Annotated in this window: 145 protein-coding genes, 1 tRNA gene, 1 other RNA gene, 1 pseudogene and 1 riboswitch; of the genes and pseudogenes, 65 read left to right on the forward strand and 83 right to left on the reverse strand. The window is 60.9% G+C overall.

Annotated features, from left to right (window positions below):
• Positions 1–830 precede the first annotated feature (830 nt).
• Genes E4656_RS13900 through ilvY form a run of 4 tightly spaced genes read right to left on the reverse strand, consistent with a single transcriptional unit; the run spans position 831 to position 4187 of the window.
• Positions 831–1457 carry a protein-methionine-sulfoxide reductase heme-binding subunit MsrQ gene (locus E4656_RS13900; RefSeq protein WP_135483903.1) on the reverse strand — a complete coding sequence of 209 codons (627 nt, stop codon included), beginning with the start codon at positions 1455–1457 and terminating at the stop codon, positions 831–833.
• Positions 1457–2416 carry a protein-methionine-sulfoxide reductase catalytic subunit MsrP gene (msrP, locus tag E4656_RS13905; RefSeq protein ID WP_135483904.1) on the reverse strand — a complete coding sequence of 320 codons (960 nt, stop codon included), beginning with the start codon at positions 2414–2416 and terminating at the stop codon, positions 1457–1459. The genes E4656_RS13900 and msrP overlap by 1 nt, the downstream gene beginning before the upstream one ends.
• A 60-nt stretch (positions 2417–2476) precedes the next feature.
• Entirely contained in the window at positions 2477–3280 is an 804-nt protein-coding gene (pssA, locus tag E4656_RS13910; protein ID WP_135483905.1) for a CDP-diacylglycerol--serine O-phosphatidyltransferase, read from the reverse strand.
• Positions 3273–4187, reverse strand: coding sequence for an HTH-type transcriptional activator IlvY (gene ilvY, locus E4656_RS13915; RefSeq protein ID WP_135483906.1), 915 nt, complete (start codon positions 4185–4187; stop codon positions 3273–3275). The genes pssA and ilvY overlap by 8 nt, the downstream gene beginning before the upstream one ends.
• Before the next feature lie 232 nt (positions 4188–4419).
• On the opposite strand from ilvY, the gene gbdR reads away from it, so the two are divergent.
• Both gbdR and E4656_RS13925 read left to right on the forward strand, forming a co-directional pair.
• Positions 4420–5610: a choline metabolism transcriptional regulator GbdR gene (gene gbdR, locus E4656_RS13920; RefSeq protein ID WP_135483907.1), complete on the forward strand. Its 1191-nt coding sequence runs from the start codon at positions 4420–4422 to the stop codon at positions 5608–5610.
• Positions 5611–5760: 150 nt separating this feature from the next.
• Positions 5761–8328 carry a GcvT family protein gene (locus E4656_RS13925; protein WP_135483908.1) on the forward strand — a complete coding sequence of 856 codons (2568 nt, stop codon included), beginning with the start codon at positions 5761–5763 and terminating at the stop codon, positions 8326–8328.
• Between the two features lie 431 nt (positions 8329–8759).
• Here the strand turns inward: E4656_RS13925 and E4656_RS13930 are convergent, their stop codons facing one another.
• Positions 8760–10004, reverse strand: a complete 1245-nt coding sequence (locus tag E4656_RS13930) for an aromatic ring-hydroxylating oxygenase subunit alpha (RefSeq protein WP_135483909.1) — start codon at positions 10002–10004, stop codon at positions 8760–8762.
• A gap of 277 nt (positions 10005–10281) precedes the next feature.
• Between E4656_RS13930 and E4656_RS13935 the strand changes: the two genes are divergently transcribed.
• Positions 10282–11409, forward strand: coding sequence for an FAD-binding oxidoreductase (locus tag E4656_RS13935; RefSeq protein WP_135483910.1), 1128 nt, complete (start codon positions 10282–10284; stop codon positions 11407–11409).
• A 191-nt stretch (positions 11410–11600) separates the two neighbouring features.
• On the opposite strand, the gene E4656_RS20375 is transcribed toward E4656_RS13935, so the two are convergent.
• From E4656_RS20375 to E4656_RS13980, 9 genes are all read right to left on the reverse strand, one after another.
• Positions 11601–12218: a sarcosine oxidase subunit gamma gene (locus tag E4656_RS20375; RefSeq protein ID WP_135483911.1), complete on the reverse strand. Its 618-nt coding sequence runs from the start codon at positions 12216–12218 to the stop codon at positions 11601–11603.
• Positions 12211–15231, reverse strand: a complete 3021-nt coding sequence (locus E4656_RS13945; RefSeq protein ID WP_135483912.1) for a sarcosine oxidase subunit alpha — start codon at positions 15229–15231, stop codon at positions 12211–12213. Before E4656_RS13945 ends, E4656_RS20375 begins: the two co-directional genes overlap by 8 nt.
• Positions 15228–15515 (reverse strand): sarcosine oxidase subunit delta, encoded by a 288-nt coding sequence (locus tag E4656_RS13950; RefSeq protein WP_135483913.1) that lies wholly within the window; start codon positions 15513–15515, stop codon positions 15228–15230. The genes E4656_RS13945 and E4656_RS13950 overlap by 4 nt, the downstream gene beginning before the upstream one ends.
• 11 nt (positions 15516–15526) lie before the next feature.
• Positions 15527–16780 carry a sarcosine oxidase subunit beta family protein gene (locus E4656_RS13955; RefSeq protein ID WP_135483914.1) on the reverse strand — a complete coding sequence of 418 codons (1254 nt, stop codon included), beginning with the start codon at positions 16778–16780 and terminating at the stop codon, positions 15527–15529.
• A gap of 130 nt (positions 16781–16910) precedes the next feature.
• The gene (locus E4656_RS13960; protein WP_135483915.1) at positions 16911–17153 is read right to left on the reverse strand and encodes a formate dehydrogenase subunit delta; all 243 of its coding nucleotides are present in this window, start codon (positions 17151–17153) and stop codon (positions 16911–16913) included.
• Positions 17150–18022: a formate dehydrogenase accessory sulfurtransferase FdhD gene (gene fdhD, locus E4656_RS13965; protein ID WP_135483916.1), complete on the reverse strand. Its 873-nt coding sequence runs from the start codon at positions 18020–18022 to the stop codon at positions 17150–17152. Before fdhD ends, E4656_RS13960 begins: the two co-directional genes overlap by 4 nt.
• Positions 18015–20903: a formate dehydrogenase subunit alpha gene (fdhF, locus tag E4656_RS13970; protein ID WP_135483917.1), complete on the reverse strand. Its 2889-nt coding sequence runs from the start codon at positions 20901–20903 to the stop codon at positions 18015–18017. Before fdhF ends, fdhD begins: the two co-directional genes overlap by 8 nt.
• A gap of 23 nt (positions 20904–20926) precedes the next feature.
• Positions 20927–22519: a formate dehydrogenase beta subunit gene (locus E4656_RS13975; RefSeq protein ID WP_135483918.1), complete on the reverse strand. Its 1593-nt coding sequence runs from the start codon at positions 22517–22519 to the stop codon at positions 20927–20929.
• Entirely contained in the window at positions 22512–23072 is a 561-nt protein-coding gene (locus E4656_RS13980) for a formate dehydrogenase subunit gamma (protein ID WP_135483919.1), read from the reverse strand. The genes E4656_RS13975 and E4656_RS13980 overlap by 8 nt, the downstream gene beginning before the upstream one ends.
• Before the next feature lie 193 nt (positions 23073–23265).
• Here E4656_RS13980 and E4656_RS13985 point away from each other — a divergent pair, with 193 nt between their 5' ends.
• Positions 23266–25074, forward strand: coding sequence for a glycerophosphodiester phosphodiesterase family protein (locus tag E4656_RS13985; RefSeq protein ID WP_167856066.1), 1809 nt, complete (start codon positions 23266–23268; stop codon positions 25072–25074).
• A 472-nt stretch (positions 25075–25546) separates the two neighbouring features.
• The gene (gene mgtE / locus E4656_RS13990; RefSeq protein WP_135483921.1) at positions 25547–26905 is read left to right on the forward strand and encodes a magnesium transporter; all 1359 of its coding nucleotides are present in this window, start codon (positions 25547–25549) and stop codon (positions 26903–26905) included.
• Between the two features lie 416 nt (positions 26906–27321).
• On the opposite strand, the gene E4656_RS13995 is transcribed toward mgtE, so the two are convergent.
• The 3 genes from E4656_RS13995 to E4656_RS14005 all read right to left on the reverse strand — a co-directional run bounded on the left by E4656_RS13995 (position 27322) and on the right by E4656_RS14005 (position 31470).
• Positions 27322–29028 carry an ABC-F family ATP-binding cassette domain-containing protein gene (locus E4656_RS13995; protein WP_135483922.1) on the reverse strand — a complete coding sequence of 569 codons (1707 nt, stop codon included), beginning with the start codon at positions 29026–29028 and terminating at the stop codon, positions 27322–27324.
• A 587-nt stretch (positions 29029–29615) separates the two neighbouring features.
• A complete protein-coding gene (locus E4656_RS14000) occupies positions 29616–30383 on the reverse strand; it encodes a LytR/AlgR family response regulator transcription factor (RefSeq protein ID WP_240753991.1) in 768 nt (255 codons plus the stop codon).
• A complete protein-coding gene (locus E4656_RS14005) occupies positions 30376–31470 on the reverse strand; it encodes a sensor histidine kinase (RefSeq protein WP_167856067.1) in 1095 nt (364 codons plus the stop codon). Before E4656_RS14005 ends, E4656_RS14000 begins: the two co-directional genes overlap by 8 nt.
• A 256-nt stretch (positions 31471–31726) precedes the next feature.
• Here E4656_RS14005 and ilvC point away from each other — a divergent pair, with 256 nt between their 5' ends.
• Entirely contained in the window at positions 31727–33211 is a 1485-nt protein-coding gene (gene ilvC, locus E4656_RS14010) for a ketol-acid reductoisomerase (RefSeq protein ID WP_135483924.1), read from the forward strand.
• A 139-nt stretch (positions 33212–33350) separates the two neighbouring features.
• On the opposite strand, the gene E4656_RS14015 is transcribed toward ilvC, so the two are convergent.
• The 3 genes from E4656_RS14015 to E4656_RS14025 all read right to left on the reverse strand — a co-directional run bounded on the left by E4656_RS14015 (position 33351) and on the right by E4656_RS14025 (position 36985).
• Positions 33351–34613 (reverse strand): EAL and HDOD domain-containing protein, encoded by a 1263-nt coding sequence (locus E4656_RS14015; protein ID WP_167856068.1) that lies wholly within the window; start codon positions 34611–34613, stop codon positions 33351–33353.
• A 159-nt stretch (positions 34614–34772) separates the two neighbouring features.
• Positions 34773–35270 (reverse strand): acetolactate synthase small subunit, encoded by a 498-nt coding sequence (ilvN, locus tag E4656_RS14020; protein ID WP_135483926.1) that lies wholly within the window; start codon positions 35268–35270, stop codon positions 34773–34775.
• Complete coding sequence (locus E4656_RS14025) at positions 35270–36985, reverse strand: acetolactate synthase 3 large subunit (protein WP_205849220.1); 1716 nt, start codon at positions 36983–36985, stop codon at positions 35270–35272. The genes ilvN and E4656_RS14025 overlap by 1 nt, the downstream gene beginning before the upstream one ends.
• 548 nt (positions 36986–37533) lie before the next feature.
• Here E4656_RS14025 and E4656_RS14030 point away from each other — a divergent pair.
• Entirely contained in the window at positions 37534–37995 is a 462-nt protein-coding gene (locus E4656_RS14030) for a TetR/AcrR family transcriptional regulator (RefSeq protein WP_135483928.1), read from the forward strand.
• Between the two features lie 18 nt (positions 37996–38013).
• Here E4656_RS14030 and E4656_RS14035 read toward each other — a convergent pair whose 3' ends face one another.
• From E4656_RS14035 to rluD, 5 genes are all read right to left on the reverse strand, one after another.
• Complete coding sequence (locus E4656_RS14035; protein WP_135483929.1) at positions 38014–39237, reverse strand: CaiB/BaiF CoA transferase family protein; 1224 nt, start codon at positions 39235–39237, stop codon at positions 38014–38016.
• 22 nt (positions 39238–39259) lie between these two features.
• Positions 39260–40438, reverse strand: a complete 1179-nt coding sequence (locus E4656_RS14040) for an acyl-CoA dehydrogenase (protein WP_135483930.1) — start codon at positions 40436–40438, stop codon at positions 39260–39262.
• Positions 40439–40642: 204 nt separating this feature from the next.
• The gene (gene clpB / locus E4656_RS14045; protein ID WP_135483931.1) at positions 40643–43219 is read right to left on the reverse strand and encodes an ATP-dependent chaperone ClpB; all 2577 of its coding nucleotides are present in this window, start codon (positions 43217–43219) and stop codon (positions 40643–40645) included.
• A gap of 121 nt (positions 43220–43340) precedes the next feature.
• Positions 43341–44114, reverse strand: a complete 774-nt coding sequence (gene pgeF, locus E4656_RS14050; RefSeq protein WP_135483932.1) for a peptidoglycan editing factor PgeF — start codon at positions 44112–44114, stop codon at positions 43341–43343.
• Positions 44101–45063 carry a 23S rRNA pseudouridine(1911/1915/1917) synthase RluD gene (gene rluD / locus E4656_RS14055; protein WP_135483933.1) on the reverse strand — a complete coding sequence of 321 codons (963 nt, stop codon included), beginning with the start codon at positions 45061–45063 and terminating at the stop codon, positions 44101–44103. The genes pgeF and rluD overlap by 14 nt, the downstream gene beginning before the upstream one ends.
• A gap of 79 nt (positions 45064–45142) precedes the next feature.
• On the opposite strand from rluD, the gene E4656_RS14060 reads away from it, so the two are divergent.
• From E4656_RS14060 to E4656_RS14075, 4 genes and pseudogenes are all read left to right on the forward strand, one after another.
• A complete protein-coding gene (locus E4656_RS14060) occupies positions 45143–45955 on the forward strand; it encodes an outer membrane protein assembly factor BamD (RefSeq protein WP_167856069.1) in 813 nt (270 codons plus the stop codon).
• Between the two features lie 188 nt (positions 45956–46143).
• The gene (locus E4656_RS14065) at positions 46144–46737 is read left to right on the forward strand and encodes an SAM-dependent methyltransferase (RefSeq protein ID WP_205849214.1); all 594 of its coding nucleotides are present in this window, start codon (positions 46144–46146) and stop codon (positions 46735–46737) included.
• Positions 46738–46825: 88 nt separating this feature from the next.
• The gene (locus tag E4656_RS14070) at positions 46826–48505 is read left to right on the forward strand and encodes a L,D-transpeptidase family protein (RefSeq protein WP_135483935.1); all 1680 of its coding nucleotides are present in this window, start codon (positions 46826–46828) and stop codon (positions 48503–48505) included.
• 426 nt (positions 48506–48931) lie between these two features.
• A pseudogene (locus E4656_RS14075) lies at positions 48932–49745 on the forward strand (IS3 family transposase); the annotation flags it as partial.
• 149 nt (positions 49746–49894) lie between these two features.
• Here the strand turns inward: E4656_RS14075 and E4656_RS14080 are convergent.
• The 3 genes from E4656_RS14080 to E4656_RS14090 form a co-directional block, all read right to left on the reverse strand.
• Positions 49895–50146 carry a hypothetical protein gene (locus E4656_RS14080; protein ID WP_135483936.1) on the reverse strand — a complete coding sequence of 84 codons (252 nt, stop codon included), beginning with the start codon at positions 50144–50146 and terminating at the stop codon, positions 49895–49897.
• A gap of 84 nt (positions 50147–50230) precedes the next feature.
• A complete protein-coding gene (locus E4656_RS14085) occupies positions 50231–51478 on the reverse strand; it encodes an AAA family ATPase (protein WP_135483937.1) in 1248 nt (415 codons plus the stop codon).
• Positions 51479–52246: 768 nt separating this feature from the next.
• Positions 52247–52333: transfer RNA gene (locus E4656_RS14090), tRNA-Leu, on the reverse strand.
• Between the two features lie 305 nt (positions 52334–52638).
• Between E4656_RS14090 and E4656_RS14095 the strand changes: the two genes are divergently transcribed.
• Complete coding sequence (locus tag E4656_RS14095) at positions 52639–54480, forward strand: bifunctional diguanylate cyclase/phosphodiesterase (protein WP_135483938.1); 1842 nt, start codon at positions 52639–52641, stop codon at positions 54478–54480.
• Here the strand turns inward: E4656_RS14095 and E4656_RS14100 are convergent.
• From E4656_RS14100 to E4656_RS14110, 3 genes are all read right to left on the reverse strand, one after another.
• Complete coding sequence (locus E4656_RS14100) at positions 54464–54901, reverse strand: universal stress protein (protein ID WP_135483939.1); 438 nt, start codon at positions 54899–54901, stop codon at positions 54464–54466. The two genes, E4656_RS14095 and E4656_RS14100, sit on opposite strands and share 17 nt — an antisense overlap.
• 3 nt (positions 54902–54904) lie before the next feature.
• Positions 54905–57520 (reverse strand): TRAP transporter permease, encoded by a 2616-nt coding sequence (locus tag E4656_RS14105; protein ID WP_135483940.1) that lies wholly within the window; start codon positions 57518–57520, stop codon positions 54905–54907.
• A 125-nt stretch (positions 57521–57645) separates the two neighbouring features.
• Positions 57646–58623, reverse strand: coding sequence for a TAXI family TRAP transporter solute-binding subunit (locus tag E4656_RS14110; RefSeq protein ID WP_135483941.1), 978 nt, complete (start codon positions 58621–58623; stop codon positions 57646–57648).
• A gap of 150 nt (positions 58624–58773) precedes the next feature.
• On the opposite strand from E4656_RS14110, the gene E4656_RS14115 reads away from it, so the two are divergent.
• From E4656_RS14115 to E4656_RS14135, 5 genes are all read left to right on the forward strand, one after another.
• Complete coding sequence (locus tag E4656_RS14115; protein ID WP_240753992.1) at positions 58774–60033, forward strand: pyridoxal phosphate-dependent aminotransferase; 1260 nt, start codon at positions 58774–58776, stop codon at positions 60031–60033.
• Positions 60034–60307: 274 nt separating this feature from the next.
• Positions 60308–61324, forward strand: a complete 1017-nt coding sequence (locus tag E4656_RS14120; protein WP_135483942.1) for an amino acid ABC transporter substrate-binding protein — start codon at positions 60308–60310, stop codon at positions 61322–61324.
• A 116-nt stretch (positions 61325–61440) separates the two neighbouring features.
• Complete coding sequence (locus E4656_RS14125; protein WP_135483943.1) at positions 61441–62628, forward strand: amino acid ABC transporter permease; 1188 nt, start codon at positions 61441–61443, stop codon at positions 62626–62628.
• A 1-nt stretch (position 62629) separates the two neighbouring features.
• Positions 62630–63724, forward strand: a complete 1095-nt coding sequence (locus E4656_RS14130; RefSeq protein WP_135483944.1) for an amino acid ABC transporter permease — start codon at positions 62630–62632, stop codon at positions 63722–63724.
• A 13-nt stretch (positions 63725–63737) separates the two neighbouring features.
• Positions 63738–64502: an amino acid ABC transporter ATP-binding protein gene (locus tag E4656_RS14135; protein ID WP_135483945.1), complete on the forward strand. Its 765-nt coding sequence runs from the start codon at positions 63738–63740 to the stop codon at positions 64500–64502.
• An 80-nt stretch (positions 64503–64582) separates the two neighbouring features.
• Here E4656_RS14135 and E4656_RS14140 read toward each other — a convergent pair whose 3' ends face one another.
• Both E4656_RS14140 and E4656_RS14145 read right to left on the reverse strand, forming a co-directional pair.
• Positions 64583–66931, reverse strand: a complete 2349-nt coding sequence (locus tag E4656_RS14140) for a methyl-accepting chemotaxis protein (RefSeq protein WP_167856070.1) — start codon at positions 66929–66931, stop codon at positions 64583–64585.
• Between the two features lie 184 nt (positions 66932–67115).
• On the reverse strand, positions 67116–68093 hold the full coding sequence (locus E4656_RS14145) for a phytanoyl-CoA dioxygenase family protein (RefSeq protein WP_135483947.1): 978 nt from the start codon (positions 68091–68093) through the stop codon (positions 67116–67118).
• A gap of 169 nt (positions 68094–68262) precedes the next feature.
• Between E4656_RS14145 and E4656_RS14150 the strand changes: the two genes are divergently transcribed.
• Genes E4656_RS14150 through E4656_RS14165 form a run of 4 tightly spaced genes read left to right on the forward strand, consistent with a single transcriptional unit; the run spans position 68263 to position 71606 of the window.
• Positions 68263–69186, forward strand: coding sequence for a helix-turn-helix domain-containing protein (locus E4656_RS14150; protein WP_135483948.1), 924 nt, complete (start codon positions 68263–68265; stop codon positions 69184–69186).
• Positions 69187–69221: 35 nt separating this feature from the next.
• Positions 69222–70298, forward strand: coding sequence for a nicotinate-nucleotide--dimethylbenzimidazole phosphoribosyltransferase (cobT, locus tag E4656_RS14155; RefSeq protein ID WP_135483949.1), 1077 nt, complete (start codon positions 69222–69224; stop codon positions 70296–70298).
• Positions 70291–71070, forward strand: coding sequence for an adenosylcobinamide-GDP ribazoletransferase (cobS, locus tag E4656_RS14160; protein WP_135483950.1), 780 nt, complete (start codon positions 70291–70293; stop codon positions 71068–71070). The genes cobT and cobS overlap by 8 nt, the downstream gene beginning before the upstream one ends.
• A gap of 2 nt (positions 71071–71072) precedes the next feature.
• Positions 71073–71606: a histidine phosphatase family protein gene (locus E4656_RS14165; RefSeq protein ID WP_135483951.1), complete on the forward strand. Its 534-nt coding sequence runs from the start codon at positions 71073–71075 to the stop codon at positions 71604–71606.
• On the opposite strand, the gene lpdA is transcribed toward E4656_RS14165, so the two are convergent.
• On the reverse strand, positions 71579–73045 hold the full coding sequence (lpdA, locus tag E4656_RS14170) for a dihydrolipoyl dehydrogenase (protein ID WP_135483952.1): 1467 nt from the start codon (positions 73043–73045) through the stop codon (positions 71579–71581). The two genes, E4656_RS14165 and lpdA, sit on opposite strands and share 28 nt — an antisense overlap.
• Positions 73046–73212: 167 nt before the next feature.
• Here lpdA and E4656_RS14175 point away from each other — a divergent pair, with 167 nt between their 5' ends.
• From E4656_RS14175 to E4656_RS14185, 3 genes are all read left to right on the forward strand, one after another.
• Positions 73213–73770: a TetR/AcrR family transcriptional regulator gene (locus E4656_RS14175; RefSeq protein WP_135483953.1), complete on the forward strand. Its 558-nt coding sequence runs from the start codon at positions 73213–73215 to the stop codon at positions 73768–73770.
• A gap of 12 nt (positions 73771–73782) precedes the next feature.
• Positions 73783–74256 carry an Mpo1 family 2-hydroxy fatty acid dioxygenase gene (locus tag E4656_RS14180; RefSeq protein WP_135483954.1) on the forward strand — a complete coding sequence of 158 codons (474 nt, stop codon included), beginning with the start codon at positions 73783–73785 and terminating at the stop codon, positions 74254–74256.
• Between the two features lie 140 nt (positions 74257–74396).
• The gene (locus tag E4656_RS14185; RefSeq protein ID WP_135483955.1) at positions 74397–74927 is read left to right on the forward strand and encodes a hypothetical protein; all 531 of its coding nucleotides are present in this window, start codon (positions 74397–74399) and stop codon (positions 74925–74927) included.
• 18 nt (positions 74928–74945) lie between these two features.
• On the opposite strand, the gene E4656_RS14190 is transcribed toward E4656_RS14185, so the two are convergent.
• The 3 genes from E4656_RS14190 to E4656_RS14200 form a co-directional block, all read right to left on the reverse strand.
• Positions 74946–76103, reverse strand: coding sequence for a helix-turn-helix transcriptional regulator (locus tag E4656_RS14190; protein WP_135483956.1), 1158 nt, complete (start codon positions 76101–76103; stop codon positions 74946–74948).
• Positions 76084–76965, reverse strand: a complete 882-nt coding sequence (locus E4656_RS14195; RefSeq protein ID WP_135483957.1) for an alpha/beta fold hydrolase — start codon at positions 76963–76965, stop codon at positions 76084–76086. Before E4656_RS14195 ends, E4656_RS14190 begins: the two co-directional genes overlap by 20 nt.
• Positions 76966–77077: 112 nt before the next feature.
• The gene (locus E4656_RS14200; protein ID WP_135483958.1) at positions 77078–78757 is read right to left on the reverse strand and encodes an acyl-CoA dehydrogenase family protein; all 1680 of its coding nucleotides are present in this window, start codon (positions 78755–78757) and stop codon (positions 77078–77080) included.
• 156 nt (positions 78758–78913) lie between these two features.
• Positions 78914–79133: riboswitch (cobalamin riboswitch) on the forward strand.
• 115 nt (positions 79134–79248) lie between these two features.
• Between E4656_RS14200 and E4656_RS14205 the strand changes: the two genes are divergently transcribed.
• The 3 genes from E4656_RS14205 to E4656_RS14215 all read left to right on the forward strand — a co-directional run bounded on the left by E4656_RS14205 (position 79249) and on the right by E4656_RS14215 (position 84139).
• Positions 79249–82074, forward strand: coding sequence for a ribonucleoside-diphosphate reductase subunit alpha (locus tag E4656_RS14205; RefSeq protein ID WP_135483959.1), 2826 nt, complete (start codon positions 79249–79251; stop codon positions 82072–82074).
• Positions 82075–82529: 455 nt separating this feature from the next.
• Positions 82530–83717, forward strand: a complete 1188-nt coding sequence (locus E4656_RS14210) for a ribonucleotide-diphosphate reductase subunit beta (RefSeq protein WP_135483960.1) — start codon at positions 82530–82532, stop codon at positions 83715–83717.
• On the forward strand, positions 83708–84139 hold the full coding sequence (locus E4656_RS14215; RefSeq protein ID WP_135483961.1) for a DUF1289 domain-containing protein: 432 nt from the start codon (positions 83708–83710) through the stop codon (positions 84137–84139). Before E4656_RS14210 ends, E4656_RS14215 begins: the two co-directional genes overlap by 10 nt.
• Positions 84140–84146: 7 nt before the next feature.
• Here E4656_RS14215 and E4656_RS14220 read toward each other — a convergent pair whose 3' ends face one another.
• The 5 genes from E4656_RS14220 to E4656_RS14240 form a co-directional block, all read right to left on the reverse strand.
• Complete coding sequence (locus E4656_RS14220; RefSeq protein ID WP_135483962.1) at positions 84147–84728, reverse strand: NADPH-dependent FMN reductase; 582 nt, start codon at positions 84726–84728, stop codon at positions 84147–84149.
• 139 nt (positions 84729–84867) lie between these two features.
• On the reverse strand, positions 84868–86067 hold the full coding sequence (locus E4656_RS14225) for a cytochrome b5 domain-containing protein (protein WP_135483963.1): 1200 nt from the start codon (positions 86065–86067) through the stop codon (positions 84868–84870).
• Positions 86064–87383 carry a ferredoxin reductase family protein gene (locus E4656_RS14230; RefSeq protein ID WP_135483964.1) on the reverse strand — a complete coding sequence of 440 codons (1320 nt, stop codon included), beginning with the start codon at positions 87381–87383 and terminating at the stop codon, positions 86064–86066. The genes E4656_RS14225 and E4656_RS14230 overlap by 4 nt, the downstream gene beginning before the upstream one ends.
• 184 nt (positions 87384–87567) lie before the next feature.
• Positions 87568–87963, reverse strand: a complete 396-nt coding sequence (locus E4656_RS14235; RefSeq protein ID WP_135483965.1) for a DoxX family protein — start codon at positions 87961–87963, stop codon at positions 87568–87570.
• Positions 87964–87983: 20 nt separating this feature from the next.
• On the reverse strand, positions 87984–89111 hold the full coding sequence (locus E4656_RS14240; RefSeq protein WP_135483966.1) for a M14 family metallopeptidase: 1128 nt from the start codon (positions 89109–89111) through the stop codon (positions 87984–87986).
• 142 nt (positions 89112–89253) lie between these two features.
• On the opposite strand from E4656_RS14240, the gene E4656_RS14245 reads away from it, so the two are divergent.
• Positions 89254–90276, forward strand: coding sequence for a tryptophan--tRNA ligase (locus E4656_RS14245; RefSeq protein ID WP_205849215.1), 1023 nt, complete (start codon positions 89254–89256; stop codon positions 90274–90276).
• 190 nt (positions 90277–90466) lie between these two features.
• On the opposite strand, the gene E4656_RS14250 is transcribed toward E4656_RS14245, so the two are convergent.
• Positions 90467–91297: a pirin family protein gene (locus E4656_RS14250; protein ID WP_135483967.1), complete on the reverse strand. Its 831-nt coding sequence runs from the start codon at positions 91295–91297 to the stop codon at positions 90467–90469.
• Between the two features lie 142 nt (positions 91298–91439).
• Between E4656_RS14250 and E4656_RS14255 the strand changes: the two genes are divergently transcribed.
• Positions 91440–92342 (forward strand): LysR substrate-binding domain-containing protein, encoded by a 903-nt coding sequence (locus E4656_RS14255; RefSeq protein WP_135483968.1) that lies wholly within the window; start codon positions 91440–91442, stop codon positions 92340–92342.
• Positions 92343–92465: 123 nt separating this feature from the next.
• Here E4656_RS14255 and E4656_RS14260 read toward each other — a convergent pair whose 3' ends face one another.
• From E4656_RS14260 to E4656_RS14275, 4 genes are all read right to left on the reverse strand, one after another.
• On the reverse strand, positions 92466–93461 hold the full coding sequence (locus E4656_RS14260; protein WP_135483969.1) for an AEC family transporter: 996 nt from the start codon (positions 93459–93461) through the stop codon (positions 92466–92468).
• A gap of 154 nt (positions 93462–93615) precedes the next feature.
• Complete coding sequence (locus tag E4656_RS14265) at positions 93616–95241, reverse strand: phospholipase D family protein (RefSeq protein WP_167856071.1); 1626 nt, start codon at positions 95239–95241, stop codon at positions 93616–93618.
• 68 nt (positions 95242–95309) lie between these two features.
• Positions 95310–96926, reverse strand: coding sequence for a phospholipase D family protein (locus tag E4656_RS14270; protein WP_167856072.1), 1617 nt, complete (start codon positions 96924–96926; stop codon positions 95310–95312).
• 173 nt (positions 96927–97099) lie between these two features.
• The gene (locus tag E4656_RS14275; protein ID WP_135483972.1) at positions 97100–98290 is read right to left on the reverse strand and encodes a hypothetical protein; all 1191 of its coding nucleotides are present in this window, start codon (positions 98288–98290) and stop codon (positions 97100–97102) included.
• On the opposite strand from E4656_RS14275, the gene E4656_RS14280 reads away from it, so the two are divergent.
• The gene (locus E4656_RS14280) at positions 98280–98543 is read left to right on the forward strand and encodes a hypothetical protein (RefSeq protein WP_135483973.1); all 264 of its coding nucleotides are present in this window, start codon (positions 98280–98282) and stop codon (positions 98541–98543) included. The two genes, E4656_RS14275 and E4656_RS14280, sit on opposite strands and share 11 nt — an antisense overlap.
• A 172-nt stretch (positions 98544–98715) precedes the next feature.
• On the opposite strand, the gene dapB is transcribed toward E4656_RS14280, so the two are convergent.
• The 4 genes from dapB to grpE form a co-directional block, all read right to left on the reverse strand.
• The gene (gene dapB, locus E4656_RS14285; protein WP_135483974.1) at positions 98716–99513 is read right to left on the reverse strand and encodes a 4-hydroxy-tetrahydrodipicolinate reductase; all 798 of its coding nucleotides are present in this window, start codon (positions 99511–99513) and stop codon (positions 98716–98718) included.
• 110 nt (positions 99514–99623) lie between these two features.
• Entirely contained in the window at positions 99624–100754 is a 1131-nt protein-coding gene (dnaJ, locus tag E4656_RS14290) for a molecular chaperone DnaJ (protein ID WP_135483975.1), read from the reverse strand.
• 173 nt (positions 100755–100927) lie between these two features.
• Entirely contained in the window at positions 100928–102856 is a 1929-nt protein-coding gene (gene dnaK / locus E4656_RS14295; protein WP_135483976.1) for a molecular chaperone DnaK, read from the reverse strand.
• Between the two features lie 85 nt (positions 102857–102941).
• Positions 102942–103601: a nucleotide exchange factor GrpE gene (gene grpE, locus E4656_RS14300; RefSeq protein ID WP_135483977.1), complete on the reverse strand. Its 660-nt coding sequence runs from the start codon at positions 103599–103601 to the stop codon at positions 102942–102944.
• Between the two features lie 186 nt (positions 103602–103787).
• Here grpE and recN point away from each other — a divergent pair, with 186 nt between their 5' ends.
• Positions 103788–105464 (forward strand): DNA repair protein RecN, encoded by a 1677-nt coding sequence (gene recN / locus E4656_RS14305; protein WP_135483978.1) that lies wholly within the window; start codon positions 103788–103790, stop codon positions 105462–105464.
• A gap of 132 nt (positions 105465–105596) precedes the next feature.
• On the opposite strand, the gene fur is transcribed toward recN, so the two are convergent.
• The 4 genes from fur to E4656_RS14325 are packed head-to-tail and all read right to left on the reverse strand — an operon-like array spanning position 105597 to position 108216.
• Entirely contained in the window at positions 105597–106004 is a 408-nt protein-coding gene (fur, locus tag E4656_RS14310; protein ID WP_205849216.1) for a ferric iron uptake transcriptional regulator, read from the reverse strand.
• Entirely contained in the window at positions 105997–106359 is a 363-nt protein-coding gene (locus E4656_RS14315) for an RnfH family protein (RefSeq protein ID WP_135483980.1), read from the reverse strand. The genes fur and E4656_RS14315 overlap by 8 nt, the downstream gene beginning before the upstream one ends.
• Complete coding sequence (locus tag E4656_RS14320) at positions 106352–106777, reverse strand: type II toxin-antitoxin system RatA family toxin (RefSeq protein ID WP_135483981.1); 426 nt, start codon at positions 106775–106777, stop codon at positions 106352–106354. The genes E4656_RS14315 and E4656_RS14320 overlap by 8 nt, the downstream gene beginning before the upstream one ends.
• Entirely contained in the window at positions 106774–108216 is a 1443-nt protein-coding gene (locus tag E4656_RS14325) for a sodium-dependent transporter (RefSeq protein ID WP_167856073.1), read from the reverse strand. Before E4656_RS14325 ends, E4656_RS14320 begins: the two co-directional genes overlap by 4 nt.
• Positions 108217–108262: 46 nt before the next feature.
• On the opposite strand from E4656_RS14325, the gene smpB reads away from it, so the two are divergent.
• From smpB to E4656_RS14375, 10 genes are all read left to right on the forward strand, one after another.
• On the forward strand, positions 108263–108736 hold the full coding sequence (gene smpB / locus E4656_RS14330; RefSeq protein ID WP_135483983.1) for an SsrA-binding protein SmpB: 474 nt from the start codon (positions 108263–108265) through the stop codon (positions 108734–108736).
• Between the two features lie 110 nt (positions 108737–108846).
• Positions 108847–109217: a transfer-messenger RNA gene (gene ssrA, locus E4656_RS14335) on the forward strand.
• A 386-nt stretch (positions 109218–109603) separates the two neighbouring features.
• Positions 109604–111271: a ShlB/FhaC/HecB family hemolysin secretion/activation protein gene (locus E4656_RS14340; protein ID WP_167856074.1), complete on the forward strand. Its 1668-nt coding sequence runs from the start codon at positions 109604–109606 to the stop codon at positions 111269–111271.
• Positions 111272–111332: 61 nt separating this feature from the next.
• Positions 111333–124040 carry a two-partner secretion domain-containing protein gene (locus tag E4656_RS14345; protein WP_167856075.1) on the forward strand — a complete coding sequence of 4236 codons (12708 nt, stop codon included), beginning with the start codon at positions 111333–111335 and terminating at the stop codon, positions 124038–124040.
• A complete protein-coding gene (locus tag E4656_RS14350; protein ID WP_135483986.1) occupies positions 124030–124515 on the forward strand; it encodes a hypothetical protein in 486 nt (161 codons plus the stop codon). Before E4656_RS14345 ends, E4656_RS14350 begins: the two co-directional genes overlap by 11 nt.
• A gap of 25 nt (positions 124516–124540) precedes the next feature.
• Entirely contained in the window at positions 124541–125443 is a 903-nt protein-coding gene (locus E4656_RS14355; protein ID WP_135483987.1) for an adenylate/guanylate cyclase domain-containing protein, read from the forward strand.
• A 22-nt stretch (positions 125444–125465) separates the two neighbouring features.
• Complete coding sequence (locus tag E4656_RS14360) at positions 125466–126215, forward strand: PP2C family protein-serine/threonine phosphatase (protein ID WP_135483988.1); 750 nt, start codon at positions 125466–125468, stop codon at positions 126213–126215.
• Between the two features lie 13 nt (positions 126216–126228).
• Positions 126229–130458, forward strand: coding sequence for a serine/threonine-protein kinase (locus E4656_RS14365; RefSeq protein ID WP_135483989.1), 4230 nt, complete (start codon positions 126229–126231; stop codon positions 130456–130458).
• 114 nt (positions 130459–130572) lie between these two features.
• On the forward strand, positions 130573–130851 hold the full coding sequence (locus E4656_RS14370) for a hypothetical protein (RefSeq protein ID WP_338090044.1): 279 nt from the start codon (positions 130573–130575) through the stop codon (positions 130849–130851).
• A 31-nt stretch (positions 130852–130882) separates the two neighbouring features.
• Entirely contained in the window at positions 130883–131071 is a 189-nt protein-coding gene (locus E4656_RS14375; RefSeq protein ID WP_135483991.1) for an SHOCT domain-containing protein, read from the forward strand.
• Between the two features lie 27 nt (positions 131072–131098).
• On the opposite strand, the gene E4656_RS14380 is transcribed toward E4656_RS14375, so the two are convergent.
• From E4656_RS14380 to E4656_RS14400, 5 genes are all read right to left on the reverse strand, one after another.
• Positions 131099–132049, reverse strand: coding sequence for an isopenicillin N synthase family dioxygenase (locus E4656_RS14380; protein WP_135483992.1), 951 nt, complete (start codon positions 132047–132049; stop codon positions 131099–131101).
• Positions 132050–132078: 29 nt separating this feature from the next.
• Positions 132079–133026, reverse strand: a complete 948-nt coding sequence (locus E4656_RS14385) for a DMT family transporter (RefSeq protein ID WP_135483993.1) — start codon at positions 133024–133026, stop codon at positions 132079–132081.
• Positions 133026–133829 carry an ABC transporter permease gene (locus E4656_RS14390; RefSeq protein WP_135483994.1) on the reverse strand — a complete coding sequence of 268 codons (804 nt, stop codon included), beginning with the start codon at positions 133827–133829 and terminating at the stop codon, positions 133026–133028. Before E4656_RS14390 ends, E4656_RS14385 begins: the two co-directional genes overlap by 1 nt.
• Positions 133826–134695, reverse strand: a complete 870-nt coding sequence (locus tag E4656_RS14395; protein WP_135483995.1) for an ABC transporter ATP-binding protein — start codon at positions 134693–134695, stop codon at positions 133826–133828. Before E4656_RS14395 ends, E4656_RS14390 begins: the two co-directional genes overlap by 4 nt.
• 102 nt (positions 134696–134797) lie before the next feature.
• Positions 134798–135793, reverse strand: coding sequence for an ABC transporter substrate-binding protein (locus E4656_RS14400; RefSeq protein ID WP_135483996.1), 996 nt, complete (start codon positions 135791–135793; stop codon positions 134798–134800).
• Between the two features lie 358 nt (positions 135794–136151).
• Between E4656_RS14400 and E4656_RS14405 the strand changes: the two genes are divergently transcribed.
• The 7 genes from E4656_RS14405 to guaD all read left to right on the forward strand — a co-directional run bounded on the left by E4656_RS14405 (position 136152) and on the right by guaD (position 144631).
• A complete protein-coding gene (locus E4656_RS14405) occupies positions 136152–137522 on the forward strand; it encodes an 8-oxoguanine deaminase (protein WP_135483997.1) in 1371 nt (456 codons plus the stop codon).
• A gap of 135 nt (positions 137523–137657) precedes the next feature.
• Positions 137658–139133: a xanthine dehydrogenase small subunit gene (gene xdhA, locus E4656_RS14410; protein WP_135483998.1), complete on the forward strand. Its 1476-nt coding sequence runs from the start codon at positions 137658–137660 to the stop codon at positions 139131–139133.
• On the forward strand, positions 139126–141486 hold the full coding sequence (gene xdhB, locus E4656_RS14415) for a xanthine dehydrogenase molybdopterin binding subunit (protein WP_135483999.1): 2361 nt from the start codon (positions 139126–139128) through the stop codon (positions 141484–141486). Before xdhA ends, xdhB begins: the two co-directional genes overlap by 8 nt.
• Positions 141479–142369 (forward strand): xanthine dehydrogenase accessory protein XdhC, encoded by an 891-nt coding sequence (gene xdhC, locus E4656_RS14420; RefSeq protein WP_135484000.1) that lies wholly within the window; start codon positions 141479–141481, stop codon positions 142367–142369. The genes xdhB and xdhC overlap by 8 nt, the downstream gene beginning before the upstream one ends.
• Positions 142366–142905, forward strand: coding sequence for a 2-oxo-4-hydroxy-4-carboxy-5-ureidoimidazoline decarboxylase (gene uraD, locus E4656_RS14425; protein ID WP_135484001.1), 540 nt, complete (start codon positions 142366–142368; stop codon positions 142903–142905). The genes xdhC and uraD overlap by 4 nt, the downstream gene beginning before the upstream one ends.
• A complete protein-coding gene (uraH, locus tag E4656_RS14430; protein ID WP_135484002.1) occupies positions 142902–143246 on the forward strand; it encodes a hydroxyisourate hydrolase in 345 nt (114 codons plus the stop codon). The genes uraD and uraH overlap by 4 nt, the downstream gene beginning before the upstream one ends.
• Entirely contained in the window at positions 143246–144631 is a 1386-nt protein-coding gene (gene guaD / locus E4656_RS14435; RefSeq protein WP_135484003.1) for a guanine deaminase, read from the forward strand. Before uraH ends, guaD begins: the two co-directional genes overlap by 1 nt.
• Here guaD and E4656_RS14440 read toward each other — a convergent pair.
• Positions 144613–145614, reverse strand: coding sequence for a 2-oxoglutarate and iron-dependent oxygenase domain-containing protein (locus tag E4656_RS14440; RefSeq protein WP_135484004.1), 1002 nt, complete (start codon positions 145612–145614; stop codon positions 144613–144615). The two genes, guaD and E4656_RS14440, sit on opposite strands and share 19 nt — an antisense overlap.
• Before the next feature lie 192 nt (positions 145615–145806).
• On the opposite strand from E4656_RS14440, the gene E4656_RS20645 reads away from it, so the two are divergent.
• Both E4656_RS20645 and E4656_RS14445 read left to right on the forward strand, forming a co-directional pair.
• Entirely contained in the window at positions 145807–145932 is a 126-nt protein-coding gene (locus E4656_RS20645; RefSeq protein ID WP_276605981.1) for a hypothetical protein, read from the forward strand.
• 215 nt (positions 145933–146147) lie between these two features.
• Entirely contained in the window at positions 146148–147503 is a 1356-nt protein-coding gene (locus E4656_RS14445) for an amidohydrolase family protein (RefSeq protein WP_135484005.1), read from the forward strand.
• Between the two features lie 21 nt (positions 147504–147524).
• Here E4656_RS14445 and E4656_RS14450 read toward each other — a convergent pair whose 3' ends face one another.
• From E4656_RS14450 to E4656_RS14475, 6 genes are all read right to left on the reverse strand, one after another.
• Positions 147525–148214, reverse strand: coding sequence for a GntR family transcriptional regulator (locus E4656_RS14450; protein WP_135484006.1), 690 nt, complete (start codon positions 148212–148214; stop codon positions 147525–147527).
• Positions 148198–149274, reverse strand: coding sequence for an ABC transporter ATP-binding protein (locus E4656_RS14455; protein WP_205849218.1), 1077 nt, complete (start codon positions 149272–149274; stop codon positions 148198–148200). The genes E4656_RS14450 and E4656_RS14455 overlap by 17 nt, the downstream gene beginning before the upstream one ends.
• Positions 149271–150314 carry an ABC transporter ATP-binding protein gene (locus E4656_RS14460; RefSeq protein ID WP_135484007.1) on the reverse strand — a complete coding sequence of 348 codons (1044 nt, stop codon included), beginning with the start codon at positions 150312–150314 and terminating at the stop codon, positions 149271–149273. Before E4656_RS14460 ends, E4656_RS14455 begins: the two co-directional genes overlap by 4 nt.
• Before the next feature lie 4 nt (positions 150315–150318).
• Positions 150319–151236 carry an ABC transporter permease gene (locus E4656_RS14465; protein WP_135484008.1) on the reverse strand — a complete coding sequence of 306 codons (918 nt, stop codon included), beginning with the start codon at positions 151234–151236 and terminating at the stop codon, positions 150319–150321.
• Positions 151237–151238: 2 nt separating this feature from the next.
• Positions 151239–152192 carry an ABC transporter permease gene (locus tag E4656_RS14470; RefSeq protein WP_135484009.1) on the reverse strand — a complete coding sequence of 318 codons (954 nt, stop codon included), beginning with the start codon at positions 152190–152192 and terminating at the stop codon, positions 151239–151241.
• 69 nt (positions 152193–152261) lie between these two features.
• The gene (locus E4656_RS14475; RefSeq protein WP_135484046.1) at positions 152262–153920 is read right to left on the reverse strand and encodes an ABC transporter substrate-binding protein; all 1659 of its coding nucleotides are present in this window, start codon (positions 153918–153920) and stop codon (positions 152262–152264) included.
• 334 nt (positions 153921–154254) lie between these two features.
• Here E4656_RS14475 and E4656_RS14480 point away from each other — a divergent pair, with 334 nt between their 5' ends.
• Positions 154255–154986 (forward strand): aspartate/glutamate racemase family protein, encoded by a 732-nt coding sequence (locus E4656_RS14480; RefSeq protein WP_205849219.1) that lies wholly within the window; start codon positions 154255–154257, stop codon positions 154984–154986.
• Here E4656_RS14480 and puuE read toward each other — a convergent pair.
• From puuE to E4656_RS14515, 7 genes are all read right to left on the reverse strand, one after another.
• Positions 154953–155897, reverse strand: a complete 945-nt coding sequence (puuE, locus tag E4656_RS14485) for an allantoinase PuuE (protein WP_135484011.1) — start codon at positions 155895–155897, stop codon at positions 154953–154955. The genes E4656_RS14480 and puuE overlap by 34 nt on opposite strands.
• Positions 155898–155906: 9 nt before the next feature.
• A complete protein-coding gene (locus E4656_RS14490) occupies positions 155907–157139 on the reverse strand; it encodes an allantoate amidohydrolase (protein ID WP_135484012.1) in 1233 nt (410 codons plus the stop codon).
• Positions 157136–158392 (reverse strand): pyridoxal-phosphate-dependent aminotransferase family protein, encoded by a 1257-nt coding sequence (locus E4656_RS14495; RefSeq protein WP_135484013.1) that lies wholly within the window; start codon positions 158390–158392, stop codon positions 157136–157138. Before E4656_RS14495 ends, E4656_RS14490 begins: the two co-directional genes overlap by 4 nt.
• 19 nt (positions 158393–158411) lie before the next feature.
• Positions 158412–159071: a TetR/AcrR family transcriptional regulator gene (locus tag E4656_RS14500; RefSeq protein ID WP_135484014.1), complete on the reverse strand. Its 660-nt coding sequence runs from the start codon at positions 159069–159071 to the stop codon at positions 158412–158414.
• A gap of 88 nt (positions 159072–159159) precedes the next feature.
• Positions 159160–159942: an ABC transporter permease gene (locus E4656_RS14505; RefSeq protein WP_135484015.1), complete on the reverse strand. Its 783-nt coding sequence runs from the start codon at positions 159940–159942 to the stop codon at positions 159160–159162.
• A gap of 77 nt (positions 159943–160019) precedes the next feature.
• Positions 160020–160799: an ABC transporter ATP-binding protein gene (locus E4656_RS14510; protein WP_135484016.1), complete on the reverse strand. Its 780-nt coding sequence runs from the start codon at positions 160797–160799 to the stop codon at positions 160020–160022.
• Between the two features lie 43 nt (positions 160800–160842).
• Complete coding sequence (locus tag E4656_RS14515; RefSeq protein WP_135484017.1) at positions 160843–161931, reverse strand: ABC transporter substrate-binding protein; 1089 nt, start codon at positions 161929–161931, stop codon at positions 160843–160845.
• 498 nt (positions 161932–162429) lie between these two features.
• Here E4656_RS14515 and E4656_RS14520 point away from each other — a divergent pair, with 498 nt between their 5' ends.
• Genes E4656_RS14520 through E4656_RS14535 form a run of 4 tightly spaced genes read left to right on the forward strand, consistent with a single transcriptional unit; the run spans position 162430 to position 167295 of the window.
• On the forward strand, positions 162430–163626 hold the full coding sequence (locus E4656_RS14520; protein WP_135484018.1) for a urate hydroxylase PuuD: 1197 nt from the start codon (positions 162430–162432) through the stop codon (positions 163624–163626).
• 39 nt (positions 163627–163665) lie between these two features.
• Positions 163666–164502, forward strand: coding sequence for a sulfite exporter TauE/SafE family protein (locus E4656_RS14525; RefSeq protein WP_135484019.1), 837 nt, complete (start codon positions 163666–163668; stop codon positions 164500–164502).
• 10 nt (positions 164503–164512) lie between these two features.
• Entirely contained in the window at positions 164513–166105 is a 1593-nt protein-coding gene (locus tag E4656_RS14530) for a gamma-glutamyltransferase family protein (RefSeq protein WP_135484020.1), read from the forward strand.
• Between the two features lie 38 nt (positions 166106–166143).
• Positions 166144–167295: an amidase gene (locus E4656_RS14535; RefSeq protein ID WP_135484021.1), complete on the forward strand. Its 1152-nt coding sequence runs from the start codon at positions 166144–166146 to the stop codon at positions 167293–167295.
• On the opposite strand, the gene E4656_RS14540 is transcribed toward E4656_RS14535, so the two are convergent.
• From E4656_RS14540 to E4656_RS14565, 6 genes are read right to left on the reverse strand one after another with little or no spacing between them, the layout of a single operon-like run.
• Positions 167288–167686: a PilZ domain-containing protein gene (locus E4656_RS14540; protein ID WP_135484022.1), complete on the reverse strand. Its 399-nt coding sequence runs from the start codon at positions 167684–167686 to the stop codon at positions 167288–167290. The two genes, E4656_RS14535 and E4656_RS14540, sit on opposite strands and share 8 nt — an antisense overlap.
• Positions 167686–169092 (reverse strand): PP2C family protein-serine/threonine phosphatase, encoded by a 1407-nt coding sequence (locus E4656_RS14545; RefSeq protein WP_135484023.1) that lies wholly within the window; start codon positions 169090–169092, stop codon positions 167686–167688. Before E4656_RS14545 ends, E4656_RS14540 begins: the two co-directional genes overlap by 1 nt.
• 2 nt (positions 169093–169094) lie before the next feature.
• Entirely contained in the window at positions 169095–170528 is a 1434-nt protein-coding gene (locus E4656_RS14550; RefSeq protein WP_135484024.1) for a class I SAM-dependent methyltransferase, read from the reverse strand.
• Positions 170512–170904: a hypothetical protein gene (locus E4656_RS14555; RefSeq protein WP_135484025.1), complete on the reverse strand. Its 393-nt coding sequence runs from the start codon at positions 170902–170904 to the stop codon at positions 170512–170514. Before E4656_RS14555 ends, E4656_RS14550 begins: the two co-directional genes overlap by 17 nt.
• 1 nt (position 170905) lies before the next feature.
• On the reverse strand, positions 170906–171418 hold the full coding sequence (locus E4656_RS14560) for an ATP-binding protein (RefSeq protein ID WP_135484026.1): 513 nt from the start codon (positions 171416–171418) through the stop codon (positions 170906–170908).
• Entirely contained in the window at positions 171408–173462 is a 2055-nt protein-coding gene (locus E4656_RS14565) for a putative bifunctional diguanylate cyclase/phosphodiesterase (protein ID WP_167856076.1), read from the reverse strand. The genes E4656_RS14560 and E4656_RS14565 overlap by 11 nt, the downstream gene beginning before the upstream one ends.
• A gap of 242 nt (positions 173463–173704) precedes the next feature.
• On the opposite strand from E4656_RS14565, the gene E4656_RS14570 reads away from it, so the two are divergent.
• Complete coding sequence (locus E4656_RS14570) at positions 173705–175300, forward strand: alkaline phosphatase family protein (protein WP_135484028.1); 1596 nt, start codon at positions 173705–173707, stop codon at positions 175298–175300.
• Here the strand turns inward: E4656_RS14570 and E4656_RS14575 are convergent.
• Entirely contained in the window at positions 175282–176079 is a 798-nt protein-coding gene (locus E4656_RS14575) for a CDP-alcohol phosphatidyltransferase family protein (RefSeq protein WP_135484029.1), read from the reverse strand. The two genes, E4656_RS14570 and E4656_RS14575, sit on opposite strands and share 19 nt — an antisense overlap.
• A gap of 141 nt (positions 176080–176220) precedes the next feature.
• Between E4656_RS14575 and E4656_RS14580 the strand changes: the two genes are divergently transcribed.
• The 7 genes from E4656_RS14580 (at position 176221) to E4656_RS14610 (ending at position 183362) form a co-directional block, all read left to right on the forward strand.
• Complete coding sequence (locus tag E4656_RS14580; RefSeq protein ID WP_135484030.1) at positions 176221–178110, forward strand: putative nucleotidyltransferase substrate binding domain-containing protein; 1890 nt, start codon at positions 176221–176223, stop codon at positions 178108–178110.
• 2 nt (positions 178111–178112) lie between these two features.
• Positions 178113–178835 (forward strand): 3'-5' exonuclease, encoded by a 723-nt coding sequence (locus tag E4656_RS14585; RefSeq protein ID WP_135484031.1) that lies wholly within the window; start codon positions 178113–178115, stop codon positions 178833–178835.
• Between the two features lie 130 nt (positions 178836–178965).
• Positions 178966–179940 carry a zinc-dependent alcohol dehydrogenase gene (locus tag E4656_RS14590; RefSeq protein ID WP_135484032.1) on the forward strand — a complete coding sequence of 325 codons (975 nt, stop codon included), beginning with the start codon at positions 178966–178968 and terminating at the stop codon, positions 179938–179940.
• 9 nt (positions 179941–179949) lie between these two features.
• Entirely contained in the window at positions 179950–180354 is a 405-nt protein-coding gene (locus E4656_RS14595; RefSeq protein ID WP_135484033.1) for a 6-pyruvoyl trahydropterin synthase family protein, read from the forward strand.
• Positions 180347–181465 (forward strand): glycosyltransferase family 4 protein, encoded by a 1119-nt coding sequence (locus E4656_RS14600; protein ID WP_135484034.1) that lies wholly within the window; start codon positions 180347–180349, stop codon positions 181463–181465. The genes E4656_RS14595 and E4656_RS14600 overlap by 8 nt, the downstream gene beginning before the upstream one ends.
• 8 nt (positions 181466–181473) lie before the next feature.
• Positions 181474–182343 (forward strand): class I SAM-dependent methyltransferase, encoded by an 870-nt coding sequence (locus tag E4656_RS14605; protein ID WP_135484035.1) that lies wholly within the window; start codon positions 181474–181476, stop codon positions 182341–182343.
• Positions 182340–183362 (forward strand): lysylphosphatidylglycerol synthase transmembrane domain-containing protein, encoded by a 1023-nt coding sequence (locus tag E4656_RS14610; protein ID WP_135484036.1) that lies wholly within the window; start codon positions 182340–182342, stop codon positions 183360–183362. Before E4656_RS14605 ends, E4656_RS14610 begins: the two co-directional genes overlap by 4 nt.
• Here E4656_RS14610 and E4656_RS14615 read toward each other — a convergent pair.
• Positions 183281–184120 carry a RibD family protein gene (locus E4656_RS14615; RefSeq protein WP_135484037.1) on the reverse strand — a complete coding sequence of 280 codons (840 nt, stop codon included), beginning with the start codon at positions 184118–184120 and terminating at the stop codon, positions 183281–183283. The two genes, E4656_RS14610 and E4656_RS14615, sit on opposite strands and share 82 nt — an antisense overlap.
• A 193-nt stretch (positions 184121–184313) precedes the next feature.
• Between E4656_RS14615 and E4656_RS14620 the strand changes: the two genes are divergently transcribed.
• Entirely contained in the window at positions 184314–185108 is a 795-nt protein-coding gene (locus E4656_RS14620) for a lysophospholipid acyltransferase family protein (RefSeq protein WP_135484038.1), read from the forward strand.
• Positions 185109–185133: 25 nt separating this feature from the next.
• Here the strand turns inward: E4656_RS14620 and E4656_RS14625 are convergent, their stop codons facing one another.
• Positions 185134–185670: a TetR/AcrR family transcriptional regulator gene (locus tag E4656_RS14625; RefSeq protein WP_167856077.1), complete on the reverse strand. Its 537-nt coding sequence runs from the start codon at positions 185668–185670 to the stop codon at positions 185134–185136.
• Positions 185671–185913: 243 nt separating this feature from the next.
• Here E4656_RS14625 and E4656_RS14630 point away from each other — a divergent pair, with 243 nt between their 5' ends.
• Positions 185914–186279 (forward strand): response regulator, encoded by a 366-nt coding sequence (locus E4656_RS14630; protein ID WP_135484040.1) that lies wholly within the window; start codon positions 185914–185916, stop codon positions 186277–186279.
• The last annotated feature ends 30 nt before the right edge of the window (positions 186280–186309 follow it).

The raw sequence follows: 186309 nt of genomic DNA on the forward strand, positions 1-186309 counted from the left end.
GCTGATGTTTTTGTGACCCAGGACCTGACAACATGTCCGGTCCCGGCGTCTCAACACCCACAAGCGCCCACACGAATATCCTGATAGGTTGTTAAAGAACTGCGGAGGGCGCTGGGCCGCTCCGTTTAGCGTGGCGCGCATTCTACACTGAAGCGCCGCGCTGTCAACTGATTCCGGCAGAAAATTTCTCAGTGTTTTCAGACACTTACAGGGCCTCTACCGCACCCCTCATTTCCGCCTTGCCAGTCGCCCTGCAGCGGTGTGTCCGTCACAGGGAGCGCGAATTATAGAGACATTCGGGTGGGAGTCAATGGCGGATTCGGAAAAAGTCGAAAGTTGGGAGTTGAAAGCGAAAAGTTGAAAGTTGTGAGTCGACAGCAGACGGTCGACAGCGGACAGCGGGGCTGCCGGGGTACCTGGCCACGCAGGCGTGAACAAGACTCACAGCCCGGGGAAGAGCCTCTGCTGTAGCGCGGGACGCAAGTGCCGATAATGAGGCGCAGGCCGAATTTGTAGCGAGCGACACGAGTCGCGATGGCGGCGCCAGCCGCCTTTACGTGGGGGCCTGCGTCCCCATCGGGACTTGCGTCCCTCGCCACGGGGACTGGGCGGCACTGGCACCAACCCAAACATGGCGACTAGAATGTGGCAGCATCAATCGGGACTTGCGTCCCTCGCCACAGGGACTGGGCGGCACTGGTACCAACCCAAACATGGCGACTAGAATGTGGCAGCATCAATCGGGACTTGTGTCCCTCGCTACAATGGCGCCGTCCTGTCGGGGCTGGCAGGGCCTCTTCCTCACAGGGGATGTGCCCGGGCGTGTCGGTTCAGGAAACTCGCCTGCGAGCGCTGCGGAGCCACCAGTGGAGCCGCAGGCCCAGCAGCAGAACCAGCACCAGGGTATGGATCACGGCCCCGATCTCGAAGCTCTTGACCTGCCATAGCTGATGGATCACGGCCAGAATGGCCGCCGGGTAAACCAGATAGTGTAGTTGCTGCCAGCGTTTCTTCAGCAGCCGCATGGCTGCCTGGGTCGACGTCAGTACCAGTGGCAGCAGCAACAGAGCGGCCAGAGCGCCGAGCAGAATATAGGGCCGCTCGACCACCTCGTGCCAGAACTCGGCCAGGTCACGACCCAGAATCAGGGTATAGAAGACCAGAATGTGGGTCAGCACATAGACGAAGGCCCACAGCCCGACCGCCCGGCGGTATCTGACCCAGCGCAGTCGGAACAGCCGCTGCAGGGGTGTCAACGCCAGACTGGCCAGCAGCAGGTTGATGGCCCAGAAACCGGACTTGTCGGCCAGCACGGCACCCGGGTCGGTGCTGATAACCGTGAACTGGCCCTGAGCGGTGAGCACTGTCTGCCACCCCCAGTACAGCAGCGGCAGCGCGCACAGCACGTGAACCAGAGGCCGCCGCAGCGGCTGTGGCAGGGAGATTTGCACCGACATCAGATATAGCGGTGACGGGTCAGGTCCATGCCCTCGTAAAGATGGGCCACTTCTTCATAGCCGTTGAACATGCGCGTCGGTATGCGATTGGCCTGCAGACCGGTCGACGGCAGGCGGCGTTCGGTTGCCTGACTCCAGCGCGGATGGTCCACATTCGGGTTCACATTGGCGTAGAAGCCGTACTCTCTGGGCTGCATCACTGCCCAACTGTTGGCTGGCTGTTCGCTGACAAATTCGATTTTCACGATGGCCTTTATGCTCTTGAAGCCATATTTCCACGGCACCACCAGCCGCATCGGCGCCCCGTTCTGGTTGGGCAGTGCTTCACCGTACATGCCCACCGCCATCAGTGTCAGCGGATGCATGGCCTCGTCCATCCGCAGCCCTTCGACATAGGGATAATCCATGGCCGGGAACCAGGCGCGCTGATTGGGGTATTGATCCGGGTCGTACAGCGTTTCGAAGCGCACATACTTCGCGTCACTGGTCGGTTCCATGCGTTCGATCAGGCTGGCGAGCGGAAAACCCAGCCAGGGGATAACCATGGACCAGGCCTCTACGCAGCGCAGTCGGTAAATGCGCTCTTCCAGATCCTTGGGCTGCACAATGTCTTCCAGCGCATAGGTACCGGGGTTGCGACAGTGCCCGCCAATTTCCACCGACCAGGGGTCGGTCCGGAAGTCGCCGGATCGATTCACCGGGTCGGACTTGCCGGTTCCGAACTCGAAATAATTGTTGTAGGTCGAGGCATCCTCGAACGGGGTGATCCGTTCATCGGTTGCCATGGTGGTATCGAAACCGGCGCCGATCTTTTGCTGCATCCAGTCTGCAGGGGTGGCCAGAGCATCCCGCCCCAGAGTCAGCGCCCCCAGCATGGCAGCACCACCCGCCATGAATTCTCTGCGTCGCAGGTAGATATGTTTGGGTGTTACATCATTTTCAGTCAGTCGGTCAGCCATGGAACCCTCCAGCCCAGCAAAGGCCTTATCCCTAGTTGTACGACTGTTGACCCATTCAGATCAATCTTTATCCGCCTCCGGTTCGCCTTGACTGCGTCTTTTCATACGGCGCCAGACTTCCATTACCGGACCCGACGCCGCGTAGGCGATGAACAACAGCAGCAGGACAATGGGCGGATCCACCGCAACCACGACAAAAGCCAGAATCACCAGCAAGACAGCCGTGAAGGGAATGCTGCCGCGCAGACCGAAATCCTTGAAGCTGTAGTAGCGTATATTGCTGACCATCAGGCAGCCCAGACCGGGCACCAGCACGACCATCAGCCAGGCCAGGTCATTGCCCTCGAAGCCCATATCGTTGAAAGCCCAGATGGTGCCGGCCACCATGGCCGCCGCCGCCGGGCTGGCCAGACCAATAAAGTATTTCTTGTCGACACTGCCCAGTTGCACATTGAACCGGGCCAGGCGCAGCGCCGCCGCCGCCGTGTACACGAAGGCGGCGCCCCAGCCCACCTGATCCAGACTCTCCAGTGACCATAGAAAGGCCACCAGCGCCGGCGCCAGACCGAAGGCAATCAGGTCCGACATGGAGTCATAGTTAGCTCCGAACTCGCTCTGGGTATGCGTCAAACGAGCCACCCGGCCATCCAGGCCATCAAACACCATGGCCACAAAGATACCTACGGCCGCATTGCTGAAGTTGCCGTTGATGGCGGCAATAATGGCGTAGAAACCCGCAAAAAGAGCCGTTGTGGTCAGCAGATTGGGGACCAGATAGACCGTGCGCCGCCGCTTGCGCGCTTCCGGCGTCATGGCCACATTGTCCGGCGTGGGGTCATTATTCTGGTTTTCGGGTTCAGCCATGCTTTGCTTTCTCTTCTTCGTCGTCCACCAGGTCGGGGCAGCATTGCCAGAATGCCTGGATGATAGGGTCCTGCAGGCGGCGGCGCAGCGCACAGAGGCCGATCAGGAACGGATCCAGCGCCGGTTCTGCAGGCAGTATCTCTACCTTGTCGCGCATCGGGCTGTGGGTCAGTACCAGCTCCGGCACCACCCCGACACCCAGCCCCAGCGCCACCATGGATACGATGGCTTCGTGACCGCCCACCTGAGCATATACGTTGGGACGCAGGTTACGCGCTGCAAACCAGCGGTACAAGCGCTGGCGGGCCAGACCATACTCCGGCACCACGAAGGGCACCTGGTCCCAGACAGGCTGATCACCCGCCAGTTGCTGCGCCACGGGCGATTGTATCACCGGGCCGATAAAGCACAGCGGCGATTCGGCAAAGGTACCGAACACCACCTTCCCCGGCAGGCTGTCGGGGCGGGGCGCAATCGCCACATCAGCCTCATCGGCCATGACCTTGTCGATGGCATGCGCTGCATCACCCGTGTCCACTACTACATCCACCCCGGGATGACGATGGCGAAACACCTGCAGCAGATCGATCAACAGGCCATAGCTGGCGGTGACCGAACAGTACAGCCTGATTTCGCCGCGCAGGGTGCGTGGAGTCTGGCCCAGACTGGTCTGCAGGCTGTCCCACTCCCGCAACATGCGCTCGGCATGCTCGCGCGCACTGCGTCCGGCCCCGGTCAGACGCACGGTGCGGTTGTCACGCTCGAACAGCACAACACCCAGCTCATCTTCCAGCCGCGAAATCATACGACTGAGTGTAGAAGGGCTAACATGCAGGCGGTCGCTGGCCCTGCCAAAATGCAGAACCTGAGCCAAAACAAGAAAGGCGCGCAGTGTGCGGATGTCCATTTTGGCATGGTACCAGATTCAGCCTTACACTGGCCGACTTCGCCAACGGAAAGCGGTTTTTACAAATGGAAATAGTCGGACACTGTCGCTGTCCAAAAAACAGGCATACACTTGTCGCAAACAGTGTCATTAATGACCTTAACTGTCGCAGGCAGACAAATAGCCGCCGTTTTCTGGCGCTACTGTTCCTGATACCCACAACAGACATGCGGGAATAGAGAGGGCTGACACCATGACCGAGACCGACCGTAACCGCCCTGCAACAGCGCCAGGTCAGGAATCAGCGGCTGGCGAGACACCACGCACGTTCAGCGTCGGCTTCCTGCTGATCAACAACTTTACCCTGTTCGCCCTCGCCTCCTCCATCGAGCCTCTGCGCATGGCCAATCAGTTGTCCGGGCGAGAGCTGTACAGCTGGCAACTGTTGTCTGCGGACGGCCAGCCCGTCAGCGCCAGCGATGGCATATCCATCGGCGCCGATGCTTCGCTGTCCGAGCCCTGCACCTTCGATCTGGTGATCGTGGTCGGCGGCGTCAACATCACCCGCAGCTTCAATCAGAAAGAGCTCGCCTGGCTACGCGCCATGGGTCGGCGCAAGGTTACTCTGGGCGCAGTCTGCACCGGCAGCTATGTGCTGGCCATGGCCGGTGTGCTGGATGGCTACTCCTGCAGTGCGCACTGGGAGTGCCTGGCCGCCCTGCAGGAGCAATTTCCCAAGGTGAACTGCAGCTCCCAGCTGTACACCATTGATCGCGACCGCATTACCTGTACCGGCGGTGGCGCGCCGCTCGACATGATGCTGACGGTCGTGACCCGGCACCACGGCACAACACTGACCAGCGGGATCTGCGACATGTTTGTCTACGACCGGGTACGCGCAGACACAGAGCAGCAGCGCGTGCCGCTGCGCCGACTGCTGACGTCGGAGCAACCCAAGCTGGCAGAAATCACCGAATTGATGGAAAACAATATCGAGGAGCCGATAGAACTGGACGAACTGGCCCAGTTTGTCGGTATTTCCCGACGCAAGCTGGAACGGCTCTTTCTCAAGCACCTGGGTTGCACCCCCTCGCGCTATTACCTGAAACTGCGCCTGGACCGGGCCCGGCAGTTGCTGAAGCAGACTACCCGTTCCATCATCGAGATCTCCTCCATGTGCGGCTTCGTCTCACCGCCCCACTTCAGCCGCTGCTATCGCAAGTACACCGGCCGTTCACCCAAGGAAGAGCGGGCTGCAGTCTGGGCCATGCGGGAAGTCCAGGCCAGCGGCGAGGGGCTGGACATCAACTTCCTGAGCCCCAGCCGCGCCAGCAAGGCTTTGCAGGCAGCACAGGCCGAACCCAGCTACGGTGCGGTCAACTTCACGGCCATGCCACTCAGCGGTGGTCGCAAATCGAGCGGCCCCTCGTCCACCCAGCACTGACAGGCAAACGGCCGGGCCGCTCGGGCCCGGCCTGCCGATAATGGACCTGCGCCTGTCGTTTCCAGTGAATTTCTCCCCGACCCTGCTGCCTATACTCGAAATCATTGCGCCTGATTACCCTGAATTACAGAACAACGCGGAGAATCCAACATGGCTGAGTTCCCCAAAAGTGCAGATGTGGTCATTGTCGGCCTCGGTGGTATTGTCGGCGCCTCGGTCGCCCATCACCTGGTAGAACGCGGATGGCGCAACATTGTGGGGCTCGACAAATCGGGTATTCCAACCGACATTGGCTCGACCGCGCATGCCTCAGATTTCTGCTACATGACGTCTCACGACCAGCTGTCCTGCTGGGCCACGCTCTACAGTGCCGACTTCTTCGAAAAAATGGGCCACTACGAGCGCATTGGCGGCCTTGAAGTCGCCCGTGTCGACGACGACGGGCGGATGGAGGAACTGAAGCGCAAGGTCGCCTCGGGCAAGGCCTTTGGCACCAATGTCAGCCTCATCAGTGCCGCCGAGGCCAAGGCCAAGTTCCCGCTGCTGGAAGAAGACATGATCCAGGGCGCCCTGTGGGACCCGGATGCCGGCCTGGTGGTGCCGCGTTCCCAGACCGTGGCCGGCGAGCTGATCGATCAGGCCCGCGACAGCGGCGCGCTGACTGCCTTCGCCAACACCCCCGCCACCCGGCTGGATATTCAGGACGGCCGCATCTGCGGCGTGGAAACACATCGGGGCTATATCGCGGCCAAACATGTGGTGGTCTGTGCCGGCCTCTGGGGACGCCTGATTGCCAACATGGCAGAAGAAGATCTGCCTGTCATGCCGGTGGACCACCCGCTGATGTTCTTCGGACCCTATGACGAATTTGCCGGCACCGGCAAGGACATCGGCTACCCGCTGCTGCGCGATCAGGGCAACTCTGCCTACATGCGGGATACCGGCGACCCGAAAACCTCTGAAGGCGGTCAGATCGAGTGGGGCTACTACGAGGAGAAGGACCCGCGCCTGGTGCACCCGCGCGATCTGCAGGAAAAGGAACAGGCCCGCCTGTCACCCTCGCAGCGGGATCTGGAGATGGAGCAGATCATCGAACCGCTCGAACGGGCCATGGAACTGACGCCCATTCTGGGTGAGCTGGGCTATGACGAGAAACGCTCCTTCAACGGCCTGCTGCAGGTCACCTCGGACAATGGCCCCTCGATCGGCGAGTCCGTCAAGGCGCGCGGGCTCTGGTATGCGGTCTCCGTCTGGGTCAAGGACGGGCCCGGCGTGGGCAAACTGGTGGCCGACTGGATGACTGACGGCCGTACCCATATCGACCATCATAGCATCGATGTGGCCCGCTTCTACGAGTTCCAGAAAACCGAACACTATATTGCCGAGCGGTGCTACGAATCCGCCTTCAAGATCTACAACCCGGCCGTGCACAACCGCGAGCCCTACACCCATGCCCGCAGTCTGCGGCGCAGCCCCTTCTGGCCACGGGAAGAGGCGCTGGGCGCACACTTCATGGAACTGGGCGGCTGGGAGCGTGCACACGGCTACGCCAGTAACGAGAAACTGCTGGACAAGTACGCCGACCGAGTACCGGAGCGCCAGAACGAATGGGACAACCGCCATTTCTGGCGCGTCTCCAATGCCGAGCATCTGGCGCTGTCTGACGATGTGGGCATGATCAATCTGTCGCATTTTGCCGTCTATGATGTGCTGGGCAATGATGCCGAAGCCCTGCTGGAATATCTCAGTGTGGCCAAGGTGGGTGGTGACACCCCCATCGGAAAAGGGGTTTATACGCACTTTCTGGACAGCGCCGGTGGTGTGCGCTCCGACCTGACCATCATCCGACTGGGCCCATGCCACTATCGGATGATCGACGGCGCCGATGCCGGCAACCGGGACCATGTCTGGATGCAGCGTATGGCCGAGGACCGGGGTCTGGACAGCGTCTGGATTCAGGACCTGACCGACCACTGGGCCTGCCTGGGCGTCTGGGGACCCAATGCCCGGACCACGCTGCAAAAGGTCGCCGATCAGCCGGACGCCTGGTCAAACGAGAACTTCCCGTTTGCGCACTGGAAAACGCTCACGCTCAAGGGCATTCCGGTCTCTGCTTTCCGCATCTCCTATGTCGGCGAACAGGGCTGGGAGCTGCATGTGCCCTTCAGCTATGGCCTGGCCCTGTGGGACCTGATTCACGATCTGGGTGTCACCCCGGTCGGGGTGGAAACCTATGCCAACAGCCGGCGGCTGGAAAAGAGCCTGCGCCTGCAGAATGCCGACCTGCTGACCGAATACAACCTGTATGAAGTCGGGCTGGCCCGACCCAAGGTCAAAGCGGCAGACTTCCACGGCAAGGCCGCCTATCTGGCCCAGCGCGAACGCAGCGAGCAGCCGGCCTATCTGTGCACCATGACCATGCTGGAGAACACGGATGCACAGGGTGTGGCGCGCTATCCGGTCGGCACCTGCCCGATCATGGACCCGGCCAGTGGCGAGGTACTGGTGGACGAACTGGGGCGGCGCTCCTATACCACCAGCTTTGCCTATGGCCCCAGTGTCGGCAAGAACATCTGCCTGGGGTACATCCCGGTCAGTCATGCGCGGGAGGGACAGGAACTGCTGATCGAGTACTTCCACGAACAGTATCGGGTGCGCATCGAAGGCGTGGGCTACAAGCCGCTGTACGATCCGGAGAACGAGAAGCCGCGGTCGTGATCACGCTCCCAGTGGCGGCTGACTTCTCCGGAGGTTGTGCCGCCTGATGGCGGGGTACACTGACTCCTGTGTGCCAGTCGGACCGTCGCCACGCTCGGGTACATGCCTGTGAGACACGCAAAAAACGTCATCCCTGACGGCTCGGTTGCGGCCGTCCCTGGCCGCAAACGGTCTCACAGTGCATGCACCCGGCAGGCGACTCCTGTCGTGCCTCCCCAAATCAGGGGCCCTGCGGCCCCATCGCGCACGGGACCGAAACGTCGGACCGGCTCTCCCACGGTACGATTGGTGCCTGAATGTCGTGGGAGGCCAGCACCTGGCCGATGGCGGCGTCAGCCGCCCATTGAAAGTAGCCTGCGATGGTGCGGCCGCCGGGCGGCAATTGGCAGTTGGTGTGACGCCTTCCGGGTCAAACTAGCACCAACGGCCACCTACCCCTCCCCGAGCAGAGCCTGGCGATACCAGTCGATAAAGTTGATCACCCCGAACTCGTGGGTTTCCGAGTAGGGCCCCGGCGCATAGCTCAGGGAGTTGATGCCCCGCTGGTTCTGTTCCGCCAGCTCCTTGTCCTGCCGGTTGGTGGCGTGCCAGACGTGGGTCAGGCGATCAACATCCACCTCGGCGTCCTTGTGCACCAGCCACTTGGTGGTCACCAGCGTCTTCTGCGCCGACACCGGCAGTACCCGAAACACAATCACATGATCGCTCTGCATATGGTTCCAGGAATTGGGCAGGTGCAGAATGCGCATCGACCCCAGTTCCCGGCTTTTAATGCGACCCAGCAGTCGGCTGCTGGCAGTCTTGCCATCCATGGTCATCACCTGAGTACCCGATTTGAGCGGCATCCGCACAATCCGGTTGCGCAGGCCGAACTTGATCTGCCGGTGTGGTATACCCTCGGCATCCCACTGCCGCGCCTGTCGTTCATAGTCTGCAACAAACTCCGGAGTCGCCCTGGGGTCATTGGTGTCGTCCCATTCCAGCAGCGTGCGCAGTAGCTCCGGGTGTGAGCCCGCGCAGTGATAGCACTCGCGGTTGTTCTCCACCACCAGCTTCCAGTTGGCCTGCTCCTCGATCGTGCTTTCTGCTGCAACCCGGGTGTTCTCCATGTCATAGGGCGCCATGTATTCATCCAGCGTCGACAGGAATTCATCAATGGGTGGCGGCTCATCCGGCGTCAGGCTGACAAAGATGAAGCCGCCGGCCTGCCGGCAATGGACCTTGCGCAGCGCAAATGCCTGCGGATCAAAGTGCTCGCCCATGGCCGTTCCGGTATACAGCAGATTGCCCTTCAGGTTGTAGGTCCACTGATGATACGGACAGGTCAGGTTGGCCACCTTGCCCTTGGGCTGGGTGCAGATCCGTGACCCGCGATGCCGACATACATTGTGAAAGGCCTCGATGCCGCCATCGCCATCGCGCACGATCAGTACCGGGTTCTGTCCGACTTCCACGGTCAGATAATCGCCACGTGACGGTATTTCCGCAGTCATGCCGACAAACAGCCACTCGTGCTGAAAAATGGTCTCCATATCCAGACGGAAAAACGAGGGGTCATTGTAGAAAGGCTGTGGCAGTGACCATCCACGCGGATGGTCGGCCAGCATCTCCATGGCTGCGGAACGCGCCTGCTCCGCCGTGGCATAGTTCAGGTTCAGCAGATCCAGTTCCGACATGGCAGTGCACCCTCATCAAGGTAGTTTGATCGTGAAGGGCATCCCGTGATGCCCGAACGCGCCTATTGTGGTCGCACTCAGGTCACCAGAGTTGCCTGCACGCGACAGGGTCCGGTGCTGTTTTTACCAGCCGGGGCCGCATCATGACTGGCCTGCAGCAGAGTGGTTCAGACAAACAAGCCGCTGTCGTTTTCAGTACCACTCGGGCGCTTCAGTTGAGGAACAATGCGCTCTGAGAAAATCGTTCCACTGTTTGACTACCCGGAGCTCTGTACCCATGACCACCCTGCTTTCCGAGCCTGCGACTACGCTTTACAGCCACGAACTCAACACCCGGGTCTGGTCCAACGGCCGCCATCAGGTAAGGTGCGTGCGTATCATCCACGAAACGCATGATGTCAAAACCTTTTGTTTCAATGCCGAGCAGGCGGTCATGTTCTTTTTCAAGCCGGGTCAGTTCGTCACTCTGGAACTGGAGATCGACGGCGAACAGGTTATGCGTTCCTATACCATTTCCAGCTCACCCTCGGTGCCGTACAGCTTTTCCATCACCATCAAGCGCATTCCCGGTGGCCGCGTGTCCAACTGGCTGCATGATCACCTCAAAGTGCATGACGAGGTGGTCGTCCACGGACCGACCGGCCTGTTCAACTGCATTGACCATACGGCGGACAAGGTGCTGTTTCTGTCCGGCGGCGTGGGCATCACGCCGGTGATGTCCATGGCGCGCTGGCTGTTTGATACCAATGCCGAGGTCGATGTGGCCTTTGTGCACAGTGCACGCACCCCGGCCGACCTGATTTTCCAGCGCGAGCTGGAGCACATGAGCTCGCGGGTGGATGAGTTTGTGCTGCACCTGATCTGCGAGCGGGTGGAGCCCGGACAGGCCTGGCCCGGTTATCGCGGGTTTCTGGATCAGACCCGGCTGGAGATGATGGTGCCAGACTACATGGAGCGCCTGGTTTTCTGCTGCGGGCCCGAGCCCTACATGCGGGCGGTGCGCAATCTCCTGCAATCGAACGGCTTCGACATGGACTTCTATCACCAGGAATCCTTCAATGCGACGCCCGTGGAAGCCAGCCAGGAGGCGCTGGAGCATTCGGAACTGGCAGAACGCGAAGCCGAGATCGCGCAGGAGGCGACGCAGTTCAGCGTGACCTGCAGCGAGTCAGAGGTCAGCGCTGAGGCCCTGCCCGGTGAGACCGTGCATGCGGCCGCAGCACGTGCGGGCATTCCCATACCCAAGGCCTGTGGCGTCGGCATATGCGGCACCTGCAGGGTTCTGAAAACCTCGGGAGAGGTGGACATGCAGCACAATGGCGGCATCACGGATGAGGATGTCGCAGCGGGTTATATTCTGTCCTGCTGCAGCGTACCGCGCTCGGATGTGGCGGTGGCGGTCTGAGCGTTGCAGGCGAGGCAGTTCGACGGTATCTACAAAGGCTGGGAGGCACAGTTGGAGTCGCCTGCCGGGTGCATGCCCTGTGAGACCGTTTGCGGCCAGGGACGGCCGCAACCGAGCTGGCATGGATGCCGTTTTTTGCGTGTCTCACAGGGCATGTACCCGAGCGTGGCGACGGTCCGAATGGGTAACCCCTAACGCTGATACTCGCTGGCGGCATCCTCAACCCAGCGCCAGATATAGTCGGCAAAGCTGCGTCGGGCCAGTATCTCCCAGTCATTCTGCCCGAGGCGTCGCACCACGGCCTGGGTCTTGCCGAACACAGTGGCCACCACCTTACCGACCGGAAAATGGGCGTCGTGGACATCATAGGGTATCGATTTCTTCAGCACCTGCACGGCCTGCGGGCCGGACAGCTGGATCCGGGTCATGCCACCGGTATTGTTGGCCAGGGCAAAATGCCCGCTGTAGCGCTCGCGCAATTGCACCTCCAGAGCATAGGCCTGATCCGGCGGACACAGCACCCACCACTCGTCAGGCGACAGCCACAGCAGGCTGACCTCCTGCGCCATGACAAAACTCAGCGTCTTTGCCAGCGGGCACCCGAAAGTCGCCTTTACGGCCTCGGCAAACGCCTTGTCGGCAGCATTGCCACGCAATACCAGCAGTCCGGTCAGGTCATGCTCCCGGTAGTGCAGCTGGCCAGCACCGCCCGCGCGGGCAGTATGGTGCAGCGGTGTCCGGGGTGTCAGCGGCTCGCCCTGCTGCGGAATCTGATCAATGACCGCTACGCTATCTGGCACTTCAGACATTCTGGCGCTCTCCTTTCGGGTCCAGGAAAATGGTGCTGCAGATTTCCGCTTCAACCACGCGGCCATCCTCCAGTGGATAATAAACCGTATCGCCCATGCGCTCATGCCCGCCCTTGATAAAGCCCAGCGCAATGCTGCGCCCCAGGAAGGCACTGTAATAGCTGGACGTCACATGCCCCAGCATGGCCATGGGCTTGGGCTGGCTGGGGTCGGCGACCGCATGCGCCCCCTCGGGCAGCACAATGTTCGGGTCTTTCGTTTTCAGCCCGACAAACTGCTTGCGGTTGGGTCGCACACAGTCTTCACGCTTCATGCCGCGCCGCCCGATAAAGCTGAACGGCTTGTTCTCGCCCACAGCCCAGCCCATGCCCAGATCATAGGGATGCACAGAGCCGTCAGTATCCTGACCGGCAATGATGAAGCCTTTCTCGGCACGCAGAATATGCATGGTTTCCGTGCCGTACGGAGTCAGATTGTACTTCTCGCCGTGCTCGAACAGACGCTCCCAGATGTACAACCCATAGTGGGCCGGCACATTGATTTCATACTGCAGTTCGCCGGTGAACGAGATCCGGAATACCCGGCAGGGCACGCCGCAGATGGTACCCTGGCGCCAGTCCATGAAGCGGAAGGCCTCGCCATCCAGATCAATGTCCTCGATCAATTCTGCCAGCAACTTGCGGCTGTTGGGGCCCGCAACCCCCATGGTCGCCCAGTGGTCGGTTACCGAGTTGAAGTAGACCTCAAGCTCGGGCCATTCGGTTTGATGATAGAGTTCCAGCCATTCCAATACGTGCGCCGCACCGCCGGTGGTGGTGGTCATCAGAAAGTGGTTTGCACCCAGGCACGATGTCACCCCGTCATCGAACACCATGCCGTCCTCGCCACACATCAGGCCGTAGCGACACTTGCCTGGCGCCAGCTTGGCCCAGGCATTGCTGTAGACGCGGCCGATGAACTCCCGCGCATCCTTGCCCTGGATATCAATCTTGCCCAGCGTGGACGCATCCAGAATGCCGACACTTTCGCGGGTAGCCAGGCATTCCCGATTGAGGGCTTCCTGCATGCTCTCGCCCGGTTTCGGATAGTACCAGGGGCGTTTCCACTGGCCGACATTCTCGAATTCGGCGCCGTGCTGCTCATGCCAGGGCTGCATGGCGGTATAGCGTTTCGGCTCGAACAGTTCCCGGCAGTGGCGCCCGGCAATGGCGCCGAAGGTGACCGGTGTATAGTTGGGCCGGAAAACGGTCGTACCTGTTTCGGGAATGGTCTGCCCCAGTGACCGGGCAGCAATCGCCATACCATTGATATTGCCCAGCTTGCCCTGGTCGGTACCGAAGCCCATAGCGGTATAGCGCTTCACATGCTCTATCGATTCGAAACCTTCGCGGGTGGCCAGTTCGATGCCGGCCGCCGTCACATCATTCTGATAATCGACAAACTGTTTGGGGGCACGACTGTTGGGCTTCGGGTGCGGCACGGCAAACAGCGCCATGGGGGGTGTCTCTGCCAGCTCGGACACTGTCGGCACAGGCACGTCAGCACCGGAGAACCCTGCTTCGGTGGCGGCTTTCAGGCCAGCCGAAACGCCCTCTTTCAGGCAATCCGCCAGACTGTAGCTGCCGGCCACGGCGCCGGCTGTCAGCATCTGTTCACGCGACTCACCGGGCACAAAACCGATGATGTCGTCACGCCACTGCGGGCGCGCGCCGGTATGGCAGGACAGATGCACCGCCGGGCTCCAGCCGCCCGAAGTCGCCACCGTGTCACAGGTCAGCCACTGCAGGCTGCCGGTCGCCTGCGTACCGTCTTCATTCAGTGGCACGATGGCGGCTGCCTTGACCCGCTTGCTGCCACGCACGTCGCTTACCGCAGCACCCGTGATCAGACGCAGACCGCGCTCGCGGGCCTCCTCCTGCCAGGCGCCCTGCGGGTTGGCCCGACTGTCGACCAGCGCAACCACCTCATGGCCGGCATCCTGCCAGTCGAAGGCCGCCCGATAGCCGTAATCATTGGCCGTTGACACGACCAGACTGCGTCCCGGGGCAACCGCATAGCGGCGCAGGTAGGTCGACAGGGCCGCAGCGACAAAACAACCCGGCACATCATTGTTGCCATACACCAGAGGCCGCTCATGCGCGCCCGTCGCCAGGACCACCCAGCGCGCCCTTACCCTGTGCAGACGCTGGCGGGTCATGCCCTCGGGCGCTCGATCACCAAGGTGGTCGGCACGACGCTCATGAATGGTCAGAAAGTTGTGGTCATGATATCCATTGACGGTCGAGCGCGGCAGCAACAGGACGTTCTCGCGGTCTGCCAGTTCGTTGACCACCCGGGTCACCCATACCGAGGCCGCCTCGCCGTCGATCTGGGCGGCACTGTCGAGCAGCGAGCCGCCCGGTTCTTCCTGCTCATCGGCCAGCATGACCCGGGCGCCGGCTCTGGCCGCCGCCAGGGCCGCGCCCAGACCGGCCGGACCGCCCCCCACCACCAGCACGTCGGCATGCTGATTGATATGATCATACTGGTCGGCATCCGGGGCGCGCGGCGAGCGGCCCAGCCCGGCAGCACGCCGAATATGCTTCTCGTAAAACATCCACAGCGACTGCGGATACATGAAGGTCTTGTAGTAGAACCCGGGCGGCATGAAGCGCCCGAACCAGCGTCCGACAAAGCCCATGGCATCAAGATTGACGCTCGGCCAGCCATTGGTCGGCTGGGCCTCCAGGCCGTCATAGACCGCTTGCTGCGTCGCCCGTACATTGGGTATCTGGGTCGCTTCAGTGGCACCCAACTGCAATACCGCATTGGGCTCATCAGCGCCGGCCGCCATGATCCCGCGCGGCCGGCTGTACTTGAAGCTCCGCCCGACCACGTCGACACCATTGGCCAGCAGGGCCGAAGCCAGCGTATCACCCTGATACCCCTGATAGCTTTTGCCGTCAAAGCGGAAAGTCAGTGGCTTGCTGCGATCAATACGACCGCCAGCCTGAAGACGGTTGATCTGCGTCATGCTGTTATCGCCTTAGAGGGTTGCTCGCCAATCTTGTAGGTCTCGTAGATCCGGTAGCTCTGGGTATCACGCGTCACATTGAAGAATTTCCGGCAGCCGGCCGCATGCACCCACAGTTCATGATGCACGCCACGCGGATTCTTGCGGAAGAACAGGTAGTCACCCCACTCTTCATCGGTGCAGTTGTCCGGGTCTTCCGGCCGTGCGAGATGGGCTTCACCCTTGGGATGAAATTCCTCTTCCTCGCGATACTCTTCGCAGTGCGGACAGTAGATATGGAACATTCACGACTCTCCTAGTGCGCAACCCCGGCTGCGCCATGTTCGTCAATCAGCGCGCCGTCATGGAAACGGAACATGGAAAACGGCTTCGCCAGCTCACTGGCTTCACCGCGCGCCAGCATTTCCGCAAAGACATGGCCGGAGCCCGGTGTGGCCTTGAAGCCCCCCGTACCCCAGCCACAGTTGAAGAACAGATTCTCGACCGGCGTGGCTGAAATGATCGGGCAGGCGTCCGGGCAGGTATCGACAATGCCGCCCCACTGCCGGTTCATGCGTACCCGGCTGAAGATCGGGAACATCTCGACAATGGCCTGTACCGTATGCTCGATGGTGGGGTAGGAGCCGCGCTGTCCGTAACCGTTGTAGCCGTCAATCCCGGCACCGATGACCAGGTCGCCCTTGTCGGACTGGGAAATATAGCCATGCACCTGGTTGGACATGACAACGGTATCCAGCACCGGCTTGATGGGTTCCGAGACCAGCGCCTGCAGCGGGTGCGACTCGATAGGCAGCCGGAAACCGGCCATCTGCGCCAGCACACCCGAGTTGCCGGCCACCACACAGCCGACCTTGCCCGCCTTGATGGTGCCATGCTGGCGGGTTTCCACACCGGTCACGGTGCCGTCCTCTATCAGCAGATCAGTGACTTCACACTGCTGCAGCATGTCCACGCCCAGGGCATCAGCCGCCCGGGCATAGCCCCAGGCCACGGCATCGTGCCGGGCCACGCCGGCGCGCGGCTGCCAGGACGAACCGAGCACCGGATAACGGGCATTGGGCGAGCAGTCCATGATGGGTACCAGGTCCTGCACCTGCTGCGTATCAAGTACTTCGCTGTCAATACCGTTCAGACGGTTGGCGCTGACCCGACGCTGAATATCACGCATGTCCTGCAACGTATGCCCCAGATTGAGCACGCCGCGCTGGGAAAACATGACATTGTAATTCAGTTCCTGCGACAGGCCTTCCCAGAGTTTGAGCGCATGCTCATAGAGATGGGCCGATTCATCCCACAGATAGTTGGAACGCACTATGGTGGTATTGCGGCCGGTATTGCCGCCGCCCAGATAGCCTTTCTCCAGCACGGCCACATTGGTAATGCCATGGACCTTCGCCAGATAGTAGGCGGTCGCCAGACCATGCCCGCCACCGCCAACAATTATGACGTCGTAGTGCGGTTTGGGTTTCGGGTTGCGCCACACGCGCTGCCAGTTTTCATGGTGGTTCAGGGCGTGTTTGAACAGCCCGAATCCGGAGTATTTCTGCATGCTGGACCCTCTTCCTAGTCGCGTCACCGATGGTAATCTGCAGGCTGGCCAACCATATGCTCGGTGACGACAGTGCGGGGTTGATTTGCGACATACCGTACAATGGCGCGGCAATGCTGAAAAGCGGCGCTCAGGAGGATTCCGTTTTTCGGGCCGCCTGCAGGGAACGCACCGCCTCCATTGCCACCGGATCCAGCCCTTCACCGCCCTGCTCCAGATGGGCGATGATGTCCTGCTTCATGGGCTTGGCCCAGAATTTTCGCACGTGGTTCAGCACCACCTCGGCCGACGCATTGTCATCGCCGTTGCAGGGGTTGTTGCGCGCAATCTGGTTGATCATCTTGATCAGTTGTTCGAGTCGGCCATGGCTCATGAAGAGGTTCCTCCGGCGGCAGCATGATAGACAACCTGACGCCCGGGCCGGGCAAAGGCAAGCAGGTTGAGATGGTTGCGCGCCGCCGTCTGAATGGCCAGTTGCGTGGCCCCGGATACCGCCACCAGGCTCGGCAAACCGGCCCGCACACACTTGTAGGCCAGTTCATAGCTGGCCCGGCTGGAGACCAGCACAAAGCCGTCCAGGTCCCGCTGCGGACCGTCATCGCCCTGCATCAGGGCGCCGATCAGCTTGTCGAGCGCGTTGTGACGCCCCACATCTTCGCGGCTGAGCACGATATCACCGGCAGCGCTGCACCAGGCGGCAGCATGGCAGGCTCCGGTTTGCTGCTGTATACGCTGGCGAGCCGGCAGGTTGTGCAGCGCCTGTTCCACAGCAGCCGCTGCCGGCAAACCACGGGGCACCAACTGTGACAGAGGCTGCATCACTGCCTGCAGCGAATCTTTGCCACAGAGACCGCAACCGGTGGGGCCCGCCATGTGCCGGTGCTGCCGTTTCAGGCGATCCAGCCGGGCACCGTGAATATGCAAGTCCAACGTAAAACCGTTGTCGACATCGCCACTGACATCAATGGCGAAGATATCCGCCACCCCGTCCACAATGCCTTCACTGAGGCTGAAACCCCGGGCCAGGTCTTCCAGATCCAGCGGCGTGGCCATCATGACGGCATGGCTGATACCGTTGTAGGACAGTGCCACCGGGCACTCCTCGGCCACCTCGTCCTGCAGCACCTGCTCGCGCTCGCCAAGGCGCTCGCGAGCGGCAACGGACTGCAGGCCGCTCTGTGGCCGCCCCGCCTCGTCGGCAGGGCGCCGGCCTGCCTGGGTCAGGGCAGCGAACTCAGGCATCGCTGGCCTGTTCCAGATACTGCCACTGCCGGCGACCGAAGGTCTGATGGCGCTGCTGCCAGCTTGAAGGCTCGGTGACCTTCTCCACCTGCACCGCTGTCACCTTGTACTCGGGGCAGTTGGTTGCCCAGTCCGAGTTGTCGGTGGTGATCACATTGGCCCCGCTGCCGGGATGGTGGAAGGTGGTATAGATCACGCCCGGCTGCATGCGCTCGCTGATGCGGGCCCGCAGCACCGTATCACCGGCGCGGCTGGTGATGCCGACCCAGTCGCCGGCGCTGATGCCGCGTTCCTCGGCATCATGAGGGTGCAGTTCCAGCACATCCTCGTCATGCCAGACCTGGTTGTCGGTACGGCGGGTCTGGGCACCGACATTGTACTGGCTGAGAATGCGGCCCGTGGTCAGCAGCAGCGGGAAGCGCCGGTTGGTGCGCTCTTCCGTCTCCACAAACTCGGTCAGACCAAAACGCCCCAGCCCGATCGGGAAGCTGTCTTCGTGCATGGTCGGCGTACCGTCCGGATGCGCCTCGTTGCACGGCCACTGAATGCTTCCCAGCCGCTCGAGCTTGTCGTAACTGACGCCGGTAAAGGTGGGTGCCAGCTGTGCGATTTCGTCCATGATCTCGGACGGGTGACTGTAGTGCATCGGATACCCGAGGGCATTGGCCAGGTCCTGAGTCACCTCCCAGTCTTCCTTGCCGGCCACGGGGGCCATCACCTTGCGCACGCGGTTGATACGGCGCTCGGCATTGGTAAAGGTGCCGTTCTTTTCCAGGAAGGTGGAACCCGGCAGCAGCACATGGGCAAACTTGGCGGTCTCGTTGAGGAAGATATCCTGCACGATCAGGCATTCCAGAGAGGTGAGCGCCTGCTCCACATGCTGGGTGTTGGGGTCCGATTGGGCAATGTCCTCGCCCTGCACATAGAGCGCCTTGAAACTGCCGTCAATGGCGGCGTCGAACATGTTGGGAATGCGCAGGCCCGGCTCCGGGTCGATATCAACCCCCCAGGCTGCACTGAAGCGCGCCCGCACTTCCGGCACACCCACATGCTGATAGCCTGGCAGTTCGTGCGGGAAGGAGCCCATGTCACAGGAGCCCTGCACATTGTTCTGGCCGCGCAGCGGGTTCACGCCCACGCCCTCGCGACCGATATTGCCGGTGGCCATGGCCAGATTGGCAATGCCGATCACCATGGTGGAGCCCTGGCTGTGCTCGGTCACACCCAGGCCATAGTAGATGGCACCGTTGCCGGCCTCGCCATACAGGCGTGCGGCCTGACGAATGCTGTCGGCGGGCACACCGGTGATGGTTTCCATGTGTTCGGGCGAGTTCTTTTCCAGCAGGATGAACTCGCGCCACTGCCGATAGGCCTCCGGATCACAGCGGCGGCTGACAAAGTCTTCGTCTTCCAACCCTTCGCTGACCACCACATGGGCCATGGCATTGATCAGGGCCACATTGGTGCCCGGGCGCAGCGGCAGGTGAATGCCTTCGCCCATATGCGGTGTTTTCAGCAGATCGATATGGCGCGGATCGGCCACAATCAGGCTGGCACCCTGGCGCAGGCGCTTGCGCAGCCGGGAGGCAAACACCGGGTGGGCATCGGTCGGGTTGGCACCGATGACCACGATCACATCGGATTTCATGACCGAATCAAAGGTCTGGGTACCGGCGGATTCACCCAGGGTGGTTTTCAGGCCATAGCCGGTCGGTGAATGGCAGACCCGGGCACAGGTGTCGGTATTGTTGTTGCCGAAGGCAGCCCGCACCAGCTTCTGCACCAGATAGGTTTCTTCGTTGGTGCAGCGCGAAGAGGTAATGCCACCCACACTGTCGCGACCGTGCCGGGTCTGAATGTCCCTGATGCGATCGGCAGTGAACTGGATGGCCTCCTCCCAACTGACGGCGCGCCAGGGCAGGTCGATACTGTCGCGGATCATGGGTTCGCGCAGACGGTCCTTGTGGGTGGCATAGCCGAAGGCGAAACGCCCCTTCACGCAGCTGTGGCCATGGTTGGCATCACCGCCTTTCCAGGGGGTCATCCGCACCAGCTTATCGCCCTTCATTTCGGCCTCGAACGAACAGCCCACGCCACAGTAGGCACAGGTGGTGACCACGCTGTGGTCAGGCTGGCCCTCGTCGATGATGCTCTTTTCCATCAGCGTCGAAGTCGGGCAGGCCTGCACGCAGGCACCGCAGGAGACGCATTCCGAATCCATGAAGGGCTCGTCCTGCCCGGCCGCCACCTTGGAATCAAAGCCGCGACCGTCGATGGTCAGCGCAAAGGTGCCCTGCACTTCTTCACAGGCCCTGACACAGCGCGAACAGACAATGCACTTGCTGGGATCGAAACTGAAATAGGGGTTGGAGTGGTCCTTTTCCGCCTGCAGATGATTCTCGCCGCTGAAGCCGTAGCGCACCTCGCGCAGGCCCACGGCGCCGGCCATGTCCTGCAGTTCGCAGTCACCGTTGGCCGGGCAGGTCAGGCAGTCCAAGGGGTGGTCGGAAATATACAGCTCCATGACATTGCGGCGCAGCTTCGCCAGAGCTGCGTTCTGCGTGGTCACGGCCATGCCTTCGGCCACCGGTGTGGTGCAGGAGGCCGGCATGCCGCGCCGCCCGTCGATCTGCACCGCACAGAGGCGACAGGAGCCGAAGGCCTCGAGGTTGTCGCTGGCACAGAGCTTGGGAATATTGATACCGGCCAGAGCAGCCGCGCGCAGTACCGAGGTGCCCTCGGGCACGGTGACAGCCACACCGTCAATATCGAGACTGACCTGCACGTCCGAGTCGACAGCGGGTGTACCGTAATCCCGGGTCCAGTCAATCGCGCTGCCGGCGCCGGTGTGTTCGGTTTTCGGGTCAAAGTAGTTCAACATAACGTATACCCCCTGGCGCCCTTTCAGGCGGCGCCTGCGGATGATTCAGGAGTGACCCCGAAGGCGTCCGGAAAGTGCTCGACGGCACTGCGGACCGGATTCGGCGTCATGCCCCCCATGGCGCAAAGTGACCCAAACTCCATCGTATCACAGAGTTCTGCCAGCAGGTCCAGTTGGGCGGCTCGGTTGTCGTCGGCAATGATGCGGTCGATCACCTCGACGCCGCGCACGGAACCGATGCGACAGGGCGTGCACTTGCCACAGGACTCGACCATGCAGAATTCCATCGCAAAGCGGGCCTGCTGGGCCATATCGACCGTATCATCAAATACCACGACGCCGCCGTGCCCGAGCACGGCTCCCGCCTCGGCAAAAGCCTCATAATCCAGTGATGTATCCCATTGCGCTGCGGGCAGATAGGCACCCAGCGGGCCGCCGACCTGAATGGCCTGCATGGGCCTGCCACTGCGGGTGCCGCCACCAAAGTCCTCTACCAGCTCACGCAGGGTCGGCCCGAAGGCCAGTTCCACCAGTCCCCCGCGCTCGATATTGCCCGCCAGTTGGAACGGCATGGTGCCCAGCGAACGGCCCTGACCATGGTTGGCGTAGGCCTGCCCGCCCTGATCGATGATCCAGGGCACTGCAGCCAGCGTCAGCACATTGTTGACCACGGTCGGCTGGCCAAAAGCTCCTTTCAGGGCCGGCAGCGGTGGTTTGGCCCGCACCATGCCGCGCTTGCCTTCCAGGCTGTCCAGCAGCGAGGTTTCCTCGCCACAGATGTAGGCGCCGGCGCCCAGTCTGACTTCCAACTGAAAGTCGCGCCCCGAGCCCTGCATATCGGCGCCGAGCCAGCCGGCCTGCTCGGCACGCGTGATGGCTTCCTGCAGCACCTGATGCGCCAGCGGATACTCCGAGCGCAGGTAGATGAAACCATAGTCGGCTCCCACCGCCAGACCGGCAATGATCATGCCTTCAATCAGCATGTAGGGGTCGGCTTCCATGACCAGGCGGTCGGCAAAGGTGCCGGAGTCACCCTCATCGGCATTGCACACTATGAACTTGCGCCCGCTCTGGGGATTGCCCGGGTTGTCTGCCGGGGCGTCCAGCACCGTCTGCCATTTGATGCCGGCCGGAAAGGCGGCACCTCCGCGTCCACGCAGGCCCGAGGCCTTGACTTCATCCACCAGCGCCTGCGGCGTCATGGACAGTGCCTTTTTCAGCCCAACAAAGCCGCCGTGGGTGCGATAGTCCTCGATTGATAGCGGGTCCGTCACCCCGGCACGGGCAAAGGTGAGCCGCTGCTGGCGGCGCAGCCAGGGGATGTCATCAACGGGGCCCAGGTACAGCGGGTGCTCCGTGGTGCCTGCAAGCAACCCTGCGGCCAGCAGATCCGGCAGTTGCTCGGGCGTAACCGGCCCATAGGCCAGCCGGCCCTGCTCGGTCTCGACTTCCAGCAGCGGCTCCAGCCAGAAGGCACCACGCGAGCCGTTGCGGACCAGGCGACAGTCCGGACTGTGCATGGCCAGATGCCGGCCCAACTGCTGTGCAATGGCCTCTGCGCCCAGTGAACAGGCCGTGGTGTCACGGGGGACATAGACGGTGTGCACTTCAGCCATGGTCGACCTCCCGGCTGACAGCCAACAGCCCCTGTATATTAACCGGCTCATGCTGAGCCCGTTCGATCAGTGCCTGCAGGGATGCCGCGCTGACCCGACCATGAACTGTATCGTCGAGACGCACAGAGGGACCGGTGGCACAATTGCCCAGACAGTACACAGGCTCCAGGGTAAACCGCCCGTCTGCCGTGGTCTGATGCCAGTCCACCTGCAGCAGGTCGCGGGCGGCCTGCTCCAGCGCCCTGCCATCCTGCGCCTGGCAGGCCTCGGCACGGCAGATCTGCAGTCGATGCTGACCGCCAGGGGTGGTGTGGAAATCCGGGTAGAAGCTGACCACCCCATGCACCTCGGCGCGGGTCAGCGTCAGCGCCTCGGCAATCAGGCCTATGGCCGCATCGGGAATATGCCCTTCACTGTGCTGGACACCGTGCAGAATGGGCAGCAGGGGCCCGGGACGCGCCCTGTAAGTGTCGACGAGGTGCCCTATGGTCGCGCGCAACCGGTCATGGCCGCTGCCTGCTGCTGATGGCGCCCCTGAGGTCGGTTCGGTCATGATGTCTGACTGCCTGCAGTTGTCGTTATACTTGTGGTGACTTGCCCACACAGAACACTAGCTTAAAGTGGCCGTCGGTGCATCATGAGTCACTGTACGACAGGCCACTGTCTGGAAGCGACAGTGGACAGTCCAATCGACGCACCTGGCTGCCGACGCTAATATGAGCGGGCGTTCTGAAAGGAGTCAACTGATGACCTACCACCCCAGCCTGCTGCTGGCTGTGTTCGGCAATCTGCAGGCACGCTGGCGTTCACTGCTGGTGCTGCACCTGTTCTTCGCCGGCCTTGGGGTGGCGGCCTTCCTGCCACTGAGCACCTGGATGGCCACCCGCCTGCTGAGTGTCACCGGCGCTTCGGCTGTCAGCAATGACGACCTGCTGACCTTCGCCTTCATGCCCGGCGCCTGGCTGCTGGCCCTGTGCGCCGGCAGTCTGGCACTGACCCTGGTATTCGTGCAGTCGGCAGGCATTCTGATGTCACTGGAGGTCCATGGCCGCAATCGCTATCAGGCTGCCACCTCGGCGTTGCTGTCGGTACTGCAGCGGCTGCCGTCCATACTGGCGCTGGCGTGCCTGCAGGTGGGTGCCCACCTGCTGATTGCACTGCCTTTCCTGTTGCTGATCGGCGGGCTCGGCTGGTTCCTGCTGGCCGACTACGACCCCTACTATCTGGTCAACGAGTGGCCGCCGGCCATGCAACTGTTCACGGCCGGGGCCGGTGTGCTGCTGCTCGGCATGATCATGGGCAATGGCGCGCTCTACCTGCGCTGGGTACTGGCCCTGCCCGCCCTGCTGTTCGAACAGGTCACGCCCTGGGCCGCTCTGGGTCGCAGCCAGAGACTGACCCGCGGCTATCGCAGTCGCATTGCGCTGCTGATTCTGGCCAGCGCCCTGATCACGCTGGCCATGCCACCCCTGTTTTCGCTGCTCTACCGGCAGGGCGTAGCGCTGACACTGGACTGGATTCCCACCGTGCAGGGCCTGGTTATCAGCTACATGCTGCTGGTCATTCTGGGCTATCTGGTGCTGGTCGCTGTGCTCACCTTCATCGGGGTTTCGTTCAACAGCCTGCTGATCCGGCAGCTTTATCTGCGGGCCTGTGGCCTGCGTCGTACTCATGCGCCCAGGCCGGCCAGCCGGCTCAGCGGCTGGCTAAGCTGGGGCGCGGAGGCCGCCGTCCTGCTGCTGGCACTGGCGCAGGCCGGCTGGATTCTGCATGGCTTTTTGCATCTGGAAGACGAGGTCACCATCACGGCTCACCGGGGCAGCTCCATCAATGCGCCGGAAAATACCCTGGCGGCCATCGAACTGGCCATACAGGAAGGCGCCGACTATGTGGAGATCGATGTGCGGCAGACCGCAGACGGCGCCCTGGTCCTGCTGCATGACCGCGACCTGCGACGGCTGGGCGGCGGCAGCCGACCCATCTGGCAACTGACGCTGGAGGAAGTGCGGGCGATCGACGCCGGCAGCTGGCACGACCCGGCTTTCGCCGCTGAACGCATACCGACTCTGGAAGAGGTCATCCACACCGTGCGCGGCCGCGCGCAGCTGTATCTGGAAATCAAGCCCAGTGCACAGACACCGGATCTCGCTGCGGATGTGATCAACCTGCTGCAGGCCGAGAACATGCTGGACCAGACGCTGCTGGCCGGCCTCAGCCGCACCACCCTGGCCTCCATTGCCGACCTGGCTCCGGACTCCCGACGCGCCCTGTTCGTGCATTCGGTTGTCGGCACACCCGACTACAGTGGCCTGCATGCAGTGGGCAAGCGCGCGGCCATTGTCGATCGGGGTGCGGTCTCCCGGGCCCGTCGGGGCGGTTATCAACTGCATGTGTGGACCGTCAACGACCGCGATCAGATGTCACGCTTTATCGACCTTGGAGTGGACAGCATCATTACCGACCGACCGGATGTACTGGCCGATTTGCTGGCCGAGCGTGCGGCCTTGTCCGATGCAGAACTACTGCTGCTCAAGCTGGCCAACTGGCTGCGCTGAAAGAAGAGTGCCGTCAGCCTTTGCGAACTGTTGAACATACGGCATCAATCAAGTGAGAGTAGTTCGTATTGACCCTTTGCACCCAGCAACTATACTGCCCGCCGTTATCAGCAGAACAGGACACCTCCAGTGGACTCCAGTAGTTGCAGGCGATCAAACGCCAGACAACAGGATGCAGTTCGCGCGCAGGTTGACCGATAAAGCAGACTCTCTTCTTCGACGCCCAGCGTCTTCCGCTTTAACGACTCACCTGCCGCCGACTGCCAAGCATCAGCGGAAGGTGAGCCGATCATCACCGGGAACAGGTTCAAGCCAAAACGCCTTGGCAGGCATTTTGTTTTTGAGCCATGCCCAACTGTTCTGCACTGACTACTGTGTCTGTGCGGTGCAGGGCGACAACGAATTGGCCCCTTCCTGAATCATAATGGCCACTCTGCTCTGCAGAGGGCCGGAATGCACAAGGAATATCATCATGAGCAATACCGAACACGACAACACACCCGTACAGCATGTGCTGAATGACCTCATTGCCCAGGAATTGTGGGAAGAAGTGCCGGCGCAACTCGACGAAATGCATGTGCAGGACATCGCTACGGTTCTGGATGATCAGGACAACGATACTGCCGTGCGGATTCTCAAGTTGCTGGCAGAGGAGCGCCAGCTTGAAGTCTTCTCCTATCTAAAAGAGGAAAACCAGTACGCTGTGCTGGATGCGATGGACAATGCCATCAGCCGCAAGCTGCTGCAGAGCCTGTCTTCGGATGACCTGACCAGACTGCTCGAAGCACTGAAGCCGGAACAGTCGGAGCCGCTGCTCAAGCTGCTGACTTCGAAAGAGGTCAAGGCGGCGCTGAAGATTCTGGGCTACCCGGAGCAGAGTGCCGGACGTCTGATGAACACCGAGTTTGTCACCATCCGGCCTGACTGGACGGTGCGCGAAGTCTTGCAGCATGTGCGCAGTCAGGACAGCTCCGAGGAAACCATCAACACCCTGTACATTACCGATGAACAGGGCCACCTGCTGGGTACGGCAGGCATCAAGCGCATGGTGCTGTCCGACCCGGACACCCCGGTGGAAACCATGATCTCGAGCCCGCTGGTCAGTGTGCAGGCCAGCGATGACCGGGAAGAAGCGGTGCACCAGATTCAGCACTACGACATCAATGCACTGCCGGTGCTGAGCAAGCAAGGCATCCTGCTGGGTGTGGTGACTGTCGATGACGTCATGGACGTGATCGAGGAAGAAGCCACGGAAGACTTCCACAAGATGGGCGGTACCAGCACGCTCAACCTCAGCCTGCGTGATGCGCGGCCGTCGCTCCTGTATCGCAAGCGTGTCGGCTGGCTGGTGCTGCTGGTGTTCATGAACATCTTCGGCGGGGCGGGTATCGCCTACTTCGAGGAGACCATCGAGGCGGTGATTGCGCTGGTCTTCTTCCTGCCGCTGATTGTGGACTCCGGCGGTAACGCCGGTTCGCAGTCTGCCACGCTGATGGTACGTGCTCTGGCCACCGGTGATGTCAGGTCGAAAGACTGGCTGCGCCTCTGGGGCAAGGAGCTGGGCGTGGCGATTGCGCTGGGCATTACCATGGGCCTCGCGGTCTGGGGCCTGGGTATCTGGCGCGGCGGCCCGGAAGTGGGCCTGGTGGTCGCGATGGCGATGGTCTGTGTAGTGACCTTCGGCAGCATGGTGGGCATGGTCCTGCCGTTCGTGCTGGCCCGCATGAAGTTCGACCCGGCCACAGCGAGTGCGCCGCTGATCACGTCCATCGCGGATATCTGCGGTATTCTGATCTACTTCTCGATCGCCACTGCCGTGCTGACGATCTGATCGCACTGCAATCTGAAAAGGGCGCCTGCGGGCGCCCTTTTTGTTGGCCAACGTTTTAACAAAATCGGATAGCGCCGGTTGCGACGGAGGGCAGGAGACTCCCCGGGGACCGCTGTGAATACATCCCTGTACGCTACGGTTCGGCCGTCCCTGGCCTCAACGTTCCCCGGGGAGCCTCCTGCCCTCCTGCTCGCACCTGCCGAGGCAACATCCGACAAACATTCACCCTATTGTTTCGGCAGACTGGTGAGATCGTCAGGGTTCGAAGGTTGAAGCCGTCCGGAAGCGGCCGCAGGAGCCTCGTGCTGGGTGCAGGCACTGTGAGACCGTCTGCGGCCAGGGATGGCCGCAGTCGAGCTGTCATGGATGACGTTTTTGCGTGTCCCACAGACCTGCACCCAGCGGAGGCCACACCTCTACAAGCGTTGCCAAAGCGCACTCAGTTCCTGCTCCCAGCGCGCCTGCCGGTCTGGTTTCTGGTGCTTCGGCTTGCGCGCGCGGTCCTGGGCCAGTCGTGTTTCGAGCTCGTCGATGCGCGCCAGCAGCGTCTCGTCATCCAGAGCATCAATGCTTTCCCGGATTGACTGAGTTTCGCCGGGCTGAGCCGACACCGTCGATTCCAGAGACTGATAGAAGCCCTCCGGCCCGGTCACTTCCTGCAGCCGGCCTGCGTTGATCCACCACCAGCGTGTCGCCACCGCTTCCATGAAATGCTGATCGTGGCTGGTCATCAACACCGTTATGTCACTGTTCACCAGCGCTTCGATCAGTTCGGCCCGGCCGTCGAGATCAATGTGATTGGTCGGTTCATCCAGCACCAGCACATTGGGCCGCTGCAGCCGAAACAGCGCGAATACCAGGCGGGCCTTTTCACCGCCGCTGAGCTGTTCGACCGGCTCATCAAAGCGCTCATAAGGCACGCCACTGTGCAACAGGGTCTGGCGGATGGCGTCGTCAGGGCCCGCCACCTGTTCGCGCAGCCAGTCGAAGCGACCCAGACCCCGGTTCAGTTCGGCCAATTGCTGTTCGTAGTAGCCCAACGTCACGCGCGGGTTCCAGCGAATGGGGCCATCCTCATGGTTCAGCGCGTCAATGATGCGCTGCAGAGTTGTAGATTTGCCGACCCCGTTGATGCCCAGCAAGGCCACTCGATCACCCGGGCGCAGGTTCAGGAACTCGCACTGCACCAGCGTTCGGCCTGTGGCGGGCACGGTAACGGTCAGGTCCTCCAGCACCAGCACCTGACGGGCGGTCAGCCCGGTTTCCGGTAACGCCAGAGAGAGCCCGCTGCCCTGACTGACAAAGGTGTAGTCGGCCCTGAGCCTGTCCGCCCGTTTGGCCATGGTTTTCGCCTTGCGCGACAGATCCTCGTTGTCGAAGGTATGGCCCCAGTGCGCCAGGCGTTTGGCAGAGGCCTCGATGCGGGCGACTTCCTTTTCTTCCTCGGCGCGGCGCGCTGCGGCCTGCTCATCGGCGTGGGCCAGCGCTGCTCGGGCACGGTCGAACGGCAGCTCGAAGCGGTACACCGTCCGGTCCCGCAGGATCCAGGTCTGACGACACACGGCATTGAGCAAATGCCGGTCGTGCGAGACCAGCACCCAGGGTTGATGCAACTGGGTCAGCCAGCGGCGCAATCGGGTCAGGCTGAGGATGTCCATGTGGTTGCCCGGTTCATCCAGCAGCAGAACATCCGGGTCAACCAGGATCGCCCGTGCCATCAGCAGCAGGTTTTGCTGGCCGCCGCTGAGTTCGGCCACCGGGATGTCGAATTGGCTGATTTCGAAGCCCAGCTTGTGCAACTCGGCTTCGGCCCGGTAGGCCTCCAGCTCACGTCGGGCTTCGGGCAGGGCCAGCTCGGCAGCTTCCCGCAAGGTACGCGCCAGCAGGGCTTCGGGGACAAACTGGTCCACCATGGCCACGACAACGTTGCGTTGGCTGCGGCGTTCGCCGTCATCCGGTGCCAGTTCACCCTGCAACAGTTTCAACAGGGAAGACTTGCCGGAACCATTGTGTCCGACCAGACCGATGCGGTCGCCGAGGTTCAGATGCAGGGTCAGATCGACAAACAGGGGGTGTGCACCCAGGTTCAGGGAAACCTGGGCGAGAGATAGCAATGCACTCATGTCAACGTCCTTCAGACTCTATATATCAGGTCCGGACGCCGAAGGAGGTGAGGCGTATAGGGGTCAGCTCAGTCGACGTCCACTCAGTGGCGGGAGGACGTCAGGCCTGCTTCCGAGGGGCACTGTGCAAAACCGAGACGGCACAAGCACAACATGTAGGGGCTCCTCTGTTGGGGTGAATGGAAGTTGCCAGCCTACCCGAAGCCGGGCTGCCTGGAAAGTGTCCCTTGTTGTTGGAGTGGAGACGGAGGGCAGCAGACTGTCCGAGGACCGCTGTGAATACATCCCTGTACGCTACGGTTCGCCCATCCATGGGCTCAACGTTCCCCGGACAGTCTGCTGCCCTCCTGCTCGCACCTGCCGAGGCGACATCCGACAAGCATCCATCCTAGTTGTTTCGGCAGACTGGTGAGGTCGTCAGGGTTCGAAGATTGAAGCCGTCCGGAAGCGCCCACAGGAGTGGCGGGCTGGGTGCAGGCACTGTGAGACCGTCCGCAGCCAGGGACGGCCGCGGTCGAGCTGTCATGGATGACGTTTTTGCGTGTCTCACAGGCCTGTACCCAGCGGACGCTTAAATGGAACAACCCCTACATCTGCCGAAAGCGGTCGGCAAAGCGGCGGCTGACCGGCTGGGGCTGTTTCAGCCCCTTGATATGGACCCTGAGACCACCGGTGAGGTCGCGCCGCACGCGTTCGATGGCCGGTACGCGTACGATGGCGCTGCGATGCACCCGCCAGAATGCATCCGGGTCCAGCTCTTCTTCCAGCTGTTTCAGTGACTTGCGGATCAGGTACTCACCATCTGCCGTCACCACAGTGGTGTACTTGTCCTCCGCCCGAAACACCAGTACGGACTCGACCGCGATCACATGGATATCCTCGCCCTGCTGAGCATTGATCCACTTCAGCCAGTCGCCCCGCTCCCGACTGACCCAGCGCTTGAGATCACCCAGGTCAGCCACCACCGGTTCCGGCCTGTGCAGCCGATTCTGCAGGCGGTCAATGGCCTGATGCAGGCGTGCTTCATCGACCGGTTTGAGCATGTAGTCGACCGCCTCACGCTCGAAGGCCTGCACCGCATAGTCGTCATAGGCCGTGAGAAACACGATATGACTGGCCTTTGTCAGACCATCTTTCTGCAGTTGTTCCGCCACTTCTATACCGGTCAGCCCCGGCATCCTGATATCCAGAAAAATGGCCTGGGGGCGGATCGAACGCGCCATTTCCAGCGCCTCCTCACCATTGGCCGCAGTGAGCACCTGGTCAATCTCGGGCCACAGGTCCTCCAGCAATTGCTGCAAATGAAAGCGCAGCATGGGCTCGTCATCGGCAATCAGCACGCGCAGTTCAGTCATTGTTTCCCGTTTCCCCGGTCGTTTGCTCGGCCAGTGTCTGTGGTAGCACCAGCGTCAGATGCAATCCGCCCTGCTCGCCGGGCCGCATGGTCAACTCTGCAGAGTCCCCGTACAGACTCTGCAGACGCTGTTTCAGATTGCTCAGCCCCACGCCTTCCCCCTGCGTCTGGGCCAGCGCATCCAACCCCAGGCCGGTATCGATCACTTCCAGTTGCCACCATCCAGCTTGCGCATCCAAAGTGGCGGCCCGTACCTGAATGTGCCCCCCTTCCCGCTTGGGCTCGATACCATGGCGGATGGCATTCTCCACCAGTGGCTGCAGCAGGAGCGGCGGCAAGGGCAGCGCGTACATGGCCTCCGGTACCGCCAACTCATAGCTCAGTCGTTCACCCATGCGGATGGACTGGATTTCCAGATAGCTGCGGGCAATGGTCAGTTCGTCTCCCAGCGTGGTCGTATCCGACCTGACCCGATTCAGGTTGGCGCGCAGCATGGTGGTCAGAGCCTGAATCATCGCCTTGGCTTTCTCGGGCTCTGGGCCGATCATTGCCTGCACATTGGCCAGGGTATTGAACAGGAAATGGGGCTCCATCTGGCTCTGCAACACCTTCAACTGGCTGAGCGTCAGTGCCCGCTCACGCTCCGCCTGCAACCGTCTCTGCTCGCTGACTTCGGCGCGCAGCAACTGCAGTCGATAAAGCGAATAGAAGAACAGCAGGCCGAGACAGCCGAAGAAAAGGCCCACGCCAACATTCGACAGAATGGCATCCGGCTGCGCAACAAAATCTGACAGCTTGCCCATGAAGTACAGCATCAGCATCAGGTTCAGCATGCCAAGGACAACCCCGCTGACGAGTCCAAGCAGGTTGACTACCAGATCCGGCCAATCCGGGCGCAGTGTGGTGATCAGCATGATGCTGAGCACAATGCTGATGCCATACCCCTGCGACACCCAGAGATTCACCAGATAACCATTGTCATTCAGCATCTGTGTCACCACCGCGATCGCTGCGCACAACAGGACTGTGATGGCCAGCGTGCGCCCCCAGCGCATCACGTCAACCTGGTTACAACTTCCCGAGTGCATACCGGCTCTCCTGCCTGATTCTGATAGCTGTGCTGTAATGTAACGCAGAGTGCCACAGCCCCCGGGCCTTTGCGACAGGCGGTCTTCTGGCGGACCGAGTGGCGTCCACGCAGGACAAGTGGCCCAAACCATTATCCCGGATTTTGCAACAAACTATTTCAAACAATTCATTTTATCAAACATCTGTTCAACGATAGAATGGCCGCACTTCTATCCAAACCCTGATGCAATTTCATCTCCAACAGGATCCGCAAACATGTCACAGAACTATTTCAACACCCTGAATCTGCGCCAGCAGCTCGACCAGCTTGGCCGCTGCCGATTCATGGACCGCGATGAATTCGAAAACGAGTGTGAATACCTGAAAGGCAAGAAGGTCGTGATCGTCGGCTGTGGTGCCCAGGGCCTGAACCAGGGCCTGAACATGCGCGACTCCGGGCTGGACGTGTCCTATGCCCTGCGCCAGGCCGCCATTGACGAGAAGCGTCAGTCCTGGAAAAACGCCAGCGAGAACGGCTTTGTCGTGGATGCCTATGAAAAGTTGATCCCGCAGGCGGATCTGGTGGTCAACCTGACCCCGGACAAGCAGCACTCCAGTGTGGTTGAAGCCATCATGCCGATGATGAAAAAGGGCGCGGCGCTGGGTTATTCCCATGGTTTCAACATTGTCGAAGTGGGCCAGAAGATCCGCGATGACATCACCGTGGTCATGGTGGCCCCCAAGTGCCCGGGTACCGAGGTGCGCGAAGAGTACAAGCGCGGCTTTGGTGTACCGACGCTGATCGCGGTGCACCCGGAGAACGACCCCCAGGGCGACGGACTGGAAATCGCCAAGGCCTGGGCTGCGGCTACCGGCGGCCACCGTGCCGGTGTACTGGAAAGTTCCTTCGTGGCCGAGGTGAAATCCGACCTGATGGGCGAGCAGACCATCCTGTGCGGCATGCTGCAGGCCGGCTCCATCCTGTGCTATGACAAGATGGTGGCCGAAGGCACCGACCCGGCCTACGCCGGCAAGCTGGTGCAGTATGGCTGGGAAATCATCACCGAGGCCCTGAAGCTGGGCGGCATTACCCACATGATGGACCGCCTGAGCAACCCGGCCAAGATCCGCGCCCATGAGTTGTCGGAAGAACTGAAAGCCCTGCTGACGCCGCTGTTCCAGAAGCATCAGGACGACATCATCAGCGGCGAATTTTCCCGTGGCATGATGGCCGACTGGGCCAATGATGACGCGGACCTGCTGCGCTGGCGTGAAGAGACCGGCCAGACGGCCTTCGAGAACGCCCCTGAGTACAAAGGTGAACTGAGCGAGCAGGAATACTTCGATCACGGCATTCTGATGATCGCCATGGTCAAGGCAGGCGTCGAGCTGGCGTTCGAAACCATGGTGGTTTCCGGCATCATCGAAGAGTCCGCCTATTATGAATCACTGCACGAGCTGCCGCTGATCGCCAACACCATTGCCCGCAAGCGCCTGTACGAGATGAACGTGGTCATCTCCGATACGGCGGAATACGGCAACTACCTGTTTGCCAATGCGGCCGTGCCACTGCTGCAGAAAGAGTTCATGCCGAAGGTGAGTGCTGACGTCATCGGTCGCGGCCTGGACGTGCAGGACAATGCTGCCGACAACCTGCGTCTGATCGAGGTCAATGAAGCCATCCGCAACCATGACATCGAGTGGATCGGTGCCGAACTGCGGGGCTACATGACCGACATGAAACGCATCGTGGGCGCCTGATCCAGGGCGCTCTCGCAGCAAGCTGACAGTCTCGTTTTCCTCTGGGTGCTCCGTGCGGGCACCAATTCAAGCGGCGCCTGCTCCTAATTAACCAGACAGGACACTGGGCGCCGCCTTTTTTAACACTGTATGGAACCGCTTACACGCTGTTCAAAGACTGCAGGAACAGACGTGCCTCCATCAGTGCCTGCTGCTGGAGCTCTCCCATACGCGCCCGCGCCAGACCCAGTTGCTCCAGCGCCCGACCGGAAATACGATCTATCGGATGGCGTTCCAGATAGCGCGCCACCCGCAGCCAGGCTCCGAGCCGACCGCGGTTTTCCAACAGCGCATGATTGAGCAATTCATCAAGCGGCAGATGCTGCAGCAGTTCCTGCATCGGGCGGTCAAAAAAGGCATCCAGGCAGCTCAGCAGGCCCACGGTGAAGGCTGCATTTTCCATTGCCGGTCGCGTCTCACGAGCCAGTTGCTGACACATGTAGGCATTGAACAGAGTCATTTCCTGCAGCGCCTTGCCACGATCACTGTGCGCATCCAGCAACAGCAGCGTCACCCAGCTGCGCAGCCGGTTGATGCCAAGCATGGCAATGGCCTGCTGCAGGGAGCGAATGGCCCGCTGTCGACGGTACAGCGCCGAATTGACCAGGCGCAGCAGTTTCACCGACAGCGACGGGTCACGCTGAATCACCGCCACCACGTCGCGAATATTGACCTCGGACTGATACAGCGTGCTCAGCAGGTCCAGCACCACGGTCCTGTCCGTGCCCAGCGGGCGTCCACTGACAATTCTGGGGCGACTGAAAAAGTACCCCTGGAACATCTCAAAGCCCAGTTCGCGGCACCGGTTGTATTCTTCCAGCGTCTCGACTTTCTCGGCCAGCAACTGGACGTTGTAGGGCTCCAGCTCATCGACCACGGAAGCCAGCACATCAAGCGGCGAATGCAGGAGGTCAACCTTGACGATATCGACCAGATCAAGCAGTTCAGACGGATACTTGCGGGTACCGTAGTCATCGATGGCGATGGTGTAGCCGCGCCGCCGCAGGTCCCTGAGTTTGTCGAACAGACGCGCCGTGAGCGGAATGTCTTCCAGCAACTCGATCACCAGATGCTTTTTGGCAAAGTCCGGGACCACGGACAGCATGTCTAGAGTGAAATTGACGAAGGCGCGCTTGCCGGAAACAACAGACAGCAGATCAACCTCGGTCAGCGCATTGATCAGCACCCGTGCCGAGGCTGAAGACCCATCATCAAAGGACGCGGTATTACCCCCGACAGAGCCCCGAAACAGCAACTCGTAACCGACAATACGCAGGTCGAGGTCAAAAATAGGCTGGCGGGCAAACAGAGGCACCTGTGCCTGCGCCACCGACAAAGAGTCCTTTTGGGCACTTGAATCCATGTCCATAACTCCTGCTGGCATGGCTGATATTGATGCGTCTGCCGTTCCTGACGCTATATACAATACCCGGTTGCAGGCCCTGCCCGCAATCGTACCCTGTGCTCTGTCGGCCGGCGCGCGTGCAATCTGCCTTACACAGGCCGCATGCTTGCCCTGAAATCAAAGGCTCAGGGTCTTCTCGCCGCGGGAAATCCCGGAGACCCCGGAACGCACGACCTCCAGCACCGAGGCCTGCGCCAGCGCGCCAAGAAATGCATCCAGCTTGTCACTGTTGCCAGCCACCTGAATGGTGTAGGTGTTGGGTGTGACATCGATCACCTGACCACGGAAAATATCGGCCGTGCGCTTCACTTCTTCGCGCTGCGCGCCGGCAGCCCGAACCTTCACCAGCAGCAGTTCACGCTCCACATGCACGCCTTCGGACAGATCGATCAGCTTGACCACTTCGATCAGCTTGTGCAGTTGCTTGGTGATTTGCTCGATCACCTGATCGGAGGCCTGCGTGACCAGCGTCATGCGCGACAGCGTGGCATCCTCTGTGGGCGCCACGGTCAGCGAATCAATGTTGTAGCCACGCTGTGCGAACAGACCCACCACGCGTGCCAGGGCTCCGGACTCGTTTTCCATCAGGACCGAAATGATACGTCGCGTGGTCATCAGGTTCTCTCCGTCTTGCTCAGGAACATGTCACACATGGCACCACCGGCCACCTGCATGGGGTAAACGTGCTCTTTGGGGTCGACCAGCACATCGAGGAAGACCAGCCGGTCCTTCATGGCAAAGGCTTCTTTCAGCGCCGGTTCCAGGTCCGATGGCTTCTCGATGCGCATGCCGACATGGCCATAGGCCTCGGCCAGGCGCACGAAGTCGGGCAGCGAGTCCATGTAGGAGTTCGAGTAGCGGGATTCATAGTTCATGTCCTGCCACTGCTTCACCATGCCGAGATAGCCGTTGTTCAGGTTCAGAATCTTCACCGGCAGGTTGTACTGCTTGCAGGTGGACAGTTCCTGAATATTCATCTGAATCGAGCCTTCACCGGTGACGCAGACCACATCCTCGTCCGGGTAGCTCAGGGCCACCCCCATGGCCGCCGGCAGCCCGAAGCCCATGGTGCCCAGGCCGCCGGAGTTGATCCAGCGATTGGGCTTGTTGAAGCGGTAGTACTGGGCCGCGTACATCTGGTGCTGGCCCACATCGCTGGTGACAAAGGCATTGCCGCCGGTTGCCCGCCACATGGCTTCGATCACGAATTGCGGCTTCATCATCTGGCTGTCATCGGTGTTGTACCGCCCGCCATGACGACCGCGCCACTCGTTGATCTGACTCCACCAGAGGCGCAGGGCTTCCTGATCCACCTCCAGTTTGCTTTCGTCGATGGCCTTCAGCATCTCTTTCAGTACGGACTTGACCGGCCCGACGATGGGAATATCGGCCCGTACCGTCTTCGAGATCGAAGTCGGGTCGATATCGATATGGATAATCTTGGCATGGGGGCAGAACTTGGTGGTGTTGTTGGTCACCCGATCGTCAAAACGCGCCCCGATGGCAATGATGACATCGGCATTGTGCATGGCCATGTTGGCTTCATAGGTACCGTGCATGCCCAGCATGCCGATAAACTGGTCGTCGCCGCCCGGGTAGGCCCCAAGGCCCATCAGGGTGTTGGTGACCGGGTGCCCCAGCTTCTGCACCAGTTGGGTCAGCAGATCGGAAGCGCCGCCCAGAATGACCCCGCCACCACTGTAGATCATGGGCCGCTTGGCCTGCAGCAACAGGTTGACCGCCTTGCGGATCTGCCCGGCATGGCCCTTGGCAACCGGATTGTAGGACCGCATGCGCACCTCTTTCGGGTACACATAGGGAAACCGTTCATTGGGCATTGTCATGTCTTTCGGGATATCCAGCACCACCGGACCCGGCCGGCCGCTGCTGGCGATATAAAAGGCCTTTTTCACCATGGCCGGAATATCGGCCGGATTGCGCACGGACATGTTGTGCTTCACGATCGGGCGCGAAATACCCATCATGTCGGTTTCCTGAAAGGCATCGTCGCCGATCAGGTGGCTCATGACCTGGCCGGTAATCACCACCATGGGAATGGAATCCATGTAGGCGGTCGCAATACCGGTGATGGCATTGGTGGCACCCGGGCCACTGGTGACCAGCACCACGCCGGGCTTGCCGGTGGCACGCGCATAGGCATCAGCCATGTGAGTGGCGGCCTGTTCGTGGCGGACCAGAATATGCTGGACGGCATCCTGATTGTGCAGGGCGTCATAGATATGGAGCACAGCCCCACCCGGGTAGCCGTACAGGTATTTGACCCCTTCGTCTTTCAGGGCCCGCATCAGCATTTGTCCGCCGGACAGCATGGGGGGCTTTTCTTTGGGCTTGCTTTCAGTCTGTTCTTTGATTTCGGTCATGTCCGTGTCTCGCTCTGCCGGGCGCGCGGGCAGGCGTGTGCCGCGCCAGATTACTGGGAGACTGACAAGCAATACGCAAGGCGTGTGCTGGATAAAGCACACAGACGACAACGGTCAGGAAAGGATAAGGCAGGGCGCGGAGCGCTGCGGACTATCCTGTGCCAGCTATTTCGCGATAACAAAAAAGCTCACCGGACCAAGCGTCGCCCCTCGACCCGGGCACCTGTCAGAGGCCAGTGGCCACCGTAGCCGTGATCACGCACCGATACCTTGTGGGTACCAGTGAGAACACGTCGTTACGGCACCATGCTGACCGATGACGCCTGCCATAAGGCCGAAGCAGTCGAAACTTGCACAGTCACCGACGACCGATACAGTCGCCGATAACCGCTATTGTCGCCGCCTGCGGCGCAATGTCAACCGTTCGTCTGGCATCAAGCGCAGCAAGCGGGCATACTGCCAGCTTTAACACTGAGTAAAGTCGGGATTTCGGCAGTATGGCGCGTGCCTCCAAACGGGACCACATCATCGAACGGGCAACCGATCTGTTTCTGCAGCAGGGTTTCAAGGGTACGTCCATTGATCTGGTAGTCACCACCTGTGGCGTGTCCAAACCGACGGTGTACAAGCACTTTCCCGACAAGACCATACTGATGAACGCGGTGATGACCCACTGGCTGCGCGACCCGGTGCCGGAGCCGCCCGAGACTGGCGGTCTGGGTGCTCTCTGGCAGCATCTGCGGCGCTACTGGTGGGCGCCCGACCACATGGCCATGTATCGGCTTGTGATCAGCGAAGGCTGGCGCTTTCCCGCTGCCGCAGAAGCCTTCTGGAGCGACTTCGATCAAGCCTGGTGGCAGGCCGTGGAAACCTGGCGCAGCATCCAGCCAGGCATCGAAGCCGCTGGTTTCGAACTGCGCCTGCAGGCAGAACTCTGGCGGCGTCTGACCGCCCAATAGGTCCGAACCGATGTCCTGCTAGATAGTACCCTCTGCCCGCAGACGGTCGAGGGCCTCGGCCGACAACCCCAGCAATTCACCCAGTACAGCGTCGGTCTGCTGCCCCAGTTGCGGCGGCCCCAGCTCGGCATTCAGTGGCGCGCCGTCAAAGCGCACTGGATTACCGACCAGTTGCGCACTGTGCCCCGCTTCCGGTGGCCCCAGCGGACGCTCGATCAGCAGACCACGATGCAGCACCTGAGGGTCGGCAAACACCCGGTCCATGGTATTGATGGGCCCGCAGGGCACGCCGGCCGTTTCCAGCCGCTGCACCCAGGCATCCGTGGGGCGCTGCTGGAATACCGGCGCCAGCAACGCAATGAGTTCCCGCCGGTGACTGACCCGGGCGGCATTGGTCCGAAAACGGTCGTCTGCGGCCCATTCCGGGTGGTCGATGTGCTCGCACAGACGCGCAAACTGGTCGTCATTGCCCACGGTCAGGATCATGTGGCCGTCGGCTGTCGCAAAGGCCTGGTAGGGCACGATATTGGGATGGGCATTGCCCATGCGCCCGGGCACCTCACCCGAGGTCAGATAGTTCTGCGCCTGGTTGGCCAGCACGCCGACCTGCACATCCAGCAGGCTGAGGTCGATATGCGCGCCCTGCCCGGTACGCTCACGCTGCCACAGGGCCGCCAGCACCGCATTGGCCGCGTACATACCGGTAAAGATATCGGTCAGCGCCACGCCCACCTTGAGCGGCCCGCCACCGGGCTCTTCATCTGGCTGGCCGGTCAGACTCATCAGCCCGCCCATGCCCTGAATCAGAAAGTCGTACCCGGCGCGTTGGGCATAGGGGCCATCCTGACCGAAACCGGTGATGGAGCAATAGATCAGCTCCGGTCGCTCCCGGCGCAGGCTTTCATGGTCCAGACTGTACTTCTTCAGCCCGCCGACCTTGAAGTTTTCCAGCACCACATCGCAGTGCTGTGCCAGGTCCCGGACCAGTTGCTGGCCTTCGGGACGGGTGATGTCAATGGTGACCGACTGTTTGCCCCGGTTGGCGGCCAGAAAATAGGCCGCATCACGAGTCTCTTCGTGCCAGGGTGGCCCCCAGCCGCGAGTGTCATCACCGCGGCCCGGGCGTTCGATCTTGATCACCTCGGCACCCATGTCGGCCATCCACTGGGACGCCCAGGGGCCGGCCAGGATGCGCGACAGATCCAGAATACGCACGCCATGCAATGGTTTCTGTGGGGACATAAAACCGCCTCCTGCAGGCCTTTCAGCCAAAGGCCTGGATGCCGGTCTGGGCCCGGCCGAGAATCAGCGCATGAATATCATGCGTGCCTTCGTAGGTGTTGACCGTTTCCAGGTTCACCATGTGGCGCATCACGCCATACTCTTCGGAGATGCCGTTACCGCCGTGCATGTCGCGCGCGACCCGGGCAATATCCAGCGCCTTGCCACAGTTGTTGCGCTTGATCAGCGACACCATTTCCGGCGCCCAGTCACCGCTGTCCATCAGCCGGCCCACCTGCAGGGCAGCCTGCAGCCCCAGGGTGATCTCGGTCTGCATGTTGGCCAGTTTCAGTTGTACCAGTTGGGTCGCAGCCAGCGGCCGGCCGAACTGCTTGCGGTCCAGGGTGTACTGCCGCGCCGCATGCCAGCAGTACTCGGCCGCGCCCATGGTGCCCCAGGCGATGCCATAACGGGCCTTGTTCAGGCAACCGAAGGGGCCGGCCAGACCGGCGGCATCCGGTAACAGGTTCCCTGCCGGCACAAAGGCTTCATCCAGCACGATTTCACCGGTGATGGAGGCGCGCAGCGACAGCTTGCCCTTGATCTGCGGGGTACTGAACCCTTCGGTGCCACGCTCGACGATAAAGCCCTTGATCTTGCCGTCATGCGCCTCGGATTTGGCCCACACCACGGCAATATCGGCGATGGGGCTGTTGGTGATCCAGGTCTTGGCGCCGGTCAGCCTGTAACCGCCGTCAACCTTCTTGGCCCGGGTTTCCATGGAGCCGGGGTCAGAGCCGTGATTGGGCTCAGTCAGGCCAAAGCAGCCGATCATCTCGCCGGTGGCCAGCTGCGGCAGATACTGCTGTTTCTGCTCCTCTGTGCCATAGGCTTCAATCGGGTACATGACGAGAGAAGACTGCACGCTCATGGCCGAACGGTAGCCGGAATCGACCCGCTCCACTTCACGCGCAATCAGGCCGTAGGCCACATGGCCCACACCAGAGCCACCATACTGTTCGGCCACCGTCGGGCCCAGCAGCCCCAGTTCGCCCATGGCCGTCATGATGTTGCGATCAAAGTGTTCTTCGCGCGCGGCGTCCGTCACGATCGGCTGCAGGCGTTCCTGACAGTAGGCACGGGCGGAGTCACGAATCATGCGTTCTTCGTCAGTCAGTTGCTGCTCCAGCAGCAGGGCGTCATCCCATTGAAAGCGGCTCATCTTGGTTCTCCGAATGTGTTGTTGTACCTACTGTTTTACGACTTTTTATAAAAATGTCTACATTTTTGTCAACTATGGACTGTAAATCAGACGCCCGGACTGTTCATCCAGGTTGCCGCCCGCTGCCTTCGAACCAATGGGACACTCACAAAAAACCCCGACCGGGCAGCCCGGTCGGGGTTTCAAGGTCGGTTCGAACTGTGTTTACTGAGCGCTGAACACCAGGCGCCCATCCTGTGCGTCCACATGCACGGTGTTGCCGGGGCTGAACTCGCCCTTCAGCAGTGACGTGGCCAGCGGGTTTTCCAGTTCGCGCTGGATGGTCCGTTTCAGCGGCCGGGCTCCGTAGACCGGGTCATAACCGGCCTCACAGAGCAGCTCCAGCGCACCTTCGGTGATGGTCAGACCCAGTTCCTGGTCGGCCAGGCGCTGTCGCAGCAGATTGAGCTGAATATCAGCAATGCCGCGAATCTGGTCTGCCTGCAGCGGATGGAAGACCACCAGCTCATCCACCCGGTTGATGAACTCGGGTCGGAAGTGCTCGCCGACCACCGTCATGACGGCGGTCTTCATGGCGTCGTAGTTTTCCTCCCCGGCCAGGCGCTGAATCTGGTCACTGCCCAGGTTGGAGGTCATGACAATCACGGTGTTGCGGAAATCGACCGTGCGTCCCTGACCATCGGTCAGGCGGCCGTCATCCAGCACCTGCAGCAGGATATTGAACACGTCCGGGTGCGCTTTCTCGACCTCATCCAGCAATATCACGCTGTAGGGCTTGCGCCGCACAGCCTCGGTCAGATAACCGCCTTCCTCGTAACCGACATAGCCCGGAGGCGCCCCGACCAGACGGGCCACGGAGTGCTTCTCCATGAACTCGGACATGTCGATGCGGACCATGGCCTCCTGGGTATCGAACAGGAACTCGGCCAGTGCCTTGCACAACTCGGTCTTGCCGACCCCGGTCGGCCCCAGGAACAGGAAGGAACCGTTGGGTCGATGCGGGTCGGCCAGGCCGGAACGCGAACGGCGTACCGCATTGGATACCGACACCACCGCCTCGTGCTGGCCGATGACCTTGGCATGCAGGGCTTCCTCCATGCGCACCAGCTTGTCGCGCTCGCCTTCCAGCATTTTCTCCACCGGGATACCGGTCCAGCGCGATACCACCTTGGCGATGGATTCTTCCGTCACCCGGTTGTGCAGCAGTTTCATGTCCATCATTTCGGCCTGACTGGCCATGTCCAGCTGCCGCTCCAGTTGCGGAATCAGGCCATACTGCAGTTCGGACATCCTGGCCAGGTCACCCTTGCGGCGGGCCGCCTCGATCTGCTTGCGGGCTTCCTCCAACTGCTCCTTGATGCGTTGGGTACCCTGCAGGGCCGCTTTCTCGGTATTCCAGATCTCTTCCAGATCGGCGTACTCGCGCTCGACTTTCTCCAGTGTCTTGTTCAGTTCTTCCAGCCGCTTTTTGGTCGCCGCATCGGTTTCCTTTTTCAGTGCCTCGGCTTCGATCTTGAGCTGGATGCGCCGCCGATCCAGCCGGTCCATGGATTCCGGCTTGGAGTCGATCTCCATGCGAATGCGGCTGGCCGCTTCGTCCATCAGGTCGATGGCCTTGTCCGGCAGCTGGCGGTCCGTGATGTAGCGCTGTGACAGGGTCACGGCAGCGATCAGGGCCGAGTCGGTGATTTCCACCCCATGGTGTACTTCGTAGGGTTCCTTCAGCCCGCGCAGGATGGCAATGGTGTCTTCAGTGCCGGGCTCGGAGACCAGCACCTTCTGGAAGCGCCGCTCCAGCGCGCCGTCCTTCTCGATGTGCTGCCGGTACTCGTCCAGCGTGGTGGCCCCGACACAGTGCAGTTCACCGCGCGCCAGCGCCGGCTTCAGCATGTTGCCCGCATCCATGGCACCTTCGCCCTTGCCGGCGCCAACCATGGTGTGCAGCTCGTCGATAAAGAGGATGATCTGGCCTTCCTGCTTCGACAGTTCCTTCAGCACGGCCTTCAGCCGCTCCTCGAACTCACCGCGATACTTGGCCCCGGCCAGCAGTGCGCCCAGATCCAGCGACAGCACCTGCTTGCGCTTCAGGCCTTCCGGCACCTCGCCGTCGACAATGCGCTGCGCCAGCCCCTCGACAATGGCGGTCTTGCCCACACCGGGCTCGCCGATCAATACGGGGTTGTTCTTGCGTCGGCGCTGCAACACCTGAATGGTGCGACGAATCTCGTCGTCGCGGCCTATCACCGGATCCAGCTTACCCTGATGGGCCCGTTCGGTCAGGTTGATGGTGTACTTGTCCAGTGCCTGCCGCTGATCTTCGGCGCCCTGGCTGTCGACCTTCTCGCCGCCCCGGACATCGTCGATGGCACGGTTCAGTGCCTCTTCGGTCAGCCCGGCATCACGCACGATCTTGCCGATGTGGCCCTTGTCCTGCGTCATGGCCAGCAGCACCATCTCGCTGGAGATGTACTGGTCACCGCGTTTCTGGGTCAGTTTGTCGGCCATGTTCATGACCCGACCCAGTTCCGGTGCCATGCCGAGTTCACCATCGTGGTCGGGCTGGCGGGCCAGTTCATCCAGCCGCTGATCCAGCGCCTGGCGCAGGGTTTGTGGTTCCGCACCGGCGCGCTGCAACAACGGGATCACACCCGAGCCCTGCTGGTCCAGCATGGCCAGCAGCAGGTGCGCCGGGTCGATCTGATTGTGATCACGGCCCAGCGCCAGCGACTGCGCATCGGACAGTGCGAGCTGCAGCTTGCTGGTTAGTTGATCGATTCTCATCTGAGTGACTCTCCCCTCTATTCCGTTCAGGCGGCCTGTGCACACCTGTTGTCAGTTACCGGAATAGATGGGGGGGTGGCTGATTGTTTTCAATACAACCGACGCAGAATGCTGATGCAGATCAAGGATGACGCCAGATCAGAGTGGCCATGCGACCGGTGCTGGGGTCGCGGCGATAGGAGAAGAAACGATCCGTGTCACTGAGCGTACAGAAGTCGCCCCCGGCAATTCGGTTCACACCGACCCGCTGCAGGCGCTGGCGGGCCAGATGATAGATGTCAGCCAGCCAGCGATCACCTGTGCCGGCACGAAAAGCCTGCGCAGCATCGGCATCCTGTGCCATGAACGCCGCCCGCACCTCCGGGCCGACTTCAAAGCGCTGCGGACCAATGGCCGGTCCCAACCAGGCTAACAACTGCTCCGGCGCGGCGGTGAAGGTCTGCACCAGGTTTTCCAGCACGCCGTCACAGAGGCCGCGCCAGCCGGCATGCGCCACCCCGATTTCGGTACCGTCGGCGTTGGTCAGCACCACCGGCAGGCAGTCAGCGGTCAGCACACATAGCGGCACCCCGATGCAGTCGGTGTAGGCCGCATCGGCGGCGGCTGCGGGCCGCTGCTCGGGTTGCCGGATGCAGGCCACCTCGGTGCCATGCACCTGTTGCAGCCATACGGGGTCGCGGGGCAACTCCAGCATGCGGCGAACCTGATCCCGGTTGGCCGTCACCCGCTCCGGGTCATCGCCCACATGCTGGCCCATATTGAGGCTGGCCCAGGGGGCTGTACTGTGGCCGCCACGACGAGTCGTCACGGCCACGCCTACCCCGGCAGGTTGATCCGGCCAATCCGGCAACAGTATCTCGGGCGCCACGGTCTGATCTGCCTCAGTAGCTGTCATCAGGGGTCTCCTCGGCCATCACCGCCAGCAGTGCCTGTATGTCCGCCGGCAGATCGATTTCCCACGCCATCCACTCGCCGGTGGACGGGTGCGCCAGGCCCAGCGCCTTGGCATGCAGTGCCTGACGCGGGAACCCGGCCAGCGCCTCGCGCAGGCGGTCGGGACAATTGCGGGGCTGCGAAAACTGACCGCCATAGACCGGATCACCCACGAGCGGGTAGTGAATATGATCCATATGTACCCGAATCTGGTGCGTACGCCCGCTTTCCAGTTTCAGGCGCACATGGGTGTGATGGGCAAACTTTTGCAGTACCCGATAGTGCGTGGTCGCTTCCCGCCCACCCGGCCGCACGGCCATACGGGTACGCTGCGTGGGATGCCGGCCGATGGGTTCATTCACCACGCCGCCGCCAGTCATCACGCCCTTGCAGATGGCTTCGTATTCGCGGTCGATATCCCGTGCCTGCAGGTCACGCACCAGCCGGGTGTGCGCCTCGACGGTGCGCGCCACCACCATCAGCCCGGTGGTATCCTTGTCCAGTCGGTGCACGATGCCGGCCCGCGGCACGGTGGCCATATCCGGGTCATAATGCAGCAGACCATTGAGCAGGGTTCCGTTCGGGTTGCCGGCACCCGGGTGCACCGTGAGCCCGGCCGGCTTGTTGATCACGATAATCTGGTCGTCGGCGTAATGAATCGGAAAATCCACTGGCTCCGGCGTCCATTCGGTGAATACTTCCAACTCCGCTTCCAGATGCAGCCATTCACCGCCAATGACCCGCTCTCTGGGCTTGACGGTACGCTCATCCAGGCTGAGCTGGCCGCCTTTCAGCCAGTTCTGCAGACGCGAGCGGGAGTACTCGGGGAATAATTGGGCCGCGGCCTGATCCACGCGCAGCCCACCCATTTCCAACGGGATCTGGGCATCAAGTTCTATCAGTTCATGCATGGGTGTCCGGGCCTGAATATGATTTAATGGGCGCCATTGTATTTGATCCGACCGTTTAGGGAAAAAGATGTTCGCGAGAGTGCCTTCAGTCGTACCTACCCTGTTTGCCTTGCTGGTACTGGTCATGCTGACCGCATGTGGCCAGCAGACCCGCATCACCACCGAGGGTGACAGCTATGCCCGGGCTCAGCAATTTCTGGAAGAAGGCCGGTATGATGCCGCCATCGACCAGCTTGAAGCCATGGAAAACCGCTTTCCGTTCGGCGCCTATGCCACCCAGGTGCAACTGGATCTGATCTACGCTCACTATGAACGCCGCAATTATGAGCGGGCCATGCGCCGGTCCAATCGGTTTATCCGCCTGCAGCCGGCCCACCCGCGCGTGGACTATGTCTACTACATGCGCGGCCTGATCAGCTTCGGCATGGCCGAGCGCACAGCCAGCCTGCTGTCCACACGCAACCCGGTGGACCGTGATGTCAGTGGCTATGACGACACCTTCATGCTGCTGGAAGAGTTTCTGGACCGCTTCCCCGACAGCGACTACCGGGATGATGCCAAGGGCGTCATGCAGGTGGCCCGTTCGCGCATGGCGGAGCACAGTTTCAATGTGGCGCTCTACTACTATCAGGTGGACCGTACCGAATCCGCCCTGACCCGCCTCAACAAACTGCTGGCCGAGTTCCCGGGTGAGTCCGTGCAGGACGATGCGCTGGCCCTGAAGGCCCGCACGCACGAAAAACGCGGCGACACCGAGGCCGCAGAGCGGACCTTGGAACTGTTGCGCAGCGAATTCCCGGACAGCGCTTTCCTGCGCGATGAAGAACTGGACGCCGACTTCCGCTTCCGGCGCCCCTGGTACTTCTGGCTGACTCTGGGCCTGGTGGGCTGAACCCGACCTGCCGTGCCGGCCGCCATCCCCTGGCGGTCGGCAAATGGACAATCTGCCTGAGCGCGTTATAATCTGCCGCTTCCACCCCAACGTAATTCCAACTGGTCGGCCACAGCTGTTTGCATCTAAGCTGGCTGATCTCAATGACAGGTGGCGCTGGTAGCCTGTCACTTCCGGGAGCATTCGGCATGATGTGGAACGAACGCTACGCCATGGAAGACTACGCTTACGGCAAGGAGCCCAACGAATTCCTGCGCAGGACTTCAGATGACATCCTGCCCGGCGACGTGCTGTGCCTGGGCGAAGGTGAAGGCCGCAATGCAGTCTTTCTGGCCCAGCTTGGCTTTGATGTCACGGCGGTTGACCTGTCCGAAGTAGGCCTGGCCAAGGCTCAGCGCCTGGCCACCGAGCGCGGTGTCAGTATTCATACCATTCTGGCCGATCTGGCCGACTTTGCCATTGAGCCCGGCCGCTGGGGCGCCATTGTTCTCATCTTCTGCCACCTGCCCCCCGAAATACGCGAGCCTCTGCATCGCAGGGTGGTGGCTGGTCTGCGCCCGGGCGGCACTCTGGTCTATGAAGGTTATCACCCCGACCAGATCGACAAGGCCACCGGCGGCCCGAGCAACCCGGCATTGCTGCCCGATCTCGAACAACTGCGGGATGATTTCACCGGGCTCAACCTGCAATGCATGCAGGAAATGGAGCGCCCCGTTCATGAAGGCATCTATCATCAGGGTGACAGTGCCGTGGTGCAGATACTGGGCTTCAAGCCAGCCTGAGCCGCCGGTTCAGCGCAGCCTCGCATTTGCCCCACACATCCCCTATAGTGCAGCGAACACCCGTAGCAGCCGTACAAGGTAGTCCCCGTTGGAGTCAGTACCGTTCCCCTGTTTACAGCGCAGCCGATCAGGCTCGTCCAGATCGCTTTTCCTGCTCACCCTGGCCCTGCTGGCGTTGCTCACTGCCTGCTCCGGCCGCAGCGGCGACAGCACCGTGGACCGCGCACAGATGGAAAACACCGTGCAGCTCCAACTGGACCTGCTCCTGTCTTCGGTCGCCCCCGTAGGCGGCCAGGCGCTGCCTGATGACACCCTGCAAACCTTCTATGCCGAGCGGAACTACCAGCCGCTCTGGCTGCAGAACCATGACGCCCAAAGCCGCCTGCTGGATCAACTGCAGCGGGCCGGTGAACACGGCCTGAACCCGGCTGACTATTTTGTCGACGCCCTGCGTGGCTATCGACGGCTGGAGCGCCCCTCGGCTCTGCAGCAGGCCGAACTGGACGTACTGGCCACCATGGCCCTGCAGGCCTACGCCCACGACCTCAGCAGCGGGCGCTATGACCCGTCATCCATAGACCCCAACTGGCAGATCGACATTCCCAACGGCGAGTGGAAGACACTGCTGGAACTCGACTCCGCCTCTGCCATGGTGGACGCCCTGCCCGACCTGGCGCCCCAGCATCCGCATTACCAGGCCCTGCAGCGCTGGTATGCCTACTATCAGGAACTCGATCAGCGCAACGCCGAAGTGCGCATACCGCGCGGAGAGCTGCTGTTGCGTGGCTCGCGCGAACCCAGAGTGGCCCTGCTGCGCGAACGACTGCAGCAACTGGGTGACCTGCGCGGACCGGCCCGCGGGGTCGACCCCAACCTGTTCGACGGCGTGCTGGAAGATGCCGTGCGCAGCTTTCAGGCCCGCCATGGCTTGAGTGTCGACGGTCGGGCCGGCAGCCAGACGCTCGCCGCCATGAATGTACCCGTGGCCGAACGCGCACAGCAGATTCGCCTGAACATGGAGCGCTGGCGCTGGTTGCCGGCAGAGTTGGAAGAGGACCGCATCTGGGTCGACCTGACGGCCTATGAAGTGCACATGCACCTGCATGGCGAGCATCACAGCATGCGCGCGGTGATCGGCATGCCGGAGCGTATGACGCGGGTATTCCGCGGCGAGATGACCTATATGGAAATCAACCCGACCTGGCGGGTGCCCCAGCGCATTGCACGCGAGATGCTGCTGCCACAGATTCAGAACGATGCCAACTATCTGCGCCGCAACAACTACCGGGTATTCAGCGGCTGGCACTCCGGTGCCGAAGAGATTGACCCCGATTCAGTCAACTGGGCCGCCATGACGCCGGAGAACCTGGTCTACCGCTTTGAACAGATGCCGGACCCCGGCAATGCGATGGGCCAGTACAAGTTCATGTTCCCCAACCGTAACGCCATTTACCTGCACGACACCCCGGTGCAACGCTACTTTGACCAGCCCGACCGCGCCCGCAGCGCCGGCTGTGTACGCCTGCACGACCCCTCCTTCTTTGCCGACCTGCTGGTACGGGACGACCCCTCCGCGCGCGACCGCCTGAACCTGGCGCGTCGAGTCGATGACCCGACCGTGGTATCACTGCGCGACCCGGTGCCCATCTACCTGGTCTACTTCACCGTCATGCTGGACCCCCAGGGCCTGCCCGAGTTCAGAGAAGACATCTACGAGCGCGACCCGCTGATGCGCGAGGCCATGATCTACCGCAACCTGAGTCTCTGAGTAGCGGTTGTCTGTCATACCAGACAAGCGGAAAGCACATTGACCGCCAATAGGTGCTGGAGCTTGCAGCTTCATAGATGCGTTGTCCTTTCTGTTTGACCCTACCCCACTCTTCTCAGTTCCAGTGACTTTTCGGTATAGTCTGCTTTGAGTAGCAGCTACAGCAGATACATTTGATGGAAAAAACTAGCTGGTATGCGATCCCGGCCAAGATCCTTTTTTCTCGTGTTTTTCGGGAGCTGGATCTACTGCGTAGTTGCCTATGGCTTCCTTTTGGGGCTCGGCCTAGGTTGGCTGCCGTCATACTTTGCAGCTGTGATTGCTGCTTTCCTTTGGCCCTTGATCTGGGGCGCAGTCGTTTTCGTGACATACCTGCTTTTTGGCCCCGTGTAGCGCTTTCTTTGCTCACTTGGAAGCCCTCGAGGGAAAGTGGCAACGCCATCTCAACGCCGAGAGGTGGAAAAGAATGTCGTTGAGGCTGCTCGCTCCAGTATTCGGCTGGCCTCTCAGATTTTCGGTATCAGTGAGACCTGCTACCGCTATCAGGCGATAGCATAGTCACGATAACGCCTTGATTGCCGACTGGTTGGTGCGATTGACCCACAACCAGCGCAGTTGGGGCTTTGGCCTAGGCTTCCTGTATCTGCGCAATGTGAAGGGGCACTCCCCTGGAACCATAAGCGGGTGTATCGGATATACCGTGAACTGGCTGAACCTCCGCATCAAGCGGAAGAAGCGCCTGATACGTGAAAAGCCGGAGCCCTTGGCAGTACCAACCGCGCTGAACGACTGCTGGTCGATGGACTTCATGCATGATCAGTTGGCAGAGCGTACCGGTTGTTCAACGTGATCGACGATTACAACCGATAAGGCCTGGTAATCGATGCGGACTTCTCATTACCGGCAAAGCGCGTGATACGCTCTCTCATCCAGTTGATCCCGGCCCAAGGCCATTAGATGCGACAACGGCCCGGAGTACGTCAGTGGCAGACTGATCAGTTGGGCGAAGCAGAACGGCATTGAACTGCAGTACATTCAACCTGGCAAGCCACAGCAGACTGCCTACATCGAACGCTATAACCGGACGGTACGCTATGACTGGCTGAGCCATTATCTGTTCGACTCGATCGCTGAAGTACAGGACTTTGCCACCCGCTGGCTCTGGACATACAACCACGAGCGACCGAACATGGCACTGGGCGGCATCACACCGAAACAGAAGGTGGCTATGGCTGCCTGACCGAGTCTACTTATCACTCGGTTAATAATGAGAGGATTACCCTAGCTGATGCTTTAGCGTTGAGCCTGCAGGAATTTGTTCATTGGTTTCTCCGATTCTCAGGCATAAAAACCCGCTCAGATATTCCTAGCGGGCCTTTGAAAATAGGTTTATTCAACCTTAGCGTTTCCAATTCTCTCGATCAAAAGCTTTCCTGACAATTTTGAATGTCTTAACCAAAATTCTCCTTGCAAGGCCTCGAGCTGAGCATATGTTTCTTCAATGTGCTCCTTTAATGCATCAAAATCAGGGTCGGAATGAGAAAAATCATGTAGGCGATCAAACGATTCCCGCACAGCAATGGCAAATTTCTTATCCGCAGACGTCAAATCTGCCAATACTTCATCAAGTTTCGTACCCATACGATCACTCCCATTTTGAACGAGATCGAAGGATAAACTCTTCAGTCCGAATTGTCAGCAGACGCACATTCTGTGCGACACCTATCAACCTTCCTCCAACGCTTGTTTTTGAAGCTTCTTGACGTCTACATTGAGCTCATTGTCACCCGCCTTGAGCTTCACTGACCGCGAAGATCCTAAGATGGCTGATGCAAGTTGGTCAGCAGCGTTAGCATTGCTGCTCCCGGAATTTCCAGCTTTCGATTCGAACAAGCCAGCAGTAATTTGTTCAATCAATCTCTCCGGCATTACCTTATCGCCCAACGCGGTCCATTCTAAGGCACTTTCAACAGCCCAGTTAGCTCGCTCAATATCCAACTCAAACTGCTTGATTTTGAACTCTGCTTCCGCATGCCTTTGGAGCCAGTCGTTCTCCCACCGAAGCCAGTAAAATATTAAACCAATAAGTGCGAATGAAAGTGAAGCAAAGTACAAGTATCCATAGATACTGGAATCACCTCCTGCGATATCCCAAAATATGACCACAAAGGCCATAATAAAACTTAGTAAAACTAAAGATGAGGCTACAGCAACCCGGACAGGCCAGCGCATCTGACGTGTTCCATGTGTAAGATTGAATTCCTTCTGTCGATCCGAGATTGTTTCAATTAATTGTTTTCGGTTTTCCCTTCGAGCATGGGTGTTTGAACGATCATCGAGCTGCTTCTCCCGTTTTTCCAGCTCCTGAAATTTACCTTTCAGCTCTTCATGTAGCTCTTTATGTCGATCCTGATATTGAGTCTCTAAGTCATCAGTACGAGCTCTATAATCTGACTCCATTTCAAGCCGTTCATCTCTGATCTTTTCCAGCATGTCTGCGTTAAGAGACTCCAAGCGTTCCAGAACTGCCTCATGACTGGCGAGAACGTTGGATGCCTGGCGAGTGCTTGTTGTCAGTCGTGTTAGATCTGAGCTGGCATACAGTTGGTCAGCGATTATATCCATCGCCTGTGCTAACTGATCTTCCTCTAGTTGTTCTTGGTTCGATCTGTCGTTTCTGCTGACGATCATTTGATCAATGAATGCAGCAGTTTCTGGCTCACCTCCACCTCTTTGAAAGTCAAATGTAATGTCTGCTATCTTTAATCTAATTCGATTAATTCGATACTTCCTAGCAATAGCAAACTCATCTAATTCATCTTCCCAGTTTTCAGGATCAATACTTGTAGCAGATATACCGTGATTGTGTATATTTAGCTGATGGAATCCAACTTCTCCGGTGATTTTCTTAAAACAAGTGATGAGTTTCTTGTCATCAGATTTGACGAAATTAAGCTTAACTAGTTGCACCATGCTAGGCCTCCTTCTTTACAAGAAGCCAGTCTGCACCATTCGGTGCAGGCTAATCCAGCATTTGTCCTTTTTCTGTCGGCTTAAAGGGAGGATTGTCGCTCAAAGTATTAAGCAGTCACCTCTCCAAAGTCCGAGCGGCCCTGAACGTTGAAGTTGATCTGCTTCTCGGTCAGGGAGTACGCACCGACATCAATCGGGTGGTTCGATACCACCACAGGGCCGTGATCAATTGACTGCCTACTCCCTGTGGATACAGCTTCAGGGCTAGGTAGGCTCTTAAGCTGATTGCGTTCTGGCCCGAATCGTCAGGACAATGAAGGTAGGTGAAGCTGCGCGACCAGTTCTGTATCTTGCCAGGCAAGTACTGCTTACCGTTGGCACCCCATAGCCGTCTTGTCATGTCGTGCATGATGAGGGAGCCCTGCAGGCTGCAGCTGGATATAAAGCGAACAGTTTCAACTGCTGAGCGTTGAGCCAATCAACTGTTGATAATCAGTGATGGATTGGTGCTGCAGCTGATCGGGTTCTTTTGAGTATGGTACCAGTGGCCGGAATCGACGGTCCGACGCTTCGGTCGGCACGGGGGAGTGCCGGTTCGAATTTGGAGCCAACAAAAAACCCGACCAGGGTGAGCTGATCGGGTTCTTTTGAGTATGGTACCAGTGGCCGGAATCGACGGTCCGACGCTTCGGCCGGCACGGGGGAGTGCCGGTTCGAACGGTACAAAAAAGCCCGAGATGATTTTTCACCTCGGGCTATCTCGAATGCTGGTACCAGTGGCCGGACTCGAACCGGCACGGGTGTTACCCCGGCGGATTTTGAATCCGCTGCGTCTACCAATTTCGCCACACTGGCATTTCCAGCGCGCATTCTACTAGAACCGGCGGACTGCGCAACCGTTTCTGCAGGGCCGGAAGGCCCGAATCACGCCTGATAGCTGCAATATTGATTGGATATTGACTCGTCCGGCGCATTGACTTTCGGGCAAGCCTGACCAAATAATAGCCAGCCCGTCCCGATTTGGCAGAGCCATGAAGTCAATGCACTGCGCTATCGGTCCGGAGAACAGGCGTCTGACTTGTGTTCAGCATCTGAGAGGTGGACTTCTCCAGAGACACAGGCGCTTGCCCAGGGAGTCAAGGTAGTCGGGTAAATTCTACATGAGAAGCAGAAAGAGCAACTCTGCAGGAACGCAGTCAGACAATGACACCGAGTCTGAACGCAAGGGGCTGGCGGGCCGTCTGGATGATCATGATGCCCTGACCGTCAGGGCTATAATCGAGTCGGGCATCCAGTCCCTCTATCAACCTGTGGTGGATGTCGCACGGGCCGAAATCCTGGGCTACGAATGCCTGTCACGTGGGCCTGACGGCCATGAGCTTGAGCCTCCCTTGCAGCTGTTCTCCGAAGCCAGGGATCATGGCCTGCTGCCCAGTCTGGAAACATCCTGCCGTGGCCTGGCCGTCGAACGTTTTGTGGAACGTCAGTTCGAAGGCAAGCTGTTTCTGAACTGCGATCCGCATGCTTTTCTGCATCCCGAGTATCCCCGCGGCTATACACTGGCCAGACTCCAGGCCGCCAACCTCGACCCCGAGCAGGTGGTCATCGAGTTGACAGCTCATCATTTTCGCGAAGATTTCGGGGCCCTGCGGGAAGCCATGCAGCACTATCGCCGGCTCGGCATGCAGACCGCCATTCCGGATCTGGGCACCGGCTACAACGGGCTTCGCCTCTGGTCGGAACTGCACCCCGACTTCGTCAAGCTGGACCCGCACTTCGCGCAGAATATTCACAAGAGCCACACCAAGCAGAGCTTTGTCCGGGCGCTGGTACAACTCTGTGACGAGTTGCGTACCCGCCTGGTCCTGACCGGGATAGAAACGGCTGCCGAGGCCGAATTGCTGCAGGAGCTGGGAGTACACCTGATGCAGGGGTTCTATTTCGCCCATCCGAAGGCAGGCCCTGCAAGTGCCGACTTTCAGCTACCGGGGGCCGGGCCAAGACGCCGTATCCAGGATTTTCAGCAGGCCATTGATCTGGCGCACTGGGTCGAACCCGCAGCGCCCAACACCCAACTGGGCAGCCTCTGGCGCCGTTTTGAAAACGAGCCACAGTGTCAGGCCATTCCGGTGGTGGATGCGGGAAAAGCGCTGGGCTTCATAGAGCGGGCCCGAGTCTATGAACTGTTCGCCAAGCCCTATGGTCGAGCCCTGTTTTCGCAGAAAACTGCCCGCCATTTCGTCGCGCCGGAATCACTGCTGGTGGATCAGCATACGCTGCTGTCCGATTTGAGCCGCATGATCACTGCCGAGCCGGACCTGCAGTTGCGCCAGCATTTCATTGTGCTGGACTGCAACAACCGGTATCTGGGAGTAGGCCAGGCCCGAGACCTGCTACGCCGCATGACCGAACATCGCCTGCGCGTGGCCAGACATGCCAACCCGCTGACCCACCTGCCGGGCAATGTGCCCACCAATGAACATCTGGAAGACCTGATCAACAGGCAGCGCAGTTTCAGTATTGCCTATCTGGATCTGGATGCCTTCAAGCCCTTCAATGATACCTGGGGCTATCACACCGGCGATCAGGTGATACTGCTGGTGGCGCAGTTGTTGCGGGAGCGGCTGCGCAGCCGCCAGCATTTTATCGGCCACATTGGCGGGGATGATTTTGTGGTCATCTCCACCCATCACGAGCCGGAGCCGCAGTTGCGCCTGCTGCAACAGACCTTCGTCGAGCGCATCAGGCACCTGATGACCAGCTCCGGCCTGCCGGACGGCGATTATCAGGCAACCGACCGTCAGGGCGAGTACCGGCACTACAGTCTGCCCCGCGTCTCCATCGGCATCGTGCATGTCGACGGCACAGAGGGCCCGCAGAGCATGGATGAACTCGTGCCGGCCCTGACCCGGGCCAAGCATGAGTCCAAACGTCTGTGCGGCCAGGGTCTCTACCGGTCACACTGGCATCCGACCAGACCACAGCCTAGTGCGGACGAATAACCAGCACCGAGACTCTGGACCGCTCCACCACCCGCGCGGCCACCGAACCGAGCAGAACCCGCTCCATGGCATTGTGGGAGTGGCTGGGAATGACGATCAGATCAGCCCCGATGCGCTCGGATTCATCCAGAATCCGCTTGTAGGGTGTGCCATCCACCACCTTCAGTTTGACCTTGAGGTCATCCGGCACGGCGTCCTGCACAATCTGGCGCAACTGCTGGTAAACATCATCCCGGATCTTTTCCATCTCGGCCTTGGGGAAATAGCCCGCCACCCAGGGTGAGCCGAAACCCGGCAATACAGTCATGACCTGCAGCTCACTCTGATGCTGCTGACTCAGACCAACCGCAGCCTCCAGGGCCCGGTCGGTCTGCGCCTTCTCGGCCGTTATGGCTATGGGTACCAGTATTTTCCTGAACATGGTTTAGCCCCCCTGCTGGGCTGGATCAGCCGTCAACTGCTCGCGCTTGCGCCGACCCAGCTGTAAAAGAGCAATCAGACCCAGCAGCAACAACGCCGGGATCCACATCAGTTCCGCTGGCGGCCGCTCGGCATCCAGCTCGACATATTCAATACGCCAGCCAAGGTCCAGGCCCTTCTGCCGGGCCACGGAACCGAACTGAACGGTGTTCAGCACCAGGTCCGAGCCATCCTGACTGACATTGGCCAGCCCCAGATTGGCCAGCCGCTCGGTGCCGGTATCCGCCTGTTCGCCCAGCGGCAGCAGCATATAGGTCTCATAGTCGTCACCGGTCATGGTCATGCCGCTGACCCGCATACGCAGCTCGTGGCCTGCGGGCAGATCTTCGATCACCTCGGCGACATTGGCGCCGTCATAGCGATCCAGCGGCGGATGGACCATGTCCCACCAGAAACCGGGCCGGAACAGTGTGAAGGCAATCAGCAACAGCGCTACGGTTTCCCATATACGGGTTCTGGTCAGCCAGAAGCCCTGGGTCGCCGCCGCAAAAATGAGCATGGCCGTCAAGGCCGTGGTCACCACCATCATCAGGTGCCAGATGCTCTCGATGTCGATCAGCAGCAGGCTGGTGTTGAAGATGAACATGAACGGCAATATCGCCGTGCGGATATCGTAGGCAAAGCCCTGAACACCGGTCATGATCGGGTCCGCTCGGGACACGGCAGCGGCAGCATAGGCCGCCAGCCCTACCGGCGGTGTGTCGTCCGCCAGAATGCCGAAATAGAACACGAACAGGTGAGCCGCAATCAGGGGCACAATCAGGCCGTTCTGGGCGCCCAGCGACACGATCACCGGAGCCATCAGCGTGGATACCACGATGTAATTGGCCGTGGTCGGCAGGCCCATGCCCAGGATCAGGCTCATCACCGCCGTGAACAGCAGCATCAGGAACAGATTGCCGCCGGACAGGAATTCGACGAAGTCGGTCATGACCAGACCGATGCCGGTCAGCGTCACCGTGCCGACGACAATACCGGCCGCCGCTGTTGCCACACCGATACCGATCATGTTGCGCGAGCCGTTGATCAGGCCGTGGTAGAGGTCATTCATGCCCTCCCAGAGGCGGGCGGGCACATCACCACTGCGCCGGAACAGCGCCTTCAGGGGCCGTTGCGTCAGCACGATAAAGATCATGAACATGGTGGCCCAGAACACGGACAGGCCGGGAGAGCGGCGCTCAACAGCCAGGAACCAGACCAGCATGACGACGGGCAGAATGTAGTACAGCCCGGATTTGACGGTGGGCCCGACTTCGGGCAACTCCGTTATTTCCACGTCCGGGTTGTCCATGATCAGGTCAGGGAAGCGGCAGGCATACCAGATCAGTCCTATATAGGCCGCCAGTACCAGAGTCATGATCAGCGGTGTGGCAGCAGGCCCCATCAGCACCCGTATCCAGCCAATACCGTAATAGACCGCCAGGGTAATGATCGAGAGGCCGATAAACACCGTCAGGAAGCTGATCAGCGACCGCAGCAGGGTGGTCGGCTGGCGCCGCGGGATGCCTTTCATGTTGGCCTTGACGGCTTCCAGGTGCACCATGTAGATCAGGGCAACGTAGGAAATCAGCGCCGGCAGAATGGCATGCGTGATGACTTCGATATAGGAAATACCCACATACTCGATCATCAGGAAGGCGGCCGCACCCATGATGGGCGGTGTCAACTGACCATTGGTGGACGAAGCCACCTCGACTGCACCCGCCTTGGTGCCGGAAAAGCCCACCCGCTTCATCAGCGGTATGGTAAAGGTACCCGTGGTCACCACGTTGGCGATCGACGACCCGGAAATGATACCGGTGGCGCCGGAGGCGACCACGGCCGCCTTGGCCGGACCGCCCCGCATGTGGCCCAGCAGCGAGAAGGCCACCTGAATGAAATAGTTGCCCGCGCCGGCCCGGTCCAGCAATGACCCGAACAGTACGAACAGAAATACAAAGCTGGCCGAGACCCCGATGGCGACACCAAAGACACCCTCGGTGGTCAGCCACTGGTGCGACATTATACGGCGGAAGCTGCGCCCGCTGTGCTGGATGACTTCCGGAAAATAGGGGCCGAAATAGGTGTAGATCAGAAATACGGCGACCACGATCACCAGGGGTTTGCCCAAGGCTCTGCGCGTGGCTTCCAGCAGCAGCACCATGCCGACAGCAGCGAAGATCAGGTCCATGGTCAGGGGGCGGCCAGGCCGCACGGCCAGCGCCTCGTAATTGACCACCAGATACATTGCGGAAGCACTTGCCGCCAGAGCGAAGACCCAGTCGTACCAGGGCACACGATCCTGCGCGGCCCGCTTCATGGCAGGGAATGTCATGAACGCGAGAAAGATGGCAAATGCCAGGTGGATTGGTCGCATCATGGTGGTGGACAGCAGCGAGAATGGCGAGGCATTCCAGAGCTGAAACAATGCCCAGGCCAGGGCCACCGCTATAATAATCTTGCCGGTGATGCCACCCGGCATGCGCGCGCCGCTTTCTTTCTGCAGCAACTCCCTGATGCGGGTGTTGTCCGTTTCATCAATGGAAATATTGCTGCCAGCGGTCTTGGAATTATCCGTCATGAAAATATGCCTTTTGTGGAACCTGTCACCAAAAAATGCCGGACCGCTGTCAAGGCGGCCCGGCATCTCCTATCCCTGCTGAAGAGGACATGCCCTCTTCGTTTGCTGGGGGCAGGTGTGCCTGTTTACATCAGGCCCGCTTCACGGAAGTAACGCTCGGCACCCGGGTGCAGCGGTGCAGACAGACCTTCGGTAACCATGCTCTCACGCTCCAGCACCTGCAAGGCAGGGTGCAGTTCGCGGAAGCTTTCCAGGTTCTCGAACACGGCCTTGGTCACTTCATAAACCACGTCATCCGGGGTATCGGCTGAAGCCACGAAGGTGGCCGCCACACCGAAGGTGCTGACGTCTTCGTCATTGCCTCGATACATGCCACCCGGTACAGTCGCACGCGCATAGTAGGGGAACTCGGACAGCAGGCCGTCCACGGCATCACCGGTCACGTCAATCAGGCGGCTCTCACAGGCTGTGGTGGCTTCTTCGATGGCACCACTGGGGTGACCCACTACATAGATGATGGCGTCCACCTGGTTGTCGCACAAGGCAGCAGACATCTGCGAAGCCACCAGATCAGAAGCCTGCGAGTAGATGCCGAAATCCTTGCCCTGATATTCCAGCAGCTGCGTCAGCGTCGCACGCTGACCGGAGCCCGGGTTACCCACGTTGACGCGCATGCCTTCCAGCTCGTCAAAATGGCTGACACCGGCGTCGTTACGTGCAACTACGGTGAAGGGCTCCGGGTGCAGGGCAAAAACGGCCCGCAGGTCCTCATAAGCATCATCTTCAAACTGGACGATGCCATTGATGGCGTTGTACTGGACGTCACTCTGGACGATACCGAAGTCCAGCTCACCGTCACGAATGGTGTTGATGTTGAACACCGAACCGCCGGTGCTTTCCACACCACAGCGTATACCATGCTCGGAACGATTGGCATTGACCAAACGACAGATGGCACCGCCCGCAGGATAATAGACACCGGTAACGCCACCCGTACCAATGCTGATGAATTCGTTGGCGGCGGCGCTGGAAGCCACGCCCATGGAAACCGCCAGCCCGACGGTAGCCAGCCCGGCTGTGATGGATTTCTTAAGGTGTTTCATGTGTCGCTCCATTTACAATTGTAATTCTGAATTATTGGTTTTTCTCTGTCAGTTCCATTTCACAATGGACTAAGCTTGCAACCAGTGTACCGAGGTTGCAATGCTGCCTCTAGCATAATACGAAACTGGGCTTTGGCAAGGAAGAAGACCATGACTCCGGAACTGACTCTGGCTCCGCATCTGCGCAGCCTTCCCCACTCGGAAACTCTGCGCATCAACGAGCGCTGTGAACGGCTGGCGCTGCACCGGCCAGTGGTGCGCTTTGGCTTTGGCCAATCGCCCTTCCCGGTGCCGGACCGACTGCAACGCGCACTGGCGGAACATGCGCATGAAAAGGCCTATGCGCCTGTCCAGGGGCTGGCCGAACTGCGCACCGCTGTGGCCGACTTCCATCGCCGGGAGGATAGCGTCGACTGGCACGCCGATCGTGTGCTGATCGGCCCCGGCAGCAAGCTGCTGATCTACGCGGCATTGGCGGCCTTTCGGGAAGCCCATGTGTTCCTGACCAGCCCCAGTTGGGTGTCCTATGCACCACAGGCTCAGCTTGCCGGGCATCAGGTCACTCGCCTGGCCAGCCGAGCTGAAAACCAGTGGCGACTGCAACCGGAGGATCTGGCCGCAGCCTGCCGCACAGTGTCGACCGCCCTGCCCCGCATCCTGATTCTGAACTTCCCCAACAATCCGGCCGGCAGCAGCTACGAAGAGGCGCACCTGCAGGCGCTGGCCGAGGTGGCCCGGCAACACGAAGTGCTGGTGATCAGTGACGAGATCTATGGCCGTCTGCATCACCAGGGTGCTCACAGCTCCTTTGCCGAATACTATCCGGAAGGCACGCTGGTAACCGGCGGCCTGTCCAAGTGGTGTGGTGCCGGCGGCTGGCGGCTGGGCATACTGCATATTCCCGAGGCTCTTGAGGCCACGCTCAAGCCAATCCTGCTCGGTGTGGCTTCCGAAACCTGGTCCTGTGTCTCGACCCCCATCCAGCGGGCAGCTGTTGCGGCCTATTCCGGCCACCCTGAGATCGAACAATTTGTTGCACGCCAGCGCACCGTGCTGGGCCATATAGGTCGTGCCGCTACCGAGCGTCTCAACAACATGGAAGTCCGCACTGCATTCCCGGAAGGAGGCTTCTATCTGTTCCCGGATTTTGAACTCTGGCGACCGGCGCTGGCGGCCCGAGGTATCCGGACCGCTGCGGAGTTGTGCGAACACCTGTTGGCGGAGGCCGGAGTAGCCCTGCTGCCCGGCAGCGCCTTCGGCATGCCGGCGGACCAACTGACGACGCGTCTTTCCTACGTGAACATAGATGGAGCAGCGGCGCTCGACGCCAGCACAGACCTTGACACCATTGCCGAGCCGGTGCTGCAGGGCATCGAGCTGATCCATGGATGGTTGCGACCGAAAGTCTGACTTTCAGAGGCCTTGCACCAAATAAGCCTGTAAATAATTCTGGACGCCCCTTTTTGGTTCAATGCCACCGAAACCGATTTGTCGGTAGGACAATTTGCTCTATAGTCACGGGGCGTTCTGCACTCGTAAAGTGAGTGTCAGCAAGGGCTGCCGGTTCTTTCGGCACAGACAGGGCATCACAATAACAACAGTTGGCCTGTCTATTGCTTTTCCGACGCCAGCAGACTGACGTAGGACTGCGCAAGAAAATCAATAACGAGCATTGGAGCAACACATGAAAAAACTCGCTACCGTAGCCGCCAGCATTGCTGCGGCACTCACTTTCTCGGCGGCTGCTCAGGCAGCTACTCTGGATGATGTCCAGAGCCGTGACACGCTGCGCTGTGGCGTCAGCGACGGTCTGCCGGGCTTCTCCGTTACCGATTCTGACGGCAACTGGGTAGGCCTGGATGTCGACACCTGTAAAGCCGTTGCCGCTGCCGTTCTGGGCGACGCGGACAAGGTCGAGTTTGTATCGCTGACTGCTGTCGAGCGTTTCACTGCTCTGCAGTCGGGTGAAGTCGACATGCTGTCGCGCAACACCACCTGGACCACTACCCGTGATGCCTCTCTGGGTATCAACTTCACCGGCACCAACTACTATGATGGTCAGGGCTTCCTGATCAACACTGACCTGGGCGTCACCAGTGCTACCGAACTGGATGGTGCGGCCGTCTGTGTAGCCTCCGGTACCACCACCGAACTCAACCTGGCCGACTACTTCGAAGCCCAGGGCATGAGCTTCGAGCCGGTGCTTTATGATACCTCCGACCAGACCGTGGCCGGTTTCGAAGCAGGCCGCTGTGACGTTCTGACTTCCGACACCTCCCAGCTGGCCGCTCTGCGCATTCAGCTGAGCGATCCGGAAGGCGCCATGATCCTGCCCGAAATCATCTCCAAGGAGCCGCTCGGACCGGCTGTGCGTCAGGGTGACGACCAGTGGTTCAACATTGTGAAGTGGGCCCTGTTCCTGCAGGTCAACGCTGAAGAGTATGGTGTGAGCAGCAGCAATGTCGATGACATGCTGGAATCTGACGATCCGAACGTCAGCCGTATCGTCGGCACGTCCGGTGATCTGGGTTCACTGCTGGGTCTGCCTTCTGACTGGGGTTACCAGATCATCAGCCAGGTCGGCAACTATGCCGAGATGTTCGAGCGCAATGTCGGCCCCGACACTCCGCTGGAACTGGAGCGTGGCACCAATGCTCTGTGGACTGATGGCGGCATCATGTATGCACCGCCGGTACGCTGATCAGCCCGTCTGATTCAGTGTAGGTCCGGTACCCCGGGAAACCGGGGTACCATTCTGACAGCAGGGTACTGCGGTGCCCTGCTGTTGGTCGTATCTAGGGAGCGATCTTCTCTGTCATGAAACACAACCTGAATTCCACTCAACGCAGTTGGTTCAATATCAACGACCCCAGAGTGCGCAGCGTGATCTATCAGATCCTGATCATTCTCGGCGTCATCTGGGCCGTTATGACCATAGCAGGCAATGTTGTTGCCAACCTTGAGGCCCGCGGTATTGCCACCGGCTTCCGCTTTCTCGGCGAACGCGCCGGGTTTGGTGTCTCCCAGGCACTGATTGAATACTCTTCGAATTCCACCTATGGCCGCGTCTTCTTTGTCGGCCTGCTGAATACCCTGCTGGTCTCCGCCATGGGTATTGTCGCCGCCACCTTTCTCGGTCTCTTTGTGGGCCTTGGCCGGCTGACACCCAACTGGCTGGTACGCAAGATCTGCATGGTCTATATCGAGATCTTCCGCAATATCCCGGTACTGCTGCAGATATTCTTCTGGTACTACGTGGTCCTGCAGACGCTGCCACGTCCGAATCAGAGCATCGCCCTGCTCGGTGACCTGGTCTTCATCAATGTCCGGGGAGCCTATGCGCCGAGACCGATACTGGAAAGCGGTATCGGTATCCTGACCACCATGCTGATACTGGCCGTCGTCGCGGTCATTGCCCTCACCATATGGGCTCGTCGTCGCAAGCGCGATACCGGTGAAGAGTTTCCGGTACTCTGGACCTCATTGGGCATTCTGGTCGGCACCATGACTGTCGGCTACATCGCCACCGGTCAGCCACTGGTGTTTGAAATCCCCGAGCTGCGGGGCTTCAGCTTTGATGGCGGCATGCGTCTGCGTCCGGAACTGCTGGCGCTCTGGCTGGCACTGACCATCTACACCAGCACCTTCATTGCCGAGATCATCCGCTCCGGCATCCAGTCGGTTTCACACGGTCAGACCGAGGCCTGTCGGGCCCTGTCGCTGTCCGAACGCCAACGCATGAAGCTGGTGGTACTGCCGCAGGCACTGCGGGTCATAGTGCCGCCACTGACCAGCCAGTACCTGAACCTGACCAAGAACTCATCGCTGGCGGTGGCCATCGGCTACCCGGACCTGGTGTCGGTATTCCAGGGGACGGCCCTCAACCAGACCGGACAGGCCATAGAAATCGTCGGCATGACGATGGCGGTCTATCTGCTGATCAGCCTGCTGGTTTCCGCCTTCATGAACTGGTTCAACAAGCGCGTCGCGCTGGTGGAGCGATAACATGCCTTTTACTCCGACACCTGCGCGTCCGGCCCCGATCTCCCAGATGGGTGTCATCGGCTGGCTGCGCAAGAATCTGTTTTCCAATATTCCCAATACGCTGCTGAGCCTGGTGGCGCTGTATGTCGTCTGGCAGGTCCTGTCGTCCGTCATCAGTTGGGCTTTCATCAATGCCGACTGGGTTGGCAGCAGCCGGGCAGACTGCACCAGCGACGGGGCCTGCTGGGTCTTCGTCAGCGTACGCCTCAACCAGTTCATCTACGGTTTCTACCCGGCTGAGGCACGCTGGCGACCCAACCTGGCCTTTGCCCTGCTGGTCGGCTTTCTGATCTGGCTGGCTGTGCCGCGCATTCCCTACAAGAAGCTGGGCGGCATTCTGGCGCTGACGGCATTTCCGGTGGCGGCCTACTTCCTGCTCTATGGCGGTGCCTTTGGCCTGCCGGTTGTGCCGACCAGCCGCTGGGGCGGTCTGCTGCTGACCATCGTACTGGCCGTGATCGGCATCGTGCTGGCCATGCCCATCGGCATTGCGCTGGCCCTGGGCCGACGCAGCAACATGCCGGCCGTGCGTCTGGTCTGTACCATCTTTATCGAGTTCTGGCGCGGTGTACCACTGATCACCATTCTGTTCATGGCATCCGTCATGCTGCCGCTGTTCTTTGCCGAAGGGGTATCGATTGACCGCCTGATCAGGGCGCTGATCGGTATCACGCTGTTCCAGTCAGCCTATATGGCGGAAGTGGTGCGCGGCGGCCTGCAGGCGCTGGGCAAGGGGCAGTACGAAGCCGCCGACGCCCTCGGGTTGTCCTACTGGCAGAAGATGAACCTGATCATTCTGCCGCAGGCACTGAAGATCATGATCCCCGGCATCGTGAACACTACCATTTCCCTGTGGAAGGACACCAGTCTGGTGGTCATCATCGGTCTGCTCGAGGTGCTGGGTCAGGTACGCCAGGCACTGGCCGACCCCAACTGGCTGGGCTTCCCGGCCGAAGGCTATATCTTTGCAGCCCTGACCTTCTGGGTTTTCTGTTTCAGCATGTCGCGGTTCAGCCAGTATCTGGAAAGACGCCTCGACACCGGCCACAAGAATTAACGGAGCGACAGTCATGACAACCAATGAAAAAACGGAGTACAACGGCCCGGCCATCGAAATCAAGGGCATGAACAAGTGGTACGGTGACTTTCACGTTCTGAAGGACATCAATCTGGAAGTCGCCCGGGGCGAGCGCATCGTCATCTGTGGCCCTTCGGGTTCCGGCAAATCGACCCTGATTCGCTGCATCAACCGGCTGGAAGAGCACCAGGAAGGTGACATCATTGTCGACGGCATGCCCCTGATCAACGACCTCAAGAAGATCAATGCGATCCGCAAGGAAGTCGGCATGGTGTTCCAGCATTTCAATCTGTTTCCGCATCTGACTGTGCTGGAGAACTGCTCACTGGCGCCCATCTGGGTCAAGAAGATGCCCAAGAAGGAAGCCGAAGCCATTGGCATGAAGTTTCTGGAGCGGGTCAAGATTCCGGAGCAGGCCCACAAGTATCCGGGTCAGCTGTCCGGCGGCCAGCAGCAGCGCGTGGCCATCGCCCGCAGCCTGTGCATGAGTCCGCGCATCATGCTGTTCGATGAGCCCACCTCGGCCCTGGACCCGGAAATGATCTCCGAAGTGCTGGATGTCATGGTCGAACTGGCGCAGGAGGGCATGACCATGCTCTGCGTCACGCACGAAATGGGCTTTGCCAAGAAGGTCGCCGACCGTGTCATCTTCATGGATGGCGGCGAGATCGTCGAACAGAACGAGCCCAACGAGTTCTTCAACAACCCGCAGGAAGAACGGACCCGACTCTTCCTGAGTCAGATCCTGGGCCATTGAGCCCCGGCTCCTGCCACCAATACTGACCGCGTCTCTGTACAAGGGCCCTGCACAAGGGTCCTGCACAGAAAAAGGCGCGGTCAGTCTTCAACCTGCCACTGCCCCGCACCGTCCTTTAGTTCCGTCGCAACCTGCTGCAACCGCTGGCAATCTTCCGCATTGGCCTGCGCCTTTGCTTCCAGCTGCGAAGCGGCTGAGAATGAAGCGGCCATCTGCTCGGCCAGGTCCGTCGTGACCTGCCGCTGGTCATCCGACCCCTGCACAATGTCCTGGCTGGCATCCACAATCACATGCAGTGAAGCACTGATACTGTCCAGGGCCTGTTGAGCTGTTTCCGCGACCGAAGTCAGTTCATTGGAACGCCCAAAGGTAGTCTGCATCTCGGCCTGGGCCTCGGTGGCTCTCTGCCCGAGGCCTTCCACAATGGCATGAATCTCACCGGTCGCGTCCGTCGAACGTTGCGCCAACTGGCGAACTTCATCGGCTACCACCGAAAAGCCCCGACCATGTTCGCCGGCTCGGGCCGCCTCGATGGCTGCATTCAGGGCCAGCAGGTTCGTCTGGTCGGCTATCTGGGTGATCACATCCAGCACCTGCTGAATCTGCTCGAATTCGCTGGCCAGGCTCTCCACCGTCTGTGTCGTTTTCTGCACCCCGGTAGCCATACTCTGAACGCCGCCGATCACCTGCTGGATGGTGGTACTGCTGTCGCTGATGGTGCGGTCCGCCTCCCCGGTCAGGTCCACCGCCACCTGGGCTTTCTCATGCACTCTGTCTGCACTGTTCACCAGGCGCTCGATCATGCGCCGCACATTCTGATTGCGGGCGCCTTCCTCCCTCAGCATGGCCAGCGTCTGGTCCGAACCGGCACTGAGAGAATGGGCGGCTTCATCAACCGTGGCCGATGAGGCACGAATCACACTGACGGAAGCGGCAATGCTGTCCAGCAGACCATTCAGCGCCAGGGAGATCTGGCCGATCTCGTCACGCCCGGTGACCGGTGTGCGCCGCGTCAGATCATGCTGGGTCTGAATATCGGTAATGCTCTGCTGCAGTCGGGATACCGGCCGACTCAGGGAGCGCGCCAACCAGAGAGCTGCCAGCCCGGCCAGCACCAGTATGGCCAGGGTTACCAGAGCGGCAGAAGTCAGAATCTGATTACGCAGATCCTGTCCCGCTATCAGGGCTTCACCGGCTTCAAGCTCGGTCAGCAGTACCCAGTCCGCACCACCGACGGCAAGAGGCTGGAAGCTCCCCAGCACCTGCCGGTCAAGGGGGTTGATGTAGCGCCCGACACCCCCCTGACCCGCCAGTGCCTGTTCAATGCCACTGCTGCTCAGCCGAACCCGACCAGCCGCAGATTCGCTGACACGCATGGCTTCTGCCTGATCGTCAGACAAATCCGGCAACTGTGCCATAAACCCTTCAGGATCCCGCTCAAACTCCCGTTTCCCGGTTATCAGCAAGCCGGTTGGGTCGACCAGATAGGAGTCACCGGTTTCGCCCAAACCAAGCTCGGCACGTGCGCCCTGATTCGACAAGGTGGCATGCAGCTGGGCCGAGGACACTCGGGCAACAAAAACACCATACAGCTCAGCCTCTCCATCCGAGAGATCATACATCGGCATGGCCATGAAGGCGGTGAATTCGCCCAGCGCCGGCGCATACGCACTGAAAGGGGTCAAAATCGGGCTGTCTTCGGGCCCCAGTTCCAGAGCCTGTTCGTAAGCCGTCTGCAGGCCGGTACCCTGCAACCAGGGGTCCTCGACACTGGCTGCAAACTCCGGCAACTTGCGTGCACTGTAGAAGACATCCCCGGCCGGGCTGATGATGTAGGCATCGGCAAAGTTGTAGTATGTCATCAGTTCCCGCACCAGCGGATGCAGGCTCCGATGCGCAATGCTGTAACGAGTGCGGTCCTCGACGTTGGTCAGACTCAGCTTTTCATCCCAGTCTCCGGGCGAGTCCACCAGGTAGTAGTACTTGAGCACGCTATGCGGCCAGCTTCGACTGGCCACCAGACTGCTCGCATCGAAGTCCGCTCCCGGCATCTGCATGGTCAGAGCACTGCCGAACCCGGAGTCCCAGTAATCACGCAGTGCCGCTCGAACTTCCTCCTCCTCATCCGCCAGCGCATTGACCACCGCATTGAGCTGATAGCCGTTAAAGGCAGAGATCATATTGGCCGTCGACTGCCTGACCTGGGCATTGCGGGTAAAGCCAACAACCTGCTGTTGCAGGTTCTGCAGATAGTCCTGCAGGCGCCGCTGCTGGGCTTCGCTGATCAGCTCGATGCGCAGATCCGCCTGCTCTGAAAGCAGGGCCTGCCCGGCCCTGAGGCTCACTGAACTGATCAGCACACTGGCTGTTACTGCTGCCAGCAATGACAGCCCCAACACTACCAATAACAACTTATGTTTCAGATTCATTGTATAGAGGACCATCATAGTCAATGACCGGAGGCACTCTGTGCAGACAGAATGCCTCCATTACCCGCCCGATCAGGCAAGTATCATGCCGCTATGCTGACGACTCTCTGTGACGTCGGTATGACTGACATGATGAAATGCCGGGCAGGCTGTCCTCTCGACATCGGCAGCCGAGGCCGAACCTTTATGACAACGATGTGCGGTTCCAGTCATCCAGTCCCAGCAGACGTCGCCCCAATGGGCTCAGTTCTGCGCGCGCATACCGATGCTGTTCCCAGCCGCGCGGGTCGCCTGGAAAGGCATAGCCTTCGGGGGCCACTCGATCACGCCAGGAGCGGATGCGCCATTCCCGCACCACCTCGTTGTCCTCCTCTGCCGGCACCATGGCGATGTACTGCGCCAGCCGCACCTGATCCGACCGGTTGGGCTTGATGCCGTGCGCCAGCAGACTGTTGAAAATCAGCAGATCACCGGCCTGCATGGGCACGAACTCGACCGGATAGCCGCAGTCGGCCCCGGGTGAAAACGGGTCGCGATCTGCCGGCTGGCGGGCACGCCACTCGTCAAAGTGGTGGAACAGCTGCGGCACACACTGAAAACCGCCGGTATCCGGCGTGGTATCGGACAGCGCCAGCACGCCCTGTACATTGACTGGCAGCGGGTCCAGCGTGGTGTTGGCATCCCAGTGGATGAAGCCGTCGAAATCCCGCCCCGAACGATTGGGCGGGTTCAGGTTGGCGCGGTCTATGGTGACCCAGAGGTCTTCCCGGTCCCATATGTCGACAAAGGCGTCATACACTTTCTTGGTCTGGCGGTTGTCCCACAGCACCTGATGGTTGTAGCACTCCACCATGCCGCTGTTGTTCAGTTCCTGCATGGCATGGTCGCGCAACTGGGGGCGGTACCAGCTGTCCGGGTCATCCGGTGACATCTCCTGAAATTCCCACAACAGGGCGCGGGTTCGTTCGATCTGCTCCGGTGCAATGGCCTGCCGCACCACCACATAGCCGTAGTTCTGCCAGAACGCCCAGTCCGCCTCCGACAGCACGCGCAGCGGGCGCGTCTTGCGAATATCCGCCAGCGGCGTGCTGAACGTATTGGAAACACTGTTGTTGCCGGGCTGGCCCTCACCAAAACCATAGCGATTCTTGACCGTCTGCATGCCTTGTGTCCTCTTGTTGTGGGAATGCATACCCTGATGGTACCGATGGGCGGGCGCTCAGGTGGTGGTAATGAGTCGAATACTGATGAAATTCGCTCATTCCATGCGTGCAGTCTGCGTCAATGCTATGATCATCTGCAGCCCCCATCCCGGAAGCGATCAGCGATCAATGAAAGCCCAGTTCGAAACCGTTCACCACAGCCCCGACACCTCGTGGCGCTTCTTTCTGCGTGAACTGGATGAGCTGCCCTTTGAATGGCACTACCACCCGGAATACGAGCTGACTCTGACCGTCAACAGCAGCGGTGAACGTTATGTGGGCGATCACATCGCGACCTATCAGAGCGGCGATCTGGTGCTGCTGGGCCCCAACCTGCCCCACAGCTGGGCCTCCCGTCGCCGCGACGATGAGCGTCAGCCGCACCGGGTCTACGTGCTCTGGTTCCGTCAGGACCTGATGGACCGCCTGACCGGCTCCTTCCCCGAGTTTGCCAACTGGCAGTCACTGTTGTGGCAGTGTCGCCGCGGGCTGGCCTGGTCCGCTGCCGTGACCCACGGCCTCGAGCCCCTGTTTCGGCAGTTGCCGGAGGCCACGCCGGAACAGCGGCTGATCGTGCTGCTCGACATCCTGCGCCGCCTGCATCAGGAGCACGCCGAACCCCTGGCTTCTGCGGCCTTTGACAGCCAGACCCGCCCCGGCACCGAGCAGCGTCAGCTCAGTGCCCTGCTGGACACCCTGCACCAGCAATTCCGGGAACCGCTGACCACGGAGATGCTGGCTCGCCAGCACTTCATGAGTGTCAGTACCCTGAACCGCTTCTTTCGCCGGCAGATGAATCAGAGCCCGCATCAGTATCTGACCCAGGTCCGTCTGGGCCATGCCTGCGCCCAACTGATCAGCACCGACCGCCCGGTAGCCGTAATCGCCGAAGCCAGCGGCTTTGGCAACCTGTCCAACTTCAACCGGCACTTCCGGCTGCACAAGGGCATGACCCCGCGCGTCTTCCGCGCTTCCTTCCAGACGCGCAAGCCGCCACCCGGATTCAGCAGTAAACTGGCCTCAGCTCTTGCCGACGATCTGACAGTCCGTTAGTTTGCTTGCATTCATACACAGCAGGAATCCCAAGGATGACAGCACAGCCTCTTCCCGACGGCCTCAGCGTTACACCGCTCGGTCATGACCTCGATGCCGATATTCAGGCCCATCTGGACCAGCAGACCAAACCGCCGGGCTCACTGGGTCAACTGGAAACCATTGCCGCCCAGGTCGCTCGCGTGCAGGGCACGCTGCATCCGGTCTCAGCTCCGGTCTGGCATGGCGTCTTTGCTGCCGACCACGGCATCTGCAGTGAGCAGGTCAGCCCCTTTCCCAGCTCGGTTACCGCCCAGATGGTGCACAACTTTCTGCAGGGTGGCGCCGCCATCAATGTGTTCTGCCGGGAAGAGCAGGTGCAGTTGCACATCATTGATGCCGGTGTCGATGCCGACCTGCCCGAACATCCCCAGTTGCTGCATCGTTCGGCCGGCCGCGGCACGCGGGCCTTCAATCGCGAAGCGGCCATGAGCGCCGAGCAACTGCAGCATTGCCTCAGCGCGGGCGCAGAGGTGATTGACCAGCAGGCGGCAGATGCCCGCGTGATCAGCCTGGGGGACATGGGCATCGGCAACACCACCACCAGTGCCGCCGTCCTGAGCGCCATCCTGCAACAACCACCTGCTTCTCTGGTGGGTGCCGGCACCGGGGCTTCCACAGCCATGCAGCAACAGAAGGTCCGCGTGATCGAACAGGCCATGGAACGACATGGCGCCGAGCTGACCACACCGCTCGGTTGTCTGCGTTGTGTGGGCGGTTTCGAGATCGCCATGATGACAGGTGCCTTTTTGCGCGCCGCCGCACAACGCAAGCTGGTGCTGGTCGATGGCTTTATCGCCACCGCGGCCTGGTCCGTCGCCGCAGCTCTGCAGCCGGCCATTCGCGACTACACCCTGTTCGCCCACTGCAGTGACGAACGGGGCCATGCGCACGCCCTGGAGGCCCTGCAGGCAACACCGCTGCTGCACCTGGGCATGCGCCTGGGTGAAGGCACCGGTGCCCTCGCCGCTGCGCCCCTGGTGCGTCTGGCTGTCGCCCTGTTCAATGACATGGCGACCTTCGCCAGCGCCGGTGTTGACAACCGGGAACCCGAGGCCGGCACCGATGGCTGAACAGGGCACTCCGGCCGGACTTCTGCGGCGAGAATGGCAGGCGTTCTGGCTGGCCGTGGGGTTCCTGACCCGCGTGCCAATGCCGTTGCGGATCGACTATAGCCCGCAATTGATGAACCAGTGCAGCCTGTACTTTCCGCTGGTCGGTCTGTTGCTGGGCGCTCTCTATGCCGGTCTGTACAGTCTGTTCATACTGCTGTGGACACCGCTGGTCGCGGTGCTGCTGGTACTCGCCATGCATCTCTGGCTGACCGGCGCCTTTCATGAAGACGGTCTTGCCGACAGCGTGGATGCACTGGGTGGTGGTGCAGACCGGGAAGCTCGGCTCACCATCATGAAAGACAGCAGCATTGGTACCTATGGCAGTGTGGCGCTGCTTATGGCACTGGCGCTGAAGGCCGCCCTGCTGGTGGGCCTGGAGCAGGTCTGGCTGGCTCTGCTGGTCGTGCCCTGTGTCAGCCGGCTGACGCCCCTGTTGCTGATGCGCCTGCTGCCCTATGTCACCCGCACCGAGCAGACCAAAACCAGCCCCGTGGCAGAAAGCTTCAGCGGGCGTCGCCTGGCACTGGCAACGCTGGGTGTCATGCTGGTTGCTCTGGTCTCCGGCACCGGCTTTGTCAGCCTGATTGCAGTCAGCCTGATCACCCTGTACTGGGGCTGGACTCTGAAACGACAACTGGGCGGCTACACCGGGGATGCGCTGGGGGCCAGCGTGGTGCTGACCGAACTGCTGTGGCTGCTGGCTCTGGCCGCACCCGGCCTGGGGCTGTAGGCATGCGCCTGTGCCTGGTGCGACACGGACCGCCGGCGCACACCGATTGCTGTTATGGCTGGCATGATATCCCGCTGGCCGAATCACCACAGAGCACGGCAGAATCAGTTGCCCGCCGATTGCCCGCCTGGGCCCTGCAGCCGGATACGCCGCTACTGACCAGCCCCTCGGTGCGCTGTGCCGATCTCGCCCGGGCGCTGAGTAAAGGCCGGTCTGTGCAGCCGGACGCGCGCCTGCGCGAAGTCCATTTCGGCGCCTGGGAGGGTCAGCGCTGGGACGAGATTCCGCGCGCCGCACTGGATAGCTGGGCCAAAGACCCGTTCGGTTTCAGTTTCCCGGGCGGCGAGTCGGTACCCGACTTTATTGCCCGTTGCCAGTCCATGCTGGCTGAGCTGCCCCCGCAGGCCCTGCTAGTAACCCATGCTGGCGTGATCCGCGCCTTCATGCACCTGCACCACGGGGTGCCACTGGCGGAGGCCTATGCCCGTCCCATACCCTACGCCGCAGTTCAGATGCTGGTTACAGACACCGACTGAAGCGTCGGTGATGCTGTTCTTTGATCGACCGACCGCACTGCGCGCGGATTGCGCAGGTCGGTGATGGTACCCGCTGCCAGCTCTCCGGCCAGGCCTACAGTTTCATGCAGAGTCGGGTGGGCATGGACGGTCAGTGCCAGATCTTCCGCACAGGCACCGAATTCGATGGCCAGGCTGAGCTCCCCCAGCAGTTCACCGGCATGGGCACCCGCCAGACCCGCCCCCAGAACCTGATCGGTTTCCGGGTCCAGAATCAGCTTGGTGCGGCCGCCACTGACCCCGCTGGACACCGCCCGACCGCTGGCAGCCCAGGGAAAAACCGCCGTGCGTATCGGGCGGCCCGCAGCGAGAGCTGCCTTCTCTGTCAACCCGACCCAGGCGATCTCCGGCTGCGTGTAGGCAATGGAAGGTATGGCGCGGGCATCAAAGGTACGGCGCAAGCCGGCGGCGTTCTCGGCTGCCACATGGCCTTCATGGCTGGCCTTGTGCGCCAGCATGGGCCCTGCCACCAGGTCTCCAATGGCGAATATATGGGCCTGCGCCGTGCGCCCATGGGCATCGACCGGAATAAAGCCACGCTCTGTAACCGTCACTCCGGCCGCTTCGGCCTGAATCAGGTCCCCATTGGGTCGGCGTCCGACCGCCACCAGGACGGCATCCACCTCCAGCGCAAAGGCATCACCCTGTTGCGGCTGCAGCGCCACCCTGAGCTGCTCGGAGTCGGCCTGCACCGCCGTGACCTGCGTGCTCAGATGCCACTGCATGCGCTCCCTGTTGGCCCGCTGCCAGACCCCGACCAGATCAGCATCGGCCTCCGGCACCAGTTGCGCCGCAGCCTCGACTATGGTCACACGACTGCCGAGCGCCGCATAGATGGTGGCCATTTCCAGACCAATGATGCCGCCGCCAATCACCAGCAGATGCGGGGGCACCTGATGCAGGGCCAGTGCCTCGGTACTGTCCCAGATACGCGGATCCGCGGGCAGAAAAGGCAGCCTGACCGGGCGCGATCCGGCGGCGACAATGGCCTGGTCAAAGCGGAGTGTTCTGTTGCCCTCCCGGGTGCTCACGGCCAGCTCATGGCTGCCCGTAAACTGTGCTTCGCCGGTGAGCACTTCGACTTTGCGTTGCTGAGCCAACTGCCCCACCCCGCCCGACATGCGCTGTACTGCGCTGTCACGCCAATGGCGGACAGCCTTCAGGTCCGGGGCACTGTCCTCTATTGCCAGGCCGAAATCGGCAGCCTCCTCGGCGCCCGCCAGCGTCTCCGCCACATGCAGCAGCGCCTTGGTAGGAATACAACCGGTGTTCACACAAACGCCGCCCAGTTGGGCCGAACGGTCTATCAGAGTCACCTGCAGCCCCAGATCCGCCGCCCGAAAAGCGGCTGCGTAACCGCCTGGACCAGCACCCAGTACCACCAGTTCACGGGTTTCCATTGTTGCCGTCCTCTTCCGCTATTGCCGCTATTACCGCTCTTGAATGACTACTTCTGTTGTCTACCTAGTGATAGATAGATCAAACTTTAGTGACAAGCTCGCGACCTGTCAATAGACTACCTACCGATAGATAACCCACTGATCCACAACGACAGTACAGGCAGTTCATGAGTGATACACGAGAACAGCTGATCGACCTGGCAGAACAGGCCATTGCCGAGCGGGGCTATGCCTCCTTCAGTTTCCGGGAACTGGCCAGTGAAATGGGCATCAAGAGTGCCAGCGTGCACTACCACTTTCCCACCAAGACCGACCTCGGACTGGCCGTGACCGAACGCTATCTGGATCGCTTCACCCAGGCGCTGGCCCTGATTGACGAGCGCAACCCCTCGCCAGCCGGCCGCGTGCGCGCCTATGTACAGATGTACCGTGAAGAGGCGGAGAGCTCGGAGCGCATGACCATCTGCATCATGCTGTCGGCAGAACGCGCTGTATTGCCCGATGCCATGTGTGCCCACCTGGCCCGCTTCTATCGTCTGAACCTGGACTGGCTGTGCGGCGTGGTCGCGCAGACGGGCGTACGAGCAGACTCCACCAAGGCCAGAAACCGCGCCTCACAGGTGCTGGCTCTGTTGCAGGGGGCCCTGCTGAGTGCTAAAACTCTGAATGAGATGGCCATGTTCGATGCCGCCACCCTGGCCATCGAACCTCTCGTTTTCCGCTAGAGGACCGGAACCATGACACGCAGCATTCAGGACTGGCTCGACGCCTACAGCGTCAGCCACCAGAACCCGACCAACAAGAAGATCCACTGGGTCTGTGTGCCCGGCATTTTCTGGAGCATCATGGGTCTGCTGTGGGTGATTCCGAAGCCTGCCTTCATGGCCGCCCTGCCCTGGCTGAACTGGGCCACTCTGAGCCTGGTCGTGATCGTGGGCTTCTATGTGCGGCTGTCCTGGCCGCTGACACTCGGCATGGCGGCGTTTACGCTGCTGTGCCTGCTGAGCCTGGCCGGCCTGCAGAGCCTGATCGGGGTAACCGGGGTACTGATCACCAGCGTCGCGGTCTTCATCATACTGTGGATTGGCCAGTTCATCGGGCACCATATCGAAGGCCAGAAGCCTTCGTTTTTCGAGGACATTCAGTTCTTGATGATCGGCCCGGCCTGGGTGATGGCCTTCATCTTCGATCGCCTGCACTGGCGCTACTGATTCTCGGCCTCAAAAGACCTCTCCGAGCACCAGATTTCACCCATTTGGGTGATGCTCCCTGCCGCCCAACGCTCTAGTTTGGACTGAGGCTCTGCGCCCGCCGCCGAGCCTGGCCAACAGTACCCAGGGAGAACACATCCATGAACCGAATCCAGCTCTCAGCGCTTGCCGCCGGTATCGCTATCGCCTCCGTGGCGCTCACTGCCTGCAATGACAGCAGTTCATCCGATGACGATGACAACGGGGACGACAACCTCTCGATATCCAACAAGATCATCTTGCCAGCACCCAGCTCGGTCGACGGACCCGATGATGTGGTCGGCGTCTATGATCTGTCCGAAAAGACTGCGGATGGCGGCATTGATGAGATTCTGGCCATCATCGCAACATCGGAAGAACCCGGGGTGGATCTCACCTATCAGGAGTTCGAATATGGGCCTGGTGGCGAGAACTGCTATGAGGAGGAAGACGAGTACAACGTCAACCATGTAGAAGACAACTCGTTCGAAATTGTTGTTGAAGGCGATGACAATATCGGTCTCGAGCTCTTTTTCGCCGATAATCTCCTCAACATCGAGTTTGATGACGAGGACGAGACCTTCGAATCCGGGCCTCGCGGGCCGCTGGTTCAGGTCAGCCCTACCGACATCACCGGCCATCTGTGCGACTGATCTTGCACGGGTCGACATTCAGGATTCCGGAAAACCCCAATGGCCAGGGAAGGCCACTTCTTCGCCGGCGTGAGGGCGCACCAGATCACCCCCCAGAACCAGGGTCTTGATCAGCTCCGCCTGACGCCGGCAGCCGGTTTTCTGCTGCACTGACTTGAGCTGGGAGCGTACCGTATGCACTGAGACATGCAACGCCTCTGCCGCTTCGCGCAGGTCCAGCCCCTTGAGCAACTGCTCGGTAAGCCTGGCTTCTGCCGGGGTCAGCCCGTACTGTCTGTTCAGGGTTGCACAATCGACTCCTACCGGGCGCTGCGGATCCACGAAGAACAGGGCCACGCCGCCCTCATCCACAATGACCTGTGTGCCAACCCGGCGCTGCTGGGCGACCGCCAGCAGATGGCTGCCATTGCCATCCAGCGGCAGTTTCAGCTCGCCCTCTCCTGCAGCGACAAAGTCCCAGAACGCGCTTCGGTCTTGCACCCGCGGCGTATTGAAGCGGATTCTTGAACTGCTGACACTGAATCCGAAGCGCCGCTCATGCATCAGCGTCCGAGCTGCGGCATTGGCCCATTGCAGATAACCATCAGACGCCACGAAAGCAATGCCGATTGGGAAGTGGTCAAGCGCCTTCAGGGTGCGATCCAGTGCCGCCGTCATCTGACCCAGCATGCGTTGCAAGCGCACTGCCTGCTGAACATGAGGGATCAGATCATGCAGAGCCCTGCGATCAGATTCGAAGAAACCACCGGTTTCGCGGCTTCTGTGCACACCGAGATGCAGAGCCTGATCGCCCTGCACCATCAACAAGCTGCCCATGGCATAGAACCGGTTCTGCGGACCGAAAAAGTACCGATGGTGGTCTGTTTGCGCATAGTCCTCGTCGGTCAGGAAATCTTGGCTGCGCAGGGCGTGACCCACCGGATTGCTGAGCAACGCGTTGCGAAAGGGGTCCTTGACGACATACTGCGGGTAGAGATCTTTCGTGAAGCCATGCGAATGGGAGAGGTGGACCACGGGCTTATCAAGCCCAACCAGCCTCAGGCTGACTGAACCCACATTCAGATACTGCGCCAGTGTGGCCAGAACATCCGGCCAGGCATCAGCTTCGATGGCACTGTCATACAGCTTCAGCAGCAGCTGCCCTGCCAGACCGCTATCAGAGTTCGGCCCGTTCATTCAACACGCTCACGAACTCGAAAACCCGACTTGCAAAGACGTCAGGCGCCTCCAGCTGCGGCCAGTGCCCCTGTCCTTCCAGTATGTCCAGACGGGCCTGTGGACCACAATCACTGAACACTTCACGCACATAGTCCCCGCTGATCAGTGGGTCTTCTGTGCCATGAAGATAGAGGCAGGGCATGCCCGAATCGACCAGTATGCGGCGCCCATCCGCTACGCGGCCAGCCTGCAGGCTGGCGGCCAGGCAGGTTCTTGCCTGCGGATCGGTGCGGTCATAGATGTCCAGCAACGTCGCTACCTGCGCGCGCGGTACGCCGCGCATCAGGTCATCTGCGGCTTCGCTGCGCACCCTGTCCTCCATGGTGGCGCTGAACAGAGCCGCTGCGGCCTCTGCCGGCAAAAAAGCACGCCCCAGATTATCCACGCCGGTCGGCGGACTGCCGGTCAGGATGATACCGTGCACACCCTGCAGATACGGCAAGGCCTCCAGAATGACATGACCGCCGAGGCTGTGCCCCAGCAGACAAACCTCGGGCAGTTGCAGGTGTGCCAGCAGCGACCTCAGCACGGCGGCATAGCCGGGTACCGAATAAGTGGCCTCCGGGTCTGCCGCCGGTGGCGAAAGCCCGTGCCCGGGCAGATCCAGCATGATGACAGGCCAGTCAAGCCAGGGTTCCCGCGCCAGAGGCATCAGCGTAGTGGCATCCTGCGAGTTGCCATGCAGACACAGCAAGGGCGTTCGGGTGGCTGGTGAAACATCCTTGCTCCGCGCAAGGTCATCCCGAGCCGCCTGGTTGAAATGAACAACGACTCGCGTGTTGTTCGCCAGTGTGACCATTTCATGGTCAAAAGCTTGCACCAGTGAGACTCCCTAATGCTTCCCGAGCAGCAGATGTTTGACTGCGCCTTGAGCATTGTTCAGTTATTCGTCAAGAATAACCAAGAAACAGACATCTTGCGAATCCCGTGGTTCAGCGGAACACCGGCGCCGCCCGATCGATGATGGCGGCACAGTCCACTCCCACTGGCAGGTTGCCGTAGTTCAGTGCAATACCGGGCTTCAGCCGGCTCTGACAGAAGGCATCTGCCACCACCTTGTTCGAGCCGCGCAGCAGCAGTGAGGCCTGCATGGCCAGCGCCAGATGCTCGGTCAGAGTGCGGGCGCGATAAGCCAGGTTATCGGTCTCTTCCAGTTCTTCCTGCAGACTGATCAGGAAATCATCGAACAGCGGATGCGCACCGACCGCCAGACTGACATCGGCCATGAAGGCCTCCAGCGCGTCCGGTTCCTTGTCCATGCTGCGCAATACATCCAGACACTGGATATTGCCGCTGCCCTCCCAGATGGCGTTCACCGGCGATTCCCTAAACAGGCGCGGCATGATGCAGTCCTCCATCAGGCCACTGCCGCCAATGCATTCCATGGCTTCATAGGCGTGCTGCGGGGTGCGTTTGCAGATCCAGTACTTGCCGATGGCGGTACCGATGCGGATCAGCCGCTGTTCATTCTCGTCATCCGCGTTGTCCAGCGCCTGCGCCATGCGCAGCGTGTAGGCCAGTGCGGCCTCGCTTTCCAGGGCCAGGTCAGCCAGCACGTTCTGCATCAGCGGCTGCTCACTCAGGGCTGCACCAAAGGCCTGCCGATGCCGGCAGTGATGAACGGCCTGTGCCGTGGCCTGTCGCATGCCGCCGCTGGAGCCGATCATGCAGTCGTAGCGTGTCAGCGCCACCATCTCGATGATGGTACGCACGCCGCGTCCTGGCTCGCCGATCAGCCAGGCCAGGGCGCCGCGCAGCTCAGTTTCGCTGGAGGCATTGGCCACATTGCCCATCTTGTTCTTCAGGCGCTGAATCTGCAGCGGGTTCTTGCTGCCATCCGGGCGCCAGCGCGGCAGCAGAAAGCACGACAGCCCCTCCGGTGCCTGCGCCAGCACCAGAAAACCATCACTCATGGGGGCCGAGACGAAATACTTGTGACCGACCAGTTCATAGCTTTTCAAAGCGCCTTCGGTGTCCAGCGGATAGGCCACCGTGGCATTGGCCCTGACATCCGAGCCGCCCTGCTTTTCGGTCATGGCCATGCCCAGCGTCAGTGCCTGCTTTTCGGTATAGGGTACATTACGACCGTCATAGGCCTGTGCAAACACCTTGGGTAACCACTCATCAGCGATGGCCTTGTTCTGACGCAGGGTCGGCATGGCGGCAAAGGTCATGGTGACCGGGCAGCCATGCGCTGCTTCGACCTGGGTATGCAGATAGTATTGCAGTGCTCTTTTGACATGCGCGCCCGGCCCGGGGTCGGTCCAGGGGGAGCTGTGCAGGCCGTGCTCAAGCGCGGCCTGCATCAGTTGATGATAGGCCGGATGAAAGCGGATTTCATCGACCCGATGACCGTAGCGATCATGGGTATGAAGTTCGGGCTTCTGCGCATTGGCCTGAAAGCCCAGCTCGATCATGGCCGCCGACCCCGTCAGCGCACCATAGTCGATCAGGGTCTGTTCGTGACGACCGGCGCCAAAGCGAGCGGCCATTTCCTGTGCGGCCCGGTCACAGAGAAAGGCATTGTAGTCCTCCAGCGCCGGGGGCTGGTTTTCCACGGTATGGGTCTGCGCCATGGCGCGCTCGGCCTGGGGATACTGGGTTGCACTCATGCCAAACCTCGAATTTGCTCTGGGGTTCATCTGACTCCGTTGTAGAACAGCTATCGGCGCGACGCAAGCACCGCCCCGTCAGCGTTAACGCAAGGGCACAAATCCGTTGTGGCCAATGCCGTCAGATCAGGCTTTACGAGCACCAATATTCCCCTATATAGTATGCCTGTCTCTGGTTCAGCCCTATATATGGTATAGCGGGTGCTAAGCGGGAATCCGGTGAAAATCCGGAACTGACGCGCAGCGGTGAGGGGGAACGAGGGTGACAAACAGGCACTGCGATGCAGGAAATATCGTGGGAAGCCGTCACCCAAGGCGGTGTCACAATGACACCAGGCCCCCAAGTCCGAAGACCGGCCAGAGCAGCAAGAACCGTCCTTCGCGTTCAAGGGACCGGTGCAATCGCCTCTGGCCGACAACCTGCCAAGTTGTCGTTCCTGCAGGCTGTTCTCCGGTGCTGCGCGAAGCCAACACGCGCCAGGGAGAACAGAATGAGTACACAGCTCCATGCCGATACGGCACCCCCCGTCACCACACACCCGCTTGCCGAACGCTATAGCGTTATCAAGCGCAACAACGAGCAGTCCCCCTTTGAACCGGACAAGATACGGGTCGCGGTCACCCAGGCCTTTATCGCCACCGAGGGTGAGCACGGCCAGCAGAGCAACCGCATTCGGGAGCAGGTTCAACGCGTCGTGGACGCCGTGATTGCCGTCATCCAACGCCGCCTGCCCAGCGGCGGCGCGGTGCATATCGAAGACATACAGGACCAGGTGGAACTGAGCCTGATGCGCCTGGGCGAACACGCCGTGGCCCGCGCCTATGTGCTGTATCGGGCCGAGCACGCCCAGCAGCGTGCGGCCGGATCCGAGCAGACACCTTTCACGCCGCTGCTGGTTACGGTATCCGAGGGCGGCAGCGAGCGCCAGGTGCCGCTGGACCTGTCCTGGTTTCGCGGCCTGATTCGTGAGGCCTGCGCCAACCTGGCCGGTGTCGACCCGGAAGGGATTGAGCGTGAGGCGCTGAAAAACCTGTATCAGGGCGTGCAGCAACAGGACATTGTGCCGGCCGTGATCATGACCGCCCGCGCCTGCGTGGAAAAGGAACCGGCCTACAGCACGGTCTGTGCCCGCCTGCTGCTGGAGCAGCTGCGTGCCGAAGCACTGACATTTCTTGATATCGCCGAACGGGCCAGTGCCGGTGACATGAGGTCCCTCTATGCCCGGGTACTGCCCGCCTTCATCCACAAGGGCATCGAGCTCGAACTGCTGGATGAGCGGCTGGCCGACTTCGACCTGAAACGTCTGGGTCAGGCCCTGCAGGCCGAGCGTGATCTGCAATTCCAGTTTCTGGGGCTGCAGACGCTGTACGACCGCTACTTCATTCATGCCGGTCAGGTTCGCTTTGAACTGCCACAGGTGTTCTTCATGCGCATCGCCATGGGGCTGGCTCTCAACGAAGACGATCGTGAAGCCCGCGCCATCGAATTCTACGAGGTGCTGTCGAAGTTCGACTATATGGCGTCCACACCGACGCTGTTCAACGCCGGCACCCGACGCCCGCAGCTCAGCTCCTGCTATCTGACCACGGTACCGGATGATCTGGACGGCATCTACAGCGCTATCCGCGACAACGCCCTGCTCAGCAAATGGGCCGGCGGCCTGGGTAATGACTGGAGCCGAGTGCGTGCCTTGGGTGCCCACATCAAGGGCACCAATGGCCAGAGCCAGGGCATCGTGCCCTTCCTCAAGGTGGTCAACGACACCGCCGTGGCGGTCAATCAGGGCGGCAAACGGAAGGGCGCTGTCTGTGCCTATCTGGAAACCTGGCATCTGGATGTGGAAGAGTTTCTGGAGCTGCGCAAGAACACCGGCGATGATCGTCGCCGCGCGCATGACATGAACACCGCCCACTGGGTGCCGGATCTGTTCATGCAGCGGGTATTCGAAGACGCCGACTGGACCCTGTTCTCGCCCAGTGACGTGCCGGACCTGCACGACCTCACCGGCAGTGCCTTCCAGGCCCGCTACGAAGCCTACGAACGCATGACGGAAAGCGGCGAACTGACGCTGTTCAAGCGCGTATCCGCCAAACAGCTCTGGCGCCGCATGCTGAGCATGCTGTTCGAGACCGGCCACCCCTGGATCACCTTCAAGGATGCCTGCAACCTGCGGTCGCCGCAGCAGCATGCCGGCGTGGTGCACAGTTCCAACCTCTGTACCGAAATCACCCTGAACACCAGTGACGACGAAATCGCTGTCTGCAACCTGGGTTCGGTCAATCTGGTGCAGCATCTGACCGCGCAGGGCCAGCTCGATACCGAGAAGCTGCGTACCACTGTGCGCACAGCGGTACGCATGCTCGACAACGTCATCGACATCAACTACTACGCCGTGCCGCAGGCACGCAACAGCAACCAGCGCCACCGACCGGTCGGTCTGGGCCTGATGGGTTTTCAGGATGCACTCTACAAGGCTGGCATTTCCTATGCGTCCGAGGCTGGCGTCGATTTCGCCGACCAGACCATGGAGCAGATCAGCTACTTTGCACTGGAGGCTTCCAGCGATCTGGCCGCCGAACGTGGCCACTATCAGAGCTACCCTGGTTCGCTGTGGGATCAGGGCATTCTGCCCATTGATTCCATCCGCAATCTGGCTGCCGAGCGGGGTGCACAGTACCTGCAGCAGGACACCCAGGCGCGTCTCGACTGGGCGCCGCTGCGCGACAGGATCAGCCGCCAGGGCATGCGCAACTCCAATGTGATGGCGATTGCGCCCACCGCGACCATTGCCAACATCATCGGGGTGTCCGCATCCATCGAACCGACCTATCAGAACCTCTATGTGAAATCGAACCTGTCTGGGGAATTCACCGTGATCAACCCCTGGCTGGTGCAGGCACTGAAGGCGGAAGGCGTCTGGGACGATGTGATGGTCAATGATCTGAAGTATTTCAACGGCAGTGTGCAGCAGATCGATCGGGTGCCGGATGCACTCAAGGCCCGCTTCGCCACCAGTTTCGAGCTGTCGCCGAAGTGGCTGGTGGAGTCTGCGAGCCGGCGGCAGAAGTGGCTGGATCAGGCGCAGTCGCTGAACCTCTATATTGCCGAGGCGGACGGCAACAAGCTGGATGTGACCTATCGCATGGCCTGGTTGCTGGGTCTGAAGACCACCTACTACCTGCGTGCCTTGGGCGCCTCCGGAGCAGAAAAGTCGACCGTGGCGCAGGGGGAGCTGAATGCGGTGCAGTCCGGCGGCCCGGCGCCGGTGCCACAGGCCTGTTCGATTGACGACCCGGATTGTGAGGCTTGCCAGTAACCTGGCTTTGTGCCGGCTCTGTGCTTTGGTTACCGGCCCGGGGTTGGGTAGGCCTGTGCGAGGGCGTCTGCGGGAGGGATCCCGCAGCCGAGCCTACAGGGATGTATTCACGGCGTCCCTCGCACAGGCCTACCCCACCCCGAACCTCTGACCAGCGCCAACTGCAGGATCAGGGTGGACTACAACGGTTACACCATATGCATACAGAATAGGCAGACAACTACTAATCGCAGCAGTCAGAACATGTCGTCCTGATTGCGACATCAAAGAATTTAACGCGGCTCCTCTGGCTGTAGATGGTTGGAGGACAGGCCTGAGTGAGGGGAGCCTCTGGGGTGGGCGTCTGCGGGAGGGACCCCGCAGCCGAGCCCCCATGGATGGGTTTACGGCGTCCCACCCCAGAGGCTCCCCTCACTCAGGCCGGCAAGCAGCCACAGAGAAGAACGGAGACAGATATGTTGGATTGGAATGCACTGGAAGACGATACAGCGGTTGCAGACAAGCCGCAGCCAGAACAACCGGCGCCTGAGGTCACGACACAGGCGAGTGACGTCAACCAGCAGGTGCAGGCCGAGCTGGAGCGGCTGGATGTAGCCGCCGGTCTGGAGGAACTGGACATGAATGCCGGCCGGGTCGAGGTGGACGACAAGCGCATGATCAACTGCCGCGCCGACCTCAACCAGTTGGTGCCGTTCAAGTACGAATGGGCCTGGCAGAAATATCTGGCCGGCTGTGCCAATCACTGGATGCCGCAGGAAATCAACATGAGCGCGGACATCCAGCTGTGGAAAAGCGACTCGGGGCTGACCGATGACGAGCGGCTGATCGTCAAACGCAGCCTGGGGTTTTTCTCCACCGCCGACAGCCTGGTAGCCAACAACCTGGTACTGGCCATCTACCGGCTGATCACCAACCCCGAATGTCGCCAGTATCTGCTGCGCCAGTCGTTCGAGGAGGCCATTCACACGCACGCCTACCAATACTGCATCGAATCTCTGGGCATGGATGAAGGCGAAATATTCAACATGTACCGGGAAGTGCCGAGTGTAGCCAAAAAAGCCGCCTGGGGTCTGAAGTACACCCAGACGCTGGGCGACCCGAGCTTTCAGACCGGCACACCCGAAAACGACCGGGAACTGCTGCGCAACCTGATCGCCTTCTACTGTGTACTGGAAGGCCTCTTCTTCTATTGTGGCTTTGCACAGATTCTGAGCATGGGGCGGCGCAACAAGCTGACCGGGGTCGCCGAGCAGTTCCAGTACATCCTGCGTGATGAAAGCATGCATGTGAATTTCGGCATTGATGTGATCAATCAGATCAAGGTTGAAAACCCGCATCTGTGGGACCACGCCATGCAGCAGGAAGCCACCCGCATGATCATGGAAGGCTATGAACTGGAAGCCGCTTATGCGCGGGACACCATGCCGCGTGGTGTGCTGGGCATGAATGCCGAGCAGATGAGCGAATACCTGCGCTTCATCAGCAACCGGCGGCTGCAGCAGCTCGGACTCAGCGAAGCCTACCCTGGCGCCGGCAACCCCTTCCCCTGGATGGCGGAGATCATGGACCTGAAGAAGGAGAAAAATTTCTTCGAGACCCGGGTCACCGAATACCAGGTGGGCGGGGCTCTGTCATGGGACTGAGTGTGGCCGGCACCGCCGCCCAGGTCAGCCCCTGCATCGGCATCTGCAGTGTGACGGTCGGCGATACAGTCTGCCGAGGGTGCTTTCGCACCCTCGACGACATCGCCTGCTGGGGTCAGCTTGACGACACCAAGCGCCAGCGCCGCCTGCTGCAGCGCCAGCAGATGATTGAACAGACCTTTCATGAGCATTTCCAACTGCTGGACGCACAGCGGTTGTTCAGTCAGTGGGCGCGCTATATCCGCACGCCGCCCGAGCCGGCCTTTGCCGCCGAAGCCTGGCTGCACCTGCTGCAAAAGGGTGCGCACAAGATACAGGACCCGCAAGCCTATGGCGTTCGGGTGTTACCCCTTGCACAAAACCAGAGCCTGCGCCAGATCTGGCGCACCTGGCGGCAGCAACTGATGGAGGAACTCGGTTGAAGGCGGCTCAGCCGCTGAGCCGCTGCGCAAACTCGACAAAGCCGGCTACAAGGTTATCCAGTCTTTGCGCCAGATCATCATCGGTGACCTGGCCCTGTTCGTCGATCTTCTTGTTGGCCTGACCAACCGCCAGTTGCGGGCCATAGACATGCATGCCGAGGTTGGCCATCTGCGCACGCAGGTGTGGCAGTGCGCGCAGGCCACCATTGGCACCGGGTGAGGACCCGATCAGCAGCACCGGTTTGCCGCGAAACACCTTGATCCCGGGCTGGTCACTGGCCGTGCGGCTCATCCAGTCCAGGGTGTTTTTCAACAGCGGCGGGAACAGGCCATTGTACTCCGGGCTGACCACCACCAGAGCGCGCGCATCATCCATGCGCCGATTCAGTTCGATGATCGGCGCCGGAACGCCCTCGTTCTGTTCGATATCGCCGTCGTACAGCGGCGCGGTGAGATCTCCGGCCTGTACAACGTCGACAGCCACCTGCTGATCCTGCAGGCGCGCGACCGTGGCCGCCAGTACGCGGCCACTGATGGCCCCGGTACGGCGGCTGCCGGGCAATACAAGTATGGGTTTGGATGTGGTCATGACAGACTCCCTGCGTTCCGTTTGTGGTCCAGTGTACGCAGTTTGTGTCCTGTATGGCCAATTGGAAAGCGGGGTCTTTGCACTACCTGTTCAGCACGACGCAACACGCCCCACTGGCCGGGCCAGCGGGGCGTCGGTCTTAGCGTGCGTCCTGCAGAGCTTCTGCGGACACTTCACGGAACCAGTCATAGGTGCTGGTGGCACCGGAAATGCCATCGACTGCTTCCGGGTCGCCGGTCTCAATCAACTGGCGCACATAGGCCGGGAAGGCCGAGAACTGGCTGACGCCACTGTCCACCGCATTGCGCCAGCGCTGCGCATAGCCGTAGTCGGTGCGCTTGCTAAGATTGACGTTGCCGTCCTCGTCGCGCCCGATCTCGTCGTAGTGAACGCTGAAGATATAGCCATCACGCACGGTAATCTCGATCAGCGCCAACTGGCCACGCGCATTGGGCTCGGTCTCGGCATAGTAGGTACCATCCCGATAACCACCCAGCGCTTCAGGCATGGCGGGCGCAGCACGCTCGACTACCTCAGCATCCGCCAGCGCCAGCTCGAGTGCGGCCGTGAAGCTGTCAAAGGCCGAGGTAGCCCCGCTGATGGCATCCACGCCCTGCGGACCACCGGCCCGAATCAGCTGCTCCACATAGCCGGGAAAGGCCGACAGCTGCGACACGTCCGTGGGTCTGTTGTTGCGCCAGTTGGCGGCATAGCCATAGTCCTGCAGCTTGCTGCCGGTCACGTTGCCGGCATCATCACGCTGCACTTCATCATAGTGAGCGCCCACAATGCGGCCATCCTTGATAGTCAGTTCCACCAGCGCAATCCAGCCCCGGCTGTCCGGTTCCAGCTCGGCATAGTAGGACCCATCCGCCCATTGGGCGACACCGGAGGCTGACGGTGCTGCCGCAGCCCGGGCCGGGGCAGCCGGCTGACGCTGCGGCGCCGGGGTTGCTTCCGGCTCGGCCAGATCAGCCGCCGTCAGGCCCGAGCCTTCCAGCACGCCGATCCGGTAGCGGGCCAGCATGGCCGCAGCCGTGGCGCTGTGGCCCCGACCATTGCCGATGGCTTCCCAGGCCTCGGTAGACTCCTGACCACACCAGTCGGCAATCACGTGTTCCGGTGTCGGGTGATTGGGGATATAGCTGGTGATGTCATACACACGACCGTCAATGGCTTTCCAGCAGCTGTCGGTGGAATCATGTTCGGCCAGTTCGGCCAGCGAAATCTCCCGCAGATCATCATCCCCGGCAGGAGAATCAGTCAGCGCATTGACGCCGAGCAGTGTGAGTACGCTGGCCACGAAGGCCACGAACAGGGTGTAGGCGATCTTGTTCATAGGAAATCAAAAACCTCGCTGTGAATACGTGAGCTCGGCACTCCAGCTCGGACAAAAATCTGCTTGAGATGATCGATCATCGCCGGCGGGCCGCACATGTAGATCTCGCGCTCGGCAAAGTCAGGGCAGTGGCGCCGCAGGAAGTCTTCGCTCATCGGGCCTTCGTCCCGGAAATAGTGTGGAGTCACAGTCAGGCGCTCATGGTGCTCACCGATGTCCATGAGTTCATCCAGGTAGTAGGCCCGCACATGGTCGCGCCCCAGATAGAACAAATGCGCATTGGCGTCTTCCCGCCCGGCCTGCCCCGGCAGTTCATCAGCTTCACGCAGATGGCGGGCACCGCCGACAAAGGGCGTGACACCGATACCACCGGCCAGCCAGAGCTGATCACGCTCCGGGTACAGCCGTTCATAGAAGTCGCCGTAGGGGCCTTCAATATAGGCCGTGGTGCCGGGCGTGACGGTCTGCAGCGCATGGCTGGCATCCCCCAGATCCTTGATGCCGATACGCAGTATGGCGTCTTCCGGGCTGGAGGCGATGGTGTACGGATGCTCCTCGCCCTTGCCGGCTGACAGATTGGGGTCCATCGGCGTCAGGTAGACAAACTGACCGGCCTCATAGGGCATGGTTTTGCCCCTGGGCTTGAGTTGCACTTCCACCACATCACGCACCAGCTTCTCGACCCCGACCACTTCATACTCGTAGCGGCCGAGATGCGGTGACAGGCCTTTGCGCCAGACCATGGCGCCGATGGCGAGTACCGCCAGCACAACCCAGATCCAGAATTCTCCGGCCAGCGGAAACACGTGGGCCAGCGCCAGCAGTGTGGTCGGGATGGCCAGCAGGTGGAGCGTTTTCCAGCGCTGGTAATGCGGCCGCCCAAAGAACTGGAAAGTCGGCCCCAGGAACACCACCATCAGCAGCAAGGCACCCCAGCCGGACCACACCGGCCAGTTCTCGAACGGCGGGAACAGCGTAATGATGGCCGCCGACAGATCCGCCGGCACAGCGGCGAACCCCAGCACCACGGCGTGCGCCATGATCAGGATAAAGGCGCCGAAGCCAGCCAGGCGGTGCACCAGCCAGATCTGAGGCAGGCCGCCAAAGAAGCGGTCCAGCCCCGGCAGGCGGATGCTCAGCGTAGCCGCAAGGAGCAACAGAGCCATGGCCAGAATGCCGGTGGCGAGCGCGAACACCCGCAACGAACTGGCCGCCCCACCATCCCAGAGCTGCAACATCCGGGGCAGAGCCAGCAAAAGTGGTAGCAGGCAGAGCAATAACAGGAGCCCGTATCCGGGCTTCAACCAGGCGCGCATGACGTTATCCTTGTTTGACGCGAAACGATACCCCCATTGTGGTAGGTATTTGGCTCAGGTCAATAAATGACGGTGGTGGGGTTGATCTGGGTCAATTTCCCCAGAGGGTCGACAGTTGACGGAAGACAGTCGACAGTACAGCAGTGCCCCTGTCGACCCTGCACTGTCTTCTGTCGACTGTTGATCAGCACAGAAACTTCTGCAAAAACGGCGGTATCACGGGCCGGCGCAGCCACATCAGCACCACCAGCAGCGTGAACAGCACTACAGCGCCGAGCGAGTAGGCCAGCGGATCGTGAATCAGGTGCGTCAGCAGCGCTCCGAGCATCAGAAAGCTGAGCCCGAGCGCGGCGAGGCCGACCAGAGGCTTGATCAGCAGCACCAGGCCGGCAATCAGTTCACCAATGCCCAGGGTAATGCGAAACCAGTCCGGCAGGCCGAAGCGTTCGAAGGCCTCGACCATGCCCTCGGCCCCGGAGGCTGTCAGCCAGCCCGACCACACGTAGACGGCCGCCAGCAGCACCGTCAGATTCCAGGTCACAATCTCTTTCAGTGTATGGGCGCGTCGTTGTGCGGTCATGGTTTTCTCCTGTCTGGTGGCTACCTCAGGTCAGGCAACACGGCACGAATGGCGGGCAGGATGTCCCGGCCCAGTTGCATGGAGCGCATTTCGGACCAGCCGTAGAGTTCATCCGGCAGGTCGTCGTTGTCCTTGAATGGCATCTCCAGAGTATAGGCCAGGCACTCGAAGTGGTTACCGACCCAGGTGCAGCCCAGCGTCAGGTTGGCCTGCCCCGGCGCATCCTTCGGATAGCCGTGCGTGGTCTGGAACTCCGGCGTGGCCTGCAGGAAGGCAGATTCAAACCGGGACTGCAAGCCAGCAATATGATCATTGTAGGTCGGCACGCCCTGGGTGCCGGCCAGGAAGTTGTACGGAATGGCCTCGTCGCCGTGGATATCCAGAAACAGGTCGACACCGGTGGCTTTCATCTTCGCGCGCACATGGAAGACTTCCGGGCTCTTTTCAAGCGAGGGCTCGGCCCACTCCCGGTTCAGGTTGACGCCGGCGGCATTGGTCCGCAGGTGGCCGCGCACACTGCCATCCGGGTTCATGTTCGGCACCACATAGAAGACGGCATCATCCAGCAGGGTGCGGCTCAGGCCATCGTCGGTGTCCAGCAGCCGTTCCAGCAGACCCTCCACAAACCATTCCGCCATGGATTCCCCCGGGTGCTGACGGGCGGTGATCCAGATGCGGCGGCGAGCCGACTCTTCGTCACCAATCACCAGCAGGCTGAGGTCGCGGCCATCCAGCGTCGGGCCCAGATCTTCCACCCGGCACAGATGAGACTGCTGGGCTTCCTGAATCAGATCCTGATGCTGCTCGTAGCTGTAGGGCACATAGTAGGCAAAGTACACCACCTCATGTTCCAGCACATGGTCGATAATCAGCTCGCCGTTCTCGTAGCGCGTATCGACCCGGAACCAGGTTTCACGGTCATAGGTGGCGCAGGCGCGGTAGTTGTCCCAGCCCTTCGGGTAGGCTGCACCGGCGGCATTCAGAATACGCAGCCGATGCGCCACGCCCGGCGAGCCCGTCAGCCGGAAATGAAACCACTGGTAGAAGTCCGACTGATGGTCGGGGCGGATATTCAGTTGGATATCGGCCGGATCATCCGCCCGGACCACCTCGATATTGCCACTGTCAAAAGCGGTGGAAATGCGCATCTACTCTAACTCCTTGCAAATCATTGCGTCGAACCCTGCATCCCAGAGTCCAGTGTAGTCGATTGGCACCCATGACTCGATTTTACCGACCAAATTCGCTATGGTTCTGCCTTCTTCACAGGCAGTGACCACAGCGATCATCATGACCCAACAGACCGTTCTTACCGGCATCACCACCACCGGCATTCCGCATCTGGGCAACTATGCCGGGGCCATTCGCCCGGCCATCGAATCCAGTCTGCGCGACAGCGCCAAAAGCAGCTACTTCTTCATGGCCGACTATCATGCCCTGATCAAGTGTCAGGAACCAGAGCGGGTACGTGAAAGCACACTGGCCATTGCGGCAACCTGGCTTGCCTCCGGCCTGGATACCGATCGGGTCACCTTCTATCGCCAGTCGGACATTCCCGAAGTCACCGAGCTGAGCTGGATTCTGACCTGTGTCGCCGCCAAAGGCCTGATGAACCGGGCGCATGCCTACAAGGCCGCCGTGCAGGACAACGTGGAAAACGAAGCGGCAGACCCGGACAAGGGCATCACCATGGGGCTGTTCAGCTACCCCATTCTGATGGCCGCCGACATCCTGCTGTTCAATGCCACCCATGTACCGGTCGGTAAGGATCAGATTCAGCATCTGGAGATGACGCGGGATATCGGCCAGCGCTTCAATCACCTGTTCGGTGAGACCTTCACGCTGCCGGAAGCCGTGGTCGACGAAAACGGCATGGTGCTGAAGGGGCTGGACGGCCGCAAGATGTCGAAGAGTTACAACAACACCATTCCATTGTTCGAAGGCGAGAAGAAGTTCCGCAAGCTGATCAACAAGATCGTGACCAATTCACTGGAGCCGGGCGAACCCAAAGACCCGGACAACTGCACCCTGTTCAGCATCTACGCGGCCTTTGCCGATGCCGAAGCAGTGGCCGCCATGCGCCGTCAGTACGAGGAAGGCATCGGCTGGGGCGAAGCCAAGAAGCAGGTGTTCGAGCATCTGAACGAACTGCTGAAGGACAAGCGGGAAGCCTACAACGAGCTGATCAGCGACCCGGCCGAAATCGACCGCATTCTGAAAAAGGGTGCCGAGCGCGCACGCGAATATGCCGTGCCATTGATGGCCGACGTGCGCAAGAAAGTAGGCATTGGCCCGCTGGCGGGTGGTCTGTAACGCTGGGCGTGTAGTGAGGGACGCAAGTCCCGATGAGCGTGGCACCTGTCGTGCATGACCTGTAGTGAGGGACGCAAGTCCCGATATAACAAAGCGGCTTACGCCGCCATCGCGACTCGCGTCGCTCACTACAACGGATGTGCCGCCGAACCCTGTCGCGACTCGCGTCGCTCGCTACAAGTATTGTGCTTCAGGCCGTCAGACGCCCTGACTGGAAGTCCTGAATGGCCTGTTCGATTTCTTCCACCGTGTTCATCACGAACGGGCCATACTGCACCACCGGCTCGTTGAGCGGCTGACCGCCCACCAGCAGGCAGCCTGAGCCGCCTTTGGCTTCGAGCGCCACGGCTTCACCCGCACTCAGAATGGCCACTTCACCGGCACGAATCACCTGCTTGCCGACTGTAATGTCACCCTTGTAGGCATAGACAAAGGCCGTGTGGTTCTCCGGCAGGCTGTTGCGGAAAACGCCATCCTCTTCCCAGCGTATATCGAAGAAGCGCGGCTGCGTAGCCACGCCGCTGACCGGGCCGACCTTGCCGTTCAACTCACCGGCCAACACGCGTACCACACCGGCGTCGAAGTCGGTTTCGGGTACGTCTTCAGCCGGAATGTCCTGATAACGCGGGTCGGTCATCTTGTCCTTCGCCGGCAGATTGACCCAGAGCTGGAAGCCCCACAGCATGCCGTTTTCCTGCTGCGGCATCTCTTCGTGAATAATGCCCCGCCCGGCCGTCATCCACTGAATCGAACCTGGCCCGAGGTAGCCTTCGCTGCCCATGTGGTCACGGTGGCGCACACTGCCCTCGATCAGGTAGGTCACTGTTTCAAAGCCCCGATGCGGGTGGCTGGGAAAACCGGCGATATAGTCGTTGGGGTCGTCCGACTTGAATTCGTCCAGCATCAGAAAAGGGTCAACCCGCTGCAGATAGGGGCTGCCGATAATGCGTGACAGGCTGACACCGGCCCCATCCTGGGTGGGCATGCCCTTGGCCAGGCGGCTGACAGTACGTTCGCTCATGGTGACTACACCTCCTCGGTTGGCCGGGAAACCCGTCCCCGACATTCAATTCAACAATTGCCACAGTACGGATGTGCTGTCCGCTTGCATAACGAAATTAACTGGCAGATGATTTCAAAAAGACTGAATAAACGGAGATTCCGTGGCCCACAACCCCATAACCGTCGAGCTGATTCGCACCCTGGATGCCATTGATCGTCACGGCAGCTTCGCGGCAGCAGCGGAACATCTGCACAAGGTACCCTCGGCCCTGACCTATACGCTGCAGAAGTGCGAGCGGGATCTGGAGATAAAGCTGTTCGACCGCAGCGGCCATCGGGCGGAATGGACCGAAGCCGCCCGACACATTCTAAGCGAGGGCAGACGCATCCTGGTGGCCATGGAGAATCTGGGCCACAGCGCCCAGCGCCTGGCGCAGGGCTGGACCACACAGTACGTAGTGGCACTGGACCATCTGCTCGACTTCGAACAGATAGTGCCGCTGCTGACCCGGGCCCACGAGGACATTCCCTGGGTGCCGGTGCATGTGCGTCAGGGCACCCTGTCCGGCACCTGGGAACTGCTGCTGGAGCACGAGGCAGACCTGGTCGTCGCCCCACTGCATTCCAAACCGGACGCCGGCAACATCGAGACCCGGCCCATCGGCACCATCCGCATGGTACTGGCGGTGGCGCGTGACCACCCGCTGGCGGCAGTCGACCGCCCCCTGACCGAAGACGACCTGCTGCCCTACCCCGTGGTCACCAATCAGGACACCGCGCGCCAGATCACCCCGCTGACCGCCGGTCTGCGCCAGCGGCGACAGCAGTTGCTGGTACCGGATATGAGTACCAAGATCCTGGCCCAGAAGCGTGGCCTGGGCATCGGCTTTCTGCCCATGCACCGCATCCAGCAGGAGGTGTTGGGCGGCGACCTGATACTGAAATCACTGGCCAGCAATGACCAGGAACGGGAGATGACGCTGGTGGCGGGTTGGCGGCAGGGCGACAGCGACAAGACACACCACTGGATGCTGGAGCATCTGGAGTTGTTGTCAATCAATTAAGCAGCCACCTGGAATCGGCCAGGGGCTGGCCTCCCACAGCATCAGTAACCTGCAGTAGGAGCTCGCCCCGCGAGCGAATCGGCCAGGGGCTGGCCTCCCACGGCACCAGGAACCAGCGATAAATCAAATCAACCCGGTCAGGCGCAGCACAAACAACCCCAGGGTGGTGCTGAACAGCGAGAACAGGGTGGTGATGACGATGATCTCGGCCGCCAGGTTGCCCCACTGGGTCATGGCTCGCGCCATGACGAAGCTGGCGGCAGCGGTTGGGGCAGCCATCATCAGGTAGAGAATACCCAGTTGCTCGCCCCGGAAACCGAGCCAGACCCCACCCAGCGCGGCCAGCGCAGGCAGCAGCACCAGCTTGAACAGGGTTGCCCAGAGCACCAGCAGGCGGTTGCCCTTGAGGCTGCGCCAGCGCAGGCTGGCACCGATACAGAGCAGTGCGATAGGCAGCGTGAGGTCGGCCAGACCCTGCAAGGTGTTGTCGGCGAGATCCGGCATGGGCAGGCCGCTCAGCGACCAGGCCACGCCAGCCACCACACCGATCATCAGCGGGTTGCGTGCCATCTGCGACAGCATTCTGAGCGGTGCCACACCCTGCCCCTGCCCCAGTTGCAGCACCACCACAGAGGCCATGTTGTACAGAAAGGTCAGTACGGCCAGATACAGTGACGCCAGCGGAATGGCCGAGGCCCCGAAAGCATTAACCACCATGGCCAACCCGACGATGCCCATGTTGCCGCGAAACGCGCCCTGAATGAACACGCCCCGGCTGGTGATGTCCCGCGTCAGTTGCGGCGTCAGAAACCACAGCAGCACAATGCTGCCCAGCGTAAACAACACCGCATAGGTGATCAGATCACCCTGCCACACCTCGGTCAGTGGTGCCCGGGCAATGTTCAGAAACAACAGTGTGGGCAGACACCAGGTAAACACCAGATAGTTGCCGTCGGCAATGAAGTCATCGCTGATGCGTTTGGTGCGGCGCAACAGCAGGCCAGCGATCAGCCAGATCAGAATTGGCAGTGTGGTGGAGAGCGAGAACAGGAGGTTGTCGAAGATACTCACGGTGTGGGGTCGGGGTTCCTTTCGGGGAATGGGCTGGCGTGGCGGCATTATACATCCAGTCGGCCACGCCTTACAGGGCAGCCCCGGGTTTGTAGCGCGGGGCGCAAGCAATTATCGGGACTTGCGTCCCTCGCTACAGGTAATTCATCGGGACTTGCGTCCCTCGCTACAGGTAATTCATCGGGACTTGCGTCCCTCGCTACTAGAGCAAAAACTCGATAGGCAGGAGGGTGTAGAGCCCGATGCGAAAGCGTTGCCACCAACTGCTGTCCGGATCATAGTTGGCGATGGCAGTGGCCTCGGAGCCCGGGCTGTCGACGTCAGGTTCTTCCACCCAGAGCTTGTCGCCGTTCTCTTCCAGCACCACTCTCCAGGCCAGGCGGTTTTTCATCGGCTCCATCCAGTCGAGAATTTGCGCGGCAAGCTCGGGGCTCTCTATCAACAGGCCGATTTCAGTGTTGTGCTCGAACGACCGGGGGTCCATGTTCACCGAACCAATAAACACGCGCTCCCGGTCAAACACCCAGACTTTGGCATGCAGGGTCACCTGTTCGGTCAGCACCGACTGCCAGGGTTCGTCGTTGGCATCTTCATACAGCGACCAGGGCGTGGGCTGCACTTCCCACAGGCGTATTCCGGCCTCCAGCAACTCCCGGCGGTACGGCGCATAACCACTGTGCACAATGGGCATGTTGTTGGCGGCCAGTGAGTTGGTCAGCAAGTCAATCTCAATGCCACGGTCAATCAGATCCAGAAGAATATCGGTGCCTTCCTCGCCGGGCACAAAATAGGGTGTGACAAACAGTGCCTCGTGCTGTGTTGGAGTGATCTCGGACAGCAGGCGTGGCATCAGATGGCCGGTGATGTCACCGGCCGGGCGCAGGATCTTGCCGGGGTCATCCACATAGAGTGTTGCCGGCGCCCAGATGAAATCACCATCATCCCATTGCCAGGAGGTTCTTTGCTCCGGCAGCCCGCTGGCAAACTCCTCGCGAATAGTATTCAGGGAGGTGCCATAGCGACCCAGGCTCACCCGGGATGCCTCACTGGCCAGTTGATGATTCCAGTACAGATCGAAGGCACCGGAAATATCCCGGGTAACCGACCCCAGCGTCAGTACATCCAGATCAAGGAAGATGCGTTCGGGTGAAGCCTCATAATAGGCATCCCCGGTGTTGCGGCCGCCGATTATGCCTACCTGGTTGTCGGCCACGAAGGCCTTGTTGTGCATCCGTCGATGCACACGGGCGAAATGGGTCAGGTAGTTCAGGCGCCAGGCCGGGCGCAACGGGAAGGGGTTGAAAATGCGCACTTCGATATTGTCATGGGTGGCCAGCGAGGCCAGCCATGCCGAGGGGTAATCATTGCCCCAGTCGTCCACCAGCAGGCGCACCTGCACACCGCGATCAGCCGCCTCCAGCAGGTGGGCGAGCAAGACCCGGGAACTGGTCTGATCCAGCAGCTCGAAGGCCTGCACATCCAGCGAGTACTCGGCCTTGCGGGCCAGAGTCAGACGGGCTTCCAGTGCGTCCGGACCTTCCTTCAACAGCAGGAAACCGCTTTCAGCCGGCCCTGAGGCCAGTACCCTGTCTTCGCCATACACTTCAATCAAACGCTGAGTCAGGCAAGAGGCTTCGGTTTCCGTGGGTGCAAACTCGATCGGGCGACTGCCCACATCCGGCAGCGCGGTGCAGGCAGTCAGCAGAGCCAGTACAGCACCTGTAACCGCGACTCTGCAACTGTCATTCAGGAAGCGGGGAACACGGAACCTGCTGAGGGAATAACCGGCGCACCGAAACAAAGCCAGCAATGAAAAAGGCATCCTCATGATCGGACCGTCTGCTTCCTGCAACACAAAAGAGGCAGTATATCCTGTTGAACAACACACTGTCGGCATCAGAGCAGTGACTCAATTGGCAAAAATGTATAAAGACTGATGCTGAAACGGCGCCACCAGCTGCTTTCGGGGTCGTAGTTGGCGATGGCGGTTGCTTCGGCACCCGGGCCTTCCAGGTCCAGGTCCGGCATGCGCAGCCAGGCCTTGTCGCCGCTCTCGTCCAGTTCCACCCGCCAGGCCAGGTGGTTCTTGAGCGGTTCGATCCAGTCCAGGATCTGGCTGGCCAGCTCCGGACTGTCGATCAGCACGCCGATTTCGGTATTGTGCTGCATCGAGCGCGGGTCCATGTTCAGGGAACCGATGAAAACCCGTTCCCGGTCCATTACCCAGACCTTGGCATGCAGCGTCACCCGGTCTGCCATGGCCGAACGCCAGGGGATGGCAGTACTGCCGCTTTCATAGCGGGTCCAGGGGGTGGGCTGTACCTCCCACAGCCGCACGCCATGCGCCAGCAGTTCCCGTCGATAGGGTGCATAGCCGCTGTGTGCTATCGGCACATTGTTGGCAGCCAGAGAGTTGGTCAACAGGTCAATACGCAGGCCGGCACGCGTGGCTGCCGTCAACACATCGGTACCATCCTGCCCCGGCACGAAATAGGGCGTCACAAAGAGCACCTCGTTACGGGTTGCTGCCAGCTCCGGCATCATCTGCGGCATCAGATGCCCGGTATCGTCGCGCGAAGAGCGCAGCAACTTGCCGGGGTCATCCACATAGACCCGCGCCGGCGCCCAGACCACGGGCTTGTCCTCCCAGCGCCAGTCTGCAACTGTGGCCTGGTACGCCTCCACCTGCGGCAGCAAGTCGGCCTGAATGCGCGCCAGCGAGGAACGTGTGCGCCCCTGACTCACCTGCACTGCGTCCACCGCCAACTGGTGATTCCAGTACGCATCGAACGCCTCCGACAGCGCCTGTGATGCCGGACCCAGCGTCAGTACATCCAGATCCAGAAACAGGTGCTCGGCTTCCGCTTCGAAATAGATGTCACCCAGGTTACGACCGCCGATGATGCCGACGCGGTTGTCCACCACAAAAACCTTGTTGTGCATGCGGCGGTGCACACTGGCAAAGCGGGTCAGATAGTTCAGGCCACGGCTGAAGCGCATGGGATAGGGATTGAAAATACGAATATCAAAGTTGTCATGGCTGGCCAGTGTGGCCAGCCAGGCACTGGGAAACTCATTGTCAAAATCGTCGGTAAGCAGCCGCACGGCCACGCCACGCTCGGCGGCAGCCAGCAGATGCGCCAGTATCAGATGTGTGCTCGGCTCATCCTTGAACTGGTAGGTCTGAATCACGATGGAGTGCTCGGCCTGCTGAATCAGCGCCAGCCGGGCCGCCAGGGCTTCGGGTCCGCCCTTTAGCAGCAGAAAGCCGCTTTCCGCAGCATCCGCTTGCAGAATGCGCTCGGCGCCGAACGCATCCAGCAACGACTGGGTCAGTGCCGCCTCGTCAGTATCTTCGGGCGTCCATTGCAGCGACCGGCTGCCCACTTCCGGCAGGGAGACGCAGCCACTCAGCAACACGGCAACAAATATCGCCAGGAGCCCGTGCCACAGAGGCAAGACCCGGCGCAAACGCAATATCGGGTTCGGCGGCCCGATATCCGGCAGAACCATGAGCATCCATTCCTGTCAAAACCCCAAAGAGGTCGGCATTTTAGTCAGGAGTAGCCCCGCAACGACAGAGCGCTTTGTCACAAGATGCAAAAAAGACCTGACGGTGATTTTCCGACAGGCACAAAAAAGCCGGCTTGCGCCGGCTTTTTAAGCAGTATCTGACTTAAGTCAGATTAGAAGCTGTATTTAGCGAACATTTCAACTTCGTTCTTCACGCCACCGTCAAAGTAGTCGTCACCCTGGTTGGTGTACTCGGCACCAAATACAACGCCAGAGTCAAAGGTGTAATCACCACCCAGAACCAGTTTCAGGTCAGCGTCTTGGTTTTCGTTGTAACCGCTGTCAGTGAAGCCTTCCAGACCATAGTTGACTTCTGCGAATGCACCGTAAGGGCCTTCAGCATAAGACAGCTTGGCGAAGACAAAGCCAGCATCGATTTCAGCTGCCAGAGCCTCATAACCGCCTTCTACGGTGAACGGAGCGAATTCAGCTACCGCGCCACCACGAACCAGCAGAGTATCGCTGTCGCTTTCCAGCGCGTCACGGTCGGTCAGCAGCAGGAATACAGACAGCTCGTCAGTAGCCTGAACGTCAGCCTTGACTGCGAAGACACCGCGATCGTCATCACCAGCACCAGCAGTAGTTACTACATCGTTGGAAATCTGACGATAAACCGCTGTCAGGGTAACCATGTCGACCGGAGTTGCAACGGTACCCAGACCGAAGGTGAACTCGGCGTCCTGCATGCCATCAGGAGCATCCAGAGCCTCACGGTACTGGACGTCAGCCCAGACTTCTGCTACATCGAGATCCTGGTTCAGGGCAGCGGCGAAACCGAAAGGATGTCCAGCATTACCTTCGGCCTGAACGCGCAGACCCAGGTCATCAACGCTGTAACGGAAAGCCGCGTCAACACCAATGCGTGTTTCGTCGTCTTCACCGAACATTTCGTTTTCGTCAGTCAGGTCTTCATACAGGCCAGCTGTATCAGTGATACGACCGATCTGACCAAAAGAGAACGGACCTTCGTCAACACGCAGGTTGTCTACCCAGATGCCGGCTTCGCCTTCGACCAATTCAATGCCGTTGTGCTCTTCATCTTCATCGACACCAGCGATGATGTCACCGCTGAACGGGCCATTGGATACAGACCAGGTCGCAGTAAAGTTGTACCAGTCGTCGTCGGCAGAATGGTAGCCCGGAAGACCGTGCATCCGACGCTCGTTTTCAAAGTCCAGCGTGGTGTTCACTTTCAGATCGGCACTGAAGTCGACATCAAATGTGGTGTCTGCAGCGGCCTGACCGGCAATGGCCAGAGCCAGAGCAGATACAGCAAAACCAGAAGCAAGTTTAATGGATTTCATTCAAGATTCCCCTTTTTTTTTCATGAAGCTGATCCGACAGAACCAGACTCCTTTGGTTGGCGGTTGCAGCAACCACCGATTCTTATCGTTATTCAGTTTGCAGCAGCCATATTACACGGCCATTACAAAATTGAAACCCCTGATCGCAACCCTGCGAAACCGTGCCGTTCCATTGTCAATGGCACGTCAGGCGCCTGAACGTGATGCTATCTCACCAGAGAATTTTTTGATGGTCAACGGTTTTTTCGGCTGAATTTGGCTTTTTAAGGCCCATTTCATGGGCCTCCTGGCGGTTTTTTGTTCAATTCGCGGATTAAATGGCGGAAGAAAGCCAGTACAGGCTCATGTAAACGCTTGCTTATCGGCTTTATTGAGCGCTCACAGGCCGCGAATATCCACTCTTGAAGTCATTTCTCAACAGTTATTCAAATACCGAGTACATCCCGCATGGTGTAAAGGTCGGCCGGCCTGCTGTGCAGCCAGCGTGCTGCGCGCAGTGCACCCCGGGCAAACGTCATGCGGCTGCTGGCCTTGTGGCCAATTTCGATGCGCTCGCCATCGGCCGCATAGATGACCGTGTGATCTCCCACCACATCACCGCCACGCAGGGTCGCAAAGCCGATGGTCTCCTGTCGGCGCGGGCCTTCGGCGCCTTCACGGCCGTAGACAGCGCACTCTTGCAGGTTGCGTTCCAGGCCTCGGGCGGCAGCTTCGCCCAGGGCCAGCGCCGTGCCTGAGGGTGCATCGACCTTGTGCCGATGATGCATCTCGACGATTTCGACGTCGTAGTCATCGCCCAGGATGCGCGCGGCCTGCTCGACCAGTTGGGTGAGCACGGTAACGCCGACTGACATGTTGGGCGCGAAAACAAGGGGTATATGTGATGCGGCCTCGGTCACGGCGGCTTTCTGCGCCTCGGACAAGCCGGTGGTGCCGATCACCAGGCCAAAACCCTTGTCGCGGCAGATCCGCAGGTGGGTTTCGGTGGCGGCTGGCAGGGTGAAGTCAATCACTATGTCGATATCAGTCAGCGCCTCGAGGCTGTCGAGCAGCAGGATGCCGGTTTCGCCCAGGCCACACAGGTGCCCGATATCCTGCCCGAGCAGGGGGCTGTCAGGGCGGTCGGTGGCGCCGGCCAGGGTGAGGTCTTCGGCCTGGTGCACCAACTGTACCAGGGTGCGTCCCATGCGGCCGGTGGCGCCGGTTATCGCAACTCTAACCATCTGAATATTCCTGAAATTCGGTGGCTATCAAGTAGACAGTTGACAGTGCACAGTAAGAAAGCGGAGGAGCACTGCCTACTACTGTCGACTGTCATCTGTCGACTACCTATCTACATGTCTTCGAAGAACTTTTTCACGCCGTCAAACCAGGAGTTTTTGCGCGGCGAGTTGCTGCTGTTCTTGCGGTCCAGGGTGGCCTGGAATTCGCGCAGCAGTTCTTTCTGCTTTTCGTTCAGCTTGACCGGGGTTTCGACCACGACCCGGCACATCAGGTCGCCCCTGGGGCCGCCGCGTACCGGGGTGACGCCCTTGCCACGCAGGCGGAACAGCTTGCCGCTCTGGGTTTCTACCGGAATCTTGAGCTTGACCCGGCCATCCAGGGTGGGCACTTCGAGCTCGCCACCAAGCGCCGCATCCACAAAGGAGATCGGCACTTCGCAATACAGGTTGCTGCCATCGCGCTGGAACAGCGAGTGCTCCTTGACGATGACCTGTACATAAAGATCGCCCGCCGGGCCGCCCTTGGCGCCGGCTTCGCCTTCGCCGCTGAGACGAATGCGATCGCCGGTATCGACACCGGCCGGAATCTTCACATTGAGGGTGCGGGTTTCTTCCTTCACGCCACGGCCACGGCAGTCCATGCAGGGGTCTTCAATCACCTGGCCGCTGCCGCCACAGGCGTGGCAGGTCTGCTGTACAGCAAAGAAACCCTGCTGCATGCGTACCGTGCCGGTGCCATGACAGACACCACAGGTCTTGGGGCTGGTGCCGGGCTTGGCACCGGTGCCGTCACAGGTGCCACAGCCGACCAGGGTCGGTACGCGGATGGTCTTTTCGACTCCGCGTACGGCTTCTTCCAGGGTCAGTTCCAGGTTGTAGCGCAGATCGGACCCGCGGCGGGCGGAAGATCGACGGCCACCGCCGCCGGCAGCACCAAAGATGTCACCAAACACGTCGCCAAAGATATCGCTGAAGCTGCTGTGCCCAGCGCCACCGCCAAAGCCACCGGCTTGGCCGTCAACCCCGGCATGTCCAAACTGATCATAGGCCTGGCGTTTTTCCGCGTCCGCCAGTACTTCATAGGCTTCGCTGGCTTCCTTGAACTTGGCCTCGGCTTCCGGGTTATCCTGGTTGCGGTCCGGGTGGAACTTCATCGCCAGCCGACGGTAGGCTTTCTTGATGTCCTTTTCGTCGGCGCTGCGATCCACGCCCAGGATTTCGTAGTAGTCGCGTTTGGACATAATTGAATCTGGCTTCTTTGGCTTCAGTTGACAGTCAAAAGTCGACAGTCGACAGCGGCCCGAGATAGTTGCTCCCTGGCTGCGCTGTCTACTGTCGACTGTCTACTTGAATCCGCATGGTATCTGCGGGCATCGAACGCCTCCCGGCGAACCATACCCGCACATCCTTTGGATTACTTCCGGTCTTCGTCCTTCACTTCCTCGAACTCGGCGTCGACTGCATCGTCGGCGCTGCTGTCGCCGGCCTGCTCGGCGTCGGCTTCACCGCCGGCGGCTCCGGCAGCCTGTTCGGAGTACAGTTTCTGCGCCAGTGAAGCCGAGGCTTCGGTGAGGGCGTTGGTCTTGGCCTCGATGGCTTCCTTGTCGCCTTCTTTCAGCGCTGCTTCCAGCTCTTCAATGGCTTTCTCGATGGCTTGTTTCTCGTCCTCGGTGGCCTTGTCACCGGCTTCTTCCAGCGTCTTGCGGGTCGCGTGAATCATGCCATCGGCCGTGTTGCGCGCCTGCACCAGTTCCTCGAACTTGCGGTCCTCCTCGGCATGCGCTTCGGCGTCCTTCTCCATCTGGGCGATTTCTTCATCGCTCAGACCGGAAGAGGCCTTGATGACAATGGACTGCTCCTTGCCGGTGCCCTTGTCCTTCGCGGACACGTTCAGAATGCCGTTGGCATCGATGTCGAACGCCACCTCGATCTGCGGCACACCACGCGGTGCCGGCGGAATGTCCGCCAGGTCAAAGCGGCCCAGCGACTTGTTCTGTGCCGCCTGCTTGCGTTCGCCCTGTACCACGTGGATGGTCACGGCGGTCTGGTTGTCATCCGCGGTGGAGAAGACCTGGGTCTTCTTGGTCGGAATGGTGGTGTTTTTCTCGATCAGCGAAGTCATCACGCCACCCATGGTTTCGATACCCAGGGTCAGCGGGGTGACGTCGAGCAGCAGGACGTCCTTCACGTCACCGGACAGTACCGCACCCTGCAGGGCAGCGCCCATGGCCACGGCTTCGTCCGGGTTGACGTCCTTGCGCGGCTCCTTGCCGAAGAACTCTTTCACCTTGGTCTGTACCAGCGGCATGCGGGTCTGGCCACCGACCAGAATCACTTCGTCGATGTCGTCCAGGTCCACATCGGCATCCTTGATGGCGATACGGCAAGGTTCGATGGAGCGGTCGACCAGCTCTTCCACCAGGGATTCCAGCTTGGCCCGGGTCACCTTGACGTTCAGGTGCTTGGGACCATTCTGGTCCGCCGTGATGTAGGGCAGGTTGACGTCAGTCTGCTGGGCGGAAGACAGCTCGACCTTGGCTTTCTCAGCGGCTTCTTTCAGGCGCTGCATAGCCAGGGAATCACCCTGCAGGTCAATGCCGCTGTCCTTCTTGAACTGTTCGGCCAGGTAATTGATCAGTTTGAGGTCGAAATCCTCACCACCGAGGAAGGTGTCACCATTGGTGGACAATACTTCCACCTGGGTTTCGCCATCCACGTCGGCAATCTCGATAATGGAGATATCGAAGGTACCGCCACCCAGGTCATACACGGCCACGGTACGGTCGCCGGACTTCTTGTCCAGACCATAGGCCAGGGCGGCCGCAGTCGGCTCGTTGATGATGCGCTTTACTTCCAGGCCGGCGATGCGACCGGCATCCTTGGTGGCCTGGCGCTGGCTGTCGTTGAAGTAGGCCGGTACGGTGATGACTGCCTCGGTGACTTTCTCGCCCAGGTAGTCTTCAGCGGTCTTCTTCATCTTTTTCAGCACTTCGGCGGAAATCTGCGGCGGTGCCTTCTTGTCGCCCTTCACTTCCACCCAGGCGTCACCATTGTCTGCTTCGACAATCTTGTAGGGCACCATCTTGATGTCTTTCTGCACCACGTCGTCCTTGAAGCGACGACCGATCAGGCGCTTGACCGCATAGACGGTGTTGTGCGGGTTGGTGACCGCCTGCCTCTTGGCCGGCTGACCGACCAACACTTCGTTGTCGTCTGTATAGGCGACGATGGACGGGGTGGTGCGATCACCCTCTGCGTTTTCCAGTACCCGGGTCTTGTCTCCGTCCAGAATGGCCAGACAGGAATTGGTCGTACCCAGATCGATACCGATAATCTTGCCCATGCTTAGCGCTCCTCAGTATTCGGTTGTCTTTAGCCGGTATATGGGTGCCGGCTGCTTGATTTCAAGTTGTTGACGTTGCAGCGGTTCAGGCTGTTTCGTCGATATTCGGTTTGGCATCGGCGCCACCCTTGGACACCATCACCATGGCCGGACGCACCACCCGCCCGTGCAGGCGGTAGCCTTTCTGGATCACGGCGATGACGGTATTGGCCGGCACTTCCTCGTTTTCCACCATGGACATGGCCTGGTGTTCCTGCGGGTTGAACGGCTGCCCGCTGGGGTCAATCGCCTCTACCTCTATCTTGCTCAGGGTGTCGGCGAACGACTTGTCGGTCAGCTCGATGCCTTCCAGGATGGCCCGCACGGCGGCGTCTTCGACACCGGTTCCGGCTTCCAGCGCACGCTCCAGGTTGTCCTTGACCGGCAGCAGTTCCTTGATCAGTTTCTCCTGCCCGTACTTGTGCGCAGCCTCCACATCCTTTTCCGCCCGCCGCCGAATGTTCTGTGCTTCGGCTTCCGAACGCAGCAGAGCTTCCTTCAGGCGGTCCACTTCTTCCCGACTGGCCTGCAGCTCCGCCACCAGTTCTTCCAGACTGACGTCCTCACTGGTGGTTTCAGCTTCCGGCTCCGGGCTGCCCTCGGTGTCCGGGGTCTCCGCCGCCTGTGGCGCTTCCGCAGCCTCCTCTGGGGCCTGTGCAGAGTCGTTGGTCTGCTCTTCGGTCTGTCTGGACTGATCTGCCGACATCTGTGCTGTCTCCTCGCAATTTCCAGCGATACCTGTTGGTTGCTCTCAATGTGGGGCGCATCCGGACAACTTCAACCCCTGGCGCCACGTCTTGTGATACCCACTGTGGCGGAATCTCTTGACCTCACTTCATTTTACTGTATGTTGATACAGTAGTTTCCTGGCCGCTAGAGGGAGCCTCCGCCCATGCTGTGTTACCTCAACATCCGCAACTTCATTATTGCCCGTGCCGTCGAACTGGATGTGCGCGCAGGCCTGACCGTGCTGTCCGGCGAAACCGGTGCCGGCAAGTCCATCGTGCTGGACGCCCTGATGCTGCTGGCCGGTGGGCGGGCGGATTCCAGCCAGGTGCGCCACGGTGAAGACAAGGCCGACCTGAGCGCCACCTTCATGATTCGGCCCGATTCCCCGGCCGGTCGCTGGCTGCGCGAACAGGAGCTGTGGCAGGAAGGCGAATGCGTGGTGCGCCGCGTGCTCACGGCCGATGGCCGTTCGCGGGCCTTTATCAACGCCACCTCGGTACCGGTGGCCAAACTGCGTGAACTGGGCGACCTGGTGCTGCGCATTCATGCCCAGCATGAACACCAGCGGCTGATGAAACCGGACCAGCACCTGGCCATACTGGATGCCTATGCACAGCCTGGCGACAGCCTCACCCAGGTGGCCAAACTGTACCGGGAATGGCGGGAAGTGCGCCAGCGCCACAAGAACCTGCAGATGCGCCTGGAGCAGGATTCGGCCGAACAGAAGCTGATGGCCTATCAACTGGAAGAACTCAACGCGCTCGACCTGCAAGCCGATGAACTGGCCAGCCTGGAACAGGAACAGAAAAGCCTGAGCCATGCGGAAGCGCTGCTGCAGTCGGCCAGCGAGGCCAGTCAGATTCTGAATGCCGAGAACAGCGAGCAGGACCTGCTCAGCCTGTTGCGCCGCGCCACCCTGGTGCTGGAACCCCATGCGGAGCTGAACGAAACCCTGAGCAATGCGCTGTCACTGTTGCACGAAGCACAGGTACAGCTGGACGAAGCCCATTCCGACCTGCTGCATTTCGCTGAAGATTTTCAATGGGACCCGGAGCGTCTGGCCGCTGTCGAAAAGCGCCTGAGCCATATCTATGAAGTGGCCCGCAAGCACCACTGCGCGCCGGAAGCCCTGTTCGAACTGCAGGCCTCGCTGAGCGAACAACTGGGCGACCTGGATGCCGACGAGTCGACCGTGGAAGAGCTGGCTCAGCGCGAAATGGAACTGGCCCAGGCCTATCAACAGGCAGCAGAGGCACTGTCCAAACAGCGCCAGGCCGCCGGCGCCGAGCTGGCCGAAGCCCTGGCCCAGCAACTGCATCGGCTGAACATGCCGCATGCACAGGTGGTGTGCCGGGTCATCCCGCAGGTGGAGAAAGCCTCTGCGCAGGGTATTGATGATGTGGAACTGTGTCTTTCGGCCAACCCGGGGCAACCGGTACAGCCACTGCACAAAGCAGCTTCCGGCGGCGAACTGTCACGGATAGCGCTGGCCATTCAGGTGGTGGCCCAGCAGACCCAGCAGGCGCCGACGCTGTTCTTTGACGAAGTGGATGTGGGTATCAGCGGTGCCACGGCCGAGGAAGTGGGCCGTCTGATCCGCCAGTTGAGTGACCAGAGCCAGATTCTCTGTATCACCCATCTGCCGCAGGTGGCCTCGTTCGGCCATCAGCACTGGCTGGTGGAGAAGCGCGTGGCCGGTCAGGAAACGCTGTCCGAGATTCGCAACCTGGACCCGGATGACCGCACCCATGAAGTGGCGCGGCTGATTTCAGGTACTCGGGTGACCGATACCACCCTGGCGCATGCGAGGGATCTGCTGGCCGCGCCGATGATGCACTGATGATTGGTCGACAGATGACAGTCGACCGTTGACAGTAGCGAGGCACGCAAGTGCCGAAAAACACGCAGCCAACAAATTTGAAGAAGGCCCTGTGTATCGCGACTGGCGTCGCTCGCTACGGGTTGGACGGCGTTATTTCTTGCTTTTGGGTCTGACGTACAGCACCAGGCTGTGATCCACCAGCTCATAGCCGTGCTCTTCGGCAATCTGCTGCTGACGCTGCTCGATCACGTTGTCGACGAATTCGATCACGGTGCCATCATCCACTGACACCATGTGGTCATGGTGTTCGCCGTCATCGAGTTCGAACAGGGCGTGCCCGCCATCAAAGTTGTGGCGCACCACCAGCCCGGCGGCTTCAAACTGGGTCAGCACCCGGTAAACGGTCGCCAGGCCGATTTCTTCCCCCGCTTCAATGAGTTGCCGGTATACGTCTTCAGCACTCATGTGCCGGGGTTCGGCATGCTCCAGCATTTCAAGAATCTTCAGCCGTGGCAGCGTGACCTTCAGACCTGCTTTTTTCAGCTCGGCATTACTCACCGGCGGTTCCTCCCGTATCTGATGACTGCTGCGAAGCAGTCTTCGCCTGACGCTCAGTGGCCGGGCGTCTGTCGGCTTTGGCGGCCCTATTGACGCGGGCCTGCTTGGGGTCGATCAACAAGGGACGGTATATCTCGATCCGCTGCCCTTCTTCCACCGGAGTCTGCTCCGGCTGAGGCACTTTCCTGCCAAAAATCCCCAGCGGCGCATTGGCCACATCCAGCTCGGGAAACTCCTCACCAATATGGCTGCGCGCTACCGCTTCTCTCAGTGTAGTTCCTGCAGCCACAGTCAGCGCTATAATGCGCTGTTTCTCCGGCGTTGCACAGGCCACTTCAATATGCAGTTCAGCCATAGATCTGTCGAGCCCGTTGTGCAAAACGATCCACCAGACGATCTGCCATTTTACCGACAACAGGCTCCAGGATCATCCGCAGCCCGAAGCCCTTTACCTCGAAGTCCAGTTGAAAGCAAACTTCGCTACCAGTTTCTCCTGCTACAAAATGCCACTCACCATGCAGGTGCCGGAACGGTCCGCGAACCAGTTCCATACTCATCCAGCCTGGCGGACGCAATTGATTGCGGGTGGCAAAGGTTTCCCGCACGGGTCCCTTGTGCACTTCCAGCTCGGCCGCAATGGCGTCGGCTGACTCATCCAGTATACGCACATCCGAGATCTCCGGCAGGAACTCGGGATAAGACCTGATGTCGTGCACCAGGGCATACATTTGTTCCGGCGAGTACGGCACATGGGCCCGCCGTTCAATCTTCATGATGACTCCCAATCCCAATGGCGGTAACGGTACACCGCCCAACCCAGTGTCAGCAGGACACCCAAGAACACCAGTTGCAACAGGGCAGGCACGGCCCAGGCGGCCTGCACCTGAATGACCAGCACCGCCAGCAGGGCGAGCGTTGTAACAAATCTGAGATGGAAGTGCCACAGAGGGAATCGGTGCTCGGCCTTCGGTTTGAGTTCTTCAATCACCTGATGGGCTGGCAGAATCCAGCCGGTATAGATCACCATCAGCAGACAGACCATGGGAATAATCAGGTTGGTGGGTACATGCGCAAACCAGTCCAGCAGTGTAGCGCCGTAAAAGCGGATCTCGCGCCATTCATGCAGCGATTGAATAACCACAAAGCCAAGCACCCAGACCGCTGCCGTGGCCACGGCAGCCGCCCCATAGCGCGGCCACCGATAACGCTCGTGCAGCCACATGACAGCATGCTTGACCAGAAACAGAGCCGTCGACAGGCCACTGAGCAGCACGACCGCAAACAGCACCAGCAGCCAGGCCGTGCCGTTCTGCTCACCCGCCAGGCTCTGGGGCAGTTCCACAAAGATGAAGGCCAGCGCATCGGTAGAGGGCGTAATCTGGACAAAACCCAGCACCACGGCGGCAAACACCAGGCCCCACAGCAGATCCACCAGAATGACCCAGAGTGCCGTGCCGCCAATGGAAAAGTTCGTGTCCATATGGGCGCCCAGGACCAGGCTGATGCCGAGCCCCAGACCCAGGCTGTAGAAAGACAATGCCACCGCCCGCACCCAGATATCGATCTGCCACAGGCTGGCCTCGGCAACAAAGAGGCGATCAACACCGATCGCCCAGAAGCCCTGCCCCATGGCCCAGAATGCCAATGCGGCCACCAGCAACAGCAAGAGGCCGCCCATAACCGCAACCGGCAACTGCACACCCCACTGGGAGGGCAGAGCCACGGCCAGCAGGATCAGCAGACAAATCAGTGTATGCAGCGCCACCATGCGCCCGGACCGGGTCAGCAGTTCGGTCAGACTGAAGCGCAGACCGGATTCGGTAGTGGGCAGCTGGCCGGAACCTGCGCGCCACATGTAATCAATCGCCCAGCCGGAGAAAGCCAGAAAGTAGGCGGCCACTATCAGGGCGGTGACCACCATGACCACACCCAGATAGCGCCAGCGCTGGGATACAAAGGCTTCCGCCGACAGGTGTGCCAGGCTGTGAGGTGCGCTGTGGCGCCCGCGCCGGCCGATCAGCAGCTCAGTCATGATCACCGGCACCGCAATCAGCACATGGGCCACCAGATACGCCACCACAAACACCCCGCCACCGCCGCTGACGGCCATGGGAAAGCTGAATACATTACTGAGACTGATGACGGCCCCGCTCAGCGCGAGGGCGAACAACCAGCGATGTCGCCAGAAATTATGCTGGACCAGAGAGACCATGGGAAACCCGTAGCAATATAGAGCGCAGGCACTATAATGGCGCGCTATGTCAAAACACAAGACGCCATCGAACACCATAGCGCAGAACAAAAAGGCGCTGCACGACTATCATATTATAGAAACCTTCGAAGCGGGTATTGCTCTCTCTGGCTGGGAGGTGAAGTCGTTGCGAGCCGGCAAGTGCCAACTGCGGGATTCCTATGTCATTTTCAAGGACAATGAAGCCTGGCTGCTGGGCGCTCTGATCACACCGCTGCTCTCTGCCTCCACGCACGTCAGGACCGATGACGTGGCGCGGCGCAAGCTGCTGCTGAAGCGACGCGAGATTGACAAACTGGCTGGCCAGTCCGAGCAGACCGGCTACACCGTGGTGGCGTTGTCCATGTTCTGGAAGCGGCACCTGGTGAAGGTTAAAATTGCGCTGGTCAAGGGCAAGCAGTCGCATGACAAGCGCGAGACCATGAAGAACCGCGACTGGGATCGCCAGAAGCAGCGGATCATGAAGCAGCATAATCGCTAGACGAGTTGTGAGTTGTGAGTTGTGAGTAAAGTTTGCGCCATCTGATCCAGGCAGCAAGTGGATAGCCCTTGCTTTTGGCGCGATCGGGTCCATAATAGTAGCTGAGTTTTGGGGACGTTCCGGATTCGACGCGGATTACGAAGCTCAAGGCGCATGTCGTGATGGCAACCAATCACGTAAATCCAAAGTTGCACAAAGATAATCGCAAACGACGATACTTTTGGCGGCGAAGTCCGCCTGGCAGCTTAATAATATAGCAGCCACTCGGAATTAGTTGAGCCTGAGCGGCTTTTTCCGAGTCAAATATCAGGATCGCAGTGAAGGTTGTCTGGGCCGGATCTGTTAAACAAACATTCCAGGCCAGCCAGCACGTCAGCCTGCCCTTCGGCGGATGTGCGGTTAAAAAAATGAAGGTGCTAAGCATGTAGTGCCGAGAGTAGAGGATTCGCGGACGCGGGTTCGACTCCCGCCGTCTCCACCAATACCGAAGCCCCGGGCTTAACAACCTCGGGGCTTTTTTGTGCTCGAAGCACAATGCAATGCCTCAAAACACCCGCAAGTAGAGCACCCTCTCCCTGTATCACGACTATTTTTCGTTGCCGACCGTAAACCGCGCGTGATACTATTTTTTAAATAACAAGTCAAAAATATTTTGCGCCCAAAATGCCAACTGGTAGCGAAAAATGAAAGGAAGTTTGTAGATCCCAGGGGAGTCGCTTTTCAATGAGTTGGCGTGGAACAGGACGATTTTCCCTGCCGGTGCGGCTTCTCGCCTACAGTCAGCTTGGCCTCTGGATGTGGTTGCCGCTTCATGCGTATGGACAGTCCGCTCTGGACCCTTTGCCTGACATGATACAGCCCGGAGGAATGCGCCCTGACGCCACTATTCGCGTCCCTCCCGAATCAGCAGACAGTGTGCTGGAAATACCGCCTGTCGTTGAGCGGCCGTTGTCAGCAGAGGAAGGCGAGCGCATTGTCGTCGAGCGGTTTGAGCTGGTGGGCATCAGGGACCTGCCTCAATATGACATTTCTCGCGCTGAAATAGAAGAACTGGTGGAAGAAGCGCGCCTGGAGAGGCCTGAGGGCTTCACCATCGGTCAATTGGAAGCGGTTACAGACCGCATTACCAACTACTACCGTGCGCGCGGGCTCATACTGGCCAATGCCATCTTGCCAGTGCAGTCGGTCACGGATGGAGTCGTGGAATTGCAGGTGATTGAAGGACGACTGGGCAGAATTCTGACCGAGGGCAATGAGATCTACTCTCAGGGTACCCTGACGCGTCCGTTTTCTCATTTGCTTGGCGAACCCGTTCATCAGCAGGAGGTCGAATCGTCATTGCTGGTACTGACAGACTTCCCCGGACTGGTGGCCTTCGGCATGTTCCAACCAGGGCAGCGGGTCGGCGAGACAGATCTGCTGGTCCGGGTGCCCAACGAGGACCGCTTCAACATTACGGTACGCACGGACAATCACGGCTCTGACACCACCGGGTTGTGGCGCGGACGCGCCACTGCCGAATGGAACAATGTTACCGGGAATGCAGACCAGCTTGGCCTGACGCTGCAGCACACGATCATGCCTGCCAACAGCTTCTTTGCCTCGCTGGACTATCAAGTCATTATCAATCGCTATTGGCGGGCCAGTGCCTATGCGCGCCGGAACAGTTTCACTGTCGGCGGCGACTTCGAAGTACTGGAGATCGCCGGTACGTCCCATCAATTCGGCGTTGCTGGTGAATACATCTGGCTGCGCAGCCGCGAGCGCAACCTGTCCACACGCCTGGAGCTCGGCTCGCGACATGCGGAGACGGAGCGACTCGGCAGCCAGACCAACGAAGACAGACTCACAGTGCTGACTCTGGGCATCAACTATGACTCGGTAGACACGCGCTTTGGCGGGCTGAATTACGCCGGGCTGGAGGTCTCCAAGGGGTTCAACGATATTCTGTGGGCCATGGGTGATGCCGACAGCGCGGAGAGCCTGTCCCCCGACCAGCGACCCAGTCGCCTTGGTGGCAGCGGCGACTACGCAGAGGGCGGTTTTCTGAAACTGCTGACGTTTTACTCCCGCCTGCAGAACGTGACCTCCAATTCTTCCTTGCTGGCACGCACAGAGTTTCAGTATTCACCCGACCTGCTGGTGCCGATGGAACAGTATGCTGTCGGCGGCCCCGATCATGTGCGCGGTTTCCAGTCGTCCTATGCCTTGTACGACACTGGTGGTCTGGCCTCTCTGGAATACATTGTGCAGGCGCCATTCCTGGGGGACCAGCAGGCCTTTGGCGGTTGGCGCTGGGGAGAGCTGCTGCAAGTCTCCGTGTTTTACGACCATGCAACCGGCATGAAAAACGACCCTCTGATCAGTGAAGTGGATGGCTGGTTTCAGATGTCCAGTGTGGGTGCCGGTCTGCGGTTCGGCATTCCGGACCAGCTGACTTCCAGGTTGCAGTTGGCTGTACCGTTAATCGACGAGAGTGAACAGGATGATGAGGACACACCCAAGGTGTGGTTCGACCTTGCCTGGCATTTCTGACCTTTCCAGGTTGGTGCCGATAATCCTGGCCACTGCAACGCTGGCCTCGGGAGCATCGCCCGTGCTCGCAGGTCCGACAGGCGGACAGGTCACCGGCGGCGACGGCAACATACAGCGACCCGATGATCAGACCACCAATGTTCATCAGCACACTGACAAGCTCGTGGTCGAGTGGCAAAGCTTCAACCTCACCCCCGAGGAGATCGTCAACTTTCTTCAACCCGGCAGCAACTCGATCGTTCTGAACCAGATACTGGACGGGGACATGAGCGTCATACGCGGCCAGATCAACGCCAACGGGCATGTCATTCTGTCCAATGCCAATGGCCTCTATTTCGGCAATACCGCACAACTCAGCGTCGGGTCCCTGATTGCATCCGGACACCACCTTTCGACCGAGGACTTTCTGGACGGCAATCTGAATTTCGAGCGCCAGGAGGGCACCAGTGGGCGGGTGATCAATCGCGGCACCATCAATGCTGCGACCGGAGGCAGCGTCACCCTGCTGGGCAGCCAGGTTGAAAACACGGGCCAGATCATCGCCCATGCAGGTCGCATCAACATGGTGGTCGGTGAACGCATTGCACTGGATTTTGATGGCGATGGGCTGATGCGGTTCGCGGTTGATGAAGCCTTACTGTCCAACGCCGATGGCCATGAAAGCGCCATACTGAACCAGGGCGAGTTGCAGGCCAATGGCGGCGTGATCGCCATGGAAGGCCGGGTAGCGCAGGACATTTTCTCCCAGGTGGTCAACAACGAGGGGGTTGTGCGGGCCGGGCGTATAGACAACAACGGTGGCGAAATCCGTCTGGTCGGCAGCGGCGGCAGCACCAGCTCGGTGGTGAACACCGGCCAAATCGATGCTTCCGCTCAGGATGCCCAGAGCGATGGCGGCCAGATCACCCTGCACGCCGAAGATTCAACCCTGCTGGTGCAGGACAGCAGCGAGATCCGGGCCGACTCCGCAGCGCAACAGGGCGGCCAGGTGCATCTGCTGGGCGACCGCATAGCGCTGACAGGAGACACCCTGGTGGATGCCAGTGGCTGGCTGGGTGGCGGTGAGATCCTTGTCGGCGGTGACCTGCAGGGGCAGAATCCGGACATCCAGAATGCGCAGAAAGTCGTGGTGACCTCGCAGGTAAATCTGCATGCCGACGCCATCCACAACGGCGACGGCGGGCGCATCATTGCCTGGGCTGACGACTGGACGCGATTCTCCGGCCGCCTGTCGGCCCGTGGCGGCGCCGAGGGCGGTGATGGCGGCTTTGCGGAAGTCTCCGGCAAGCAGCAACTGGCGTACTCCGGCTTTGCCGACCTGAGTGCACCGCATGGGCAGATAGGCACCCTGCTGCTGGACCCGGAGAACATCCATATCGTCCAGGGCACGGGTGACGATGACACAGAACTGACAGGTAATGATGAGGTTCTGTTTGAAGATGAGAATGGTGACACTTTTGAAATCGGCGCGGACACCATCAGCAACCAGACCGCCAATGTGCTGTTGCAGGCCACTCAGGACATTATTCAGGCTTCGGATGCTGCCATCAACATCACCGAGCAGGGCATCGGGATCACCCTGCAGGCCGGACGCGACATTGAGCTCCTCGCGGGCATCACCACCAACGGTGGTCATATTACCCTTGAGGCAGATTCGGCTGACCAACCTGGCGGCACAGACGGAACAGGCACCGTCACCATTACCGACACCTCGACCGGATTAAACAGCAACGGTGGCGACATCACCCTGTCAGGGGCCGAGCTGGACATCACTCAGGCCATTGAGGCGGGTGCGGGCAACGTCAGCATGACGGCGACTGACGTTATCCAGCTTGGCGCCAATATCTCCTCAACCGGCAACCAAACTTACACCGGTGCTGTGACCCTGACCGACAGCGTTATCCTGACTGCCACCGACAGCACTATTCTGTTTGAAAGCACCGTTGACGGCGCCGAGTCACTCACTCTGGCTGCCGGACCCGGCGCAGTAACATTCGAAGGTGAAGTAGGTGGCAATACCGCTCTCGACAGCCTCAGCATCACCGCAGGCAGCATAGAGCTTGAACAGGATGTCACCACCGCAGGTAACCAGGACTACAATGGTGCCGTCACGCTGACAGGAAACCGCACACTCGAAGGCAACACCCTCATCTTCTCCGATACGGTAACCGGAGACGACAACAATCTGACCATCACCGGTGACCTGGACCTGCAAGGCGCCTTGACCAATGTGGCCAATCTTGAAGTAACCGATAATGCGACGCTCGCGGCAGACGTCGCCACAACCGGCAACCAAACCTACAGCGGTGCGGTGACTCTGACTGACAGCATTACCCTGACCACCACCGACAGCAACATCCTGTTTGGAGGCAGCATTGATGGAGCCACTGCTGGTGATGAGTCTCTGACTCTGGACGTCGGCGACGGCACGGTAGCCTTCAGCGGTGAAGTCGGTGGCGACACTGAACTCGACAGCCTCGACATCACAGCAGACAGCATTCAACTCCAGAACGACGTAACAACGGACGGTGACCAAGCCTACCACGGTGCTGTGGACCTCACAGGTGCCCTCACTCTGACAGGCTCTACCCTGACTTTCACAGATACGGTTACCGGAGACGATAACAACCTGACCATCGTCGGCGATCTGGATCTGCAGGGAGCCCTGACCGATGTGTCCAACCTGAGCGTGTCGGGCACTTCAACTCTGAGTGCCGACATCACCACTTCAGGCACTCAGACCTATAACAGCGCCATAACTCTGACCGACAGCATCACCCTGACCACCACCGACAGCAATATCGACTTTGGCTCCACAATTGATGGCGCGCACGGGCTGACACTGGCTGCCGGAACCGGCACGGTGACCCTGGAAGGCGAAGTGGGTGCTGGCACCGCACTCGACAGCCTGGAGATCACCGCCGGCAGTATCGAGCTTGAACAGGATGTCACCACTGCGGGTAACCAGGACTACAATGGCGCCGTCACGCTGACAGGAAACCGCACACTCGAAGGCAACACCCTCATCTTCTCCGATACGGTAACCGGAGACGACAACAATCTGACCATCACCGGTGACCTGGACCTGCAAGGCGCCTTGACCGATGTGGCTGATCTGGAAGTCACCGGCAGTTCAACTCTGGGCGCCGATGTCACCACAACAGGCAGCCAAACCTATACCGGCTCCATCACCCTGACCGATAGCGTTACTCTGACCGCCGACAACAGCGATATTACCTTGCAGTCTTCTCTGGACGGTAGCGGCAACAGCCTTGGCATCAACGTTGGCGCGGGTAATATCGAGTTCCAGGCGATCAACGACCTGCAGGATCTGGAGGTCACTGCAGATCTTATTCAACTGGGGCAAGACATCACCGCTGCCGGTGACCAGACCTACAACGGCGCGGTGAGCCTCACCGGGAACCTTACCCTGACCGGCAACACTGTTGCCTTCTCGGAGACGGTGACCGGCAACGACAATGACCTGACTATCGCCGCTGATCTGGACCTGCAAGGCGCCATGACTGATGTGGCTGATCTGGAAGTCACAGGCAGTTCAACTCTGGGGGCAGACGTCACCACAACCGGCAACCAGACCTACACCGGCGCCGTCACACTGGAGGACGGGGACCGCCAGCTTGCAGGGGCTGAAATCACCTTCTCCGATACTGTAACCGGCAGCGGAGACAACCTGACCATCACTGGTGATCTGGATCTGCAGGGAGACATGACCAGTGTGGCCAATCTGGAGGTAAGCGGTGCCTCAACCCTCGGCGCAGACATAACCACCTCCGGCAACCAGACCTACAGCGGTGCGGTCACCCTGGATGATGACATCATCACCCTGAGCTCCAATAACGGCAACATTACTTTTGACAGTGACATCACGGGTAATGACAACAGCCTGGAACTCGACGCCAGCAATGGCAACATCGACTTCCAGGCGATCAATGGTCTTCAGGATCTGGAGATCACCGCCGCCCAAATTGAGCTTGGGCAAGATATCACCACCTCAGGTAGCCAGACCTATAACGGGGCGGTGACCCTGACCAACAGCATTACCCTGACCACCACCGACAGCAATATCCTGTTTGGAGGCAGCATTGATGGGACCACTGCTGGTGATGAGTCACTGACCCTGGCAGCCGGAACCGGCACGGTGACTCTGGAAGGCGAAGTGGGTGCTGACACCGCACTCGACAGCCTCGAGATCACGGCAGGCAGCATTGGGCTTGAACAGGATGTCACCACCGCAGGTAACCAGGACTACAATGGTGCCGTCACGCTGACGGGAAACCGCACACTCGAAGGCAACACCCTCACTTTCCTGGATACCGTGACCGGTGACGGCAGCAACCTGGCAGTCACCGGCAGTCTTGAGCTTCACGATGCCACCAGTAACATCGGCGACCTGACCATCACTGGCGACCTGAACCTGCAGGGCGCCATGACCGACGTGGCCGATCTGGAAGTCACCGGCGCCTCGACCCTGGGCGCCAATGTCACCACAACCGGCAACCAGACCTACAGCGGTGCGGTCTCACTGGATGATGACACCATCATCCTGAGCTCCAATAACGGCAACATTACTTTTGACAACGACATCACAGGTAATGACAACAGTCTGGAACTCGACGCCAGCAATGGCAACATCGAGTTTCAGGCGATCAACGGCCTTCAGGATCTGGAGCTCACTGCCAACCTTATTCAGCTCGGGCAGGACATCACCACCTCGGGCAACCAGACCTACAACAGCGCCGTATCCCTGACCAACAGCATTACCCTGACCGGCGACACTGTTGCCTTCTCGGACACGGTGACCGGCAACGACAATGACCTGACTGTCGCCGGCGATCTGGATCTGCAGGGTGAAATGACCGGTGTGGCAGAACTGGAAGTCACCGGCAGTTCAACTCTGGGCGCAGATGTCACCACGACAGGCACTCAGACCTATAACGGCGCCGTCACACTGGCTGGCCAGCGCGAACTTGCAGGTACCCTGCTCAACTTCGGCGATCTGCTGACCGGTGACGGCAGTAATCTTGCGGTCACCGGCAACCTTGAACTTCATGATGCCACCAGCAATATCGGCGACCTGACCATCACCGGGAATCTGGATCTGCAGGGCGCCATCACCGATGTGGCCAATCTGGAAGTCACCGGCACTTCGACACTGGGCGCCGATGTCACCACAACAGGCAGCCAAACCTACAGCGGCGCAGTAACTCTGACCGAGAGTGTCACGCTGACTGCCACCGACAGCAATATTCTGTTCGAGGACAGCATTGATGGGACCAACGCCGGTGATGAGTCACTGACCCTGGCAGCCGGAACCGGCACGGTGACTTTTGAAGGCGAAGTGGGTGGTGACACCGAACTCGACAGCCTCGAGATCACCGCAGGCAGTATCGAGCTTGAACAGGATGTCACCACCTCGGGTAACCAGAATTACAATGGCGCCGTCACGCTGACAGGAAACCGCACACTCGACGGCACCACCCTCACCTTCTTCGATACGGTCACCAGCAATGACAGTGACCTGACCATCGCCGGTGACCTGAACCTGCAGGGCGCCATGACCAATGTGGCTGATCTGGAAGTCACAGGCAGTTCAACCCTGGGTGCAGACGTCACTACAACAGGCACCCAGACCTACACCGGCACCGTCACGCTGGAGAACGGGAACCGCCAGCTTGCAGGGGCTGAAATCACCTTCTCCGATGCCGTAACCGGTAGCGGAGATAGCCTGACCATCACTGGTAATCTGGATCTGCAGGGTGCCATGAGCAGCGTGGCTGATCTGGAAGTCACCGGCAGTTCAACTCTGGGCGCAGATGTCACCACGACAAGCACCCAGACCTACACCGGAGCTGTGACTCTGACTGACAGCGTTGCGCTGACTGCCACCGACAGCAACATCCTGTTTGAAAACACCGTTGACGGCGCCGAGTCACTGACTCTGACTGCCGGAACCGGCACGGTGACTTTTGAAGGCGAAGTGGGTGCTGACACCGCACTCGACAGCCTCGAGATCACCGCAGGCAGTATCGAGCTTGAACAGAATGTCACCACCGCAGGTAACCAGGACTACAATGGTGCCGCCACGCTGACAGGAAACCGCACACTCGAAGGCAACACCCTCACCTTCTTCAATACGGTCACCAGCAATGACAGTGACCTGACCATCACCGGGAATCTGGACCTGCAGGGCGCCATCACCGATGTGGCCAATCTGGAAGTCACCGGCGCCTCGACCCTGGGCGCCAATATCACTACTACAGGCAGCCAGACCTACAGCGGTGCGGTCTCACTGGATGATGACACCATCACCCTGAGCTCCAATAACGGCAACATTACTTTTGACAACGACATCACAGGTAATGACAACAGTCTGGAACTCGACGCCAGCAATGGCAACATCGAGTTTCAGGCGATCAACGGCCTTCAGGATCTGGAGCTCACTGCCAACCTTATTCAGCTCGGGCAGGACATCACCACCTCGGGCAACCAGACCTACAACAGTGCCGTATCCCTGACCAACAGCATAACCCTGACCGGCAACACAGTCGCCTTCTCGGACACGGTGGCCGGCAACAACAATGACCTGACTGTCGCCGGCGATCTGGATCTGCAGGGTGAAATGACAGATGTGGCTGATCTGGAAGTCACCGACAGCTCAACTCTGGGCGCAGACGTCAATACAACCGGCAACCAGACCTACGGCGGCACCGTCACGCTGGCTGGCCAGCGCGAACTTGCAGGTACCCTGCTCAACTTCGGCGATCTGCTGACCGGTGACGGCAGCAACCTGACAGTCACCGGCGCTCTTGAGCTCCATGATACCACCAGCAATATCGGCGACCTGACCATCGCCGGCGACCTGAATCTGCAGGGCGCCATCACCGATGTGACCAATCTGGAAGTCACCGGCACTTCGACCCTGGGTGCAGATGTCACCACTACCGGCAACCAGACCTACACCGGCGCCGTCACGCTGGCGAATGGAGACCGCCAGCTTGCAGGGACTGAAATCACCTTCTCGGACACGGTGACCGGAGACGACAGCGATCTGACCATCGCCGGCATTCTGGATCTACAGGGCAACATGACCGCTGTCGCTGATCTGGAAGTCACCGGCAGTTCAACCCTGGGCGCAGACGTCACCACAGCCGGCAACCAGACCTACGGCGGCGCCGTCACGCTAGCAAACGGGGACCGCCAGCTTGCAGGGACTGAAATCACCTTCTCCGATGCCGTAGCCGGTAGCGGAGATAACCTGACCATCACTGGTAATCTGGACCTTCAGGGCACCATGATCAGCGTGGCGGATCTGGAAGTCGCCGGCACCTCAACCCTGAGTGCGGACGTCACCACAACCGGCAACCAGACCTACACCGGCGCCATAACTCTGACCGACAGCATCACCCTGATCACCACCGATAGCGATATCGAGTTTGGCTCCACCATTGATGGCGCCCACGAACTGACCCTGACTGCCGGAACCGGCACAGTGACAATCGGAGGCGACGCGGGCGGCGATACCGCACTCGACAGCCTCGACATCACTGCAGGCAGCATCGAGCTTGAGCAAGATGTCACCACCTCGGGCAACCAGACCTACAACGGTGCCGTGACTTTGACAGGAAGCCGTACGCTTGAAGGCACACTCCTCCACTTCGGCAACCTGCTGACAGGTGACGGCAGCAATCTTGCTGTCACTGGCAACCTTGAGCTGCATGATGCCACCAGCAATATCGGCGACCTGACCGTCAACGGCAATCTGGATCTGCAGGGCGCCATCACCGATGTGGCCAATCTGGAAATCATCGGCAGTTCAAACCTGGGCGCAGACGTCACTACAACAGGCACCCAGGCCTACACCGGCGCCGTCACCCTGACCGACAACATCACCCTGACCACCACCAATAGCGATATCGAGTTTGGCTCCACCATTGATGGCGCCCACGAACTGACCCTGACTGCCGGAACGGGCACGGTAACACTCGACGGTGAAGCAGGCGGTGATACCGCACTGGCCAGCCTGGAAATCAGCGCCGGCGATATTCAGCTTGGGCAAAATATCACCACCTCAGGCACCCAGACTTACAACGACGCCGTCACCCTGACCGACAGCGTTGTTCTGACGACCACCAACAGTGACATTACCTTCCTGTCACCCCTGACCGGTGGCGGCAACAGCCTTGGGCTGAACGTCGGCAGTGGCAACATCGGCTTCCAGGAGTTCAATGGCCTGCAGGATCTGGAGATCACCGCTGACCAAATTGAGCTTGGGGAAGACATCATCACTGGGGGTAACCAGACCTACAACAGTGCTGTCACCCTGACCGACAGCATTACCCTGACCGGCACCACTATTGCCTTCTCAGAGACGGTGGCCGGAGACGGTAACAATCTGACCATCGAGGGTAACCTGGATCTGCAAAGCGCCATGACCAATGTAGCCGACCTCGACGTATCAGGCACTTCGGTCCTGGGCGCAGACGTCACCACAACCGGCAACCAGACCTATAACGGCGCCGTCACGCTGGCGAACGGGCATCGCCAGCTTGAAGGGTCTGAAATCACCTTCTCGGATACGGTCAATGGCAACGGCAATGGCCTGACCATCGACGGCGACCTGAACCTGCAGGGCGCCATAAGCGGCGTAGCCGACCTCCAGGTCAACGGTGCCTCAGCCCTGGCCGCAGACGTCACCACATCTGGCAGCCAGACTTATAACGGAACCATAGAGCTCAACAACAGCATCAACCTGACCTCTACCACCAGCGACATTGACCTGCAGTCCGCCCTGAACGGCAACAACAACAGCTTGACACTCAACGCCAACAACGGTTCTGTCGAGTTTGGAGAGGTCAATGACCTCGACAACCTGACCATCGACGCGGGCACCATCGAGTTCGGCAACGACGAAATCAGCACGACCGGCAACCAGAGTTACACCGGTGCGGTGAACCTGACCAATAACATCACCCTGACTACAGCCAACAGCAATATCACATTCGTCGGAGCCGTGGACGGTGAATACTCACTAACCCTGGACACCGGCAGCGGTGATATCGATACGAGCGACGCTGTGGTCGGCGGCGACACCCCACTGGAAGACCTGACTATTACAGAGGCCGAGAATGCCGCCTTCGGAGCTATCAATCTTGATGGAGACTTCATACAGGTCAAAGGAACCGGCACCACAATACTGAGCGAGGCCATTGACGCAGCCAACATCAACCTGACGGTCAGCAGCCTGACACTGGATGGAATAAGTCTGGATACCAGCTCATTAGACGGTGAATCAGACGGCAACATTACGCTGAATGTGGATGAACTGCTAACTGTCGGCGGAGGCACCACAATCAATGCCGGGACAGGCACCGTAGAGCTCGCCCCTTCGACAGCGGGCAATACCATATACATTTGCCGAGGCGCCTGCGCTAGCACCGGATTCCATACTCGCTACGATTTGGGTGATCTTTCCATTACCGCAGACACAATCCGGTTCGGCAATACCGACCACGAGGGCGAGATCACCCTGGATGGCATCAGTTTCGACTACGAACTACAGGTTCTAAACGAAAACGGAATAGTTGTGACCGGTGATCTGGACGGCACCAATGGCGGAGCTCTGGTACTGGACCCCGGATCGGGCATTACCAGACTGGACGGCGGGTCGATCAGAACCCAGTTCGATCAGACCTATGAATCCGAAGTCAGGTTGAGCGGAGACTTTGTACTGGAAACCTACGAGGGTGACATCACCTTTACTGGGCTGTTGGGCAGTATCGGTAGTGGCACGGACCCCGTCTACGATCTCACCCTGAACACAGACTTCAACGACGACGGCACCGCAGGCAACATCTTTTTCCAGGGTGTCATTGAACGCCTGAACGACCTGACCATTGAGACAGCGAACAATGTTGACCTGGCCGGCACTGTCGACATTGCCGGTGCCTTTGATCTGGAAAACGCCACCGGCAAATTATCTCTGGTCAATGGGCTAAACCTGACAGCTGCGAACATCTACCTGAATGCACTGGAAATAGACTTTGAAAATGGAGACCCCATTAAACTGATCACGGAGGACAACAACGGTGATATTGATCTGATTACCGACAACCTGACTATCGGTGGCGAACTGGAACTGAATGCCGGCACAGGCAACATCACTCTGGCGACCCAAAGCACCAACTCGAGCCTGGGCCTGTGCAGCGGCGCATCCTGCGCTGGCACAGGCACCTACGATGCCCTGTATAACATCGGCGCCGGTTTCTCATTCAACACTGACGCCAATTTCCAGGTAGGTCAGGCTGGCCACACAGGTGATATTACCCTGTACGGGTTTGACGCCGATTATGATCTGTCACTGGCCAACACCGGTAACGGTAAAATCACACTTGCCGGCGCGTTCTCCAGTACCCATAGCCTAACTCTCAGCTCCGGCAGCGGCGGCATCGAAATCAATGACGCCATCAACCTGCAAGATGGTGACCTGAGTCTGACTGCGCATGAGGGCAATGGCACCATTGATCTGGGTTCTGATATTCAGACCGGTACCGGCAACCAAACCTACAATGGCGCCATAACACTGACCGACAGCGTTAGCCTGACCACCGCTGACGGCAACATCACCTTTGAGTCCAGCATCGACGGGGGCCATGCCCTGAGTGTCAATGCCGGTGCAGGTGATGTCGACTTCCAGGGCATGGTTGGCGACGACACCGAACTGGCAAGCCTGGACGTTACCGCTGCAAACATTGCGTTCTCCGATATCAGCACCAACGGCGATCTGACACTCAGCTCGGCGAACAATCTGGACTTTGCAACCGACACCGAACTGACCGCAGGTGACCAGCTTACGCTGGCGATCAATCAGGCCGGAAACCCAGTTGGTGTCACACTCGATCTCAACGACCTGATATTGAACAGCAACGACATCCTGCTGCAGGGCGGTGGCTCTGACAGCCTGCAGGGGCATGAGGATGTCAGCAACAGCTGGCTTATCAGTGGTTCAACCGACGGCCGCATCGACAACAATCACCTCAACAACGGCGCCGACTTCACCGGTTTCTCGGAAGTGCTGGGTGGCGATCAGGGTGATGATTTCGAGATTACCGGTACCTACAACGGCGATATCACCGGCGGTGCGGGTGATGACGAAATCAGACGGGTTGGCAATGGCCAGATCAACGGCCAGATTGACGGTGGCGGTGGCACCAACACCTATGATGTGTCGGGCACCAGCAACCCGGTCACCCTGACATGGGGCCAGGGGTTCACCAACATCCAGACTCTGATAGGGGATGGCGATATACTGCGCGGCAGTGCGACACAGGCGACCGACTGGAACCTCACAGACACCGACGGGGGCGAGCTCAGTGCCGGTGGCAACAGTGCAAGCTTCGAGGGGTTCACTCGCCTGATCAGCGGCTCCGGTGGCGCCAACACCTTCGAGTCCAATGGTCAGTACAATGGCACCATAGAACTGCGCGGCGGCGACAACAACTGGCACTTCACGCCCGGCCAGCGCCTGACCCGCGGCCAGGTGGTGGGCAACGGCACCCTGTTCATCGCCCAGCGCGACGACGGCAGTGCCGGCACCGTTCGCCTCAACAACGATGATCTGTACCTGCCGGTGCTGACTGGCTTCAATGGCAACCTGTTTATCGGCGGCAAGGTCAATCCTGGCACTCTGCCACTGGACGGCGGCTTCAACTCCATTGAGGTCAATGCCAATCGATTGGTGGTAGACAATGCGGTACAGACCGGCGGCAACCTGGTACTGCTGGGGTCGGAAATCGATCTGACCGGGGCGCCCATCACCAGCGGCGGCCAGGTGAGCTTTGTATCTGTCGGCAGTTTCTGCAACATCTGCGGCAACCTGACCGGTTCCGGCAACCTGCGGGTAGGTCAGGAGACCCAGGTGCAGGCCCAGGGTGGCCAGGTGATTGCGGCCGGCGGTATCACCCAGTCTGACAATCTGGTGCTGAATTTCAATGGCGGCGATTTCGAGCTGGCCGTCAGCCAGGGACAACGCGAGACCTCGCAACCCAATGCGCTGTCCAATGTGCGTGGTATCAATCTGCGGTCCTCTACCCAGGCTTTCATCAACCGCCTCGGTCTTGAACTGGTGAGCGTGTCGGTGAACTTCGCCAATCCGGCCGCGTCTGTGCTCGGTGTGCAGGCAGTGGAAGTGATCGATCTGGCGTTGTTTGAAGAAGATCTGACCCTGTTTGGCCAACTGGGAGAGGGCGTGGCCCTGGCTTTCGCCCAATGCGAAGAGGTTGAGGGCTGTACACCCGATGTCACAGACGAGGAGCTGGTGGCCTCCATTGATGAACTGCAGGAGCGCATCGACCAACTGGAGCAGGAACTGGTCGTTACCAGCGACCCGGATCGCCGCCAGCAACTGGAGACCCTGCTGGCAGACTTCCGCTCGCAGCAGGCCGAGTTCATGGCCTATCGTGAGGATCTGCAGGCGTTCACCGGCTTCGAGGAACTGTTGGACGAAGAGTTCGACACCATCGAGGAAATCGATATGGAAGCGGTGGAGCGTGAACTCGAAGCCATCGAAACCATCTATACCCGAGTGCGTTTTCTGGAGAACCTGCAGTACAACTCGGAGCGGCGTGCCCAATTCTCGGAAAGCACAGGTCTCGACTTGAGTGAAGACCGACTGAACGCGATTATAGAAAGCACGCTGGAGTCGGCAGCACGTGCCGAGGCTCGTCTGGAACGGTTGCTGGATGGTGAGTAGTATTAGAGTGGCTTACACCCTGCTATTGTTACTGGCATCGCCGCTTTTCGCTGAAGAGCACGAGGAGCCAGTACAGGCTGGCCTGGAAGCCGAACTGCAGCTACTGGAAGACGTGCAGGCCGGCCTGGCTCTGGCCGTGGCCGCCTGTGGCGAGGAGCCGCACTGTGTGACGGCTCTGGATGAAAAGGAAATGCAGCACTTGCAGGAAGATCTGGATGCACTGCTGGCAGGTTCGGACCTGTCTGCGGACCATCCATTGTTCGAACGTTATCAGGCGCTGGTCGAGAACCACCAGAACCTGCAGCAGACCATTGCCCGGGTCAATGCCGACATTGACCGCGATGCCCTGGAGGGCGTCTGGGCGGATCAGTTTGTTATTGACGAAATAGTGGTCGGGCCACGAGTACCCTATCCCAATGAGGATGTACCACTGAGCCGGTTCGAAGACCTCAACCAACCCCTGCCGATACAGTAGGGACAAGAACTCAGGAACCCAATCGATGTTTACCCAGTCCAAAAAACTCGCCATTTTATTCGCCGACATTGTCGGCAGTACGCGGCTATACGACTCTCTGGGTGACGAGCGTGCGCGGGAGGTTGTGTCCGTCACCCTTGACCTGCTGGCCGATTCGGTAGCCCGTTATGAAGGCACCGTCATCAAGGTCATTGGGGATGAGATCATGTGCACCTTCAACGACGCCGTCGCCGCCACCAAGGCTGCCTGCGACATGCAGGAAACCATGGAAGAAGCGATAGCGGACGGCGTCACTGAAGTGCCGGTTACCATCCGTGTGGGCTACCACTTCGGCCCCTGTATTCAGGAAGATGGCGATGTGCATGGTGATGCCGTCAACGTAGCCGCTCGCATGGCCTCCCAGGCCAAGTCACGACAGATCATCACCACCGCGGAGACGGTGAAACATTTACCTGCTGTCCTGCAGGACAGCTCCCGTCTGGTGGACTATGCCGCCATCAAGGGCAAGGGCGAAATGGAGATCGCCGAAATCATCTGGCAGGAAGAGGATGTCACCCACATGCAGGTCGACCTGGCCTCTGTCACCGGCAGTGGGGCCAGCACCACGCAGTTGCAGTTGGCCTACCGGGATGTGCACGTCGTACTCAACCAGGACCGGGAAGCGGCCGTACTCGGACGCAGCGCAACCTGCGACATCCCGGTGGCAGAAGCGCTGGCGTCTCGGCAACACATCAGAATCGAATTGCGGCGCGACAAGTTCGTGCTGATTGACCAAAGCACCAATGGTACCTATGTACAGCACAGCGACGGCACACAGGCCTTTGTGCGGCGTGACGAGCTGGTACTGACCGGCAGTGGGATCATCAGCCTGGGACAGGCCATGGACAACAATCCGCAGGAACTGATTCGGTTCACAGTTGAAAACTGACGCCGGCTGGGGGTAACGAACAATGCCAGACCAAAATACCAACACACCCGCAGAGATCGCTGCTTCCAGCGGCCAGACCGACCGCGGTCTGGTGCGCCGAGTCAACGAAGACGCCTTTCTGGACCTGCCGCAGAAAGGGCTCTGGGTGGTGGCCGACGGCATGGGCGGGCACGATGCCGGCGATGTCGCCAGCCGCATGATTGTGGAAACCCTGCGCTCCACACCTCTGGAGGGGACGCTTGCCACCCGAATGGACCGCATTGAAGACGCCGTTGAACAGGTCAACCAACGGCTGTTGAGCCGCAGTTACAACGAAGAGGGCAAGAAGCACATTATCGGCAGCACCATCGCCGTGCTGGTGGCTGAAAGTCGCTATCTGGGGGCTGTGCTGTGGGCCGGCGACAGCCGGGTATACCGCTTGCGCAGCAACACCCTGGTGCAGCTTTCCACCGACCACTCACAGGTTCAGAGCTATGTGCGTCAGGGCATCATCTCGCAGGAACAGGCCAGGACGCATCCCGAACGCAATATCATCACGCGGGCGGTGGGCAGCCAGGAAGACCTGTATCTGGAAGCGGATGTCTGTGAATTCAGCAGCGGAGACCGTTACCTGCTGTGCAGTGACGGGTTGACACGGCATCTGGAAGACGAAGAAATCAGCCGTTTACTGGCCGAGGGGACACCACAGGCAGCGTGCAGGACACTGATTGACCTGACGCTGGAGCGTGGTGCCAAGGACAACGTGACCGTTGTCGTCGTGGAGATCAATTAGAGCGAGAGCTGTCATGGTAACGCCAAAGCGCTTGCTGCAGGATCTGGTCGCCAATGACCTGGCGCTGCCAGAACTGCTGTCCATGTTGCCCAGCCTGCTGCGGCAGGGAGCCTTCAGCGTGCAGCAACTGGAAGCCGCGCTCGATGAAGCGGTGGCGCAGCATTGGCTGGATCAGACTCTGGCCGGGCGGATCAGAGAGCAGTTGCCCGAGTGGGAGCAAGCGCTGCAGGACGACGAGGCTGCGTCGGAGCTGGATGAAGACGACGCAATTACTGTCGTTGCAACACCCCGCGAAGCAGAACCGGTGGAGTCGGAAGACGATGATCAACTGACCGTCATGGCTTACCCGGAAGCCCCGCCCAATGCGGATCTGCCTGACGACGATCAGCTCACTGTCATAGCCGACCCCAACGGCCCACCGGGTAACGATGTGCCGGATGACGATCAGCTCACTGTCATTGCCGACCCCAGCGGCCCGCCAGGCAACGATGTGCCGGATGACGATCAGCTCACTGTCATTGCCGACCCCAACGGCCCACCGGGTGACGATGTCCCGGATGACGATCAGCTCACTGTCATTGCCGACCCCAGCGGCCCGCCAGGCAACGATGTGCCGGATGACGACCAGATGACGGTCATTGCCAGCCCCGGTAGCTCGGAAGACGACGAGCGCACGGTGATCAACACCGTGGGCCCCGGCGCCACTCAGACCAGTCAGTCGCAGGTACCGTACACCACGCAGCAGGGGTCAACCACCACCTCGACGCAGCAGACTTCCCAGCGCTCCTGGGATCTGCCCGGCGCCACCAACCCGCAGCTGCAAAAGCTCGGTCCGGGCTCCATCATCAAGGAACGCTTCATTCTGGACAAGGTGCTGGGTGCCGGCGGCATGGGCAAGGTGTTCCAGGCCCGCGACCTGCTGAAAGTCGAAGCCAACGACAGCAACCCCTATGTGGCCATGAAGGTGCTGACCGAAGACTTCAAGGCGCACCCGCAGGCCTTTATTGCGCTGCAGCGCGAGGCCAGTCGGCAACAGAAGCTGGCCCACCCCAACATTGCGACGGTGTACGACTTCGACCGCATCGGCATGACGGGCACCCAGGTCTTCATCACCATGGAACTGCTGGTGGGCAAACCACTGGACAGCTTCATTCGCAAGGTCGTGCGCCCGCGTGGTGGCTTGCCGTTCGATGAAGCCTTTCCGATCATTCAGCAACTGGGCGCCTCCCTGTCCTATGCGCACCATCGCAACATCGTGCACTCGGACTTCAAGCCGGGCAACGCCTTCCTGTGTGAAGACGGCACCGTAAAGACTCTGGATTTCGGTATAGCCCGTGCCGTCAATGCCGGCGTCGCGGACAACAAGGACGATGACAACAGCACGGGCAGCAACAGTGACAACACCGATGATTTCGATGCCGGTTCACTGGGCGCGCTGACGCCTGCCTATGCATCGCTGGAGATGCTGCAGGGCAAGGACCCATCAACTCAGGACGACCTGTACGCCCTGGCCTGTGTGGCCTACGAACTGCTCACCGGCTACCACCCCTTCAGCAAGAAATCAGCGGCCAAGGCGCAGGAAGCCAATCTGGTGCCCGGCCCGATCAAGGGGCTGAAAAAGCGTCAGATGCGGGGCCTGCTGCGCGGCCTGGCGTTCGAGAAAGACAAGCGCACAGCCTCGGTCGAAGAGTTTCTGGAAGAGCTGGAAGGCAAGGCCACCTGGTACAAGAATCCCTGGGTACTGGGGTCGGCCTTCAGTGTGATGCTGGCCATCGTGTCCTACAACCCGGTGCTGAACTATCTGGACGAACGTCGCATTCAGGCGCTGATTGAAGATGTCATGACGGCCGATCCCGTGGTGCTGGAAGACACCATAAGCCTGTTGCCGGAGCTGGACGTCAATGCGCAGAACCGCATCACCGACAGCGGCCGCGACATCTTTCACAACTATTTCCGCAGTCTGGTGGATCAGGCCGTCAACCTTGAAGCCGAACGCCATGACTTCGATCAGGCCGTCATCGAACTGGAACGCATGGAGCGGCTGTATCCGGATTCGGTCGCCCTGAGTACACAGCAGAACCATGTGGAGCTGCAGCGCAACCGCTACCTGCACCAGTTGAGCCAGCAACTGAACCAGGCCCTGGCCAACGAATGGCTGCTGCCTGCGGACGACAATGCAGAACACAGTATCAGCGATGTGCTGGCGCGCGTGGCGGCCGTGTCTCCTCAGCACAGCCTGCTCGAAGACCCGCGGGTGCCGGATCTCTATGCCACCGTCGCCCAGGAAGCCATGAACCTGGGTGATCTGGATGTGGCCGAGCAATACCTTGAAGTGGGCATGCGGCACATGCCGGACGACATTGACCTGATCAACACCCGTGATCGCCTGCAACTGGCCCGCGAACGCCAGCAGCGGGAGGCTCGTGTCGCAGAACTGCAGCAGCACTTCGGAGAGCAGGACACGGAGCCGACGAGCTGGCAGCAGTTCGTGGCGCAGCGCGATGCCATTCTGGAGCTGTCCCGGCTGGCACCGGGAGACAGCGCCCTGCAGGTGCTGGCCGGCATGGCCGAACCCCTGATTGATGCAGAGTTCAACTCGGCAACCGAGTTGACACCGGCGCAGCAGGATCTGTTGCTGGCCTTGAACCTGTCGCACAGCGCCCTGGCCAGGGATGACGCCATCGCCATGATGGAACAACGCCTGCGGGAACTGCTGCAGGATCCCGAACTGAACAACACCTGGGAGGCCGAGGTATACGGACTGCTGCAGTACCTGCGCTCAGGGCGCAGCGAGGATGACCCCGTAATCGGGCAGGCCAGAGAACAGCTGGCAGATATCTATCTGGAGTACATCGAAGAACTGGAGGAGGCGAGTCGCTTCAGCATGGCTGAGGCAGTACTGGACCGGATAAACCGCTTTGCCCTGAATGAGCCCGCGCTGGAAACGGCTCAGAGCCGTATCGAAGAAGAGTACAACGAGTTCCGCGTCGAGCGCGAAGCGGCGGCTCAGGAAGCACGCATACAGGGCATGCAGAGTGACCTTCTGGTGCAGGCCGAAGCACGCGAAGTCGATGCGGCCGAACGGACGCTCAGTGAGCTGCGTCAGTACCTGGACAATCAGGACCCCTTCCTGACCATCACCGCCGCCGATGCCATGGCCGAAGCTTATCTGGATCTGACCGAAGAACAGGGCCGCGAGGGCGCCTACAGGGACGCTGTGCAGTTGGCCGACCGCGGACTGGATATCGCCCCCGACAACCTGTTGCTGCAGAATGTTCGTGAACGGTATCTGGTGGAGGCCAATATCGAAGAGCTGAACAGCCTGTTTGCGGATTCGGACCACTTCGACACCCCGGCCGCAGAGGTCATGATTGACGAGATTCGCACCTTTGCACCCGCGCGCTACCCCGATCTGGAACGCCGCTACACCATGATGCTGATCGAACGCATCATGGCCCTGGCCGAAGCCGATCGCGAGCAGGCAGAAAGTCTGGCCAGTCGCGCCAGCATTCTGTTCCCCGGCAGCACACAGCTGTCGCAACTGCGCGCCGAACTGGCGCCACCGCCCTGGGCCGAGGGGCGTACCGCACGCGTGGCGCTGTCGACCGGGCGCCTGTCGGAAGCGCGTAACATTCTGGAAGCCTCGCAGGCACAGTTGCCGGATCATCCCGAGGTGCTGGATTTCGAGAAGGACCTGACGGCCCGGATCGAGGCGGCGGAAGCACAGTTTGCGCAGTTCCAGACCAGCCTTGAAGCCGAGGAGTTCGAACAGGCGCGGGCCCAGCTCTCCGAGGCCAGGCAGATGTGGACCGACAACCAGGACTATCGCAGTGCCATTTCGACACTCAGCGAGCGCATGGCCGAGCAACGCTGGCAGGGGCGGATATTGCAACGCGACGTGGATATCCGCACCCTGCGTGACCAGTCACAGATGACCGGCGCCGATATCTCGGCCCAGGCCTGGAATCCCATAGAAAGCACACGGCCGTGCACGGAGGATCTGGCGGGTTATGGTCGTCGTGCCCGGGCGATCTGTTTTGACCTGCTGCATGACCAGGTACGCGGACCCCTGATGGTGGTCATCCCGGGCGATGATGGCACCAGCTTTGCTGTCAGCAAGTATGAGATCTCCAACGAGGACTACAACAAGTACTGCTTCCTCAGTGGCCAGTGCCCGGTCGATGATTCGCTGGACAGAAATCTGCCCCGCACGGACCTGACGCTCGAGCAGATCACCGAGTAAGCCGAGTGGGTCTCTGAACGCACGGGGAATACCTACCGTCTACCAATGTTAGAAGAATGGTATTATGCTGCTTATGCAGCAGGACAACAGCCGCCCAGAGATTACAATTGCCGGGTGAGACTGGGTGGTCAGATACTCAAGGGTGACCAGATCAACCGTGTTTCAACCGGGCATCAGAACGGCTGGGGTCTGCAGAATTTCATCGGCAACGCACAGGAGCTGGTCTTCGATGGCGACAACCTGCTGGCCGTTGGCGGCTCCTATCAGGACCCCCATGCCGACTGTGGGCTGGACTTCAGCCGCCCGCACTCCGGAGCTGCTGACAGCACCACGGGCTTTCGCCTGCTGCTGGAAGAGGTTGAGGCCCCTGCCCTGCAGACAGTCAGTCAATAACACAGACTTTTCAGCGTAGAGAACAATAACAGTGCAAACCAACCTGAAAACATTGTCACGTCAGTACGCCAACGGCACCCTCAGCAAGGAGGAGTATCGACGCGCCCGCATGGATCTGCTGGAATCGGTGCAGGAGAAGGATCAGACACAACCGCAGGCCACAGTGCCGATTTCAACCTCCGATGAGTCCGATACACAGAACGGTGACCGCGACGACTAGGCCCCGCACCCGCACAGCAGGGCTGAATCAGTCCGCAACAGGCGCCCTGTAGTGGTAGGTCGCATCCAGGCGGCTGCTCAGATACTCGGCACAGGTAATGGGTGAATAGCGCGCCGGCTCCCGGCTGATGTCTCTGGGGTCCACCACCGAATCCGGTGCCGGCTCCAGAAAGAAGGCGATCGCATAGCGCTCCTGTGCCGGCGGCCGCACCCGGTGCGGGGTCGACACATAGATATCGTTACTCCAGCGCATCAGACAGTCCCCGATATTGCAGATAAAGGCATCCGGCACACAGGGGGCTTCGATCCAGCGCCCCTGTCGGTCCGCCACCTCCAGCCCGGGCACCTCATCCGTGGCCAGCAGCGTGATGTTGCCATAATCGGTATGCGCTCCGGCCCCACCGTCTTCGCGGTCGATATAACCGGCACTGGCGGGATAGCGCAGCATGCGCAGGGTGGCGATCGGCTGCGCCAGATGCGGCGCGAAAAAGGTCTCCGGCAGACCCAGATCCAGACTGAAACCTTCATGCAGCAGGCGCCCCAGCGCCAGGCATTGTTCAAAGTAGTCCAGCACCTGCTGGCGCCAGCCGGGTATCGACGGCCAGAAATTGACACCGCGGAACGGCTTGCCGGCCCTCACCTCGGGGTCATCTGCGGGCAGGTCAATACCGACATTGAAGGCCTCTTTCATGTCTGCTCCCGCCTCCGGGTTCAGCTTCTCATCCGCCATGGCCACATAACCCCGGTTATGCGGCGACAGGCGGATGGACAGGGCCTCTTTCTGTGCCTGCGGCAGATCGAACAATGCCTTGCTGGCCGCAAAGGCCGTATCGCGGGCGCTGGCCGGTATGCCGTGATCAACCACATAGAAGAAGCCCACCTCGCGGCAGGCCCGCCCCAGTTCCTGTGCCGTCTGCAGGCGAGTCTCCGAATCAGGGCTGCGCAGCCCGGCTACGGATATTATGGGTAAGGCAGTCATGGTGTTCAGTTCCTCTGCTTCTTGCTTGATCAATGTTGACGCAGACGCAGGGCCTGCGCCCGGTCGGCCAGCCCCACCGCCAGGATGCCACCGGCGATCAGCAGAAAGCCGATCAGGTCGGCGCCACTGGGCTGCTCACCCAGAATGAGTGCGGCTGCAACCAGACCCACAGCCGGCACCGCCGCCGAACTGAGCGACATGCTCACCGCCGGCAGGGATCGTATGGCCCCCACCTGGGCTGCCACACAAAGCCCGGAAGCCACGGCACCGCTGAACAATATGTTCCACCCAAAGGCCGGCTCCCAGCGGATGTCCGCTGGTGTTTCGAACACCAGCGACAGGGGTATCAGTACCACCACCGAAGCCAGCAACTGCCATGGAATCAGACCCAGTACACTGCCCTGCCAGGCATGCCGACGCACATGGACCAGACCTGCGGTCCAGATCAGGGTGGCGCCCAGAATCAGTGCCCCGCCCAACAACGCCCCCGACTCATCCCAGGCCACCGACAGCGGGTTGAAGATGGTCAAAAGGCCAGTCAGACCCAGGCCCGTACCCACTGCCCTGGGCAGCGTGAACCGCTCGCCGAGGAACAACGCTGCCGCCGGCACCACCCAGATGGGCGAGGTGTAGGCCAGAATGGCCGCCCGACCCGAGGGCAGATACTGCATGCCGATGGTCACCAGGGTAATAAAGCACATGTTCTGCAACAGCCCTACCGACAGCACCACCGGCAGGTCTTCGCGGTGCGGCCAGCGCAATATGCCCATGGCGCCGGCAATCAGGAACATGGTTACCATACCCAGCACCATGCGCAGCGTGGTGTAGAGCATGGGCGGGCTGTAATCCAGCCCGATCTTCAGCACCGGAAAGTTGATGCCCCAGGCCAGTGCGGTAAACACCAACAGCCAGTAACCCTGCTGCCAGTTGTAGACCACAGGTACCGGCACCACGGTCTCGGTTCTGTTCGAGGCCATCAGTGCTCGACCTTGAGTGCGCTCTCATGCCAGTTGCGCAGCACCCGGTCGGACAGCCACACCATCAGCGCGAACAGTACGATACCGGTCAGCGCAATCAGCAACAGGGCCGCAAACATGCGCGGTATGCGCAGGGTGAAGCCGGATTGCAGGATCAGATAGGCCAGCCCGGCCCGCGCACCCCCGGTGCCGGCCACAAACTCGGCCACCACGGCGCCAATCAGCGCCAGCCCCGAACTGATGCGCAGGCCGCCGAAAAAGTACGGCAAGGCACTGGGAATGCGCAGGCGGATCAGTTCCTGCCAGCGACTGGTGCGGTACATGCGAAACAGGCTCAGCAGGTTGGGGTCGACACTGCGCAGACCGAGGGTGGTGTTAGAAATCACCGGGAAGATAGCAATGATCACGGCACAGATGGTCAGCGCCCAGGTGGTGTCATCCACCCAGATGATGATCAGCGGCGCAATGGCCACCACCGGCGTCACCTGCATCAGTACCGCATAGGGAAACAGGCTGATCTCGATCCACCTGCTCTGGATGAACACCAGCGAAATCAGCACCCCCAGCACCACCGAAATGGCGAAGGCCAGCAGCGTGATCTGGACCGTGATCATCAGGCTTCTGAACAGCGTCGGCCAGTCGGCGAACAGGGAGGCGCCAATGGCACTGGGCCCGGGCAGGATGTAGCGCGGCATGTCGAGCGCTATCACCATGATTTCCCAGAACAGCAGAAACAGGACACCCACGCCGAGCGGGGCCGCTATCTGGACAAAGCGTTCACTCTTGATCAATGGCTGTTTCATATCGAGGCCTCCTCGCCCAGGGCGCTGGCGCGTTCCAGAGCTTGTGATACCTGACGGCAATAGCCGGCGAACTCGGTTGATACGCGGAAGTCCGGCAGGCGCGGATAGGGCTGGTCAATGGTGATTTCATCAACAATGCGGCCCGGTCGTGCGGCCATGACTACCACCCGGTTGGACAGATACACCGCCTCGTAGACGCTGTGGGTCACGAACACCACCGTCCAGTTGCGGGCCTGCCAGAGTGCCAGCACATCATCATTCAGCTTGTTGCGGGTCATCTCGTCCAGCGCCCCGAACGGCTCATCCATCAGCAGCAGATTGGGCTGGGTGGTCAGGGCCCGGGCGATGGAAGCCCGCATCTGCATGCCCCCGGACAGTTCGCGCGGGAAAGCATGCTGAAACTGACTCAAGCCAACCATCGAGAGTGCCTCATCAATGGACTTTTCAACGTCATCTGGTCGACTGGAGTGGTCCAGATCCAGCGGCAGGCGGACATTCTTGCGCACCCTGGCCCAAGGCATCAGGGTGGCGTTCTGGAACACGAAAGCCAGCTTGCGGCCGGTATCGCCCACCACGTCATAGCCCTGCTCCCACCAGCGCATCTGGCCGGCAGAGACATCGCCCAGCCCGGCCATGATCCGCAACAGGGTACTCTTGCCGCAGCCGGAAGGCCCGAGCAGACTGACGAACTCGCCCTCCCGCACCGTCATGTCGGCCCCTTTCAAAGCCACTGTGCCATTGGCGTAGACCTTGTCCACGCCCTCGACCTGCAGCACCGGCCTTCGGTTGACCGACGGCTTCTCGGCACCGGTCTGGGCCCCGGGCGTGGGCTTGGGCGGTACTGATTTCAGTTTGCTCTGCATCATCGTTGTGCTCTCGCTCGTGCATCGGGCACCCCGTTTCAGGCGCGCCTCCGCGCCGCACCAGAGCAACCCTGGTGCGGCGCCGTCCCCAGGAAAAGCAATGCCTCAGGGCATTACCGGCGGATCAGGCAGGAATTCCAGGGTGTAGGCCTTGCTCAGGTCCACATCCGCAGAGATCAGCCCGGCTTCGACCATGAAGTCGTAAGTGGCCTGCCAGCGCTCTTCGGTCATGACACCAATGCCCATCTCAGCGGCATCACCACCGACTACCAGGCCATACTCGGCCATCTGCGCCAGACCGAATTCGATCTGCTCGTCAGTCATTTCCGGATTGTCCTGCTGAATCAGCGCATTGCCTGGCGCCGGGTCCTGCAGATAGCTGGCCCAGCCTTCCATGCTGGCCTGTACGAAGCGGCGCACCACATCAGGGTTTTCGTCGATCAGGCGCTGCGTGGTTTCGATGGTGGTGGCATAGGCCGGGTAGCCATAGTCGGCGAACAGGAAGATGTTGGGCTCCACGCCACCCTGCATCATGGCGAACGGCTCCGACGAGATGTAGCCCTGCTGCACGATGTTCTCGTTGTTCAGGAACGGTGCCACACTGAAGGTGTAGGGCCGGATATCATCATCGGTAAAGCCGAACTCCGCCTTCAGCCAGGGCCAGAATGTGGAGTGCGCCGATGTGGCCACATAGATGGGCAGGTCTTCGGCCTGCATCTGCTCAAACGACTCCACCCAGGGGTGAGCCAGCAGCGCCTGCGGGTCGCCCTGCATGGATGCCGCCACGGTCACCGCCGGCAGATCTTCCGCCACGGCATTGATGTTGCCGATCGGGTAGCCCATGTTGAAGTCGATACGACCCGCCAGCAGCAACTGCATGCCATTGACCTGTGGACCGCCCATTTCAATGCTGACATCCAGCCCATAATCCTCGTAGATGCCGGTGGCGAGGGCCTGATAGAAGCCGCCGTGTTCGGCCTGTGCATACCAGCTGGTGCCGAAGGTGACCTGATCGAGGTCCTGTGCCCACGCCGACACGGCAAGCAGAGTGCCCGACAGGGCCAGACAGGCGCGCTGGCCTGCCCATTTTGCAATCGTCATCTGAAATCTCCCGGTTACGTCTCGTATAATTCGTTCAACCAACCTGACCAGTTAGTCAACACGGAATTTGCAACTGCTGTGCCACAAGGAAAATGTCGAACAAAAACAGGGGCTTGAATCCATATGCACTCCAAATGGCGCCCTGCAGACGCACAAGGATGTGACAGCCATGGGGCCTCATGCACTGATATGACACAAAACGGGACACCCTGAGCCCGATGTGCCCTCGATGAAGAAAGTCTGATCGCTGGCAGCCTCTATTTCTGACCACTCAGTCAGTATTAGTCGTGGAATCGAAACCCGATGGCACAGAACGTGAATGCTGATTGCCGAGAATCATTGCCTGAAGAGCCGACTCATGAAGGAACAAACCCTGCTGCTGAAGAATGCCGACCTGATTGCCACCATGGATGATCAGGCGCGCGAGCTCACCGGCTACTCGGTGCTGGTGCGGGGCAACACCATTGCCGGCCTTTATCCGGAAGGTGAGATACCGGAGCCGGTCGACGAGATCATCGACCTGAGCGGGCATGTACTGATCCCCGGCCTGATCAATACCCACCACCATATGTTCCAGACCCTGACCCGGGCCCTGCCGGCGGCGCAGGACGCCGAACTGTTCGACTGGCTCAGTGCCCTGTTTCCGGTCTGGCAGCACATCACACCGGCCATGCAGCGTGCTGCCACGCGCACAGCCTGTGCCGAACTGATGCTTTCGGGTTGCACCACGGCCGCCGACCACGCCTACCTCTATGTCAATGGTGTTGCCGTGGAAGACAGCCTGCAGGCCGCCAGCGAGATGGGCATTCGGTTTCATCATGTGCGCGGCGCCATCAGCCTGGGCGCCAGCCAGGGTGGCCTGCCGCCGGACAACGTGGTCGAGCAGGACGAAGACGCCATACTGCGCGACATGCAGCGCGCCATAGAACGGCACAACGACCCCGGCCCGGACGCCATGGTGCGCATTGCCCTGGGACCCAGCTCACCCTTTACCGTCAGCACCGATCTGATGCGCGAAGCCGCGGCTCTGGCCCGGGCGCACGGAGCGGGGCTGCATACGCACACCGCCGAAAATCAGAAGGATCTGGATTTCAGTCAGGCCCGCTATGGCATGACCCCGACCCAGTACACGGAAACGGTAGGCTGGGTCGGCCCCGATGTCTGGCACGCCCATTGTGTGCATCTGGATCAGCCCGGCATCGAGCTGTTTGCGCGCACCGGCACCGGGGTGGCGCACTGCCCCTGCTCCAACATGCGCCTGGCCTCGGGCATTGCCCCCATTCGCGCCATGCTGGATGCCGGGGTTGCGGTCGGTATCGGCGTCGATGGCAGCGCCTCCAACGACAGCGGCAACCTGCTGGCGGAGACCCGTCAGGCCATGCTGTCGGCGCGCGTGCGCCATCAGCAACCGGGGGCCATGTCGGCCCGCGAAGCCCTGCGGCTGGCCACCCGTGGCGGTGCCGAGGTGCTGGGCCGGGCCGACCGACTGGGGCGCATTCAGGCCGGGTACTGTGCTGACATGGTGGCCTTTCGGATGGATGAACTGGCGCTGGCCGGGGCGCAGTCCGACCTGCTGGCGGCCCTGGTTTTCTGTACGCCATCCCGGGTCGCCTGGAGTATGATCAATGGACGGCAAGTGATTCGAGGCGGCCAGTTGCTGACGCAGTCGCTGCCCGACATCATTCATCAGCACAACGAGCAGGCTCGGGCTCTGGTGGATGGGCCCTGACAGCAGATGCTATAGTTCGACCATATGGTCAATAATTTGCATGGTCAGAACAACAGACAAAAAAGCAGAAGCAGGCTGATACAACCTGCTTCATATACAGGCGAAACGACAACGACAGCGGCTACGGAGCCTCCAGTGATCAGTTTCTATCTGAATGGACAGCCTTACCATCTGGACAATCTTGACCCAAACCTGAGCATCCTGAACTGGCTGCGCACCAATATGCGGCTGACCGGCACCAAGGAAGGCTGCGCGTCGGGCGACTGCGGGGCCTGCACCGTGGCCATCGGCAGCCCGCACCCTGATGGCACCCTGCACTACACCACGACCAACAGCTGCATCAGCCTGATCGGCAGTCTCCACGGCAAGCACCTGATTACCGTCGATGCTCTGCAGCAACAGCCGCCGCACCCCGTACAGAGTGCCATGATCGAAGAGCACGGGGCCCAGTGCGGCTTCTGCACGCCCGGCTTCATCATGTCGCTGTTTGCCCTGCATCAGAACCAGCAGGGGCAGCCCGCCAGCGAAAAGGACCTGCTGGAAACGCTGTCGGGCAACCTGTGTCGCTGTACGGGTTATCGCCCCATTCTGGATGCCGGCCGCAAGGCCATGGTGGAAACCTGGACCCCAGGCGCCGCTGACCCGAAAACCCAGGAGTCGGCCCACCCCCTGCAGGCACCGGACATGGCCGGGAAGCTCACGGCGCTGGCCAACCAGCCGGCGTCCATCGAAGCGGACTCAGGGGCCTGGTATCAGGTGCCGACAGACCTGAATGCGCTGCGCGACCTGCGCCGACAGTGGCCCGAGTCGCGCCTGATTGCCGGCAGCACCGACCTGGCACTGGACATCACGCAACAGCTGAAAACACTGCCGCAACTGATCAGTGTCGAGCGTATACCGGAGTTGCTGGCCATTGAGGACAGCGCAGACAGCCTGACCATTGGCGCCGCAGCCACCTATGAAAGCTTCCGCCCGGCCCTGTCCAGGCTGTGGCCGGCTTTCGACCCCATGCTGAGCCGTTTGGGCTCGCGCCAGATCCGCTACCGGGGCACGCTGGGTGGCAATATCGGCAATGCATCCCCCATTGCCGACATGCCGCCGCCACTGATAGCGCTGGGCGCCACCCTGTTGCTGGACGGCCCCGAAGGTGAGCGCTCACTGCCGCTGGAAGAGTTCTTCCTCGACTACAAGGTCACCGACCTGCAGCCGGGTGAATTCATTCGTTCGGTCAGCCTGCTGCGGCCCGGCCCAAATGAGCATCTGTTCATCTACAAGGTCTCCAAGCGGCTGGATGATGACATTTCTGCCGTGCTCGGCGCCTTCTGGCTCAGGCTCGAACAGGGTGCGGTCACCCGGTGTCGACTGGCCTGGGGTGGCATGGCGGCAACGCCTGTGCGCTCACCCGCGGCCGAACAGGCGCTGACCGGCAAGCCGTGGAATGAAGCCACAATCAAGACTGCCGGTGCTGCGCTGGCCGGTGACTTCAAACCCATGAGCGACGCCCGGGCATCCGCCGACTATCGCCGTCAGGTCGCCGCCAATCTGCTGCGTCGGGCCTGGCTGAGCACCCAGACACCGGCACAGCCCGTCACGGTGACCGACTATGCGTAGACTCCCCGTCAACTCCCCGGCCCCGAACCAGTCCGCCCGCCATCTGGCCGGCGCTTCGGTGGCGCATGACAGCGCCTGGAAACATGTCAGCGGCCAGGCTCGCTATATTGACGACATGCCAGAGCCCGAGGGCCTGCTGCATGCTGCGGTCGGCCACAGTGCACAGGCGCATGCCCGCATCCTGTCCATGGATTTGGAGGCGGTGCGCTCTGCCCCGGGTGTCGTGGCCGTGGTCACCGCCGACGATGTACCCGGTCACATCGACATAGGCCCGGTATTCCCCGGTGACTCGGTGCTCGCCAGTGGCCTGGTCGAACATGTCGGTCAGCCCATCTTTGCGGTCGCCGCCACCAGCCATGAAGCGGCGCGCAAGGCTGCACGGCTGGCCAGGGTCGAATACGAACCCCTGCCCGCCCGGATCACCATCGAGCAGGCGCTGGCCGCACAGCTGTTTGTGCGGCCGAGCAAGACGCACCTGCGCGGCGACCCGGATGCGGTGCTGGGCCAGTCCGAGTACCGACTGCAGGGCAGCCACCATATAGGCGGGCAGGAACACTTCTATCTGGAAGGCCAGGCCTGTCTGGTCGAGCCGACGGAAGACCAGGGGGCCTTTGTGCACACCTCCAGCCAGCATCCCAGTGAAGTGCAGAAGCTGGTGGCCGAGGTGCTGGGTCTGCCCATCCATGAAGTGCAGGCCGAGGTGCGCCGTATGGGCGGTGGCTTCGGTGGCAAGGAAACCCAGGCCGCCCCGCTGGCCTGCGTGGCGGCGCTGCTGGTGCGCGCCACCGGACGCCCGGTGAAATACCGCCTGGCCCGTGCCGATGACATGATTCAGACCGGCAAACGCCATGACTTCCTGAACCAGTGGGACGTCAGTTTCAACGCCGCTGGCGAGATCACGGCGGCGGACATCAGCGTGTCCGGGCGCTGCGGCCACTCACCGGACCTGTCCGATGCCATTGTCGACCGCGCCATGTTCCATGTCGACAATGCCTATTTTCTGCCGGCAGCCCGGGTGACCGGCCACCGGTGCAAGACGCACACGGTCTCGAACACGGCGTTTCGCGGCTTCGGTGGCCCCCAGGGCATGATGGTCAGCGAACAGGTGATGGAGGATATCGCGCGCCAGTTGGGCAAGGACCCGCTCGATATCCGCAAGGCCAACCTCTACCGGCCGGGTCGGGATACGACCCAGTATGGCCAGACCATCGAACAGCATATTCTGCCGGACCTGATCGAGCAGTTGGAGAAGACATCGGATTATCGCCAGCGCCGGCAGGCCATCCGCCGCTTCAATGCCGGCAGCCCGGTGCTGAAAAAGGGCCTGGCGCTGACGCCGGTCAAGTTCGGCATTTCCTTCACCGCCAAACACCTGAACCAGGCCGGTGCCCTGGTGCATATCTATACCGACGGCAGCATCCATGTGAATCATGGCGGTACCGAAATGGGCCAGGGGCTCTATATCAAGGTCGCCCAGGTGGTCGCTACCGCCTTTCAGGTGGACCTGTCTCGGGTCAAGGTGTCCGCCACGCGCACTGACAAGGTGCCCAACACCTCGCCGACGGCGGCCTCTTCCGGCTCCGATCTCAACGGTATGGCGGCCCTGGATGCCTGCGAGAAAATCCTCAGCGGGCTGGTCGCCTTTGGTGCCGAGCACTGGAAAGTCCCAGCAGAAGACATTCATTTCGCCGACAATCAGGTCCATCTGGGCGACACAGCGGTCGACTTTGCCGACTTTGTGCAGGCGGCCTACATGCACCGGGTGTCCCTGTCATCCTCCGGTTTTTATGCCACCCCACGCATTCATTTCGACCATGAGCGGGGTCAGGGGCATCCGTTTCTCTACTATGCCAACGGAGCGGCCTGCTCGGAAGTGATTGTGGATACACTGACCGGTGAATATCGGGTGCTGCGTACCGACATCCTGCATGATGTCGGACGCTCGCTGAATCCGGAAATCGACCGCGGACAGATCGAAGGCGGTTTCATTCAGGGCATGGGTTGGCTGACCATGGAAGAACTGGTCTATTCTGATCAGGGGCAACTGATGACGACGGGTCCGGCGACCTACAAGATTCCGGCCGTATCCGATACGCCGCCAGACTTCCGGGTCGACCTGCTGGCCGACAGCCCCAATCGCGAGGCCACGGTGTTCCACTCCAAGGCGGTGGGTGAACCGCCGCTGATGCTGGGGATTTCTGTCTGGTGTGCGCTGCGCGATGCCGCAGCCAGCATCACCGACTATCGCTACAGCCCGCCGCTGAATGCCCCGGCCACACCAGAGGAGGTTCTGCGGGCCGTCACTGCCAGCGAACTCTGGCTGGCCAGTGCAATGGAGGTGGCCGATGAATAGCCCGCAAACCTGGTATCAGGCCGTCGCCGCATGTGAACAGCGCGGTGAACCCTATGTGCTGGTTACGGTATTGGGCGTGACTGGCTCCGTGCCGCGCGAGCCGGCCAGCAAGATGGTGGTCACCGGCGACCAGGCCTGGGACACCATTGGCGGCGGCCATCTGGAATTCAAGATCATCGAGCAGGCCCGTCAGCAACTCAGCCAGCAACAGTATCGGGCCGAGGTGGCCCATTTTCCGCTGGGCGCCAGCCTGGGCCAGTGCTGTGGCGGCAGTGTGTCGGTGTTGCTGGAAGGCCAGCCCGGCAGTGCGCATCATCTGGTGGTTTTCGGCGCGGGCCATGTTGCGCGAGCCCTGATGACCATTGCCGGCGAGCTGCCCTGGCGCATTACCTGGGTGGATGAACGGGCTGAACAATTTCCCGAAAAGATACCGGCCAATGTGCACCGCCACCATACCGACGACCCGGTCGGCGATGCTCCGGCCCTGTGCGCTGATGCGCAGGTATTGATTCTGACCCACAACCACCAGCTCGACTATGAACTCTGCCGCACCCTGCTGCGCGCCGACCATACGGTCGGCATCGGCCTGATCGGCTCGGCCACCAAGGCGGAGCGCTTTCGCAAACGCCTGGCCCATCGTGGGCATTCGGAAGCCGCCATTGCGCATATCCGCTGCCCGGTGGGACGCAGCGATGTGCCGGGCAAGCGCCCCATGGAAGTGGCCGTATCCATTGTGGCTGAGCTGCTGGGGCTGATGACCACCGACGCACCAGCCAGGCCGCGACGTGGCCTGCCCTGGTCCGAACTGCGCGGCCTGCTGCAGGAGCCAACCACGTCCGCAACCAGCCCGACACCCCAGAGCGGAGACCAGGACCAGCGATGACTTCCCGACCCACGGATACCGACACCACAAAGGCATCGACGATACAGGCCCTGAACGCGCTGCCGGAGAGCGAACTGCGTACACAACTGCGCGCCTGCTGCGCCGCCAACACCTGGGTCGAAGGCATGCTTGCCGCCCGGCCCTATGCCGATCTGGCTGACCTGCACCGCCAGGCCGAGAACCTGTGGCCCAGCCTCAGCGAGGCCGACTGGCTGGAAGCCTTCGATGCGCACCCACAGATCGGGGACATCAACAGCCTGAAGGCAAAGTATGCCGACACCCAGGCCACGGCCGGGCATGAACAGGCCGGCGCCAGCGGCGCCAGTGACGACGTTCTGCAGCGTCTGAAGACACAGAACGAGGCTTATGTGGCCCGTTTCGGCTTCATCTTCATTGTCTGCGCCACCGGCAAGTCGGCCACCGAAATGCTGGAGCTGCTGGAAGCACGACTGCCCAACACCCGCGCGCAGGAAATCGACAATGCGGCCCGGGAGCAGGCACAAATCACCCATCTGCGACTGGAGAAACTGCTGTGAGCGAACGAAGCCCGATCACCACCCACATACTGGACCTGGGCACGGGCAACCCGGCGGCCGGGGTTGCCGTCAGCCTGACTCGGGTTGCCGACACCGGCGAGCAGCACATAGCCAAGGGTCAGACCGATGCCGACGGCCGCCTGAGCCAATGGTTCCAGGGCCCGCTGCAACCCGGCACCTACCGCATACAGTTTGCCACCGGCGACTGGTATCAGGCCCAGGGCAAGACGGCCTTCCACCCTCGGGTAACCATTGATTTTGCGGTCGTTGATACCGAGCGCCATTATCATGTGCCGCTGCTGGTCAATCAGTACGGCTACTCGACCTACCGAGGCAGTTGATGACGGCAGCTCACCAAGACCGGGTGTTTCCGGCGCGCTGTACTGCTCATCGCGGCCCGTTGCTGCACTGCCTGGCTGACCCGGGCATGGCCGCAGAACCGGAACCCGGCAGCACGCAATGGCTGGAAGACGGCATGCTGATCGTTGATGGCGCCCGCATCGTGGCCTGTGGTCCTGCGGCCAACCTGCTGCCCCGGCTGCATCCGGACACGCGCGTGCTGCACTGGCCCGAACGACTGCTGGTACCCGGTTTTATCGACACCCATGTGCATATGCCGCAGTTGGAAATCATGGCCAGCTATGGGTCGCAACTGCTGGACTGGCTGAACACCTACACCTTTCCCGCCGAAGCCCGCTTCGATGACCCGGACTGGGCGCTGGCCCAGGCCAACCTGTTCACCGATCTGCTGCTGGCCCATGGCACCACGTCAGCCCTGGTGTTCTGCACCACCCATGCGCAATCCGCTGCGGCGACTTTCCACGCCGCTGAACAGCGCGGTATGGCCGTCGCCGCCGGCAAGTGCATGATGGACCGCAACGCCCCCGAGGACCTGCTGGACACCGCGCAGAGCAGCTATGACGACAGCCTCGCGCTGCTGCAGCGCTGGCATGGCCGTGGGCGGTTGCGCTATGCGATCACGCCGCGCTTTGCCCCCACGTCCACCGCAGCGCAGCTGACCAAGGTCGCCCAACTGGCCGCCGAGCATCCGGATGTGCTGGTGCAGACGCACTGGGCCGAAAGCCGCAGCGAGATCGAGTGGGTGCGCAGCCTGTTCCCAGAGCGCGCCGACTATCTGGATGTCTACCAGCACCATGGGCTGCTGGGGCCAGGTACCGTGCTGGCTCATGGCGTCCATATCGATGACCATGACCGCGACCGGCTGGTGGAAACCGGCACCCGCATCGCCCACTGCCCCACATCCAATACCTTTCTGGGCAGTGGTCTGTTTGATCTGCAGGCCGCCAAACGATGCGGTGTGACTCTGGGTCTGGCCACGGATGTCGGCGGCGGCACCAGTCTGTCGATGCTGGCCACCATGGCCGAGGCCTACAAGGTGAGCCAGTTGCGCGGCCAGCCGCTGACGCCCTGGCAGGCGTTCTATCTGGCCACGCTCGGCAATGCCGAGGTATTGCACCAGCAACAGGACACCGGCAGCCTGACCGTCGGCAAGATGGCCGATTTTGTGGTGCTGGACCCTGCCAGCAGCCCCATACTCAGATTGAAACAGCAGCGCGCCCAGAGCATCGACGAGCAGCTGTTCAACCTGATGATGCTGGGTGATGACCGGGCCGTGGCTGCGACCTATGTGGCCGGTCAGTGCCGCTATCGCAGGCCCGACACCGGCTCCGGGCCAGGACCCAGTGGCTACTTCATGGCCGCATAGTTGGCCTGGATACGCTGCTGCAGAAAATCCGCTGCCGTAATGGGCGGATACTTGCCTCCCGGCCCCTGAATGGACACCGTCTTGTTGGCCTGGCAGAAGAACGCCATGCTGTAGCGGGAGCCAGCGTACTCGCCCGGCTTGGGCATGCGCACCCGGTGCAGCGTCGACTTGAGCTGATCATCACTCCAGCGCGTCAGCATGTCGCCGATGTTGCAGGTAATCAGGCCGTCTTCCGGGATGACGCTGGCCCATTCACGCTCGGCACCGGCAGGCGCTTTGCCTGGGCTGACCTGCAGGCCACCCTGGCCGGTACGCTGAAAGACCATGGTCAGGCAGTCAAAGTCGGTATGGGCACTGGCGCGCCAGAGACCATCGTTGTAGTCCTTGTCCTCCGGCAGCGGCAAATAATGCAGCAGTCGCAACGTACTCTGGTAGTCCGGTTGGGCGCGGTCATGAGCCTGCGCAAAGAAGTCACGCGGGAACCCCAGTCGCTCGGCAAAACAGGACAGTACATCCATACCCAGACGCCAGGCGCGATATTCGAAATCCAGAATCTGGCGCTGAAACTCGGGCACCTGCGCCTGGTTTGGCCACAACCCGGCCATGTGCGGCAGTGTGATCTGGTAGGACTCTTTCTGATCCACCGTGCCGGTGGAGGGCCGCACCTGGGACATGAACTCCCAGCCCGCATTCAGACCCTTCTGCAACGGAAACCGGGCCTTTTCCTCTTCCGCCAGCGCAAAAAAGGCTTCTGCCTGCGCAAAGGCTTCTCTGATCACGGCAGTATCAATGCCGTGGTGGGTCAACTGGAAAAAGCCGACTTCGGTCGCGGCCTGCCAGAGCTGCTCGGTGATGGCGGCCCGCCGGGCTTCAAAGTCGGAGCAGTCGATCAGCGGTATGGGCTTGTCCACTTCGCGCCCCATGGCGCCAAAGGTGGTTTCCGCCCGCAGTTCTTCCAGTTCGTATTCAGGTACCTGTGTCATGATTCGGTCCTCTGTGACAGTCATTGAGCGCCTGCCCTGCCCTGACAACCTTCAGTACCCGCAGGCCATAGCCACAGCCTCCGGGCGCTGCCCACAGGATGGCAGGCCGGATAGACGGCTGAGCAATGACCCGGAGCGCGGGCATGCCACGCTCCTGACTGCTTCTACATCAGCACCACGCCGGATACCGGCATGTTTTCACCCATTGCAGAAGCAGACTTTGTGCCAGCCTGTGGCGAAACCGGCCCGGGTCAGGCGCCCCGCCTGGTTCCGGTCCATGCGGTCAGGCTGATTCGGGCCCGCGTGCCTCACGACTGAACCATGGCGGTGCCAACAACCCTGACAATGCACTGATAGAGGTCATATGCAGGGCTTCAGCATGGTTTCCGCTGCCCGCAACAAACATGAACAACTGGTCAGGAATAGCCATCGAGCGGCTCGCACTCGCAGTCCACGGGGGCGCCTGTTGTGGAAGGATAATTGCATCGGTCAGGTTAATTGAAACGGCGTATGGAAACACAGGAGCCATCACATTGAACTATCTGATCAAGGGCGCACGCGCCGTTTTCAGCGGGCAGAACCCCGACGCTACCGATATTCGGCTGTCCAATGGCCGCATCACTGAGCTGGGCCGGGGCCTGACCGCCAGCACTGACAAGAATGAAACGCTCATCAACGCCAGCGGCTGCGTGATCTGGCCGGGGCTGGTGAACACACACCACCATCTTGCGCAGTCGATCATGAAGGGCGTGCCAGCCGGCCTCAATGCCGGGCTCGGGGACTGGCTGAGCGCCGTCCCCTACCGCTTCTGGCCCCGACTGACGCCGGAACTGATGTACCATGCTGCCCGTCTGGGCCTGTTCGAACTGCTGCGCTCCGGCACCACCACCTGTGCCGACCACCACTATCTGTATCACAGCACCACCAGCCCCGAGCTGGAAGACGCCGTCTGGCAGGCCGCCGATGAACTGGGCATACGCCTGGTCCTGTGTCGCGGCAGTGCCACGGTACAGGGCAGCCACCGGGGCATGATTGATCACGGCATCCAGCCGGAGAGCCTGGAGCAGGTGCTCCAGCGCATGGAGCGCACGCACAGTCAGCAGCACCAGCCCGGGCCGGACGCCATGAAGAAGCTGGTGGTGGCACCCACCAGCCTGATTCATTCCAGTACCGCCGAAGACCTGCAACTGGTGGCCACCTGGGCCCGGGAGCGCGGCCTGAAGCTGCATTCTCACCTGCTGGAAGTGGCCTTCGACGAGATGCAGGCGCAGGCGCGCCACGGGCTCAGTGCGATCGACTACGCCGAGTCCTGCGGCTGGCTGGGTGAAGATGTCTGGTTTGCCCATCTGGTGCACAGTGACCGCCGGGCTATCGAGGCACTGGCCCGCACCGGCACCGGCATCGCCCACTGCCCGACCTCCAACTGCCGGCTGGGCAGCGGCGTGGCACCGGTCACCGAGATGGCCGCCGCCGGGGTACCGATTTCGCTGGCCGTCGATGGCTCGGCCTCGGCCGAGTCCGGCTCCATGTTGCAGGAACTGAACCTGACCTGGCTGCTGCACCGGGCCCTGCACGGCCCCGAGGCCACGACACTGGATCAGGTGCTGCACTGGGGCAGCTGCGGCGGGGCCGAGATACTTGGGCTGACCGACACCGGGGCGCTGGAAACCGGGCTGTGTGCCGACCTGGTGCTGTTCGATATTGACCAGGCACGCTTTGCCGGTGTGCACGAGCCGGTGCTGGCGCCGCTGATGTGCGGTGAGCCGGCCACAGTCAAATACAGCTTTGTGGCCGGGCGACCTGTGGTCAGCAACGGACAAGTGGCGGGGCTGGACAGCGAGGAACTGACACGCAATGTACAGCAGGCAGTCGCCAGCCTGCTGTCATGATGGTCAGGAAAACACCGGGGGTCAGTTCATCAGTTCGGCAAAGACAGCCTCGATATTGAAGTCATCGGAGTCGGTTTCACTGGTGCGCAGCGAGTTCTCGACATGCTGCAGATGGGCCAGCAACAGATCACGGGCACGCTCCGGATCTCCGGCTTCTATGGCCAGCACAATTTCGAGATGCTCGTCATCCTTGCAGGCTGACGCATTGGGAGAGTCATACAGATAGATGATCAGGCTGGACAGGGCGGCCAGCCGACGCACGATATCAAAGTAGATGCTGTTGCCGGACAATTCGGCCAGCAACAGATGGAAGTCGCCTGTCAACTGGGTCAGCAACTGATGGTCGCCGGCCTGGCGCGCCTGCGCCTCACGTTCCAGGTGCTGCTTCAGCTTGAACAGCTCGGTATTGCCCCGCGTATCCGCCAGCTCGGTGACCACGGCCGATTCAACAGCTCGGCGGGCGGCGAATACCTCTGCGGTATCGCGCGCCGTGGGTTCGGTGACATAGGCCCCGCGGTTGACCCGCAGCGTGATGATGCGATCCTGCGACAGGCGCAGAAACACTTCGCGCAAGCGGGTACGGCTGACCCCGAACACCTTCGACAGGCGCTCCTCGGACAGCTTCGTACCCGGTGGCAGCTTGCGCCGCACAATCGCCTCCAGCACCAGATCGTAGATGCTCTGATTGTCCAGGTTACTGGTTCGACTCATGGGCTCGGGGGTCCTCCTTCAGTCCGGGCCGATAACAGCTTACCATCCGCAGTTGCGAACTGTCCGCACCCGGCTCCGCCGGTGCAACAGCGCTGGGCCTCGGGATGCTCTGGCGACATTCGGGCCCCGCCTTGTAGCAGCGTGGCGCGAATGCACAGGCTTCCAGACGTCGGGTCAGGCGCGGCGGAGCGCCGGGGATGGCCGTCAGTCTGGCTGCCCGGTCCATGCCCGGGTGCACGGTCGCTGCCAGCAGCCCCTGTGTATAAGGATGCTGTGGCGTACTCAGGACCTCGTTGACCGGGCCTTCCTCGATGATGCGTCCGGCGTACATCACTGCCACCCGGTCAGCCACCTCTATCGCCACACCGACATCATGGGTGACGATGATCATACTCATACCCAGTTCGGTTTGCAGCTCTCGCAACAGCTTGAGCACCTGGATCTGTACCGTGGCATCCAGCGCTGTGGTCGGCTCGTCGGCCAGCAGCAGATCGGGCTGGCAGGACAGTGCCAGCGCAATCATGGCGCGCTGTCGCATGCCGCCGCTCATTTCATGCGGGTAGGCATCCAGACGACTGGCAGCAGAGGGAATACGCACCATCTCCAGCATTTCCAATGCCCGCGCCCGGGCCCTGGCCCGCGCGCAGCCGGTATGTCGGCGCACCGTTTCGGTAATCTGCTGGCCAATGGTAAAGACCGGATCAAAGGCCAACATGGGCTCCTGAAATATCATGGCGACGCGCTTGCCGCGCAGGGCGGACAGGCGGCGCTGAGACATAGCCACCACATCGTCGCCGGTGATCTCGATCTGGCCGCTGAGGGTGGTCTTGTGGGGCGGATGCAGCCGCATCAGCGATTTCAGGGTCACACTCTTTCCACAGCCTGATTCGCCCAGCAGTGCCAGGGTTTCGCCGGTATTCAGGGCGAAATTGACGTCGGACACGGCATACACCGGCCCATCCTCCGATTTGAATGTCACGCTGAGATCGGCCACCCGCAGCACGGAGGACATGGCTTCGACGCTGTCGGCGGCTGCGCTCTGACTGTTCGACGCGGTCATGCCACAGCCTCCTCTGGCAAGGTACTGGTCAGCGGGATCATGGTCAGATGCCGGCTGTGGCCGGACTGCGGCGCCACCATGTGACAGGCGCTCTCCTGCTCCGGTCTTACCCGCACCGGTACCGGCTCCCGCTCCGCGCAAATTGGTTCGGCAAAGGGGCAACGGGGATGAAAGCGACACCCGGCGGGCGGATCTATCGGGTTGGGCGGATCACCCTCAAGCACCGTATGGGCCTTGCGACTGTTCGGTGTCTGGGCCGGCACCGCATCCAGCAGCGCCCGCGTGTAGGGATGCGCCGGCTGTTCATAGATCTGCGCCACCGGGCCGAACTCGACTACCTGCCCCAGATACATCACCACCACATGGTCACTGATGTACTGCACCACGTTCAGGTCATGCGATATGAACAGATAGGTCAGCTCAAAATCCCGTTTGAGATCCGAGAGCAGGTTCAGCACCTGTGCCTGCACGGATTTGTCGAGGGCCGACACTGCTTCGTCCAGCACCATGATCTCCGGCTTCATGGCCAGAGCACGCGCAATATTGACGCGCTGACGCTGGCCGCCCGACAGTTCATGCGGGTAGCGACGAATGAAGCTGTCCGGGTTCAGGCCCACCTGATCCAGCAGATCGCGCGCCAGTTGCCGTGACTCCGAGCGTGACTGGCCCTGTATGCGCGGCCCGAAGGCAATGCTGTCCTCTATGGTCAGGCGCGGGTTGAGTGAGGCGTAGGAGTCCTGAAACACCATCTGCATGCGTTGCCGCAATTCCGACACCGGCTTCAGACCACCCACATTGCCGTACTCTCGGCCGTGCAGACGTATGCGGCCCGCATCCGGCTCGATCAGGTGCATCAGCAGACGCGCCGTGGTGGACTTGCCGCATCCGGATTCACCCACCACACCCAGCGTCTGCCCGCGGGCGACATGAAAGCTGACCCCGTCGACAGCCCGGACCACCCGGTCCGGCTTGCCCAGCAGGGTTTTCCTGGTGACAAAATGTTTTTTCAGATCCAGCACTTCCAGCGCAGGTGGCAGCATGGGGTCACCTCTTGATATCCATGGCGCTGCGGAGCCCGTCCGACAGCAGATTGAAGCACAGCGAAGTCAGAAAGATCATGGCGCCGGGCAATACCGACACCCAGGGCTGTACATAAAGAGACTGGCGCAGAGTATTGAGCATCAGGCCCCACTCTGCCGCGGGCGGCCTGACCCCGAGCCCCAGAAAGCTGAGGCCGGCGGCCAGAATCATGCACACCGACACCAGGCTGGTGGCATAGATGAACACCGGACCCAGCACATTGCCCAGGATGTGCACTCTGATGATGGTCAGTGCACCGGCCCCGGAGGCGCGCGCGGCTTCGACAAAATCCAGATGCCGCACCGCTGTCGTGACCCCCTCCGCGACCCGGGCAATGGGCGGAATGAAGACCAATGTCAGCGACACCATGGCGTTGACAAAACCAGCACCCAGGGCGCCGGAGATGGCAATGGCCAGCAGCACGGCCGGAAAGGCAAAGAAGACATCCGTGGTGCGCATGATCAGGCTGTTGGCCCAGCCACCGACAAAGCCGGCGGTCACACCCATGGCGGTGCCGATAAAGAATGCGATCAGCACCGGCATGATGCCCATCACCAGGCTGTAGCGGCCGCCGTACATCAACCGGGTCAGCATGTCCCGCCCCTGGCCATCGGTACCCAGCCAGTGGCCCGGGGTGCCGATACCTGCCAGCCGGTTGAGCATCGATCCCTGTGACGGGTTGTACGGTGTCAGCCAGGGCGCCAGCACGGCCAGCAGGATCAATGTCAACAGCACCAGCGCACAGGCCATCGATACCGGGTCGCGCAGCAGGCGGTGCAATACCGTCGCCCAGTAGCCGCGAGAACGCGCAATGTCCCTGGCCTGTTCGGCATATTCCTCGACTCGGGACTGCAGCCCCTGAGGGCCCAAACTCTGGTCCATGATCATCCTCTCCGAATACGGGGGTCGGCAAAGCTTTGCAGCAGGTCGACCAGCAGGTTGAGGCCGACAAAGAACATGGCCAGCACCAGAATCACCCCCTGCAGTAATGGAATGTCACGCTGGAAGATGGCGGTATTGAGCAGATAGCCGGTACCCGGCCAGGAGAACACGGTCTCCACCAGAATGGAGCCTCCCAGCAGGTAGCCGAACTGCAGTCCCATGACCGCCATGATGGTCGGCGCGGCGTTCTTGCCGACATGGAGGGCGATACGGGCGCTGCCCATGCCCTTGGCCCGCAGTGCCATGACAAATTCCGAATGCAGAATTTCAGCAACAGCGGCGCGCACCGTGCGCGTCACAATACCCATGGGTATGAATGACATGGTAACGGCCGGCAGCACCAGATAGCGCAGGCTGTCCCAGTTCCAGCCCCAGTTGGCGGACCCACCCGAGGCCGCCCCCATGGAAGGCAGCCAGTCCAGATAGACCGAAAACACCACCACCAGCAACAGGCCCAGCCAGTAGTGCGGAATCGACACCCCGGTAATGGCAATGGCCGTAGCCACGCGGTCGATCGGGCCACCGATATGCACAGCGGCCACCACACCCAGCAGGATGCCGATGCCGAAACCCAGCACGGCCGCCGCGCTGGCCAACAACAGCGTATTGCCCAGGGCGCGCTGAATATCGATCAGCACCGGTCGACCCGTGGCTACCGAAACGCCGAGGTCACCCTGCACAGCACGCCCCAACCAGGAGCCGAACTGCACCACCAGGGGGCGATCCATGCCATAGGCCCGGGTTATGGCGGCAACGACTTCCTGCGGCGCATCCGGGGGTATGACCGCAGTCAGCGGGTCGCCCGGTGCCAGATGCACCAGCGAGAAACACACCGCCGCGACGGCCAGTGCAATGGGAATGACGTACAGCAGGCGTCTGAACACAAATGACAGCATGGGGCGCTCCTTGCGGACCACAAGGGACCCCGGTTCCAGTCGAACCGGGGTCGGGTCCTGTTACCGAGGTCAGTCAGCCATATGGACCGGGGTCAGGTCCTGGAACCAGCTCTGAGCCTGCACAAAACCTGCCACTCCAGGCGCCATCGCGCGCGGGCCTGTGTCGTGACCCACGAAGAGGTAGGGTGCGTCCTCCACAATGGCTTCATGCAGCTGCCGATAAACGCTCAGGTTCTCCTCCGCATCGAAGGTTTCCCGCAGGTCAGCAATCAGCGCATCCACTTCCGAGTTGCTGTAGTAGCCCCAGTTCAGTGAATTGGGCGGCGCACTGTTGGTGTCCAGGAAGCGGATGATGGCCGCAAACGGATCATGGGTGGCGAAGGTGATATTGGTCGCATGGGCACCCCGTGATCCGGAATGCTCGGCACCCTGTCGCCAGTTGTCGAACAGGCTTTCCCAGACCAGCACTTCGAACTCCACCTCGATACCCACCTGACTCAGTTGCTGCTGGATCAGTTCGTTCATTTCCTGCGGCTGCATCTGGCCGGAACCGGAGGTGGAGATCAGAATGGTGGCCTCGACCGGGTTGTCAGGGCCGAAACCCGACTCGGCGAGCAATGCCATCGCCTGCTCGGGATCATATTCGATGGTGAAATCCGGGTTGCCGAAGGCCGGGTCTCCGGGCAGCAGCAGGCCCTGTGCCGGTACCATGTTGCCTGCCAGCAGAACCTGAATTTCTTCCCGGTTTACCGCCAGGTTGGCCGCATGGCGAACATTGCGATCCAGCCAGGGCGAGTCTTCCAGAAAGCTGAACTGCCAGGGCCACAGATGCGGATAGCCGTTGCTGGTGATCTGGAAGCCGCGACTTTCCAGCATGGGCAGGGTGTCGGCCGGCGGGTTTTCGATCCAGTCCACCTGGCCGGACAACAGCGCGTTGGCGCGTGTGGTCGCTTCCGGGATGGGCACCAGCACTATGCGCTCGGCCTGTGCCATCCGGCTTTCATCCCAGTAATTCGCATTGGGCACCAGCACCGCCTGTTCTCGCGGCTCCAGGCTGCTCAGCCTGAAAGGACCGGTGCCGGACGGATCCTGTTCGAAGGCCCCCCAGTCACGACCCAGCGCTTCCCAGTGCGCCGGGCTGGAGAAGAACATGAACGGCAACTGATTGATCAGCATGCTGTCCGGTGTTTTGGTAGTGATCTCGACGGTGTACTCGTCAACCTTGCGAATGCTCTCGTAGGCGGGCAGGCGAGCGACGACCTGAGCGGCCTGGCGGGCATCGAACTGAGGTGACGCCTCATCAAATACCTTATCGAAGTTGAACACCACGGCATCGGCGTTGAAAGGTGACCCATCGTGAAACTCGACACCTTGGCGCAGATTGAAGGTCCAGACCCTGGGGTCTTCTTCACTGACGCTCCAGGACTCGGCCAGTTGCGGTACCAGAGGTGCTGGCTGGTCGGCCTGCGAAAGGTCCCAACTGACCAGAGCATCATAGAGTGTCATGCCGGTGAAGCGGACACCTTCGAAGCCCGAGTTGGGCGCCCCGGATGTCAGCGGAATATCGGATGCCGTCATGCCGATGCGGATGGTACCGCCATTGGCGGTGGCCGCCAGCGGCATCATCAGTATCAACAGACCGGCAGCGACCAGCCTGAGAAACGGTGGCGTACGTACAGAATCGGATTCTGCAACAGCAGCCCCCGAATGGTGGGATGAGCTACGCATCATTGTTCTCCTTGCGTTGTGGTGAGGGACGGACAGGGTCAAACAGCAACCGAGCCTTGACAGCAAGTAGCACCATTTATGCCAACAATATTTAATTAAATTGTATTCAATACCTTAGCGTCAATTCTTCACATAAAATGCGAATCCATACTCCGAGAGTCGGACAAAAAGGATCATAGCGTGACAATGGAGCACAATGCTGGCGCATTTTTGATCAAAATTGCGCCATTTTCGTGCACTGCATATTCAAGATAGACAAAAATTCAGGATGACAATTCATACAATATTGTTCACTATTGTATTCAATTATTTATCTTTATTGCTCAGGTGTGCCGTGAAAATCAACATCATCAATCCCAATACTTCTGCCAACATGACTCGGCAAATCAAGCAGGCGGCACAGCAATGGGCCCAGACCACCACCGATATTCGCTGTGTTTCACCCGACGCCGGCACGCCTTCGGTGGAAACCTGCCAGGATGAGGCCATTGCTGCCATTGGCGTCATGGAACAGATTCGGGCGGGAGATCATGCGGGTGCAGATGCCCATATTGTGGCCTGTTTCGGTGACCCCGGGCTGGATGCCGCGCGTGAGCTGGCCTCGGTACCGGTACTGGGCATTGCACAGGCGGCCTTCCAGACCGCGCAGATGCTGGCCAGCCGCTTTGCCGTCATCACGACCGTACCCAAGGCCACCACCTTCACCCGGCATCTGCTGCGCAAATATGGTGCCGATGCACAGTGTGCGGGTGTCTGGGCGGTAAATATGCCGGTACTGGCGCTGGAGGAGGATACTGAACACACCTTTCAGACCCTGCGCACTCAGGCCCTGATCTGTATCGACAAGGAGGACGTGGACGCTGTGGTACTGGGCTGTGCCGGCATGACCGATCTGGCCGACCGGCTGGCGCAGGACCTGGGTATACCGGTCATCGATGGAGTCAGTGTGGCTGTCGGCATGGCAGAAATGCTGGTGCAGCGCCGCCTGCGCACCAGCACGCGAGGCATTTACGCACCCGTCGCGCCCAAGCCCTACTCGGGCTGGTCTGCGCCGCTGGCCGGATGATGCTGTTGCCAGTGGCGGGCAATATCAATGCGGCGGGTGACCCAGACGCGGTCCTGCTGTTCGATATGATCGAGAAACCGCTGTAACGCCCTGAACCGGCCGGGTCGACCGATCAGGCGACAATGCATACCAATGGACAGCATTCTGGGGCGTTCCGCCCCTTCGGCATAGAGCACATCAAAGGCATCGGTCAGATAGCGCAGAAACTGGTCACCGCTGTTGAACCCCTGCGGTGATGCAAACCGCATGTCGTTGGTATCCAGTGTATAAGGCACCACCAGATGTTGCCGCGTGCGGTTCTGACTGTCGGTGACCGGAAGCCACAATGGCAGGTCATCGCCATAGTAGTCCGAGTCGTACAGACACTGGCTTTCCTCCACCACCAGGCGGCGTGTGTTGGGGCTGTCCCGGCCGGTATACCAGCCCAGCGGGGGTTCTCCGGTCAGGCGTTCCATCAGGGCCAGCGCCTCGCGCATATGGGCCCGCTCTTCGGCTTCCGGCATGTCCTGATAGTGAATCCAGCGCAGCCCGTGGCAGGCGATTTCGTGCTGGTAATGCTGGAACGCGGCCACTGCCTCGGGGTTGCGCTGCAGCGCCATGGCCACCCCGAACACGGTCAGCGGCAACTGGCGGCGTTCGAACTCGCGCAATATGCGCCACAGCCCGGCACGGGACCCGTACTCGTACATGGACTCCATGCTCATGTGGCGGTCCGGGTAGGCACTGGCGCCCACTATCTCGGACAGGAAGGTCTCGGAGTGGCTGTCACCGTGCAGCACACAGTTCTCGGCCCCTTCCTCGTAATTCAGTACGAACTGGACGGCAATCCGCGCTCGCCCGGGCCAGTTGGCTTCGGGCTCATGGCCGGCATAGCCGATCAGGTCACGCGGGTAGGTCGGGGTATAGGCCATGGCAACCTCTCACAGTCCTGCGCGCAACAGCGCCTTTATCACGTTCACGGCCGCCGTCACATCATCAGCAGTCACGCTTTCAGCCGGGTTGTGGCTGATACCGCCGGCACAGCGCAGAAACAACATGCCCACCGGCAGGATCTCGGCCATGGCCATGGCATCATGCCCGGCACCGCTGGGCAGCCGGAAGTCGGGCTGCCCGGCCTGTGTCAGCAGACGGGCCAGGCGGTCCTGCAGACCGGCATCGCAGGGCACTGCCCCGGCCTGATGCAGCGCTTCCTGCGTCAGTTCGAGACCGCGCCGCTGCAGCATGGGCGCCACTTCGGCCAGCCAGTCCGCCAGCACCTGATCACGCCGCCGGTCATCCTCACTGCGGATATCCAGCGACAGGACCACCCGCCCGGGGATCACATTGACGGCCCCCGGCTGCACATCCAGTTGCCCGAAGGTGGCCACGACGCCCTGGTCTCGGGCTCGCTGTTCCATGGCTACCATGATTTCGGCGGCACCTATCAGGGCATCCCGGCGCAATGTCATGGGCACGGTACCGGCATGACCGGCCTGGCCGGTGATCGTCAGCCGCAGACGCCGCGCACCATTGATGGAGGTGACCACCCCCATGGGCAGCCCCTGATCTTCCAGCACGGGCCCCTGCTCGATATGAAATTCTATGTAGGCAGCCAGGTCGGCCGGATCACGCGCCGCTTCGTGCATGCGCTCCGGGTCCAGCCCAAAGGCCACCAGTGCCTCGCCCAGCGAGACTCCTTCGGCATCACGGATATCGTGCCATGCCGGGTCCCAGCGCCCGGTGACGGCGCGGCTGCCCAGCAGTGTGGTGCCAAAGCGGGTGCCTTCTTCATCCGCAAAACCGACTATCTCGACCGGCACGGCGGGCTGTTCGCCGGCTGCATGCAGCTCCTGCAACGCCATCAGGGGCACCAGCACGCCCAGCATGCCATCGTAGCGGCCGGCGTCACGCACGGTATCCAGATGCGAACCCATGACCAGCGCCGGGCCGGGCTGCCGACCCTCGCAACGACCCCAGAGGTTGCCGGCGGCATCCTCCCAGGTCGCCATGTCCAGTTGGCGCATCCAGGCCGCGACCTGATCATTGGCCGCCCGATGCTCGGCACTGAGATAGGTGCGACACAGGTAGTCCGGGCTGTCACTGCAACGGGCCAGTTGATCGGCCCAGTCCAGTACACGCTGGCCCGATGTCAGATCGGAATGCTCAATGCTCATTGTACTGCGCCCTCCTCTGCCCGTTGATAAATCGCGTATGCCGCATCCACACCGCCGCCCTGAGGGCAGGCGTGGCCCTGGCGACGCAATACCTGCTCCAGCGCCGCCAGCGTCATCAGCACACAGTCCTGGCGGGCGTTGTAGCCCATGGTACCGATGCGCCAGATCTTGCCTTTCAGCGGGCCGAAGGAACTGCCGATTTCGATGCCCCAGTCCTGCAGCAGCGCCGCCCGCACGGCTTCACCGTCGAGGGCCTCGGGAATACGGACGCCGACAATGTTGTTCATGCGTGTGGACTGGTCGCCATAGAGCGCCAGCCCCAGGCCTTCAACGCCGGCGGCCATGGCATTGCCATGCAGCCGGTGGCGGCTGACTGCGGCGGCCAGGCCTTCCTCGACCGCAATACGCCCGGCTTCATAGGCCGCATACAGCATGGTGCTGGCTTCGGTGTGGTGGTTGAGTCGACGCTCACCCCAGTAGTCCATGATCATCGGCAGGTCGAAATAGTTCGAGCCGATGCGCGGGCCCGCTTGCGGCTGGTCCTGTGTATCGCGGATGCCGGCCTCGACATGGCGCCGCCTGTTGACCCGCTCGACAAAAGCCGGGCTGAGTGTGATCGGCGCCACCCCGGGCGGCCCGGCCAGGCATTTCTGCAGGCCACAGGTTACGGCGTCAAGCTGCCACTCGCCGGTGGGCAGCGTATTGCCCACAATGGATGCGGTCGCATCACACACCAGCAGGGCGTCATGCTGGTGGCAGAGGTCACCCCAGCCGGCCAGCGGCTGCAGCATGGTGGTCGAGGTGTCACCCTGCACCGTGGCCACCAGACTCGGGCGTACGGTTTTCAGGGCGGTTTCGAGTTGTTCCAGGGTGCAGACCTGCCCCCAGGGGATATCGATCGTATGCACCTCGGCGCCGGCGCGCTCGGCAATTTCGGTCAGCAGATGACCGAAACGCCCCATCACCGGCACCAGTACCCGCTCCCCGGGCTCAATGGCCGAGATCACTACGGCCTCGATACCGGCACGGGCAGTACCGTCAATCAGCAGGGTCTGCGCATAGTCACACTCGAACACGGCCCGATAGACGGCCATGGTCTGGTTCATGTAGCGGGTCATCACCGGATCGAACTGGCCCACCAGGGGCGCTGCCATGGCCCGGTGAATGCGCGGGTCGGCGTTGATCGGGCCCGGCCCCATCAGCAGGCGGGCCGGCGGGTCCAGCGGCGGAAACGAGTGCGACGATGACGACATGCAGTTCAATCCTCTCTGTTCAGGGTCGGGCGGGTGCCTGGTCGGCCTGACCGGAGCGCGCCGGCGGTTCCAGGCCACAGCCACGCAATATAATGGTGCTGACACAGTCACCGATGTGGTCGATGTCCTGTGCCTCGTACTCGCCCCGGTTCATGACGGTCAGCACCTGGGTTTCGAAATCGGCGTAGTGCTGGGTTGTGGCCCAGATCATGAATATCAGTTGCACCGGGTCGACCGGGTGCATGCGGCCCTCGGCGATCCACTGCTCAATGACGGTGGCTCGATCCCGCACCCAGTTGCGCAGGTACTGGCGCAGATAGTCCTTGTGGTGCGGCGCACCCTGAATGATCTCCATGGCGAAAATCCGCGACGCGCGCGGGTTGAGCACGCTCTGCTCGATCTTGGCGCGGATGAAATGATCCAGCACTTCGGCCGGGTCATCCTCTGCCGTGGCCCGGTTGAAGACATCATTCCAACTGCGCGTAATGCGCCCCAGCACAGCAGTGTACAGGTTCACCTTGTTGGAGAAATAGTACACCACATTGGCCTTGGGTAGCCCAGCCCGGTCGGCCACGTTCTGAATGGTGGTGCCCTTGAAACCGTGCAGGCCGAACTCTTCTTCGGCGGCCTGCAGGATGCGTTGCTGATTGTCTTTCCGAGTCTGCTGTCTCTTGTTCACACTGGGCTCATCTGGTCAGAATGCCGGGCCAATATAACCGCATGGTCAGACTTTGCAATGCTCTCAGCCGGTCGGGCACGAACCCGCCTCAGGCAACACCGCCGGAGCCGCGATTGGCCCAGCCGGTAAAACGCTTCTCGGTCAGTGCGAACAGCTCGTACATGCCGACACCCATGGCCCCGATAACGATCAGCCCGGCAAAGACCAGCGCCATATCCATGGAGGAACTGGCCGCCATCATCAGATAGCCAATGCCCAGATTGGACGCCACCGTCTCCGAGATCACCGAGCCCACGAAAGCCAGTGTGATGGCCACCTTCAGCGAGGCGAAAAAATACGGCATGGTGCGCGGCAGACCCACCTTGCGCAGAATATCCAGCTTGGAGGCGCCCATGGAGCGCAGCACATCCTCCAGTTCGGGTTCCAGCGTCGACAGCCCGGTGGCCACATTGACCAATACCGGAAAGAACGAAATCAGAAAGGCCGTCAGGATGGCCGGCACCGTGCCGATACCAAACCATACCACCAGCACCGGCACGAAGGCGACCTTGGGAATGCTGTTGAAGCCCACCATCATGGGATAGAGCGCCCGATACACCAGCGGCGAGGACCCTACGGCCATACCCACCAGCAAACCGAAGGCTACCGCAATGGCAAAGCCGACGAGCGTGGTATAGAGCGTCTGCAGCGCATGCATGGAAATGATTTCCCAGCGGGCGATACCGGCTTCCAGCACCGCCGTCGGCGCCGGAAACAGAAATTGCGGCACCTGCAGGGCTCTGCAGATGAACTCCCAGAACACCAGCAGTACGATCATCAGCAGCCAGGAGGCATGCTTGACCAGAAATTTCTTGCGCTTGCTGATGGCCATTTCAGTGCCCTCTTTCCCTGCGGCCTGTCAGGCCGGTTTTGTTATCGAACTGTGTATTTGCCAGCCGTGCCGGCAGCTCAGCTTTCCCGGATGCGCCCGATATGCTCGCGCAGTTCATGCACATCACGCGCAAAGTCGTCGGTATAGGTCCATTCCAGCTTGCGCGGCCGGGCCTGTTCAATGGCCTTGCGTGCCACCAGTTGCCCCGGTCCCTTGCTCAGCACATAGACGGTATCGGCCAGAAAGGTGGCCTCACGCAGATCATGGGTAACCAGAATCACCGTGAAGGGTTCTTCCTGCCACAGCTCCTGCAGCATGATCCACAGCTCTTCTTTGGTGAAGGCATCCAGCGCCCCGAAGGGCTCATCCAGCATCAGCAGCTTGGGCTTATGGATCAGGGCCCGGCAAATGGAAGCGCGCTGCTGCATGCCCCCGGACAGTTCCCAGGGAAATTTGTCCTCGTTGCCGGCCAGCCCGACCCGCGCCAGCAGGTCGCGACAGCGGGCCTCGAACGCCTTGCGCTGGCGTCGCATCTGACTGCGATAGGGCTGGACGATTTCCAGCGGCAACATCACATTATCGAGCGTGGTGCGCCAGGGCAGCAGGTTGGACGCCTGAAAGGCCATGCCGATGCATTTCTGCGGCCCGGCGACCTGACGCCCGCCGACATAGACATAGCCCTCGGTCGGCTCGGTCAGACCGGACACCAGCTTCATCAGCGTCGACTTGCCACAGCCGGAGGGCCCAACCACGGCAATGAACTCGTTCTCGGCCACTGACAGACTGATGTCCTGGATGGCCAGCGGGCCACCCTCATCATAGGCCAGGCTGACCTGTTCAAACCTCACCTGCTCCATTGCGTGCTCCTTGATAGGCGGTCTGCTTGCAGGTGTCGGCCCTTCAGAGGGCAGGCACTTCCCGACTGGCCCGCTCGGGCAGCATATCCATATTGAACAGCTCGGCGGCCACCGGCGTCATGCTCAGGCCAAAGGAAGACACCGCTTCATCAATGGCTGTTTCCAGGCGCTCCATGGTGACCGAACCCAGGCCATCACGGCGCGTATCGTCAGTGATCACGACCGACTCGAGGGCCAGGTTGAGCCGGCGCAGTTCCAGCTCTTCGTCAATCAGGCCATCGCGCTGCTTCACATAGGTAATGGCCGTGGCCGGATCCTCGATGGTTTCCACCAGCGCCCGGTTGAAGGCCCGATTGAAGGCGGCGACTGCATCCGGGTTGTCCCGCATCATGCCGTTGCTGGCGATGATGGCATTGCCGTACAGGGGCACACCGAAGTCGGCATACAGCATGACGGTCACGTCATCCATATCCATGCCACGTGCTTCCAGATTGAGCAGGCTGGTAAAGTAGAAGCCGGTGATGCCGTCCAGGCGACCCTGTGCCATCAGCGTTTCCCGAATGGCCGGGTCAACACTTTCCCAACTGACCGCATCCACCTCGAGGCCGTTGGCGGCAGCAAACGAAGGCCAGGCCTTGCGACCGCCATCAAAGACGGGCGAACCCAGTGTCTTGCCCACCAGGTCCGCGGGTGTCTCTATGCCGGAAGATTTTGCGGCGAATACGGCTGCAGGGATGCTGTTGTACACCATGTAGACAGCCTGCAGACTGTCGTCCGGGTTGGCCGCTACATGCTCGACCAGGGCGTTGAAATCGGCAAAGCCCATGTCATAGGCGCCGGTTGCCACACGGGTAACTGCCCCGGCAGAGCCGTTGCCCGAATCGATGGAGACGCGCAGGCCTTCTTCTTCGAAATAACCCCGCTCCAGCGCCATCAGGAAGGGCGCCGAGGGCCCTTCTATGCGCCAGTCCAGGGTGAAATTGATGTTCGTCATGCCCTGTGCCAGCGCAGCAGGCACAGTCAGGGCGATAGTCAGGGCAGCCGCAGCCAGCGGACGCAGTGCCCGCAGCGGCGTTGAGAGTGATGCTGAAAGCCGTCCCGAGTACAGTGACAGTGATGAGGCAGTGAACATGATTATTCTCCTTGCAGCCAGAGGGCTACGGTTCCATTCGATTGGACCTGCTTCGCGTCATCCCGTATAAAACGGTATCTGACCTCGGCAGCCTGGTGTCCTGTGTGGCTAATTCGTTGGCTGGCAGAAGGTCAACGAATTAGCCACACAGGACACTCGAACGTAGCAACAGCCATGCCATACTGCTGCATCTCCCTGCTACACTTAAACAGATGGTCAGGATTGACACTGAAACACCGGAGAAGCCCCTTTTGGGCGCACCAAAAGAAGCCATGCGCACATTAATTGCACAATTCTGGTGCCGTTATTGACCCGAAAAACCACCAGATCAATCCATTTGGCGGCATGTGCAAGTTTGTGCGGTCCTGCTTCAGGTTTCCGTGATTTTTCGTCCAGCAGCCACCGGCAATGGCCTGTTATTTGCCTTCCTGACCAGTTGTTTATCTTTTACTATCAGTGCACCCCGGTGCCCGAGACGCGATCAGGAGAGAACGCCTCATGACAACTGCCTACCTGCTCAACTGGCTGGAACTGTTTTTCCGCTGGTTCCATGTGATCGCTGGCGTGGCCTGGATAGGCGCTTCCTTCTATTTCATCTGGCTGGACAACAACCTGGAAGAGCCGCCACAGGAGAAAAAGGATCGGGGCATCAAGGGGGATCTGTGGGCCATTCACGGTGGCGGCTACTATGAAGTGGCCAAGTATCGTCTGAACCCACCCCGGCAGCCCGAGAAGCTGCACTGGTTCAAGTGGGAAGCCTATACCACCTGGCTGACCGGCATGGTGCTGATGGTGCTGATCTATTATGTCGGGGCTCAGTCCTATCTGGTGGACAGCCAGAACTTTCCCCTGAGCACTGTGCAGGCGGTCAGCCTGTCGCTGGGCTCCCTGCTGATCGGGCTGGTGGTCTATGAGGCCCTGATACGCTCTCCCCTGCGCCAGGACGGACGGCTGTTCGGGGCGGTTCTGTTTGTTCTGCTGACTCTCTATGCCTGGGCCATGACCTCGGTATTCTCCGGCCGCGGTGCCTACATTCAGGTTGGCGCGCTGATTGGCACCATCATGGCCGGCAATGTGCTGCTGGGCATCATTCCCGCCCAGCGCGACCTGGTGCGGGCGGTCAATGCCGGCACCGAGCCGGACCCCGAACCCGCCCTGCTGGCCAAACTGAGGTCCACCCACAACAACTATTTCACGCTGCCGATCATCTTCATCATGATCAGCAATCACTACCCCATGACCTATGGCCACGAACTGAACTGGCTGGTGCTGGCCCTGGTGTGCGGCATCAGCGCCTTTGCCCGCCACTTTTTCAACCTGCGCCATCAGGGCAAGACCCAGGTCTGGATCCTGGTGGTCGCACTGGCCGGCCTGGCGGCTGTGGCCTGGTGGATGGCGCCGCAAACGGCAGCCACAGGCACGGCGCAGGAGGACTCTGCAGAACTGATCAGTGAGTCGGCAATGGATGACCTGGTGGAGTTGCATTGCGCCGCCTGCCATGCGGCCTCACCCAGCAGCTCGATGTTCAGCAGTGCGCCGGGTGGGCTGATCTATACCAGTGGCGAGGACACACTGAGCACCGCAGACCGGGTCATCACCTCGCTGCGCACCCAGTACATGCCGCTGGGCAACCCGACCAACATGACCGCTGAAGAACGGGATGCGGTGATCCAGTGGATCGAGCACAATCGCTGAACTGACAGCCGTCCATTTCACTGCCCAGGGGGAAACATCATGGAATTACTGGATCAACACAGCCTGGCCTGGCTGCTCGGCCTGGTCGCCGCACTGGCGGTGACCGGTATTGTCGCCGGGTTGCTGGCCGGGCTGCTCGGTGTGGGCGGCGGCATTGTGATCGTGCCGGTGCTCTACCATCTGTTCACACTGCTGGGGGTGGACGAAGCGGTCAAGATGCACGTCGCGGTCGGCACCTCGCTGGCCACCATCGTGCCCACCTCATTGTTGTCGGCGCGCAGCCATGCCGCAAAAGGCAATCTGGACCAGGACCTGCTGCGCAGCCTGATACCGGCGCTGTTTGCGGGTGTGGTGCTGGGCGCCCTGATCAGCGGTTTTGTGCCCGGGCTGGTGCTGTCGCTGGTGTTCGGCGTTATCGGCCTGCTGGTGGCCGCCAACATGGCGCTGCGCACCCGGCCGTCGACGCTGGCTCCGGCCCTGCCCGGCGGTCTGGCCCGCCATGGCATCGGTACCACCATTGGCACCTTTTCCACCCTGATGGGCATTGGTGGTGGCACGCTCAGCGTGCCCATTTTCAGCGCCTTCAATGTGCCCATGCATCGGGCCGTGGGTACGGCCGCTGCCATCGGTATCGTGATCAGCATTCCCGGTGCCATCGGGTTTCTGATCAACGGTCTGGGCGTACCCGACCGACCGCCGCTGACGCTGGGCTACATCAACCTGATCGGCTTTGCGCTGATTGTGCCCATGACCCTGTGGATGGCCCCGGTGGGCGCCCGCATCGCCCATGCGCTCAATGCGCGCCTGCTCAAGCAGGCGTTTGCCGTTTTCCTGACCATCACTGCACTGCGCATGCTTTACAGCGTGCTGGCCTGAGGAGAAGACCATGAATCAGACCCCTCGCTCATTGCGCGGCGGCTGTGTCGCCCCGCATCATCTGGCCGCACAGACCGGTCGCGATGTGCTGCAGGAGGGCGGCAACGCCATAGAGGCCATGGTGGCCATGGCCGCCACCATCGCCGTGGTCTACCCGCACATGAACAGCCTGGGTGGTGACGGTTTCTGGCTGATCAAGCCGCCGGGGCGCGACCCCATCGCCATTGAAGCCTGCGGGCCGGCCGGCGCAGCTGCCAGCATGGACTGGTATCGCGAGCGCGGTCTGGGCCAGATCCCCAGCCGCGGCCCGGCGGCCGCGCTTACAGTGGCCGGCACGGTCCAGGGCTGGGCGCAGGCGCTGAATATCGCCGCTGGCCAGGGCGCGCGCCTGCCGCTGGAGCGCCTGCTGTTGCCAGCGGCCGAACTGGCGCGCTCCGGTATTGCCGTGACCCGCAGCCAGGCCGAACTGACACGCAGCAAGCTGCAGGAACTCAAAGCAGCACCCGGCTTCGCCGCCACCTATCTGCAAGCAGGCAAGCCGCCCGCCGAGGGCGACCTGCTCCGGCAGCCCGAACTGGCCGACACCATTGAGCAGTTGGCACGCGCCGGGCTGGATGACTTCTATCGCGGTGACCTGGCACAGCAACTGGCGCAGGGTCTGCAGGCAGCGGGCAGTCCGCTGACGGCGGCTGATCTGGCCGCCTATCAGGCGGTAGTCGGTGCGCCGCTGGCACTGCGCCTGCAGGCCGGCACCCTGTACAACCTGAAGCCGCCCACGCAGGGACTGGCGTCACTGATGATTCTCGGCCTGTTCGAGCGCCTGCAGGTCACCGAAGGCGAATCTCTTGCCCATGTCCATGGCCTGATCGAAGCCACCAAGCAGGCTTTTATGGTGCGCGACCGGATCTGCCTGGATCCGGCCTGGACTGCGGAAGACCCGGCGCATTATCTGCAGCCTTCTGTATTGGACGACCTGAGCCGCCGCATCGACCGCGAGCAGGCCCTGCCCTGGCCGCAACCGGCAGCCCCGGGCGATACTGTCTGGATGGGCTGTATCGATGCCGACGGCACGGCGGTCAGTTTCATCCAGAGTATCTACTGGGAATTCGGTTCCGGCGTCACCCTGCCGGGCACCGGCCTGCTGTGGCAGAACCGGGGGCTGAGTTTCAGTCTGGACCCGATGCACCGGAATGCACTGCAGCCCGGCCGCAAGCCATTTCATACGCTGAATCCGGCCATGGCGGTGCTGTCAGATGGTCGCGTCATGCCCTACGGCACCATGGGTGGTGAAGGCCAGCCGCAAACGCAGGCGGCCCTGTTCAGCCGTTATGCATTGTTCGGACAGCCGCTGCAACAGGCTGTCACGGCGCCGCGCTGGCTGCTGGGACGCACCTGGGGCGACGACAGCACACAGCTCAAGCTTGAAAACCGCTTCCCGCCTGAGCTGATCGACCGGCTTGCCGCCGCCGGCCATGCCCCCGTGGTGCTGGACACCGGCTTCAGCGATCAGATGGGCCATGCCGGTGCCCTGGTACGCCACCCCAGCGGGCTGGTGGAAGGCGCCGCCGACCCGCGCAGCGACGGCGCGGCGGCTATGCTCTGACCTGACTGGCCTGACAATGCAAAGGAAAAGGATCTGACATGACGCTCGACTCCGGATTTCTCGACTTTGACCCGACCGAGGTTCTGCCCACCGGCACCGGTCCGCTGGACGGACTGACCTTTGCCGTCAAGGATGTCATCGATGTCGCCGGCCATGTCACCGGGCTGGGCAACCCGACCTGGCGCCAGACGCACGGCCCGGCGCCAGCCCATGCACAGGCTGTCAGCACCCTGCTGGCAGCCGGCGCTCGCCTGATCGGCAGGACCCATACCGATGAACTGGCCTACAGCCTGGCAGGCCAGAATGCCCACTATGGCACGCCGCCCAACCCGGCGCTGCCGGGCGCCATCCCCGGCGGGTCGTCCAGTGGCTCGGCATCCGTGGTGGCCGCCAAGCGCGTCGACTTTGCGCTGGGCACGGACACCGGGGGCTCCATACGCATACCGGCCAGCTATTGCGGCCTGTATGGGCTGCGACCGACACACGGTGTTACCCCAATGCAGGGCGTGGCTAACCTGGCACCGAGCTTCGATACCCTGGGCTGGTTTGCGCGTGCGCCGGACCTGCTGCGTTCGGTAGGACAATTGCTGCTGCCTTCCACGCCAGCGCCAACACTGAGGCGAGTCAGGCTGTTGTCAGAGGCGCTGGATCTGGTCAGCCCCGAGCTGGCCCAAGACACCCGGCAGGCCTGCGCAGAGACCGGCCTTGCCACACAGCCACCCGCAATGCTGGGCGATCTGACGCCGTTTTTCGAGGCCTTCAGGCCCCTGCAGGCCCATGAAGCCTGGCAGTGCTTTGGCGCCTGGATCGAGGCGCATCAACCCGAGTTCGGTCCCGGCGTCCGGGAGCGTTTTGCCATGGCCGCCACCATCGACCCGGCCACAGCGGAGCGTGCCCGTCAGGCCGGTCTGGCGCTGCGCCGACAGGTGCTGGACATACTTGGTGATGATGGTGTGCTCTGTCTGCCGACCGCTGCCGGGGCCGCTCCGCGTGCAGACGCATCACCGGAGGAAGTCGAAAGGGTGCGCAGTCGAACCCTGCGCCTGACCGCCGTGGCCGGTGTGGCCGGATGTCCGCAGGTTACGCTGCCGTGGCTCAGAGACGCTCGTGGCCCGGTCGGTTTTTCCCTGATCGGGCCACCCGGCAGCGACCTGGCCCTGCTGGAACTGACCGTAAACATCGCTAGCTGAACAGCGGGTCATCGCCCCGATTGCGTACATAGGGGTCGTCCTCCGCCGGCTCCAGTTCCTGGAACCGGGTCTGCAACAGGCTCAGCAGTTCGTGCGAGGCCGGGGGCACATGCTCCAGTTGCAGACCAATGGCATACTGACCCGTACCCGGGTTGGGCTCGCACCAGCGCACCACCGCCTCGAATTCCGCCTGTCCGGCGCCCATGGCGTTCTGTGGCAGGTCCACCTGCAGCGTCAGACGACTGTCCGGCGCCAGCGGATCATTGGCGAACAGCAGCATGCCTTCCGGATTGGCGTTGACCAGTTGTCCGACGAAATCCCGCTCCTGCCCGGCCACCCGGGCCCGCAGCCGGTAAATAAAGCGCGTTCGCTTGTGTTTGCGCTGATACATCAGGACCCAACCTCCTTCAAGTCAGAAGCCACTGAACCAGTTGCACCATTCTGTTCCTCTGTCTTGCGCAGTACCAGCAGTGTCATGTCGTCATTCTGCTCATGCTGGTAATTCTGGATAGAACGCTGAATGCGGTCCGCCAGTTCGGTCGGCGCACTGATCGCATGCTTGAGAAATATGTGCTCCAGTTGCTGCTGGCCGAACAGGGCACCGTTCTTGTCCGTGGCCTCGGTCAGGCCGTCCGTGAACAGCATGACCACATCACCGGTCTTGATCGGAATGTGCACCGGCAAATGGAACCCTTCCAGGCTGTCAATGATGCCCAGCCAGGTACCGGTCGTCGGCACCACCTCCAGACTGCGGCTGGCAGAGCGATACAGCAGGATGTCCTGGTGATGACCGGCCACTTCCATGCTGTCCGCACCCAGCTTGAGGATGGACAGCGTCATGTAGTGGTCCGAGCCCATACGGCAGACGTTGGCGCGCAGGGCCCCGTTGATGGTTTCCAGCGCTTTCACCGGACTGCAATCCGGATCGGCCTTGAGCACCGTCTGCAGGCTGGTCTGCACCATCATCATGATCAGCCCCGCGCTGAGGCCGTGGCCGGCAACATCACCGATGGCGACATAGCGCGCCCCGGACCTGGTTTCGACCACCTCGTAGTAGTCACCCCCGACTTCCAGTGCCGGCTGCATGCTGGCGGCAATGTCATAACCTGGCAAATCCAGATTCTTGGGCAGCAGTGACATCTGGATATCCTTGGCCAGCTCCATTTCGCCCCACAGCGAGTCGCGGGCCTGCTTGAGTTCCACCATGAGGTTGAACTCGTTGGCGATCAGCCGGTGGCGCAGTTCGCTGATGGCCACCGCAATGATGCCTGCACTGACCAGAAAGAACAGGTTGTTGGCCAGCAACGCGGGGTCATACGGCTGGCTATAGTAGAGATTGAAGCCCAGATACATGGCCACGATCACCGCTGCATTGACCGCCGTATGCTTGCCGCGCCAGGGCAGCACCAGGCTGACCCCGATGATGACCAGGATCAGTCCGGCATAATAGCCATGGTCAAACCCGCCAAGGGCGACGGTCATCAGCGCGATGACCGACCCGACCTGCATGGAGGCAAAGTAACCATGCAGATAGGACAGCCGCCCCGGCGGGGTATTGCGTATGATCAGATACTGTCCGAGCGCCAGCGCTGTCGACACGGCCCGGTAGGCCGCAAACTGGGGTATCAGTGCCGCCGGCAGCATGATGATGTCGAGCAGGAAAAACAGCGGCACCAGACCGAATACCAGGGCTGTTACCGTGCGCAGCCACTTGTGCACCAGATCGGTCTGGTATAACTGGAAGTTGTTCCGACTGACCGCTTCGGACACTTCGGACTGAATTTGATGTCGTTTCAAGCTCAAGGGTCCGCCTTTCTTATTCTTAGCAACATCTGAACGCCCGTTTCATCATAGTCTATCCAGGCCTTGAGGCCTTCCAGAGATGACGCGAGATCCAGAAACTCCTGTTCAGTACGGTAGTACAGTGGCCAGTCCATCCAGTAGTCCATGTAAAGCCGAGTCGGGTTGTCGACATGGAAGTTCCCGATCACCATTTCGCCACCGGGCAACAGCAGTGCATACAGTTTCCTGAGCACGGCCTCCGCCACCGGCGGAGTCAGATAGTCGAACAGGCCCATGGAATAGATGAAATGGAAATCGCCCCAGCGCGCACGCAAAACCCGGGTCGCCAGCAGCGTGCGCACGGACTCTTGAATCAGGTCCACAGACAGGGGTTGCCCGAAGCGCGCCTCCAGTGACTGAATCTGCACGGTCGCTTCCGTGAGCGCCTGCTGATCCTGATCCAGCAGGGAACAATGGAAACGCTGGCAGTCCTCGGCGCTCAGAAACAGATCATTGAGCTCCATGGCCGGGCCACAGGCAACGGACAGGGTCTTCAGGCGTTCGGTGGCCGGCAGGGCCAGCCGATCCGCCAGTTGGCGTGCCAGCCGCGGCACCAGTTGCCGCCGGTTGCGCACCGCCTGTGCCGCTGCCGCGTCGACTGGATGGAAGTGCATCAGCTTGCCGAAGGTGCTGCCCCCTTCATGCTGATGGCGATAACACATCTGCATCATTTCCGAGTCGCCGATATAGCCTCTGGGCTTGAGGTTCGTGCGGGCCAGGAAGGGTGATGTCAGCAACGCACCCCAGATCTGCTTGCGCAGATAGTAACCATGATGACCATGCTGTTCACCACTGAAATCGGCGGTGAGTTCCGGCAGCTGGCAGATATAGGCATCCAGGCTGGCGGTCATCTGCGGTCCCAGATGTTCGATAATGCCCTGCTGCAGGGCTTCCGCAACCGCCGGCGGTTCATGCCGGTATTCTTCATCCAGACGATCAAAGAGGTTGCGATAGACGCTGAGGTCATAGGACAGGTCCGCCACATGATCGCGAAAGGCCGCATCGAGGTTGCGTCGGTAACCCAGTACCAGGGGCACATTGCGCGCCGCCTGATCCAGGCAGTCAAAGCGCTGGCTGAACAGCAGTTTCTCGAAATCAACGATGCCTTCCAACGCCACCAGCCGCAGTGCCGTACCGTCCAGCGATGGATCGATAAGCAGACGGCAATGCCCGGTACTGACCTCGTCCCCGGGCAGGGCCAGCGTCAGGGCATCATAATCCCCGGGAGTCAGTGCACTGTCGTCTATTGCCGTAACAGCCGCCGAATACTTGGAGGCATGACGCACCCACACCGGGATGGCTTGCGCCCCGGCGCGCAACTGCCCCTGCAGGGCAGCGGTTTCTTCCACTGCGGTCACGTCATCTGACCGGAATTCACCTGCCGTTTTCATCGCCATCACCATTGAGTGCAATCCGACCATCCGGAGTCTGGAATATAGTCAGTGCAGAGAATGAAGTTTCCTGCCACTTCTCCCGGCTGTTGTAGCGTACCAGCAACGCTGTGGTGCCGATGCGAGCCTTCTCCAGCACCTTGATCACCGGCGCGAAGGAGGACGAGTTCATATAGGTGACTGACCGGAAATCCACTACCAGCTTCTGTCCCTGCTCCTGGGCCCGCCCCAACTGTTCCATGAAGATGGGCAGCAGGGTATCCATGGCATCCCGAATAATGCTCTTGCCGGACAGGTGCAGCGTGAGCACCTTGGCATCGTCCTGCATGTGTATTTTCAACGTACCGTCATTGAACACTTCTTTCAGATCTGCCATATCAGACGCCCTCGCTGGTTTCGGGTACACACATGGATGGGCTCAGACTGGCCACCGCAGACACGCTGAGCCGGTCGTCCTCGAGAATGAAATCAAGGTCTGCCCGGCCTTCGTAGGCAATACGGACCAGCCCCAGACAACTCTTGCCATCGGACAGGGGCTCGCGGGCTATCTGGCGCACGCGCTCGAGAAAGGCCTGGTAGGGATCCTGTATGCCGCGAATCCACTGCAGTGTGCGGTCCAGATTCTTCAGACTGGGCAACTGCGCCGCATCGACATAGTTGTCAACCTGAATGCGAATCGAGCGCCGTGTCACCTTGACCGAGACTTCGATGGGCTTGTTGCCGCGCCCATACTTGATGCCGTTTTCCATCAACTCGGACAGCACCATGGTGTAGGTATCCACGCCACTGGACGCCAGCAACGTCTGGGCCAGAAACTCCCGGGCCTGGTTGTTGATGCGATCTATTTCCCGCCAATCGGGTTCGATCGTGAAGGTGATGCTATCGCTCATGGTCAACCACCCCGAATCTGCTGTTACCGCGAAAATCGGCCCTGCGACTGAGCGCCGGGACCGCTTCGGCCGCCTGGGGGCGGCCATATAGATAGCCTTGTATCAACCGACAGCCGGCGCCATTCATGAAGTCCAACTGGGACTGGTTTTCAATCCCCTCTGCCACCACTTCCAGTCCGATGCTGGTGGCCATGGTCATGATGGCGGACACAATGGCACTGGTGATATCACTGCCGGGAATGTCATCCATGAAGCTCTTGTCGATCTTGATGCGGTCCACCGGCAGGTGCCGGAGATAGGCCAGTGAGGCATACTTGGTACCAAAGTCATCAATGGACACCCGAATACCCATGGCCCGCAAGCGGGTGAGGCTGTCGATAACCGACTCCCGGCCTTCCACCCAGATCGCCTCGCTCAGTTCCAGATCAAGCCGTTCTGCGGGGAACCCTGTCTGCTCCAGAACCCGTTCGACGGTCTCCAGAAACCCCTTGTCGTGCAACTGATGGGCTGACACATTGATACTGAGCAAACCCACCTCCAGCCCCTCGGCCAGCCAGGCTGCCCCCTGTGTGCAGGCCTGCCGCAATATCTGTTCCCCCAGGCGCTTGATCAGCCCCGACTCTTCGGCCAGCGGGATGAACTGGCCCGGCATGATCAGGCCGTCGGTCGGCGACTGCCAGCGGGCCAGCACTTCCAGGCCGGCCAGGGTACCGTACTCGGTATCGAATATGCCCTGGTAGTAGGGCAGAATCTCGCCCTGTTCCAGAGCGCGCCGCAACCGGGTCTGCCAGGCCAGACGATCACCCGCCATTTCGTGGGTCTGTATGCCGACCAAACGATAACTGTTCTTGCCTTCATTCTTGGCCTGATACATGACACTGTCGAGCAGGCGCATCAACTGATCACTGGTCTGCCCCTTCCGGTGTTCGCTGACACCTATACTGGCAGTCAGGAAAATCTCATGGTCCTGCATCATGACAGGGGCAGACACCGCCTGCAGAATCTTGTCGGCGATCATCTCTGCGTCCTGCAGGCTGCCCAGATGGCGTAGCAGGACGAGAAACTCGTCCCCGCCCATGCGGGCGACGGTATCACTGGCCCGAACACTGGCGGCAATACGCTGACTGATCAGCTCCAGCATCTGATCGCCGGCAATGTGGCCCAGGTGGTCGTTGACCAGCTTGAAGCCATCCAGGTCAACCAGCATGACGGCAATACATTCGGCCGACCGCTCAGCTGACAGAATGGCCTGACTCAACCGGTCGTGAAACAGCCGTCGATTGGGCAGGCCCGTCAGCATGTCAAAGTGAGCCATCTGTAGCAGTTGCTCTTCAGCCCGTTTCTGCAGGGTAATATCGGTCAATACAGCCGTATAATGTGTCACCTGCCCGCTTTCATCCTTGATGACCGAAATGGACAGCGACTCGGCATAACGCGCTCCATCCTTGCGCAGGCTCCAGAGTTCACCCTGCCAGGACTCTTTCTGCGCGAGACTCGCCTGCAGTTCATTCAGAAACTCGGCACTCTGCCGGGCCGGGTCGGCAAAGGCCGCAGTCTCACCCAGCACCTCTCCCGGGCCATATCCCGTGATCTCGGAGTAAGCCGGGTTGGCATCGATCACGCGCATATCGGCATCCATGATCAGGATGCCCTCGGTGGTGGATTCGAACACCTTGGCATTCAGTGCCACCTTCTGCTCGATCTGCTTCTGCACCGAAACATCCATGCCGAAGACATAAATCTGCTTGTGCGGTACGGCGGGGAAGAAGAGGAGTGAAATACTGACCATGCCGACCGAAAGCTGATCTTCCATGGTCTCCCCAGAGCCCGCAGCTGCAAGCGCCAGGCTCAGCCAGGGTTCGGGAATGGGCTGTCCGATGCTGGCCTGCCAATGATCCATGACCAGCCAACTGCCGGCATTGGCATCCAGCAACCGTCCATCAAATGACAGCACAAGTACGGGGCAGGGGTTATCCTGTGCCAGCGTTACCAGGGTGTCGAGCGTCTCACCCTGTTTCGGTATACCCTTGTACTGCGCTGCCATTGTTGATCTCACGGTCAGTAAATGAACACTACCGCTTGCCTTAACAGGCAAGATCTGCGGCTGAAGACCGATATTCATGATACTTTTATTCGGCCCGCTCTATTAGAAAAGTAGCAGATACTTTGAACAGTGTCCCAATATTTTTGTAAGCGCCTGCGGACATCCAAATAGCGCTGCCCTGCGTAGGCACCCGGCTTGAACGGGCACCGCAGACCCTTGACACCCGGGAAGGAGCACAAGACATGCGTCGGACAGTCGTTGTTCTACTGCTGCTGAACCTGCTGTTTGTGGCCGTAGCCTGGCCGCAGGCCTGGGGCGGGCGCCTGCCGCTGTTTGCCGCCGAAGCCCTGCTGCTGACCGGCCTGTTCCTGCTGCTGCCAGCCGGAGCCTGGCGGGCAGTACCGGCCTATCTGATCGGCGTGCTCTATGTCGTCGCCGCACTGATCGCGGGATTCGACATTCTGGTCCGCACCAGTCTGGGCCGAGCCCTGAATCTCTATCTGGATTTTCCCCTGCTGCGTTCGGCCTATGACCTCTCTCTGACCAATCTGGGAGTGGTCGCGACCGTCCTGATTGCGCTGGGCGGTGCCCTGGCCATCAGCGGTCTGACCTTCATGCTGGGGCGCCTGCTTGCCGGGCTGCACGCCCGCTCCGGCACGGCCAGATGGGCCGGCAGCGGCCTGTTGGCCCTCGGCCTGATCGCGGCGGGTGCGGCCGACGCCGGCCGCGGACCGGTGGCCGCCGAAGGCATCAGCACCCTGCATGATCAGTGGCGACAAGCGCAACAGACCCGGCAGGAACAGCGGGAATTTGCCCGCACGCTGGCCACGGAAGCGGCCCGGGCCGAGCCAACTGCTCTGCCCGGTCTCGCCGGACGTGATGTGTATCTGGTGTTTGTCGAATCCTACGGCATGGAGGCCATTGTTGACCCCGAGTATGCACCCGCCATTCGGAGCCTCCTGGCTGCCATCGAGCAGCAACTCGACGGTACCGGTATGCAGGCGCTGACCGGTCGCCTGATCGCACCCATTCAGGGTGGCCAGTCCTGGCTCGCGCACGGCACCCTGCTTAGCGGCGAGTGGCTGCCCAATCAGGTGTTGTATGAAACCATGCTGGACAGCAGCAAACCGACCCTGGTAACCGATTTCAGCGCCACCGGCCATCAGACCCATGCCGTAATGCCGGCCAATACACGGGACTGGCCGGTAGCCGACCAGTACGGCTTTGACGGCATTCACGATGCCAGAACCATGGGCTATGCAGGGCCCGCCATGAACTTTTTCACCATGCCGGACCAGTACACACTCAGTTGGCTGTACCACGGGCTGCGCCAGGAAGCAGAAGGCCCGCTGTTTGCGGAAGTGGCCCTGATCAGCAGCCATGCCCCCTGGGTACCCGTGATTCCCATTGTGGACTGGGATCAGGTGGACGATGGCCAACTGTTTCATCAGCATGCAAACAGCCATCCCTCTCCGGACGAGGTCTTCCAGGACAATGCCCAAGTGCGTGAGTACTATCTGGATTCGATCGAATACAGCCTGCAGGTGGTGGCGGACTATGCCGAACGGTACCTGCCCGAGGACGCCCTGCTGATTGCCATCGGGGACCATGAGGCACCACCCATAGTGACCAGCACCGAGGTCAATCGCGCTGTGCCGGTGCATCTGATCAGCCAGGATGAGGACTTGCTGGACGCGTGGGTACACTGGCTGCAGGCCGACGCCTTTGCACAGACTCTGGTCGATGGTTTCTGGCCGGGCACCGAGCAGGCGCCCGCGGCGCCCGGCATGGATGCTTTCCGCCAGTCACTGCACAGAGTCTACGGCGATTCAGACTGACCTTGCTGTCGATACAGCCAGATCACATCGGTAAGGAAAGAAACCGTCAGCAGCACCAGCGCCACGGCCAGCGCCGACACACTGGCCCAGGCAGGCAACCAGGGCGGCATGCAAGCCAGCAGCGTCGCCACCTGCCAGACACAGACAAACTGACGCCGAAAGCTGGGTGGCAGAGATTGGTTCAGCCAGCACCAGCGCCAGCCCGCCAGCACAAAGGCATAGCGCATCAGGCCCAGCGCCAGCACCCAGATACCGGCTCGCTCCAGCACCACCAGCAGCAGCGCCAGCCCCATGATGAAGGCCGCATCGACCTCCATGTCGAAGCGGGCACCATAGGCAGACACTGAGCCAGTGCGCCGTGCCACCCAACCGTCCAGACCATCCAGACTCAGCGCCAGCAGGCTCAGTCCGGCCAGCGCCCAGGCCTGCTGCGCAGCCCAGACCGGGAAAGGCAACGCTGACAAGACCAGGATCATCAGCAATGCGCGCACCAGCGTGACCCGGTTGGCGGGCCCCAGACTGAGCCAGCTCAAGCCACACCAATGGCGCCATTCACCGCCACTGCGGGCGGCTTCCTGTGCGCCAGGCCAGGTCTGCCAGACCAGTGTCGCCAGCAGCGCGTACAACACCAGCACCACCGCCAGATAGCGCTGGTCGGCACCGGTAGCAACCGCAAACGGTGCTGCCAGCAGCAGCACCAGAAGGCCGCCGCCCAGCAGCTCCATGCCCGGGTGCCGTCGCAGAACCGAAGTTTCCAGAGCCTGTAGCAAAGCGGTCATGGCATTAACCTGGAGCAGAAGGTGTATGAGCAATACGAGTCATGCCCGTCGGCAGATTGCTGCCCCTGTCGTTGTCGGGCCAGCCAGTGCTAGACTCTCATTCTAGACCATGCTGGCCGCCCCGACTGGAGATTCGAAACCATGCAGGCTGAGCAACTGGACATTCGTGAGCACCTGCGGCGGCATCCGCCCTTCAGCCTGCTGTCCGACGACTGGCTGAATACGCTGGCGAGCCGGGTCGAGGTGGCCTATTTCCGTGCCGGCAGTACGATTCTTCAGGCTGGCGATCCCATCGAAGATCTGCACTATATCCGCAGTGGCGGTGTCGAAATCTACCGCCACGAAGGGGAGCTCTACAACCGGCTCGGCGAGGGCGAGATATTCGGCCAGTTGGGTCTGTTGATGAAAGGCATGGTCCGCTTCCCGGCGCGGGCGCTGGAAGACACCCTGATCTACTTTATTCCGGGCGATCTGTTTCGGGCCCTGTTTGACCAGGTGGGGTCCTTTGCCACCTTTGTCGAAATAGAGGACCGCACCCGCCTGCGCCAGGCCACAGCCAACGAGGGCAGTCGCAACGAACTGATGACCACCCGCGTGGGCCGACTGATCACCCGCGCACCGGTTACTGTATCCGAGCGCGCCGATATTCGCACCGCGGCCGCCATCATGACCGAGCAGAATGTGTCCTCGGTGCTGGTGGTACCGGAGTCGGGAGACGAAGGCGACCCCCGCACCACCGGCGGCGCCATGGCCGGCATCATCACCGACCGCGACCTGCGCCGGCGTGTGGTCGCGCAGGGCCTGCCGTACGATACGCCGGTCAGGGACATCATGTCGTCGGATGTGGTCACGGTGCAGGACGATCAGTACCTGTTCGAGGCCCTGCTGATCATGTTGCGCGAAAACGTGCATCACCTGCCGGTAATGCACCGGCTGAAACCGATCGGTCTGATCGACCTGTCGGACATCATCAGCCACGAAACGCAGAACAGCCTGTTCGTGGTGCGCAATATCTTCCATCAGCAGAGTGTCGAAGCCCTGCAGGCTCTGGTACCGGAGGTCAAGGCGTCCTTTGTGCGCATGGTCAACGAAGACGCCAATTCCCACATGGTCGGCAGCGCCATGGCCACCATAGGCCGCAGTTTCAAGCAGCATCTGCTGCAGTTGGGAGAACAGAAGCTCGGCCCGCCCCCCGTGCCCTATTGCTTCCTGGCCCTGGGCTCCATGGCCCGCGATGAGCAGTACCTGCGCACCGATCAGGACAACGCTCTGGTACTGGATGACAGCTTTGTACCGGCCGAGCACGATGCCTACTTCGAAGCCCTGGCCCACTTTGTATGCGACGGCCTGGCTACCGTCGGCTACACCTATTGCAAGGGTGACATCATGGCCACCAATCCGACCTGGCGCCAGCCCCTGCATGTGTGGCAGCACTACTTCACCGACTGGATTCGCCGACCCAGTGCCCAGTCCCTGCTCAACAGCTCCATATTTTTCGATCTGGACGGCGTACACGGCGACACCCATATGGCTGACCAGTTGCAGGCCCTGATCGCCGACGAAGCCAGCAAGACTCCCGGCTTTCTCGGCTGCCTGGCCCGCAATGCACAGAACCGCACACCGCCGCTCGGTTTCTTCAAGGATTTCGTGGTGGAAAAAAGCGGCCGCCATCGCAACTCCATCAACCTCAAGCGCCGGGGCACCGCCCCGCTGGTGGACGTCATTCGCGTGCATGCACTGGCCAGTGGCTCGCGCGCGCAGAATTCATTTCGCCGCCTGGAAGATACCGTGGCGGCCGGTTTTCTGACCGCCCAGGCCGCCAGTGACCTGCGTGATGCCCTGGAGTTCATCTCGCTGGTGCGAATACGCCATCAGGCCCGGGACATCGAAGCCGGACGCGAGCCCGTCAACAACATTGATCCGGAGCAGCTGTCCAGTTTCGAACGCCGCAACCTCAAGGATGCCTTTCAGGTACTGAGCAATGCGCAGCGCTTTCTCAAGTTCCGCTATCGCCCCCAGAGCACGCGCTGACCATGTTCCGGCCAGCACACCAACAGGTCGAAGTACCGGACTGGTCCCAGCGCCTGACGACACTGGCCGACCAGGCACAGTCCCCTGATCTGCAGGCTTTCTACAGTGCCGGCGCCGTGGCGCCGGACACGCCTCTGGAGCAGGTACCATTCACGGCGCTGGACCTTGAAACCACCGGCATCGACCCGGAACAGAACAGCATACTGAGCATCGGCCTGGTCCCCTTTTCACTGGCACGCATACGCTGGGGTGAAAGCCGGCAGTGGCTGGTGCAGCCGGAAACAACGCTGTCGGCCGAATCGGTACAGATCCACCAGATCACGCATGCCGATCTGGCCGCCGCGCCGCCCATGAGCCAGGTGCTGCCTGAACTCTTGACGACGCTGCGCGGTCAGGTTGTGGTGGTGCATTATCGGGCCATCGAACGACTGTTCCTGTACCACGCGGCGCAGCGCTGCTATGGCGCCGGACTGGAATTCCCGGTCGTCGATACCATGGAACTCGAGGCACGCGTTTACCGCAAGCGTGTACCCGGCTTCATGAGCCGGTTTCTGGGGCACCAGCCCAAATCCATCCGCCTGGCCGATGCCCGCAGTCGTTTCAATCTGCCGTTCTATCCGCCGCATCATGCTACCGTGGATGCTCTGGCTTCGGCGGAACTGCTGCAGGCTCAGGTGGCGTGGCGCTTTTCACCGCAGACGCCGATCCGCGATCTCTGGCGCTGAGGCCGGGCTGCCCTCAGGCAAGCGGTCAGGCCTGATTTCCGTGCCAGTCTGATCTAAGCTGAAACCGGCCAACGTATCTGCAATGAGCAGACCGGCGTGACCAGGAATTCACAGACCAGGGCGAGGTATTATGACTGCCACCACAGCACAGGCGTTCTGGGTTGAAGAGCCCGGCCGGGGCGCCCTGCGTACAGAGACGCTGGCGCCACCCGACACGGATCAGGTGCGGGTGCGGGCGCTGCATTCGGGTATCAGCCGCGGCACCGAAGCGCTGGTATTCAATGGCCAGGTGCCGCCTTCGGAATACCAACGGATGCGCGCACCCTTTCAACAGGGTGACTTTCCCGGCCCGGTCAAATACGGCTACGCCAGTGTCGGCCTGGTGGAAGCCGGGCCCAAGAGCCTGCTGGGTCAGACCGTGTTCTGTCTGCATCCGCATCAGAGCCACTATGTGGTGCCCGCCACTGCCGTTCTGCCGCTGCCGAAAGCGGTGCCGGCAGCACGGGCAGTGCTGGCCGCCAATATGGAGACCGCCGTCAACGGCCTGTGGGATGCCGGCCCTCGCATCGGCGACCGGATCTCCATCATCGGGGGTGGCGTGGTCGGGTTGCTGCTCGGCTGGCTGAGCGCGCGCCTGCCCGGTACCGAAGTCGAACTGATAGACATCAACCCCGAACGCGCCGAATTGGCCACGCACCTGGGGTGCCGGTTTGCGACGCCTGACCAGGCCCGGACCAAACGCGACCTGGTCTTTCATGTCAGCGGCGCTCCGGCCGGTCTCACCACAGCTCTGGGACTGGCCGGCCAGGAAGCCCGAGTAATCGAAATGAGTTGGTATGGCCGGCAGGCAGTCAGCGTGCCGCTGGGCGAAGCCTTCCACGCGCGCCGCCTGCAGCTGATTTCCAGCCAGGTAGGACAGGTGGCGCCCCGGCAGCGGCCACGCTGGACGCACTCCGAGCGTCTGGCTCTGGCCCTGACACTGCTGGTCGCGCCCGAACTGGATGCCCTGATCAACGAACACAGTGCTTTCGAAGACCTGCCCGCCACCCTGCAGCGCCTTAGCCGGCACCCCGGTTCGGCGCTCTGTCACCGTATCGACTACTGAGGAGATTCCATGTACGCACTGACCGTCCGCGACCATCTGATGATTGCCCACAGTTTCAAGGGCGATATCTTCGGCCCGGCGCAGAATCTGCACGGCGCCACCTATGTGGTGGACATGACCTTCATGCGGCCCGACCTCGACGACGATGATCTGATTGTCGACATCGGCCTGGCCAGCACGGTACTGAAGGAGCTGCTGGCGCCGCTGAATTTCCAGAATCTGGATGAACTGCCAGAGTTCAAGGGCCGCAATACGACCACCGAATTCATGGCCCGCACCTTGTTCGAGCGTATGCGCGAGGCCATCGCCGCCGGCCGACTGGGCCCCACAGGCAAGGGCCTGAGCGACCTCAGAGTCACGCTGGGAGAATCCCATATCGCCTGGGCCAGCTACGAGGGTCCTCTGCATGGCTGAGACGGCCATTCCGGCGCTGCATTGGCTGGTACCCGGCGACCCGGACCAGTGGACCGGCGGCCACCTGTACAACCAGCGCATGCGCCGGGCCCTGGCCGAGCGCGGCATTGCGGTGCCGTTACAGAGTCTGGATGGCCGCTTCCCGGCCGGCGACACCGCTGCCGCCCGCAGCGCTCGGGCTGCATTAACCACGCTGGAAGATGGCAGCATCGTCATTGTGGACGGTCTGGCCTATGCGGCACTGCCCGAAGTCTGGGCCGAGGAGGCACAGCGCCTGCGCCTGCTGGTGCTGGAGCACCTGCCGCTGGCCGCCGAGACCGGCCTGGCCCGTGCCACTGCGGCCGCCTGGCACCGCCGCGAGACCGAGGCCCTGCGCTACGCCAGCGGTGTCATCACCACCAGCCCCTACTGTGCCCGGCTGATGACCGAGTACGGAGTGCCGGTGCAGCGCATTCAGGTTGCCGAGCCGGGTACAGACCCGGCACCAGCCGACATGCCCGTAGACCAGCAACCCGGTGGCCGCCTGCAACTGCTCTGTGTCGGCAACCTGATACCCCGCAAGGGCCAGGACATATTGCTGGATGCGCTGGCACAGCTGCAGCATCTGTCCTGGCACTGCACGCTGGTCGGCAGTGCCGATCTGGCACCGGACTATGCGCGACACCTGCAGGGCCAGCTCCAGTCGCATGGGCTGCAGCATCGAGTCGCCCTGACCGGGGCCCTGCCGCCGGAGCATCTGACCGACTGGTATGCACGGGCGGACCTGTTGGTGCTGCCGTCGCATTTCGAAACCTATGGCATGGTAATCACCGAAGCCGTGCGGCACGGTGTGCCGGTGCTGACCACAACAGGGGGCGCCCTGCCTGACACCCTGCCCGTTGGCGCAGGCACCACGGTGCCGCCCGGCGATGTAATGGCATTGCAAACAACCCTGGCCGAGCTGTTGTCGAAGCCCGAGCCCTATCAGACTCTGCGGGCGGGCGCGCGTCTTCAGGCGGCGCGCCTGGCCGACTGGCCGCAGGCAGCCGAACGTTTTGTGCACGCGGTCGAACACCTGCTGGCACAGCCGTCGCTGGCGCCGGCCCCATCACAGCCCACGAACCTGCAATGAAGACTGCCATGACCGACACCCGCCCCGGCGCCATCCGCGACCACTTTGACACCGACTGGCTGACCCTGCGCGAACCTGTGGATCACGCCGCCCGGGCCATGACGCTCAGTCAGCAACTGGCAGCCTGGCTGGAGCAGACCGACCGCTCAGGACCACTGCAGCTGGTTGACCTGGGCTGCGGTCGCGGTTCCAATCTGCGCTATCTGGCCCCCTTGCTGCCCGGCCCGCAGAGCTGGTCGCTGGTCGACCACGACGAGCGCTTGCTCAGCGACGCGGCGCGGCTGAGTATCGGCAGCCGCGACCGCGATCATGGCCCGGTGCATTTCAACACCATCGAGGCCGACCTGCGTGACCCGGGCACCTGGCAGCACCTGCTCAACACGGACACCGGCGTGGTCACCGCTTCGGCACTGATCGATCTGGTCGCCGCACCCTGGCTGGACCAGTTGGTGCGCGGCCTGCAACACCGTCAGGCCGCGCTGCTGGTCACCCTGAGCTACAACGGCGAATTCGCCTTCAGTCAGCCCCATCCGCTGGATGCAGAGGTGCGCCAGGCCTTCAACGAACACCAGCAGGCCAGTGGTCCATTCGGAGCCGGCCTGGGCCCGAAGGCAACCGAAGCCCTGCAGACCCGACTGCAGGCTGCAGGCTATCGCGTCAGCACGGCCCCCAGCCCCTGGACGGTACCACCACAGCACGCGGCTTTGCAGCGCGGTCTGGTTCTGGGCTGGCAGGACGCGGCCAGCGAACAGCGACCGCAGCGGGCCAAGGCCTTTGCCGATTGGGCACAGCAGCACCTGCAACAGGCCGGCAGCCCGGAGTGCACGCTGCAGGTGGGTCATACCGATCTGCTGGCGCTGCCCCCCGAACCACAATGATGACCGTCGCCGTGCGCTGGCAACCCCTGCTGAAATGGCTGGTGGCTATCGGTCTGCTGGTTCTGGTCCTGCTGTGGATTGACCCCGAGGCCCTGCTGGCCCAGTTCGCCACACTGCACCCCGGCTGGCTTGGTCTGGCCTTGCTGGTGGGTGCACTGCAGATCGTACTGTCGGCCGGACGCTGGTGGTATACCGCCCGCCAGCTCGGATTGCGGCTGTCATTCCGCCGCGCCGTGGCCGACTATTTTCTGTCCACCCTGGTCAATCAGGTTGTGCCCGGCGGTGTCATGGGGGATGTAGCCCGAGGTCTGCGCCATGGCGTCCGTCTGTCGACCTCCGGACGTCAGTATGGCGCCGCCATCCGTGCCGTCATGCTCGAGCGGCTGTCCGGGCAACTGGTGTTGCTGCCATTGCTGGCAGTCCTGTTGCTGGCCACCGTCAGCGGGCGTCAGGTCGCCGACACCCTGCTGCAGATGGCGGGGGAGCAACTGCCGATTCTGGGTGCCCTGCTGATACTGGTGCTGGCGATGGCCGCCGCCCTGAAACGGCTGCGCCTGCCGGCATTGAAGCGCCTGGGTACCGTCTTGCGTGAGGATGCCGGCCGTGCACTGCTGCGCTGGCCGGTGGTGGTCTGGCAGGGGCTGTCATCACTTGCCGTGGTGGGCAGCTACCTGCTGCTGTTTCTGCTCTGTGCCCGGGCCCTTGGGGTCAGTACCCCGGCGCTGACCCTGCTGCCGCTGATTCCACTGGTCCTGCTGGGCATGCTGGTGCCATTCACGGTATCAGGCTGGGGAGTACGGGAGGGCGTGGCGGCACTGCTCTGGCCGCTGGCGGGCCTGCCTGCCGCCGAAGGCGTGGCGCTGTCCATGCTGTATGGGGTGCTGATCCTGCTGTCCAGTCTGCCGGGCTTGCTGACCGTGCTGGGCGAGACCCTGGCTCAGTCGAAGGAAAGATCGAACAGCGTATCCGGGCCCAGCTCGAAGCGCCGAAAATCCGGGCGCAGTGCATCGTCCAGTTGATCCAGCGGTGCCAGGGTAAAGGCGGGCCGCCCCGAGCCGAGGATGACTGGCGCTACGATCAGGTGCAGGCGGTCGAGTTGCCCGGCTTCGAGAAAGCGGGACACCGTCAGCCCGCCGCCTTCGACCAGAATCCGGTGCAAACCCAGTCCCTGCAGCGCGGCGATCAGATCTGCCTCGGCACCGGCCTGGTCATTGCCCATTGGCAGGACCAGTTCTTTTACCCTGCCCTCCTGCTCTGTTGGCTCTGTGCCCGTGGCATGCACCACCCGCACCGTGGGTGCCGCCGCATCGGTGAACAGCCCCAGCGAATCCGGCAGGCATCGACTGCGGTCCAGTACCACCCGCACCGGGTTGGACCCGGGCACTGCACGCACAGTCAGCTGCGGATCATCCGCCTGTGCGGTGCCGGCGCCGACAATGACCGCATCAACCAGTGCCCGCAGCCGATGCAAGTGGGTGATACCGGCGGTATCATTGATGTACCGCGACTCACCGCTCGAGGTGGCAATGCGGCCATCCAGACTCTGCCCGAGCTGGCCCATCACCCAGGCCGTGCCCGGCGCTCTGCACAGCGGCAGATACAGATCCAGCAACTGTTCCGCCTCCGCGCTGAGCCGGGATCTGGCCTCGGCTGCCAGCGTCCAGATACCGTCTGGGCCGGGCTTCAGGTTCGGATCACTGTTGCCGGCCACGATACCCAGCAGCATCTGCCAGGCGGTCTCGACACTGATCGACGCCGTATTGAAGGTAGACACCATCTTTATCTATCGTCCTTCGTCTGCTGTACACCGCATAGTGCACGCGTATGATTGCAGGGTATCATTCCGGCTCGGCTCTGGTCAGTGGGTTTGCTAGTGTCCTGGGCCATTCCGATTCATCGGGAAACCGCAAAGGACCTTCAGGTTCAGGTATACTGGCGCCCATTATTGATACAGAAGGAAACTCCGCCGCATGATCTTATTGCGACGCCTGGTTCGGTTTGTCATTTTCGCAGTGCTGGTAGTACTGGGCCTGCTGCTGACGCTGGGACTCTGGCTGCCCCGTCGTCTCGGCATCTCCAGCATGGACACCACCCTGAAGGTGGCGGCCTGGTGGTATCGTCGGCTGCTCGGCACCATGAACGCCCATGTGCATGTCGTCGGCAGCATCGAGCCACGGAAGGGCATGTGGATCTGTAACCATATTTCATGGCTGGACATTGTGGTCATAGGCAGCCAGGCACCTGTCCACTTCGTTTCCAAGGCCGAAGTGCGGCGCTGGCCGGTGATCGGTTTTCTGGCCGCACAGGCCGGCACCCTGTTCATCCGTCGCGGTGGTGGTGAGTCCAGCCAGTTGGCACAGGCCATGTCCGAGCGCATGCGCGAGGGCCATGGGGTCATCTTTTTCCCCGAGGGCACAACCGGGCCGGGTCATTATCTGCGCCGTTTCCACCCGCGCCTGTTCTCGACCGCCATAGCGCTCGAGCAACCCGTCATTCCGCTGGCGATACGCTACGACCACGAGCCGCAACCGCATCCGTCCGTGCCCTATACGGACGGGCAGACTCTGCTGGGCAATCTCTGGCAGTTGCTGGGAGAAAAGAGGCTGGACATCACGCTGTTCGCCCCGGAACCGATTACCAGAATCGGTTCACAGCGCCGGGAACTGGCGGAGTACAGCCGCGAGGTGATCAGGGAGAGTCTGGGCTTGGAAGCACCTGCGCTGCCCCCCGAGTCGGTTCAGTCAAGACGGAAAGCCAGCAGCTGAGCCAAAGCGCGCTGCACGCGCTGGCTCAGAGGACGCGCTTCAAGGTCTGGTCGACCATCTGAATGGCGCGTTCGGTGGGGAAGTCCGAATTCTGGATCTTGAAGAGTAGCCCGTTGACCAGACCCAGATAGCCCTCTGCACGCAGAGGGTCACCCCCCAGCGCCTCCTCAATAAGAGCCTCGACCTGCCGATACCGATAATGGCGGAATAGCGATTGCTGGCCCCAGTGGCCCGGCAGAAACAGCAGGGACATCTGACTGCGCCGTTCCAGCCAGAACCGTGCATAGGCCATAAGGATAGCCTGCGGCTCCGAGCTGCTCAGGCGCACTCGGTCCAATGCTTCGATCAGTTCGCCCAGCGGTACTTCTACCAGTGCATCAAGGATGTCCTCCTTGTTGGTAAAGTAGTAGTAGATGGACGGGGGGGCACAGGGTATCAGGCTGGCGATTTTCCGTATGGATACGCCCCGGGCCCCGTGCTCCTGCAACAAGTGGGAGGCGGTTTCCAGAATCTGTTGCCGCGAGATCCTTGCTCGACGCCTCTCCGGGCCAGATTGATTCATAGTTGTTGTCATCCGCTTACATTCAGGGAATGGCTCAGTGGCGTGTCATTGTACAGACTATATTACACCGACCACTGTAAAAATATGGGGAGAACAGTGTTCTAATTCGCAAAATAGTGTGATTTTTTTGCCAGATTTGTGACTGCAACCCTTTTGATCAGCGTCAGAGACCCGATTATCTCTGGAGAGGGCTACGGAAGCTTTGCTAGAATCGACCTGTAACAAGCAAGTAAAGGAACTCTGATGGCCCGTATATTGGTGGTTGAAGACTCTCCCAGTACGCTGGAGACGTTTCGCAAGGCCCTGGAAAATGCAGGTCATTCGGTCCTGAAAGCAGTAGACGGCAACGAGGCCATCAATGTCGCCCGGGCAGAGCAGCCTGATGTGATCCTTATGGACATCGTGATGCCGGAGATGAATGGTTTTCAGGCGACGCGCCGACTGACCAGCGATGTGGAAACATCGCATATACCGGTGGTCATGGTCACCACCAAGGACCAGGAGACAGACCGCGTCTGGGGCAAGCGGCAGGGTGCCGTGGGTTATCTCACCAAGCCGGTTTCGTCGGTCCTGAAGTATCCGCTTTCTCACGCAACCATCATTTCTTGACGCTCCAGCATCAACCGGATTGGGCGGATA

This window comes from Natronospirillum operosum (assembly GCF_004768465.1).
Taxonomy (GTDB): Bacteria; Pseudomonadota; Gammaproteobacteria; order Pseudomonadales; family Natronospirillaceae; genus Natronospirillum; species Natronospirillum operosum.

Bases quoted from the DNA above. Each gene is read 5' to 3' on its own strand.
- E4656_RS13900 (WP_135483903.1), bottom strand. From the start codon at position 1,457: ATGTCGGTGCAAATCTCCCTGCCACAGCCGCTGCGGCGGCCTCTGGTT.
- msrP (WP_135483904.1), bottom strand. From the start codon at position 2,416: ATGGCTGACCGACTGACTGAAAATGATGTAACACCCAAACATATCTAC.
- pssA (WP_135483905.1), bottom strand. From the start codon at position 3,280: ATGGCTGAACCCGAAAACCAGAATAATGACCCCACGCCGGACAATGTG.
- ilvY (WP_135483906.1), bottom strand. From the start codon at position 4,187: ATGGACATCCGCACACTGCGCGCCTTTCTTGTTTTGGCTCAGGTTCTG.
- gbdR (WP_135483907.1), top strand. From the start codon at position 4,420: ATGACCGAGACCGACCGTAACCGCCCTGCAACAGCGCCAGGTCAGGAA.
- E4656_RS13925 (WP_135483908.1), top strand. From the start codon at position 5,761: ATGGCTGAGTTCCCCAAAAGTGCAGATGTGGTCATTGTCGGCCTCGGT.
- E4656_RS13930 (WP_135483909.1), bottom strand. From the start codon at position 10,004: ATGTCGGAACTGGATCTGCTGAACCTGAACTATGCCACGGCGGAGCAG.
- E4656_RS13935 (WP_135483910.1), top strand. From the start codon at position 10,282: ATGACCACCCTGCTTTCCGAGCCTGCGACTACGCTTTACAGCCACGAA.
- E4656_RS20375 (WP_135483911.1), bottom strand. From the start codon at position 12,218: ATGTCTGAAGTGCCAGATAGCGTAGCGGTCATTGATCAGATTCCGCAG.
- E4656_RS13945 (WP_135483912.1), bottom strand. From the start codon at position 15,231: ATGACGCAGATCAACCGTCTTCAGGCTGGCGGTCGTATTGATCGCAGC.
- E4656_RS13950 (WP_135483913.1), bottom strand. From the start codon at position 15,515: ATGTTCCATATCTACTGTCCGCACTGCGAAGAGTATCGCGAGGAAGAG.
- E4656_RS13955 (WP_135483914.1), bottom strand. From the start codon at position 16,780: ATGCAGAAATACTCCGGATTCGGGCTGTTCAAACACGCCCTGAACCAC.
- E4656_RS13960 (WP_135483915.1), bottom strand. From the start codon at position 17,153: ATGAGCCATGGCCGACTCGAACAACTGATCAAGATGATCAACCAGATT.
- fdhD (WP_135483916.1), bottom strand. From the start codon at position 18,022: ATGCCTGAGTTCGCTGCCCTGACCCAGGCAGGCCGGCGCCCTGCCGAC.
- fdhF (WP_135483917.1), bottom strand. From the start codon at position 20,903: ATGTTGAACTACTTTGACCCGAAAACCGAACACACCGGCGCCGGCAGC.
- E4656_RS13975 (WP_135483918.1), bottom strand. From the start codon at position 22,519: ATGGCTGAAGTGCACACCGTCTATGTCCCCCGTGACACCACGGCCTGT.
- E4656_RS13980 (WP_135483919.1), bottom strand. From the start codon at position 23,072: ATGACCGAACCGACCTCAGGGGCGCCATCAGCAGCAGGCAGCGGCCAT.
- E4656_RS13985 (WP_167856066.1), top strand. From the start codon at position 23,266: ATGACCTACCACCCCAGCCTGCTGCTGGCTGTGTTCGGCAATCTGCAG.
- mgtE (WP_135483921.1), top strand. From the start codon at position 25,547: ATGAGCAATACCGAACACGACAACACACCCGTACAGCATGTGCTGAAT.
- E4656_RS13995 (WP_135483922.1), bottom strand. From the start codon at position 29,028: ATGAGTGCATTGCTATCTCTCGCCCAGGTTTCCCTGAACCTGGGTGCA.
- E4656_RS14000 (WP_240753991.1), bottom strand. From the start codon at position 30,383: ATGACTGAACTGCGCGTGCTGATTGCCGATGACGAGCCCATGCTGCGC.
- E4656_RS14005 (WP_167856067.1), bottom strand. From the start codon at position 31,470: ATGCACTCGGGAAGTTGTAACCAGGTTGACGTGATGCGCTGGGGGCGC.
- ilvC (WP_135483924.1), top strand. From the start codon at position 31,727: ATGTCACAGAACTATTTCAACACCCTGAATCTGCGCCAGCAGCTCGAC.
- E4656_RS14015 (WP_167856068.1), bottom strand. From the start codon at position 34,613: ATGGATTCAAGTGCCCAAAAGGACTCTTTGTCGGTGGCGCAGGCACAG.
- ilvN (WP_135483926.1), bottom strand. From the start codon at position 35,270: ATGACCACGCGACGTATCATTTCGGTCCTGATGGAAAACGAGTCCGGA.
- E4656_RS14025 (WP_205849220.1), bottom strand. From the start codon at position 36,985: ATGCTGTCCGGCGGACAAATGCTGATGCGGGCCCTGAAAGACGAAGGG.
- E4656_RS14030 (WP_135483928.1), top strand. From the start codon at position 37,534: ATGGCGCGTGCCTCCAAACGGGACCACATCATCGAACGGGCAACCGAT.
- E4656_RS14035 (WP_135483929.1), bottom strand. From the start codon at position 39,237: ATGTCCCCACAGAAACCATTGCATGGCGTGCGTATTCTGGATCTGTCG.
- E4656_RS14040 (WP_135483930.1), bottom strand. From the start codon at position 40,438: ATGAGCCGCTTTCAATGGGATGACGCCCTGCTGCTGGAGCAGCAACTG.
- clpB (WP_135483931.1), bottom strand. From the start codon at position 43,219: ATGAGAATCGATCAACTAACCAGCAAGCTGCAGCTCGCACTGTCCGAT.
- pgeF (WP_135483932.1), bottom strand. From the start codon at position 44,114: ATGACAGCTACTGAGGCAGATCAGACCGTGGCGCCCGAGATACTGTTG.
- rluD (WP_135483933.1), bottom strand. From the start codon at position 45,063: ATGCATGAACTGATAGAACTTGATGCCCAGATCCCGTTGGAAATGGGT.
- E4656_RS14065 (WP_205849214.1), top strand. From the start codon at position 46,144: ATGATGTGGAACGAACGCTACGCCATGGAAGACTACGCTTACGGCAAG.
- E4656_RS14080 (WP_135483936.1), bottom strand. From the start codon at position 50,146: ATGGGTACGAAACTTGATGAAGTATTGGCAGATTTGACGTCTGCGGAT.
- E4656_RS14085 (WP_135483937.1), bottom strand. From the start codon at position 51,478: ATGGTGCAACTAGTTAAGCTTAATTTCGTCAAATCTGATGACAAGAAA.
- E4656_RS14095 (WP_135483938.1), top strand. From the start codon at position 52,639: ATGAGAAGCAGAAAGAGCAACTCTGCAGGAACGCAGTCAGACAATGAC.
- E4656_RS14100 (WP_135483939.1), bottom strand. From the start codon at position 54,901: ATGTTCAGGAAAATACTGGTACCCATAGCCATAACGGCCGAGAAGGCG.
- E4656_RS14105 (WP_135483940.1), bottom strand. From the start codon at position 57,520: ATGACGGATAATTCCAAGACCGCTGGCAGCAATATTTCCATTGATGAA.
- E4656_RS14110 (WP_135483941.1), bottom strand. From the start codon at position 58,623: ATGAAACACCTTAAGAAATCCATCACAGCCGGGCTGGCTACCGTCGGG.
- E4656_RS14115 (WP_240753992.1), top strand. From the start codon at position 58,774: ATGACTCCGGAACTGACTCTGGCTCCGCATCTGCGCAGCCTTCCCCAC.
- E4656_RS14120 (WP_135483942.1), top strand. From the start codon at position 60,308: ATGAAAAAACTCGCTACCGTAGCCGCCAGCATTGCTGCGGCACTCACT.
- E4656_RS14125 (WP_135483943.1), top strand. From the start codon at position 61,441: ATGAAACACAACCTGAATTCCACTCAACGCAGTTGGTTCAATATCAAC.
- E4656_RS14130 (WP_135483944.1), top strand. From the start codon at position 62,630: ATGCCTTTTACTCCGACACCTGCGCGTCCGGCCCCGATCTCCCAGATG.
- E4656_RS14135 (WP_135483945.1), top strand. From the start codon at position 63,738: ATGACAACCAATGAAAAAACGGAGTACAACGGCCCGGCCATCGAAATC.
- E4656_RS14140 (WP_167856070.1), bottom strand. From the start codon at position 66,931: ATGAATCTGAAACATAAGTTGTTATTGGTAGTGTTGGGGCTGTCATTG.
- E4656_RS14145 (WP_135483947.1), bottom strand. From the start codon at position 68,093: ATGCAGACGGTCAAGAATCGCTATGGTTTTGGTGAGGGCCAGCCCGGC.
- E4656_RS14150 (WP_135483948.1), top strand. From the start codon at position 68,263: ATGAAAGCCCAGTTCGAAACCGTTCACCACAGCCCCGACACCTCGTGG.
- cobT (WP_135483949.1), top strand. From the start codon at position 69,222: ATGACAGCACAGCCTCTTCCCGACGGCCTCAGCGTTACACCGCTCGGT.
- cobS (WP_135483950.1), top strand. From the start codon at position 70,291: ATGGCTGAACAGGGCACTCCGGCCGGACTTCTGCGGCGAGAATGGCAG.
- E4656_RS14165 (WP_135483951.1), top strand. From the start codon at position 71,073: ATGCGCCTGTGCCTGGTGCGACACGGACCGCCGGCGCACACCGATTGC.
- lpdA (WP_135483952.1), bottom strand. From the start codon at position 73,045: ATGGAAACCCGTGAACTGGTGGTACTGGGTGCTGGTCCAGGCGGTTAC.
- E4656_RS14175 (WP_135483953.1), top strand. From the start codon at position 73,213: ATGAGTGATACACGAGAACAGCTGATCGACCTGGCAGAACAGGCCATT.
- E4656_RS14180 (WP_135483954.1), top strand. From the start codon at position 73,783: ATGACACGCAGCATTCAGGACTGGCTCGACGCCTACAGCGTCAGCCAC.
- E4656_RS14185 (WP_135483955.1), top strand. From the start codon at position 74,397: ATGAACCGAATCCAGCTCTCAGCGCTTGCCGCCGGTATCGCTATCGCC.
- E4656_RS14190 (WP_135483956.1), bottom strand. From the start codon at position 76,103: ATGAACGGGCCGAACTCTGATAGCGGTCTGGCAGGGCAGCTGCTGCTG.
- E4656_RS14200 (WP_135483958.1), bottom strand. From the start codon at position 78,757: ATGAGTGCAACCCAGTATCCCCAGGCCGAGCGCGCCATGGCGCAGACC.
- E4656_RS14205 (WP_135483959.1), top strand. From the start codon at position 79,249: ATGAGTACACAGCTCCATGCCGATACGGCACCCCCCGTCACCACACAC.
- E4656_RS14210 (WP_135483960.1), top strand. From the start codon at position 82,530: ATGTTGGATTGGAATGCACTGGAAGACGATACAGCGGTTGCAGACAAG.
- E4656_RS14215 (WP_135483961.1), top strand. From the start codon at position 83,708: ATGGGACTGAGTGTGGCCGGCACCGCCGCCCAGGTCAGCCCCTGCATC.
- E4656_RS14220 (WP_135483962.1), bottom strand. From the start codon at position 84,728: ATGACCACATCCAAACCCATACTTGTATTGCCCGGCAGCCGCCGTACC.
- E4656_RS14225 (WP_135483963.1), bottom strand. From the start codon at position 86,067: ATGAACAAGATCGCCTACACCCTGTTCGTGGCCTTCGTGGCCAGCGTA.
- E4656_RS14230 (WP_135483964.1), bottom strand. From the start codon at position 87,383: ATGCGCGCCTGGTTGAAGCCCGGATACGGGCTCCTGTTATTGCTCTGC.
- E4656_RS14235 (WP_135483965.1), bottom strand. From the start codon at position 87,963: ATGACCGCACAACGACGCGCCCATACACTGAAAGAGATTGTGACCTGG.
- E4656_RS14240 (WP_135483966.1), bottom strand. From the start codon at position 89,111: ATGCGCATTTCCACCGCTTTTGACAGTGGCAATATCGAGGTGGTCCGG.
- E4656_RS14245 (WP_205849215.1), top strand. From the start codon at position 89,254: ATGACCCAACAGACCGTTCTTACCGGCATCACCACCACCGGCATTCCG.
- E4656_RS14250 (WP_135483967.1), bottom strand. From the start codon at position 91,297: ATGAGCGAACGTACTGTCAGCCGCCTGGCCAAGGGCATGCCCACCCAG.
- E4656_RS14260 (WP_135483969.1), bottom strand. From the start codon at position 93,461: ATGCCGCCACGCCAGCCCATTCCCCGAAAGGAACCCCGACCCCACACC.
- E4656_RS14265 (WP_167856071.1), bottom strand. From the start codon at position 95,241: ATGAGGATGCCTTTTTCATTGCTGGCTTTGTTTCGGTGCGCCGGTTAT.
- E4656_RS14270 (WP_167856072.1), bottom strand. From the start codon at position 96,926: ATGGTTCTGCCGGATATCGGGCCGCCGAACCCGATATTGCGTTTGCGC.
- E4656_RS14280 (WP_135483973.1), top strand. From the start codon at position 98,280: ATGGATTTCATTCAAGATTCCCCTTTTTTTTTCATGAAGCTGATCCGA.
- E4656_RS14275 (WP_135483972.1), bottom strand. From the start codon at position 98,290: ATGAAATCCATTAAACTTGCTTCTGGTTTTGCTGTATCTGCTCTGGCT.
- dapB (WP_135483974.1), bottom strand. From the start codon at position 99,513: ATGGTTAGAGTTGCGATAACCGGCGCCACCGGCCGCATGGGACGCACC.
- dnaJ (WP_135483975.1), bottom strand. From the start codon at position 100,754: ATGTCCAAACGCGACTACTACGAAATCCTGGGCGTGGATCGCAGCGCC.
- dnaK (WP_135483976.1), bottom strand. From the start codon at position 102,856: ATGGGCAAGATTATCGGTATCGATCTGGGTACGACCAATTCCTGTCTG.
- grpE (WP_135483977.1), bottom strand. From the start codon at position 103,601: ATGTCGGCAGATCAGTCCAGACAGACCGAAGAGCAGACCAACGACTCT.
- recN (WP_135483978.1), top strand. From the start codon at position 103,788: ATGCTGTGTTACCTCAACATCCGCAACTTCATTATTGCCCGTGCCGTC.
- E4656_RS14315 (WP_135483980.1), bottom strand. From the start codon at position 106,359: ATGGCTGAACTGCATATTGAAGTGGCCTGTGCAACGCCGGAGAAACAG.
- E4656_RS14320 (WP_135483981.1), bottom strand. From the start codon at position 106,777: ATGAAGATTGAACGGCGGGCCCATGTGCCGTACTCGCCGGAACAAATG.
- E4656_RS14325 (WP_167856073.1), bottom strand. From the start codon at position 108,216: ATGGTCTCTCTGGTCCAGCATAATTTCTGGCGACATCGCTGGTTGTTC.
- smpB (WP_135483983.1), top strand. From the start codon at position 108,263: ATGTCAAAACACAAGACGCCATCGAACACCATAGCGCAGAACAAAAAG.
- E4656_RS14340 (WP_167856074.1), top strand. From the start codon at position 109,604: ATGCGCCCTGACGCCACTATTCGCGTCCCTCCCGAATCAGCAGACAGT.
- E4656_RS14350 (WP_135483986.1), top strand. From the start codon at position 124,030: ATGGTGAGTAGTATTAGAGTGGCTTACACCCTGCTATTGTTACTGGCA.
- E4656_RS14355 (WP_135483987.1), top strand. From the start codon at position 124,541: ATGTTTACCCAGTCCAAAAAACTCGCCATTTTATTCGCCGACATTGTC.
- E4656_RS14360 (WP_135483988.1), top strand. From the start codon at position 125,466: ATGCCAGACCAAAATACCAACACACCCGCAGAGATCGCTGCTTCCAGC.
- E4656_RS14365 (WP_135483989.1), top strand. From the start codon at position 126,229: ATGGTAACGCCAAAGCGCTTGCTGCAGGATCTGGTCGCCAATGACCTG.
- E4656_RS14380 (WP_135483992.1), bottom strand. From the start codon at position 132,049: ATGACTGCCTTACCCATAATATCCGTAGCCGGGCTGCGCAGCCCTGAT.
- E4656_RS14385 (WP_135483993.1), bottom strand. From the start codon at position 133,026: ATGGCCTCGAACAGAACCGAGACCGTGGTGCCGGTACCTGTGGTCTAC.
- E4656_RS14390 (WP_135483994.1), bottom strand. From the start codon at position 133,829: ATGAAACAGCCATTGATCAAGAGTGAACGCTTTGTCCAGATAGCGGCC.
- E4656_RS14395 (WP_135483995.1), bottom strand. From the start codon at position 134,695: ATGATGCAGAGCAAACTGAAATCAGTACCGCCCAAGCCCACGCCCGGG.
- E4656_RS14400 (WP_135483996.1), bottom strand. From the start codon at position 135,793: ATGACGATTGCAAAATGGGCAGGCCAGCGCGCCTGTCTGGCCCTGTCG.
- E4656_RS14405 (WP_135483997.1), top strand. From the start codon at position 136,152: ATGAAGGAACAAACCCTGCTGCTGAAGAATGCCGACCTGATTGCCACC.
- xdhB (WP_135483999.1), top strand. From the start codon at position 139,126: ATGCGTAGACTCCCCGTCAACTCCCCGGCCCCGAACCAGTCCGCCCGC.
- xdhC (WP_135484000.1), top strand. From the start codon at position 141,479: ATGAATAGCCCGCAAACCTGGTATCAGGCCGTCGCCGCATGTGAACAG.
- uraD (WP_135484001.1), top strand. From the start codon at position 142,366: ATGACTTCCCGACCCACGGATACCGACACCACAAAGGCATCGACGATA.
- guaD (WP_135484003.1), top strand. From the start codon at position 143,246: ATGACGGCAGCTCACCAAGACCGGGTGTTTCCGGCGCGCTGTACTGCT.
- E4656_RS14440 (WP_135484004.1), bottom strand. From the start codon at position 145,614: ATGACACAGGTACCTGAATACGAACTGGAAGAACTGCGGGCGGAAACC.
- E4656_RS20645 (WP_276605981.1), top strand. From the start codon at position 145,807: ATGTTTTCACCCATTGCAGAAGCAGACTTTGTGCCAGCCTGTGGCGAA.
- E4656_RS14450 (WP_135484006.1), bottom strand. From the start codon at position 148,214: ATGAGTCGAACCAGTAACCTGGACAATCAGAGCATCTACGATCTGGTG.
- E4656_RS14455 (WP_205849218.1), bottom strand. From the start codon at position 149,274: ATGACCGCGTCGAACAGTCAGAGCGCAGCCGCCGACAGCGTCGAAGCC.
- E4656_RS14460 (WP_135484007.1), bottom strand. From the start codon at position 150,314: ATGCTGCCACCTGCGCTGGAAGTGCTGGATCTGAAAAAACATTTTGTC.
- E4656_RS14465 (WP_135484008.1), bottom strand. From the start codon at position 151,236: ATGGACCAGAGTTTGGGCCCTCAGGGGCTGCAGTCCCGAGTCGAGGAA.
- E4656_RS14470 (WP_135484009.1), bottom strand. From the start codon at position 152,192: ATGCTGTCATTTGTGTTCAGACGCCTGCTGTACGTCATTCCCATTGCA.
- E4656_RS14475 (WP_135484046.1), bottom strand. From the start codon at position 153,920: ATGCGTAGCTCATCCCACCATTCGGGGGCTGCTGTTGCAGAATCCGAT.
- puuE (WP_135484011.1), bottom strand. From the start codon at position 155,897: ATGGCCTATACCCCGACCTACCCGCGTGACCTGATCGGCTATGCCGGC.
- E4656_RS14490 (WP_135484012.1), bottom strand. From the start codon at position 157,139: ATGAGCATTGAGCATTCCGATCTGACATCGGGCCAGCGTGTACTGGAC.
- E4656_RS14495 (WP_135484013.1), bottom strand. From the start codon at position 158,392: ATGTCGTCATCGTCGCACTCGTTTCCGCCGCTGGACCCGCCGGCCCGC.
- E4656_RS14505 (WP_135484015.1), bottom strand. From the start codon at position 159,942: ATGGCCATCAGCAAGCGCAAGAAATTTCTGGTCAAGCATGCCTCCTGG.
- E4656_RS14510 (WP_135484016.1), bottom strand. From the start codon at position 160,799: ATGGAGCAGGTGAGGTTTGAACAGGTCAGCCTGGCCTATGATGAGGGT.
- E4656_RS14515 (WP_135484017.1), bottom strand. From the start codon at position 161,931: ATGTTCACTGCCTCATCACTGTCACTGTACTCGGGACGGCTTTCAGCA.
- E4656_RS14520 (WP_135484018.1), top strand. From the start codon at position 162,430: ATGACAACTGCCTACCTGCTCAACTGGCTGGAACTGTTTTTCCGCTGG.
- E4656_RS14525 (WP_135484019.1), top strand. From the start codon at position 163,666: ATGGAATTACTGGATCAACACAGCCTGGCCTGGCTGCTCGGCCTGGTC.
- E4656_RS14530 (WP_135484020.1), top strand. From the start codon at position 164,513: ATGAATCAGACCCCTCGCTCATTGCGCGGCGGCTGTGTCGCCCCGCAT.
- E4656_RS14535 (WP_135484021.1), top strand. From the start codon at position 166,144: ATGACGCTCGACTCCGGATTTCTCGACTTTGACCCGACCGAGGTTCTG.
- E4656_RS14540 (WP_135484022.1), bottom strand. From the start codon at position 167,686: ATGTATCAGCGCAAACACAAGCGAACGCGCTTTATTTACCGGCTGCGG.
- E4656_RS14550 (WP_135484024.1), bottom strand. From the start codon at position 170,528: ATGAAAACGGCAGGTGAATTCCGGTCAGATGACGTGACCGCAGTGGAA.
- E4656_RS14555 (WP_135484025.1), bottom strand. From the start codon at position 170,904: ATGGCAGATCTGAAAGAAGTGTTCAATGACGGTACGTTGAAAATACAC.
- E4656_RS14560 (WP_135484026.1), bottom strand. From the start codon at position 171,418: ATGAGCGATAGCATCACCTTCACGATCGAACCCGATTGGCGGGAAATA.
- E4656_RS14565 (WP_167856076.1), bottom strand. From the start codon at position 173,462: ATGGCAGCGCAGTACAAGGGTATACCGAAACAGGGTGAGACGCTCGAC.
- E4656_RS14570 (WP_135484028.1), top strand. From the start codon at position 173,705: ATGCGTCGGACAGTCGTTGTTCTACTGCTGCTGAACCTGCTGTTTGTG.
- E4656_RS14575 (WP_135484029.1), bottom strand. From the start codon at position 176,079: ATGACCGCTTTGCTACAGGCTCTGGAAACTTCGGTTCTGCGACGGCAC.
- E4656_RS14580 (WP_135484030.1), top strand. From the start codon at position 176,221: ATGCAGGCTGAGCAACTGGACATTCGTGAGCACCTGCGGCGGCATCCG.
- E4656_RS14585 (WP_135484031.1), top strand. From the start codon at position 178,113: ATGTTCCGGCCAGCACACCAACAGGTCGAAGTACCGGACTGGTCCCAG.
- E4656_RS14590 (WP_135484032.1), top strand. From the start codon at position 178,966: ATGACTGCCACCACAGCACAGGCGTTCTGGGTTGAAGAGCCCGGCCGG.
- E4656_RS14595 (WP_135484033.1), top strand. From the start codon at position 179,950: ATGTACGCACTGACCGTCCGCGACCATCTGATGATTGCCCACAGTTTC.
- E4656_RS14600 (WP_135484034.1), top strand. From the start codon at position 180,347: ATGGCTGAGACGGCCATTCCGGCGCTGCATTGGCTGGTACCCGGCGAC.
- E4656_RS14605 (WP_135484035.1), top strand. From the start codon at position 181,474: ATGACCGACACCCGCCCCGGCGCCATCCGCGACCACTTTGACACCGAC.
- E4656_RS14610 (WP_135484036.1), top strand. From the start codon at position 182,340: ATGATGACCGTCGCCGTGCGCTGGCAACCCCTGCTGAAATGGCTGGTG.
- E4656_RS14615 (WP_135484037.1), bottom strand. From the start codon at position 184,120: ATGGTGTCTACCTTCAATACGGCGTCGATCAGTGTCGAGACCGCCTGG.
- E4656_RS14620 (WP_135484038.1), top strand. From the start codon at position 184,314: ATGATCTTATTGCGACGCCTGGTTCGGTTTGTCATTTTCGCAGTGCTG.
- E4656_RS14625 (WP_167856077.1), bottom strand. From the start codon at position 185,670: ATGAATCAATCTGGCCCGGAGAGGCGTCGAGCAAGGATCTCGCGGCAA.
- E4656_RS14630 (WP_135484040.1), top strand. From the start codon at position 185,914: ATGGCCCGTATATTGGTGGTTGAAGACTCTCCCAGTACGCTGGAGACG.